Origin of the sequence: Aliiroseovarius sp., assembly GCF_965228805.1 — a bacterium.
Classification (GTDB): Bacteria; Pseudomonadota; Alphaproteobacteria; order Rhodobacterales; family Rhodobacteraceae; genus JASBTN01.
This window is the reverse complement of record NZ_CBDDIE010000003.1, coordinates 441,705-661,660: the sequence shown is the minus strand read 5'-3', so window position 1 is coordinate 661,660 and position 219,956 is coordinate 441,705. Positions and strand designations below refer to the sequence as shown.

The 219,956-nt window shown below is 64.8% G+C and carries 231 protein-coding genes, 1 tRNA gene and 2 riboswitches (2 of these 234 cut by a window edge); of the genes, 128 read left to right on the top strand and 104 right to left on the bottom strand.

Translation table 11 applies throughout. The features are described 5' to 3' along the window. The 8 genes from ACO07D_RS04415 to cbiE all read right to left on the bottom strand — a co-directional run. Window positions 1-418, bottom strand: the start of a protein-coding gene (locus tag ACO07D_RS04415; RefSeq protein WP_421701748.1) for a carbohydrate kinase family protein. The gene continues 518 nt to the left of window position 1, outside the view; only the first 418 of its 936 coding nucleotides appear in the window; it begins with the start codon at window positions 416-418; its stop codon lies beyond the left edge, outside the window. Window positions 419-422: 4 nt separating this feature from the next. Continuing rightward, entirely contained in the window at window positions 423-1,583 is a 1,161-nt protein-coding gene (locus tag ACO07D_RS04410; protein WP_421701747.1) for an ROK family transcriptional regulator, read from the bottom strand. Window positions 1,584-1,686: 103 nt separating this feature from the next. Further along, a complete protein-coding gene (gene cobF / locus ACO07D_RS04405; protein ID WP_421701746.1) occupies window positions 1,687-2,442 on the bottom strand; it encodes a precorrin-6A synthase (deacetylating) in 756 nt (251 codons plus the stop codon). Between the two features lie 13 nt (window positions 2,443-2,455). Further along, window positions 2,456-3,187: a uroporphyrinogen-III C-methyltransferase gene (gene cobA, locus ACO07D_RS04400; RefSeq protein ID WP_421701745.1), complete on the bottom strand. Its 732-nt coding sequence runs from the start codon at window positions 3,185-3,187 to the stop codon at window positions 2,456-2,458. Next, window positions 3,184-4,497, bottom strand: a complete 1,314-nt coding sequence (locus tag ACO07D_RS04395; protein ID WP_421704985.1) for a cobyrinate a,c-diamide synthase — start codon at window positions 4,495-4,497, stop codon at window positions 3,184-3,186. The genes cobA and ACO07D_RS04395 overlap by 4 nt, the downstream gene beginning before the upstream one ends. Continuing rightward, on the bottom strand, window positions 4,497-5,282 hold the full coding sequence (gene cobM, locus ACO07D_RS04390; RefSeq protein ID WP_421701744.1) for a precorrin-4 C(11)-methyltransferase: 786 nt from the start codon (window positions 5,280-5,282) through the stop codon (window positions 4,497-4,499). Before cobM ends, ACO07D_RS04395 begins: the two co-directional genes overlap by 1 nt. After that, complete coding sequence (locus tag ACO07D_RS04385; protein ID WP_421701743.1) at window positions 5,279-5,653, bottom strand: cobalamin biosynthesis protein; 375 nt, start codon at window positions 5,651-5,653, stop codon at window positions 5,279-5,281. Before ACO07D_RS04385 ends, cobM begins: the two co-directional genes overlap by 4 nt. Beyond that, window positions 5,635-6,834 carry a precorrin-6y C5,15-methyltransferase (decarboxylating) subunit CbiE gene (cbiE, locus tag ACO07D_RS04380; RefSeq protein WP_421701742.1) on the bottom strand — a complete coding sequence of 400 codons (1,200 nt, stop codon included), beginning with the start codon at window positions 6,832-6,834 and terminating at the stop codon, window positions 5,635-5,637. The genes ACO07D_RS04385 and cbiE overlap by 19 nt, the downstream gene beginning before the upstream one ends. On the opposite strand from cbiE, the gene ACO07D_RS04375 reads away from it, so the two are divergent. Then, on the top strand, window positions 6,833-7,588 hold the full coding sequence (locus ACO07D_RS04375) for a cobalt-precorrin-6A reductase (RefSeq protein WP_421701741.1): 756 nt from the start codon (window positions 6,833-6,835) through the stop codon (window positions 7,586-7,588). The two genes, cbiE and ACO07D_RS04375, sit on opposite strands and share 2 nt — an antisense overlap. Here the strand turns inward: ACO07D_RS04375 and cobJ are convergent. From cobJ to ACO07D_RS04340, 7 genes are read right to left on the bottom strand one after another with little or no spacing between them, the layout of a single operon-like run. Beyond that, window positions 7,558-8,313, bottom strand: a complete 756-nt coding sequence (gene cobJ / locus ACO07D_RS04370) for a precorrin-3B C(17)-methyltransferase (RefSeq protein ID WP_421701740.1) — start codon at window positions 8,311-8,313, stop codon at window positions 7,558-7,560. The genes ACO07D_RS04375 and cobJ overlap by 31 nt on opposite strands. Next, a complete protein-coding gene (locus tag ACO07D_RS04365; RefSeq protein ID WP_421701739.1) occupies window positions 8,310-9,038 on the bottom strand; it encodes a precorrin-2 C(20)-methyltransferase in 729 nt (242 codons plus the stop codon). Before ACO07D_RS04365 ends, cobJ begins: the two co-directional genes overlap by 4 nt. 2 nt (window positions 9,039-9,040) lie before the next feature. Continuing rightward, the gene (locus ACO07D_RS04360; RefSeq protein ID WP_421701738.1) at window positions 9,041-9,670 is read right to left on the bottom strand and encodes a precorrin-8X methylmutase; all 630 of its coding nucleotides are present in this window, start codon (window positions 9,668-9,670) and stop codon (window positions 9,041-9,043) included. Then, on the bottom strand, window positions 9,671-10,813 hold the full coding sequence (gene cobG, locus ACO07D_RS04355; RefSeq protein WP_421701737.1) for a precorrin-3B synthase: 1,143 nt from the start codon (window positions 10,811-10,813) through the stop codon (window positions 9,671-9,673). Then, window positions 10,810-14,064: a cobaltochelatase subunit CobN gene (gene cobN, locus ACO07D_RS04350; RefSeq protein WP_421701736.1), complete on the bottom strand. Its 3,255-nt coding sequence runs from the start codon at window positions 14,062-14,064 to the stop codon at window positions 10,810-10,812. Before cobN ends, cobG begins: the two co-directional genes overlap by 4 nt. Window positions 14,065-14,070: 6 nt before the next feature. Further along, on the bottom strand, window positions 14,071-15,105 hold the full coding sequence (gene cobW / locus ACO07D_RS04345) for a cobalamin biosynthesis protein CobW (protein ID WP_421701735.1): 1,035 nt from the start codon (window positions 15,103-15,105) through the stop codon (window positions 14,071-14,073). Next, on the bottom strand, window positions 15,102-15,512 hold the full coding sequence (locus ACO07D_RS04340; RefSeq protein WP_421701734.1) for a DUF1636 family protein: 411 nt from the start codon (window positions 15,510-15,512) through the stop codon (window positions 15,102-15,104). The genes cobW and ACO07D_RS04340 overlap by 4 nt, the downstream gene beginning before the upstream one ends. Before the next feature lie 102 nt (window positions 15,513-15,614). Next, window positions 15,615-15,840: riboswitch (cobalamin riboswitch) on the bottom strand. A 55-nt stretch (window positions 15,841-15,895) separates the two neighbouring features. Here ACO07D_RS04340 and ACO07D_RS04335 point away from each other — a divergent pair. The 4 genes from ACO07D_RS04335 (at window position 15,896) to ACO07D_RS04320 (ending at window position 19,579) form a co-directional block, all read left to right on the top strand. After that, the gene (locus ACO07D_RS04335; RefSeq protein WP_421701733.1) at window positions 15,896-17,050 is read left to right on the top strand and encodes an NnrS family protein; all 1,155 of its coding nucleotides are present in this window, start codon (window positions 15,896-15,898) and stop codon (window positions 17,048-17,050) included. 90 nt (window positions 17,051-17,140) lie between these two features. Further along, window positions 17,141-17,749: a cob(I)yrinic acid a,c-diamide adenosyltransferase gene (gene cobO, locus ACO07D_RS04330; protein WP_421701732.1), complete on the top strand. Its 609-nt coding sequence runs from the start codon at window positions 17,141-17,143 to the stop codon at window positions 17,747-17,749. A 427-nt stretch (window positions 17,750-18,176) separates the two neighbouring features. Continuing rightward, window positions 18,177-19,001, top strand: a complete 825-nt coding sequence (locus tag ACO07D_RS04325; protein ID WP_421701731.1) for a bifunctional allantoicase/(S)-ureidoglycine aminohydrolase — start codon at window positions 18,177-18,179, stop codon at window positions 18,999-19,001. A gap of 350 nt (window positions 19,002-19,351) precedes the next feature. Then, window positions 19,352-19,579, top strand: coding sequence for a DUF5333 family protein (locus ACO07D_RS04320; RefSeq protein WP_421701730.1), 228 nt, complete (start codon window positions 19,352-19,354; stop codon window positions 19,577-19,579). 87 nt (window positions 19,580-19,666) lie between these two features. Here the strand turns inward: ACO07D_RS04320 and ACO07D_RS04315 are convergent, their stop codons facing one another. From ACO07D_RS04315 to puuE, 3 genes are all read right to left on the bottom strand, one after another. After that, window positions 19,667-21,082, bottom strand: coding sequence for a uracil-xanthine permease family protein (locus ACO07D_RS04315; RefSeq protein WP_421701729.1), 1,416 nt, complete (start codon window positions 21,080-21,082; stop codon window positions 19,667-19,669). 63 nt (window positions 21,083-21,145) lie between these two features. Further along, window positions 21,146-21,634 (bottom strand): ureidoglycolate lyase, encoded by a 489-nt coding sequence (locus ACO07D_RS04310; protein ID WP_421701728.1) that lies wholly within the window; start codon window positions 21,632-21,634, stop codon window positions 21,146-21,148. Beyond that, on the bottom strand, window positions 21,631-23,046 hold the full coding sequence (puuE, locus tag ACO07D_RS04305; protein ID WP_421701727.1) for an allantoinase PuuE: 1,416 nt from the start codon (window positions 23,044-23,046) through the stop codon (window positions 21,631-21,633). Before puuE ends, ACO07D_RS04310 begins: the two co-directional genes overlap by 4 nt. 138 nt (window positions 23,047-23,184) lie before the next feature. On the opposite strand from puuE, the gene uraH reads away from it, so the two are divergent. Next, window positions 23,185-23,538: a hydroxyisourate hydrolase gene (gene uraH / locus ACO07D_RS04300; protein WP_421701726.1), complete on the top strand. Its 354-nt coding sequence runs from the start codon at window positions 23,185-23,187 to the stop codon at window positions 23,536-23,538. Here uraH and ACO07D_RS04295 read toward each other — a convergent pair. Beyond that, window positions 23,523-24,443: a LysR family transcriptional regulator gene (locus tag ACO07D_RS04295; RefSeq protein WP_421701725.1), complete on the bottom strand. Its 921-nt coding sequence runs from the start codon at window positions 24,441-24,443 to the stop codon at window positions 23,523-23,525. The two genes, uraH and ACO07D_RS04295, sit on opposite strands and share 16 nt — an antisense overlap. 101 nt (window positions 24,444-24,544) lie before the next feature. Between ACO07D_RS04295 and ACO07D_RS04290 the strand changes: the two genes are divergently transcribed. Together ACO07D_RS04290 and ACO07D_RS04285 are read left to right on the top strand one after the other, a co-directional pair. Continuing rightward, the gene (locus ACO07D_RS04290) at window positions 24,545-25,780 is read left to right on the top strand and encodes a urate hydroxylase PuuD (protein WP_421701724.1); all 1,236 of its coding nucleotides are present in this window, start codon (window positions 24,545-24,547) and stop codon (window positions 25,778-25,780) included. 86 nt (window positions 25,781-25,866) lie between these two features. After that, window positions 25,867-26,646: a type 1 glutamine amidotransferase gene (locus ACO07D_RS04285; RefSeq protein ID WP_421701723.1), complete on the top strand. Its 780-nt coding sequence runs from the start codon at window positions 25,867-25,869 to the stop codon at window positions 26,644-26,646. A gap of 30 nt (window positions 26,647-26,676) precedes the next feature. Here the strand turns inward: ACO07D_RS04285 and ACO07D_RS04280 are convergent, their stop codons facing one another. From ACO07D_RS04280 to ACO07D_RS04265, 4 genes are all read right to left on the bottom strand, one after another. Continuing rightward, window positions 26,677-29,745: an efflux RND transporter permease subunit gene (locus ACO07D_RS04280; RefSeq protein ID WP_421701722.1), complete on the bottom strand. Its 3,069-nt coding sequence runs from the start codon at window positions 29,743-29,745 to the stop codon at window positions 26,677-26,679. Window positions 29,746-29,757: 12 nt separating this feature from the next. Next, window positions 29,758-30,825, bottom strand: a complete 1,068-nt coding sequence (locus ACO07D_RS04275; RefSeq protein ID WP_421701721.1) for an efflux RND transporter periplasmic adaptor subunit — start codon at window positions 30,823-30,825, stop codon at window positions 29,758-29,760. After that, a complete protein-coding gene (locus ACO07D_RS04270; RefSeq protein ID WP_421701720.1) occupies window positions 30,822-31,319 on the bottom strand; it encodes a MarR family winged helix-turn-helix transcriptional regulator in 498 nt (165 codons plus the stop codon). Before ACO07D_RS04270 ends, ACO07D_RS04275 begins: the two co-directional genes overlap by 4 nt. A gap of 131 nt (window positions 31,320-31,450) precedes the next feature. Next, window positions 31,451-33,415 carry an elongation factor G gene (locus tag ACO07D_RS04265; RefSeq protein ID WP_421701718.1) on the bottom strand — a complete coding sequence of 655 codons (1,965 nt, stop codon included), beginning with the start codon at window positions 33,413-33,415 and terminating at the stop codon, window positions 31,451-31,453. A gap of 463 nt (window positions 33,416-33,878) precedes the next feature. On the opposite strand from ACO07D_RS04265, the gene ACO07D_RS04260 reads away from it, so the two are divergent. The 10 genes from ACO07D_RS04260 (at window position 33,879) to ACO07D_RS04215 (ending at window position 42,008) form a co-directional block, all read left to right on the top strand. Beyond that, entirely contained in the window at window positions 33,879-34,805 is a 927-nt protein-coding gene (locus tag ACO07D_RS04260) for an ABC transporter ATP-binding protein (protein WP_421701717.1), read from the top strand. Continuing rightward, on the top strand, window positions 34,802-35,563 hold the full coding sequence (locus ACO07D_RS04255) for an ABC transporter permease (protein WP_421701716.1): 762 nt from the start codon (window positions 34,802-34,804) through the stop codon (window positions 35,561-35,563). The genes ACO07D_RS04260 and ACO07D_RS04255 overlap by 4 nt, the downstream gene beginning before the upstream one ends. Window positions 35,564-35,637: 74 nt before the next feature. Then, window positions 35,638-36,435 carry a S49 family peptidase gene (locus tag ACO07D_RS04250; protein WP_421701715.1) on the top strand — a complete coding sequence of 266 codons (798 nt, stop codon included), beginning with the start codon at window positions 35,638-35,640 and terminating at the stop codon, window positions 36,433-36,435. Between the two features lies 1 nt (window position 36,436). Continuing rightward, on the top strand, window positions 36,437-36,601 hold the full coding sequence (locus ACO07D_RS04245; protein WP_421701714.1) for a hypothetical protein: 165 nt from the start codon (window positions 36,437-36,439) through the stop codon (window positions 36,599-36,601). Window positions 36,602-36,605: 4 nt separating this feature from the next. Further along, on the top strand, window positions 36,606-37,571 hold the full coding sequence (locus tag ACO07D_RS04240) for a calcium/sodium antiporter (RefSeq protein WP_421701713.1): 966 nt from the start codon (window positions 36,606-36,608) through the stop codon (window positions 37,569-37,571). Between the two features lie 3 nt (window positions 37,572-37,574). Further along, the gene (locus tag ACO07D_RS04235) at window positions 37,575-38,351 is read left to right on the top strand and encodes an SDR family oxidoreductase (protein WP_421701712.1); all 777 of its coding nucleotides are present in this window, start codon (window positions 37,575-37,577) and stop codon (window positions 38,349-38,351) included. 311 nt (window positions 38,352-38,662) lie between these two features. After that, window positions 38,663-40,537 (top strand): excinuclease ABC subunit UvrC, encoded by a 1,875-nt coding sequence (gene uvrC, locus ACO07D_RS04230; RefSeq protein WP_421701711.1) that lies wholly within the window; start codon window positions 38,663-38,665, stop codon window positions 40,535-40,537. Between the two features lie 110 nt (window positions 40,538-40,647). Further along, window positions 40,648-41,322, top strand: coding sequence for a CDP-diacylglycerol--glycerol-3-phosphate 3-phosphatidyltransferase (pgsA, locus tag ACO07D_RS04225; protein ID WP_421701710.1), 675 nt, complete (start codon window positions 40,648-40,650; stop codon window positions 41,320-41,322). After that, complete coding sequence (gene moaD / locus ACO07D_RS04220; protein ID WP_421704984.1) at window positions 41,315-41,563, top strand: molybdopterin converting factor subunit 1; 249 nt, start codon at window positions 41,315-41,317, stop codon at window positions 41,561-41,563. The genes pgsA and moaD overlap by 8 nt, the downstream gene beginning before the upstream one ends. A 1-nt stretch (window position 41,564) precedes the next feature. Continuing rightward, window positions 41,565-42,008, top strand: coding sequence for a molybdenum cofactor biosynthesis protein MoaE (locus tag ACO07D_RS04215; protein ID WP_421701709.1), 444 nt, complete (start codon window positions 41,565-41,567; stop codon window positions 42,006-42,008). A gap of 350 nt (window positions 42,009-42,358) precedes the next feature. Here ACO07D_RS04215 and ACO07D_RS04210 read toward each other — a convergent pair whose 3' ends face one another. The 3 genes from ACO07D_RS04210 to ubiA all read right to left on the bottom strand — a co-directional run bounded on the left by ACO07D_RS04210 (window position 42,359) and on the right by ubiA (window position 45,865). Next, window positions 42,359-42,685 carry a hypothetical protein gene (locus tag ACO07D_RS04210; RefSeq protein WP_421701708.1) on the bottom strand — a complete coding sequence of 109 codons (327 nt, stop codon included), beginning with the start codon at window positions 42,683-42,685 and terminating at the stop codon, window positions 42,359-42,361. Beyond that, window positions 42,682-44,751 (bottom strand): OmpA family protein, encoded by a 2,070-nt coding sequence (locus tag ACO07D_RS04205; RefSeq protein ID WP_421701707.1) that lies wholly within the window; start codon window positions 44,749-44,751, stop codon window positions 42,682-42,684. Before ACO07D_RS04205 ends, ACO07D_RS04210 begins: the two co-directional genes overlap by 4 nt. 145 nt (window positions 44,752-44,896) lie before the next feature. Next, window positions 44,897-45,865 (bottom strand): 4-hydroxybenzoate octaprenyltransferase, encoded by a 969-nt coding sequence (gene ubiA, locus ACO07D_RS04200; protein ID WP_421701706.1) that lies wholly within the window; start codon window positions 45,863-45,865, stop codon window positions 44,897-44,899. A gap of 11 nt (window positions 45,866-45,876) precedes the next feature. Between ubiA and ACO07D_RS04195 the strand changes: the two genes are divergently transcribed. The 6 genes from ACO07D_RS04195 to ACO07D_RS04170 all read left to right on the top strand — a co-directional run bounded on the left by ACO07D_RS04195 (window position 45,877) and on the right by ACO07D_RS04170 (window position 51,480). Further along, window positions 45,877-46,602, top strand: coding sequence for a 16S rRNA (uracil(1498)-N(3))-methyltransferase (locus tag ACO07D_RS04195; protein WP_421701704.1), 726 nt, complete (start codon window positions 45,877-45,879; stop codon window positions 46,600-46,602). Beyond that, window positions 46,599-47,492, top strand: coding sequence for a hypothetical protein (locus ACO07D_RS04190; protein WP_421701703.1), 894 nt, complete (start codon window positions 46,599-46,601; stop codon window positions 47,490-47,492). Before ACO07D_RS04195 ends, ACO07D_RS04190 begins: the two co-directional genes overlap by 4 nt. After that, on the top strand, window positions 47,489-48,343 hold the full coding sequence (locus ACO07D_RS04185) for a GNAT family N-acetyltransferase (protein WP_421701702.1): 855 nt from the start codon (window positions 47,489-47,491) through the stop codon (window positions 48,341-48,343). Before ACO07D_RS04190 ends, ACO07D_RS04185 begins: the two co-directional genes overlap by 4 nt. Beyond that, window positions 48,340-49,302, top strand: coding sequence for a hypothetical protein (locus ACO07D_RS04180; RefSeq protein ID WP_421701701.1), 963 nt, complete (start codon window positions 48,340-48,342; stop codon window positions 49,300-49,302). Before ACO07D_RS04185 ends, ACO07D_RS04180 begins: the two co-directional genes overlap by 4 nt. Further along, complete coding sequence (locus ACO07D_RS04175) at window positions 49,299-49,811, top strand: hypothetical protein (protein WP_421701700.1); 513 nt, start codon at window positions 49,299-49,301, stop codon at window positions 49,809-49,811. The genes ACO07D_RS04180 and ACO07D_RS04175 overlap by 4 nt, the downstream gene beginning before the upstream one ends. Window positions 49,812-50,109: 298 nt before the next feature. Continuing rightward, the gene (locus ACO07D_RS04170) at window positions 50,110-51,480 is read left to right on the top strand and encodes a glutamate--cysteine ligase (RefSeq protein WP_421701699.1); all 1,371 of its coding nucleotides are present in this window, start codon (window positions 50,110-50,112) and stop codon (window positions 51,478-51,480) included. 60 nt (window positions 51,481-51,540) lie between these two features. On the opposite strand, the gene ACO07D_RS04165 is transcribed toward ACO07D_RS04170, so the two are convergent. The 10 genes from ACO07D_RS04165 to guaD all read right to left on the bottom strand — a co-directional run bounded on the left by ACO07D_RS04165 (window position 51,541) and on the right by guaD (window position 58,956). Further along, window positions 51,541-52,014 (bottom strand): DUF805 domain-containing protein, encoded by a 474-nt coding sequence (locus ACO07D_RS04165; RefSeq protein ID WP_421701698.1) that lies wholly within the window; start codon window positions 52,012-52,014, stop codon window positions 51,541-51,543. 131 nt (window positions 52,015-52,145) lie between these two features. Next, a complete protein-coding gene (gene plsY, locus ACO07D_RS04160) occupies window positions 52,146-52,751 on the bottom strand; it encodes a glycerol-3-phosphate 1-O-acyltransferase PlsY (RefSeq protein ID WP_421701697.1) in 606 nt (201 codons plus the stop codon). A 190-nt stretch (window positions 52,752-52,941) separates the two neighbouring features. After that, the gene (gene pyrC / locus ACO07D_RS04155; RefSeq protein ID WP_421704983.1) at window positions 52,942-54,201 is read right to left on the bottom strand and encodes a dihydroorotase; all 1,260 of its coding nucleotides are present in this window, start codon (window positions 54,199-54,201) and stop codon (window positions 52,942-52,944) included. Between the two features lie 93 nt (window positions 54,202-54,294). Continuing rightward, the gene (locus ACO07D_RS04150) at window positions 54,295-54,921 is read right to left on the bottom strand and encodes a hypothetical protein (protein ID WP_421701696.1); all 627 of its coding nucleotides are present in this window, start codon (window positions 54,919-54,921) and stop codon (window positions 54,295-54,297) included. After that, on the bottom strand, window positions 54,911-55,474 hold the full coding sequence (locus tag ACO07D_RS04145) for an aspartate carbamoyltransferase catalytic subunit (protein ID WP_421701695.1): 564 nt from the start codon (window positions 55,472-55,474) through the stop codon (window positions 54,911-54,913). The genes ACO07D_RS04150 and ACO07D_RS04145 overlap by 11 nt, the downstream gene beginning before the upstream one ends. A 13-nt stretch (window positions 55,475-55,487) precedes the next feature. Beyond that, window positions 55,488-56,087, bottom strand: coding sequence for a hypothetical protein (locus ACO07D_RS04140; protein ID WP_421701694.1), 600 nt, complete (start codon window positions 56,085-56,087; stop codon window positions 55,488-55,490). Further along, window positions 56,084-56,326, bottom strand: coding sequence for a hypothetical protein (locus ACO07D_RS04135; protein ID WP_421701693.1), 243 nt, complete (start codon window positions 56,324-56,326; stop codon window positions 56,084-56,086). The genes ACO07D_RS04140 and ACO07D_RS04135 overlap by 4 nt, the downstream gene beginning before the upstream one ends. 50 nt (window positions 56,327-56,376) lie before the next feature. After that, window positions 56,377-56,799, bottom strand: coding sequence for a hypothetical protein (locus ACO07D_RS04130; RefSeq protein WP_421701692.1), 423 nt, complete (start codon window positions 56,797-56,799; stop codon window positions 56,377-56,379). 91 nt (window positions 56,800-56,890) lie between these two features. Further along, entirely contained in the window at window positions 56,891-57,391 is a 501-nt protein-coding gene (locus tag ACO07D_RS04125) for a hypothetical protein (protein WP_421701691.1), read from the bottom strand. A gap of 278 nt (window positions 57,392-57,669) precedes the next feature. After that, window positions 57,670-58,956: a guanine deaminase gene (gene guaD, locus ACO07D_RS04120; protein WP_421701689.1), complete on the bottom strand. Its 1,287-nt coding sequence runs from the start codon at window positions 58,954-58,956 to the stop codon at window positions 57,670-57,672. 124 nt (window positions 58,957-59,080) lie between these two features. Between guaD and mgtE the strand changes: the two genes are divergently transcribed. From mgtE to ACO07D_RS04090, 6 genes are all read left to right on the top strand, one after another. Further along, window positions 59,081-60,466 (top strand): magnesium transporter, encoded by a 1,386-nt coding sequence (gene mgtE, locus ACO07D_RS04115; RefSeq protein ID WP_421701688.1) that lies wholly within the window; start codon window positions 59,081-59,083, stop codon window positions 60,464-60,466. Window positions 60,467-60,473: 7 nt separating this feature from the next. Beyond that, window positions 60,474-61,034, top strand: coding sequence for a 5-formyltetrahydrofolate cyclo-ligase (locus ACO07D_RS04110; RefSeq protein WP_421701687.1), 561 nt, complete (start codon window positions 60,474-60,476; stop codon window positions 61,032-61,034). 135 nt (window positions 61,035-61,169) lie between these two features. After that, a complete protein-coding gene (locus tag ACO07D_RS04105) occupies window positions 61,170-61,982 on the top strand; it encodes a TIGR00282 family metallophosphoesterase (RefSeq protein WP_421701686.1) in 813 nt (270 codons plus the stop codon). Next, window positions 61,979-62,884 carry a DMT family transporter gene (locus tag ACO07D_RS04100; protein WP_421701685.1) on the top strand — a complete coding sequence of 302 codons (906 nt, stop codon included), beginning with the start codon at window positions 61,979-61,981 and terminating at the stop codon, window positions 62,882-62,884. Before ACO07D_RS04105 ends, ACO07D_RS04100 begins: the two co-directional genes overlap by 4 nt. 31 nt (window positions 62,885-62,915) lie before the next feature. Further along, window positions 62,916-64,694: an SLC13 family permease gene (locus tag ACO07D_RS04095; protein WP_421701684.1), complete on the top strand. Its 1,779-nt coding sequence runs from the start codon at window positions 62,916-62,918 to the stop codon at window positions 64,692-64,694. A gap of 4 nt (window positions 64,695-64,698) precedes the next feature. Further along, window positions 64,699-65,430, top strand: a complete 732-nt coding sequence (locus ACO07D_RS04090; protein ID WP_421701683.1) for a M50 family metallopeptidase — start codon at window positions 64,699-64,701, stop codon at window positions 65,428-65,430. On the opposite strand, the gene ACO07D_RS04085 is transcribed toward ACO07D_RS04090, so the two are convergent. Further along, on the bottom strand, window positions 65,427-67,208 hold the full coding sequence (locus tag ACO07D_RS04085) for an SLC13 family permease (protein ID WP_421701682.1): 1,782 nt from the start codon (window positions 67,206-67,208) through the stop codon (window positions 65,427-65,429). The two genes, ACO07D_RS04090 and ACO07D_RS04085, sit on opposite strands and share 4 nt — an antisense overlap. A gap of 236 nt (window positions 67,209-67,444) precedes the next feature. Continuing rightward, window positions 67,445-68,038: a LysE family translocator gene (locus ACO07D_RS04080; RefSeq protein ID WP_421701681.1), complete on the bottom strand. Its 594-nt coding sequence runs from the start codon at window positions 68,036-68,038 to the stop codon at window positions 67,445-67,447. An 82-nt stretch (window positions 68,039-68,120) separates the two neighbouring features. Here ACO07D_RS04080 and ACO07D_RS04075 point away from each other — a divergent pair, with 82 nt between their 5' ends. After that, window positions 68,121-68,564 (top strand): Lrp/AsnC family transcriptional regulator, encoded by a 444-nt coding sequence (locus tag ACO07D_RS04075; protein ID WP_421701680.1) that lies wholly within the window; start codon window positions 68,121-68,123, stop codon window positions 68,562-68,564. Between the two features lie 29 nt (window positions 68,565-68,593). Here the strand turns inward: ACO07D_RS04075 and ACO07D_RS04070 are convergent, their stop codons facing one another. Further along, window positions 68,594-69,550, bottom strand: a complete 957-nt coding sequence (locus ACO07D_RS04070; protein WP_421701679.1) for an aspartate carbamoyltransferase catalytic subunit — start codon at window positions 69,548-69,550, stop codon at window positions 68,594-68,596. Between the two features lie 111 nt (window positions 69,551-69,661). Between ACO07D_RS04070 and ACO07D_RS04065 the strand changes: the two genes are divergently transcribed. The 5 genes from ACO07D_RS04065 (at window position 69,662) to ACO07D_RS04045 (ending at window position 76,328) form a co-directional block, all read left to right on the top strand. Further along, the gene (locus tag ACO07D_RS04065) at window positions 69,662-70,468 is read left to right on the top strand and encodes a uracil-DNA glycosylase (RefSeq protein ID WP_421701678.1); all 807 of its coding nucleotides are present in this window, start codon (window positions 69,662-69,664) and stop codon (window positions 70,466-70,468) included. A 5-nt stretch (window positions 70,469-70,473) separates the two neighbouring features. Beyond that, complete coding sequence (locus ACO07D_RS04060; protein WP_421701677.1) at window positions 70,474-70,863, top strand: hypothetical protein; 390 nt, start codon at window positions 70,474-70,476, stop codon at window positions 70,861-70,863. 14 nt (window positions 70,864-70,877) lie between these two features. Continuing rightward, a complete protein-coding gene (gene moaB, locus ACO07D_RS04055; RefSeq protein WP_421701676.1) occupies window positions 70,878-71,420 on the top strand; it encodes a molybdenum cofactor biosynthesis protein B in 543 nt (180 codons plus the stop codon). 96 nt (window positions 71,421-71,516) lie between these two features. Continuing rightward, window positions 71,517-72,971: an efflux RND transporter periplasmic adaptor subunit gene (locus ACO07D_RS04050; RefSeq protein WP_421701675.1), complete on the top strand. Its 1,455-nt coding sequence runs from the start codon at window positions 71,517-71,519 to the stop codon at window positions 72,969-72,971. Window positions 72,972-72,974: 3 nt separating this feature from the next. Then, window positions 72,975-76,328, top strand: coding sequence for an efflux RND transporter permease subunit (locus ACO07D_RS04045; protein WP_421701674.1), 3,354 nt, complete (start codon window positions 72,975-72,977; stop codon window positions 76,326-76,328). Between the two features lie 63 nt (window positions 76,329-76,391). On the opposite strand, the gene ACO07D_RS04040 is transcribed toward ACO07D_RS04045, so the two are convergent. The 3 genes from ACO07D_RS04040 to ACO07D_RS04030 all read right to left on the bottom strand — a co-directional run bounded on the left by ACO07D_RS04040 (window position 76,392) and on the right by ACO07D_RS04030 (window position 79,784). Continuing rightward, entirely contained in the window at window positions 76,392-78,161 is a 1,770-nt protein-coding gene (locus ACO07D_RS04040; protein ID WP_421701673.1) for a bifunctional molybdopterin-guanine dinucleotide biosynthesis adaptor protein MobB/molybdopterin molybdotransferase MoeA, read from the bottom strand. Then, window positions 78,158-78,790, bottom strand: coding sequence for a molybdenum cofactor guanylyltransferase MobA (mobA, locus tag ACO07D_RS04035; RefSeq protein WP_421701672.1), 633 nt, complete (start codon window positions 78,788-78,790; stop codon window positions 78,158-78,160). The genes ACO07D_RS04040 and mobA overlap by 4 nt, the downstream gene beginning before the upstream one ends. Window positions 78,791-78,872: 82 nt before the next feature. Then, entirely contained in the window at window positions 78,873-79,784 is a 912-nt protein-coding gene (locus ACO07D_RS04030) for a formate dehydrogenase accessory sulfurtransferase FdhD (protein ID WP_421701671.1), read from the bottom strand. Window positions 79,785-79,832: 48 nt separating this feature from the next. On the opposite strand from ACO07D_RS04030, the gene ACO07D_RS04025 reads away from it, so the two are divergent. Together ACO07D_RS04025 and ACO07D_RS04020 are read left to right on the top strand one after the other, a co-directional pair. After that, complete coding sequence (locus tag ACO07D_RS04025) at window positions 79,833-80,540, top strand: AzlC family ABC transporter permease (protein ID WP_421701670.1); 708 nt, start codon at window positions 79,833-79,835, stop codon at window positions 80,538-80,540. Beyond that, window positions 80,537-80,866: an AzlD domain-containing protein gene (locus ACO07D_RS04020; RefSeq protein WP_421701669.1), complete on the top strand. Its 330-nt coding sequence runs from the start codon at window positions 80,537-80,539 to the stop codon at window positions 80,864-80,866. Before ACO07D_RS04025 ends, ACO07D_RS04020 begins: the two co-directional genes overlap by 4 nt. Before the next feature lie 45 nt (window positions 80,867-80,911). Here ACO07D_RS04020 and ACO07D_RS04015 read toward each other — a convergent pair whose 3' ends face one another. The 5 genes from ACO07D_RS04015 to ACO07D_RS03995 form a co-directional block, all read right to left on the bottom strand. Beyond that, window positions 80,912-81,568: a hypothetical protein gene (locus ACO07D_RS04015; protein WP_421701668.1), complete on the bottom strand. Its 657-nt coding sequence runs from the start codon at window positions 81,566-81,568 to the stop codon at window positions 80,912-80,914. A 40-nt stretch (window positions 81,569-81,608) separates the two neighbouring features. After that, the gene (locus ACO07D_RS04010; RefSeq protein ID WP_421701666.1) at window positions 81,609-81,743 is read right to left on the bottom strand and encodes an aa3-type cytochrome c oxidase subunit IV; all 135 of its coding nucleotides are present in this window, start codon (window positions 81,741-81,743) and stop codon (window positions 81,609-81,611) included. A 117-nt stretch (window positions 81,744-81,860) separates the two neighbouring features. Then, window positions 81,861-82,259: a DUF6173 family protein gene (locus ACO07D_RS04005; protein ID WP_421704982.1), complete on the bottom strand. Its 399-nt coding sequence runs from the start codon at window positions 82,257-82,259 to the stop codon at window positions 81,861-81,863. Between the two features lie 43 nt (window positions 82,260-82,302). Further along, entirely contained in the window at window positions 82,303-83,349 is a 1,047-nt protein-coding gene (locus ACO07D_RS04000) for an MBL fold metallo-hydrolase (RefSeq protein ID WP_421701665.1), read from the bottom strand. Continuing rightward, on the bottom strand, window positions 83,346-85,064 hold the full coding sequence (locus tag ACO07D_RS03995; RefSeq protein ID WP_421701664.1) for an acyl-CoA dehydrogenase: 1,719 nt from the start codon (window positions 85,062-85,064) through the stop codon (window positions 83,346-83,348). The genes ACO07D_RS04000 and ACO07D_RS03995 overlap by 4 nt, the downstream gene beginning before the upstream one ends. A gap of 87 nt (window positions 85,065-85,151) precedes the next feature. Here ACO07D_RS03995 and ACO07D_RS03990 point away from each other — a divergent pair, with 87 nt between their 5' ends. Then, window positions 85,152-86,102, top strand: coding sequence for an L-threonylcarbamoyladenylate synthase (locus ACO07D_RS03990; RefSeq protein WP_421701663.1), 951 nt, complete (start codon window positions 85,152-85,154; stop codon window positions 86,100-86,102). 39 nt (window positions 86,103-86,141) lie between these two features. Here the strand turns inward: ACO07D_RS03990 and ACO07D_RS03985 are convergent, their stop codons facing one another. Further along, entirely contained in the window at window positions 86,142-86,984 is an 843-nt protein-coding gene (locus ACO07D_RS03985) for a protein-disulfide reductase DsbD domain-containing protein (protein WP_421701662.1), read from the bottom strand. Between the two features lie 123 nt (window positions 86,985-87,107). Here ACO07D_RS03985 and ACO07D_RS03980 point away from each other — a divergent pair, with 123 nt between their 5' ends. Next, window positions 87,108-87,686, top strand: coding sequence for a YqgE/AlgH family protein (locus tag ACO07D_RS03980; protein WP_421701661.1), 579 nt, complete (start codon window positions 87,108-87,110; stop codon window positions 87,684-87,686). An 88-nt stretch (window positions 87,687-87,774) separates the two neighbouring features. Here ACO07D_RS03980 and ctlX read toward each other — a convergent pair whose 3' ends face one another. After that, a complete protein-coding gene (gene ctlX, locus ACO07D_RS03975) occupies window positions 87,775-88,701 on the bottom strand; it encodes a citrulline utilization hydrolase CtlX (protein WP_421701660.1) in 927 nt (308 codons plus the stop codon). Further along, window positions 88,698-89,753 carry an ornithine cyclodeaminase gene (locus ACO07D_RS03970; protein WP_421701659.1) on the bottom strand — a complete coding sequence of 352 codons (1,056 nt, stop codon included), beginning with the start codon at window positions 89,751-89,753 and terminating at the stop codon, window positions 88,698-88,700. Before ACO07D_RS03970 ends, ctlX begins: the two co-directional genes overlap by 4 nt. Before the next feature lie 116 nt (window positions 89,754-89,869). Here ACO07D_RS03970 and ACO07D_RS03965 point away from each other — a divergent pair, with 116 nt between their 5' ends. Next, window positions 89,870-90,307, top strand: a complete 438-nt coding sequence (locus ACO07D_RS03965; RefSeq protein ID WP_421701658.1) for an Lrp/AsnC family transcriptional regulator — start codon at window positions 89,870-89,872, stop codon at window positions 90,305-90,307. Between the two features lie 2 nt (window positions 90,308-90,309). On the opposite strand, the gene ACO07D_RS03960 is transcribed toward ACO07D_RS03965, so the two are convergent. The 3 genes from ACO07D_RS03960 to greA all read right to left on the bottom strand — a co-directional run bounded on the left by ACO07D_RS03960 (window position 90,310) and on the right by greA (window position 92,801). After that, window positions 90,310-91,044 (bottom strand): Stf0 family sulfotransferase, encoded by a 735-nt coding sequence (locus ACO07D_RS03960; protein WP_421701657.1) that lies wholly within the window; start codon window positions 91,042-91,044, stop codon window positions 90,310-90,312. 191 nt (window positions 91,045-91,235) lie between these two features. Continuing rightward, window positions 91,236-92,276 (bottom strand): hypothetical protein, encoded by a 1,041-nt coding sequence (locus ACO07D_RS03955; RefSeq protein WP_421701656.1) that lies wholly within the window; start codon window positions 92,274-92,276, stop codon window positions 91,236-91,238. A gap of 54 nt (window positions 92,277-92,330) precedes the next feature. Continuing rightward, window positions 92,331-92,801 carry a transcription elongation factor GreA gene (greA, locus tag ACO07D_RS03950; protein WP_421701655.1) on the bottom strand — a complete coding sequence of 157 codons (471 nt, stop codon included), beginning with the start codon at window positions 92,799-92,801 and terminating at the stop codon, window positions 92,331-92,333. Between the two features lie 217 nt (window positions 92,802-93,018). On the opposite strand from greA, the gene ACO07D_RS03945 reads away from it, so the two are divergent. From ACO07D_RS03945 to ACO07D_RS03925, 5 genes are all read left to right on the top strand, one after another. Further along, entirely contained in the window at window positions 93,019-93,981 is a 963-nt protein-coding gene (locus tag ACO07D_RS03945; protein ID WP_421701654.1) for a phosphatase PAP2 family protein, read from the top strand. 180 nt (window positions 93,982-94,161) lie between these two features. Beyond that, window positions 94,162-95,814: a 4Fe-4S dicluster domain-containing protein gene (locus ACO07D_RS03940; RefSeq protein ID WP_421701653.1), complete on the top strand. Its 1,653-nt coding sequence runs from the start codon at window positions 94,162-94,164 to the stop codon at window positions 95,812-95,814. Window positions 95,815-95,818: 4 nt separating this feature from the next. Further along, window positions 95,819-96,241 carry a DUF1493 family protein gene (locus ACO07D_RS03935; protein WP_421701652.1) on the top strand — a complete coding sequence of 141 codons (423 nt, stop codon included), beginning with the start codon at window positions 95,819-95,821 and terminating at the stop codon, window positions 96,239-96,241. A gap of 125 nt (window positions 96,242-96,366) precedes the next feature. Beyond that, window positions 96,367-98,085, top strand: a complete 1,719-nt coding sequence (locus ACO07D_RS03930; protein ID WP_421701651.1) for a tetratricopeptide repeat protein — start codon at window positions 96,367-96,369, stop codon at window positions 98,083-98,085. 12 nt (window positions 98,086-98,097) lie between these two features. After that, window positions 98,098-98,919, top strand: a complete 822-nt coding sequence (locus ACO07D_RS03925; protein WP_421704981.1) for a 4-(cytidine 5'-diphospho)-2-C-methyl-D-erythritol kinase — start codon at window positions 98,098-98,100, stop codon at window positions 98,917-98,919. Window positions 98,920-98,925: 6 nt separating this feature from the next. Here the strand turns inward: ACO07D_RS03925 and ACO07D_RS03920 are convergent, their stop codons facing one another. After that, a complete protein-coding gene (locus ACO07D_RS03920; RefSeq protein ID WP_421701650.1) occupies window positions 98,926-99,921 on the bottom strand; it encodes a polyprenyl synthetase family protein in 996 nt (331 codons plus the stop codon). Window positions 99,922-100,001: 80 nt separating this feature from the next. Between ACO07D_RS03920 and ACO07D_RS03915 the strand changes: the two genes are divergently transcribed. From ACO07D_RS03915 to ACO07D_RS03905, 3 genes are all read left to right on the top strand, one after another. Further along, window positions 100,002-100,217: a DUF2007 domain-containing protein gene (locus ACO07D_RS03915; RefSeq protein ID WP_421701649.1), complete on the top strand. Its 216-nt coding sequence runs from the start codon at window positions 100,002-100,004 to the stop codon at window positions 100,215-100,217. 1 nt (window position 100,218) lies between these two features. Further along, the gene (locus ACO07D_RS03910; protein WP_421701648.1) at window positions 100,219-100,980 is read left to right on the top strand and encodes a tRNA1(Val) (adenine(37)-N6)-methyltransferase; all 762 of its coding nucleotides are present in this window, start codon (window positions 100,219-100,221) and stop codon (window positions 100,978-100,980) included. Window positions 100,981-101,202: 222 nt separating this feature from the next. Beyond that, a complete protein-coding gene (locus ACO07D_RS03905) occupies window positions 101,203-101,376 on the top strand; it encodes a DUF465 domain-containing protein (protein ID WP_421701647.1) in 174 nt (57 codons plus the stop codon). Between the two features lie 31 nt (window positions 101,377-101,407). On the opposite strand, the gene ACO07D_RS03900 is transcribed toward ACO07D_RS03905, so the two are convergent. The 5 genes from ACO07D_RS03900 to ACO07D_RS03880 all read right to left on the bottom strand — a co-directional run bounded on the left by ACO07D_RS03900 (window position 101,408) and on the right by ACO07D_RS03880 (window position 106,658). Then, window positions 101,408-102,283: a DMT family transporter gene (locus ACO07D_RS03900; protein WP_421701646.1), complete on the bottom strand. Its 876-nt coding sequence runs from the start codon at window positions 102,281-102,283 to the stop codon at window positions 101,408-101,410. Beyond that, a complete protein-coding gene (locus ACO07D_RS03895; protein WP_421701644.1) occupies window positions 102,280-103,227 on the bottom strand; it encodes a transcriptional regulator GcvA in 948 nt (315 codons plus the stop codon). Before ACO07D_RS03895 ends, ACO07D_RS03900 begins: the two co-directional genes overlap by 4 nt. Window positions 103,228-103,517: 290 nt before the next feature. Continuing rightward, the gene (gene phbB / locus ACO07D_RS03890) at window positions 103,518-104,240 is read right to left on the bottom strand and encodes an acetoacetyl-CoA reductase (RefSeq protein ID WP_421701643.1); all 723 of its coding nucleotides are present in this window, start codon (window positions 104,238-104,240) and stop codon (window positions 103,518-103,520) included. Between the two features lie 165 nt (window positions 104,241-104,405). Next, a complete protein-coding gene (locus tag ACO07D_RS03885) occupies window positions 104,406-105,584 on the bottom strand; it encodes an acetyl-CoA C-acetyltransferase (RefSeq protein WP_421701642.1) in 1,179 nt (392 codons plus the stop codon). Window positions 105,585-105,818: 234 nt separating this feature from the next. After that, on the bottom strand, window positions 105,819-106,658 hold the full coding sequence (locus ACO07D_RS03880) for an EAL domain-containing protein (protein WP_421701641.1): 840 nt from the start codon (window positions 106,656-106,658) through the stop codon (window positions 105,819-105,821). A gap of 131 nt (window positions 106,659-106,789) precedes the next feature. On the opposite strand from ACO07D_RS03880, the gene ACO07D_RS03875 reads away from it, so the two are divergent. Continuing rightward, entirely contained in the window at window positions 106,790-107,353 is a 564-nt protein-coding gene (locus ACO07D_RS03875) for a DNA-3-methyladenine glycosylase I (RefSeq protein ID WP_421701640.1), read from the top strand. Between the two features lie 161 nt (window positions 107,354-107,514). Continuing rightward, complete coding sequence (locus ACO07D_RS03870) at window positions 107,515-108,681, top strand: alpha-hydroxy acid oxidase (RefSeq protein WP_421701639.1); 1,167 nt, start codon at window positions 107,515-107,517, stop codon at window positions 108,679-108,681. Between the two features lie 215 nt (window positions 108,682-108,896). Here the strand turns inward: ACO07D_RS03870 and ACO07D_RS03865 are convergent, their stop codons facing one another. Beyond that, the gene (locus tag ACO07D_RS03865) at window positions 108,897-110,039 is read right to left on the bottom strand and encodes an MFS transporter (protein ID WP_421701638.1); all 1,143 of its coding nucleotides are present in this window, start codon (window positions 110,037-110,039) and stop codon (window positions 108,897-108,899) included. Window positions 110,040-110,133: 94 nt separating this feature from the next. Here ACO07D_RS03865 and ACO07D_RS03860 point away from each other — a divergent pair, with 94 nt between their 5' ends. Next, a complete protein-coding gene (locus ACO07D_RS03860; RefSeq protein WP_421701637.1) occupies window positions 110,134-111,435 on the top strand; it encodes a PD-(D/E)XK nuclease family protein in 1,302 nt (433 codons plus the stop codon). A 63-nt stretch (window positions 111,436-111,498) separates the two neighbouring features. Then, entirely contained in the window at window positions 111,499-112,140 is a 642-nt protein-coding gene (locus ACO07D_RS03855) for a 50S ribosomal protein L25/general stress protein Ctc (RefSeq protein ID WP_421701636.1), read from the top strand. Between the two features lie 248 nt (window positions 112,141-112,388). Here the strand turns inward: ACO07D_RS03855 and ACO07D_RS03850 are convergent, their stop codons facing one another. Next, entirely contained in the window at window positions 112,389-113,072 is a 684-nt protein-coding gene (locus ACO07D_RS03850) for an FkbM family methyltransferase (RefSeq protein WP_421701635.1), read from the bottom strand. 77 nt (window positions 113,073-113,149) lie between these two features. Between ACO07D_RS03850 and pth the strand changes: the two genes are divergently transcribed. The 5 genes from pth to ACO07D_RS03825 all read left to right on the top strand — a co-directional run bounded on the left by pth (window position 113,150) and on the right by ACO07D_RS03825 (window position 116,847). Further along, window positions 113,150-113,824 (top strand): aminoacyl-tRNA hydrolase, encoded by a 675-nt coding sequence (pth, locus tag ACO07D_RS03845; protein WP_421701634.1) that lies wholly within the window; start codon window positions 113,150-113,152, stop codon window positions 113,822-113,824. Continuing rightward, complete coding sequence (locus tag ACO07D_RS03840) at window positions 113,821-114,840, top strand: DUF2332 domain-containing protein (protein WP_421701633.1); 1,020 nt, start codon at window positions 113,821-113,823, stop codon at window positions 114,838-114,840. The genes pth and ACO07D_RS03840 overlap by 4 nt, the downstream gene beginning before the upstream one ends. Window positions 114,841-114,861: 21 nt before the next feature. After that, window positions 114,862-116,040, top strand: a complete 1,179-nt coding sequence (locus ACO07D_RS03835; RefSeq protein ID WP_421701632.1) for a serine hydrolase domain-containing protein — start codon at window positions 114,862-114,864, stop codon at window positions 116,038-116,040. Further along, the gene (locus tag ACO07D_RS03830; protein ID WP_421701631.1) at window positions 116,037-116,411 is read left to right on the top strand and encodes a DUF2237 family protein; all 375 of its coding nucleotides are present in this window, start codon (window positions 116,037-116,039) and stop codon (window positions 116,409-116,411) included. The genes ACO07D_RS03835 and ACO07D_RS03830 overlap by 4 nt, the downstream gene beginning before the upstream one ends. 109 nt (window positions 116,412-116,520) lie before the next feature. Beyond that, window positions 116,521-116,847, top strand: a complete 327-nt coding sequence (locus ACO07D_RS03825) for an antibiotic biosynthesis monooxygenase family protein (RefSeq protein ID WP_421701630.1) — start codon at window positions 116,521-116,523, stop codon at window positions 116,845-116,847. A 123-nt stretch (window positions 116,848-116,970) separates the two neighbouring features. Here ACO07D_RS03825 and ACO07D_RS03820 read toward each other — a convergent pair whose 3' ends face one another. The 5 genes from ACO07D_RS03820 to ACO07D_RS03800 form a co-directional block, all read right to left on the bottom strand. Further along, on the bottom strand, window positions 116,971-117,363 hold the full coding sequence (locus tag ACO07D_RS03820; RefSeq protein WP_421701629.1) for a hypothetical protein: 393 nt from the start codon (window positions 117,361-117,363) through the stop codon (window positions 116,971-116,973). 284 nt (window positions 117,364-117,647) lie between these two features. Further along, on the bottom strand, window positions 117,648-118,784 hold the full coding sequence (locus ACO07D_RS03815; protein ID WP_421701628.1) for a slipin family protein: 1,137 nt from the start codon (window positions 118,782-118,784) through the stop codon (window positions 117,648-117,650). Window positions 118,785-119,664: 880 nt separating this feature from the next. Then, window positions 119,665-120,093: an FKBP-type peptidyl-prolyl cis-trans isomerase gene (locus ACO07D_RS03810; protein ID WP_421701627.1), complete on the bottom strand. Its 429-nt coding sequence runs from the start codon at window positions 120,091-120,093 to the stop codon at window positions 119,665-119,667. A gap of 136 nt (window positions 120,094-120,229) precedes the next feature. Further along, window positions 120,230-121,093: a hypothetical protein gene (locus tag ACO07D_RS03805; RefSeq protein ID WP_421701626.1), complete on the bottom strand. Its 864-nt coding sequence runs from the start codon at window positions 121,091-121,093 to the stop codon at window positions 120,230-120,232. A gap of 65 nt (window positions 121,094-121,158) precedes the next feature. After that, entirely contained in the window at window positions 121,159-122,097 is a 939-nt protein-coding gene (locus tag ACO07D_RS03800) for a GlxA family transcriptional regulator (RefSeq protein WP_421701625.1), read from the bottom strand. A gap of 90 nt (window positions 122,098-122,187) precedes the next feature. Between ACO07D_RS03800 and ACO07D_RS03795 the strand changes: the two genes are divergently transcribed. From ACO07D_RS03795 to metK, 10 genes are all read left to right on the top strand, one after another. After that, window positions 122,188-122,976 (top strand): class II aldolase/adducin family protein, encoded by a 789-nt coding sequence (locus ACO07D_RS03795; RefSeq protein WP_421701624.1) that lies wholly within the window; start codon window positions 122,188-122,190, stop codon window positions 122,974-122,976. 77 nt (window positions 122,977-123,053) lie between these two features. Further along, window positions 123,054-124,589, top strand: a complete 1,536-nt coding sequence (locus tag ACO07D_RS03790) for a methyl-accepting chemotaxis protein (RefSeq protein WP_421701623.1) — start codon at window positions 123,054-123,056, stop codon at window positions 124,587-124,589. Between the two features lie 87 nt (window positions 124,590-124,676). Then, window positions 124,677-125,999, top strand: a complete 1,323-nt coding sequence (gene miaB / locus ACO07D_RS03785; protein ID WP_421701622.1) for a tRNA (N6-isopentenyl adenosine(37)-C2)-methylthiotransferase MiaB — start codon at window positions 124,677-124,679, stop codon at window positions 125,997-125,999. A gap of 287 nt (window positions 126,000-126,286) precedes the next feature. Continuing rightward, window positions 126,287-126,841: an OmpA family protein gene (locus tag ACO07D_RS03780; protein ID WP_421701621.1), complete on the top strand. Its 555-nt coding sequence runs from the start codon at window positions 126,287-126,289 to the stop codon at window positions 126,839-126,841. Further along, window positions 126,841-127,197, top strand: a complete 357-nt coding sequence (locus tag ACO07D_RS03775) for a hypothetical protein (protein ID WP_421701620.1) — start codon at window positions 126,841-126,843, stop codon at window positions 127,195-127,197. The genes ACO07D_RS03780 and ACO07D_RS03775 overlap by 1 nt, the downstream gene beginning before the upstream one ends. A 157-nt stretch (window positions 127,198-127,354) precedes the next feature. Next, window positions 127,355-128,386, top strand: a complete 1,032-nt coding sequence (locus ACO07D_RS03770) for a PhoH family protein (protein ID WP_421701619.1) — start codon at window positions 127,355-127,357, stop codon at window positions 128,384-128,386. 88 nt (window positions 128,387-128,474) lie between these two features. Next, window positions 128,475-128,969, top strand: a complete 495-nt coding sequence (ybeY, locus tag ACO07D_RS03765) for an rRNA maturation RNase YbeY (protein WP_421701618.1) — start codon at window positions 128,475-128,477, stop codon at window positions 128,967-128,969. 32 nt (window positions 128,970-129,001) lie between these two features. Continuing rightward, the gene (locus tag ACO07D_RS03760; RefSeq protein WP_421701617.1) at window positions 129,002-129,886 is read left to right on the top strand and encodes a transporter associated domain-containing protein; all 885 of its coding nucleotides are present in this window, start codon (window positions 129,002-129,004) and stop codon (window positions 129,884-129,886) included. Between the two features lie 19 nt (window positions 129,887-129,905). Continuing rightward, a complete protein-coding gene (gene lnt / locus ACO07D_RS03755; protein ID WP_421701616.1) occupies window positions 129,906-131,354 on the top strand; it encodes an apolipoprotein N-acyltransferase in 1,449 nt (482 codons plus the stop codon). 13 nt (window positions 131,355-131,367) lie between these two features. Then, window positions 131,368-131,416, top strand: a riboswitch (SAM-SAH riboswitch). Window positions 131,417-131,422: 6 nt separating this feature from the next. Beyond that, window positions 131,423-132,589 (top strand): methionine adenosyltransferase, encoded by a 1,167-nt coding sequence (metK, locus tag ACO07D_RS03750; protein ID WP_421701615.1) that lies wholly within the window; start codon window positions 131,423-131,425, stop codon window positions 132,587-132,589. A gap of 88 nt (window positions 132,590-132,677) precedes the next feature. On the opposite strand, the gene ACO07D_RS03745 is transcribed toward metK, so the two are convergent. After that, the gene (locus ACO07D_RS03745) at window positions 132,678-133,109 is read right to left on the bottom strand and encodes a DoxX family protein (RefSeq protein ID WP_421701614.1); all 432 of its coding nucleotides are present in this window, start codon (window positions 133,107-133,109) and stop codon (window positions 132,678-132,680) included. A 196-nt stretch (window positions 133,110-133,305) separates the two neighbouring features. Here ACO07D_RS03745 and trmB point away from each other — a divergent pair, with 196 nt between their 5' ends. The 5 genes from trmB to ACO07D_RS03720 all read left to right on the top strand — a co-directional run bounded on the left by trmB (window position 133,306) and on the right by ACO07D_RS03720 (window position 137,396). Then, window positions 133,306-134,028 carry a tRNA (guanine(46)-N(7))-methyltransferase TrmB gene (gene trmB / locus ACO07D_RS03740; protein ID WP_421701613.1) on the top strand — a complete coding sequence of 241 codons (723 nt, stop codon included), beginning with the start codon at window positions 133,306-133,308 and terminating at the stop codon, window positions 134,026-134,028. Window positions 134,029-134,213: 185 nt separating this feature from the next. Continuing rightward, the gene (aroA, locus tag ACO07D_RS03735) at window positions 134,214-135,566 is read left to right on the top strand and encodes a 3-phosphoshikimate 1-carboxyvinyltransferase (RefSeq protein ID WP_421701612.1); all 1,353 of its coding nucleotides are present in this window, start codon (window positions 134,214-134,216) and stop codon (window positions 135,564-135,566) included. After that, the gene (locus ACO07D_RS03730; RefSeq protein ID WP_421701611.1) at window positions 135,563-136,069 is read left to right on the top strand and encodes a hypothetical protein; all 507 of its coding nucleotides are present in this window, start codon (window positions 135,563-135,565) and stop codon (window positions 136,067-136,069) included. The genes aroA and ACO07D_RS03730 overlap by 4 nt, the downstream gene beginning before the upstream one ends. Further along, the gene (gene cmk / locus ACO07D_RS03725) at window positions 136,066-136,668 is read left to right on the top strand and encodes a (d)CMP kinase (protein WP_421701610.1); all 603 of its coding nucleotides are present in this window, start codon (window positions 136,066-136,068) and stop codon (window positions 136,666-136,668) included. Before ACO07D_RS03730 ends, cmk begins: the two co-directional genes overlap by 4 nt. Then, window positions 136,665-137,396 carry a hypothetical protein gene (locus tag ACO07D_RS03720; RefSeq protein ID WP_421701609.1) on the top strand — a complete coding sequence of 244 codons (732 nt, stop codon included), beginning with the start codon at window positions 136,665-136,667 and terminating at the stop codon, window positions 137,394-137,396. The genes cmk and ACO07D_RS03720 overlap by 4 nt, the downstream gene beginning before the upstream one ends. Here the strand turns inward: ACO07D_RS03720 and ACO07D_RS03715 are convergent. After that, window positions 137,393-138,064: a Crp/Fnr family transcriptional regulator gene (locus ACO07D_RS03715; RefSeq protein ID WP_421701608.1), complete on the bottom strand. Its 672-nt coding sequence runs from the start codon at window positions 138,062-138,064 to the stop codon at window positions 137,393-137,395. The genes ACO07D_RS03720 and ACO07D_RS03715 overlap by 4 nt on opposite strands. Window positions 138,065-138,356: 292 nt before the next feature. On the opposite strand from ACO07D_RS03715, the gene rpsA reads away from it, so the two are divergent. From rpsA to ACO07D_RS03675, 8 genes are all read left to right on the top strand, one after another. After that, a complete protein-coding gene (gene rpsA, locus ACO07D_RS03710; protein ID WP_421701607.1) occupies window positions 138,357-140,036 on the top strand; it encodes a 30S ribosomal protein S1 in 1,680 nt (559 codons plus the stop codon). A gap of 366 nt (window positions 140,037-140,402) precedes the next feature. Further along, window positions 140,403-140,687: an integration host factor subunit beta gene (gene ihfB / locus ACO07D_RS03705; RefSeq protein ID WP_421701606.1), complete on the top strand. Its 285-nt coding sequence runs from the start codon at window positions 140,403-140,405 to the stop codon at window positions 140,685-140,687. A 9-nt stretch (window positions 140,688-140,696) separates the two neighbouring features. After that, window positions 140,697-141,047 carry a LapA family protein gene (locus ACO07D_RS03700; protein WP_421701605.1) on the top strand — a complete coding sequence of 117 codons (351 nt, stop codon included), beginning with the start codon at window positions 140,697-140,699 and terminating at the stop codon, window positions 141,045-141,047. A 9-nt stretch (window positions 141,048-141,056) separates the two neighbouring features. Continuing rightward, window positions 141,057-141,704 (top strand): phosphoribosylanthranilate isomerase, encoded by a 648-nt coding sequence (locus ACO07D_RS03695; protein ID WP_421701604.1) that lies wholly within the window; start codon window positions 141,057-141,059, stop codon window positions 141,702-141,704. Then, window positions 141,701-142,702 (top strand): hypothetical protein, encoded by a 1,002-nt coding sequence (locus ACO07D_RS03690; protein WP_421701603.1) that lies wholly within the window; start codon window positions 141,701-141,703, stop codon window positions 142,700-142,702. The genes ACO07D_RS03695 and ACO07D_RS03690 overlap by 4 nt, the downstream gene beginning before the upstream one ends. A gap of 40 nt (window positions 142,703-142,742) precedes the next feature. After that, complete coding sequence (locus tag ACO07D_RS03685; RefSeq protein ID WP_421701602.1) at window positions 142,743-143,084, top strand: hypothetical protein; 342 nt, start codon at window positions 142,743-142,745, stop codon at window positions 143,082-143,084. A gap of 54 nt (window positions 143,085-143,138) precedes the next feature. Continuing rightward, a complete protein-coding gene (gene trpB, locus ACO07D_RS03680; protein WP_421701601.1) occupies window positions 143,139-144,371 on the top strand; it encodes a tryptophan synthase subunit beta in 1,233 nt (410 codons plus the stop codon). Window positions 144,372-144,424: 53 nt separating this feature from the next. Continuing rightward, a complete protein-coding gene (locus tag ACO07D_RS03675; protein WP_421701600.1) occupies window positions 144,425-145,615 on the top strand; it encodes an MFS transporter in 1,191 nt (396 codons plus the stop codon). Here ACO07D_RS03675 and ACO07D_RS03670 read toward each other — a convergent pair. After that, window positions 145,612-146,808 carry a lytic murein transglycosylase gene (locus tag ACO07D_RS03670; RefSeq protein ID WP_421701599.1) on the bottom strand — a complete coding sequence of 399 codons (1,197 nt, stop codon included), beginning with the start codon at window positions 146,806-146,808 and terminating at the stop codon, window positions 145,612-145,614. The genes ACO07D_RS03675 and ACO07D_RS03670 overlap by 4 nt on opposite strands. A gap of 474 nt (window positions 146,809-147,282) precedes the next feature. Here ACO07D_RS03670 and ACO07D_RS03665 point away from each other — a divergent pair, with 474 nt between their 5' ends. Beyond that, complete coding sequence (locus tag ACO07D_RS03665; RefSeq protein WP_421701598.1) at window positions 147,283-147,510, top strand: hypothetical protein; 228 nt, start codon at window positions 147,283-147,285, stop codon at window positions 147,508-147,510. Window positions 147,511-147,611: 101 nt separating this feature from the next. On the opposite strand, the gene ACO07D_RS03660 is transcribed toward ACO07D_RS03665, so the two are convergent. The 3 genes from ACO07D_RS03660 to ACO07D_RS03650 all read right to left on the bottom strand — a co-directional run bounded on the left by ACO07D_RS03660 (window position 147,612) and on the right by ACO07D_RS03650 (window position 150,182). Then, window positions 147,612-148,541, bottom strand: a complete 930-nt coding sequence (locus ACO07D_RS03660) for a sterol desaturase family protein (RefSeq protein WP_421701597.1) — start codon at window positions 148,539-148,541, stop codon at window positions 147,612-147,614. After that, window positions 148,538-148,930 carry a hypothetical protein gene (locus tag ACO07D_RS03655; RefSeq protein WP_421701596.1) on the bottom strand — a complete coding sequence of 131 codons (393 nt, stop codon included), beginning with the start codon at window positions 148,928-148,930 and terminating at the stop codon, window positions 148,538-148,540. Before ACO07D_RS03655 ends, ACO07D_RS03660 begins: the two co-directional genes overlap by 4 nt. A gap of 682 nt (window positions 148,931-149,612) precedes the next feature. Beyond that, a complete protein-coding gene (locus ACO07D_RS03650; protein WP_421701595.1) occupies window positions 149,613-150,182 on the bottom strand; it encodes a TlpA disulfide reductase family protein in 570 nt (189 codons plus the stop codon). Window positions 150,183-150,202: 20 nt separating this feature from the next. Here ACO07D_RS03650 and argH point away from each other — a divergent pair, with 20 nt between their 5' ends. From argH to ACO07D_RS03630, 4 genes are all read left to right on the top strand, one after another. Further along, window positions 150,203-151,600, top strand: a complete 1,398-nt coding sequence (gene argH / locus ACO07D_RS03645) for an argininosuccinate lyase (RefSeq protein WP_421701594.1) — start codon at window positions 150,203-150,205, stop codon at window positions 151,598-151,600. A gap of 93 nt (window positions 151,601-151,693) precedes the next feature. Beyond that, window positions 151,694-152,008, top strand: coding sequence for a DUF2834 domain-containing protein (locus ACO07D_RS03640; RefSeq protein WP_421701593.1), 315 nt, complete (start codon window positions 151,694-151,696; stop codon window positions 152,006-152,008). Window positions 152,009-152,257: 249 nt separating this feature from the next. Continuing rightward, the gene (gene lysA, locus ACO07D_RS03635; protein ID WP_421701592.1) at window positions 152,258-153,523 is read left to right on the top strand and encodes a diaminopimelate decarboxylase; all 1,266 of its coding nucleotides are present in this window, start codon (window positions 152,258-152,260) and stop codon (window positions 153,521-153,523) included. A 17-nt stretch (window positions 153,524-153,540) separates the two neighbouring features. Beyond that, window positions 153,541-156,060, top strand: a complete 2,520-nt coding sequence (locus tag ACO07D_RS03630) for a TIGR02302 family protein (RefSeq protein WP_421701591.1) — start codon at window positions 153,541-153,543, stop codon at window positions 156,058-156,060. Between the two features lie 82 nt (window positions 156,061-156,142). Here ACO07D_RS03630 and ACO07D_RS03625 read toward each other — a convergent pair whose 3' ends face one another. Further along, window positions 156,143-156,511, bottom strand: a complete 369-nt coding sequence (locus ACO07D_RS03625) for a hypothetical protein (RefSeq protein WP_421701590.1) — start codon at window positions 156,509-156,511, stop codon at window positions 156,143-156,145. Between the two features lie 153 nt (window positions 156,512-156,664). Next, complete coding sequence (locus tag ACO07D_RS03620) at window positions 156,665-157,534, bottom strand: zinc-ribbon domain-containing protein (RefSeq protein ID WP_421701589.1); 870 nt, start codon at window positions 157,532-157,534, stop codon at window positions 156,665-156,667. 171 nt (window positions 157,535-157,705) lie between these two features. Here ACO07D_RS03620 and ACO07D_RS03615 point away from each other — a divergent pair, with 171 nt between their 5' ends. From ACO07D_RS03615 to ACO07D_RS03590, 6 genes are read left to right on the top strand one after another with little or no spacing between them, the layout of a single operon-like run. Beyond that, window positions 157,706-158,377 carry a cell division ATP-binding protein FtsE gene (locus ACO07D_RS03615; RefSeq protein ID WP_421701588.1) on the top strand — a complete coding sequence of 224 codons (672 nt, stop codon included), beginning with the start codon at window positions 157,706-157,708 and terminating at the stop codon, window positions 158,375-158,377. After that, a complete protein-coding gene (locus ACO07D_RS03610) occupies window positions 158,374-159,279 on the top strand; it encodes a cell division protein FtsX (RefSeq protein ID WP_421701587.1) in 906 nt (301 codons plus the stop codon). Before ACO07D_RS03615 ends, ACO07D_RS03610 begins: the two co-directional genes overlap by 4 nt. Next, complete coding sequence (locus tag ACO07D_RS03605) at window positions 159,279-160,019, top strand: lysophospholipid acyltransferase family protein (RefSeq protein ID WP_421701585.1); 741 nt, start codon at window positions 159,279-159,281, stop codon at window positions 160,017-160,019. Before ACO07D_RS03610 ends, ACO07D_RS03605 begins: the two co-directional genes overlap by 1 nt. Further along, the gene (locus ACO07D_RS03600; protein WP_421701584.1) at window positions 159,997-160,599 is read left to right on the top strand and encodes a pyridoxamine 5'-phosphate oxidase family protein; all 603 of its coding nucleotides are present in this window, start codon (window positions 159,997-159,999) and stop codon (window positions 160,597-160,599) included. Before ACO07D_RS03605 ends, ACO07D_RS03600 begins: the two co-directional genes overlap by 23 nt. Before the next feature lie 2 nt (window positions 160,600-160,601). Then, window positions 160,602-161,099 (top strand): HAD family hydrolase, encoded by a 498-nt coding sequence (locus ACO07D_RS03595; RefSeq protein ID WP_421701583.1) that lies wholly within the window; start codon window positions 160,602-160,604, stop codon window positions 161,097-161,099. After that, a complete protein-coding gene (locus tag ACO07D_RS03590) occupies window positions 161,060-161,209 on the top strand; it encodes a hypothetical protein (RefSeq protein WP_421701582.1) in 150 nt (49 codons plus the stop codon). The genes ACO07D_RS03595 and ACO07D_RS03590 overlap by 40 nt, the downstream gene beginning before the upstream one ends. Before the next feature lie 70 nt (window positions 161,210-161,279). Here ACO07D_RS03590 and ACO07D_RS03585 read toward each other — a convergent pair whose 3' ends face one another. Both ACO07D_RS03585 and ACO07D_RS03580 read right to left on the bottom strand, forming a co-directional pair. Continuing rightward, window positions 161,280-162,245 (bottom strand): acetyl-CoA carboxylase carboxyltransferase subunit alpha, encoded by a 966-nt coding sequence (locus ACO07D_RS03585; protein ID WP_421701581.1) that lies wholly within the window; start codon window positions 162,243-162,245, stop codon window positions 161,280-161,282. Window positions 162,246-162,326: 81 nt separating this feature from the next. Beyond that, window positions 162,327-162,938: a class I SAM-dependent methyltransferase gene (locus ACO07D_RS03580; RefSeq protein ID WP_421701580.1), complete on the bottom strand. Its 612-nt coding sequence runs from the start codon at window positions 162,936-162,938 to the stop codon at window positions 162,327-162,329. 369 nt (window positions 162,939-163,307) lie between these two features. On the opposite strand from ACO07D_RS03580, the gene ACO07D_RS03575 reads away from it, so the two are divergent. Then, window positions 163,308-164,147 (top strand): AraC family transcriptional regulator, encoded by an 840-nt coding sequence (locus ACO07D_RS03575; protein ID WP_421701579.1) that lies wholly within the window; start codon window positions 163,308-163,310, stop codon window positions 164,145-164,147. Window positions 164,148-164,215: 68 nt separating this feature from the next. On the opposite strand, the gene ACO07D_RS03570 is transcribed toward ACO07D_RS03575, so the two are convergent. Further along, on the bottom strand, window positions 164,216-164,668 hold the full coding sequence (locus tag ACO07D_RS03570; protein WP_421701578.1) for a hypothetical protein: 453 nt from the start codon (window positions 164,666-164,668) through the stop codon (window positions 164,216-164,218). A gap of 197 nt (window positions 164,669-164,865) precedes the next feature. Here ACO07D_RS03570 and ACO07D_RS03565 point away from each other — a divergent pair, with 197 nt between their 5' ends. Then, window positions 164,866-165,735 (top strand): DMT family transporter, encoded by an 870-nt coding sequence (locus ACO07D_RS03565; protein ID WP_421701577.1) that lies wholly within the window; start codon window positions 164,866-164,868, stop codon window positions 165,733-165,735. Between the two features lie 84 nt (window positions 165,736-165,819). On the opposite strand, the gene ACO07D_RS03560 is transcribed toward ACO07D_RS03565, so the two are convergent. Further along, entirely contained in the window at window positions 165,820-166,779 is a 960-nt protein-coding gene (locus ACO07D_RS03560) for an L-malyl-CoA/beta-methylmalyl-CoA lyase (protein WP_421701576.1), read from the bottom strand. A 189-nt stretch (window positions 166,780-166,968) separates the two neighbouring features. Here ACO07D_RS03560 and ACO07D_RS03555 point away from each other — a divergent pair, with 189 nt between their 5' ends. The 3 genes from ACO07D_RS03555 (at window position 166,969) to dgcA (ending at window position 170,420) form a co-directional block, all read left to right on the top strand. After that, window positions 166,969-168,210 (top strand): MFS transporter, encoded by a 1,242-nt coding sequence (locus ACO07D_RS03555; RefSeq protein ID WP_421701575.1) that lies wholly within the window; start codon window positions 166,969-166,971, stop codon window positions 168,208-168,210. A gap of 164 nt (window positions 168,211-168,374) precedes the next feature. Further along, complete coding sequence (gene dgcN, locus ACO07D_RS03550) at window positions 168,375-169,376, top strand: N-acetyltransferase DgcN (protein WP_421701574.1); 1,002 nt, start codon at window positions 168,375-168,377, stop codon at window positions 169,374-169,376. A gap of 78 nt (window positions 169,377-169,454) precedes the next feature. Then, window positions 169,455-170,420 carry an N-acetyl-D-Glu racemase DgcA gene (gene dgcA, locus ACO07D_RS03545; protein ID WP_421701573.1) on the top strand — a complete coding sequence of 322 codons (966 nt, stop codon included), beginning with the start codon at window positions 169,455-169,457 and terminating at the stop codon, window positions 170,418-170,420. Between the two features lie 53 nt (window positions 170,421-170,473). Here the strand turns inward: dgcA and ACO07D_RS03540 are convergent, their stop codons facing one another. Further along, the gene (locus tag ACO07D_RS03540) at window positions 170,474-170,920 is read right to left on the bottom strand and encodes a DMT family transporter (RefSeq protein ID WP_421701572.1); all 447 of its coding nucleotides are present in this window, start codon (window positions 170,918-170,920) and stop codon (window positions 170,474-170,476) included. A 110-nt stretch (window positions 170,921-171,030) separates the two neighbouring features. Here ACO07D_RS03540 and ACO07D_RS03535 point away from each other — a divergent pair, with 110 nt between their 5' ends. Together ACO07D_RS03535 and ACO07D_RS03530 are read left to right on the top strand one after the other, a co-directional pair. Further along, complete coding sequence (locus ACO07D_RS03535; RefSeq protein ID WP_421701571.1) at window positions 171,031-171,726, top strand: hypothetical protein; 696 nt, start codon at window positions 171,031-171,033, stop codon at window positions 171,724-171,726. Window positions 171,727-171,784: 58 nt separating this feature from the next. After that, a complete protein-coding gene (locus ACO07D_RS03530) occupies window positions 171,785-172,639 on the top strand; it encodes a D-amino-acid transaminase (protein ID WP_421701570.1) in 855 nt (284 codons plus the stop codon). 58 nt (window positions 172,640-172,697) lie between these two features. On the opposite strand, the gene ACO07D_RS03525 is transcribed toward ACO07D_RS03530, so the two are convergent. From ACO07D_RS03525 to ACO07D_RS03500, 6 genes are all read right to left on the bottom strand, one after another. Further along, the gene (locus ACO07D_RS03525) at window positions 172,698-173,108 is read right to left on the bottom strand and encodes a hypothetical protein (protein ID WP_421701569.1); all 411 of its coding nucleotides are present in this window, start codon (window positions 173,106-173,108) and stop codon (window positions 172,698-172,700) included. Continuing rightward, entirely contained in the window at window positions 173,092-173,727 is a 636-nt protein-coding gene (locus tag ACO07D_RS03520) for a DUF5671 domain-containing protein (protein ID WP_421701568.1), read from the bottom strand. The genes ACO07D_RS03525 and ACO07D_RS03520 overlap by 17 nt, the downstream gene beginning before the upstream one ends. Window positions 173,728-173,801: 74 nt before the next feature. Beyond that, a complete protein-coding gene (locus ACO07D_RS03515) occupies window positions 173,802-174,185 on the bottom strand; it encodes a hypothetical protein (protein ID WP_421701567.1) in 384 nt (127 codons plus the stop codon). A 1-nt stretch (window position 174,186) separates the two neighbouring features. Further along, the gene (locus ACO07D_RS03510; RefSeq protein WP_421701566.1) at window positions 174,187-174,504 is read right to left on the bottom strand and encodes a DUF1244 domain-containing protein; all 318 of its coding nucleotides are present in this window, start codon (window positions 174,502-174,504) and stop codon (window positions 174,187-174,189) included. 115 nt (window positions 174,505-174,619) lie between these two features. Next, a complete protein-coding gene (locus tag ACO07D_RS03505) occupies window positions 174,620-174,958 on the bottom strand; it encodes a 5-carboxymethyl-2-hydroxymuconate Delta-isomerase (protein WP_421701565.1) in 339 nt (112 codons plus the stop codon). Between the two features lie 275 nt (window positions 174,959-175,233). Further along, window positions 175,234-175,974: an N-formylglutamate amidohydrolase gene (locus tag ACO07D_RS03500; RefSeq protein WP_421701564.1), complete on the bottom strand. Its 741-nt coding sequence runs from the start codon at window positions 175,972-175,974 to the stop codon at window positions 175,234-175,236. A gap of 134 nt (window positions 175,975-176,108) precedes the next feature. Here ACO07D_RS03500 and pyk point away from each other — a divergent pair, with 134 nt between their 5' ends. The 15 genes from pyk (at window position 176,109) to ACO07D_RS03425 (ending at window position 189,108) form a co-directional block, all read left to right on the top strand. Then, window positions 176,109-177,557 carry a pyruvate kinase gene (gene pyk / locus ACO07D_RS03495; protein ID WP_421701563.1) on the top strand — a complete coding sequence of 483 codons (1,449 nt, stop codon included), beginning with the start codon at window positions 176,109-176,111 and terminating at the stop codon, window positions 177,555-177,557. Between the two features lie 53 nt (window positions 177,558-177,610). Further along, window positions 177,611-177,835 carry a hypothetical protein gene (locus ACO07D_RS03490; protein ID WP_421701562.1) on the top strand — a complete coding sequence of 75 codons (225 nt, stop codon included), beginning with the start codon at window positions 177,611-177,613 and terminating at the stop codon, window positions 177,833-177,835. A gap of 249 nt (window positions 177,836-178,084) precedes the next feature. Beyond that, entirely contained in the window at window positions 178,085-178,285 is a 201-nt protein-coding gene (rpmI, locus tag ACO07D_RS03485; protein ID WP_421701561.1) for a 50S ribosomal protein L35, read from the top strand. A 15-nt stretch (window positions 178,286-178,300) separates the two neighbouring features. Beyond that, window positions 178,301-178,663 carry a 50S ribosomal protein L20 gene (gene rplT / locus ACO07D_RS03480; protein ID WP_300519579.1) on the top strand — a complete coding sequence of 121 codons (363 nt, stop codon included), beginning with the start codon at window positions 178,301-178,303 and terminating at the stop codon, window positions 178,661-178,663. 175 nt (window positions 178,664-178,838) lie between these two features. Beyond that, window positions 178,839-179,912: a phenylalanine--tRNA ligase subunit alpha gene (pheS, locus tag ACO07D_RS03475; RefSeq protein WP_421701560.1), complete on the top strand. Its 1,074-nt coding sequence runs from the start codon at window positions 178,839-178,841 to the stop codon at window positions 179,910-179,912. Beyond that, window positions 179,912-180,481, top strand: coding sequence for a hypothetical protein (locus tag ACO07D_RS03470; protein ID WP_421701559.1), 570 nt, complete (start codon window positions 179,912-179,914; stop codon window positions 180,479-180,481). Before pheS ends, ACO07D_RS03470 begins: the two co-directional genes overlap by 1 nt. 10 nt (window positions 180,482-180,491) lie before the next feature. Beyond that, on the top strand, window positions 180,492-182,885 hold the full coding sequence (gene pheT, locus ACO07D_RS03465; RefSeq protein WP_421701558.1) for a phenylalanine--tRNA ligase subunit beta: 2,394 nt from the start codon (window positions 180,492-180,494) through the stop codon (window positions 182,883-182,885). Window positions 182,886-182,889: 4 nt separating this feature from the next. Further along, entirely contained in the window at window positions 182,890-183,435 is a 546-nt protein-coding gene (locus ACO07D_RS03460) for a hypothetical protein (protein ID WP_421701557.1), read from the top strand. 11 nt (window positions 183,436-183,446) lie between these two features. Next, complete coding sequence (locus tag ACO07D_RS03455) at window positions 183,447-183,896, top strand: YtoQ family protein (protein ID WP_421701556.1); 450 nt, start codon at window positions 183,447-183,449, stop codon at window positions 183,894-183,896. Window positions 183,897-184,016: 120 nt separating this feature from the next. Then, window positions 184,017-185,603, top strand: a complete 1,587-nt coding sequence (locus ACO07D_RS03450; protein WP_421701555.1) for a GMC family oxidoreductase — start codon at window positions 184,017-184,019, stop codon at window positions 185,601-185,603. Between the two features lie 99 nt (window positions 185,604-185,702). After that, the gene (gene mscL / locus ACO07D_RS03445) at window positions 185,703-186,143 is read left to right on the top strand and encodes a large conductance mechanosensitive channel protein MscL (RefSeq protein ID WP_421701554.1); all 441 of its coding nucleotides are present in this window, start codon (window positions 185,703-185,705) and stop codon (window positions 186,141-186,143) included. A 274-nt stretch (window positions 186,144-186,417) separates the two neighbouring features. After that, window positions 186,418-187,224 (top strand): mechanosensitive ion channel family protein, encoded by an 807-nt coding sequence (locus ACO07D_RS03440; protein ID WP_421701553.1) that lies wholly within the window; start codon window positions 186,418-186,420, stop codon window positions 187,222-187,224. Between the two features lie 103 nt (window positions 187,225-187,327). Then, window positions 187,328-187,404 (top strand) — tRNA-Met (locus tag ACO07D_RS03435). 211 nt (window positions 187,405-187,615) lie between these two features. Further along, window positions 187,616-188,245: an outer membrane protein gene (locus tag ACO07D_RS03430; protein ID WP_421701552.1), complete on the top strand. Its 630-nt coding sequence runs from the start codon at window positions 187,616-187,618 to the stop codon at window positions 188,243-188,245. A 173-nt stretch (window positions 188,246-188,418) separates the two neighbouring features. Beyond that, window positions 188,419-189,108 carry a Crp/Fnr family transcriptional regulator gene (locus ACO07D_RS03425; protein WP_421701551.1) on the top strand — a complete coding sequence of 230 codons (690 nt, stop codon included), beginning with the start codon at window positions 188,419-188,421 and terminating at the stop codon, window positions 189,106-189,108. Window positions 189,109-189,114: 6 nt separating this feature from the next. Here the strand turns inward: ACO07D_RS03425 and ACO07D_RS03420 are convergent, their stop codons facing one another. Continuing rightward, window positions 189,115-190,164 carry a glycosyltransferase family 32 protein gene (locus ACO07D_RS03420; protein ID WP_421701550.1) on the bottom strand — a complete coding sequence of 350 codons (1,050 nt, stop codon included), beginning with the start codon at window positions 190,162-190,164 and terminating at the stop codon, window positions 189,115-189,117. A 131-nt stretch (window positions 190,165-190,295) separates the two neighbouring features. Next, a complete protein-coding gene (ald, locus tag ACO07D_RS03415; RefSeq protein ID WP_421701549.1) occupies window positions 190,296-191,414 on the bottom strand; it encodes an alanine dehydrogenase in 1,119 nt (372 codons plus the stop codon). 148 nt (window positions 191,415-191,562) lie between these two features. Between ald and ACO07D_RS03410 the strand changes: the two genes are divergently transcribed. The 3 genes from ACO07D_RS03410 to ACO07D_RS03400 all read left to right on the top strand — a co-directional run bounded on the left by ACO07D_RS03410 (window position 191,563) and on the right by ACO07D_RS03400 (window position 193,455). Next, a complete protein-coding gene (locus ACO07D_RS03410; RefSeq protein ID WP_421701548.1) occupies window positions 191,563-192,021 on the top strand; it encodes an Lrp/AsnC family transcriptional regulator in 459 nt (152 codons plus the stop codon). Window positions 192,022-192,394: 373 nt separating this feature from the next. Beyond that, window positions 192,395-192,838 carry a MarR family winged helix-turn-helix transcriptional regulator gene (locus ACO07D_RS03405; protein WP_421701547.1) on the top strand — a complete coding sequence of 148 codons (444 nt, stop codon included), beginning with the start codon at window positions 192,395-192,397 and terminating at the stop codon, window positions 192,836-192,838. After that, the gene (locus tag ACO07D_RS03400) at window positions 192,835-193,455 is read left to right on the top strand and encodes a cysteine hydrolase family protein (RefSeq protein WP_421701546.1); all 621 of its coding nucleotides are present in this window, start codon (window positions 192,835-192,837) and stop codon (window positions 193,453-193,455) included. Before ACO07D_RS03405 ends, ACO07D_RS03400 begins: the two co-directional genes overlap by 4 nt. Here the strand turns inward: ACO07D_RS03400 and ACO07D_RS03395 are convergent. After that, a complete protein-coding gene (locus ACO07D_RS03395) occupies window positions 193,452-194,693 on the bottom strand; it encodes an MFS transporter (protein WP_421701545.1) in 1,242 nt (413 codons plus the stop codon). The two genes, ACO07D_RS03400 and ACO07D_RS03395, sit on opposite strands and share 4 nt — an antisense overlap. Window positions 194,694-195,066: 373 nt before the next feature. Here ACO07D_RS03395 and zapE point away from each other — a divergent pair, with 373 nt between their 5' ends. Beyond that, complete coding sequence (gene zapE, locus ACO07D_RS03390) at window positions 195,067-196,152, top strand: cell division protein ZapE (protein ID WP_421701544.1); 1,086 nt, start codon at window positions 195,067-195,069, stop codon at window positions 196,150-196,152. Continuing rightward, window positions 196,149-197,030 (top strand): bestrophin family protein, encoded by an 882-nt coding sequence (locus ACO07D_RS03385; RefSeq protein WP_421701543.1) that lies wholly within the window; start codon window positions 196,149-196,151, stop codon window positions 197,028-197,030. The genes zapE and ACO07D_RS03385 overlap by 4 nt, the downstream gene beginning before the upstream one ends. 183 nt (window positions 197,031-197,213) lie before the next feature. Here the strand turns inward: ACO07D_RS03385 and ACO07D_RS03380 are convergent, their stop codons facing one another. The 5 genes from ACO07D_RS03380 to ACO07D_RS03360 form a co-directional block, all read right to left on the bottom strand. Then, window positions 197,214-198,047: a LysM peptidoglycan-binding domain-containing protein gene (locus tag ACO07D_RS03380; RefSeq protein ID WP_421701542.1), complete on the bottom strand. Its 834-nt coding sequence runs from the start codon at window positions 198,045-198,047 to the stop codon at window positions 197,214-197,216. 12 nt (window positions 198,048-198,059) lie between these two features. Beyond that, window positions 198,060-198,689: a rhodanese-like domain-containing protein gene (locus ACO07D_RS03375; protein WP_421701541.1), complete on the bottom strand. Its 630-nt coding sequence runs from the start codon at window positions 198,687-198,689 to the stop codon at window positions 198,060-198,062. A gap of 318 nt (window positions 198,690-199,007) precedes the next feature. Beyond that, window positions 199,008-200,246, bottom strand: a complete 1,239-nt coding sequence (locus ACO07D_RS03370) for a bifunctional folylpolyglutamate synthase/dihydrofolate synthase (RefSeq protein WP_421704980.1) — start codon at window positions 200,244-200,246, stop codon at window positions 199,008-199,010. Between the two features lie 32 nt (window positions 200,247-200,278). Continuing rightward, window positions 200,279-201,220 carry an acetyl-CoA carboxylase, carboxyltransferase subunit beta gene (accD, locus tag ACO07D_RS03365; protein WP_421701540.1) on the bottom strand — a complete coding sequence of 314 codons (942 nt, stop codon included), beginning with the start codon at window positions 201,218-201,220 and terminating at the stop codon, window positions 200,279-200,281. Between the two features lie 33 nt (window positions 201,221-201,253). Beyond that, on the bottom strand, window positions 201,254-202,165 hold the full coding sequence (locus ACO07D_RS03360) for a CPBP family intramembrane glutamic endopeptidase (RefSeq protein ID WP_421701539.1): 912 nt from the start codon (window positions 202,163-202,165) through the stop codon (window positions 201,254-201,256). 117 nt (window positions 202,166-202,282) lie between these two features. On the opposite strand from ACO07D_RS03360, the gene ACO07D_RS03355 reads away from it, so the two are divergent. From ACO07D_RS03355 to ACO07D_RS03330, 6 genes are all read left to right on the top strand, one after another. Next, complete coding sequence (locus ACO07D_RS03355) at window positions 202,283-203,053, top strand: hypothetical protein (protein ID WP_421701538.1); 771 nt, start codon at window positions 202,283-202,285, stop codon at window positions 203,051-203,053. Window positions 203,054-203,174: 121 nt separating this feature from the next. Next, entirely contained in the window at window positions 203,175-203,948 is a 774-nt protein-coding gene (locus ACO07D_RS03350; protein WP_421701537.1) for a DUF6478 family protein, read from the top strand. A gap of 10 nt (window positions 203,949-203,958) precedes the next feature. Then, entirely contained in the window at window positions 203,959-204,339 is a 381-nt protein-coding gene (locus ACO07D_RS03345; protein ID WP_421701536.1) for a hypothetical protein, read from the top strand. Between the two features lie 217 nt (window positions 204,340-204,556). Next, complete coding sequence (locus ACO07D_RS03340) at window positions 204,557-206,584, top strand: FAD-dependent oxidoreductase (RefSeq protein ID WP_421701534.1); 2,028 nt, start codon at window positions 204,557-204,559, stop codon at window positions 206,582-206,584. 37 nt (window positions 206,585-206,621) lie between these two features. Beyond that, window positions 206,622-207,533 (top strand): AEC family transporter, encoded by a 912-nt coding sequence (locus ACO07D_RS03335; RefSeq protein WP_421701533.1) that lies wholly within the window; start codon window positions 206,622-206,624, stop codon window positions 207,531-207,533. A 147-nt stretch (window positions 207,534-207,680) separates the two neighbouring features. Next, a complete protein-coding gene (locus tag ACO07D_RS03330) occupies window positions 207,681-208,586 on the top strand; it encodes a LysR family transcriptional regulator (RefSeq protein ID WP_421701532.1) in 906 nt (301 codons plus the stop codon). Between the two features lie 145 nt (window positions 208,587-208,731). Here the strand turns inward: ACO07D_RS03330 and ACO07D_RS03325 are convergent, their stop codons facing one another. The 4 genes from ACO07D_RS03325 to ACO07D_RS03310 are packed head-to-tail and all read right to left on the bottom strand — an operon-like array spanning window position 208,732 to window position 211,716. Next, window positions 208,732-209,667: an OmpA family protein gene (locus tag ACO07D_RS03325; protein WP_421701531.1), complete on the bottom strand. Its 936-nt coding sequence runs from the start codon at window positions 209,665-209,667 to the stop codon at window positions 208,732-208,734. 14 nt (window positions 209,668-209,681) lie between these two features. Further along, on the bottom strand, window positions 209,682-210,248 hold the full coding sequence (locus ACO07D_RS03320) for a peroxidase-related enzyme (RefSeq protein ID WP_421701529.1): 567 nt from the start codon (window positions 210,246-210,248) through the stop codon (window positions 209,682-209,684). Beyond that, window positions 210,245-210,982 carry a GNAT family N-acetyltransferase gene (locus ACO07D_RS03315; RefSeq protein ID WP_421701528.1) on the bottom strand — a complete coding sequence of 246 codons (738 nt, stop codon included), beginning with the start codon at window positions 210,980-210,982 and terminating at the stop codon, window positions 210,245-210,247. Before ACO07D_RS03315 ends, ACO07D_RS03320 begins: the two co-directional genes overlap by 4 nt. Further along, window positions 210,979-211,716: a competence/damage-inducible protein A gene (locus ACO07D_RS03310; protein WP_421701527.1), complete on the bottom strand. Its 738-nt coding sequence runs from the start codon at window positions 211,714-211,716 to the stop codon at window positions 210,979-210,981. Before ACO07D_RS03310 ends, ACO07D_RS03315 begins: the two co-directional genes overlap by 4 nt. A 128-nt stretch (window positions 211,717-211,844) precedes the next feature. Here ACO07D_RS03310 and sfsA point away from each other — a divergent pair, with 128 nt between their 5' ends. Continuing rightward, the gene (gene sfsA / locus ACO07D_RS03305) at window positions 211,845-212,540 is read left to right on the top strand and encodes a DNA/RNA nuclease SfsA (RefSeq protein ID WP_421701526.1); all 696 of its coding nucleotides are present in this window, start codon (window positions 211,845-211,847) and stop codon (window positions 212,538-212,540) included. A 3-nt stretch (window positions 212,541-212,543) separates the two neighbouring features. Here sfsA and ACO07D_RS03300 read toward each other — a convergent pair whose 3' ends face one another. Beyond that, a complete protein-coding gene (locus ACO07D_RS03300) occupies window positions 212,544-213,296 on the bottom strand; it encodes a hypothetical protein (protein WP_421701525.1) in 753 nt (250 codons plus the stop codon). A 92-nt stretch (window positions 213,297-213,388) separates the two neighbouring features. Here ACO07D_RS03300 and map point away from each other — a divergent pair, with 92 nt between their 5' ends. Continuing rightward, window positions 213,389-214,237, top strand: a complete 849-nt coding sequence (gene map / locus ACO07D_RS03295; protein ID WP_421704979.1) for a type I methionyl aminopeptidase — start codon at window positions 213,389-213,391, stop codon at window positions 214,235-214,237. Window positions 214,238-214,253: 16 nt separating this feature from the next. Here map and rsmD read toward each other — a convergent pair whose 3' ends face one another. Both rsmD and ACO07D_RS03285 read right to left on the bottom strand, forming a co-directional pair. Next, window positions 214,254-214,811, bottom strand: a complete 558-nt coding sequence (gene rsmD, locus ACO07D_RS03290; RefSeq protein WP_421701524.1) for a 16S rRNA (guanine(966)-N(2))-methyltransferase RsmD — start codon at window positions 214,809-214,811, stop codon at window positions 214,254-214,256. Beyond that, a complete protein-coding gene (locus ACO07D_RS03285; RefSeq protein ID WP_421701523.1) occupies window positions 214,812-216,017 on the bottom strand; it encodes an NAD(P)/FAD-dependent oxidoreductase in 1,206 nt (401 codons plus the stop codon). A gap of 182 nt (window positions 216,018-216,199) precedes the next feature. Between ACO07D_RS03285 and ACO07D_RS03280 the strand changes: the two genes are divergently transcribed. Further along, complete coding sequence (locus tag ACO07D_RS03280) at window positions 216,200-216,682, top strand: peroxiredoxin (RefSeq protein WP_421701522.1); 483 nt, start codon at window positions 216,200-216,202, stop codon at window positions 216,680-216,682. On the opposite strand, the gene ACO07D_RS03275 is transcribed toward ACO07D_RS03280, so the two are convergent. The 4 genes from ACO07D_RS03275 to ACO07D_RS03260 form a co-directional block, all read right to left on the bottom strand. Continuing rightward, window positions 216,673-217,854, bottom strand: a complete 1,182-nt coding sequence (locus tag ACO07D_RS03275; RefSeq protein WP_421701521.1) for a GNAT family N-acetyltransferase — start codon at window positions 217,852-217,854, stop codon at window positions 216,673-216,675. The genes ACO07D_RS03280 and ACO07D_RS03275 overlap by 10 nt on opposite strands. A 30-nt stretch (window positions 217,855-217,884) precedes the next feature. Further along, entirely contained in the window at window positions 217,885-218,637 is a 753-nt protein-coding gene (locus ACO07D_RS03270) for a glycerophosphodiester phosphodiesterase family protein (RefSeq protein WP_421701520.1), read from the bottom strand. Continuing rightward, complete coding sequence (locus ACO07D_RS03265) at window positions 218,634-219,095, bottom strand: RidA family protein (RefSeq protein ID WP_421701519.1); 462 nt, start codon at window positions 219,093-219,095, stop codon at window positions 218,634-218,636. The genes ACO07D_RS03270 and ACO07D_RS03265 overlap by 4 nt, the downstream gene beginning before the upstream one ends. A 62-nt stretch (window positions 219,096-219,157) precedes the next feature. Next, window positions 219,158-219,956: the 3' portion of an HlyD family type I secretion periplasmic adaptor subunit gene (locus tag ACO07D_RS03260; RefSeq protein ID WP_421701518.1), read on the bottom strand. It continues 503 nt past the right edge of the window; 799 of the gene's 1,302 nt are visible here — the last part of the coding sequence; the start codon falls outside the window, past its right edge; it ends in the stop codon at window positions 219,158-219,160.

Sequence of the window (219,956 nt, the reverse complement as noted above, 5' to 3'; positions counted from 1 at the left end):
CATAGGCGTCCGCCCCCGGCTCGCAGGCGAGGCTGATGCCGCCGAAGTAGAGCGCCGAAATGCTGTCTGGAAGGGCGGGCAGGTCCGCAGGCGTCAGCATACGCCCTGCGGAGTTCTCGTCGAAGAAAGCATAGCGCGCTTGGCCGTTGGTCAGCTGGACGAAGGCCAGGGTGGTGGGGCGGTCGGAGCGGATCACATGGGTCGCATCCACATGGCTGTCGGCCAGCGCCCTTGTCAGCTGTGCGCCGAACATGTCGGTCGAGAGACCGGTGAGCAGCCCTGCCTCCACCCCCAGCCGCCCCAACGCGACGGCAGTGTTGAACACCGCGCCGCCTGGGTGCGGCACGAAGCCGTCCGGGCCGGATGTGGTCGGGGTCGGGATCATGTCGATCAGCGCTTCGCCGCAGCACAGGATCATGGGGTCATCCTCCGGGATAAACGGTGCGGTCCACGAGGAACCGATGGGACAGGGGCAGGCTGGCCGCGCCCAGGGCGCGGGCGTCGGGACCGATCGCGCCCGCCCGCAGGCGCGGGGTTTCGATGCCGGGCAGCGGGTGGGCGTCCAGCTGGGCCTGGGTCCGCATGACAAGATCGGCGCGCAGGTCCTCGGGCAGCCAGCCGTCCAGGACCACGCAGTCCACGTCGACCACACAGGTGGCGGCGGCCAGGGCCTGGGCCAGGCCGGTTGCGGCGCCGTCCAGCCACAGCTCCACCACGCGCGGAGGCAGGGTCCAGCGCGTTGGCGTTGCCGGAATTGCGGTGCCATGCGGTGTCAGAAGCTGCTCCAAGGTGACCAGCGAGGCCATGTCGATCAGCTGGGTAAACGGCCCGCCCGGGCTGCCCACCGGCATGGAGCCGAGCGCGGCCGCATTGCCGCGGCGTCCGGTTTGCAGGCATCCGTCCAGCACCAGTCCGCCGCCGATGAAATGCCCGATGAAGACATACAGAAAGTCGCGTGGCAGGTCGGCCGTGCCAAAGATCAGCTCGGCGCCACAGGCGGCGCTGGCGTCGTTCAGGATGTGCACCGGGTAGGGCAGGTCGCTCAGCTCGGTCGCAAGGTCGCGGTGACGCCAGTCCGACATCGCCGTGGTCTCAGGCCAGTCCCAAAGGTGGCCCGGCAGGGCGATGCCCAGTCCGGCGATGCGCGCCTGTGGCAGGGGCGCGGTCAGGTCGCTCGTCGCGCTGCGGGCAAATGCCAGCACCTCGTCGGGCGCTGGCGTCGTGACCGGTTCTTGCCGCCGGTCGACGATTTCTCCGAGGAAGTCCACCAAAACCAGCTCCAACCGGCGGCGCCCCACGCTCAGACCCAGGAAATAGGCTCCGTCGGCCGCCAGCTCCATCGGGATCGATGGTTGACCGATGCGACCTCGCTGCGGTTTTCCCCGGGACAGCAGGCCGTCACCCTCCAGCGCCTTGATGATCACAGAGACACTTTGCGCCGAAAGGCCGGTCTGACGCGCAATTTCGGCCTTGGGCAGCGGGCCGAGGCGGCGGATCAGGCCAAGGATCAGCCGCTCGTTATGGGCGCGGGTGCCCGGATGGGTCGCGCCCTTGGGTGGCGTGGGTGTCTGAACAGGTGGCATAGGCGCAGGTTTGACCGGTGCGAGCGCTGGGGTCAAGATTAAATCACAAAGGTTGATTTAGTGACTGGAACGCCTGAATCCATCCCTTTGGGCGCGGGGCGGCTCAAGTGTTCAGGCGGCGCAGCAGATAGACATCCATGATCCAACCATGATCCTCGCGCGCCTCGGCGCGGGTGGACAGAATCCGGTCGCGGACTTCGGACAGGGGGCCAGCGATGCGGATCTCGTTTGCCATGCCCGCATAGGCGCTCCACCAGATTTGAAACCCATCGCCGTCCAGTACCTCGAAGGCGCCGCCCTGGTCGAGCATGACGACCAGCGTTTCGGCCCCCTCGGGCCAGCCATGATCGCGCAGTTGGCGCCCAGTGGTCACTGTGACCGGCCCGCCGACGGTGTTCAGCGGGATGGCGTGACCGGCGGTCAGGGCCTGGATCGACGTGATGCCGGGAATGACCTCCAGCGCGATCTCCATTCGTCCGGTTAGGCGGTCGGCGATGCGCAGGGTGCTGTCATACAGCGACGGATCGCCCCAGACCAGAAACCCCACACGCCCGCCTTCGGGCAGGCCCGCCAGAATTTCCGCCTGCCAGCAATCGGCAATGGCGTCATGCCAGTCATTCACGCGGGTGTGGTAGTCCGCGGTGGCCGGATCGCGCACGGGCAAGGTGAACTCGCGGCCGGGCACCGGGCGGGTCAGCACAGCGGCGCAGATTTCGCGCCGTAGCTGGGCCAGATCGTCCTTCTTCGCTCCTTTCAGCGGGATCAGGATCAGATCGCAGGCGTTCAGTGCCTCGATCGCCTCCAGCGTCAGGTGCTTGGGGTTGCCCGCGCCGATGCCGATCAGAGAGAGGGTGTGCATGGTGGCCTCCGTGTCATTCGTCACACCCCTGCGCGGCCAGGGGGCCGTAGAGGATCAGCGCCGGGGCGGTGGAGGCGATGTCCGGTTCCGTTTCCGACAGGCTGGAGACCGTGTGGCGACTGAGGCGCTGGTCGGGGGTCGAAACTGCTTCGGCCAGCAGCACCGGTGTGTCGCCAGGCAACCCCGCCGCCATCAGCCGCGCGGCCAGTTTTGGAAAGGTGCGCCGCCCCATGTAGACCACGGTGGTGGCAGTGGGATCGGCAAGGGCCGCCATATTCAGATCCTCGGGCAGGGCGCCTGCCACGTCATGTCCGGTGACATATTGCACCCGACGCGCGGTCAGGCGGCGGGTCAGCGGGATTTCGGCGGCTGCGGCGGCGGCGCTGGCGGCGGTGACGCCAGGTATGACCTCACAAGGGATACCAGCGGCACGCACGGCAACCAGTTCCTCTTCGAGGCGCCCAAAAATGCCGCTGTCACCGGATTTCAGTCGCACCACGCGCGCGCCGGTCCTGGCATGGTCAACCAGAAGGCGGCTGACGTGATCCTGTCGGGGTGAGGGGCGGCCTGCGCGTTTGCCGACGCCGATCAGATCGGCCTCGGGCGGGACCAGATCCAGGATTGGCCCGGCCGAGAGGTCGTCGAACAGCACCACCTCGGCCGTCTCCAGCCTTTTCACGGCCTTGACGGTCAGAAGCTCCGGGTCACCCGGGCCGGAGGAGACGAAGGAAATGAAGCCGGTCACGCGCTTGCGCCTCCGATCAGGTGAAAGAACGTTCCGGTGGCGTGGCCGCGCCGCGATCCGGTCTCGGGCACCTCGTCGCCATTGGCATCCAGCACGCGGGCAAGCGGTGCGTCAGGCTGGGACAGAATGGTCGAATAGTGGAACTCATGCCCACGCAGACGTGCGCCTTCGGTCAGGCCGGGCAGGGGCGATTGCAGCTGTGCCAGGCGATAGCCCAGGTGCATCTTGCGTTTCTCATAGCTGGTTTCCAGGCCCAGAATGCCTGCCATCTGATGGCGCGTGCCTTCCTTGTCGACCAGCCCTTCGCCCATCGCCATATAGCCCCCGCATTCGCCATGCACGGGCCGGGTTTCGGCGAATTTCTGCAGCCCCGTGCGGAAGGTCTCGGCAGCGGCCAGCTTGCCTGCGTGCAGCTCCGGATAGCCGCCGGGCAGCCAGCAGATATCGGCGCCGTCGTCCGGGGCCTCATCCGCCAGAGGCGAGAAGAAAGAGACCTCGGCACCTTGGTTGCGCCAGCCTTCCAGCAGGTGCGGGTAAACGAAGCTGAACGCCGCGTCGCGGGCAAGCGCAATGCGCTGGCCGGGCGGCGGGGGCAGGATGCCGTGGCCCTCGGGACGCTGTGTGTCGCCAGCGGCTGCGATCAGCACGTCCAGATCCATGTGTTCGGCGATGAAGTCGCCTGCCGCATCCAGCAACGCCATAAGCTTGGGCTGTTCCTCCGCCTGGACCAGGCCCAGGTGGCGTTCCGGCAGCTCGACCGCGCCGCGCCGGGGCAGGGCGCCCAACACGGGCACGCCAACCTGATCCATGCCCAGTCGCAACAGCATCTCGTGACGCGGGCTGGCGACCTTGTTCAGCACCACGCCGGCCAGCGGCACATCGGGGCGCATCATCTTGAACCCCAGCGCCGAGGCGGCAGCAGATTGTGCCTGGCCCGACACGTCCAGCATCAGGACCACCGGCCAGCCCATGCGCGCGGCAATGTCGGCGCTGGCGCCATTGGCGGTCTCACCGGGGTGAGCGACACCGTCGAACAGACCCATCGAGCCTTCGGCCAGGGCCAGGTCGGCGCCTGCCGCCTGATCCACCATCTGCCCCAACATGCCCGGCCCCATCGCCCAGCTGTCCAGGTTGAACGACGCGCGCCCTGCGGCTGCCTTGTGAAAGCCCGGGTCGATATAGTCCGGGCCGCTCTTGAACGGCTGTACGGTCACGCCACGCTTGGTCAGCGCGTTCAGCAGCCCCAGCATCAACGTGGTCTTGCCGGTGCCCGAGGCGGGCGCCGAAATCATCAGGCCGGAAGGCAGCATCATTCCGCCCCTTCCGGGAAGCGCGGCGCGGTGCCAACGGGGCGGAAACGGCGGTCATAATCGCCTGCGTAGAGGCAGCTTTCGTCAAACCCTTCGGCGGCCAGGGCCGGACCCACCAGGATCAGCGCGGTGCGGCCACGTTCGCCGCCCGTTGCCTCGATCACGCTGCCCAGGGTGGCACGAATGATTTTTTGATCGGGCCAGGAGGCGCGCCAGACCACGGCGACCGGGCAATCGGCGCCATAGGCGGGCGTCAGGCGGGCGACCACATCATCCAGAATGTGCACGGACAGGTGGATTGCCAGCGTTGCACCGGTGACGGCGAAGTTCTCCAGCGTTTCGCCATCGGGCATCGACGAGGCGCGGCCCGAGGTGCGGGTCAGCACCAGAGATTGAGCAACGCCGGGCAGGGTCAGCTCGGTCCCCAATGCAGCGGCGGAGGCGGCGAAGGCGGGCACGCCGGGCGTGACGTCATAGGGAATGTCGGCGGCGCGCAGGCGGCGCAGCTGTTCACCCATGGCGGACCAGCAGGACAGGTCGCCGGAATGCAGGCGGGCGACATCGTGTCCGGCGGCGTGGGCGGTTTCGATCTCGGCAATGATCTCGTCCAGCGACAGGGGCGCGGTGTTGACGATCTTGGCGCCCGGCGGGCAGTGGGACAGCAGCGCTTCGGGCACCAGCGAACCCGCGTAGAGGCAGACCGGGCAGGCGGCGATCAGGTCGCGCCCGCGCAGGGTGATCAGGTCGGCGGCGCCGGGGCCTGCTCCGATGAAATGGACGGTCATGGGGTGGATCCTTCTGCGATGGCGACGGTGACACGGCCACAGGGGCCGATCACGCGCGGATGGGTCAGGCGGGCGTTGGGGCCGGCGGCGACCAGGGCACAGGCCTCGGCCAGGCTGCCGGTCGCGAAACGCGCCTTGATACGGGGGGAACAGGTGAGCGTTCGCGTGCCCGCGATCTGGTCCTCGGTGAGGGGGGTCAGGGGCAGGTTAAGGGTGTTGGCCAGAGCGGTGAGCGGGCCGCCCGATTTGCCGTCGAGGCTGGCCAGGGCGTCAGGAGTTACGCCGGTCAGGGCCAGAGCGGCCTCCAGATCGGCAGGGGTGGCCCCGCTGCGATATCCGATGCCCGCGACGATCATCGGGTCACGCTCCATTGTACTTGCGGGCGGCTTGGTGACCAGCCCTGCATGCGGCCCAGGGGCGTGGCCTCGGCCAGGTCGATGCGCAAGAGCTGGCCGCCGTGCTGGGCGTGCCACCCGGTCAGCAGGCTCTGGCTTTCGATTGTCACCGCATTTGCGACCAGCCGGGTGCCGGGAAGGATGCCTTGCCAAATCGCCTTCAGCATTGCCTCGTCCACCCCGCCGCCGATGAAGACGGCATCGGGGCGCGGTAAGTCCGTCAGCGCCTCGGGGGCTTTGCCGTGGACAACCTCCAACCGCCGCACCAGGCCAAAGCGCTGGGCGTTCTCGAGGATGTTTTGGCAACGATCCGCGCGCGGTTCGATGGCGGAGGAGGTGCAGCCCGGCGCGGCCATCGCCCATTCGACCGAGACCGAGCCGGAGCCCGCCCCCACGTCCCACAAGTGCTCGCCCGCGCGCGGGGCAAGGGCGGCGAGGGTCAGGGCGCGCATGGGCGATTTGGTGATCTGTCCATCATGGGCGAAGATTTCGATATCGCGTCCGGGCGTGGCAGAAAGACCCTTTTCGCCCTCCACGCTGATGGCGGTGACGACCGGCGCTTGAATGTCGGTCAGGTCGAACCCGTTTGCTTGGCTGTGACGGATCTGTTCGCGTGGACCACCCAGCGCCTCCATCACGGTTACGGCGCTGGGGCCGAACCCCTGATCGGTCAGCCACGCCGCCAGTTCCGGAACTGCGGCCCCATCGCGTAGGGTGCACAGCACGTGGGCTCCGGGGCTGAGCTGCGGGCGCAGCTCTTCGAACGGGGCGGCGTGCAGGGCGATCTGGGTGACTTCCTCCAGCCGCCAGCCCATGCGCGCGGCGGCCAGGGATAGGCACGATGGAGCAGGCAGGCAGTGCCAGTCGTCGGGGGTGAGGTGCCGGGCCAAAGTGCCGCCAACTCCATGCCAGAACGGGTCGCCCGAGGCCAGCACCACGACCTGCTGCCCGCGACACTCCAGCACCGGGGCGACCGAAAAGGGCAGAGGCCAGGGCTGTCCGCGGGTGTCGACGCCCACCAGCTCCAGATGGCGCGGGCCGCCGAAGATCACCTCGGCCGCGTCCAACGCTTTGCGACTTGCATTCGACAGCCCGTCAAGGCCATCTTCGCCGACACCGATGATGGTCAACCAGGGTGCTTTGCGGGAGTCAGCCATGGGAAAGATCCTTGTTCTGGGCGGCACCAGCGAAGCCTCGGCCCTGGCGCGCGCTCTGGCGGACCGGGGGGACGAGGCGCTGTTTTCCTACGCCGGGCGCACGCTGTCCCCCGTCGCGCAGCCCCTGCCCACGCGGGTCGGTGGCTTTGGCGGCGTTGACGGTCTGTCGGCATTCCTGAAGGCCGAAGGGATCACGGGGGTCGTGGATGCAACCCACCCGTTCGCCGCGCAGATGAGCCGCAATGCGGTTGCGGCCTGCGCCCAAGCGGGCGTGCCGCTGGCCGGGTTCGAACGCGCGCCCTGGCAGGCGGCAGAGGGTGACAACTGGCGTGCCGTGCCCGATCTTGAGGGCGCGGTGGCCGCGCTGCCGGACGTCCCCGCGCGTGTGTTCCTGGCAATTGGAAAACAGAACCTCGGTGTCTTTGCCGTCAAGCCCCAGCACCACTACCTCTTGCGCCTCGTGGACCCGCCCGAAGGCGCGCTGGCCCTGCCCAATGCGCGGGCGGTGATTGCCCGCGGACCCTTTGATGTCGCCGGGGACACGGCGCTGTTGAAAGACCATCGCGTCGACCTCATCGTCGCGAAGAACGCGGGCGGTACGGGCGCGCGGGCCAAGCTGGACGCGGCCCGCGTGCTGGGCTTGCCGGTCGTCCTGATCGACCGGCCCCGGGTGCCCGCTCGCACCGTACTGTCGCGTATGGATGAGGTCCTGCATTGGCTCGATCACTCCATCGGCACCGAACGCGGCGTGTAGACATGGCGCCCCACGCGCCGAGTATCGCGATTGCCGACGATGACGACGGTGCGCATGTCGGCCATCTCCTCGGTGGCGTCTGACAGTGGCACGGTGCGCAGTTCCTGGCCCGGTTTGGTCACGTCGCGGGCGAAGGAAATCAGGCAGTCCCCGCCGCATTCTTCCCGCAGGATCTCCAACGCCTGGCCAAACTGATGCGGACGGGATTTCGAGCGCGGGTTGTAAAAGGCCATGGCAAACCCGGCCTGGGCGGCGAGGCGCAGGCGTTTCTCAATCAGCGTCCAGGGTTTCAGGTTGTCGCTGAGGTTGATCGCACAGAAATCATGGCCCAGCGGCGCCCCCAGCTGCGCGGCGGCGGCCAGCATGGCGGTGATGCCGGGCAGAATGCGGATGTCGAGGTCCAACCAGTCGGCAGGCCCGGCCTCCAGCGCTTCGAACAGGGCCGAGGCCATGGCAAAGACGCCCGGATCGCCGGAGGAGACGACGACAACCCGCTTGCCCTCGGCGGCCATCTGCAGCGCATGTGTGGCGCGGTCCAGTTCGACCCGGTTGTCGCTTTCATGTAGGGTCAGGCCCGGTCGGGGCGCAACTCGGCGCACATAGGGGATATAGCCGACCACGTCCGTGGCCTCGGCCAGGACCGTGCGCACCTCGTCGGTGACGAGGGTGTCATTGCCGGGGCCCAGCCCCGCAACCTGAACCCATCCTGAGTTCGGGCCGCTCATGGCCGCCGCCCCTGGCCATGCACCATGACGATCGAGAAATAGGGCACCTGTTCCGGCGCCTCGGTCAGTTTCTGAACGGTCTGGTTTGCCATTGTTCCGCGTTCAACCAGCCAGGCGTCTTCCATCCGGCCCGCGGCGACCAGGGCGCGTTTCAGTTTGGGCAGGTTGCGCCCGACTTTCATCACCACCAGGGCGTCGGTGTTGGCAACACGGGCGGTCAGCTCGTCCTCGGGCAGGGTGGCCATGGCGATGGTCAGCACGTCATCGCCCCAGGTGATCGGTAGGCCCGTGGCGGTCCAGCAACCGGACATGCCGGTAATGCCGGGCACCACCTCGACCTCGGCCCGGCCCTGCAGACGGATGTGCAGGTGCATGAAGGAGCCGTAGAAGAATGGGTCGCCTTCGCACAGCACGATCACATCGCCGTTGCGGGTCTGCTCCGCCAGCCGCTCGGCCCAGTCTTCGTAGAATTCGGACAGGAGGCGGTTGTATTCGGGATCGGTGAAGGGGATTTCGGTGGTGACGGGATATTCCATCGGCAGTTCCACCGCGTCGGGGTTCAAGAGCCCCTCGACGATCTTGCGTGCCCGGCCGGTGGCACCTTTCTTGCGAAAGAAGGCCACGTGGCTGGCGGCGGCCAGCAGTCGGTGCGATTTGACGCTCATCAGTTCCGGATCGCCGGGGCCGAGGCCCACGCAGATTACCTTGCCTTTGTTCGGGCCCATGGTCATTCCTTCCAGCTGGCAAGCGCGTTGACGGCTGCCACAGTGATGGCGGAGCCACCCAGGCGGCCCTTGACGATCATCGAGGGCACCGGGAGATCCTCCATCAACGCGTCCTTCGATTCCGCCGCGCCGACAAAGCCCACCGGGCAGCCGATGATGGCGGCGGGGCGCGGACACGCCGGGTCCTCGAGCATGTTCAGCAGGTGGAAAAGCGCGGTGGGCGCGTTGCCGATGGCGACAACTGCGCCGTCCAGTTTCGGACGCCACAACTCCAGCGCGGCGGCTGAACGCGTGTTGGACATCTCCTTCGCCAGCTCCGGTACTTTTGGATCGCGCAGGGTGCAGATCACCTCGTTATCCGCGGGCAGGCGCGGGCGGGTGATGCCTTCGCTGACCATATAGGCGTCGCAGAGGATCGGGGCGCCTGCGGCCAGAGCGGCGCGCGCGGTCTTGGCCATGCCGGGGGAAAACCGCACGTGTTCTTCCAGCCCGACCATGCCGGCGGCGTGGATCATGCGCACGGTCACGCTCTCCTCGTCGCGGTCAAAGCGGGCCAGGTCGGCCTCGGCACGGATTGTGGCGAAGCTTTCGGCATAGATTGCCGCGCCGTTGGTTTCATAGGTATGAGGCATTCAGAGGTCTTTCGTCAGGAGCTCGGTCAGGGACAGGTCGCGGATCTCGGGGCTATCCGAAGCGCGACCGTCGCGGATCAGGTCGAACCGCCCCTCGGAGGTGGCGGTCAGGGTGATGGCACAGGGGGCGGGATGGGCACAACCCTTGGCGCAACCCGAAATGTGAAGCGGGCGCGTCGTGTTCGGTGCCAGGGTCCGGGCGATGTGGCGGGTGGCGGACAGGGCCTGGTGACAGCCGGGCGCGCCGGTGCAGGTGCTGATGTTGAGGCGCGGATCGCCGGGATCGGTGATCAGGTATGGCAGGGTTGGCAGGCGGTCCGCCCCTTCGATCAGCAGCGCGCGCCAGGGGGTCAGACGGATCGCCCCCACTGTGGCCAACTCCGCCAGCGTTTCAGCGCGCATCTGACCGAACTCCAGCGCCACCAGCGCGCCGGTTGCGGTCTGACCGGGTGTGGGGCGCGGGGCAGTCGGCAGAGGCGGTATCTCTGCACTGTCAGGCGCGCCGATCCGGGCGATATGGGCCTTCATGCGGCCCCGCCCGTCGCGCACGCCACCGGTGCCCAGGAACCAGCGGGCCAGCATCAGGGCGGCCTCGGCGGCGGTGTCGCGGGTGACAATAAGCCCCGTCATGGCCCCATCGGCACGCAAGATCAAACCGGCGTCTGCCCGTTCGATACGGATGTCGCAGGACGTGTGGGTCAAAAGAGGCGCGGGCCCGCAATCCACCGCAAAGCCGAACTTGCCGGGCAGGTCGGGCGCGTCTTCACGGGCCAGGGCTTCTGTCAGGGTGTGGGCGATGTGATGCGTGTCGTCGCCTTCGGTCCAGAAGGGCTGCACGATCACATTGCGGCGGGTCTCGGTCGCGATGTTGCGGTCGATCAGGCCCAGATCGCGCAAGCCCTCGATCAGCGGCGCGTGGGTCGCCTCGCTGACCCCGCGCAGTTGCAGGTTGGCGCGGGCGGACAGGTCGATGATGCCACTGCCGTATTGCTCCGACAGGGCGGCGATGCCGCGCGACTGCGCGGCGGACAGCCGCCCCAACGGTGTGCGCACCCTTACCACCAGCCCGTCGCCCGACTCCATCGGACGCAACGCGCCGGGGCACCACCCGAAGACTTGCGGCTTGGAACGCGCTGCATTCATGACAGCCCCTCCAACTCGAACAGGATCGAGTTTCGACGGCTCTGCCAGAGCCCGGCGGCATTCAGCGCAGCGAAACGGTCGCGCATCGCGGCCAACGCTTCGGGGTTGGCGTCTTCCAGGAAGGCGACCAGATCGTCGCGCCCCAGGGTGGCATCGAAATAGAGGTCAAACAGATGGGCGGGCACGACGCCTGCGAGTTGGGCAAAAGCGGCCATGTGATCGAGCGTCGCGGCAATTTCTGCCCCGCCTCGGAACCCATGTTCCATCATGCTGGTCGCCCAGTCGGGGTTGGCCGCACGGGCCCGGGTGACACGGGCGATTTCCTCGGTCAGGGTGCGGGCGCGGGGTTGGTCAGGCCGGGTGGCGTCGAGGTGATAAAGCGCCGGTTGCGCGTGGCCCAGACGCGCCATGGCGGCGGCAAAGCCAGCCTCATGAGCGGCATAGTCCGAGGCAACCAGCACGTCGGTTTCCGGCAGGTCCTGCAGGTGCACGAAACTGTCCGCACTCGACAGCCGCGCTTCAAGAGCTTCACGTGCCGGGGTCACCGCGCCGCTGGCGTCGATCGCGTGCGAAGACGCGGCCAGCCAGGCTTCGCCCGCCGCCGTGCGGGCCTCGTCGGTGTAGTCGTCCAAGAGAGTGGTCATGCCCACCCCATAGCTGCCCGGTCGCGGGCCGAAGACGCGGGGCGTGGCGGTCTTGTAGGGGTTGTCGGCAGGCGCCTCGTCGCGATCCGCCAGTTTCGCGGCGGCCAGTTCGAACATCTGCGCGAGACCCGGGAAGACGTCGCGGAAGAGGCCGGAAACGCGCAGAGTCACGTCGATGCGTGGACGGTTCAGAAGCGCGAGCGGAATGACCTCGAACCCGCTGACGCGTTCGCTGCCATCGTCCCATTGCGGGGCAAGGCCGGCCAGATGCAGCGCCATGGCGAACTCCTCGCCGGCGGTGCGCATGGTGGCCGAGCCCCATAGGTCGACCACAAGGCCACGTGGCCAATCGCCGTGATCCTGCAGGTGTTTGCGCAGCAGTTCCTCGGCCAGTTTCACGCCCTGTGCGTGGGCGGCGCGCGAGGGCACCGCGCGGGGGTCGGTGGTGAACAGATTGCGTCCGGTCGGCAGCACATCCGCGCGGCCCCGCCAGGGCGAGCCGGAGGGGCCGGGGGCGACGAAAGCTCCGTTCAGAGCGGTCAGCACACCGGCGATTTCTGCAGCACCATGGTCGCCCGCGCCGAAGATGTGCAGCCCCTCGCCATATTGGCTTTCCTTCAGGTCGCAGACAAAACGGTCGATCCGGGTGATCGCCTCGGCGGCGGAGGCTTCGTCGGGAATGCCCAGGTCGGCCTCGACCCCGCGACCTTGCGCCTCGGCGCGGATGTCGGCGATCAGCCGGTCACGGCGGGCCGGGTCCAGCCCGTCTGCGGTGGAGTATTCATCCAGCAGGTGTTCAAGGCGTCCCAGCCCCTCGGGCAGCTGCGTCTGTGCCAGCGGTGGCGGCAGGTGGCCAAGTGTCAGCGCGCCGATGCGGCGTTTGGCCTGGGCGGCCTCGCCGGGGTCGTTGACGATGAACGGATAGATCACCGGGGTCGCGCCTATCAGCGCCTCGGGCCAGCAGGCGCCCGAGAGGGCCACGGATTTGCCCGGCAGCCATTCCAATGTGCCATGGGCGCCCATGTGGATGAGTGCATCCATACGGTTGCGTATCCAGAGATAGAAGGCGACGTACCCGTGGCGCGGGGTGCGCGACAGGTCGTGGTAATCGTCGTCTCGGGCGGCCACTTCGCCGCGTTCCGGTTGCAGGGCGATCACGGCCTTGCCCGCCTGGATGGCGGCGAAATGAAAGGCACCGTCCTGATAGGCGGGGTCATTCTCCGGCGCGCCCCAGGCGGTGAAGAGGTCTTCGCGCAGGTTCTCCGGCAAGGTCTCCAGAGCGGCCTTGTAGGCCTCCAGCGGCCAGCTCTGCCTTTCCACGCCCAGCCGTGCGCCCAAGTCGGATTCCGGGGTGATGTCATAGCCCGCGTCGGCAAGCGACTTGCAGAGCCCCTCGACCGATGCCAGCGCGTCAAGTCCCACCGCGTGGGCCAGATTGTAGCCTTTGCCGGGGTAGGTGGAGAGCACAACGGCGAGTTGCTTGTCAGCATTCGCCAGCGTGGACAGGTGGTGATGCGCCACGACCTTGTCGGCAATCGCGGCCACCCGCTCGGCATCGGCGCGGTGGGCGAAGCGGCTGTATTCCAACGCCTCGTCGCGTTTGGTGGGCTGTTTGAAACTGGTGACCCCGGCAAACAACCGCCCGTCGACTTCCGGCAGCACCACATGCATGGCCAGATCGGCGGGCGAGAGGCCGCGTTCTGCCTCGTCCCAATCCTTGCGTCGCGACGTCGATAGTGCGACCTGGAAGACCGGGCAGCCGGTGGAGCTCAAGGGCGAGGTGGCGCCATCTGCGCCCTGCGCCGAAAAGGCAGTGGCGTTGACTATGGCCGCGGGGGTGAGCCGTGCGACCTGATCCGCGATCCAGGGCGCATGGGTGCCCTTGAGTGTGGGCGCGAAGAGGCCGATGGCGTCGAAACCACGTGCCTCCAGCGCGCTAATCAGCGCGTCCACCGGATCGGTGTCCGCCGAGGTCAGGTAGGAGCGATAGAAGGTGACGAGGGCAAGCGGTTTGTCGCCCGGCTCCGGCGCGGGCACGACGCCCTGGCCCGGGTGATAGAACCCAGCCTCGGGCACGGTCTTGGCGCCGCGCACGGGGCCCGCGTAGAGCCCGGCGGCGAGCGACAATTGCGCCAGCGCGGCCTGGGCGGCCACGGCGCCGCCTGCCTCGCAGAGCTGCTGCAAACGGCGCAGGGTCGAGGTGGGCAGGGTCGAAAGCTCGTCCAGACGCGGGTCGGGGCGGCCATCGGCAGGCAGGATGGCCAGAGCGATCCCCCGCCGCCGTGCCATGTCTTGAAGCGTCGCCAGCCCATAGGCCCAGTAGCTTTCCCCGCCGATCAGCCGAACCAGGATGGCCTTGGCGCCCACCAGGGTCTGTTCAGCGTAAGTGTCGACCGACAGGGGATGTTTCAGCGCCACCAGGTTGGCGAGACGCAGTGAAGGCAAGTTGCCATCCGCCCCCCCATTCGCCCTGTGCCATCCTGCCGCGAAAGCCCCCAGGTCACTGTCCGAGAAGGACAGCACGACCAGCTCCGCAGGGCTCTGACCGAGGTCCTGCGGGGTGTCGCTCTGATCGAGCCCGTGGCTTTCGCGGAAGACGACGTGCATCGGTGCTTAGGCCTCCAGCACAGAACGAATGGCGGCTTCGTTGATGTCGTGATGTTCGGCAATGACCACCAGCTGGGTGCGACGTTCCTGCGCCCCCCAAGGCTGGTCGAATTGCGCGCGGACCCGCGCGCCGACCGCCTGCACCAACATGCGCATCGGCTTGCCTTCGACGGCGACATAGCCCTTCACGCGCAGGATCTTCTGCTCGCGGGCCAGACGTTCGATATTGCCTTGCAGCGTTTCGGGATTGGCGACCTCGCCCAGGTCGATGACGATCGAGTCGAAATCGTCATGTTCGTGGTCGTGATGGCCGTCATGGTGGCTGGGACGCGCGTCGAGGTCATCTTCGGCGGCGGCTTCCAGCCCCAGCACGACACGCGGGTCGACCACGCCTTCGCTCATCGGGATGATCGGCAGCTCGCGCGGGGCTTCGGCCTCAATCACGGCACGGGCCTTGGCGAGGCCCTCTTCGCCCGCCAGGTCGGCTTTGGACAGAAGCACGATATCGGCGCAGGAGACCTGATCCTCGAACACCTCGGACAGGGGCGTTTCGTGGTCCAGGCTATCATCGGCCTCGCGCTGGGCCTGAACGGCATCAAGGTCGGGGGCGAATTGGCCCGAGGCGACGGCCTCGGCATCGGCCAGCGCGATCACGCCGTCCACGGTGATGCGCGACTTGATTGCGGGCCAGTCGAAGGCTTTCAGGAGCGGTTTCGGCAGCGCCAGGCCCGAGGTCTCGATCAGGATGTGATCGGGTTTTTCCGGCAGGGCCATCAGGGCTTCGATCGTGGGGATGAAATCATCGGCCACGGTGCAGCAGATGCAGCCGTTGGCCAGCTCCATGATGTTGTTTTCCGGGCAGTTCTCATCCGCGCAGCTCTTCAGGATGTCGCCATCCACGCCGGCGGTGCCGAATTCATTGACCAGAACCGCCAGGCGCTTGCCTTGGTTGTGGGTCATCAGGTGACGGATCAGCGTGGTCTTGCCGGAGCCGAGGAAGCCGGTGATCACGGTGACGGGGGTTTTCGACAGGTTGCTCATTCGGCGGCCTCCTTGGTGGATTTCTGCGGGGCTTGTGGGGGAATGCGGGCAATGGATTGCTTGCGGAAGATCTCGGGCCGTTCACGCCAGGGCACGACACCGTCGGTGGTGGCGGCATAGGCGGTCACGCCTTCAACGATGGCGGGTACATGGGTGTCCGGGTCCATGTCGCCGTAGATGTAGGTCCAGCGTTCAGCCCCGCCTTCGATCACCATGGAACAGCCGCGCGAGCAGGCGGACAGGCATTCGACAGGGCGGATGCGGACATGGTCGGGCAGGGCGCCGGATAGAGCATCATGCAGACGGGCCCCGGGGCGAGGGCCTTCGGCGTCAGTGGGGGCACCGGCGCGGCAGGTGGTGCAGACGGTGACGGTGACCTTGGCGTCAATTTCGGCCATGTCGTCCATTGTGCCTTCCCTTTCCAATCTGTGGCGAAAGGGGGCAGGCCAGCCAGGGAACCGGTCCGAGACCGCTGTTCCGACAAGCCGGTCGCGATACACCCCGTTCGCCCGTTACGTACAGTGCTGGCAGGTCTCCCGGCTTGCAGAGTTCGAAACGTGTGGACCCCGGGGGGTGTTGTTCCGATGGCCACCCACCTTCCCGACCCTGTGGGGCCAGTGGTCGGGTGACCTCTCTGTTCACGGTCGCGGGGGCGGCTGCGCCTCGGCCTGTGGTGGCCTGTCGCATTCCCTCTTCGCCTGCCTTACGACAGGAACCAGCTAGGCCAGATGTGGCCAAGTGCTTATTGTTGTCAAGCATCAAGGGGGTCGGATTGCTGCAGGAAAACGACATGTCGGGGCGTTACTGGCCGGGCCGGGGGGCTTTGGCCGCGAGTTACCGGATCATGTTCCCGTTGACGGCGATCTGGGCGGCGTTGTCGGTGGCAATCTGGCATGTCCTGCCGACGAGCCTGGACCAGGTTGCCGATCCCTATCTGTGGCATGTGCATGAGATGACATTCGGATTTGGCGCGGCGGCCCTGTTGGGGTACCTGCCATCGGCCTGCAGCAGCTGGACCGGGCGGGCGCCTGTGTCGGGTGCTGCGGTGGCTCTTCTGGCTGGGCTGTGGGGTGTGGCGCGCCTGTCTATGCTGATCTCGGACATGCTGCCTCTTGCCTGGCTCGCCAGTGCGAATGCCGCAGTGTTCTGGGCGCTGGCCCTGGTGCTGGCGCGTGAGGGGATTCGCGGCGCAACCGCCAAGATCTGGGCTTATGTCGGTTTTCTTTGTCTGGCCGGAGGCGCCTCTGGCACGGTGCTGGTCGGGTCAGTGCTGGGGGGCGGTTTCGACGCGGCGCCTCTGCTGGCGCCTCTGCTGTTTGCCGCCCTGCTGGTGGTGGTCGGCGGGCGTATGGTCTTCGGCTTTCTGAAGTCCGATGCCAGCCGACGCGGTCGGGCGGCCGGGAGGGACCTGCCGTTGCTTGGGTGGATCGGTGCCGCGGCGCTGGGGCTGGCAGCGGCTTTGCTGATCTGGGGCCGAGACGAACTGGCAGGGTTTGCGTTGTTGACCGCTGCCCTGTCCCAGGCCGTGCGCCTGCCCACATGGTCGCTTGGCCGGGCCCATAGGGAGCCCCTGTTGCTCATGTTGGCGCTTGGGTTCCTCTGGCTGCCACTGGGGTTGGGGCTGTGGGGCACGGCCCTGATCGGGGTGGACCTGGTCGCGTCCCCCAACGCGATCCATGCTATGATCATGGGGGCCATGTCATCGTTGATCATGGCTGTCGCCGCCCGCCCGGTGGCCCGGCGTGGCGCGCTGGGGCTGGAGGCCCGCCCCTGGATGCTGCCCGCCTTCGGGTGCCTTCAGGCGGCCATTGTGATGCGGGTGGCAGGTTGGCAGGACGCGGCCGTCCTGGCCTGGAGCTTGGCTTGGCTGCTGTTCTTGGCAGGTCTGCTTACCCGCTGTCACGATCCGGTGCCGCGCCCGATTTTCAGCGGATCGCGTCGGTGAAAGCCGCGCGATTGGTCGGTGGCAGCATTGACAGTGTGCGCGCGCTGCGCTTCTACTCCGTTTCCGACCAGACAGGACACGAGGCCGCCCATGACCGACGATAACGCCCGCCACGCTGCAAAGATGGCCAAGAAAAAGGCCGCACGCGACCGCATGATGGAAACCAAGACCGGCGAGAAGGGGTTGGTGATCGTGCACACTGGTCCCGGCAAGGGCAAGTCGAGCTCGGGCTTCGGCATGATCCTGCGCTGTATCGCCCACGGCATGCCCTCGGCGGTGGTGCAGTTCATCAAGGGCGGCTGGCAGACCGGTGAACGGACCCTGATCGAAGAAAATTTCTCGGACCTTTGCCAGTTCCATGCGATGGGCGAGGGTTTTACCTGGGAGACCCAGGACAAGTCGCGTGACATTGCCGCCGCCAAGGCCGGGTGGGAAAAGGCCAAGGAGATGATCCTGACGCCTGAGATCCAGATGGTTCTGCTGGACGAGATCAACATCGCGCTGCGGTACGATTATCTGGACATTGCCGAGGTCGTCGCCTTCCTGCGCGACGAGAAACCCGAGATGACCCATGTGATCCTGACCGGGCGCAACGCCAAGGAAGAGCTGATCGAGATCGCCGACCTGGTGACCGAGATGACCATGGTCAAACACCCGTTCCGCGATGGCATCAAGGCGCAGAAGGGCGTGGAGTTCTGATCCACGTCGCCCCGTTTCGTCGCGGGGTCCAGGTCGGCTGCCAGCCCTGGTCTGGAAAGGTGGTTGCGATGGGCAGAGGTCCTTGGCCACCTGCCGGGCCGGCCGGACACGCTGTGCCGAAAGGCTTGCTGGCCCGTGGCTAAGGCACGAGGGGGCGGGCCAAGGCAATTGAGTATGTCGTCGGCCCGCCCGTCCCACAAGTCGGCCCCACAAACGGTGGGCTCCCGCCGCCCGGCTACGCCCCTTCGGGGTCTTGCCGCCCGTTGGGCGTGGCCCGTCTTGCTGACGCAAGCCGGGCAGGGGTGCCTGGACAGGGCCCGTTTTCAGCTTTTGCCGATAGGTGCCTCTGCCCCTGCCTGTGTGCTTTGGCCTTGGCAAGCCCCGGCCAAGCGGGTCTTTTAAAACCAGCCAAGTTCGAGGAGCCGTGATGACACGCCGATATTTCGCCCCCGAAGGCGGGTTGCCGCCGCAGGACCAGATCCTGACCGACCGCGCCATGTTCACCGAGGCCTATGCGGTGATCCCGAAGGGCACGTTCTCGGACATCGTGACCTCGGCCCTGCCGTTCTGGGAAGGCGCGCGGTTCTGGGTTATCGCCCGGCCGCTCTCGGGCTTTGCCGAGACGTTCTCCCATGCCATCGCCGAGCTGGTGCCGGGGGGCGGCAGCGACCGGCCGGAACTGGATCCGGGCGCCGAGGCGGTGATCTTCGTCGTCGATGGCACGGCAGAGCTGCGCATCGGCGATGAAACCCATCAGCTGGCTCCGGGCGGATACGCTTTCCTGCCGCCGAGTGCCGATTGGTCGGTCTGGAACCGAGGCGATGCGCCTGCGCGGTTCCACTGGATCCGCAAGGCCTATGAGGCGGTCGAAGGGCTGGAGGTGCCAGAGGCATTCGTGACCTCGGATGCGGATGTCGACCCCACGCCCATGCCCGACACCGACGGCGCCTGGGCCACAACGCGCTTTGTCGACCCCGAGGACCTGCGCCACGACATGCATGTCAACATAGTCACCTTTCAGCCCGGCGGGGTCATTCCCTTTGCCGAGACCCATGTGATGGAACACGGGCTTTATGTGCTGGAGGGCAAGGCGGTCTATCGCCTGAACCAGGATTGGGTCGAGGTCGAGGCCGGCGACTACATGTGGCTGCGCGCCTTCTGCCCGCAGGCGTGTTATGCCGGTGGGCCGGGGGAGTTTCGGTATCTGCTCTACAAGGATGTGAACAGGCAGATGGTGTTGCCTCGGCGGTGAAGGATACGCCCACGCGACCGTGCTAGTCGCGTGATACCGAGCGAAGCGAGGCCACCGCCGCGCCACCGAAAATTATTCAATAATTTTCACCTGCGGGGCGATGGCCGATTTTCTTGGAAAATCGGAGTGTCGCGCAGTGCGGGGTTGCCGAACGACCGATGGTTTGCTTCTGTTCGGCAGATATAGGCGCGCGGTATTTCACAGTGAACTCCGAAAGATTGAACCATGCGAATTCGAACCCACTTCCTGGCCCTTTTCATTCTCGGTGCCTCGGCCTCAATGGCCAGCGCGCAAAACAGGTATGATGTCTTTGTCGGACAATACATGGCCGCTTCCCTTCTTGCGTCGGAGTGTCAGGGCATTGGTGTGCTCGCACCGGAAGCGGCAGGGAACATCGCCAAATCCGACAACGGATTGCGCAAGCAGAAGGTGTTGCGGATATTGTATTACGGCAAGCCGGTCGGCAGAGCTTGTTGGCAAGGCAGATTGATCCGGACAACAGCGCGCAGCTGTGCCGTTTCGGGCGGAGCGAGCTTGGTGCCGAGGATGCCATTGGGCAGTTCCTGACGGCAAACTGAGCGGATCAGGCGATTGTTCTGGGAACTCACCGCGACGAGCGCCCGACTGGCATATTGGGGGGGCGAGTTTCCCCGCCCCCCCGTTCTTCACCCGTCCTGTTTCCCCGCAAAGGTGCCGGACAGCTCCTCGGTCGCGCGTTCCGGCAGTTCCTGCGGCAGCACCAGGTTCAGCACGATCGCCAACGCCGCGGCGGGCAGAAGGCCCGTGGTCATCAGGATGCGCGCCGTGTCGGGCAGGTGTTGCACCGCGCCGGGCTCCAGTTGCAGGCCCAGGCCGATCGACAGCGAGATCGCGAAGATCACCATGTTGCGCCGGTTCCAGGCCACGTCCGACAGCATCGAGATGCCCGCCGCCACGACCATGCCGAACATGACGATCACGCCGCCGCCCAGCACCTCGATGGGGATGGTGCGGATCAGCGCGCCGACCTTGGGCACCAGCCCGCAGAGGATCAGGAACAGGGCGCCCAGGGTGACGACGTGGCGGCTCATCACGCCGGTCAGCGCAATCAGGCCCACGTTCTGGCTGAAGGACGTGTTCGGAAAGCCCCCGAACAGCCCGGCAATCGCTGTGCCGAACCCGTCGGCATAGGTGGCGCCTGCGATCTCATCCTCCGTGGCTTCGCGGCCTGCGCCGCCCTTGGTGATGCCGGACACGTCGCCCACGGTCTCCACGGCCGAGACGAAGGCCATCAGGGAAAACCCGATGACGGCGGCCAGGCTGAACTCGAACCCGTATTTGAAGGGCTCGGGCAGGGCGAAGGCGGCGGCGCGCGACCAGCTGGTGGCGATGCTCTGGGCTGTGACCGCGTCGGTAAAGACGAGGGCATAGAGATAACCCACGATCAGCCCGATCAGCACCGCCGAGATCGACAGCATGCCCTTGGTGAAGAATTTCAGGCCAAGCGTGACCAGGATCACCACCAGCGCCATCATCCAGTTGCCAAGCGAGCCATATTCCGGCGTGCCGATGGCGGGCACGCCGCCTGCGGCGTACTGGATGCCGACCTTGACCAGCGCCAAGCCGATCATGGTGACCACCAGCCCGGTTACCAGCGGCGGCAGGGCAAAGCGGATGCGACCGATGACCAGGCCCAGGGCCGCGTGGAAAATGCCGCCGATGATCACGCCACCAAAGAGTGCGGCCAGCGCGTCCACGCCCTTGCCCGCCACCAGCGGGATCATGATCGGGATGAAGGCAAAGCTCGTCCCCTGCACGATGGGCAGCTTGGCGCCAATCGGCCCCGGCCCCATGGTTTGCAAGAGCGTCGCGATGCCCGCGAACAGCATCGACATCTGGATCAGGTACAGAAGTTCGGGGAAATCCGGGCTGTTCGAGCCGAAACCGAAGCCCGCCGCCCCCGCGACGATGATCGCTGGTGTGACGTTCGAGACGAACATCGCCAGCACATGCTGGATGCCCAGCGGAATGGCGCGTCCAAGCGCCGGGGTGTAATTCGGATCCGCCAGTTGGGCTGGCGTGCCGATCAGGTTGTCAGACATGTGTGAACCTCCCTTTTCTCACTGTCCTATGGTCCCCGTCCGGCTCTTGTCGGCGGATCGGGCTCAGGTCTGGGTTACGGTGAAACCCTCCTCATATCGGTATTCTTCCAGGTTCGCGCCGGGGCCGATGCGGTCCACGACCGCGAAGAGGCCCGGGGCGGAAAGCGGCGTCAGAACCCCGTGCCAGGTGCCGCGGTGAAAGTTCACCGCCTGGCCGGGGGCGGTCAGAAAGGCGCGGGGTGTGCCGGGTGTGCCGCCTTCGTCCGGGGCGACGATGACCAGGAACGGCGCCTGGGTCATCGGCACGAAACATTGCGAGCCCTCGGGGTGACGCTCGACCAGGTCGAAGTCATAGGGCAGGGCGCGGGGCTGGGCGTTGAAGATCGACACGCCCGCGCGCCCGTCGGTGAAATCGAGCCTGGCGCGGTCGTGGTGACGGCCACACATGCCTTCGTTGATCATCTTGTCGGGGGCGCCGACGGCATCCAGTACGTCGCCGTATGGAGCGAAATCGGCGGCCGTCAGGGGCTGGGCTGTAATCTGGCGGCTCACGGCAGCAGGTCTTTCAACCGATACCAGGCGATACGTTCGACCTGGGCGCAGGCCTCGGAAAACTCGGTGGCGGTGTCATTGCCCAGCCGCCGCCCCATTGCCGCGTGGATAGACGCCTTGTCGTTGTCACGCACCGCGATGATGAAGGGAAAGCCGTGTTTCTCGACATAGGCCGCGTTCATCTCGGTAAACGCCGTGCGTTCCGTGTCCGTCAGCATGTCCAGCCCGGCGCTGGCCTGTTCCGAGGTGCTTTCGGCAGTCAAACGCCCCGCCTGCGCGAGTTTCCCCGCCAGATCCGGGTGGGCGCGCAACACGCCCAGGCGGGCCTCTTCTGAGGCCCGACGGAAGGCACGGCACATGGCATTGTGCAACCCGCCCGCGCTGTCATGGGCCGGGCCGAGTTCGGCGCCAAAGACCCCTTCGGCCACCCAGGGGGAATGCTCGAAGATGCCGCCATAGGCCTCCATGAAGGCCGCGCGCCCCATGTTGGAGGGGCGTGAGCGGTCGACCGGCGGATGGTTTGCGTGCCAATGGCGCGCGATCTCCTCGCGGGTGGCGAACCAGACGCCGTCATGCCCGCGCGCATAGTCCATGAAGCGACGCAGCGCCATGACCCGCCCCGGCCGCCCGACCAGGCGGCAATGCAGCCCCACCGACATCATCTTGGCCGCGCCCGCCTGCCCCTCGGCATAAAGCGCGTCGAACGTGTCCTTCAGATAGGCAAAGAACTGATCGCCCGCGTTGAACCCCTGTGGCGTGGCAAAGCGCATGTCGTTGCAGTCGAGCGTATAGGGCACCACCAGCTGATGCCCGCCGTCATGCGCGTGCCAATAGGGCAGGTCGTCGGCATAGCTGTCGGCCACGTAAAGAAACCCGCCCTCTTCACTGACCAGGTCCACGGTGTTCACGGAGCAGCGTCCGGTGTACCAGCCCAGCGGGCGGCTGCCCGTCACTTCGGTATGCAGCGCGATGGCCTCTTGCAGGTGGGCGCGCTCGTCCTCCGGCGAAAAATCCTTGTATTCTATCCACTTGAGCCCGTGAGAGGCAATCTCCCACCCGGCCTCCTGCATGGCCGCGACCTGCTCCGGACTGCGCGCCAAGGCGGTGGCGACGCCGTAGACCGTGGCGGGGATCTCCATTTCGCCAAACAGCCGATGCAGCCGCCAGAACCCGGCCCGCGCGCCGTATTCATAGATCGATTCCATGTTCCAATGCCGCTGGCCCTGCCAGGGGGCGGCGCCGACGATCTCGGACAGGAAGGCCTCGGACGCCGCATCCCCATGCAGCACGCAGTTTTCGCCGCCCTCTTCGTAATTCACCACGAATTGCACCGCGATCTTCGCCCCGCCGGGCCACTTCGGGTCCGGGGGCGTCGCACCGTAGCCACGCATGTCTCGGGGGTATCGGGTCACGCTTTGCTCCTTGTTCCGGGAAGGCTATCGCATCATCATCTTGCGGACCTTCAAGAAAATCCTGAAGGATTATTCGCAAATGCCCGGGGCGCGTGCAGCCCCTTTCTGCGGCAGAACCGATGAAAAGAGGAGGCGCCCATGCCCGGATTTCTGACCACCCATGTGCTGGACACCGCGCGGGGCTGCCCCGCCGAGGGGATCAAGATCCTGCTTTATCGTGTCAGCGGCAACTCGCATCGCAAGATCGCCGAGGCGGTGACCAATGCGGACGGGCGCACCGATGTGCCGATCCTGCCGGAGGGCGACTTCAAGCCCGGAACCTACGAGCTGATCTTCTTTGCGGGGGATTATCTGCGCGCCACCGGCCAGGCGGGGGCGGAGCCACTGTTTCTGGACCAGGTGCCGATCCGCTTCGGCATGTCCGAAGACGACCACTACCACGTGCCGTTGCTGCTGTCGCCCTACGGCTATTCCACCTATCGCGGCTCGTAACTGGCCGAGACCAGCGGGCGTAGACGCTCGGCCATGAACTCGATGAACAACCGGGTCTTCGGGTCCTGTCGCTTGAGGTGCGTGTAGAGGCAGGCCAGTTGCACGGGCACGGGCGGCTCCGCCTCCAGCACCGGGACCAGGCGGCCATCTTCGAGGTGTTCGGCGACCTCGAAGACCGGCTTCAATACGATGCCTTGCCCTTCCAGTGCCCAGCCGGTCAGCACGTCGCCATCGTCGCTTTCCAGGGGGCCGGTGACGGGTACGCGGCGTGGGCCGTCGGGGCCGGTCAGCAGCCACTGGAATTCGGGCGCGCCGGGGTAGCGCAGGTTCAGACAGTCCTGGGTGCCATCGGTCAGTTCGGCGGCCGCGCGCGGCAGGCCTCGTTTCGCGATGTATTCCGGCGCGGCGCAGAGGATGCGCGGGCAATCGGCGATCTTCTTCATGCGCAGGGCGCTATCCTCGGGCAGGCCCAGGAAGAACTCGACATCGATGCCTTCTGCGGACAGGTCCAGCTTGCGGTCCGACAGGCGCAGGCGAATGTTGATCAGCGGATATTTCCGTTTGAATTCAGGGATCAAGGGGGCGAGTAGCCTCCGTCCCAACCCCAGGGGTGCGGCGACCAGAAGCGTGCCGCGCGGCTGGTTCGTCACCTGGGTGATCTCGGCCTCGGCCTCGTCGATCGCCTGTACGATCCGGCAGGCGCCGCGATAGAAGATCTCGCCCTGTTCGGTTGGGGTCAGCGACCGCGTGGTGCGTTGGAACAGGCGCACGTTCAGGTGTTCCTCAAGCTGCGCAATCCGGGCCGAGGCCACAGCCGCCGAAATTCGCTGATCACGCGCGGCGGCGGACATGGAGCCCAGTTCATGGACTCTTATGAAAGTCCGGATATTGTCGAGGTAGGCCATGATTAATTGTTTGGCTTTGTTTGAAAGAGTTGCGATCTTTTCAGGAATACATGTGAAATGCGCCGTTTGCTAGCTTGGTCCGGTTCGAAGGAGACACGCGAATGATCGAATTTGCCTTTTTCTGGGATTGGGCGTCCTTTGCGGTGCGCTGGCTGCATGTGATCACGGCGATTGCCTGGATTGGCTCGTCCTTCTATTTCATCGCGTTGGACCTGGGGCTGCGCCCCTCGACCGACCGCCGTTCGGGCATTACCGGCGAGGAATGGCAGGTTCACGGCGGCGGGTTCTATTTCATCCAGAAATACGGGGTTGCTCCCAACCGCATGCCGCACGACCTGACCTGGTTCAAATGGGAAAGCTATTCGACCTGGCTGTCGGGCGCGGCCCTGCTGGCGCTGGTCTACTGGGGCGGGGCGGAGCTGTACCTGATCGACGCATCCAAGGTGGAATTTGCCCCGTGGCAGGCGATTGCGATCTCGGCGGGCTCGCTGACCATCGGCTGGATCGTGTACAACACCCTGTGCAAATCGGGCTTGGCGGAGAACCCGACGCTGTTGATGGTGTTGCTGTTTGCGCTGCTGGTGGCGATGGGCTGGGGCTACAATCAGATCTTCACGGGCCGTGCGGTGATGCTGCACCTGGGCGCCTTCACTGCGACGATCATGACCGCGAATGTCTTTTTCATCATCATGCCGAACCAGCGCATCGTGGTGAAGGACTTGCAATCAGGGCGCACGCCGGACGGGAAGTACGGCAAGATTGCCAAGCTCAGATCGACCCACAACAACTACCTGACCCTGCCGGTGGTGTTCCTGATGCTGTCGAACCACGCGCCGCAGGCCTTTGCGACGCAGTACAACTGGCTGATCGCGGCGCTGGTCTTCCTGATGGGGGTCACGATCCGCCATTTCTTCAACACACATCATGCGCGCAAGGGGAACCTGTGGTGGACCTGGGCGGTGACGGCGGCGCTGTTTGCGGCCATCGTGTATCTCTCGTCGGTGGGCACGCCGGAATATGAAGACCTGGAGGCGGCTGAAGCGCGGCCCTTTACCCCGGCGGAACAGGTCTTTGCGGGCCTGCCGGAGTTCGAAGAGGTGACATACCTCGTGCAGGGCCGTTGTTCGATGTGCCATGCGCGCGAGCCGGGATATGACGGCATTCATACCGCGCCCAAGGGCATCCTACTGGAAACCCCGCAGGAAATCGCGGGCGCGGCGCATCAGATCTGGATGCAATCGGCACGCACCAGCGCCATGCCGCCTGCGAATGTCAGCTGGATGGAGCCCGGGGAACGGGCGCTGATCGATGCCTGGTATCGGGCGGGCAAGGGCTGATCTTTGTCGTGAACTGACAGGTTCCTGCCGCGTGCAAGCGTGTTTGCATGGGGCGCGGGGGGCAGGCTGGCCCGAGGAGGCCCGCCATGACCGCACCCCACCCCCCGTGCACGATCCTGATCGTCGAAAGCAACTCGCCCGAGATCACCGCCGGACGGCTGGCGGCCACGCCCTTTGTCGAGACTCTGGCGGCGCTGGACCCGCGTATCGGCACCCGGATCGTCGCCCCCTATGAGGCGCCGTTGGAGGAAGTCGAGGGTGTCGATGGCATTATCTTTACCGGCTCAGGCGTAAATTGGTCTGTGGATGCGCCCGAGGCCGCGCCCTTACGCGATGCGATGGAGCTGGCCCTGGGTGCGGGCGCTCCGATCTGGGGATCCTGCAACGGGCTACAGCTGGCCGCCCTGGTGCTGGGCGGTGCCGTTGGGGCCTCGCCCAAGGGCCAGGAGCTGGGCTTGGCGCGGGATATGACCCTGACCGACGCGGGCGCGGGTCATGCGATGATGGCGGGCCGCGCGGCGGGGTTCGCGGCGCCCTGCCTGCATCGCGACGAAGTGCAGCGTCTGCCGGAGGGTGCGCAGCTTTTGGCCGGCAACGATCATTCCCCGGTCCAGGCGATGGTCTATGAGCAGGGCGGTGTGCGGTTCTGGGGCACGCAGTATCACCCTGAGATGTCGCCGCGGTCGGTGGCGGATGGGCTGCGTGGCTATGGGCTGTTTCAGGATCGGCTGGCGGACCTCGAGGCCTTGGAACAGGCAGAGGAGGACGCGGATGCGGCCCGGCGGCTGGGCAGCTCGCCCGCGGAATTGGCGCCCCCCAACCGGGCGCGTGAACTGGCCAACTGGCTGGACTTCGTACGCAACTGAAAAGGGGCCCCGCGGGGCCCCTTTGTCGCCTTAGGCCGGAGTTGGTTCGGTCTTGGCTTTCTTTGCCAGGGCGCGCCGTTCGGACCTGGCAAAGAACAGATGATACAGCACCGGCGCCGCCACCAGGGTCAAGATCGAGGCGAAGGCCAGACCGCCCATGATCGTCACTGCCATCGAGCGGAAGAAGGCGTCGCCCAGCAGGGGTGCCATGCCGAGGATCGTGGTCACGGCGGCCAGGAACACCGGACGCAAACGCGACACCGACGCTTTCACCACGGCCTCGGTCAGCGGCAGGCCCTCTTCGCATACCAGGTCGATCTCCTCGACCAGGACAATGCCGTTCTTGATCAGCATGCCCGACAGCGACAGCATCCCCAGGAGCGCGGTGAAGGTAAAGGGCAGGTCGGTGCCAAGCAGGCCCAGGACCACACCGTTCACGCTCATCGGCACCAGGAGCCAGATGATGATCGGCTGTTTCAGTGCGTTGAACAGCAGGATCGAGATCAGCACCATGATCAACAGTGACACCGGCAACTGCTTGCCCAGGCTTTCGTTCGCGTCCGACGAGCTCTCATGCTCACCACCCCATTCCATGCGGTAGCCGACGGGCAGGTCCATCGCCTCGACCGCCGCCTGTACCTCGGAGAAGACCGAAGCGGCGGTCATATCGGCGGGCACGTCCGCCCCGACCGAGATGGTCGACAGGCGGTTGCGACGATGCACCAAGGTGTCCTGCACCTCGTAGGTGAACCCTTCGATCAGCTGCTCCATCGGGATCTGTTCGCCGGTCAGGGCCGAATAGCCCTGCTGATCCATCAGGTTGCCGCCGTTCTGCGGGCGCCGGATGATGATCGGGATAAGGCGCTCGTTTTCGCGGAATGTGCCGCCCCGGAACCCGTCGGTCGAAAACTCGAGGATCTGGGCCACGTCATCCCGGGTCACGCCCGCGCGCTGGGCGCGTTGGGTGGAATAGATCGGTTTGACCACCAGTTCGCGTTCCCGCCAGTTGGTGCGCAGGTCCAGCACGTTGGGCGAAGCCGCGGCCATTACCTGCTGCGCCTTGGCGGCCAGCTCGCGCAGCACGTCCGGATCCGACCCGGAGAACCGCACCTGGATCGGATCGCCGCCACCGGGGCCGAAGACCAGCCGCTTGGTGCGGAACTCGCCTTCGGGGAAGGCGGCGCGGCCGAATTCCTCCAGGTCTGCCTGCAGCGCAGGGATGTCGTCACGATGCTCGGTACGGATGATCAGGTGTCCGTAGGAGGGGTTCGGCCGTTCACTTTCATAGGTCAGCATGAAGCGCGTTGCGCCCTGGCCCACGAAACTGGCGACCGACACCACGTCCTCGCGTTCTGCCAGCCAGGTCTCGAACAGTTTCAGGTGGTCCGACGTGGTGTGGATCGAGGTGCCCTGTGGCAGCTTGTAATGCACGAAGAAGAGCGGTGTGTTCGAGTTCGGGAAGAACTGCTGCTTCATCAGCCCGAAGCCCGCGTAACAGGCTACGGTGATGCCGATGAGCATCAGTACGACCAGCAAGCGCGCCCGCAGTGCCAGGCGCAGGCTGCCCTTGTAGATGCGGAAGAAGAACCCGCCATAGGCGTCCTCGCCATCCTTCAGGTTGCCCTGCTTGAACAGGTAATGGCCCAGCAGAGGGGTAACGGTGATGGCCAGCACCCAGGATAGCAGAAGCGAAATGCCGATCACGGCGAAGAGCGAGAACAGGAACTCGCCGGTCGCATCCGGGGACAGACCGATGCCCGCAAAGGCCATGATGCCGATCACCGTGGCGCCCAGCAGGGGGATCTGCGTCTTGGCGGCGGCGTCATCGGCGGCGTCCTTGGACTTTCGCCCATGGATCATGGCGATCTGCATCCCCTCGGCAACCACGATGGCATTGTCCACCAGCATGCCCATTGCGATGATCAATGCGCCCAGCGAGATACGTTCCATCTCGATCGAAAACAGCCACATGAACAGGAGCGTGCCCACGACGGTGAGCAACAGCGTCGCCCCGATCACCACACCCGCGCGCCAGCCCATGAACAGAGCCAGCACGATCACCACGATGGCGACCGAGGTGGCGAGGTTCACCAGGAAGTCATTCGAGGCTTGCTCGACCACCAGGTGCTGCTGATAGATCGGCAGAAGTTCAACCCCCACGGGGATATCTGCGGACAGTTCGGCCAGGCGAGCGTCGACCCGATGGCCGACCTCGACGATGTTTTCGGTCGACAGGCCCGCGATGCCCAGGGTAAAGGCTTCGACTCCGTTGAAACGGATCAGGGTGCTGGGATCTTCGATCCGGCCACGTGACACTGCGGCCAGGTCGACCAGGTTCAGGATGTTGCCGTTCACGCCAACCGAAAGCCCGGCGATGGCGTCCACCGTGTCCGACCCGTCCGGGGTCAGGATCGCGATCTCGCGCCCGTCGCGGTCGACGCTGCCTGCCGGTGCCACGCTGTCGGCGGTGGCAATCGCATCGGCGACCGCCTGAACCGACACGCCCAGGTTGGCGACCAGAGTCGGGTTCGGTTCGACAAAGATCGCCTCATCCGGCAGGCCGGAGATTTCTACGTCGGCCACCCCGTCCACCGCCAGAAGTTCGCGGCGCAGGAAGGTGGCGAGATCGTGTTTCTCGGCGTCGGTAAAGCCTTCGGCGGTGACCGCATAGAACAGGCCGAACACGTCGCCGAACCCGTCGTTGACCACCGGTGCCTGCACGCCTGAGGGCAGGTGGGCGGCGGCATCGTTCACCTTGTTGCGCAGGTCGGTCCAGATGGCGGGCAACTCATCGCCGTCAAAGGTGCTCTGCACCTCGACGGTGATCTGCGAGAAGCCGGGACGGTTGATCGAGGTGATCCGGTCCAGCTCGCCCATCTTCTGGATGGCGCTTTCCAGCGGTTCGGAGACCTCGGTCGCGACTTCCTGGGCGGTGGCGCCCGGGTAGATTGTCGTCACGACAGCGGATTTGATGGTGAAGGCGGGATCTTCGAGCCTGCCCAGGTTGAAGAAGCCATAGATGCCGCCCAAAAGGCAGGTCAGCATGATCAGCCACGTGTAAAGCGGCTTTTCGATCGAGGCGCGTGCGATATTGACCATCTGTCGGGCCCCTTACTTGGCAAAGCCGTTAAAGCGGCGCACCGCCTGGCCGTCTTGCAGGGCGGCGACGCCGGTGGCGACGATCTCTTCTCCGCCCGACAGGCCCTCGACCACGGTAAAGCCGCCCAGGTTGTTCACCTCGACCTTAACCGGGTGCTGCACGACGGTGCCTTCCTCGGGCGTCGCGCCGGGTTCGTAAAGCATGACCGCCAGATCGCCGTCACTGCCCACCGGCAGCAAGGCCGTGGCGGGCAGGGTGATCGCCTGCCCATGTGAGAACAGCGAGACCGAGATTTCGACAGAACTGCCCGGCAGGACCTCCAGCCCTTCGGCGGGCTCCATACCCAGGGTGAAGCGGAAGCTCTGCCCGGCCTCCGAGGCTTCGGCATCAAATTCACGCACCGTCATCGGGTACTGCTGTTCAGGTTGGGCCGGGAAACGGGCCAGAATGGCAAAGGCGTCATCCTCGCCCGATTGCTGGAACAGAACCTCGGGCACGTCGATCTCGACCCGGATCTCGGACATGTCATGCAGACGCACGACCGGAGCCCCGGCGGCAACGGTATTGTATTCTTCGGTGTGGCGCAGGGCGACCATGCCGTCGAAGGGTGCCAGAAGCATGGCGTGTTCGATGTTGTATTCGGCCTGGCGCAGGGCGACTTCCGCCAGCAGCTTGGTGGTCTCAGCATCGTCGATGGTGACCTGGCTGACGGTGTTGCCCGCCAGCTTGCTGAGGCGTTCCAGCGTCCGGTCAGCCTGCTCAAGTTGCAGCCGCGCCTGTTCGAACTGCAGCTGGAACAGCTCCATGTCGAGCGAGGCGATCAGCTCGTCACGGTCGACGAACTGGCCCTCGATCACGCCGAAATCGGTAATCTCGCCGCCGACCTGAAAGGCGAGGTCGACGCTTTGGCGTGCAACCACCCGGCCAAAGAAATGACGGGTCGGTAGAGCGGTGCCGGCTTCAACCTCCATCAGCTTTGCGGGTTTGGGGGCGGCGGGGGCTGGCGCGGCGTCTTCCTGGGCGAAGGCGGGCAGGGTGGCGGCGATCAGCAGGGCAAATGCGCGAGGCAGGATTTTCATTCGGGCGCTCCTTTTTGAAGCATGTTTTTCATGATGTTCTGGCGCATCTTGTCTCCGATGTCGGCCAGCGTATGGATGTCGTCGTCATTCAGGCCGGTCACGTCGCGAAACAAGCTGCCAGCCTGCGCCAGCATGTCGGTGCGAAAGGCGGTGCCTTCGTCCGTCAGGCGCAACAGCCAGGCACGGCGGTCGCTGGGGTCACGTTCACGCATCACCAACCCGCGGGTTTCCAGAGCGTCGGCAATGGCCGTCAAGGAACTGGGCAGCTGGTTCATGACCTGCGCCAGATCCCCCATGCGGCGGGGTTGATCAAGCTTGACCAGAAGGTGGCGCTGGTTGTCCGGCATGTCGTCACCGCAGGGGCCGTCCATCTCGTCGAAACAGGACTGCATGCGGGTAAAGGTGGCAAAGACGCCCATCATGGCCCGAACTTCGGCGGTCACATCGGGGTCATTGCCGGGATCCAGCAGAATGGTCGAATCGCAGGTGGCCATGGCATGTCCTCTTTGGGTTGCTCCGATATAGTTCGTAAAATGAAGCATTCAAGAAAAGAATGGTCAAGAAATGCAAATTGCCCCGCGACCGGACAGGTCACGGGGCAATTCGGTTTCCTTTGGGAGCCGGGCTACATATCTTGCAGGTGGTCGAATTCCGACTTGAAGCTGCCCACCCCCATGGTGGCCGAGCGCAGCTCCATGATCAGATCGCCCATCTCGGCGGCGGGCATGTGGCATTGCACCTCCTGCCAGCCGGGCCAACCGTCGCGAGTGTCGAAACCCAGGATATGGCCGCGCCGCCCGGACACGATCTTCTGCACGCCCGCGATGAATTGGTCGGGCACTTGGAAGGTTACCGCGTTGATCGGCTCCAACTGCACCGGTTTGGCATCGGCCAGTGCCTCGCGCATCGCCTGGGCACCGGCCTTGCGGAAGGCCATTTCCGAGCTATCGACGCTGTGCGACTTGCCGTCGGTCAGGGTGACCGAGACATCGACCACCGGGTAGCCCTTCGGCCCCTTGGCCAGCGCGTCGTTCACGCCGTTTTCCACCGCCGGGAAGTACTGGCGCGGAACGGACCCGCCGTGGATCGTCTCGGCAAAGCTGTTGCCCTCGCCGCGCCCGACTGGAGTGATCTTGATCGCGACCTCGCCGAACTCGCCATGGCCGCCGGACTGTTTCTTGTGGCGCACACGCTTCTCGGCAGGCTTGCGGATCGTCTCGCGATAGCTGACCTCGGGCGCCTCGCTGTCGACCTTCAGCCCCGCGCGGTTTTCCAACCGCTCCATGCACAGGCGCAGGTGCATGTCGCCCTGGCCTTCCAGCACCTGCACCCCGTTCACCGCGTCAAAGCGCAGGGACAGCGAGCGGTCCTCGTCCATGAGTTTCTTGAGGTTGTCCGAGATTTTCACGTCATCCGACCGGCTGGCGGCCTTGATCGCCTTGGCATAAGCGGCAGGCAGGGGCGGGCGCTCGCAAGGGGTGCGTCCGTCATTGGTCAGCGTATCGCCGGTCACCGCGCTGTCCAGCTTGGTCAGCCCCACTACGGCGCCTGCCGGGACCTCATTCACCGCGCTCAACTTCTGACCGAAGACGTTGTTGATGCCCGCAGGCCGCGCGCCATCCAGCGTGTCACCGGCCTTGAGCGTGCCGGTCATCACCCGTGCAAGCGACAGCTTGCCCGCATGTCCCGCCTGCAGCGTCTTGAAGACCTTCACGCGCGTCTCGTCACCCTCCAGCCCCTGGCGGGCCACCGTGGCGGACACATCCGGCGCGTCATGGCGCAAGGATTTCATCAGCCGGTGCACCCCGTGGTTCTGCGTGGCCGAGCCGAAGAAGACGGGAACCACCAGGTCTTCCGCCAGCTCCTTGGCCATGTCGTCATAGACTTCACCCGTGGTGGGCGTGACGTCTTCCAGCAGCTTCTCAAGCAGCCCGTCGTCGAAGTCGGCAAGGCTTTCCAGCATTTCGGTGCGCGCCTCTTCCTCTCGATCCTTCACCGCCTCGGGCAGCTTGATCAGGGTCGAGGGCTTGCCTTCCTCCCACTTGAAGGCGCGTTCGGACACCAGGTCGACATAGCCGGTCACCTTGCCATCCTCGTGGATCGGTACCTCCCGCAGCACCAGCGGTTTCGAGGACACCGCCTGGAACGCTTCCATCAATTCGCGCGCCGAGGCATCGTGCCGGTCGAACTTGTTGATGAAGATCACATGGGGGATCTCGGCTTCCTCAAGCGCCTTCAGATGGGCGGCGAAGGTCACGGCCTTATCGGGTTCGGGTTCCACCACGACCACGGCCACGTCGGCCACATCCATCGCATCGCGCATCTCCTGCCCCAGCTCGACCGAGCCGGGCACGTCGATGAAGCTCCAGTCTTCGCCCAGGTACTGCGCCTGCGCCACGTTCATTTCGGTCGACATGCCATGGGCCAGCGCCTCGGGCGAATGGTCAGCCATGGTAAAGGCGCTCTGCCCACCGGCGTGAGGTTGCAGGGCCCCCGCCTCGACCAGCAGGGCCTCGAAAAGCGAGGTCTTGCCGGAAAGGTAGGGGCCGCAGATGAGTGCAGTACGGGGGCTGTGTGAAGACGATGCCATGGGGTTCCCTTTCCTGTCTGGCTGATTCGCCACGGGGGAAGGGCCCCGGCGAACCGGTAATGAGGCAAGGCTAAGGCCTTGAAAGGACGGGCGCGTTGATTTGTATCAGGTGCCAAGGGGCATATTAGCACAAAAGCGCAGGCGGCTTGACGGGTGGACATCGCCCCCGGCCCGGCTCCCACCCTTTGCGGCGTTACGCCCAGCCCGGCCCGGATGCCACCCCACCCCGCCGCGCCGGGGGCGATACCCGTGCGGCCAGACGCCAGCCGGGCCCGGCCCGCAGGCGCCAGCCGAGGACCGGGGCCTGGTTATGCGCCGCGCCTTGGCGCGGCTCCGCTGTTTCACGTCGCACAGCCCCTGTGCGCCCCTGCTGACACCCCCTGTCACCAGCCCCCCTTGCCCTCGGCCCCGTTTGCGCTACCCTGCGCAGCTTGTGAAAACGGTGCATTCGCGAGGCGACTTCATGGCAGCCATCCTGTCCATTTCCGATCTGACCAAGACCTATGAGGGCGGCTTTGAAGCGCTGAAGGGCGTGTCGCTGGACATCGAGGAAGGTGAGATCCTGGCGCTGCTGGGCCCAAATGGCGCGGGCAAGACGACGATGATCTCGATCATCTGCGGCATCACCATGCCGAGCTCGGGCAAGATCACCGTGGGCGGGCATGACATCCAGGACGAGTTTCGCGCAGCGCGCCGCATGATCGGCCTGGTGCCGCAGGAGATCGCGCTGGAACCGTTCGAGACGGTGCTGAACACCGTAACCTTCTCGCGCGGGCTCTTCGGCAAACCGCGCGACCCGGCCGCGATCGAACGCATCCTGCGCCAGCTCAGCCTCTGGGACAAACGCAACGAGCGCATCCGCGCGCTGTCGGGCGGCATGAAACGCCGCGTGTTGATCGCCAAGGCGCTGTCACATGACCCGCGCATCCTGTTCCTGGACGAACCCACCGCCGGCGTGGATGTCGAGCTGCGCAAGGACATGTGGGAGATCGTCGAGACCCTGCGCCAGGATGGCGTCACCATCATCCTGACCACCCATTACATCGAAGAGGCCGAGGCCATCGCCGACCGGATCGGCGTGATCAACAATGGCGAACTGCTGTTGGTCGAGGAAAAGGATGCCCTGATGCGCCGCATGGGCCAGAAACAGCTGCGCCTGGACCTGTCCGAGCCGCTGACAGGCATTCCCGACTGCCTGTCCCACCACCCGCTGGAGCTGACCGAAGCCGGTGGGTTGATCTACCATTTCGACAGCGGGGCCGACCGCACCGGCATTACTCGCCTGTTGTCGGACGTCGCCGCGGCGGGTCTGAAGATGATCGACCTCGACACCTCGCAAAGCTCTTTGGAGGAGATCTTCGTGACCCTCGTGACGGAGGACGCCCAATGAACTGGAACGCCATCGCCGCCATCTATCGCTTTGAATTGTCGCGCACCTTCCGCACGATTGCGCAGAGCATCATCTCGCCGGTGCTGTCCACCTCGCTCTACTTCATCGTCTTCGGTGCGGCCATCGGCTCGCGCATCGACCAGGTTGAAGGCGTCAGCTACGGCGCCTTCATCGTGCCCGGGCTGATCATGCTGACCGTGCTGACGCAGAGCGTGACCAATGCGGCCTTCGGCATCTACATGCCGAAGTTCCTGGGCTCGATCTATGAACTCCTGTCCGCGCCGGTGAACTTCATCGAGGTGGTGATCGGTTATGTCGGCGCGGCGGCGACGAAGGCGCTGATGATCGGTCTGATCATCCTGGTGACCTCGACGATCTTTGTCGACCTGACGATCCAGCACCCGGTCTGGATGCTGGGCTTCCTCGTGCTCACCTGTATCAACTTTGCGCTCTTGGGCTTCATCATCGGCATCTGGGCCAACACGTTCGAACAGCTGCAACTGGTGCCGATGCTGATCATCACGCCCCTGGCCTTCCTGGGTGGCACGTTCTATTCGATCTCGATGCTGCCGGAGCTCTGGCAGAAGGTGACCCTGTTCAACCCGGTGGTCTACCTGGTGTCCGGCTTCCGCTGGGCGTTTTTCGGCCAGGCGGATGTGGCGGTGGGCTGGTCCTTGCTGGCGGTTCTGGCCTTTACCTGCGCCTGTCTGGGCGCGATCTGGTGGATTTTCCGCACCGGCTGGAAGATCCGAACCTGACGTAACGGTCACAACCCCGCACTCATTCGCGCCCCGCTCTTGTTCCCGGCGGGGCGGGCCTCTATGTCGGGGCCATGAAACGCTGGATCCCTTTCATGAAATCCGCCCCGACGGTCGCGGTCATTCGCCTGCAGGGCGTGATCGCGTCTGGTGCGCGTGGGCAACTCAATGACGCAGCGCTTGCCCCGGCCATTGAACGCGCCTTTCGCAGGGGTAAGCCGGACGCCGTGGCGCTGGTGATCAACTCCCCCGGCGGAAGCCCGGCACAGTCGAGCCTGATCGCCGCCCGTATCCGGCGCCTGTCCGAGGAAAAATCCATTCCCGTCATCGGCTTCGTCGAGGACGTGGCGGCTTCGGGCGGCTATTGGCTGGCCTGTGCGGCGGATGAGATTTTCGTGGACGAAAGCTCGATCCTAGGCTCGATCGGCGTGATCTCGGCAGGCTTCGGCTTTCCGCAGGCGCTGGAGAAGCTGGGTGTCGAACGCCGTGTGCATACGGCCGGCAAATCGAAAAGCATGATGGACCCGTTCCGCCCGGAAAACCCCGAGGACGTCGAGCGGCTGAAAGCGCTGCAGGAGCAGATCCATCAAAGCTTCATCCGCCATGTGAAGACCCGTCGCGGCGGCAAACTGCCGGATGGCGAGGACCTGTTCACCGGAGACGTCTGGATCGGTCAGGGGGCTGTGGACAACGGGCTGGCCGACGGGGTCGGTCACCTGGTGCCGGTGATGAAGACCCGTTTCGGCAAGGATGTGCGTTTCCGCATGTATGGCCAGCGTCGTGGTCTGGCCAGCCGACTGGGCCTGTCGATTGCCGAAGAGGCCCTGACCACCATCGAGGACCGCGCCGGTTTCGCGCGGTTTGGCCTCTGACATGCTGTTCAAGGCGGTTTCGATCTTCCTGGCCTTCATGGCGGTGCTTGCGATGTTCGGCAAGTTGCGTTTTCCGGGCCAGAAACGTATCGAGGCGATGAAATGCCCCCGTTGCGGACGCTACCGCATCGGGAAATCCAGCTGCGACTGCCAGGGAAAGGGCTGACGACTTGGATCTGATCTATGCGGGCCTTGGCCTGGTGATTCTGCTCTTGGCCGGCGACAGCCTGGTGCGCGGTGCGGTGAACATGTCGCTGCGCCTGGGCGTGCCCGCGCTGATCGTGTCCCTGACCATCGTCGCCTTCGGCACCTCGGCGCCGGAGTTGCTGATTTCCATTCAGGCGATCCACGAAGGGGTGGCGGGGCTGGCCATGGGCAACGTGGTCGGCTCGAACACCGCGAATATCCTTCTGGTGCTGGGTGTTCCTGCGCTGATTTCCGGTCTGTCGACCGGCGATTGCGACACGCGCAAGAGCTACATCCAAATGATGGGGGCGTCGTTCCTGTTTCTATTCCTCGCCTTCAATGGTGTGATCACCTGGGTGCAGGGGCTGGTGCTGCTGGCGGCGCTCGGTTTGATGCTCAGCTCGGCCTTCCGGGTGGCGCTGGCCCACCGGCGCGCCGTGGTCGCAGGGATCGAGGAAGAGACCGAGGAAGACACCGAGGTCGAAGGCGCCGATCCCGATATGCCCTGGTGGAAGGTTGGCCTGTTCCTGCTTCTGGGCCTCATCGGCCTGCCCCTGGGCGCCGATCTGCTCGTCGATGCCTCGACCAATATTGCGCGTCATTTCGGCGTGTCCGAGACGGTGATCGGACTTACGCTGGTGGCGCTGGGCACTTCGCTGCCGGAACTGGCCACCACTGTAATGGCCGCGCTGCGCAACCAGGCCGAGGTGGCGATGGGCAATGTGATTGGGTCGAACATGTTCAACCTGCTGGCCATTATCGGTGTCGCCAGCCTGGTGGGCCCGATCCCGGTCGAACCCGGTATCCTGCAATTCGATATCTGGGTCATGCTGGGGGCCTCGCTGCTGCTGTTCCCCTTCGTCTTCATGAAATGGCACATGGGCCGAGGTTGGGGCATCGCCCTGTCGGTGCTATATGTCGTCTATGTTCTGATGGTTCTGAAAGGCTGACCCATGCGAGCCTTGGTGACAGGAGCGGGCGCGCGGCTGGGCCGGGCTATGGCGCTGGAGCTGGCGCGCCACGGCTACGATGTGGCGGTGCATTACGCAACATCGGCGGACGGCGCCGAGGAGACCGCCCGACAGGTGCGTGACCTTGGGTGCGCCGCTTGTACCCTTCAAGGCGATTTGCTGAACGCTGCGGATGTCGACCGCCTGGTGCCCGAGGCCATGCGCGCCCTGGGCGGGCCGCTGACGGTGCTGGTGAACAACGCCTCGGTTTTCGAGTATGACCGGCTGGACACCGCGACGGCCGAAAGCTGGGACCGCCACATCAATTCGAACCTGCGCGCACCCTTCTTCCTGACCCAGGCCTTCGCCGACCAGGCACCCGAGGCTGGGGTGGACGCGCGCGGCGAACCGATTGCCACCGGGCTGGTGGTCAACATGCTCGACCAGCGGGTCAAGAAGCTCACGCCCGAGTTTGCCACCTATACAATCGCCAAGATGGGCCTTTGGGCGCTGACCCAGACGGCGGCTCAGGCGCTGGCCCCGCGCATCCGCGTCAATGCCATCGCGCCGGGTCCGACCATGATCGGATCGCGCCAGTCAGAGAGCCATTTTGCACGTCAGCGGGCGAACACCGTACTGGGCCGCGGCTCAAACCCCGAGGACATTACCGCAGCTCTGTCCTACCTGTTGCACGCTCCGGGTGTAACGGGGCAGTTGCTGGCCACCGATGGCGGGCAACATCTGGGGTGGAAAACTCCCGATATCCTCGGATTCGACTGACCGATCACCCCACCAATTCGGGGGACCCTGCGGCAACTTGTACACCTGTTCAGTTCGGAATAATTTGGCTGCCGAATTTTCGCAATGTTTTCATGAGTTTACAAATAATTAGTAAAACTTCCGTTTAAAATCAACAGCTTGATTTGGTGCCTAAAAATTAGGCAATTCGATGAACGAGGCCGAAAACAAGGAAGAATCCGCGCTGGGCAAATGCTATCCTCAGAGTTATCCACAGAAGCTGTGGGCATGTTTTTACTTGAAACGAAGCAGGGGCCGTTGCAGCCCGAAGAGAGAATCGCACGGGAGCCAAAATGAGCCACGACAACGATAGCGCGAACACGTCACCGACCCCGAAGGGGCACGCGGTGATTGCCGACTATCTGAAGCGGCTTGATGGCTCGCCCGGGGTCTACCGCATGCTGGATGAGCAAGGGCGGGTGCTCTATGTCGGCAAGGCGCGCAGCCTGAAGAAACGTGTGGCGAATTATGCCAAGCCCACCGGGCATACGGCGCGGATCGCGCGGATGATCAGCCAGACCGCCTCCATGATGTTCCTCACTACGCGGACAGAGACAGAGGCGCTGCTGCTTGAACAGAACCTGATCAAGCAGCTCAAGCCGCATTTCAACGTGCTCCTGCGCGACGATAAGAGCTTTCCGAATATCCTGGTCACGGGGCACGCGTTTCCACAGATCAAGAAGCACCGCGGCGCGAAGAAGGAGAAGGGGGCCTATTACGGGCCCTTCGCCAGCGCCGATGCGGTGAATCGCACGCTCAATCAGTTGCAGAAGGTGTTCCTGCTGCGCAACTGCACGGACGCGATGTTCGAAAGCCGCACGCGCCCCTGTCTGCTCTATCAGATCAAGCGCTGTGCGGGGCCTTGTGTGGATCGGGTCAGCGCGGAGGACTACGGCGCGCTGGTCACCGATGCGACAAACTTCCTGACCGGCCGTTCGACCAAGGTGCAGGAGCATCTGGCGGCCGAAATGCAGGCGGCCTCCGAGGCGATGGAGTTCGAACGTGCCGCCGTCTTGCGCGACCGGATCAAGGCGCTGACCCAGGTGCAGCAGGCCCAGGGGATCAACCCGCGCGGGGTCTCCGAGGCGGATGTGATTGCCCTGCACATGGAGGGCGGCCAGGCCTGCGTGCAGATCTTCTTCATCCGGGCCAATCAGAACTGGGGCAACCGCGATTTCTATCCACGTACGGGGGCGGGTGCCGGGCCGGGTGAGGTGCTGCAGGCTTTCGTCGGGCAGTTTTACGACCAGAAGGATCCACCGAAGCTGATCCTGCTCTCGGACCCTCTGGATGACCATGACCTGATGGCGGAGGCCCTGTCCGAGAAGGCCGGGCGCAAGGTCGAGCTGGCGGTGCCTCTGCGCGGAGAGAAAAGCGAACTGGTCGCGGGCGCCCAACGCAATGCGCGCGAAAGCCTGGGGCGCAAAATGGCTGAAACCGCGACCCAGACCCGCCTGCTGGCCGGGCTGGCCGAGGCCTTTGATCTGGACGAGCCGCCCAAGCGGATCGAGGTCTATGACAACTCGCATATCCAGGGCACCAACGCCGTCGGCGGCATGATCGTCGCCGGGCCCGAGGGGTTCGAGAAAAGCCAGTACCGCAAGTTCAACATCAAGGGCGAGGACCTGGTGCCGGGCGACGACTTCGGCATGATGAAAGAGGTGCTGACCCGCCGCTTCAAGCGACTGTTGAAGGAAGACCCCGACCGCGAACAGGGGCATTGGCCGGACCTTCTGTTGATCGATGGCGGTGCGGGGCAGGTCAGTGCCGTGGCCGAGATCATGGAGGACCTGGGGGTCGAGGACATCGCCATGGTCGGTGTGGCCAAGGGCGTGGATCGCGACCACGGGAAAGAGGAGTTCCACCGTCGCGGGGAACGGCCCTTCGCGCTGAAACGCAATGACCCGGTGCTCTACTTCGTCCAGCGCATGCGCGACGAGGCGCATCGCTTTGCCATCGGCACCCACCGCGCCAAGCGCGCCAAGTCCAACATGGCCAACCCGCTGGACGAGGTGCCCGGCGTGGGGGCGGCCCGCAAACGGGCGCTCTTGTCCCATTTCGGATCGGCCAAGGCGGTGACCCGGGCGGGGCTTGAGGATCTGAAGGCGGTGGACGGGGTCTCGGCGGCGCTGGCGCAGAAGATCTATGACCATTTTCGGGAGGGGTGAGGGAAGGCCGGGAGGGCCGTGACCGCATCTTCGCCTGTGCGCAATGGACGTTGCGTGTGAGGCCCGACAACACCTTCCCCTCCCCGCACCAACAGGCTATGGATCAACACATGAGATGGACCCTGCCCAATATCCTGACCGTCGCCCGGCTGGTCGCCGCGCCTCTGGTCCCCATCATGTTTCTCTATTTCGCCCGCCCCTGGGCCGATTGGTACGCGATGATCCTGTTCATCGTGGCCTCGATCACCGACTATCTGGATGGCTATCTGGCCCGCGCCTGGAAACTTGAAAGCCTGTTCGGTGCGGCGATGGACCCGATTGCCGACAAGGCAATGGTTCTGATAGCCCTGCTGGTGATCAACGGCTATGCCGGGGTCACGCCCTGGATTCTGTTGCCCTCGGCCCTGATCATCTACCGCGAGGTCTTCGTATCGGGCCTGCGCGAGACGCTGGGCGATAAGGCGCGTGCGCTGAAGGTCACGAACCTGGCCAAGTGGAAGACCACGGTGCAGATGGTGGCGATTGCAGTGCTGTTTTCGACCGGGATCTTCGAACATTCCTTCTATGACCGGATCCACGGCATGGATGACACCATGATCCTGGATGTGCTGGAAGGTCGCGTTGCCGACGAGTCCGGGCTGCGGTACTTCCAGACCGCTTGGACATGGTCGACCTGGATTGGCGTGACCCTCCTGTGGATCGCCGGCGTGCTGACCGTGATTACCGGCTGGGACTATTTCCGCAAGGCCATGCCCTTCCTGCGAGAGGAGAATGCAGATGCTTGATGTCATGTATTTCGCCTGGGTGCGCGAACGTATCGGCGAGCCGCGCGAACGGGTCGAAACCCAGGCTGCCACGGTGAGCGAGCTTGTCGAAGAGCTGCGCGCGCGTGAAGACCGCTATGCCGTTGCCTTTCAGGATCTGTCCGCCCTGCGCGTGGCGCTGGACCAGGAGCTCTCCGATTTCGACGCGCCGCTCGACGGGGTGCGCGAGGTCGCCTTCTTCCCGCCGATGACCGGGGGATAAGATGACGGTTCGGGTGCAAAGCGAGGATTTCGATCTTTCCGCCGAACTGGCAGGCTTCGCCAAGGGCCGCACCGACGTGGGCGCCCAGGTCAGCTTTACCGGCATCGTGCGCGATGTCGAAGGCGGGCTCGACCGGATGGAGATCGAGCACTACCCGGGCATGACCCAGAAGGCGATCGCCGCCATGGTTGACAAGGCCACGGCGCGCTGGGATCTGGCCGACTGTATCGTGATCCACCGTCATGGGCCGCTGAAGCCCGGCGAGCAGATCATGATGGTCGCCACGGCCGCGCCCCACCGTGTGGCGGCGTTCGAGGCGGCCGAATACCTGATGGACTACCTCAAGTCCCGTGCGCCCTTCTGGAAGAAGGAATTCGGCGCGGACGGGTCGTCCTGGGTCGAGGCCAAGGACGAAGACGAAGACGCGCTTTCCCGCTGGGAGTGAAGGGAAAGCCCCGCCATGCCCCGCGCAGGTGCGGCTCCATCCCGCCCACCCCCGCCACGCCTCCACGGGCCATGGCGGGTCTGTTCTTTACCTTGCTGCAAATATCTCGGGGGAGAGTGACAAGGCCTGAAAGGTCTTGTCACGTGGGGGCAGAGCCCCCGCGCGCCTTTACGACGCAAAGAGGCTACACCGCTGTCGTCCTCCGCAAGCTACGCGGCTCTCGCGGGCAAAGCCCACTGCCGCCGCTCCGCCCTTCTTGCGTCAGCAAGAAGGGCTCGGCCCAACTTCTGACAAGCCGTAGGCGCGGGCAGAAGGCGGGAGCACCCCGCCCGCCGCAGGCGCTGACCCCGTCAGCCCTGGTTCATCCGTTCGATATAGGCGCGCAGTTCTTCGGCCTCGTGGCGGGCGTCGCGCAGACCGTCCATGGCGGCGCGCAGTTCGGCTTCGGTCTGGTGCATCTGGTTGGACAGCTCGCTTTCGCGTTGCTGCATGTAGGTGATCGCTTGATCGCGGGTCTCTTCCGCCTCGTGCAGTGCCTGGGCCATGCGGTCGATCTCGCCCATCTCGCTGCCCGACACCTTGGTGAAGCGGTGGATCAGCCAATGGGCGAACCACCCCATGGTGAAGGCCACGAAGAGGATGATGGCTGTGACGATGATGAATTCGGTCTTGCTCATTGGGTCTCATCCTCTTGCGTGTCGGTCGGTGCGTCACTTGGCGCGTCGGCCGTGTCCTCGACGGCTGCCGGATCCGCAGCCTCTTCGGTCGGTTCTTCAGGTGCGTCCTCTGCGGGATCATCGCCAGAAGCATCCTCTGCTGCATCCCCCGCATCTTCCCCTGTCGCGGCCTGTGTCTCTCCGCCAAGCGCCGTCTCATCCTCAGCCGGCGCCTCCCCGCCTTCTGCCTCATCCTCCGGTTCCTCAGGGACGATCAGGTGGAACTCGATCCGGCGGTTGGCTTCGCGCCCCTCTTCGGTGCCGTTGTCGGCGATCGGGTCAGCTTCGCCATAGCCATGGGCGACCAGATTTTCGGTCAAGACGCGGCGCGCCAGCAGGGCGTTCAGCACCGCCTGGGCGCGGCTCTGCGACAGGGCCTGGTTCATGCTTTCACGCCCCTGGCTGTCGGTGTATCCCGCGATTTCCATCGGCACGTCGGTGCAGTCTTCCATCACGTCGACGATGGCGTCGATCACCTCGCGCGCAGCGGCATCAATGTCCGAGCTGCTGGGGGCGAAGGTAATCTTCGTCTCGGCCAGGATCGCATTGATGCTGCCCACGCATTCTTCGGGCGAGGGGCCTGCCGCTTCCGGGTCCAGCGTTTCGACATATTCCACGTTCACCCGGAAATCCTGCGCCTCGCCCAGCCGTTCCGACAGGATGCGGGACGCAGCGGCGCTGGCCTCGGGATCGCCGGTCTTGCCGCGCAGGTCCACGACCTCCGGCTGAACCACCACGGCGCCATTGTCGAGATACCCCAGCACCTCCAGCGCGACCAGAACACGGCGTGACCAACCGCGCGGCAGCTCCTCGTCGAGCCGGGTTGCCGCATAGACATTGTCCACCCCGAAACGGGCGCGCGCATAGCTTTCGGCGGCGGCGCGCTGGGCCTCGTCCGACAGGCGGCCGCGCAGTTGCACCAGGCCTTCCGGGCTGCGGGTGGCGACGAATTCAGGCGGGCCGTCCTCGCCCTCGCCAGTGCCGTCGATCTTGACCGGTTCGGGCAGAACCGCGTGCAGAGAGAAGAGCTCGGGCAGGTCGGCTTCCAGTTCGGCGGCGATCTTGTCGAAGACCTCCTGCGGTGTGGTATCGGGGGCGATCAGGGTAATGTCAGCGTCCGAAAAAGTCAGCGAGCCGCCGCCAAGCGTGTCGACGGCTTCGATCCCGCGCGCCACGGCCTGCGGCCATTCGGGCGAGGGCACGCCCAGGCCCAGGGTGCAGCTGGCCTGACCCTCCATTCCCGCCACGGCGGCCGCAGCCAGGATCATCTCGCGCCCCTGTTCAGTGTGGGCCGAACAGGCGTCGAACCTTGCAGCGCCTTCTTCGATCAGGAACCGCAAAGTAAAGGGGGTAATCACCGGGCGCGGCGCCGAAATATCCAGGGCCAGGGCCAGCCCGCCGGGCTTATCGCCGGCCAGGTCCGTCTCCCAGCGGCGTTTCTGCACCGCGCTGTCGGAAATTGCGGTGATCGCCACGCGCTGCGCATCGACCGAGATTTTCGAACGTGGCAAGATCGCCAGCGCGTCGATGGCAAACTCGAGCGCCTCGTTCCAGCGCGACGGCACCGGGTAATCGGCTGTCTCCAGAAGGTCGGTCACATTGGTGTCCCCGGCGATCCCGCGAATGCGCCGCATCAGCGCCGGGCGGTCGGTTTCTGCCGGTATGAGGCCAATCAGGGAAATGCCCGCATCATTGCGCAGGATTTCGACCGAAAAGCGCGGGGGGGTAATGGCCGCGGCGGCGACCACGTCCATCTGGTCGATCAGCCGTCCCGCATCCACACGAGTGCCTGCGATCGACAGGGCGCGGAACCGGTCCCCTTCCGAGGGTGCGATGCCGGACAGGAACACCTGTAGCCCGTCTGTTTCGACCTCCACCCATTCATGGCCCTGCAGGACCAACGCATCTTCAACCACCTCCTGTGAGACGCGTTCGATCACGCCGATGGAAATCCAGGCTGCCAGCACGGAAATCAGTGCGGCCAGAAGGAACAGTCCGGGGGCAAGAATGAAGCGGGAAAGGCGCATGGGTGTCGAGTTTCTTCCTGTCGTTGACCCGGTTCTAGAGCGTTTCTGCGCTGGACTGAATCGCTAATTGCCCCAATGGGCGGAAACTTGTCACCTGTTCACATGTCGCAGGGGCGATTTCGGCGGAATATGCCCTGTCGAAGGCTCAGGCCAGCACCGCGGCGGCCAGGGCAATCACTGGAATCAGGCCCGCGTTGCGGTTCGAGCGGAACAGGTGCATGCAAACCTTCCAGTCGTCGATGTCCAGCATGCGCATCTGCCAGGCTAGGTGCCAGCCGATGAACCAGGCGCCACCCAGGGCCAGCACCAGGATCAGCATGTCGTTCAGCGGCAGCAGGGCGAGGATGAAGGCCAGCGCCATCAGCACCACGGTCAGGATCAGAAAGGCGCGCAGCCAAGGCAGGGGCCGGTCGCCAAACAGGCGTGCCGTGGATTTCACCCCGATCAACGCGTCATCCTCGGTGTCCTGATAGGCGTAGATCGTGTCGTAGAACAGCGTCCAGGCCATGCCCGCCAGGTACAGCGCCACGGCAGGGGCGCCAAGGCTTCCGGTATGCGCGGTCCAGGCCAGTAGCGCGCCCCAGTTGAAGGCGATGCCCAGGAACACCTGTGGCCACCAGGTAAAGCGCTTGGCGAAGGGGTAGATCAGAACGGGGATCGCCGAGGCAAAGCCCAACAGGATGGCGGCCGCGTTGAAGGTCATGAGGATGCCCAGTGAAATCAGCGCCTGAAGCCCCATCCAGACCATCGCACCGCGCACCGTGACCTGCCCCGACGGGATCGGGCGCGACCGCGTGCGTTCGACCGCCGCGTCAAAGTCCCGGTCGGTAATGTCGTTCCAGGTACAGCCCGCGCCGCGCATCAGCCAGGCGCCCATGGCGCAGCCCAGCATGATCCAGGCGTCAAACCAACCAAACCGCCCGGTCGAGGCCGAGGCCAGCAGCAGCCCCCACCAGCAGGGCAGCAGCAGAAGCCAGGTGCCGATTGGCCGGTCCGCGCGCGAAAGGCGCAGATAGGGGCGCGACCATTCGGGCGCCAGGTGGTCCACCCAATTGCCCGTCACGGCATCGGAAACCTGGCCCTTTGGCTCTGGTGTCTGCGGCGATTGGGTCATAGGTTTCCCTCATGAAACAGGCAAAGATCAGGCTCTATGTAGAGCACCCCTTGGGTCCGGGGCAATCGGTTCCTCTGAACAAGGATCAGGCGCATTACCTGTTCGGCGTGATGCGGCTGACGGTGGGGGACGCGGTGGCGCTGTTCAACGGGCGCGATGGCGAATTCGTGGCCGAGGTGGCGGAGGCGGGCAAGCGCAGGGGCACACTGCTCTGTGTCGCGCAAACGAAGCCCCTGCAGATGCCCCCGGACCTCTGGCTCTGCTTTGCGCCGATCAAGAAGGCGCGCACCGATTTCATCGTCGAAAAGGCGGCTGAGATGGGGGCCGCGCGCATTCAACCCATGCAGACAGAGTTCACCAACTCCGAGCGTATCCGTCGCGATCGCCTGCAGGCCCATGCGGTGGAGGCCGCCGAGCAATGTGGCGGCACCTTTGTGCCTGAGGTGGCTGACCTCACCCGCCTGGACCGTCTGCTGGCCGACTGGCCCGAGGATCGCCAGATCATGTTCTGTGACGAGGCCCTGGTCGGTGCCGCCGAAGCCCTGGGCGCCGTGGAGGGCGACAAATGGGCCATCCTGATCGGGCCCGAAGGCGGGTTTTCCCCACGCGAGCGGGAACGTCTGCATGCCATGGAGAATGCCCACGCAGTCAGCCTCGGTCCGCGCATCCTGCGCGCCGATACCGCTGCCGTGGCCGCGATGACCGTCTGGCAGCAGCACCTGGGGGATTGGGGGTGACGGCATCCCCCCCTCCGGCGCGTATTCACGCGATCCTGGCCCGTGAGGCGCCCGTCGCCGTGGTGTTTCGCCGGGGGCCGTCGAAGCAGGTGCAGATGCTGACTTGGGACCTGACAACCGACAAGATCACGCCGGGCCAATGGCTCAAACACCGCGTCTATGCCGAGGGTGCCGACCTGTCCCCGGATGGGCGGCACCTGGTCTATACAGCGGCCAGCCACAACCCGCGCCATGGTGTCGGAAATGGCTATGTCGCGATCTCCAAGCCACCGTTCTTTACCGCTCTTGCGCTCTATCCGCTGACTTGGCTGGATGGCGAAGGCGGTGTGTTCCTGGACAATCGTCGCGTCTGGATTGCAGCGTCACGCAAGGCGCGTGGAGGGGAGGGTTTGTTGCGGTCCAATGGGTTGGATCGTGTCTCGCGGCTCTCAGGCGCGCTTGCGCCTAACGGTGGTCATGACATGCCTGGCCTGCGCCGTGATGGTTGGGACTTGGCCGACTTTCTTAATGACCGGCAGTATGGCCCGCTGGCTGCGCGCGTCTGGACCTGGGAAAGGCCGGTCGCTCGGGGATGGGCTCTGCGCCGCACGATCACCCACGCATTTTGCGAACGCCGAGCGGGGCTGAACGGCAATTGGCACTGGCAGGCGCATGAATTGTATGGGCCGGACGGAAGCACGGACCTAAACACGGAATGGGCCGATACCTGGCAGGGTGAGGTGCTCTTTGCCCGCGACGGTTGCCTCTACCGCATGACACCCGGAGATGCGCCGCACCTGGTCGCCGACCTCACCCCCAATACCTTCCGTCCGATCCGTGCACCCTACGAGGGTGTGTCCCTGCCGCGCCCCTCCCGCAAACGCTGGCATCCGCTGGAGGTCACCCGATGATCCGTCCCGCCCGCGCAGGCGATGAGCCTGCCATCGAGGCCTTCCTGGCCCGCCATGCCGAAACCAGCATGTTCCTGCGTTCAAACCTCGCGCAGTTTGGCCTGTTCGATGAGGACGCCTCCAATGCGACCCGCTTCTGGCTGGCGGGTGATGGGCAGATCGAGGCCGTCTTCGGCCTGTCGAATGCGGGTTTCGTGATGACCCAGGCGCCACAGGCCTCCGCCGCGTTGTGGCAGGCCTTCGCAGATCAGGTCACCGGCCGAACGCTGGCCGGGATCACAGGTGAGACCGCTCAGGTCGCCGCCGCAAAACGCGCGCTGGGGGTGATGGATGCGGCCTATGGCATGGACGAACCGCAGCCGCTCTACCGCCTCGCATTGGAGGACTTGCCGCCGCGGAATGGCCCCGGCGTGATCCGCGCTCCGGTCGAGGCGGACCGCGACCTGCTTATGCGTTGGATGCGGGGCTATGCGGCGGAACTTCACATGACCTCGCCCGCACGGCTGGATCTCGAAGCGCAGGAGCGAACGGATCGCGCGCTTGCTGGCGGCGATGTGCGCCTGCTGGACCTGGATGGTGCCCCCGTCGCCATGACTGCCATCAACGCGCGGCTGCCGGACATGGTGCAGATCGGCGGCGTCTACACGCCGCCCGAGCTGCGTGGGCGGGGGCTTGCGCGCGCGGTGGTGGCGCGACACATGGCCGAGGAACATGCGCGCGGTGTGGCCATGGCGATCCTGTTCGCCAGCGGCCCTGCCGCCTGCCGCGCCTATGAGGCGATCGGGTTTCGGCGCATCGGCACCTATGCGCTGTCGCTCCTCAAGGAACCGGTTGTGATGGGGGACGAATGAGCCAATACGGCAAGAACCTGGCCGACGCCCTTGACGAGGCCCGCGAGATCCGCCGCATCTGTGACAAGCGCTTCGGCAAAGGGCGCGCGGAGCTTGACGAGCTGGTGCGTTCGAATGCGCGTGGCATCGTCTTCTATGGCCGGTTTCGTGGACAGGAGGCGGTGTTCAAGCTGATGCGTGATCCGACCGCCGAAAGTGTCGCGCCGTTGCACGGGGTGCGCGAGATCCTGGAGCGATATGAGGCCGCCTTCGCGGGGCTGCCCTTTCATGTGAACCCTTTCCTGGGTGCGGTGCCTTGGAAGGGGCTGATCATCCTGGGGCGGGTACCGGGGCACGCGGTGGCCGAAATTTTCGAGGAGGGCGATGCAGAGCGTGGGAGGCAGGCGACCCGAGCGCTTTGCGGCTGGCTGGACGCCGCCCGCGTGCTGGGTGATGAGGTTGTCGAGTTCAACCCGGGGTTCCTGCTGGGCGAGGCCGCGCGGTTCGATCTGGACCCGCTGCCCGAGGCTGATGCCCGCCTCCTGCGCGCCAACCTGGCTGCTCTAGAGGGTTACGGACGCGCCATCCAGGGGCAGCCCATGCGCCGGTCGGTCGGACATTCCGATTGCCATTCGGGCAATTTCCACCTGACCGATGAAGGCGCGCTCTGGGCGTTCGATCTGCAGGATACCGCGCGGATGCCCCTTGCCCGCATGGCCGCCAAGTTCATTGGTCTGAAACTGTGGAAACTGGACTCCGAAGGGCCATATGACGGGGGGGCGCTGGCCTCTGACATGCAGATCCTGCGCGAGCACCTGCCCCTGGCGTCGGGTGAGGGTGAGGGGCCGCTCAGGTTCTTTCTGGGGTATGAAATCTTGAACGGTTTTGTCCGCAACGCCCGCCGAAAATGGAGCCCGACGAACCGGCAGGCGTGTCTGGAAGCGATGTTGTCGGGGTTGACCCGCAAGGAGGGGATATGAGCTTTGTCCGACCTGAGGCCCGTGCGGCCGTGACCCGTTGGCGCGAGGCCATCGCGGGCGGTGCGGTGCTGGCGTTGGGCCTGTGGTGGGCGCTGACCTCATTGGGGTTGATCCGCTGGGCCGGTGTGGCGCTGGTGCTGGTCGGTGCCGCTCTGGCCTGGGCAGGCGCGCAACGGGCGCGGTTTCGCGGTGGGCATGGTGGCTTGGGCGTGGTGCATGTGGATGAACGCCAGGTAACATACCTTGCGCCGGTGGGCGGCGGCTTTGCTTCGCTTGATGCCATTGTGCAGGTTGAGGTCGCCCCGGACCTCGCCGGGTTGCCGGTCTGGCGGTTTACGTCGCCGGGAGAGGTGCTGACGATCCCGCTGAACGCCGAGGGCACCGACGCGCTGTTCGAAGCGCTCGCCGCCCTGCCGGGTGTCGACATGCAGGCGGCGATCCGCGCCACCTCCGGTCGGCCGGATGCGCCGGTGGTGATCTGGCAGGCGCCACGGGTCAAGCTGCAGTAAGACGTAGCGGCGCGCGCCCGGATTTGCGCGCTGCAAATCCGAAAACCGAGCGAAGCGAGGCCCCCCTCCAGCAAAATTATTCAAATAATTTTCGGTGGCGCGGCACCTCTCGCAGGCAGAGCCCGCTGTCGGTTGCCGGATGGCCGCGGCTGCGCCCCGGCGCGCTCTGCCGGATCAGGCGGCTTTCCGGATAAACCTGTCGTGAACGGACAAGACCCGTGGTGCAAGTCGCATTGACACTGCTCCGCACTTGCCCCACGACTGTGGGCTGAATTGAGGGACAGCAGCGGAGGCCACCATGTCCATCCCCCAGAGCGGCGGCGGGCCGATCACCCATCACGACCAGCTGGCCCAGTTCCTGGCCGATGGCTGCAAGCCGCGTGAAGCATGGAAGATCGGCACCGAGCATGAGAAGTTCGGCTATTGCAAGGATACGCTGAAACCTCTGCCCTATGACGGGCCACGCTCGATCCTGAAAATGCTGGAAGGGCTGCGCGACCGGTATAACTGGGAGCCGCTGGAAGAGGGCGGCAAGCTCATTGGCCTCAAACGTGACGGGGCAAATATCAGCCTGGAACCTGGCGGGCAGTTCGAGCTGTCGGGCGCGCCTTTGGACAACATCCACCAGACCTGCGACGAGGTGAACGAGCATCTGCGCGAGGTGCATGAGATCGCGGATGAGATCGGCGCGCGGTTCATCGGCCTTGGCGCGGCGCCGGAATGGACCCATGAACAGATGCCGGTCATGCCCAAGGGGCGTTATGCGCTGATGACCGATTACATGGATCGCGTCGGCACCCATGGCAAACAGATGATGTATCGCACCTGCACCGTGCAGGTGAACCTGGACTTCGCCTCAGAGGCGGACATGGTGCAGAAGTTCCGGGTCGGCTTGGCGCTTCAGCCGGTTGCAACGGCGCTGTTTGCGAACTCGCCCTTCTTCGAGGGCAAGCCCAATGGCCACAAGTCCTGGCGCTCGCGCATCTGGCGCGACCTGGACGGCGCGCGGACCGGCATGCTGCCCTTCGTCTTCGAAGACGGCATGGGGTTTGAACGCTATGTGCAATATGCGCTCGATGTGCCGATGTATTTCGTCTACCGCGACGGCAAGTATATCAACGCGCTGGGCATGTCCTTCCGCGACTTCATGGACGGCAAGCTGCCCGCGCTGCCCGGCGAGACTCCGACGCTGAGCGATTGGGCCGATCACCTGACCACCGCTTTCCCCGAAGCCCGCATCAAACAGTATATGGAAATGCGCGGCGCCGATGGCGGCCCCTGGCGCAGGCTCTGCGCGCTGCCGGCCTTCTGGGTCGGGCTGATGTATGATCAAGGCGCATTGGATGCGGCCTGGGAACTGGTCAAGGGGCTGGATGCCGAGACTCGTGAAGAGCTGCGCGTGGCGGCCTCAGTCGACGGTCTGCAGGGCGAGGCGAATGGCGTCAGGCTGCAGGACCTGGCCAAGGGCGCGCTGGAAATCTCGCAGGCCGGCCTGAAGGCCCGCGCCCGCCCGGGTATCGGCGGCATGGTTCCGGACGAGCGCCATTTCCTCAACGCGCTGGAGGACAGTATCGAAGCAGGCAAGGTACCTGCCGACGAGTTGCTGGAACATTATCACGGCGACTGGAATGGCGATCTGAGCCGCATCTACGCCGATTTCAGCTACTGACGGTCAGAATCTTCACCGAAAAGGCCCGGTGCGTATTGCCCGGGCCTTTCTGCTTTCAGGTCAATCGTTTGACACGTTCGGGATTGATGACGGCGTGTAAGCCTCGTCGAAATTCGCGCCGCCTCCACCGTGGCCTGCGCCCCCCAGCGGGTCTTCCCCGAACCGGTTCGAACCGCTCGTGCCCCGTGTCGCATACCAGACGATCAGAACGATAATGCCAATGATCGGCACCAGGATCAGCCACCACCACCAGCCGGAGCGGTCGGTGTCATGCAACCGGCGTACCGCCACCGAGATCGACGGCAGGAAGACAGCCAGGCTGAACAGGCTGGACAGGATCGCCACGTCCGATTGAGCCTCGAAGCTGCCGGGCCCGGTTGTCACCGTGCCGAACAGCACGGAATCGACGATGGTCAGGATGATGCTGCAAACGGTCGTAAACAGTGCAAACCACCAGAACTCCGAACGCTGGGCGCGGCCAGAGAAGGTAACGTATTTCGAGAAACAGGTCTTGACGGCTGTCATGAAGTCCATGGGTCACTCCCCTTTTTGAAACAGGTTCTTGGCTGCCCTCGTTTCGGTGGGGCGGCTGGGGGCAGGGTGACGTTAAGAACGGCGGAAATCAACTCCGGGTTTCCGGACCGGTGACGTCCTGGGATGTGGGGCTACTTGCGGCCGATGCGCGGCTCTTCTCCGGCCAGGATGCGGATGATGTTGGCTTTATGGCGAATGAGGATCAGCGCGGCGAGGGCGATGCAGAGCAGGGCGGCCCGCTCTGCGCCCAGAACCACGGCCCAGAGCGGGGTCAGAACTGCGGCGGTCAGGGCGGCCAGCGAGGAAATGCGGAACAGGGCTGCGGTGGCCAGCCAGGTCGCGCAGGCGGCCAGGCCCACGGGCCAGGCCAACGCCAGCAGCGTGCCCAGCCAGGTCGCCACGCCCTTGCCGCCCTTGAAACCAAGAAATACGGGAAAACAATGACCCAGGAAGGCCGCGAAACCCGCGATCTGGGCTGCGTCCTCTCCCACCAGGGCGCGGGCGATCAGCACCGCAGCGCCCCCTTTGCCCGCGTCACAGACCAAGGTCAGGAAGGCGGCGAGCTTGTTGCCCGTGCGCAGCACATTGGTGGCGCCGATATTTCCCGACCCGATCTGGCGCAGGTCGCCAAGCCCGAAGATACGTGCCCAAACGATGCCGAAGGGGATCGAGCCCAGCAGATAGCCGACCAGGGCAATTGCGGCCAGCAGGGGCAGGGCGGAGGTGATTTCGGGCATTGTCGGGCTCCTGTGGGTTGGCGACAGGAATGGGCCCGAAGGGCGCGCAGGTCAAGGGGCGTGATCTGGCGGAGTGCCTTCGGCACGCTTGATATCTCGGCTGCGCCTCGGGGTTTGGGGCTCTGCCCCCTGCCACGCCTGACGGCGCGGCATTCCCCCGAGATATTTTTGGCAAGATAAAGAGGGGAGGTCAGCCGAAAACGCGGGAGCCCGTGACCCAGGTGCCCAGGACGCGGCCTTCCATGCGAGCGCCGTCGAAGGGCGTGTTCTTGGACTTCGAGTTGAGCGCGAACCGGTCCAGAACGAAGGGCGCGTCCGGGTCGAACAGCACCAGGTCGGCAGGCGCCCCTTCGGCCAGGCGGCCACCGGGCAGGCCCAGACGGCTCGCTGGGTTCAGCGACATGGCGCGCCAGAGCGTGGGCAGGTCGATCAGGTCGGCGTGCACCAGGCGCATGGCGGCGGGCAGAAGGGTTTCCAGGGCCACGGCGCCGGAAGCGGCCTCTTCGAAGGGCAGGCGTTTGCTTTCCTCGTCCTGCGGCGTGTGCATGGAGCAGACCACGTCGATCAGGCCGGAGGCCACGGCCTCGACCATGGCCAGGCGGTCATCTTCGCTGCGCAGCGGCGGTTTGAGTTTAAAGAAGGTGCGATAATCGCCCACGTCCAGCTCGTTCAGGGTCAGGTGGTGGATGTTGACCCCGGCGGTGACATCCAACCCGGCGGCTTTGGCGCGTTCCAGCACTGGCAGGGCCGTGGCTGAGGACAGGCTGTCGGCGTGATAGGACGCACCCGTCATTTCGACCAGCGCCAGATCGCGTTCCAGCCCCATGCGTTCCGCCATCGGCGACACGGCAGGCAGGCCGCGCAGAGAGGCAAACTTGCCGGAGGTCACGGCGGCCCCGTCCGACAAGGTCGGGTCCTGCGGGTGGGCCACGACCAGTGCGCCCAGAGACTTGGCATAGGTCATGGCGCGGGCAAAGGTCTTGGGGTTCTGGATCACATGGTCGCAGTCGGTAAAGGCTACCGCGCCTGCGTCCTGCAAGAAACCGACCTCGACCATCTCACGCCCTTCGCGGCCTTTGGTCAGGGCGGCCATGGAGTGTACGTTCACCGGCGCAGTCTGGCCTGCGCGGCGGGTGACGAACTCCAGCGTTTCGGGCGTGTCCACGGCTGGGGTGGTGTCGGGGCGAATGACCATGGTGGTGACGCCGCCGGCCGCCGCCGCCGCGCCTGCTGTGCGGAAGCTTTCCTTGTGGCGCTCGCCCGGTTCGCCGATCTTCACGCCCATGTCGACGATCCCGGGGGCAAGGCATTTGCCGTTGCAGTCGATCACGTCGCCTTGTTCGGCCCCGTTCAACGCGGTGATCACGCCGCCCTCGATGGTCAGGCTGCCGATCTCATCCGTGCCGGTTTCCGGGTTGATCAGGCGGGCGTTGGTGAAGGTGGTGATCATGGTCGTGGTCATGGGCGCGTCCTTCGCAGCAGCATCTTGCGTTGCGCGCCTGTTTGCCATGGTTTGCGTCGGGCGGGAAGGGTCTATGGTGCCTCAGATTTTCCGGCTGATGGCCTGTTGCAACCGATCATGGTCCTCCGGGGAGAGGGACAGCTCCACCGTGAAGGTCTTCTTTGCGCTCGGGTAGCCGGTCAAGGAGAGCCGACCCAGGATATAACGGGTGGTAATCTCTTGCCACGGTGCGAAGCGTGAGCGTTTGCCGGGCATGAGCCAATGTGCATCCCGATCGGTCAGGTGCAGGGCTCCGGCCGCCTTGGTGTTCCCTCCCCGCGCCGGAGCGGAAAGAACACCACCTAGGATTAGGGAGATCCCGCTGAACGCAGCCAGGCTGGGCTGGAAGGGGGGTACAAATGCGCCGAACAGAAAAAGCACATGGATCAGTGATGCGATCAGAGCGGATCTAACCAGCCATCGGTCCCGGATCCAGGGGATCAGATGAACGCTGAGAGCCACCGTCGGCAGGATGAGCAGCAGGAAGGTTTCCCGTGGTGCCCCTTCTAAGGCCGAGGAAAGCCGACCGGTTTCGAGCAGTTGCATCGACGCGAGCAAGGCGAATAGCGCGACATTCAACAGGTGCCAACCGCGTTCATTGGTGGGTGACACAGGCAACTCCCGCCGCCACAGAACCGCCTCGCCCGGCTGCATCAGCTCACTTTGCATCACTGCGTGCCTCCTGAATCTTGCGCAGGTGGCGGTAGACCGCGTCGCCGTCCGCAATACGTTCAAACCCCACAGGTACGCTATAGCGGCGGCCCTTGTTGCCGCGCCGGACCTCGCTGGCGAAGGTGATCGTGGCCAGCGGGCCGGGGCTGAACTCAAGCGGGGTTGCGCCGTCGATCGGATAGCTTTGCAGCTTGCGCCCCCTCAATGGCATGTCGGTGGCGATGAAGGCGCGGCGGTCGGTCAGCGTGTACCAGGTGTGGCGGCGGCGGTAGGCGTCCCAGAAGATCGCGCCGAAGCTGATCGCGATGCCCGCGCTGAAGTGGATCAGCCCGAACATCCAGAAAACCCCACCCGCCTGGCTGGCCATCACCATCCAGAACAGCGCAAAACCTGCAAAGAACAGGCCGAAGATGAATTGGAACGCCTTTTCGATGCGAAACACGACGCGGGGATCGGGGCGGCCTTGCCAAAGCACTGTCTCGCCCTCGTCCAGGATGCCTTCCCAGCCGGTCGGTGTCGGGCTGTTCGAGGTTGAATGTCCTGCGGTCATAAATCGGACCCTTTCAAATATGTTGGCATTCCACCGCGTCCCTGCGCACCCTGTCAAGCGATTGGGCCTGGCGCAGGGCGGCCAGAACGGTGGTGGGATCCGCCAGGCGCAGGAAGCCTACGGGTTCGCTGCGCATGTGGCCGCCATCCCAGACCTCGCGGGAGGCGAAATGGATTGCCGCGACGTCCGGTCCCTCGATCAGATGCAGAGGCATGTCAGAGGTGATGTCCCAGCTGTCGCTGTTGACCCAGCCGGTGCCACCCAGCGGTGCGCGCGAAATGATCGCGCGGTGGGTGGTGACGGTGTAAAGCATGGTGCGGTTCATGCGGATGGCCCGGATCACCCACCAGCCTGCCAGGCCAAGGGCCACGCCCGAACCCGCGCCCAGAACCCCGCGCGTGGTTGCGTCCGGAACAAGGGCAAAGATGGCAATGATCAGCGCCAGGGGCAGGGACAGAACACCGACCACGGTCCAGATGCTCCGGTTCAGCCCGGGCAGGCGGGGCAGGGCCGGGCGGCCTTGCCATAGGATATCCTCGCCCGGATCCAGAAGCGCGGCCCAGGCGTCCGGGTCCTCCAGCGTCAGCCGGGTGATATGGCCGGATTGGGTCATCGCTTGGGCCCTTGAAAGCGCTTGTGCAGATACCGCACGATAGGAATGCCAGTCCAGACCGACCAGAATGTGAGTACGCTCAACAGGGCGACGGCCCATTCTGTCGCTCGTTCGGGGTGGGACTGAGTTGCAATGATCACCGCAAGAAAGGCACAGACATATCCTGCCACCGCCAGCAATATCGCGGTGACGGGAAGGTCGTTCAAGAAGTTCTCAAAGTCAAAAAGAAAACGGTGCATTCGGGAACTACCAAGCGAAATCTGCAGCGGGGCCCGCCAAGCCACTCCTTTTAAGCGGCGGCCGCGGCGCGCTCGATCTCGGCCTTGGTGCGGGCGGTGTCTTCCTGGTATTTCAGGAGGTACTTGTCGCCGGTGCGGGTGACCACCTGGGCGGCCGAGAAGATCGTGTTCACCTTGTCCACATTCGTCAGGCTGATCGAGCGCTCGCCGGGGCCGATCAGGCGGCGGTCGGTCAGGTGCCAGGTGAACCCGAGCTGTTCCTTCGCGACGTAGAAGCCGCGCACAGCAATGGCGCCCACCGCGCCCACGACGCCGGTCCAGGCGTGCGGATTGCCCATGTAGACCAGCACTCCCGACATCAGCACCGAGCCGAGCGCGGCCAGCATCACGTGTTCCTTGATATAGGTCGTGCGATTGCCGCTGAAGGAGGCAAGGAGCGTCTCTCCCGGCTCCAGGTTGGGGGTGTCGGTCATGGTGAGGCCTCGTTTGTATACCGGTTCCAGATAGGCGAAAGCGGCGGGCGGATCAAATCCCGCGGCGCGCTTGTGGCCTCGGGTCGCAGGGTCAGGCCGGGCGGGCTTGGTCGATTTCTGCGGCCAGGGCCTGCGGATCGGACAAATCGGTCAGGTGGATGGGCAGGTGGCCCGGCCCGGAGGTCGGGTGCAGGGTCAGGCCGTGCGGGGTGATCTCGACCCGGTCGAGGGCGTCGAGCGGCAGGGTCAGGCTGCCCGCAGCCACATCCTCCATCCCCGCGATCCGGGCGGCGGGGCCGGTGGGCGGTGCCCAGATGCCGACGCGTTGGTCGGTGAGGAAATAGAAATCCCGCTCGCGGGCACGGCGGGCAATGCCCTGGGCGACCAGCTGGCTGGGTACGATCAGGATGGGCACCAGGATCAGGCCTGGCTGGCGGGTGAAAAGCAGGATCACCACGGCCAGGACGGCGGACAGGGCTGCTCCCCAGGCCACGCGCCTGAGCTGGCGACGGATCAGAAGCGACATCTCGACCCGCCCGGTCCAGAGCAGGGTTTCGTCGGTGTCGAGGAAGTGGTCGGGCAGTTGGGGCATGGGCGTGTCCAGTGTCGGGGAACGCGCATGATAGGTCCATCGGGGATGGAGGCAACCGGCTCATTGAGATTGCCCGGACCTGCGCGCAGCGCTGGCTACGGCCCAACCGGGGGCAAAGCCCCCTTGTCCAGCGCACGGGTGAAAATTATTTAACAATTCTGGATAGTTGCTGGTGATGCGGCCGTCCCGGCGGCGGCTCCCGCCCTTGATGGGGCAGCTCCTGTTGCGGGCCAGGTGCCACCCCCCCGCCCCCCGCCCCCGCCGGGACGGGTCGGGCGTCACCCGATCAGCCTCTCGCCATTGGCCCAGACCGCCTGCACCGCGCGGTCGTCACCCATCATGATGGTGGGGAAGATGGCCTCCCACAGGCTTTCGGCCCGTGCCGCGCGCTGGGCGATGGCCGGGGTGGATTTGAGGTCGATCACCACCAGGTCCGCCTCCATGCCCGGGGCGATTGTGCCGATGCGATCCTCCATCCGGATTGCCCGGGCCGAGCCTGCGGTTGCCAGCCACCACAGCTGCGCCGGATGCAGCGAGGCACCGCGCAGGTGGGCGACCTCATAGGCGGCGGCCATGGTGCGCAGCATGGAAAAGCTCGATCCGCCGCCGGTGTCCGTGGCCAGGCCGATGCGCTGGCCCTGGGCCATCAGCCCTTCCATGTCGAAAAGCCCCGAGCCGATGAAGGTGTTCGAAGTCGGGCAGTGGATCAGGCTCGCGTCCAGCTCCTTCAGCCGGTCGCGTTCACGGTCGGTCAGGTGGATCGCGTGGCCCATCAGCGCGCCGGGGCCCGCGAGGCCGAACTGCTCGTAGACATCCAGATAATCGCGCGCCTGCGGGAACAGGTCGGCCACCCAAGCGATTTCCTCGTGTTGTTCGCTGATATGGGTCTGCATCAGGCAGTCCGGGTGTTCCTGCCAGAGTGCGCCGAGGGCGGAGAGCTGTTCGGGCGTCGAAGTCGGCGCAAAACGTGGCGTGATCACGTATCCCGCCCGGCCCCGCCCATGCCAATGCTCCAACAACCGCTTGCTGTCGTCATGGGCCGATTGCGCGGTGTCGCGCAGCCCGTCGGGGGCGTTGCGATCCATGCAGGTCTTGCCGCCCAGCACACGCAGGCCCCGTCGGGCGGCTTCGGAGAAATAGGCGTCTACGCTTTCAGGATGGATGGTGCAGTAGCTGACCGTGGTGGTGGTGCCGTTCGCCGTCACCAGATCGAAATAGGTCTTGGCGATCTCGGCCGCATGAGCGGGGTCGGCAAAGCTGATCTCCTCGGGGAACGTATAGGTGTTCAGCCAGTCGATCAGCCGTTTGCCCCAGCTCGCGATGATGGCGGTTTGCGGGTAATGCACATGGGTGTCGATAAAGCCCGCGCTGATCAGGGCGTCACCGTAATCCGTGACCTCGGCGCCCGGATGGGCTGCGCGCAGGTCGTCCGCCGGGCCAATGGCCACGATCTTTCCCGCCTCCACGGCCACCGCGCCGTGCCGCTCGTGGCGCACCACCTCGTCGATCGGCGCATGGAACGGATCGCCCGTGAATGTCAGCACCTGGCCCAGGATCAGCTTCATGTCGCGCCTTTCAGTCAAACCGGCACCCAGCCTAGGCGGGCAAAATCCGCCGCGCAATATCTTTGACCGGTTCCAATCCGCGCGCGCCTGCCCTATGGTCCGGCCCAACACCAAGGAGGGCGCCATGCTTGATGAAAACATGACCGATGACCTCCTGGAAGAAGGTGACTACGAACTCGACAACGACGTGTTTCAGCCGGTTTTGGCCGCGCTGAAGGCAGGCGACGCCATTGGCCTGGCTGACGTTCTGGACCCGCTCCACCCCGCTGACATCGCCGACCTCATGGAGCAGCTCGACCCGCGCCAGCGGACCGAGATGGTGCAGCTCTATGGCATCGAGATGGACGGCGAGATCCTGTCGGAACTCGACGAAAGCATCCGCGAGGAAATCGTCGCCGAAATGTCGCCCGAGGTCCTGGCCGAGGCGGTGCGTGACCTGGAAACCGACGATGTCGTCGACTTGATCGAGGACCTGGACGAGCCGCAGACCGAGGCGGTGCTTGACGCGCTGGACGACGATGACCGGGTGGTGGTCGAACAGTCGCTGTCCTATCCCGAGGACTCCGCGGGTCGTCTGATGCAGCGCGAGCTGGTGGTGGCGCCTGAACACTGGGATGTGGGCCAGGCGATCGACTACATGCGGTCCGAGGACGACCTGCCGGAGCAGTTCTACCACGTGATCCTGATCGACCCGCGCATGCGGCCGACGGGCTATGTCACGCTGGGCCGGATCATGGGCAGCCCGCGCGAGGTGCCGCTGAAGGATCTGACCGAGGACAGTTTCCGCACCATTCCCGTGCTGCAGGACGAGGGTGAGGTCGCCTATGCGTTCAACCAGTATCACCTGATCTCGGCCCCCGTTGTCGATTCAAACGACCGGCTGGTCGGTGTGATCACCATTGACGACGCCATGGCGATCCTTGACGAGGAACACGAGGAAGATATCCTGCGTCTGGCCGGTGTGGGCGAGGAAAGCTCGCTTGCGGACCGGGTGATCAGCACAACGAAACGGCGTTTCCCCTGGCTGGCGGTAAACCTGGTGACCTCGATCCTGGCCTCGCTGGTGATTGCCCAGTTTGATGAGGTGATCGCGCAGTTCGTGGCGCTGGCGGTCTTGATGCCGATCGTCGCCTCAATGGGCGGCAATGCGGGCACGCAGTCGCTGACCGTCGCGGTGCGCGCGCTGGCGACGAAAGACCTGACCTCCGCCAACCTCTGGCGGGTGATACGACGCGAAGTGCTGGTGGGCGTGGTCAACGGGGTGATCTTCGCCGTGGTGATGGGTGTGGTCGGCGTGATCTGGTTCGGCACGCCTTTGCTAGGCGTGGTGATCGGTGTCGCGATGGTGATCAACCTGGTCGTGGCCGGGCTGGCAGGCGTGGTCATTCCCGTCGTATTGGAACGCCTGGATATCGACCCGGCGCTGGCCTCGGGGGCGTTCGTGACCACGGTGACCGATGTGGTCGGGTTCTTTGCCTTCCTGGGCCTGGCCGCCATCATGCTGTTGTGAGGCGTAGATGACTGACTTGACCGACGTGAAGGCCGCGGCCCGCAAGGCCGCCTTTGCCCGCCGCAAACAGGCGCATTCCCCCGCCGCCGCCCAGGCCGGTGTGGCCCATCTGATCGAGGCGCTGATGCCCTTCAAGGGCAAGGTGATTGCGGGCTACATGCCGATCCGCACGGAAATCACACCTCTGCCCGCGATGGCGGCGCTGTCGGCCTGGTCCACCATCGTCATCCCGGTGATCGAGGGCGCGGGCATGCCCCTGAAATTCGCCAAGTGGACCCCGGATTGCGAGATGGTCGAAGGGGCCTTCGGCGCCCATGTGCCCGCGGTCAAGGAATACCTGGAGCCCGAAGTGGTCGTGGTGCCGCTTGTGGCCTTCGATGCGCGGGGCAACCGCCTGGGCTATGGCGGAGGGTTCTACGACCGTACCCTGGAAGGTCTGCGCGCCAAGCATGCGACCCCGGCTTTCGGCTACGCCTATGCGGCGCAGCAGGCCGAGGGGCTGCCGATCGAACCCACCGATCAGCCGCTGGACGGGATCGTGACCGAACAGGGTGTGACCTTCTTCTGAAGGCCCAGCGGGTGCGGATCCCCGGATTTTTCGAAAAATCCGGTCCGGAAAATTCGAATTTTCCGGGAACAGTTGCCTGCGTCCCCGCACGGCGCCCCTTGCCCTCGCCTGCAACTGCGCCTAGGGCTTAGGGCCATGAAAATACTCTTTCTTGGTGATGTCATGGGCCGCGCCGGACGGCGGGCCGTTTCCGAACGACTGAAAAAGCTGCGCGAGGAATGGCGGCTGGATTTTGTCGTGGTGAATGCGGAGAACGCGACCTCGGGGGCGGGGCTGACCGCCGCCCATGCGAAGGCCATTCTTGAGGCCGGAGCCGATGTGATCACCCTGGGCGACCATGCGTTCGATCAACGCGAGATGCTGACCTTCTGCGAACAGGAAAAACGCATCATCCGCCCGTTGAACTTCGCCAAGGGCGCGCCGGGCTCGGGCGCGCGCATCTTCAAGGATGCGCGTGGACGGCAGATCCTGGTGACCCAGGTGTTGGGCAATGTCTTCATGAAACGTGCCTTTGACGATCCGTTTTCCGCCGTGGATCAGGTGCTGCGCGCCAACCCCCTGGGTGGCAATGCCCAGGCGATCCTTGTCGATGTGCATTGCGAGGCGACGTCTGAGAAGATGGCGCTGGGCCGCTGGTGCGACGGGCGCGCTTCGGTCGTGGTCGGCACCCACACGCACGTGCCCACGGGCGATGCGATGATCCTGGGCAAGGGCACGGCCTATCTGACCGATGCGGGCATGTGCGGCGATTACAACTCGGTGATCGGCATGGAGGCCGAGGAACCGATGCGCCGCTTTGTCACCGGCATGGTCAAGGGGCGCTTTACGCCAGCGAATGGCGAGGCGACCCTGTCCGGCCTCTACGTGGAGACCGACGACCGCACCGGCCTGGCCACCCGGGTCGAGATGGTGCGCATCGGCGGCCGCTTGCAGGACGCCCGGCCGTGAAACACCGCGCCGGTCTGATCGGGTTCCTGCTTTTGCTGGGCACCGGATGGGGCCTGACCGGTGTGACCGCCAAGATCGCGATCGAGGGCGGGCATCGTCATTTCGGCATCATCTTCTGGCAGATGGTGATCGTGGCCGTGGTGCTGGGCACGCTGACCCTGCTGCGCGGCAAACGCCCGGGTTTTGCCCCGCGCCACCTGGCGGTCTACCTGTTCATCGCGCTCACCGGCACCGTCCTGCCCAACACCGCAGGCTACATCGCGCTGGAGCGTCTGCCCGCAGGGGTTCAGGCGATCACCATCGCCGCCGTGCCGCTGTTTGCCTTTCCCATGGCGCTGATCCTGCGCAACGAGCGGTTCAGTGCCCTGCGTCTGGCCGGTCTGGGTGTTGGCCTGGCCGGGGTTGCCCTGCTGGTGGCGCCAGAAACTTCCCTGCCGCCCGGGGTGGCTATCTGGGTGCCGCTCGCCATGGTTGCGCCGCTGATGTATGCGATCGAGGGTAATGTGGTCGCGAAATGGGGCACGGCGGGGTTGGATCCGATCCAGGCGTTGTTCGGTGCGTCGGTGCTTGGCGCCTGCATGGCGCTGCCTCTGGCCCTGTCCACCGGCGCATATGTTTCGTTGAGCCTACCCTGGGATAAACCCGACGTTGCGCTGATCGCCGGATCGTTTGCCCACGCGCTGGTCTATTCCGGCTATGTCTGGCTGGTGCAGCGCGCCGGGCCGAGCTTCGCCGCGCAGGTCAGCTACCTCGTGACCGGTTGCGGTGTGCTCTGGGCCATGGCGCTGCTGGGCGAGAGCTATTCCGGCTGGGTCTGGGCCGCTTTGGGCCTGATGATGCTGGGGCTTTTCCTTGTCCAGCCGCGCGAAAGCCGCTTGCCCGAGGCCCCTAAGCCCGCGTAAGTTCCCTGAAAACAAGGGCAGGGGGCCATCCATGGGCATAATCGAGCTGAGCCAGACCGGACAGGCCATCCTGGCCTTGACGGTCGTCGCGGTCATGTTCGTCCTATTCCTGCGCGAGACCTTCCCGACCGAGGTGGTGGCGATTGCCGGCGTGGCGCTGATGCTGATCTTCGGTGTGCTGCCCTATGACGACGCGCTGATGGTGCTGTCCAACCCGGCGCCCTGGACCATTGCGGCGATGTTCATCGTCATGGGGGCGCTGGTGCGCACCGGCGCGCTGGACTGGTTCACCAAATCGGCGGAAAGCCAGGCGGCGGTGCGTCCGATGGTGGCGGTGGGCACGCTGATGGGTTTCGTGATCATCAGCTCGGCGGTGGTGTCGAACACGCCCGTGGTTGTGGTGATGATCCCGGTCTTCGTCCAACTGGCGCGCAAACTGGGCACTTCGGCTTCGAAACTGCTGATCCCGCTGAGTTACGCCGCCATCCTGGGGGGCACGCTTACGCTGATCGGCACCTCGACCAACCTGCTGGTCGACGGTGTCGCCCGCGCCCATGACATGAAACCCTTCTCGATCTTCGAGGTCACGCCGCTGGGCCTGATCCTGGTCGCATGGGGCATGCTGTACCTCTATTTCATCGGCCCGCGCCTGCTGCCCGACCGCGACAGCATGGCGACGCTCCTGTCGGATCGCAGCCGCAAGAAATTCTTCACCGAGGCGGTGATCCCGCCGGAATCGAACCTGATCGGCCGCGAGGTTACCGGTGTGCAGCTGTTCAAACGCGAGGGCGTGCGGCTGATCGACGTCATCCGCGGCGATACCTCGCTGCGCCGTAACCTCAAGGGGGTCGAGCTGCAGGTCGGTGACCGTGTGGTACTGCGCACCGCTATGACCGAACTCTTGAGCCTGCAACGCAACAAGAGCCTCAAGCGCGTCGACCAGGTCTCGGCGGTCGAGACAACGACAGTCGAAACCCTGATCTCTCCCGGCTGCAAGATGGTTGGCAAGTCGCTGGGCCAGCTGCGCCTGCGCCGCCGCTACGGTGTCTATCCGTTGGCCGTGCATCGCAAGAACCAGAATATCGGGCGGCAGCTGGATGACCTGGTGGTGCGGGTCGGCGATACGCTGCTTCTGGAAGGCGCGCCGGAGGATATCCAGCGCCTGGCCAGCGACATGGACCTGGTGGACGTGACCAAACCCTCGGCCCGAGAGTTCCGACGCAGCCATGCACCGATTGCCATTGCGGCCCTGATCGGCATCGTGGCCCTGGCCGGTCTGGGTGTCGCGCCGATCTTCTACCTCGCCGTGCTGGCGGTGGCCGCCGTTCTGGTCACTCGTTGCATCGACGCGGACGAGGCATTTGGTTTTGTCGATGGGCGTTTGTTGGCGCTGATCTTCGCCATGCTCGCCATTGGTGCCGCCCTTGAGGCCTCAGGCGCGGTCAAGCTGATTGCCGAGGGGCTGGCCCCGGTCCTGGGCAGGCTGCCGCCCTTCCTGATCGTCTGGGCGATCTACCTGCTGACCTCGGTGCTGACCGAGCTGGTCTCAAACAACGCCGTGGCCGTGGTGGTGACCCCGATTGCCATCGGGCTTGCACAGGCGTTGGGCATTGATGCGCGCCCCTTGGTGGTCGCGGTGATGGTTGCCGCCTCAGCCAGTTTTGCGACGCCCATCGGATACCAGACCAATATGCTTGTCTACGGGCCGGGCGGATACCGCTTTACTGATTTCATGAAGATCGGCATTCCCTTGAACCTGTCGGTGGGTCTCTTGGCCTCGGCGCTGATCCCGCTGATCTGGCCGCTGTGATCCCATGCGGGTGCTGCGCGGACATTGGCAGCTGATGGTGCTGGGCGTGGTGGTGGCCGCGCTCTGGACCACGCCGGTGCTGGTGCCGTTGAAAATCCTCGTGGTGTTTCTGCACGAACTCAGCCACGCGCTGGCCGCCTGGCTGACCGGCGGCTCGGTCGAGGGCATGACCCTTTCCCCCATGCAGGGCGGCACCACAACGACGCGGGGCGGCAACCTGTTTGCGATCATCTCGGCGGGTTATCTGGGCTCGTTGCTGTTGGGCGTGGTCTTGTTCCTGCTGGCCCTGCGCAGCGACTTGGATCGCTGGGTCATGGGGGTACTGGGCGGCGTTCTGGTCGCCGTCGCGGTGGCCTATATGCGCGAACCCTTCGCATTGATCTTCTGCCTGGGGGCCGGTGTGGTCATGCTGGGCATTGCGCATTTCCTGCCGCATGAGGTCAGCGATCTGGCGCTCAGGTTGATCGGGTTGACCTCGATGCTCTACGCGCCGCTGGATATCCTCGACGACACGTTGCGCCGGACCCATGTGGAAAGCGACGCGGTGATGCTGGCGCGCGAGTTCGGCGGCACGTCGCAGTTCTGGGGCGGGCTGTGGCTGGTGATCAGCCTGATCGTCGTGGCGCTCTGCCTGCGTTTCGGCGCCGGGCGCGACAGCAATCTGCACCTGCCGATGTTTCGCCGCAAGCCGCGCCCCTCGGGACGGCCCCACGCGCGTGACCGTCGGCCGCGTTAGAGCGGCCAGAACACCAGGATTGCCGGGATCGACACGGCGACCACGAGGATCTCCAGCGGCAGGCCCATACGCCAGTAGTCGCCAAAGCGATAGCCGCCCGGTCCCAGGATCAGCGTATTGTTCTTGTGTCCGATCGGGGTGAGGAAGGCGCAGGAGGCCGCGACGGCCACGGCCATCAGGAACGGGTCCGGGTTCTTGCCCAGAGCCTGCGCCATCTGAATGCCGACCGGGGCCGCGACAATGGTCGTGGCGGTGTTGTTCAAGACATCCGACAGGGTCATGGTCACGATCATCAGGACGGTCAGTACCGCCCAGGCGGGCAGGCCCTCGGTTATCCCGACAAGGGTGCCCGCGATCAGCTCGGTGCCCCCCGACGTTTCCAAGGCCGCGCCCAGCGGGATCATACTGCCCAATAGGACCACCACGGGCCATTCGATATGGGTGTAGAGCTCCGACAGGGGCACGATCTTCGTCAGCACATAGCCCACCACAACCAACCCTAGCGCCACCGGCAGATAGACCAGCCCGATGCTGGCTGCCGCGACCGCTGCCGCGAACATGGCAATGGCCCACCAGACCTTCTGGTCCTGCGTTACCGCCAATCCCCGTTCGGCCAACGGCAGGCAGCCCAGCCACTCGGTCACATCCGCCTCGGCTCCGGCTGGCACCAGAAGCAGCAGGATGTCCCCCGGTCGCACCACCGTCTTGCGCACCTGTTTCGAGATCCGTTTGCCCCCGCGAGAAATCCCCATCAGCACAGATCGCTGCCGCCAGTTGAGCCCGATGGCCTGTGCGGTCTTGCCGTTAATGCGGGCGGTCTCGGGCACCACGACCTCGATCTTCGACAGGCCCGCGCCCTCTGCGGTCAGCTTGTCCTGCCGACCGGCCTCGGCGAAATCCAGGCTCAGCGCCGCGCGGAATTCGTCCAACGCCTCGGGGCGTGCCTCCAGCACCAGCGCATCCTGTGCAAGCAACTCGGTGTTTCGCTGCGTGCCATAACGACGCTTGCCGTCCCGCACGACGCCCAGGATGGCGACATCGTTCTTGGCGGCCTCGTCATCCAGCTCCTTGACCCGTTTGCCGATCAGCTTGGAGCCTTCGGGGATGGTCAGCTCGGCGATGTACTGGCCATGATCGCCCATCGGATCGCCACCGTTTTGCGCGGCCTCGGGCTGCGGGATCAGGCGCCAGCCGATCAGGGCCACGAAAATCAGCCCGGCAATCGCCGTGACCCCACCGACGGGGGCGAAATCGAACATGCGAAAGGGCTCGCCCAGGGCGTCACCGCGGATCGAGGCGATGATGATATTGGGCGGCGTGCCGATCAGCGTGACCATGCCGCCCAGGATGGTGGCGAAGGAAAGCGGCATCAGGCTCAGCCCCGGCGCCCGCCCCGCCTTGCGTGCGGTCTGCATGTCGACGGGCATCAGCAGCGCCAGGGCCGCCACATTGTTCATGAAGGCCGACAGCACGCCGCCAATTGCGCCCATCAGGGCGATATGTGCGCCCAGGCTGCGGGAGGCATCCACCAGGGTGCGGGTGATCAGGAACACCGCGCCGGAGCGTACCAGCCCCGCCGAGACCACCAGCACCAGCGCAACCACCAAGGTTGCCGGATGACCGAACCCGTCGAATGCGTGTTTGGAGTCCACCACGCCCAGCACCACCGCCAGCATGAGGGCTGCAAAGGCGACAAGGTCGTAGCGGTATTTTCCCCACAGAAGCAGGCCGAACACGGCCCCGAACAGGCTGAAAAGAATGATCTGGTCACTGGTCATGGCTTATGGATAGCGCGCGGTGCTGCCCGGGTCATCCCCAATCCGCCCCCGGACCGGCTCCCACCCTGTCCGCTGTTGCGCCAACCGCGATGTTACGCTTTCCCACCCCGCCGGTCCGGGGGCTGCGCTCTTTCATTTTTCTCGAAGTATCCCGGGGGGTCTGGGGGGCTGGCCCCCCAGCCACGCCCAACCCCTGACAAGCCGAAGGCGCGGGCAGGGGGCGGGAGCACCACCGATCAGGCGAACAGAACCGGCAACAGGGAGGCCACCAACAGCCCGGCCATGGTCCAGTTGAACAGGGTCAGCCGCCGCTGGTTTGTCAACACGCGCTTGATCTCCTGCCCCAGCACGGTCCAGCTCGACACGCAGGGCAGGTTGATCAGCCCGAAGACCAGCGCCACCATGCCCACCGCCCAGAGGCTGCGATCCGGCGCATAGGCGGTGATCGAGGTCAGCGCCATGATCCAGGCCTTGGGATTGACCCATTGAAACGCCGCCGCTTGCAGGAAGGTGATCGGTCGCGCACCGCTGTCCCCGCGCCCGGGTTCGCCCGCATGGGCGATCTTCCAGGCCAGCCAGCACAGATAGGCGAGCGAGGCCCATTTCAGCACCTCATGCGCCACCGGCCAGCGATCGAACACCTGCATCAGCCCGGCGCCCACCAGCAGCACCATGACCGTGAACCCGATCCCGACCCCCAACATATGCGGTACCGTGCGGCGAAAGCCGAAGTTGGCGCCCGACGCCATCAGCATCAAGTTATTCGGCCCCGGCGTGATCGACGAGACGAAGGCGAAGGAGCACAGGGCAAGGATGAGTTCGATTGACATGGACACAATCTTTGCGCAACTTCTGCGCAATAGGGCTGCAAAATGGGGTGCGTGGCGGATTTCTGCGCAATGATCGATGAATATGGATGATCTGAATCGCCGAATATTGCGTGAGCTCACGCATAATGCGCGCCTGCCCAACACCGAATTGGCCGAGCGCGTCGGCCTCTCCCCCTCCGCCTGCCTGCGCCGGGTGCAGGAGCTGGAACGCCAGGGCGTGATCACCGGCTACCGCGCCACACTGAGCCCCGAGGCGATGGGCATCGGCTTTACCGCCTATGTCACCGTGGGCCTCAACGACCACACCAAACAGGGTCAGGAGGCGTTTGAGCGCGCCGTCGCGCTCTATGACGAGGTGCGCGAGTGCCACAACATCACCGGCACCGTCGAATATCTGCTGCGGGTCGAGGCCGAGGACCTGATCGCCTACAAACGCTTTCACACCGACAAGCTGGGCACCCTGCCGCAGGTGCGCCAGTTGGTCACCCATGTGGTCATGGGATCGCCGAAGGACGATCGGGCGTAAAGCGGATGCGGTAGGCTCCAGCGCCGCTCTCAGACCATCACGCTTTCCGGCCCTGTCGCCTCGCGCAGGTTGCGCGCCAGCAGGTCCATTGCCGCCATGCGCACAGCGACGCCCATTTCGACCTGCTCCTGGATGACGGATCGGTTGATGTCATCGGCGATGGTGCCGTCGATCTCGACCCCGCGGTTCATCGGGCCCGGGTGCATGACGATGGCGTCGTTTTTCGCATGGGCCAGCTTGGCCGCATCCAGACCATAGCGGTGGTAATATTCACGTTCCGAGGGGATGAAGCCGCCATCCATGCGTTCGCGTTGAAGGCGCAGCATCATGACCACGTCGGCGCCCTTCAGGCCCTCTTCCATGTCGTGATAGACCTCGACGCCGAACTGGTCGATCTGGCTGGGCATCAGGGTCGGCGGGCCGACCAGGCGCACGCGGTTTTCCATCTTGCCCAAGAGGATCAGGTTCGACCGGGCAACGCGGCTGTGCGCAATATCGCCGCAGATGGCGATGGTCAGCCGGTGCAGACGCCCCTTCTCGCGACGGATCGTCAGCGCGTCCAGCAGCGCCTGGGTCGGGTGTTCATGCTTGCCGTCGCCCGCGTTCAGCACCGCGCAGTTGACCTTTTCCGCCAGCAGGTTCACCGCGCCGGAATGCGGGTGACGCACCACCAGAAGGTCCGGATGCATTGCGTTCAACGTCAGCGCGGTATCAATCAGCGTCTCGCCCTTTTTGATGGATGACGCCTGCATCGCCATATTCATCACATCGGCCCCGAGGCGCTTGCCGGCGATCTCGAACGAGGCCTGGGTGCGGGTCGAGTTCTCGAAGAACATGTTGATCTGCGTGAGCCCCTTCAGCGCCTTCGACCGTTTCACCGTCTGCCGGTTCAGGTCAACATAGCGGTCGGCCAGGTCCAGGACGGTGGTGATCTCGGTCGGGTGCAGGGGTTCGATGCCCAGAAGATGGCGCTGGCGGAATGTCATGGGGGCCTCCGGATGGGTCTTGGGTAGCGGGTATAGGCCGGGCGGGGGGCTTCGTCCATAGGGGGCAGCGCAGCGTTTGCGCCTGTGCGCCCGCACCCGTAAGTTGGGCGCATGGAATCGGCACAGGATACGGCCATCGACTGGCACGTGGCGCGCGCAGCGCTGGAGTGGCAGCTCGAGATGGGGGTGAGCGAGTTTATCGGTGAGGAGCCGGTGGATCGCTATGCCGTCGAGCCGCCCGCGCCGAAACCGGCCGCCGTGGCGCAGAAACCGGCCAAGCCGGTCATGCCCAAGAAGATCGAGGAACCCCGCGTCGACCACGTCGCGCTGGCCAAGCAGATGGCGGCCGGGGCCTCGGATCTGGACGGGCTGCGCGCTCAGCTGGGGGCTTTCGAGGGCTGCGACCTGAAGAAGGGTGCGCGCAACCTGGTCTTTGCCGATGGCAACCCGGCGGCGCGGATCATGGTGATCGGCGAGGCGCCGGGGCGCGATGAGGACCGCGAGGGCAAGCCCTTCGTCGGCCGGGCCGGTCAGCTGCTGGACAGGATGTTCGACGCGATCGGCATGGGGCGCGGGGCGACCCTGTCGAAAGATGCGCTCTATATCACCGATGTCCTGCCTTGGCGCCCGCCGCAGAACCGTGATCCGAACCCGGATGAGGTGGCGATGCTCATGCCCTTCGTGCAGCGCCATGTTGAACTGGTTGCGCCGGACGTCCTGGTCCTGATGGGCAACCATGCCTGCCAGGCGGTTCTGGGCAAGCGCGGCATCACCCGTCTGCGTGGCCAGTGGGAAGAGGCTTTGGGCCGCCCGGTCATGCCAATGTTCCACCCGGCCTATCTGTTGCGTAATCCGCATGCAAAACGCGAAGCCTGGGCGGACCTGTTGGAACTGCAAGCCAAGCTACGCGAGTTGTGAAGCCGATGAACGATGAGAATGCTGCTCCGGCTGAACGGTCCGAGCCGACGCTGACCCTTGCGGTCTTGGGGATCCTGGTCGCGGCGGTGGTGAGCATTTTTCAATCTGACGGAATGCCGTCACTGACGGACAGCCTGCTGGGGATCACCCTGGCGGCTGTCGCCCGGGCCTACAATCGCGCCATCCCGCGCGCACCGGCGGAAAGCTTGGCCTATGCCATGGTCGTTGGGGCGGCGGTCTACCTGATGGTCGCGGGAGTGTTCCACGTCTTCACGACCGATACATTCCGGGGCTCAATCGATGCGTTTTTTCCTGATGATTACTGGGCTGCGACGGTTTGGATACTGGTTGCAGCGATTTGCTTCATAGATAGGGTGGAGTTCGACCGTAGCTGATAGGAGCGCAGCCCATGTCCCGCATCGACACCACCAAGGAATTTATCCCGGTCCGTATTGCGGTCCTGACCGTGTCGGACACGCGCGGGCTGGACCAGGATCGGTCGGGCGACACGCTGGTCGGGCGGATCGAAGGGGCGGGGCATGTGTTGGCCGACCGCAAGATCATCCGCGACGAGCGGGCCCAGATTGCCGATCAGCTGCGCGCCTGGTCGCTGGACCCGGAAATTGATGTGATTATCTCGACCGGCGGCACCGGGCTGACGGGGCGAGATGTGAGTGTCGAAGCCCATCGCGACGTCTATGAGAAAGAGATCGAGGCCTTCGGCACTGTCTTTACCATCGTCTCGATGAACAAGATCGGCACCTCTGCGGTTCAAAGTCGCGCGACCGGGGGCGTGGCCAATGGCACCTATCTTTTCGCGCTGCCTGGCTCGACCGGTGCCTGCAAGGATGCCTGGGATGAAATCCTGCAATATCAACTGGATTACCGCCATCTGCCCTGCAATTTCGTCGAGATTTTTCCACGACTGGACGAACACAAGCGACGGAAATGACGCGCCCGCCCGTAAAGAGCTTGTGACGCCCGCCCGCTTGCGTCCCACGCTTGCGCGGGGCAAGTTGGATTCAGGTAGGAAAAAACGAGGCATTTCATGCGCTTTCTCACCCGCAGCCTGACCGGGCTGTTGCTTGTTGCGCTGACGATCGGGCTTTTGGCCTGGGCCGGGCGCGTGGGTTATGATGCGGTTCAGACCCGCCTGGCGCAGGACAGCACGCCGCGCCCGGCGCGCGAACGGGTGTTCGGCGTCAATGTCATTACCGTCGAACCTGGGCGGATCACGCCCACCCTATCAGCCTTTGGTGAACTGCGTTCCCGCCGGGTGCTGGAGTTGCGTGCGGCCTCAGGCGGCACCTTGGTCGACCTGGCCGAAGGGTTTGAAGAGGGCGGGACCGTGACCGCCGGTGAGTTGTTGGCCCGCATCGATCCGACCGACTTCGAAAGCGCCCTGGTGATTGCCCGGGCCGACGCCTCCCAGGCCGAGGCTGACCTGGCCGATGCCGAACAGGCGCTGATCCTGGCGGGCGATGATCTGGCCAATGCCTCCCGTCAGGCGGGGCTGCGTGCAGCTGCCGTGACCCGCCAGAAGGACTTGGTGGCGCGCGGTGTGGGCACCGAAGCTGCCGTCGAAACCGCCGAACTGGCAGCCGCCGCCGCCGATCAGGCGGTTCTGTCACGACGTCAGGCCCAGGCCACGGCGGAGCTGAAACGTGTCTCGGCCCAAACGGCTTTGGAACGGGCGCGGGTCAATCTCTCCGATGCAGAACGCAATCTGGCTGACACGGAAATCCGCGCCGAGTTCTCGGGCACCCTGTCCGACGTGACCGTGGTGCGCGGGCGCCTGGTACAATCGAACGAGCAATTGGCGCAGTTGATCGACCCGGACGCGCTGGAGGTCAGCTTCCGCCTGTCCACCGCGCAATATGCTCGGCTGCTGGATGAAAACGGCCATCTCAGCCGCACGCCGGTCCGTGTGACGATGGATGTGGCCGGGGTGGATCTGGTTGCCACCGGCGTGATCGACCGCGAAAGCGCGGTGGTGGGCGAAGGCCTGACCGGGCGGCTTCTGTTCGCGCGTTTGGACGCTGCCGCCGGGTTCCGGCCGGGTGATTTCGTCACGGTTTCGGTTGAGGAACCGCCGCTGGAACGTGTCGCGCTGCTGCCCGCCTCCGCCGTGGACGCGGCGGGCACCGTGTTGGTGCTGGGCGATGGCGAGCGGCTGGAACTGGCCGAGGTTGAGTTGCTGCGACGTCAGGGAGATGACGTGCTGGTACGTGCGCGGGGGCTTGCTGGACGCGAAGTGGTGGCGGATCGCAACCCGCTGTTGGGCGAAGGTATTCGCGTGCGCCCGATCCGCGCCGATGCGATGGTGCCTGATGCGCCGGAGACCGTGCGCCTGGACGACGCCCGCCGCGCGGCGCTGGTGGCTTTTGTCGAGGCCAACCAGCGCATGCCCGAGGATGTGAAGGCGCGGCTGCTCAAGACGCTCGAACAGGACGAGGTTCCGCTGCAGACCGTCGAGCGGCTGGAAACCCGCATGGGGGGCTGATCCATGTTCTCCGCCACCGGGATCCTCAGCTATTTCACCCGTCATGCCACCGTGGCCAACCTGCTCTTGATCGTGATGATCGCGGCGGGGCTGGTCACTTACCCGAACATGCGCGCGCAGTTCTTCCCGGATTCGGTAGTTGAAAGCGTGACCGTGAACGTGATCTGGGACGGCGCCGGGGCCGAGGATGTGGACGCGGCCATCGTTCAGGTGATGGAACCGTCCCTGCTGGCGGTCGAAGGGGTGGAAAGCAGCTCGTCGCGTTCGCGTGAAGGCTCGGCCAATATCTACCTGGAGTTTGAAGAAGGCTGGGACATGGCCCGTGCCGCCGACGATGTTCAGGCGGCGGTCGATACGATCTCGGACCTGCCCGAGGATGCCGAGGACGCCACCGTGCGTCGCGGCGCCTGGCGCGATACGGTCACCGATGTGGCCATTACCGGCCCGGTCGGTGTCGACCAGCTGGGCCGTTTCGCCGACGAGTTTACCGTGCGCCTGTTCAACGAGGGCGTGACGCGCACCTCCATCGCCGGGGTCGTGGCGCCCGAGACCATTGTCGAGGTCCCCTCGCTGTCCCTGGTGCGCCATGACGTGACCATGGCCCAGATCGCCGCCGCCATCGCTGAAGAGGCGGACGCGGACCCGGCGGGAAATGTCGCGTCGGGTGCGGCCCGCGTGCGCACCGGCGTGGCCAAACGCTCGCCCGATGAAATCGCCGCCATTGTCCTGCGCTCGAACGCGGATGGCTCGAACCTGACCGTTGGTGATGTGGCGCAGGTGCGGGTCGAGGGTATCGACCGCGCGCGCGCCTATTTCGTCGGTGATGACCCAGCGATGATCATCAACGTGGCGCGCTCGGCCCAGGGTGATGCGGTCGAGATGCAGGAGGTGGTCGAAGAGGTCGCCGCCGAGATGCAGCTGTCCCTCCCCCAAGGCGTTGCGATCCAGATGTTCCGCACCCGGTCCGAGGTCATTACCTCTCGCCTCGAGATGCTCACCCGCAACGGCTTGCAGGGGTTGGGGTTGGTGGTGCTTCTGCTGTTCCTGTTCCTCAACGCCCGCATCGCCTTCTGGGTGGCGGCGGGCATTCCGGTGGCGATGCTGACCGCGATTGCGTTGATGTACATGGCCGGGCTGACCATCAACATGATCAGCCTGTTCGCGTTGATCATTACCCTTGGCATCGTGGTGGATGATGCCATCGTGGTGGGCGAACATGCCGATTTTCGATCTCGCCACCTGGGCGAAGGGCCCGTCGAGGCCGCCGAGAATGCCGCGAAACGCATGTTCCCGCCGGTCTTTTCCTCGACCCTGACCACGGTGATCGCCTTCTTCGGGTTGATGGCCATCGGCGGGCGGTTCGGCAATACCATTGGCGCCATTCCCTTTACGGTGATCGTGGTGCTGATTGCCTCGCTTGTGGAATGCTTCCTGATCCTGCCCAACCACATGGCTCATGCGCTGACCCATACGGCCAAGCAGCATTGGTACGACTGGCCTTCGCGGCAGGTGAACAAGGGGTTCCGCCTGGTGCGTGAACACTTGTTCCGCCGGTTGATGCGGCTGGTGGTCTGGGCGCGATACCCGGTGCTGGCCGCGGCTGTTCTGGTGCTGGTGTCCTCCGCCGCTTATTACATCCGCGGCGACATTCCCTTCCGCTTCTTCAATGCGCCTGAGCAGGGCGTTGTGTCCGCCAATTTCGCAATGGTCGAAGGCGCCACGCGCGAGGATACGATCGCGCAAATGAAGCTGGTGCAGCAGGCGGTCGAAACCATCGGTGGCGAGTTCGAGGCCGAATATGGCGTGCACCCGGCGGATTTCGTGATCTCCGGCGTGGGCGGCGGGCAGGGGCGTGGCCTGTCGGGCGTCGACACGAAGGACACGGACCTTCTGGGCTCGATCTCCATCGAGATGGTGGATGCCGACCTGCGCCCCTACACCAGCTTCGACTTCGTCGGTCGCTTGCAGGACGCAGTGCCGCGCCATCCTATGCTGGAGATTCTGGCCTTTCGTGGCGCCCGTTTCGGGCCGGGAGGGGATGCCCTGGATGTCGAGCTTTACGGGGCTGAGGCCGAAGTTCTGAAAGCCGCCGCCGAGGGGTTGAAGGAAGCCCTGACCCAATTCCCCGAAGTGAGCGCGGTCGAAGATACGCTTGCCTATGACAAGGAAGAGCTGGTGCTGGAGCTGACGCCGCAGGGCCAAGCGCTGGGCTTTACCATCGACGCGCTGGGCCGGGTCATCCGCAACCGACTGGGCGGGATCGAGGCAGCGACCTACCCGGAAGGCACGCGATCCGCCGCCATTCGCGTCGAGCTGCCCGAGGGCGAGCTGTCTGCGGATTTCCTGGAGGCCGCGCAGATGCGCACCACGGCGGGCGAATACGTGGCGCTGGGTGACATTGTCACGGTGATTTCGCGCACAGGCTTTTCCACCGTGCAGCGCGAGAATGGCATTCGCCTTGTTGGTGTGAACGGCGATATCGACGAGGGCGATGCGGCCCGGGCCGAAGAGATCACCTTGGCCTTGTCGAACGACATCCTGCCCGAGATCGCCGGTCGCTTCGGCGTGGAATACCGTCTGGGCGGGTTGGCCGAACAAGAAAGTGAGTTCCTGAACGAGGCGCGCACAGGCCTGATCATGAGCCTGTTGGGCATCTACCTGGTGCTGGCTTGGATATTCTCCAGCTGGACGCGGCCCTTGGTGGTCATGTCGATCATTCCCTTCGGCCTCATTGGCGCGATCTGGGGACATCTGCATTGGGATGTGCCCTTGAGCCTATTCTCGGTGATCGGCCTGATCGGCATGACCGGGATCATCATCAACGACTCCATCGTGTTGGTGGGCACGATTGACGAATATGCCAAGGAACGCGGCCTGTTCCCCGCCATCATCGACGGCACCGTGGACCGGCTGCGCCCGGTGCTTCTGACCACGCTGACCACGGTGCTGGGGCTGATGCCGCTGCTCTACGAAGGCTCGCGCCAGGCGGAGTTCCTGAAACCGACCGTCATTACCCTGACCTACGGTCTGGCCTTCGGCATGATTCTGGTCCTGCTGGTCGTGCCTGCGCTGATCGCGGTGCAGAGCGACCTTGGCCGCATGACCCGCGCCCTGCGCCGCGCACCGCGCGCGCGCCGCGCGCGTGGGCTGCAAGCAGGGCTGGCGCTGGTGGCGTTGGGACTGGCCGGTGTCTTTTCTGCCACCTTGGGCCCCGCGGTGGTCAGCGGTGCAGACATGGCTGCAGCCTTCGGAATGTTCGCGCTTGGCGCGCTGGCGGTCGTGACCGGCGGCGGCGTGATCCTGGGGCTGACCCTGTGGCTCACCACCCGCCCCCGCCGCGGCTCCCACCCTGGATAGGGCAGGTCTTGAGGGACGTGTCGTGGCATCCCACCCCGCCGCGTCGGGGGCGGGTGTCTTAGGCTACAACCCGAAACTCCCATAAGGATAGAAGGTGACCAGGTCGCCCTCGGCAATCTCGCGACCCTCATCGCCGAACTCCACCAACCCATCCGCCCAGGCCAAGCCGGAGATCAGGCCGGAGCCTTCGGAGCGAAACGCCTCGACCCTGCCATCTGCCCCCATGCGCGCACGGATGAACTCTCGGCGGCCGGGTTTCTTGCGTTTGTTAAAAGCGGCGGGCATCTGGTAGCCCTGCGGCTTCAGCCAGCCGCCGCCTGCCAGCACCGACAGCGACGGGCGCGCAAAGATCAGTGAGGTGACGAGGGCCGCCACCGGATTGCCGGGCAGGCCGAAGACCGGCACGCCTTTCCATAGCGCGAGTGCCAAGGGGCGGCCCGGTTTGATCGCGATGCGCCAGGTGGTCAGCTGCCCTTCGCCGGACAAGAGCGCTGAGACATGGTCTTCTTCGCCCGCGGACGCTCCGCCGGAGGTCAGCACCACATCGACACTCTGGGCGGCCATGTCCAAGGCGTCGCGGACCGCGCCCCGATCGTCCGGCGCATGGCCCAGGTCGACCGCCTCGTGGCCCCAGCGAGCGGCCAGGGCCAGCAACATGGGCCGGTTGGCATCGAAGGTGTGGGCGGGGTTGTCTGAGCTGCCGGGCGCGACGATTTCGTCTCCGGTCGACAGGACACCGACCCGCAAGCGGCGGTGCACCTGCACCCGCGCCACGCCCACGGCTGAGAGCAATGCAATCTCGGGCGCGCCGATGCGCGCGCCCTTCGCCAAGGCCACTGTGCCCGCCTCCACATCCTCGCCCGCGCGGCGGGTGTTGGCGCCTTTCCTGGCCCCGGCGGCGAAACCCACGTGGCCGTCCGACAGGGTCACGTCCTCCTGCAACACCACCGTGTCCACGCCCGGCGGCACCAGCGCGCCGGTCAGGATGCGCACCGCGTGGCCCGGGGGCACGGTGCCGGGGAAGGGCGATCCGGCGGCCGAGCGGCCTTCCACCAGCGGCAGCACAGGGTCGCCTGCGGGCAGGCCGTCATGGGCAAAGCCATATCCGTCCACCGCCGAGTTCGCGCCGGGCGGGTTCGACCGTTGAGCCCGTGCATCGGCGGCCAGCACCCTGCCGGAGGCATCGCCTACGGCGACCTCTTCCACGCCGACCACCGGGGAAAGCCCGTCGCGCAGCATGGCGAGCGCCTCATCAACCGGGGTCCAGTCGACGCCCGGGGGCAGGGCGAAACAGTCGTTCTTGAGCTTTGGTGGCGTGACCTCGGGGGCGCTGCGGGCGGTCAGCCCGGTTTCTTGCAGGATGAATTCGGCAATGGCTGCGGTGTCGTCCAGGTCGATGATCGGCTGGGTCAGGCCGGTCACGGGCTCGTCGCTGGCCACGGCCTTCACCGTGTCATTGATCCGCGCAATCAGGTCGGTGCCCGTGGCGGCGCGGTGGGCTTCGATCTTGGGATGCGCCTCGCGTTTGAACCCTTCGACCAGGGCAATATCGCAGGGCCCCAATCGTGTCAGCAACTCGGGCAGTGAGGGCTTGGCCTCGCCGCGCAACTCATGCATCTGCGCGACCCGCGCGTCGCTGGCCAGCACCACCTCGCGCGCGCCGGCCTGGCGGTGGCGCCAGCTGTCGGTGCCCTTGTGATCCACATCCGCCGAATGGTGGCTGTTCTTGATCGTCGAGACGGTAAAGCCCCGCGCGGTCAGGTGTTCGACAAGCCGCACCACCAGCCCCGTCTTGCCGGAGTTCTTCCAGCCGATGACGCCGAACACCTTCATGAGGCGGCTCCTTTACGCAGGGTTTCGGCCCGGGCCAGATCCTCGGGCGTGTTGACGTTGAAGAACGGGTCGAAGGGCTGATCGGACCAGACAGCTTGGGCTGCGCCATGGGCCTGGGTAAAGGCGACGACCTTGCGGGTGCCCGCAGCGAGCGCTGCGCGCAAGTCGTCGCGCAGGGCGACAGACCAGAGGCCGAAGGTTGGCTGGCGCATGGGGCCGCGTTCGGCGTCGTGGGTGGCGGCCAGCGCAATGGGCGCGCTGGCGTCTTCAGCCGCCAACATCAGGCGCGGGACGAGGTCGCAGGGAAAGAAGGGCGTGTCACCGGCGGCGGTGACGATCCAGTCCGCACCTTGGGCTGCGGCCCAGTCCAGCCCGGCCAGCACACCCGCCAACGGGCCCGCGAAGCCTTCGATACTGTCGGCAATGACCGGCAGGGCGCCATCGAACCGCGTAGGGTCCCCGTTCGCGTTCAAGGCAATGCCCGCCACCTGTGGCTCCAGCCGGTCCACGACCGAGGACAAGAGCGTGCCCCCGCCCAACGGCAAAAGCGCCTTGTCCCCGCCGCCCATACGTGTGGCAAGGCCGCCTGCGAGGATGATGCCCAAGGGTTGGCGCGTCGGTCGGGTCATGCTTCTTCCTTTCGGCGGGTATCCGGAAAATTCGAATTTTCCGGTCCGTTTTCTTCGAAGAAAACGGCTGTCGTCACGCGACTCATCCCTCGCCCCCCTTGCGGCGGTGTTTCTTCTCCTCGCGCGGGGCGTGGGCCGGGTCCATGTCGCGGATCAGGCGGTCTTCGCCAGACAGGCAGGTAAAGCGTTGGCCCTTCATGCGGCCGATCAGGGTCAAGCCGACCTCCTGCGCGATCTCGACGCCCCAGGCGGTGAAACCGGAACGCGACGCCAGCGTCGGGATGCCCATCTGTGCGGTCTTGATCACCATCTCGGAGGTCAGCCGCCCGGTGGTGTAGAGGATCTTGTCCGCCGGATCGACGCCTTCGGCCAACATCCAGCCCGCCACCTTGTCGACCGCGTTGTGGCGGCCCACGTCCTCCATGTAGACCAGCGGGCACGCGCCTTGGCACAGCACGGTGCCGTGGATCGCGCCTGCCTCCAGGTACAGGGACGGGGTGCGGTTGATCTTGTGGGCAAGCGCATAGAGCCAGCTGGAGCGCACCGGGGTGGCGGGCAGGGTCAGGCCTTCGAGCCCCTCCATCATGTCGCCGAACACCGTGCCGACCGCGCAGCCGGAGGTGCGGGTCTTTTTCTCGAGCTTTTCCTCGTAGGTGGTCTGCGAGGCCGTGCGCACGACGACCGTGTCGATATCCTCGTCATATTCCACGCCCACCACGTCATCGGCACCCGACAACATGCCCTGGTTCTTCAGGAAGCCAAGCGCCAGGTAATCCGGGTAATCGCCGATCGTCATCGCCGTCACGATTTCACGCGAATTCAGGAAGATGGTCAGCGGGCGTTCCTCGACCACCGCGATTTCGACCGGTTGGCCGTGTTCATCATGGCCCGCCACACGCCGGGTCAGGCGGGCGGCGGTGGGATCGGGGGCGATCAGGTAGTCGCGAGCCGGATCGGAGCCTTGATTGGTGGCGCTATCAATGGTCAATTGCATCTCCGCGGATTTGCCCCTAGGGGTTGAGAGGCAATCTAGGGGGCTGGCATGGCAAGGTCCAACGGGAAATCCATCTACCTGCAGGGGGTGCGCGATGGCGCGCCCTTCATTCTGGTGGTGGTGCCCTTTGCGCTGCTCTTTGGCGTGGTGGCTACCGAGGCCGGGCTGAACCTGGCCGAGGTCATGGGCTTTTCCGTGCTGGTGATCGCGGGCGCGGCGCAGTTCACCGCACTGCAGCTGATGGTCGAGGAGGCGCCCACCGTGATCGTCATCGCCACGGCCTTGGCGGTGAACCTGCGCATGGCGATGTATTCGGCCTCGCTGACGCCCTATCTGGGCCGGGCGAAGGTCTGGCAGCGCGCCTGTGTCGCCTATCTTCTGGTCGATCAGTCCTATGCGCTGAGCCACCTGAAATACGAGAACGAACCCGCGCTGACCTTGTCCGAGCGGTTGCGCTATTTCTTTGGCGTCATCACGCCGGTGGCGCCGGGGTGGTATGCCGCCAGTTTCGTGGGAGCCGTGGCAGGTGGGGCGATCCCGCCGGAATTCGCGCTGGATTTCGCGGTGCCGATCACCTTCCTGGCGATGATCGCGCCCGCCCTGCGTACGCTCGCTCATGTGGCGGCGGCGGTGGTGTCGGTCCTGGGCACGCTGGCGCTGTTCTGGCTGCCCTACGGCACCGGGTTGCTGGTGTCCGCTGTCCTGGCCATGATGGTCGGCGCGCAGGTCGAACTGTGGATGGGGAGGCGCACATGACCTGGTCGCCCGCCTATGTCTGGTTCATCATTGCTGCCCTGGGTCTGGGCACCGTGCTTTTACGCTTCAGCTTCCTTGGTTTGATCGGAGACCGCCCCCTGCCCGAATGGGTGTTGCGTCACCTGCGCTATACTGCAGTGGCGGTTCTGCCGGGGATTGTCGCGCCTCTGGTCCTTTGGCCCGAGGCCACCGGTGGCGCGCCCGAGCCTGCGCGCCTGAGCGCCGCGGCGGTGACCTTGGCCGTTGGGTACATGACCAAGAACGTTCTGGCCGCCATCCTGGGCGGGGCGGTCACGCTTTACGGGATGCTCTGGCTGCTGGGATAAAAAAACGGGCCGTATGGCCCGTTTTGATCCGCGTTTCAGTGGCGGTTACTGCTCCGCCGCATCCGCCTGCCAAATCTCGGCCTCGACCCCATCCAGCCGCGCAATGCCGCGTGCCAGGATATAGCCGTTCTCATCCGGGTCGTCGTCATATGTCACGGTTTCGACCACACCGGGCAGTTGGCCGAAGGCCTTCATCGGACGTTTCGGGAAGGCGCTCTGCGGGATGGATTCAAAGCCGGGCAGCTGCCGCAGGATCGCAGTGACCGAGGTCGAACACATCGCCTTGGCGACAGGCCCGTTTTCCTGCACCAGGCGCAGGGCCATCTCGGCGACCTCGGGGCTGACCACGATGTCCTGGCGCACCACGTTATAGGTCACGCGGGCGTGGTAATCGACATAGAAGTCCACCGCCGCATCGGTGATGCCGAAATGCACGTCATGGCGTTCGGGCAGATAGGGGTGGTTCCAGGTGCCCGCCGGATCGAACAGAACACGCTGCGAGCCGGAAACCATCAGCCCGGAATGCGCCCCGGCCCCGGAGCGATTCGAGATTACCGTGAACAGCGTGAGCGTCGGCGGACCATCGTCCTGATAGCGCACAGCCTCGACCTGTTCGTCGGGTGCCCAGACATTGTCCGCCCCGCAGGCGCCCAGGCCCCCGATTGCGGCCACAAGGGCCAGAAAAGTCAGAATGCGTCGCATGGTATCGGCCTCGCCCGATCAGAAAGGAACTGATGCCCTTTTACGCGCCGACGATGGCAAGGAAAACCAGGAACACCAGAATCGCGATTACCGAACGCGTGGTGAACTTGACGAAGCCCTCATAGGTCTTTTCCTGCACCTTGGTGTCCATTGTGCCGATCTTGTGCTCTGCCATGTTGCGTGTCCCGTAGTTTGGTCGTTCAAATTGGTCCCGACCTGATTAGACGATTTGCCTGCCCCTGTCATCCCAAGATGCGCGCTATTGTCGCAGGGTGTGGAGGATGGGCAAGGGTCAGCTGTCGTTCTTTTCCAGGTCCTTGGCCAGGCGGAAGCCGATGCGGTTGGGTTCCGGTGCCTCGGGCTGTTTCGGCAGGGCGCGCAGCAGGACGGACAGCTGGCTGACATGCTGGATCAGCTGCGTTTTCGCGCCACCCATATCGGTGCCGTAGAAGGTCACGATATCGGGGTCGAAGAAGCCGATGCCTTCGATGCGCAGCACGCCCGCGTCGCCGCCGGTAAAGCCCATCGCGATTTCGTGCTCGTTGTCCAGCTGTTCTTCGAAGTTCTGGATATAGAGAATCAGCCGTTCATAGGCCCATTCGGCGGGGCTTTTTGCCTCGACCGGCGTGTCGGCCACCGCCTCGGGCAACGGTTTCTGCTCCGCTGTGGGCGGGGCCCATTCGTCGCACATTGCCGCGTCCGATTTCGGTCCGTTCTTCGGCAGCGGTTTGCCTTCAGTCGTCATTCGTCTCCACCTTTTGCCAGAGCCACGCGCCGTCCTCACGGCGCACCCGCGTCACGCGGCCGGTCTGGTAGAGGTGGTTCAGATGCCCCACGGCTTCAACCAGGGCCAACCCGTATTCGCCCTCGCCGATGGTGCGCTTGAACAGTGGCGGAAAGCAATCCCCGGCGGTGTGTGGCTGGGTCAAAAACGCTTCGAGCCGCTTCAAAGCTCCGTGATGGTTGTCGATCAGCTGGCGCATCCGCGTGGGCAGGCCGGTAAAGGGCAGCTTGTGGCCGGGCAGGACCAGATGGGTGTCGCAGGCATAGTGGCTGAGCCGATCACAGGCTTCCAGCCAGTCGCCGACCGGGTCGGCCTCGGGTTCGGTGGCATAGACGCCCAGGTTGGGGCTGATTGTGGCCAACAGCTGGTCGCCGCCGATCACCAACTGCCCGTCGCGTGACCAGAGCGTCGCGTGTTCCGGCGCATGCCCGTTGCCGATGCGCACGTCCCAGTCGCGGCCGCCGAAGGTAATGACCGAGCCTTCCTTGATGCGTTTGAACCCCAGGGGCATGTCGGCGACGATATCGGCGTAGTTGAAGGGACGCTCCTTGAGCCGCTTTTCATAAACCGACTTGTCCATGCCCGCCGCGCGCCAATAGGCCAGCGTCTCGTCGACCGGTTCCATCTGTTCGTCCAGCAGCAACATGCGCGCAAACAGCCAGGCGGTGCGGGTGGTGATCAGCTCGGCGCCGTGGTCCTTCTGGAACCAACCGGCCAGGCCCACGTGATCGGGGTGGTGGTGGGTGACGATGACCCGGGCAACGGGTTTCCCACCCAGGGGACCGTCCAGAAGTTTCTGCCAGATCGTGCGGCTTCGACGTGAATCGAACCCCGTGTCCACGATGGTCCAGCCGTCGTCATCGGCGAAGGCAAAGACATTCACATGATCCAGCGCCATGGGCAGCGGCAGGCGCATCCAGAGCACGCCCTCGGCCACTTCCACCGCTTCCCCTTCGCCCGGGATGTCCGGGAAGGGAAAGGTCAGCGGAGCGCTCAAGACGCCAGGTCCTCGACCGACAACGCATAGAGCCCGGCAGCCCCCGCCTGGGCCTGGGCCATGAGGCCAACATGTTCCGGCAGCAGGCGCTTGATGTGGAAGCGTGCCAGTTCCGTTCGGGGACCCTTGCCCCCTTCGGCAATCGCCGCCTTCAGGTGCAGATGCGCGCCCAGCACGCGGGCCCAGCCCATCAGGAAGGGCACGGCACCGGCGAACCGGTCCTGCATGTCCTCCTGCGCGACCATCCATTCGGTGGTCTCGCGCAGGGTTTCGGCGGCGGACCAGACGGCCTCGGTCATGTTGGGGAACTGCGCGCGGGCCTGTTCGGCCTGGGTCTCGATCTCCTCCAGCAGGCGGAAGGCGGCCTCGCCCCCGTCCATCAGCTTGCGGCCGACAAGGTCCATCGCCTGGATGCCGTTGGTGCCCTCGTAGATGGCGGTCACGCGCACGTCGCGCAGGTATTGGGCCGCACCGGTTTCCTCGATGAAACCCATGCCGCCGTGCACCTGGATGCCCATCTGGCTGACATTGATTCCGGTTTCGGTGCCATAGGCCTTGCAGATCGGCGTCAGGAAGGCGGCGCGGGATTTCCAGTCGGCATCACCCGTCGCGCGGCCCATGTCCAGCGCGACGGCGACAGACAGGGCAATGGAACGCGCGGCGAAAAGCTCGGCCTTCATCGTGGTCAGCATGCGGCGCACATCGGCAAAGTCGATGATCATGCCGGTGCCGTCCGTGATCGGGGTCCGGCCCTGCTTGCGCTCCTGCGCGTATTCCAGCGCCTTCTGATAGGCACCTTCCCCGGCGCCCAGACCCTGCACACCCACACCCAGGCGGGCGTTGTTCATCATGGTGAACATGGCGGCCATGCCCTTGTGCGGCTCACCGATCATCCAGCCGCGCGCGCCTTCGAAGCTCATCACCGCAGTGGGCGAGCCATGAAGGCCCATCTTGTGCTCCAGGCTGACCACACGCAGGGAGTTCGCCTCGCCCGGGTTGCCGTCGGCGTCGGGAATGTATTTCGGCACCAGGAAAAGCGAGATCCCCTTCGTGCCCGGCACCCCGTCAGGCAAGCGCGCCAGCACCAGGTGGCAGACGTTTTCGGTTATGTCGTTGTCACCCCAGGAGATGAAGATCTTCTGACCCGTCACCGCATAGGTGCCGTCGCCATTGTCCTCGGCCTTCGAAGACAGTGCGCCGACGTCCGAGCCCGCCTGCGGTTCGGTCAGGTTCATCGTACCGGCCCATTCGCCGGTGATCAGCTTGGGCAGGTAGAGTGCCTTCAGCTCGTCCGAAGCGTGATGCTCCAGCGCCTCGATCTGGCCCTGGGTCATCAGCGGGCAGAGTTGCAGCGACAGGGCGGCCGCCGACATCATGTCATTCACCGCCGTCTGCAGGGTCAGGGGCAGGCCCATGCCGCCGAACTCGGGGTCTGCCGCCATGCCGATCCAGCCCCCTTCCGCGATGGCCTGGTAGGCGCCCGCGAACCCGGGCGAGGTGCGCACGACACCGTTTTCCAACACCGCAGGCGTCAGGTCGCCGTCGCGGTTCACCGGGGCCATGACCTCTTCGCACATCTTGCCCGCCTCGGTCAGGATCGCCGACACCATGTCCGGGGTCGCTTCGGCAAAAAGCTCAGTGCCAGCGACCTGGTCGAACCCGACCACATTGTCGAAGATGAAGCGGAAATCATCGGTATTGGCGCGATAGGGCATGGGCGGGTCCTTCTTGGCAATCGTGGCGGGGGCCGTTAGGTGTCCCTTACCCAAGGTCTGCAACGCGACAAAGGAAAACGCGGCGTCATGGCGAGCGAGAATGTTGAAACCGAGCTGTTGAGGGCGGATGCGGACGGCATCGCCCGCGCCGGTGCGCTGCTGGCCGGTGGCGCGTTGGTCAGCTTCCCGACCGAGACGGTTTATGGCCTGGGTGCGAACGCAACGGATGACACGGCAGTCGCCCGCATTTTCGACGCCAAGGGACGCCCGCATTTCAACCCGCTGATCGTGCATGTGCCGAGCGTGGAAGCAGCGCGTGGGATTGCCGAGTTCGATGATGTGGCAGACCGTCTGGCCTCGGCCTTCTGGCCGGGCCCGCTGACTTTGGTGCTGCCCCTAAAAGTGGGATCGGTTTCGCCGCTGGTGTCGGCTGGGCTGGAGACGGTGGCGGTGCGTGTGCCGACTCATCCGCTGGCGGTTGCCGTGCTGGAAGCCGCCGGCGTGCCGGTGGCCGCGCCCTCAGCCAACCCGTCGGGCCGGATCAGCCCGACCGAAGCGGCCCATGTGATGGACGGTCTTGCGGGCCGGATCGAGGCGGTGATTGATGGCGGCGCCTGTGACGTGGGCCTGGAAAGTACCATTGTCGGGCTATCTCCAGCGCCCACGCTGCTGCGCCCTGGCGGATTGCCCACTGAGGCGCTGGAGGCCTGCCTGGGTGGGCCATTGCCGGTCCATGCCAGCGAGGACGTGGTCGCCCCCGGCCAGCTTGCATCGCACTACGCCCCCGACGCGCCGATGCGCCTGAACGTGGTCGAACCGCGCTCGGACGAACGCCTCTTGGGCTTCGGCCATGTGGAATGCGATCTGAACCTGTCGGAGGCGGGGGATCTGGTCGAGGCAGCCGCGAACCTCTTCCACCATCTGCATGCGTTGGACGCGGGCGGGGAGATGCCGATCGCCGTCTCGCCGATCCCACAGCACGGGCTGGGCCGCGCGATCAATGACCGGCTGAGACGGGCGGCGGCGCCGCGCGGCTGACGCACGTCATTTCCATGAGAGTTTGGGATTTCTGCGCCGTTACGACCCGCAGCCGAGCACATCCACGCCGCGCCCTTCAGCCAGCACCGTGAAGCGTAGGGCGGAGCGGTCGAGCACCATGGGAGTGCCCGGCGGCGGGACCAGGTCTGCGCGGGCGGTCAGGATGGCGCCGCTGCGGGTGACATCGGCTTCCGAGACCCAGATTTCCGGGTTCGGTGTTTCCATCACCACGACTTCCTCGCCGCCTTGGCGGGGCAGGGTGAGGTGGGCGGTGACCTCCAGCCCGTCCGCGCTGGGCGTGACCTCGCAGCGCACGGAGCCGAGGCCCGCTTCGGCCGCCGTGTCCGGGCGTTGCTCCATCGCGCGGGAGATCCGTGCGTCCGGGGCGCCGGGGGTGGGCAGTTCGACTTTCAGGCGGGTCTGCATCGGCATGCAGACGTCGCGACAGACGCCCAGGGTCAGGCGCGCCTTCAGGGTCACGGGCGCAGACGGATCGCGCGGGGTGATCTGGATCGGCAGCACCAGCTCATGCTGATAGCCGATGGTACGCATGCCGTTCTGTTCGAAAACCTCGGGCACCGGCCACTGATAGCTGACCGCACCCAGGTTCTTCGATCCCGACCAGTCGATGCTGGGCGGAATGCCCGCGTCCCCCGGTGCGCGCCAGTAGGTTTTCCAACCTACGCCCAGTTCGACATGCAGAGCGGCCATGTGGGTGCCATCTGCTTCGCGCCAGCCGGACAGGATCTCGACCCGCGCGGCCTCGTCCGGGTCGTAGTGATCCCCGGCCAGGGCGGTTGGGACAGCCAGGCCGAAGGCCGCGCCCAGAAGGGCCGCGGTCAGGGAAAGGGCGCGGGGTGTGATGCGGTTCGAACTGCTCATGCCCTGATACATAATGTTTCGGCCGGGGATGGGAAATCAAATCTGCTTCACGCGCGCGCGATCCGCCGCCTCCATCTGCCTGTTCCCCTTGTCTTTCCCGGGCCCGGCCCCCATGCTGATGATATGGAAAGCACGACCGAAACCCCCAATGACCTGTCCGGCCAGCTGCTGATCGCGATGCCGGGTATGGGTGATCCCCGATTCGAGAAATCGGTGGTGTTCCTCTGCGCCCATTCCGCTGAGGGGGCGATGGGGTTGATCGTGAACAAGCCGACGTCGGATCTGGCGCTGGACGATCTGCTGGACCAGCTCGATATTGACAAGGGCGAAGGCAGCAGGGGCATTGGTGTGTTCTTCGGCGGCCCGGTAGAGACCGGGCGCGGTTTCGTCTTGCACAGCCGGGACTATCACGGTTCGCCCTCGACCCTGCAGGTGGACGAGGCGTTCTCGATGACGGCCACCCGCGACATCCTGGAGGATATCGCCCGCGGCCTCGGCCCGGCGCAGAGCCTGGCCGCGTTGGGCTATGCCGGTTGGGCGCCAGGGCAGTTGGAGGGCGAGTTGCAGCAAAACGCTTGGCTGACCGTCGATGCGGATGAGGCGATCGTCTTTTCCGCCGATATCGGCGGGAAATGGTCGGCGGCGCTGGCAAAGCTGGGCATCGACCCGCTGCTTTTGTCCGCCGAGGGCGGACGCGCCTGATCCCGGCCCGGCACGGGCTCCCACCCAAACTGATGTTTCACCTGTGGTTGGCGCAGTGGCCTCCCACCCCGCCCGTGCCGGGCCGCGCTCAGACTTGTGGCCGGGGTGACAGGTGAATGCCCGCAATCGTACAGCGAACCGATCCGCCCGCCATTTCGATGGTGGGGATATCTAGCGGCACCAGGGTTGCGCTTGCTTCGATCCGGGCTTTCTGGTCGCCAGTCAGCGCGTTCAGGGCCGTGCTGGACAGGGCCAGGATGCGCCCCGCAGCCCCCTGCAATTCGATGGCATTGCCCGCAAAGGCGGCGATCTGCGCATCCGTCAAGTCGATCACGTCACGGCCCGACAGCTCCAGCCGCTGGCGCACTTCCGCCCGGCGGGCGGGGTCGGTGATCATGCCCAGCCCGATCAGCGCGAACTCGGTGCCGATGCACATCAGCACATTGGTGTGGTAGACCGGCACACCGCCCGCATCCGCCGCGGCAAAGGCCATGGGTTCATAGTTGAAATGGGTGCAGAACCGCTCCAACGCGATAGGGCTGGTGCGGTGGCTTTCGACCGCGTAAGCGACCCGATCTATGTGATCCAGCACCATCGCGCCGGTGCCCTCCAGGAACAGCCCATCCGCTTCCAGCCCGGAATAGTCGATGATGTCCTGCACCCGGTAGGCGCGTTTCAACATCTCGATCACATCCGTGCGGCGTTCGGCGCGGCGGTTTTCCGGCTTCATCGGATAGATCGCCACATGCCCGCCCGCGTGGGTCGAGAACCAGTTGTTCGGGAACACGCTGTCAGGCGTGTCGCGGGTTTGATCCTCGAACAGGTGCACACGCACGCCGTGGGCGCGCAGCACCTCGGCGGCGCGGGTGATCTCCGCATGGGCCGCGGCCGCATCTGCCGGATGGTCGGCCTGGAAAGCATTGTCCGCCGCTGTCTGGGTGTTCACGGTGAAATGGTGCGGGCGGATCATCACCGCCGCCCCGGGCGCCTGCACCGAGAGGGCGCGAAGCATCATGCGTCCGCCCCCGCGCGACTCACCATGCCGAACAGATCACGCGGATCATCGGGGTCGGCCAGCATGTCGAGCTGTTGGTAAAGCCCGGTGCCTTCCAGCTGATCACGCACGTACCGCAGGGCCGAGAAGTCCTCGATGGCAAAGCCGACCCCGTCGAACAGGGTAATCTGGCGCGCGTCCGTGCGCCCCGGTTTGGCGCCGGTCAGCACCTCCCAGATTTCGGTGACTTCGAAGTCTTCTGCCACCTGCTGGATCTCGCCCTCGATCCGGGTCTGGGGCGTGTATTCCACGAAAACGTCCGAGCGGTGCAGGATGTCCTTGTGCAGTTCCGTCTTGCCCGGGCAGTCGCCGCCGATCGCGTTGATATGCACACCCGCGCCCACCATGTTGTCGGTCAGGATCGTGGCATATTGCTTGTCGGCGGTGCAGGTGGTGATGACCTGGGCGCCTTCCATGGCCTCTTCGGGTGTGGTGCAGGAGACGACGTTCATCTTGCCCGCAAGGTTCGCCGCCGCCTTGGCGGTCGCCGCCGGGTCGATGTCATACATGCGCACGGTGTCGATGCCGCAGATCGCCTTCAGCGCCAACGCCTGGAATTCCGACTGCGCGCCATTGCCGATCATCGCCATGGAGGTCGCACCCTTGGGGGCCAGGGTTTTCGTGGCCAGCGCCGAGGTCGCCGCCGTGCGCAGCGCGGTCAGCACGGTCATTTCCGACAGCAGCACCGGATAGCCCGTGTAGACATCCGCCAAGAGCCCGAAGGCGGTCACGGTCTGCAACCCCTCCTTGGTGTTCTTCGGGTGGCCGTTCACATATTTGAACCCGTAGACCTCCCCATCCGAGGTCGGCATCAGCTCGATCACCCCTTCGCGCGAATGACTGGCCACGCGCGGGGTTTTGTCGAAAGCCTCCCAGCGGCGGAAATCCTGTTCGAGGTAGTCGCAGATGCCCGCAATCACGGTCTCGACGCCCAGGCGGTTCACCAGATGCATCATGTTCTCGACCGAGACGAAGGGAACAAAGGCGAGTTCGGAAGGTAGCGGGGCGGGCATATGGGGTCTCCTGTTCAGCGTACCCCAGTGTTGCACTGCGCAATTTGCGCAGAAATACCCAAGTTGATTGAGAAATATTGTGAGATCGTGCAATTTGCGCAGGAAGGATGGGCAATATGACAGAAGCAAAACATGTCTTTGACGATCTCGACCGCCAGCTGATCGCGCTTCTGCGGGTGGATGGGCGGGCGGCGGTGTCGACCTTGGCCGGGGCGCTGGGCGTGTCACGCACCACGGTGCAGAACCGCATGGATCGGCTGCTGAACTCAGGAGCGCTGCTGGGCTTTACCGTGCGGGTGCGGGAGGATCACGCGGATGACACGATCCGCGCGGTGATGATGATCGAGGTGATCGGCAAGTCCACCAGCCAGGTGATCCGCCACCTGCGCGGCCTGCCAGAATTGCATCAGCTGCATACGACCAATGGCAAATGGGATCTGGTGGCCGAACTGCGCACCTCGTCGCTGGAGGCTTTCGACCGGGTGCTGCGCGAGGTGCGCATGGTGGACGGGATTTCGAACAGCGAAACCAGCCTGCTGCTTAGTTCCGTATAAGATCAGGCTCCGTCTTGCAGCTTCTCGATCCAGGGTCTGCGGTTGGCTTCGACCTGGGCAATGAAGTCGGCCTGATCTGCACGAAACCTTTCGGCGAATTCCTGGTTCTTCGAGGTGCCAAGCTTGGTGTGCCGACTTGTGCCTGTGAGGTTTGGCAGGTCCTCCACGCCAAGTTTCGACCCGATCAGCCGGGCGATCCGGTTCGGGCCCAGTGCCATCATCTGCTCATAACTCAGCCGCACCGGGTTCAAGCCAAACTTGGCGAACATCCCTTCGGTTTCCTGTTCCAGGGCCGCGATATGCTTGAGCCAATGACGGATCCGCTTGGCACTATAGTCGAAGCTTGCCTCTGCGTCTTGTCGCTGTTGCGCAGATGCTATGGTGGAATGGCTGACCTGGGTTGTGACCATTTTGGCCAGGGAAACGGCCTGGGCAACGATATCGCGCCGGATCAGCCAGAAATGCGGTCCGGCCCCGAATTGGCTCACGAACCCATCCTGACGGGCGAACATCCGGTTCAGTTGGTACAACGTCAACTCGAAGCCGTTGACCCCCTCGGTGACCCGAAACCGCTTCGCGGCCTCGGTATAGTCGGCCAGGTTGTCTGTCTGGGCGGACGAGGCCAGGTTAAACAGATGGTTCGGATTGAAGAGTTCGATTGGTTTGCCCAGTCGACCGGTCTGGAACAGCACATCCGTCAACCAGGACGAGCCGGATCTCGGGGTAAAGAAGATCACGTAATTGGTTTGCGCCGGAGCGTGGGAAAAGGGTGATCGGGGTCCGCGCCCGGTGATCTCGACTCGTGAAAAGATCTTGTCTGCCTTGCGGGTTGCTTTGGGCAGGGTCGTCCGGGTTCCCGAGCGGGCTTTACGTGGAAGTAGGGTGCTTTGCAGTCGGCGGAGAAGGGGCTGCACATGCATGGGAGCCGTCAGTCGAATGTGCCCGTCACCCGGCCCAGCAGCATGAAGGCGCGGGCGGTGCGGGTTTCGGCCATGGCGGCAATGTCCTGGTCGCTTGCGCCTTTCTCGAAGGCGGAAAAGACCTGGTCGAACTTGCGCAGGAAGTGGTGGGCGGCGTCGCGGAAGATCGGATCCTTGCGCATCCGGCCTGCGGTCAGCGCCAGCGACGAGCGGTCGCGCACTCCGCCCAACGAGGCGATGGCCCGGCCACGTTCGCCGTCCGCGAACTTGCGCCAGACCTCCGGGCGGGCCATGTCCGGGCGCAGGTCGTCCATGTAGATCCCGTCCTGGCTCATCAGGGTCAGCACGTCCTGCGCGGCCTGTACCAACCCGGCCACCTGGCGGTCTTGAAGTGCGCGGCGCAGAGCGCGGAACCCTTCCGCGTCCTCGGCGTTTTCGGGGAAATGCATGGCGCGGATGAAATCGCCCATCGGCAGCGGCTGCGACAGGGCTTCGGCGGGGGTGCCCAGAGGCAGGGCAACCTGGTCACCCGCATCCTCGGTCGACACATCGCTGGCAATTGCCGAGCCGGTCGAGACCTGCGGCGCTTCGCCGGGCCGGATCGAGGTAAAGGTCGCAATCGCGCTTTCTGTCTGTTTCTGCGCGTGGGCGATCTCGTCCAGCTTGCGTTCCACCTGGCTTGGCTTCACGCCGCCAGATTGCTGCTGTTGCAGATAGGTGTGGCGCATCGCGTCGATGGCCGCCTGCAGGCGTGCGCTTTCTTCGCGCATAATCCGGGCCGAGCGGGTGGCGGCTGCGGCGACCCAGATGATCGCCACCGGCATGAAGATCGCCAATGCCGTCATCACCAGGCGCAGCGGGTCGGCCTGCAGGCCCGAGGCGTCCGACCCGTCTCCACCGCCCATCACCAGAAAGAAGACGACGCAGCCGACCAGCCAGACCGCCGACAGGGCCAGGGCGATCATCTCGCTCGTGCCCGGCACGCGGCGCTGACCCTGCTGGCCGTAGACGCCCAGCTCGATCGGCGTGTCCTGTTTTCCGTCGCTCATTCCTGGCCTCTCATGGCACCGGTCTTGTTGGTCCGACCCGCCCGGAAGGCGGGATCAGACCCAGTTGATCTCGAGGATCTCGTAGGCCTTCTCGCCGCCCGGCGTGCGCACTTCGACACTGTCGCCTTCTTCCTTGCCGATCAGGGCACGGGCCAGCGGCGACTTGATGTTCAGCTTGCCGGCCTCGATGTCAGCCTCGGGTTCGCCGACGATCTGATAGGTCTTTTCCTCGTCCGTATCCTCATCCACCAGCTTGACGGTGGCGCCGAACTTGATCGTGCCCGACAGCGAGGTGGGATCGATCACTTCGGCCAGCGACAGGATGCCTTCGAGCTCCTTCACGCGACCCTCGATGAAGCTCTGCTTTTCGCGGGCGGCATGGTATTCGGCATTCTCCGAAAGATCGCCATGTTCGCGCGCCTCGGCGATCGCCTTGATCACCGCCGGTCGTTCGACCGATTTCAGCTGCTTCAACTCGTCATTCAGCGCGTTATTTCCCGCGCGGGTCATCGGTATCTTGTCCATGAAGGCCCTGGCTCTTTTCGGCTCGTTTCGGTGTCGCCCCCGAGTATCCATCGCCCGGAGGGAAAAATGCAACAGCTAGTGTTAAATGCCGGGCGCATGGGCAAAGTCAATAGGCCCCGCCGCCATTCGCGAATAGCCTTGCGCGCGAGCAGAGGACGGGCGCGAAAAACCGCCCGCGAAAACCGAAAAGAAACAGAAACGGGATACAGGCATCCGCATGTTGGGCTACCTGAAACTCGGCCTGGCCTATTTGGCCCTGGCCATCGTGATCGTCTTTCTGACACGGGCCGCGCCGGTTGATGCGCTTCTGGCGGTCTGGACCACGGCCGTGGCCCAGGCGCCGGGCATGACCCAGGTTGCGGCGGGGCTTCTGGGGCTGTCGATGGTGCATTCGGTGCTGCGTCGCCCGGAAGGCGCGCGTCAGATCGTCATTGCGGTGATTGCCGCGCTGATTGGCACGCTCGCCTTTCACAGCGCCTTCGGCCTGATCAAGACCTCGATGCCCTATATCATTCCCTTCTGGGCCGACCCGATGTTTGCCGAGCTGGACCGGCTTATGCATTTCGGGATCGACCCCTGGCGGCTGAGCCATGACCTGGGCGCGCTTCTGCCGATGGAGGCAATCCTGCCCGCCTACCTGTCAGTCTGGGCCTTTCCGGCGCTTTGCGTGCCGGTGTTCCTGGCCGCCTTCGACAAGGACGCGCGGCGGGTGCGCCGGTTCATGGTGCTCTATGTCCTGGCCTGGGCCTTGGTCGGCAATGTGCTGGCCTTGGTTTTCAACTCCGCCGGGCCGATTTTCTATGACCGCCTGCTGGAGGCCGACCGCTTTGCCGAAATGATCGCGGTCCTAAAGGCCAGCCCGCTGGCCGACACCAATATCCCGACCATCCAGCAGAACCTCTGGATCGTCTATGTCGAGAAGGGTCAGGCCTTCGGTTCGGGGATTTCTGCTTTTCCCAGCGTGCATGTGTCCGTGGCCATGGTCACCGGGCTCTATGCGATCGAACGCTCGCGATGGACCGCGCCCTTCGGTGTGCTCTTCGTGGTGGTGATCCAGTTTCTGTCGGTCTACACCGGCTATCACTATGCAGTGGATGGCTATGTATCGATCCTGGTGATGGCGGGGCTGTGGCACTGGCTGCGCCGCCGCGATGCCCGCACGGTCGTCGTTCCGGCCTGAGCGGGGCGATTCCGTTTTCAACGCCTGAACGCTCCCACCTGAAACGCCCTGTCAGCGCAAACATGTCGCAAAAAGCGACGCTGGACGTCGCGGAACACGTCCCAGAGGTCGTGCAGTGATTGACCCTTTCGGGGGCAGCGGATAACGAAGTTGCGAGAGCCAAGGATCAAAGGAAAGATCATGAGCGAGATCGAACGTGAAAGCATGGAATACGATGTGGTCATCGTGGGCGCTGGCCCCGCGGGCCTGTCGGCAGCCATCCGTCTGAAGCAGCTGGACGAAGACCTGCAGGTCGTTGTCCTTGAGAAGGGCTCGGAGGTGGGCGCGCATATCCTGTCGGGTGCCGTGCTGGACACCTGTGGCTTGGACGAGCTGATCCCGGATTGGAAGGAAAAGGGCGCGCCGATCAAGACCGAGGTGAAGAAGGACAACTTCTACATGCTCGGCGCCGCGGGCCACGTCCGTATCCCGAACTGGCCGATGCCGCCGCTGATGAACAACCACGGCAAGTACATCGTCTCGATGGCGAATGTCTGCCGCTGGATGGCCGAACAGGCCGAGGAACTGGGCGTCGAGATATTCCCCGGCATGGCCGCATCCGAACTGGTCTATGGCGACAATGGTGAAGTCAAAGGCGTGGTCGCCGGTGTGTTCGGGCTGGAGCCCGACGGGTCGATCGGCGAAGGCACCGAGCCGGGCATGGAACTGCACGGCAAATACGTCTTCATCTCGGAAGGCGTGCGCGGCTCGCTCGCGAAAGAGATCATCGCCAAATACGACCTTCAGGCTGGCCGTGACGTGCAGAAGTTCGGCATCGGCATGAAGGAAATCTGGGAGATCGACCCGGCCAAGCACGAAGAAGGCACCGTGACCCACACGATGGGCTGGCCTCTCGGTGGCAATGCCGGGGGCGGGTCGTTCCTCTATCACCTGGAGAACAACCAGATCTTCATCGGCTTCGTGGTGCACCTGAACTACAAGAACCCGCACCTGTACCCGTACATGGAATTCCAGCGCTTCAAGCACCACCCCGAGATCGCCAAGCTGTTGGAAGGCGGTAAGCGCGTGGCCTATGGCGCGCGGGCCATTTCCGAAGGTGGTTACCAGTCGATGCCCAAGGCCAGCTTCCCGGGCGGGGCGTTGCTGGGCTGTTCCGTGGGCCTGGTGAACGTGCCGCGTATCAAGGGCAACCACAACGCCATGCTGTCGGGCATTGCGGCCGCCGAGGCCGCCGCGAAGGCAATCAAGGCCGAGCGTTCCGGTGACGACCTGGTCGAATACGAACAGGAACTGCGCACCGGCAAGGTCGCCAAGGACCTGATCAAGGTGCGCAACGTCAAACCGATGTGGTCCAAGTGGGGTCTGCTGCCTTCGCTGGTGCTGGGCGGTTTCGACATGTGGTTCCAGACCCTGACCGGCGGCTTCTCGCTGTTCGGCACGCTGAAACACGGCAAGAACGATGCGCAGTCGACCGAACCGGCGGAGAAACACAAGGAAATTGATTATCCGAAGCCGGACGGCAAGATCAGCTTCGACCGGCTGACCAACGTCTCCTTCGCGGCGACCAACCACGAGGAAAGCCAGCCCTGCCATCTGAAGCTGGCGGATGAGAGCCTGCCGATCTCGGTCAACCTGCCCAAGTTCGCGGAACCCGCGCAGCGCTACTGCCCGGCCGGGGTCTATGAAGTGGTCGAGGATGAAGACGGCGCGCGTTTCGTGGTGAACTTCCAGAACTGCGTGCACTGCAAGACCTGCGACATCAAGGATCCCAGCCAGAACATCACCTGGACGGTCCCGCAGGGCGGCGACGGGCCGAACTATCCGAACATGTAAGAGGATGGGCTTGCGCGCGGATATTCTGGCGTTTGCCCACTCACATACAGGATCAAAAAAAGAATGCGCCGGGCAGGATGACCTGCTCGGCGTTTTCGGTTTGGACGGGGATGATGCGTCCGAGTTTCTTGAGGACTATGCCGCGCGCTTTGGCGTGGATCTTGCCCCCATGCGGTGGGAATTCCATTACAATGCCGATGAACCGCCCTATGGGCGCCGAGTGCTGCCGGTCGGGGGGGACGGGAACGTCATTCCCTGGCAGCCGATCACCCTTGATGATCTTGTGACGGCCGCCGAAGCTGGCCGCTGGGTGTGGGACTATCCCGAACACCAGTTGCGATACGCGTCCCAAGCGTGGATCCCGGTCAGGTTCCTTGTGGTCTTGGTTTCAGCATACCTTGCTTGGGATTGGTTTTGGTCAGGGTGATCGCCATGCCTTCCCAATTCGTGCCGGTGCCCCACGCAAATTCCCGCGAGCTTTCGGCCTCTCGCATTGCGCCCGGCCCCGAGGGCGCATAGGTTTTCCCGGAACCCAATTAAAACGAGGCTCCCTTGCCGCTTTCCCGCATCTCCTCCCGCCCGCTCACGGCCCTTGCGCTTGTCCTGTCGACCCTGGCCCCTGCGGCCCTGCAGGCGGATGGCTCTGCCGGGGCCTACCTGGCCACGCGGTCCGCGGACATGCATGGCGATTTCAGCGCCGTGGTCGAATTCGGCACCCGCGCCCTCGCGCGTGACCCGTCGAATGTCGAGATCATGCAGGGCCTTCTGGTGGCGCAGATCGGGCTGGGCGACATCGACACCGGCGTACCCGTTGCGCGGCGTCTGATCCAGCTGGATCCGGGTAACCAGATTGCCGGTCTGGTGCTGCTTTCCGGGGCCATGCAGGCGGAAAACTGGGCGCTGGTGATCGAGACGCTTGAGGGCGGGGTCAGCGTTGGCGGATTGATGGATCAGATGATCCTCGCCTGGGCACATATGGGGGCAGGGCGCATGAGCCAGTCCCTGACGCTGCTGGATGAGCTGGCCGAAGACCCCGGTTCTCGCGCCTTTGCCTTGTATCACAAGGCGATGGCGCTCGCCCTGGTTGGTGACTTCGAGACCGCTGCCGAGATCCTGGCCAATGAAGAAGGCGCATTGCAGCGCAATCAGCGCGGCGTCATGGGCTATGCGCAAATCCTCAGCCAGTTGGATCGCCAGGACGAGGCCATTGCGCTGATCGACCGCATGTTCCCGGGCTTCATCCATGAGGATCTGGTCGCTCTACGCGCCCAGCTGGAACAGGGCGGGGCGGTGCCCTTCACCTCCCTGACCCGTCCGGGTGACGGCATTGCCCGTGTGTTCTTCACTGTGGCCGATACGCTCGCAGCCGAGGCCGATCCGCAGATCGTCCTGCTCTATTCCCGTGTGGCCGAGTATCTGGACCCGGAGCTCTACGAGGCGACGATCCTGTCAGCGCAGCTGCTGGAGGTCATGGAGCGCTATGAACTGGCGGTGACCACCTATGGCCGCATCTCGCCCGATTTCTATGCCTATCCCGAAGCCGCGCTGGGCCGCGCCGACGCCCTGCGCCGGTTGGAGCGGGTCGAAGAGGCCATCGGCGAGCTGAACGCTCTTGCCAAGGCCTATCCTGACCTGGCTCCGGTGCAAGTGGCTCTGGGCGATACGCTCAGGTTCGAGGACCGGTTCGAGGAAGCCGTCGCGGCCTATGACGCAGCAATTGCCCTTTATGGCTCGGAGCCGCCCAACCACCGCTGGGGCGTCTTCTTTGCCCGTGCGATCAGCCACGAACGGCTGAAACAATGGCCGCAGGCCGAGGCCGATTTCCGCAAGGCGCTGGAGCTCAATCCGGGCCAGGCCTCGGTGCTGAACTACCTGGGCTATTCCTTTGTCGAAAAACGCATAAATCTCGATGAGGCGCTGGACATGATCGAACAGGCGGTCGCCGCCGAACCGCGTTCTGGCTATATCGTCGACAGTCTGGGTTGGGTCTATTTCCGCCTGGGCCGTTACGAGGAAGCGGTCGAGCAGATGGAACGCGCGGTGGAGCTGATGCCGGTCGATCCGGTGGTCAACGACCACCTGGGCGACACCTATTGGGCCGTTGGGCGCAAGCGCGAGGCCGAATTCCAATGGTCCCGCGCCCTGTCCTTCATCACCGAGGACAGCGACCTGGAAGAGATCAAGCCCGATCGTATCCGCCGCAAGCTCGAGGTTGGGCTTGATGTGGTGCTGGAAGAGGAGGGGGCCGATCCCCTGCATGCGTCCGAGTAAACGCGCATGAGCATTCTCAAGGCCTTTGCCCCCGCCAAGGTAAACCTGACCCTGCATGTGACCGGGCAGCGGGCGGATGGCTATCATCTGCTCGACAGCCTGGTGGCCTTCGCCGATGTGGGCGACCGGGTGACTGTCATGCCGGCCGACAGCCTGTCGTTGGAGGTCACCGGGCCGATGGCCGACGGGGTGCCGACGGATGGGTCGAACCTGGTCATGAAAGCGGCGGACCTGTTTGGCGTGCCGGTGCGTATGGTTCTGTCGAAACACCTGCCAGCGGCGGCGGGGATCGGTGGCGGCAGTTCGGATGCGGCGGCGACGGTCCTGGCAATTGCCGATCTGCTGGAAGAAAAGCGCCTGCCGGATGTCTCCGTGCTGGGCGCGGATGTGCGGGTCTGCCTGCTGCGTCAGGCCGCGCGCATGTCGGGGATCGGCGAGGTGGTCGAACCGGTGGCAGGTCTGCCGGTGCTGCACGCGGTGTTGGTGAACCCGGGCGTGGATGTGCCCACGCCGACCGTGTTCAAGGCGCTGGAGCAGAAGAAGAACGCGCCCATGCCCAAACGTCTACCGCGCTGGAAGGACGCCGCCTCGCTGACCGATTGGCTCGCGACCCAGCGCAATGATCTGGAGGCGCCTGCCATTGCCCAGGCGCCGGTGATTGCCGAAGTGCTGGAGGCTTTGGACGGCTGCGAGGGCGCCACGCTCTCCCGCATGTCCGGTTCGGGTGCGACCTGTTTCGGCTTGTTCCCCACAACCGAGAAGGCCGCTCAGGCGGCAGAGCAGCTTGCGCAAACCCATCCGGGTTGGTGGGTGCAGGCGACAAAACTCAGCTGAAGTGGGTCAGTTCACCCGCGCCACCACATAGTCGGCAATATCCGTCAGCATCTGGCGGATATCCCCCTCGGGCAGTTGCGCCATGGCGGCCTTGGCCTTCTCGGCCCAGGCCAGCGCCTCCTGGCGGGTCTCTTCCAGCGCATTGTGCTTGTTCAGAAGCGCCAGCGCGGTCTCAAGGTCGCCCTCTTCCTGACGGCCCTTCTCGATCGTGCGGGTCCAGAAGGCGCGCTCTTCAGCATCCGCCTTGGCCACGGCCTTGATCACCGGCAGGGTCAGCTTGCGCTCGCGGAAGTCGTCGCCGATGTTCTTGCCGGTCGCGTCGCCGCCCCAGTAGTCCAGCAGGTCATCGACGATCTGGAAGGAAATCCCCAGCGCGTCGCCGTAGTCGAACAGAGCCTTCACATGGGCCTCGCCCGCACCGGCAATGACCCCACCCACTTCGGTTGCCGCCGAGAACAGCGCGGCGGTCTTGCCGCGCACGACCTGCAGATAGATGGCTTCATCCGTGGCCAGGTCCTGTGCGGCGGTCAACTGCAGCACCTCGCCTTCCGCGATTGTCGCCGAGGCGTTGGACAGGATGCGCAGCACCTCCAGCGAGCCGGTTTCGGTCATCAGCTGGAACGAGCGCGAGAACAGGTAGTCGCCGACCAACACGCTGGACTTGTTGTCCCAGAGCAGGTTGGCGGTCGGCCGCCCACGTCGCTGCGCACTTTCATCGACCACGTCGTCATGCAACAGGGTGGCGGTGTGGATGAACTCGACGGTGGCGGCCAGGTGCACGTGATAGGGGCCCTCGTAGCCACACATGCGCGCAGCGGCCAGGGTCAGCATCGGGCGCAGGCGCTTTCCGCCAGCCTCGACCAGATGCGCGGTGACCTCGGGAATGCGGGGGGCATGTTTCGATGCCATACGGGCGCGAATCAGTTCATTGACCGAATTCATGTCCTCGGCCAAATGTTTGCCCAGACGCTCATGCGGCTTGGTTGCGGCTTCGTCCAGCATCTTCACGTTCCCGTCACCCCGACCCGCCCTGGGGTCCTGTGTCTCGACAAACCCGGGGGTTTGCCCTTAAGTATCTGATCATGAAAGAGCTTCTGCGCACAACCAACCCGACGTTGATCCCCTACGCAACCGCCCTTCTTGCGGGCGAAGGTATAGACTGCTTTGCCATGGACGTCCATATGAGCACGCTTGAGGGATCAATAGGAATTTTACCTCGTCGCCTTATGGTCCGGGATCAGGACCTGTTTCGAGCCCGCGCGATCCTGCGGGACAATGACGTTGAACTGGAGGGTTAGTATGGGTTTTGCACGTGACGCGGTGACCGCGGACAAGTTTCTGGGCGGGGACGTTATGCTGTTCCAACCCCGCAATGGGTACCGCGCGGGGGTGGATCCCGTGTTTCTGGCCGCCTCAATCGCTGCGCATGAGGGTGAAAGCATCCTGGAGCTCGGCTGCGGCGTTGGCGCTGCTGCCCTGTGCCTGGGGCGCCGCGTTCCGGGGCTGCGCATCGTCGGCGTCGAACGGATGGAGGAATATGCCGACCTCTGTGACAAGAACGCGTTTGAAAACTCGATTCCGATGGATGTGCATCACTGCGACTTGACGCAGTTGCCTGATGCGGTGAAGGAAGAGAGCTTTGATCACGTCATCATGAACCCGCCCTATCACCTGCGCGATCGTGGCACCGTGGCGCCCGATCCGATCCGTGAGGCTGCCTTGGTCGAGGATACGCCGCTGCGTGACTGGGTTGATGTCGCGACCAAGCGTCTGAAGCACAAGGGTTTCCTGACCATGATCCAGAAGGCCGAGCGGTTGCCGGAAATCCTGGGCGCGATGGATGATCGCCTGGGGTCGGTGCTGGTCAAACCGCTCTGCCCGCGCGAAGGGCGTGCGGCGGTTCTGGTTTTGGTTCAGGCCCGCAAGGGCGGGCGCGGGGCGTTCCGCCTGGCCACACCGCTGATCCTGCATGACGGGGCTGAGCATGTGGGCGACGCGGAAAGCTACCGCCCCGAAGTCAGCGCGATCCTGCGCGACGGGGCGGCATTCCCGCTCTGGTAAACCTCCAGCAGTCCAGCTCTGCTCACCGCCCGGTGTCTGCTCCCGGCACGCATGCCGCGTGCGCGGGATCGCAACCGTGGCAAGAGAGCATAGCAGAACCCACACGGGAGTGGGTGGCGGAAGGTGCGACGTAATCGCCTCAATCTCTTTGCAACAGGCGCGTGACAAAGCTTTGAAAGTATGCTGCACTCGGTGGGCAAAACAGTCAGAGGAGATACGCCCATGAGCATGAGTTCGCATCTGGAAGAACTTCGGAAGAAACACGAACTCCTCTCTGAAAAGGTCGAAGAGGTGCAACGCGCGCCGGGATCGAGCGACCAGGAAATCAGCGAGCTGAAGAAGCAGAAACTCAAGCTCAAGGAAGAGATCGAGCGCCTGTCGACCGCCACCGCGTGACATGCGCAAAGGGGTGCCCTCGGCGCCCCGCTCACACCTTGGCGCTGGCCCGTGCGCTTGCATTCGCGGCCAGCGCAGCGCCCCCGGTGATCAATACCGCCGCAACCAGAAGGGGCCAGGTGGCTTGGGCCACACCGGCCAGGATCAAGGCCAGGGTCGACAGCAGAGGCGCTGCATAGGACGCCACGCCCAACAGTTGGATGTCGCCCCGTTTCACCCCCACATCCCAGACATAGAAAGCCAGCCCGACCGGGCCGAGCCCCAGTCCGAACACGGACGCCCAGCCGAGCGCGCCGACAGGCGCGACCGTCTCCTCCAGCGCCAGATGCGCGGCCCCTGACAGCACCGCGGTGGCCAGACAGAATACCGCGACCGAGGCGGTGGGGGTGTCGCCCAACCGGCGTGACAACACCGAATAGCCCGACCAGGTCAGCGCGCAGAGCGCGGCCAGGGCAAAGCCAGGCAGGGCGGAGCCATCGAACCCGGTCGCGCCACCCAGCACGATCAGCGCCGCGCCCGCAAAGCTGATTAATGCGCCCAACACATGGCCGCCGCGCAGGTGTTCTCCTGGCAAAAGTCCGGAAAACAGCACGATCAGCAGCGGCCAGAGATAGGCGATCAGCCCGGCTTCGGCTGCGGGGGCCATGCGCAGGGCCGAGAAATATAAGAAGTGATAGCCGAACAGCCCGGCTGTGCCGAAGGCATAGACGCGCCAGGAAATGCTACGCAGCACCCCGAATCCGCCCGTCATGCCGGTCCAGACCAACCCGATTATGCCGCCGATGGCAAAGCACATAGCGTTCAGCTGAAAGGGCGGCACCGGCGCGGACCCCACGGTGAACAGCGCCAGAAGTGCCCAGAGCAGCACGGCGACAAAGCCGATTCCAGTGGCCTGCCTGCGCGTCATGTGGCTGCGACGTCCGCGACCGGAACAAAGCTCAATGCGTCCGAGACATGGGCGGTTTTTTCCAGCTCGCTCAGCACCCAATCGCGAAAGGCCTTGATCTGGGGCCGGTCCTCGGCGCCCTTCTGGCACAGGAACCGGAATCGGGCCTGGCTGAGCAGCGCGATCTTGTAGGGCGCGACCAGCGTGCCCTCATGCAGGGCGCGCACCACCATCGCACGGCGGCCCAGTACCACGCCCGCCCCCGCAATGGCCGCATCCACCGCGTGGTCGGCTTGCGAGAATCGCGGGCCGTGTTCAGGTGCGAAATCCATGCCGACAGCGCGAAACCAGGTCGGCCAGTCGCAGGCCGGTTTCAGGAAGTCGATCGACTCGTCGAACAGGATGGGGGCGTCGCGCAGGCTTTCGGGGGTCGGATATTGGCGTGCCATTTCCGGGGTCATCACCGGCGTCATCCATTCCCGGCGCAGAGGCAGGGAATACAGCCCGCTGTCATCACCGCGGCCGAACCGGATCGCCACGTCTACCTCATCCCGGGTGAAATCCATCATACGCAGGCTGGCCGAGAAGCGCAGGTCGATATCCGGGTGGGCGCGGGCGAAATCGTAAAGTCGCGGGGCCAGCCATTTCGCGGTAAAGGCGGGGCCCGCTGTCACCGTCAGGGTGCGGTTGTCCTGCAGGCGCAGTGCGGCGCGCCAGGCGGTGGTCAGGGTCTCGAACCCGTCCTTGACGCCGGGGGCCAGAACCCGCCCGGCTTCGGTCAGTTCCACCGCACGATTGAGCCGATGAAACACCGGCGTGCCCAGATGCTGTTCCAGCGACTTGATCTGAAAGGACAGGGCGGCGGGGGTCACGTTCAACTCGGCCGCGGCCTCCTGAAACGACATGTGGCGGGCGGCGGCGTCAAAGGCGCGCAGGGCTGTGAGAGGGGGCAGGCGGTCAGACATGTCAGACAAGTATCACTTAACTGATTGGCTGTGAAGTCTCGTTTGTTTCTTTAGTGAGAGAGGCCCATGTTTAGGACAGTTCAGGAATGCTTGATAAAAGGAGAGCGCTGATGTTGGAAGCTGCAACCACCCCCGCCATGACGGCGATCTACGCCCGGGCCCATTACGAACGCGCCATGGCCGTGCGGGCCGCCTGGAACTGGCTGTTCCACCGCAAGGGCTGACAGGTCGCCGACGAAAAAGGGCCGGTCTTCGTGACCGGCCCTTCGGTTTTTCCAGAGGTGACAGTCTTACACGAAGAACTGCGCACCGTTGGCCGAGATGGTCGAGCCGTTGATGAACTCGCTGTCGTCAGCGGCCAGGAAGGCCACGCAACGGGCGATTTCCTCGGGTTCGCCCAGACGACCGGCCGGGATCTGACCGATGATCGCTTCGCGCACCTTCTCCGGCACGGCCATGACCATTTCGGTGCCGATATAGCCCGGGCAGATGGCATTGGCGGTGATGCCGAAACGCGCGCCTTCCTGGGCCAGAGATTTCACGATGCCCAGGTCGCCTGCCTTGGTGGCGGCATAGTTGACCTGGCCGAACTGGCCCTTCTGACCGTTGATCGAGCTGATCACGATGACACGGCCGAACTTGCGTTCACGCATGCCGGGCCAGATCGGGTGCACGGTGTTGAACACGCCGGTCAGGTTGGTGTCGATCACCTGCTGCCACTGGTCCTTGGTCATCTTGTGGAAGGGCGCGTCGCGGGTGATGCCCGCGTTGGCGACGACCACGTCGATCGGGCCCAGGTCGGCCTCGACCTTGGCGATGCCTTCGGCCGAGCTGTCATAGTCGCCGACATTCCACTTGTAGGTCTTGATGCCGGTCTCTTCGGTGAACTTGGCGGCGGCCTCGTCGTTCCCGGCATAGGTGGCGGCGACCTCGTAGCCGTCAGCCTTCAGTTTCTTGGAAATCGCAGCACCGATGCCGCGCGAGCCCCCGGTGACGAGTGCAACTTTAGCCATATGTCCCTCCAATTTGGCGAATCTCTTCCTCGGTAACTTGATTACTCAGAGAATTGCATGCGCGCAACATTATTGCGCAAACATTTTGCCGCGACGCAGCGTTTTTTACTTAACTGATACAAAAAAGGGCGCCGCAGCGCCCTTTTTCATGGCGTTTCCCAACCCTTACGGGCGCTCCAGGCACATTGCGACGCCCATGCCGCCACCGATGCAGAGCGTGGCCAGGCCCTTCTTGGCGTCCGAGCGCTTCATCTCGAACAGCAGGGTGTTCAGGATGCGGCAGCCCGAGGCGCCGATCGGGTGACCGATGGCGATCGCGCCGCCGTTCACGTTTACCTTGGCCGGATCCCAGTCCATGTCCTTGTTCACCGCGCAGGCCTGGGCCGCGAAGGCTTCGTTGGCCTCGACCAGGTCCAGGTCAGCGGCGTTCCAGCCGGCCTTGTCCAGCGCCTTGCGGCTTGCATGGATCGGGCCGACGCCCATGATCGACGGGTCCAGCCCGGCGGTGGCGTAGGAGGCGATGCGGGCCAGAGGCTCCAGGCCACGTTTCTCGGCTTCCTCGGCCGACATCAGCAGCACGGCGGCGGCGCCGTCGTTGATGCCCGAGGCGTTCGCGGCGGTCACGGTGCCGCCGTCACGCACGAAGGCGGGGCGCAGTTTCTGCATCGCTTCCATGGTGGCGCCGTGGCGGATGTATTCGTCCTGATCGACGATGATGTCGCCCTTGCGGGTCTTCACGGTGAAGGGCACGATCTCGTCGGCGAACTTGCCAGCTTTCTGAGCGGCTTCGGCCTTGTTCTGCGAGGCAACGGCGAATTCATCCTGCATGTCGCGGGTGATCTGCCACTGTTCGGCAACGTTCTCGGCGGTCTGCCCCATGTGGTAGCCGTTGAAAGCGTCCCACAACCCGTCCTTGATCATCGTGTCGATGAATTTCATGTCGCCCATCTTGTAGCCTGCGCGCAGGTGCGCGACGTGGGGGCTCAGCGACATGTTTTCCTGGCCGCCGGCGGCAACGATGCCCGCATCACCCAGCTGGATGTGCTGCGCGGCCAGCGCGACGGTGCGCAGGCCCGAACCGCAGACCTGGTTGATCGCCCAGGCGGCGCTTTCCTGCGGCAGCCCGGCGTTGATGTGCGCCTGGCGGGCCGGGTTCTGGCCTTGGCCTGCTTGCAGCACCTGGCCGAGGATGGTTTCGGAAACCTCTGCCTTGTCGATGCCGGCGCGCTCTACGATCGCCTCCAGCACGGCGGCGCCCAGGTCATGGGCCGGGGTGTTGGCGAACGAGCCCGAGAAGCTGCCAACGGCAGTCCGGGCGGCGGAAACGATAACGACATTGGTCATGATGTGGTCCTCTACCTCGTGTCAGTGACGTTGCGGTCACAGTACGGGTGCCCCCTGAACAGGAACAGCCCGAATCCTCCTTCCGCGGCATTCCGTCAGGATGGGCATATGCTGCGTTGCAGAAAAAATCAACCCGCGCTTGCGCGGGCTGACGGATTTGAAGGGAAAGGCGACGGTATTCAACCCTGCGCCCCCGTTTGGACGGGGCGTTCGCGCGTCGCTTGATGCGCCGGATCAGGCGTGGGCGCGCTGGTCTTCCTGTTTCCACCAGGGGCGTATGGTCGGTGCGCCGAAGAAATAGCCCTGCATGCAATCCACCCCGATCGAGGCCAGGAATTCTGCATCCTCCAGCGTCTCGACGCTTTCGGCCACGGTGAACATGTCGAAATGGCGTGCCACCGACAGAAGCGCCTGGGTCAGCACCTGGTTGTCCGGGCTCGAGTGGATGTCCTTGATGAACTCGCCGTCGATCTTGAGGATGTCGAAATAGAAATCCTTGAGATAGCGGAAGGCGGTATAGCCCGAGCCGAAATCATCCAGGGCGAAGGAGATGCCGCGCGACTGCAGATCGGCCATGAAGACCTGGACCAGGTCCGGCATGACAATCGCGGTGCGTTCGGTGATCTCGAGGATCAACCGCTCGCCGATCAGCGGGTCATGCGCCAGCCAGTGTTTCATCGTCTCGTTCCAGCGCGGATAGCCGATGGAACGGGCCGACATGTTGATCGACAGGCGCAAGCTGGGCTCATCCGCCAGGGACATCAGCCCCTTTTCCAGCGCCAGCGTATCCAGAACTCGACCGATTTCCTGGTTTTCGACCACGTCGATGAAATCCTTCGCGGGGATCACCCGGCCGCTGTCGTCCAGCACGCGGATCAGCCCTTCGTAGAAAGCCACCTGTTCGGGGCGGGCCGCCTGGACCACGGGCTGGTAGGCCAGTTCGATCTGTTTGGCGCCGACGGCCTTGCGCACCATCTCCAGCGTGTCCTTGTCACGTTGGTTGATCGCGTGATCGAGCGGGCTGCTCCAGACCGCTTCGGGATCGCCTGCCCCCATCTTCATGTGCTCGCTCATCCGACATCTCTCCAATTCAGGTTGGGACATCATGGCGCCTCATCTGCTAAAAACCTGTAAAAGACGGGATTTGCCCTTATTTTTAACGGTTTTGGGCGCGTTCGGTTAAGGGCTTGAAAACAGGGAAAAAGATGGAACGGTGCGGTTGGTGCGGCGAAGATGCGCTGTATTGCGAATATCATGACACTGAATGGGGCGTGCCGGAACGGGACGGAAGGGCCCTGTGGGAGAAGCTGATTCTCGACGGGTTCCAGGCCGGGCTCAGCTGGATCACCATCCTGCGCAAGCGGGAGGCCTTTCGCGCCGCGTTCCAGGGGTTCGAGCCCGAAATCATCGCAACCTGGGGCGAGGCTGAGGTCGCCCGACTGCTGGCCGATCCCGGTATCGTGCGCCATCGCGGCAAGATCGAGGCGACCATCGGCAACGCGCAAGCCTACCTGGATCTGGGCGGGGCCGATGCCTTTCGCGACATGATCTGGGCCTATGTGGATGGGCAGCCGATCCAGAACGCTTTTGCCACCCTGGCAGAGGTGCCTGCCCAGACGGCTTTGTCGCAGCAGGTGTCCAGGGATTTGAAGAGGGCAGGGTTCCGTTTCTGCGGTCCAACCATCGTTTATGCCTGGATGCAGGCCTGCGGTCTGGTGAACGACCACTTGGTGAACTGTCCCCGGCATCAGGCCGTGAAGGGGCTCTAACCCCTTCCTGATCTTCGCATTTACCTTCCCGCCTGTCGCCGAAATCGTGTTGCCCGACCGGCGGCGATTGGGGCGCTTTGCCACGGGGCAAACCAATTCATTGCCTACGCCGAAAGTCTCTGGTAAGAAAACTTGACCAATTTTCCGAGAGGGAGTCGCCCATGCCCGTGATCACCGAGATCGAAGACCTCAAGCGCATCTACAAGCGCCGGGTGCCGAAGATGTTCTATGACTATGCCGAAAGCGGCAGCTGGACCGAGCAGACCTTTCGCGAGAACAGCTCGGATTTCGACCAGCTCTACTTCCGCCAGCGGGTGGCGGTGGACATGGACGGCCGTTCGACCGCGACGCAGATGATCGGGCAGGACGTGTCGATGCCGGTGGCGCTGGCCCCGGTCGGGCTCACCGGCATGCAGGATGCGGATGGCGAGATCAAGGCCGCCCGTGCGGCCGAGAAGTTCGGCGTGCCCTTTACCCTCTCGACCATGTCGATCTGTTCGATCGAGGATGTGGCCGAGCACACGACCAAGCCCTTCTGGTTCCAGGTCTATACGCTGAAGGATGACGATTTCATGCAGCGGCTGTTCGACCGGGCCAAGGCGGCGGGCTGCGATACGGTGGTGATCACGGTCGACCTGCAGATGCTGGGTCAGCGGCACAAGGACCTGAAGAACGGCCTGTCCGCCCCGCCGAAACTGACCATTCCCACCATGCTGAACCTGGCGACCAAGTGGCGCTGGGGCCTGGGCATGCTGGGCACCAAGCGGCGCTTCTTCGGCAATATCGTCGGCCATGCGGACGGGGTCGAGGATCCGTCGTCGCTCGCCACCTGGACCGCCGAGGCCTTCGATCCCTCGCTCGACTGGGACCGCATTCGCCAGTTCCGCAAGATGTGGGACGGTAAGCTGATCATCAAGGGCATCATGGAGGCGGTGGATGCGCGCGAGGCGCTGAACGTCGGCGCCGACGCGATCATCGTGTCGAACCATGGCGGGCGGCAGCTTGATGGCGCGCTGAGTTCCATCCGCGCCCTGCCTGAGATCATGGATGCCGTCGGCGACAAGATCGAAGTGCATCTGGACAGCGGCATTCGCTCGGGCCAGGACGTGCTGAAGGCCGTCGCGATGGGGGCCAAGGGCACCTATATCGGCCGTGCCTTCGTCTACGGTCTGGGTGCGATGGGTGAGGCCGGCGTGACCAAGACGTTGGAGGTGATCCAGAAGGAGCTGGAGATCTCCATGGCCTTCTGCGGTCACACGGATATCAACACCGTGGACCGCTCGATCCTGCGCATTCCGAAAGGGTTCGTGGGCGACTGGCAAGATTGAGGGGCGCGGCGCTTCGAGAGTGATTCACCTGGAGCCGCGCAGCGTCATGCTGAAAGCATGCCACAGGCATGACGCGCCCGACCCTCCCCACGGGAGGGCGCATTGCGACGTATCAAACCTAACCGAAGTTGACTTTGGTGCGGGCGGCTTGGATCAAACTCAGGCAGCGAAGGCGCCCACCCAGGGTCGGGCGCGTCGCCGCTGCTCACCGCGCTCTATACCCGCTCCGACCGCCTGAGCATCAGGCTCAGCAGGGGTACCGCGGTCAGCACGGCCGCGATGAACAGGAATGAAATGCGCAGGCTGGTCGCCTCGGCGATGAAGCCGACGATCGGCGGGCCCACGAAGAAGCCGAAATAGCCCACCACCGCGGCGCGGGAGATGGCGCGGGCGCGCATCTCGTCCGCCACGCGCGCACCGACCATGGCAAAGGCCATCGGTGCAATGACCGAGACACCCAACCCCAGCACGCCGAAGCCCAGGTAGGCCACCCAAGGTGCTGGCGCAAGCGCGGCCAGAACCGAGCCCGCCGCCGACAGCAGCGAGGCCAGCACCACCACCGTGGCCGGGCGCCAGCGTGCGGCCACCAGTTGCCCGCCAAATCGGCCAAAGCCCATGGTCAGGCCCAGCACAGCGGGGCCAAGCGCGCCCTCGGCCGCGCCACCATGCAGGGTGCGTTCGATATGCAGCGCCGACCAACCCTCGACCGCGTTTTCCGACATGAAACCGGCAAAGATGATTGCCCCGCCCCAGAACACGGCGGGGGGCAGGCGGCCGGGGGCAGGGGTGACCTCGTGGGCCGACTCTTCGATGCGTGACTGCAGGGCGCCCCAGGCCAGGGCCAGCACCACCAGGAATAGCCCGCCGAACACTTGCGCAGGTGTTGCGCCAGCCTCCCGCGCAAAGCCGGTCACCAGCGCCGAACCCGCATAGGCAAAGGAAAACATCGCGTGGTTGAGGTTCATCAGCGACTGGCCCGAGCGCGCCTCGATCAGGGACAGCCGTGCATTCATCACCACGTCCAACAGGCCCGAGGCCGCACCGGCAAAAATCATCAGACCGCCGAACCAGAGGATCGAGCTGACATGCATCGGTGCCTGGAAGCTCAGCCCCAACAGCACCGCTGCCACGGCCATGGCCACCCGTCCGAACCGCGCGTCAAAGACGGGTGCCAACCACATCGCCGTCACCGCCCCGGTGGCCGAGGCCAACAAGACCCAGCCGAACTGCGCATCCGAGGCGCCGATTCCTGCCTTCAGCACCGGGGCAAAGGCGGCGAAGGCACCCCAGAAAATGCCCTCGGCGGCAAAGGCGGGCAGGGTGCGACGGGACAAACGAAGGGCGGTTGCTATGCTCATATGCCAAGCGCTGGCACGGGGTTTTCTCCAAAGCAAGTTTCAAAGTTGACAGCACTGTTAAGCCCGCTAGTTTCGCGTATAGGTGGAGGTTCCCATGAAACAGGTGACAGACAGCGCCAAGATCGAACTGGTGTTGGCGGCTACGGATGCGCAGGGCTTTAAGGCAGTTGAGAAACGTGTCGGTGTGTTCTGCCCGTTCGAGGCCATCGGCATGGTACATCAGGAGATCCGGCACTCCACTTTCCTGGCCTATTGCCTGGATCCCAAGAATCCGCATGGGTTCGGTGACCGGTTGTTGCGGGAGTTTCTCCGATTGGTGGTCGCGGTCGCGCCTGATGAATCTCCCAATGCGTTGGATCTGTCACGTTTGCAGTTTGACCGCGCCGAGATCCTGCGTGAATGGCGGCGTATTGATCTGCTGATCCGCATCCCCACCCTGCACGGAAAAGCAAATGAGCTGATCATCGCGGTGGAGCAGAAAATTCATGCGGTCGAGGGAAAAGGGCAGTTGGAGCGCTATCGCACTCTGTTGAACGAAAGCTTCCCGGGCGCAGATATTCGCCTGATCTTCCTTCCCAAGGACGAGACGATGCCGCAGGGAGATGAGGTGGAATACTGGGGGCTCTTATCCCTGAAAACGGTGGTGGACAAGCTGGCGCCGGTCGTGCGCGGGGAACTTTGCGATGTTTCTGGAGCCGAGCTTTTTGCCCAATACGTGGCCATGTTGAGGAGGCATATCATGCCCGACACCGAGCTTGAACGCACCATTCGCCAGCTGTGGCGTGACCACGGTGCAGCCCTTGAGTTGTTGATGGAGTATCGGCCGGACCTGGAGCGTGAGGTCATTGAAGCGCTGGAGGCGGATTCTGACAAGCTCACGGTCTCTCTGCCCGACAGAAAAGGCACCTTGGCTTTCAGTAAAGACGATAGCGCGGGGCGTTTCCTGCGCTTTTGTGTCGATACATGGGATGACAAGCCGCACATGCGCGCAGGGGATGGAACTTGGGCAAAGTCAAAACGCCTGTTGATGATCGAGTTGCAGGTACAGAACCAGACGGCTCTTACCAAGTTGGTCCTTGGTCCCGGTGACACAGCGGCCCGGCAAGCCCTGTTCGATGTGCTGTCGGCCGCGGGATCGGGCATCAAGGTCGGGGGCAGAAAAAATTTCCTCTCGGCGAAGTGGAAGATATTCGCCTCGAAACAGCTTCTTTCCAAGACAAGCTTTTCAAACCACAATCAGGATGGGAAGGCCCCCTCGGAAATCGCCGAGAAGATTGCGATGGAATTCGCCAGATACTGGGAAAGGCACTTGCCAAAGGTGCAGAAAGCACTGGAAGACGCTTGGGGTGTTGTCGGCCAACAAACCTCTTCCCATCCACCCGATTCCCGGCTATAGGCAGCGCTTCACGCGGGGTTACAGCCTTGGAGGAGCCCCGCCCAAACTGAAGGATATATACCAATGGCTCGTGAGATTCCGAATCTTGAAGCTACGGTGCGTGCGGGGACGGGCAAGGGCGCCGCTCGCCAGGCGCGTCGTGACGGCCTCGTTCCCGGCATCGTTTATGGTGGCGAGGGCGAACCCCAGGCCATCAACCTGAAATACAACGACCTGTTCAAGAAGCTGAAAGCTGGTCGTTTCCTGTCGACCCTGTGGAACCTGAAGGTCGAAGGTCAGGAAGATGTGCGCGTGATCTGCCGCGGCGTGCAGCGTGACGTGGTCAAGGACCTGCCGACCCACGTGGACCTGATGCGCCTGAAGCGTACCAGCAAGGTGAACCTGTTCATCCACGTCGAGTTCATCAACGAAGAAGAAGCCCCCGGCATCAAGAAGGGCGGCGTTCTGACCGTGGTGCGTTCGGAAGTCGAACTGCGCGTGACCGCCGGCGACATCCCGGAAAAGATCGTCTGCGACCTGACCGGCCGCGAAGTGGGCGACGTGATCCACATCTCGGACATCCCGCTGCCGGAAGGCGCCAAGCCGACCATCGACCGCGACTTCGTCGTGGCCAACATCTCGGCGCCCAGCTCGCTGCGTTCGTCGGATGATGAAGAAGGCGAAAACGGCGAAGAGGCCGTCGAAGAGGCCGCCGCCGAAGAATAATCTTCACGGACAGTGGAGTGATGGAAAGCGGGGCCCTCGGGTCCCGTTTTTTGTTGCAACCCGCCACCCGGCCCGGGCTCCCACCCTGGCAGACCGGGCGCATGGGGAGGGACCTGTGGCCACCCACCCCGCCCGGACCGGGCAGCGCAGCCAGCCGGGTGCAACCGTGCAACCGGGCACCTGCCGCGCGCGTAGTGCGCGGCCCCCCTGCATCAATTCTTTTGCAAAAGAATTCCCTGGCGCGGGCGTCACTCCGGGGCCGGAAGAACACGTTGCAATGTCACCACCTCGCCGCGTGTGCCCCATGGCATGTAGGTGAAGCCCGCCCGGCTCAGTGCATCGAACATCGCCTTGACCTTGGTGGGGCCGTATTGGCGGGTGTGGATTTCCATGATCAACAGACGCACGCAGGCGGGCCAGTCGCGCTCGCAGAGTTCGAGTTCGGCGCCTTCCACGTCCATCACCACCACCGTCGGCTGCACCTCCTCCAGCAGGTCGGTCAGGCGCAGGGCTGGCACCTCGACCACATTGTCACCGGTCGCCTCGCCCGCCAGGGACGAGGCCCAGAACGCCTCGCTGACCCGGAACCGCACGGTTTCACCGGCGTAGCGATCGGCGACAACCGCGCCGTGGCGCAGGTCCACGTCGCGCGCACCATTGCTGTCGAGGTTCTTGCGCAGCACGTCCAGCATGGCGGGGCTCGCCTCGACGCTGACCACGTTCTCGCCGCCGATGCGCTGGGCGGACAGGATCGACAGATAACCCGCCCCCGCGCCCAGCTCCAGCACCCGGTCGCCGCGCTCCAGGTGGCGTTTCAGCGCGGATTTCTCGTTCCATTCGTAATGCCCGCTTTCCAGGCCGCGGATCAGGGGCGGGGTCAGGCAATGGCCGGGCACGCGCAGCTTGATCCCGTCGATATTGAAACTCGCCACGTTGCTTTCCTCTGCTCTTGCCTCTCCTGCCCCCGAACCATTACGCTGCGTGCGCGAAAAGTCCATGGAGCGCGCGTATGAAACTCTTTGTCGGCCTCGGCAATCCCGGTCCCAAATATGCGGGAAACCGTCACAATATCGGCTTCATGGCGCTGGATCGCATTGCCGAGGATCACGGCTTTGCCCCCTGGCGCGGCAAGTTCCAGGGATCGATGACCGAGGGACGGCTGGGGCGTGAGAAGGTGCTGCTGCTGAAGCCCGAGACCTTCATGAACCTCTCCGGCCAATCGGTGGGTGAGGCGATGCGCTTCTACAAGCTGACCCCGGACGACGTGACCGTGTTTCATGACGAGCTGGACCTCGCGCCGGGCAAGGTGCGGCTGAAACAGGGTGGGGGGCATGCCGGGCACAATGGGCTGCGTTCGATCCACCAGCATATCGGCGCGGACTATGCGCGGGTGCGGCTGGGCATTGGTCATCCGGGGCACAAGGACGCCGTGTCCGGTTACGTTCTGCGCGATTTCGCCAAGGCGGAGCAGGAGTGGCTCGACGACCTGATGCGCGGGATCTCGGACGGGGCGCCGCATCTGGCGGATGGGGATGGGGGCAAGTTCTCCAACGCCATCGGCCTGCGCATGACCCCGCCGCGCGAGAAGGCTGCCGAGAAGAAGGCGCAGCCGAAACCGGAACCTGAGAAAAGCGCCGAGGACACCCGGTCCCCGCTGCAAAAGCTGATGGACAAGTTCTCTTGAGCTTGCGGGCGGCGCTGGCCGAGCAGGCGATGAACAACGAGGCGCTGGGCTCGCCTTTCACCGCCCGTGTGCTGCGCCTGCTGGCGGACCGCATCCAGCCCGGCACGCCCCTGACCGATCGCATGTTCGCCTGGCAGGGCGACATCGGCCCCTATGGTGACAGCCTGCCTCTGCGCCTGTTGGGTGGGTTGCACGCGCTGGTCCTGACGGGGGAGACCCCCGGGCTGGTGGCCGCCTATCCGCCGCATGAGGTGGACGATGTTACGCTCGCGGCCGCGCTGGATCATGCGTTGGCCCATCATCAGGACACTCTGAACCACTGGCTCGACAACCCGCCGCAGACCAACGAAATCCGTCGCGCCGCCGCCCTGATCACCGGCGGGGCCTGGCTGGCAGAACGCTTCGACCTGCCTGTGGTGATGAGCGAGCTGGGCGCATCCGGCGGGTTGAACCTGGCCTGGGATCAATACGCGCTGGACACGCCCGCCGGGCGGATCGGGCCCGCAGACGCCCCGGTGCGCCTGACCCCGGAGTGGCGCGGAAACCCGCCCCCCACCGGGCGGCTGAACATTACCGACCGGCGGGGCGTGGACTTGAAACCGATGGATGTGCGCCGGAACGAAGACGCCCTGCGCCTCATGTCCTACCTCTGGGCCGACCAGGTCGACCGGCTGGAGCGCACCCGCGCCGCCCTGCCGCTGATTGGCGATTGGGTGGATCAGGGCGACGCGGCGGCCTGGCTGGAAGATCGCCTGACCGGGAATACCTCCGATCAGCTGCAGCTGATCTACCACACCGTTGCCTGGCAGTACTTCCCCGCCGAGACCCAGGCCCGTTGTCTTGCCGCGATGGAGGCCGCCGGAGACCGTGGCCCTGTCGCCCGCCTGTCCATGGAGGCCGACGACCAGCGCGGACAGGGGGCGGCGATCACCGTGACGCTCTGGCCCGGACGCAAGGTCATCCCCTTGGGTCGGGTGGATTTTCATGGACGCTGGGTGGATTGGCGGGCAAGCTGAGCCGTAAATTCGGGAGGTTTCATGCGTACATTCGGCAAGGCTCTGGGCCGACTTCTTCTGCTTTTCGTATTGGCCGCTGTCACGGTCGGGGTCTGGAAGCGTGAACAGCTGACACGGCTGATGGCGGTGAACTCGCTTTTTGCCGAGGAAAAGATCACCGGCAACTTCTCGAACATGAACACGATGTTCCTGACCCGCCCCATGACGCGCGGCGACGGCGAGGTCAGCCTGCTGCCGGTTGGCGCTGAAATGACCTTGCCCGATGGGGCAGAGACCTGGATCGACGACCGTTCAGTTAATGCGCTGGTGGTGCTGAAGGACGGCGAAATCCGCTTCGAGGACTACTATAACGGCACAACCCCCGAAGACCTGCGCATCAGCTGGTCGGTGGCGAAAAGCTGGCTCTCGGCGCTCTTCGGCATCGTCGTGGATGAGGGCGCGATCGACAGCCTCGATGACCCGGTCACCAAATACGTGCCGGAACTGGCGGGCACCGCCTATGACGGCGCCACGGTGCGCAACGTGTTGAACATGGCCTCCGGCGTGACATTTGACGAGGATTACCTGGATTTCTGGAGCGACATCAACAAGATGGGCCGCGTCCTGGCGCTGGGTGGGTCGATGGATGGCTTCGCGGCGGGGCTTGATGAAACCTTCGTGGCGCCCGGCAAACAGTGGCAATATGTCTCCATTGACACCCACGTGATCGGCATGGTGATCCGGGGCGCGACCGGCCGCTCCGTGCCCGAGCTGATGGAAGAAAAGATCATCCGACCGATGGGGTTGGAGGCCGCGCCCTACTATGTCACCGACGGCTACGGCGTGGCCTTCGTTCTGGGCGGGCTGAACCTGCGCACGCGCGACTATGCGCGGTTCGGGCAGATGTTCCTGGATGGCGGGCGCTGGAACGGCCAGCAGATCGTGCCCGAGGATTGGGTCACCGCCTCGACCACTCCCAGCGCGCCGACCGCGCCGGGCAAGCTGCAATATGGCTACCAATGGTGGGTGCCCAAGGATGCGCGCGAGGGCGAGTTCTTCGGCATCGGTGTCTACGGCCAATATGTCTATGTCGACCGGCCACGCGGGGTGGTGATTGCGATGAACTCTTCGGATAGGCTGTTCAAGGAAAGCGGTGTGACGGACGGCAATATCGCCATGTTCCGCCGCATCGCGGAGGCGCTGGAGGGGGCAGAGGGATGAGACCGGAACCGGACAAGCCGATCAACGTGCTGGGTGGTGAGCTGATCGAATGCGGCCGTGACCCGGTGACCGGCTATTTCCGCGACGGCTTCTGCAACACCTGTGACGCGGACATGGGCAATCACACGGTCTGCGCGATCATGACGGACGAGTTCCTGGCGTTTTCGAAATATGTCGGCAACGACCTGACCACCCCGCGCCCCGAGTTTGGCTTCGAGGGGCTGATGGCAGGCGATCACTGGTGCCTCTGCGCAGCGCGGTTCCTGCAGGCCCATGACGAGGGCTGCGCGCCACGCGTCGTGCTGCAAGCCACCCATGGCCGCGCTCTGGAAGTGGTCTCGCTGGAGGTGCTGAGGCTCTACGCCGCCTGAGCGGCCGATGGACCGGCGATTGACCCGGGCTGCCACGCTACGCTAGACCCGGGCCAAGCCACGCGGATGCACCGCCAGCCACCCCCCGATAATCCGACAGGAGATAATCATGAGCTTCATTGCCATGAACCGGTTCAAGGTGCGCCTGGACCTGCAGGACGAATTCGTCGCCATCTGGCAGAACCGCGAAAGCAAGCTCCGTGAGCTGAAGGGCTTTCGCGAGTTTCGCATGTTGAAAGGGCCAGAGGGCGACGGTTATCGGCTCTATTCCAGCCATGTGGTCTGGGACAGCCGTGAGGATTTCGAGGCCTGGACCACGTCGGAACAGTTCCGCGCCTCGCATTCCAGCGAAGGCAAGCGCAAGAGCAGCGGCGAAAGCCCGATCATGGGCCACCCGCAGTTCGAAGGCTTTGAAGTGATCCTGCACGAAAGCTGAGGGTGAAGCGGCTTTGCCGTTCCCCGCGAGATGGTCTGTCCGGCGTCCCGGGCGGGCCTTTCCTTTGTGGGGCGTGTGCGGAGTCAAGCGGCCCTCCGCAGGGAAGGGCGTGCCGGGGAACGATCAGAAGTCGTCATCGCTGTCGTCTTCGTCCTCGTCGTCGTCGTCCTCCTCCTCCTCATCTTCATCGTCGTCCTCTTCCTCGTCGACGGCCTCGACCTCTTCCTTGACCACGTTTCCGTCCTTGTCATAGGTGCGCTCGGTCTCGACGCCATCGACCACCTCCTCTTCCTTGCGCAGATTTCCGTCGGTGTCATAGACCTGCTCGATCTCGCCCGTGGTGCCGGTGGCTTCGACCTTGATGCGTCCGATCCCGCGCTTGACCTCGATATGGGTGTAGCCGCGCTCGACCAGACCGTCGACGATGTCCTGAACGACCGGGTCCTGTTGCGCAAGCGCGGTGGACGAGAGCAGGGCGGCGGTGGCGGTCATCACCAGGAAGGGTTTCAATCTCATGGAACTGTCCTTTCAATACAGGGCCGGGAGCGGCCGGTGGGGGGACAGCATCACGATTTCCAGATATTGGCCATCTGGCGCGGGTTTATGACGGCAACACGGCACGGGCGTTTATCCGGATAAACGGAAGTTTAGGGCGGAAATTTGTTTGTATTCAATTCTTTACCTCAATTGAGGTGCAAATTCTTCCTGTGCCGAAAAACGCCGAAACAGCTTCGAGAATTTGACCGAGCCCACGTAGGTGAACGCAAATGGCCCGCCCGGTTTCCCGGACGGGCCGTGCCTTAGTCGCTCAGCCGGACCAGGTCCGACATGAGCCCCTGGGCGCCGTTGTGGATCGTCAGGCGATCCACGTTGCCCGCGATGCCTTCCAGCGCCTCAAGCTCTTTCAGCCGCAGCATGACGGGGTTGTCCGCCATCAGTTTCGCGGTGTTCAAAAGCGCCCGCGTGGCGTTGGTTTCCTCGCGGCGGCGGATGACGCTGGCCTCGGCCTGTTTCTCGGCCTCGACCACCGCGTTCAGGATGTCGCGCATCTCGCCGGGCAGGATCACGTCCTTCAACGCGACCTCTCCCAGCTCGATCCCGATTGCGGCCATCTCGGCGCGCAGACGGGTCAGCTGGTCGGGCTCGACCACCGCTTTCTCGGCCAACAGCCGGTCCAGCGTCAGCGCCCCCACGGTCTTGCGCAGGGCAAGCTGCAGGGCGCGGTGCAGGGCTTCCTCGAAGTCCTTTACCGCCGTGGTCGCGACCTCGGCATCCGTCACGCGGAAGCCCGCGGTCAGGTTCAGGCGCAGGGTCACGCGGTCGCGGGTCAGGACCTCCTGGCCGACAACCTCGTGGCTGCGGTGGCGCAGGTCGACCTGACGAACCTCGACCCGGCGGCCAACCCGCCAGAAGGCGTGACGCCCGGCGGCAAGCTGCCCCTTGGCGATCCCATCGACGCTGAGCATGCCGACATGGCCCTCGGCCACATCCGCAAGGCTGAACTCGCCGGTCAGACCCGCGCGCACGAGGCGACGCATCAGGGTCGTGCCGACCGACAGGGTGTCACCGACCGGGTGGCGTTCGACCTCCCAGGGGCCCGCATCGGTCCAGAACACCTCGCGGGTGTCGGGCAGCAAAACGCGGATCGGGCGGCCGTCACGCAGGATCACCGCGACCTCTTCCGGGGTGGTCTCCACCTCGGTCAGATGGGCGCGGGCCAGGTCCGCACGGGTGCGGAACAGAGCGTGCTCCAGATTGGAGGTGAAACGCAGCGCGTTCAGATCATGCCGTTCGGTGCTCAGGCCACGCTTCCGCATCCGGTGCTCGCCCGGACCCAGGATGGCCTCGAACTGGCCGTGGCGCAGGGCCAGGACACGTTCGGTTTCGGTGACAGTGAGCCGGGTAAGGCCCAGGATTTCTTCGAACATACGCATCATCTTCACTCCATCTCGTATTGCTCTATCGTCGTCGCAATCTGCGAACTCCTTTTGATTTCAGAGGGTTGCGCCCGGGATGGGCGGCAGGTGTTGGCCCCGTTTGGAGCAGGAAGGGAACCGGGGCCCGTCCGCGCCATGGTCGTGAGCGGGAGGCGCGGCGAGAGGGGCGCGACCGGGTGGCGGGGTTCGAGGCGTGCGCCCCTGACCTGGCCGCCCGGTGGCGGGACCGTCATCCGCCCCTCCGGCTCAGGGCCAGAGCAGCGCGGGGCCGGTGTCGCGCACCCCGAGGGGTGTTTGACGCGGGCCCGCCCTGCTGGACGAACCCCGGAACCCGAAAAAGGAACCGCTTGGAAGGCGGTCCGGCACCTAAAGCCGGTGGCGTTACGCCATGGGGAGTCGAACCCCGGTGGTTTCCCACTTTCCATGTGATGGCGGGAGTCGAACCCGCGACAGTCAGATTAACAGTCTGATGCTCTACCCGTTGAGCTACATCGTGGTCCCGGCCTGCTTTCCGGCCCTGGCATACGGGGAGGCAGCGCCGCCCGCACCGGGTGAGGGGCGACCTCATCCCGCTAGGGTCCGTTCCGCTTGGATCGGGAGGTCAGTGATAGCGATACCAATATGGGTCGCTCAATCACCGGGTGAGTCCGATCAAAACCCTTGTGATCTTGGCGCAACAATATTGCGCCACTTTGAAAGAAAATTTCGCGAAGATGGGGTGGGGTTTGGCAGATGGCGTACCGTAGCCGGTGTGATCTTTGCAGAAATTCACCGATTTTTCGGGTGGGAGCGGCCCGTCCGGCGCGCCGCTCCCACCCTAATTCGCGTAGCATTCGGGGCGAACGGCGTGGTCTCCCACCCCGCGGCACCCCGGACGGGATCAGCCGACCGAGACGACCTCGAAGTCGAAGATCAGGGTCTTGCCGGCCAGGAAATGGTTGGCGTCCATGGTCACGGTCTCGTCGGTGACCTTGGCGACGGTCACCGGCATGGCACGGCCATCGGGGCTGCGCATCTGCAGCTGGGTGCCGATTTCCAGCGGGATCTCGGCGGGGATTTCACCGCGCGGGATTTCCAGCAGGCCTTCGGGGTCATGTTCGCCATAGGCGTCAGCAGCAGGGATCGAGACCTTCTTCTTCTCGCCCACGGCCATGCCGGGCAGCTCGCGGTCCAGGCCCACGATGACCATGCCCGAGCCCACGGTGAATTCCAGCGGATCGCGGCCTTCGGAACTGTCGAAGACCGATCCGTCTTCCAGGCTGCCGGTATAATGGATGCGCACCTTGTCGCCCGATTTTACTTCGGTCATGGGATACCTCGTCTGTCTTGGAATGAATGAACGAGGCCGGTCCTGCCGGGTGCTCGTATGGACTCAAGCAGGATAGGGGCCAGGGCGGGGATGTAAACCGGTTAGTTGGGGCGGCGCTTGCCGAGTGACTAACCGGTCAGAACCACTGCCCCGGTTCCATCAGTCCCAGGTCCAGGAGCTGCTGCGAGGACCAGTCGAACTCGGTCGAGTTGTGCCATTTGAACGTGTGGATGTCGAAGGTCGACCCAGCGTTCGATTTCAGCGCCTTGGCGGTACGGAAGCTGACGATGGCAGTGGTGACATTGTGGTGCCAGGGGCAGGAATAGGTGTTGTATTCTTCGTCATTGAACGTGTGGTCCGGGCGAAGGCGCAGCCCTTTGCGGGCGCGAAACAGCGAGATGCGGTCGATCTTGCGGCGGTGTTTGGGGATGTGTTCCTCGAACCGCCAGCGCAGCCCGCCGAAGAAATCGAGCTGGCGTTCCTTCGGGTGGCCTTTCTCATCCGGCCGCCCCAGCGCGTAATAGCCGGACTTGTCCAGCCAGGCGTTCTCCAGCGACACCGCGTCCGGGTAGCGGTCCAGGTCGTCGGCATAGAGGTCCACCACGTAAGTCAGCACCGCGTCGCGCCGTTCTTCGGTGTGGAAGGTCAGCATCTCGCTGACATTCCGCGTCTCGCAGAACGGGTGGAACAGGTATTCGGCGTTGTAGCAGTAATAGAGCCACAGCCCCTCGGCCGCCTCGATCATCGCGTTGACCGCGTCGGGCAGAGCATTTTCGCGCGACATGTCGTAACGGATGCGGTGGATCGTGTCGGTCAGATCCACGGGCAGGCTCAATTCATCGGGGGCAAACAGCAGCACCTGAGCAAAGCCCGCCAACTGGTGGTGGCGAATGGTCGTGTCGACTTCGACCAGGTCCTCGGCAAAGATCATCGCAACCGGACCCTTGGCCAGGGCGGATTTGCCGTCGCGCAGGAACTCTTTCAGACCGGTATGATACATGCGTGCACTCCCACCTCTGCCAACGTGCTTTTTGTGGCAGACCCGTGGTTAAAATTCCATGAAACTCAAGGGGTTTGCAAGTGGCTTGCGGAAGGGGAAGGCAGGCGCGCGGCCGAGGGGCTGTGGCCCCGACGGGCCAGGTAGGCGCGGGCGAAGCTGGCCGGGGTGGCAAAGCCGCAGGCGAGCGCGATCTGGCCCACAGGCAGGGTGGTGTTGGTCAGCAGCTCGTCCGCATGACGCAGGCGCAGGGCCATGTAATGGTCGCGCGGTAGGCAGCCCAGGTGGCGCAGGCAGCGGGCGCGCAGGACTTTCGGGCTGACCCCGCAGCGCGTGGCGATTTCGGTCAGCGACAGCGGTTCGGCCAGGCTCTGCCCCATCACCGCATGCATGCGCGCCAGTACAGGATCGGCGGGCGTCCGGGCGCGCTGTGGCTCGCCCCCGGGACGGATGCGCCCATGGCCCATCGCCTCGGCGGTGGCCCGGGCCAGGGCGGGGGAGGTCACGGCCTCGATCCAGGCCAGCATGGCATCCGCCGTCGCCGTGCCGCCCGCAGCGGTCAGGCGTTTTGCATCCAGGCAGTAGAGCTCCGGGCTGACCTCGATCTCCGGATAGGCCTCGCGAAAAGCCCCCTCGGCCTCCGCATGCAGTACCGCGCGGTGCCCGGCCAGCAAGCCAAGCCGCGCCAGTACCATCGTGCCGGTGTCCAGCCCGCCCAACATGCCGCTGCGGGCCCGCCGGGTCAGCCAGGCCGACAGGGACGGGGTGAGTGCGGCCAGCGGTTCATAGCCCGCACAGATCAGCGTCAGGTCGGCGGGCGCGTCCCAATCCCCGTCTGGCGTGACCAAGGCCCCGTTCGAGGCTGCAACCGGCCCACGTGTGGCGCTGAGCGTCTGCCAGGAAAACAGCTCCCGCCCCGCGCATTTGTTGGCGATGCGCAGGGTCTCGGTCGCCAGCACCCAGGCCAGCATCTGAAACCGGGGCATGAGCAGGAAAGTCACGTGCATGGGAAGTTACGGGATGGATTCGGGCAGTTCGAGGATAGAGCAGCCCAAGTGCCCCCGCTAGCCTGAACCGGTCAACACGGAGGACGCGCGATGACTGTCATGACCCCGACGCCCCAGGGCGGGCGGCCTGAGAACTGCTCGGACGCCGAATGGGAGGCCCGCTGCGAGCTGGCGGCGATCTACAATGCGCTGGTGAAATACCGGCTGACCGACCTGACCAACCAGTGGCATGCGATCCGCGTGCCGGGCGAGGAGGCGCTGATCACCCACCACTATGGCTGGATGCATGAGGAGGTCACGGCCTCCAACCTGATCAAGGTCGGCTTCGACCGCGTGAACCACAACCCGGAGAACGGCGAACCGAACCCCTCGGCGACCGAAATCGGCAAGCTCTTCTTCGAGGCCGAGCCAGACAAACACGTGATCATGCACATCCACACCAAGGCGATCATGGGCGTCAGCGCCCAGGCCGAGGGGGTTGGGCCGTACAGCCAGGCCTATCTGATGATCGGCGGCGGCGATGTGCTGGGCTACACCGATTACGAGTTCGAATGCACCGACGACTTTCTGGCGGGGCTGCTGGCGGCGGGCCGGGGCAAGAAGGCGGTGGTCGAAGCCTGGCACGGTGCTTTCGTCTTCGGCTCCACCGCGGGAGAGTGTTTCTTCCGCTCCTTCTACCTCGACCAGGCCTGTGCGGTGCAGCTGGAGGTGCAGAAATCGGCGGCGGGCGGGGCGACCATTCGTACCATTCCCGAGGCAGAGCAAGCCCGCCACCTGGCCGACATGGAGGCAAGCGACTGGTACGGCTACGAGGGCGCGTTGGAATGGCACGCGATCCGGCGGCGGCTGGATGTCGAGGCCCCGCATTACACAAGCTGACGGGGAACCGTTTACTTCCGCTTAGGGAGGCTCTGGCATGGTGAGGCCAACGGAGCTGACCTGCGAGGTATGGACCAATGGAACTGCAACACTTCCTGGCGGCCTGGGATGAGCCCATGCGCGACGCGGGGCAAGACGTGTACACCATCGTTGCGGGTGATCTGAAACAGATTGCCCGTGACCACCTGGCCCGGGTGGAGAGCGAAGAACCCCATCACATCCGCAATGCTGCGCTTGAGCGGGAATTGACCGCGATGCAGAAGGTGCTGACCGGCGAGATGGACGCGGCCTATGTCGCTCATCGTCAGGCCCAGGTATCGGGGTTGGCGGCCAAGGGGGTGACACAGGTCGAGGCGACGCTGCTCTACCGCGACTATCACGGGGCGATCATGGAAAGCCTTGTGCGACGCAGCTCTTGGTATCTGGGGCTACAGCCGGAGCAATCCCAGGCCTTTCTGTTGGCACTCAATTGCGAGAATGCAGTGATGGTCGAAGCTTACCTTGCGCTTGAAAACGCCCGTCAGGAGGAGGCGCGCGAGGCTCTGATCGACGGGCTTGCGCAGTCGATCGGCCAAGTGGTCAGCGCGGCGGGGGATGGCGATCTGTCCGCGAGGGTCGAAACCCGGTTCGAGGATCCACGGCTGGACGCCGTGGCGCAGCATCTGGATGCCTTCATCACCGTGGTCGAACAGGTGGTGGATGAAAGCTCGCAGGCGGTGCGGGCCCTGGCCGCGGGCGATCTGTCCGCGCGGGTGGATGGTGAGGGCGGCGGCGCATTCGCCGAAATGCGCGAGAGCCTGAACCTGTCCATGGGGCGCTTTGCCCATATGGTATCCGACATCGCGGCGGCGGCGGGGGAGTTCCAGACCTCTGCTGTCGAACTGGGACAGCGCGCGCGCGACATGCAGGCGGGCGCGGGACCCCAGGCGGCGCGGCTGGGCAAGGTCGACGGCGACATGCGCGCCCTGTCCGAGACATTGGAGGCGACGATGACCCGTGCCTCCGGCCTGTCCGCGCGGATCGAGGAGGCGGGGCAGGTCGAAGCGGCCGCCCGGCGCGACATGTCGGCCATGCAGGACAGCATCGCCGGTGTCGCCGATGGGTTCGACGAGATATCCAAGCTTATGCAGGTGATCGACGACATCGCGATGCAGACCTCGCTTCTATCGCTCAACGCCTCGGTCGAGGCCGCGCGCGCGGGCGAGGCCGGATCGGGTTTCGCCGTGGTCGCCAGCGAAGTGCGCAAGCTTGCCGAACATGTGACCGAGGCCGCCAGCCAGGTGCGCCAGCTGACCGGCGCCAATGCCGCGCGGGTGACGGAGAGCGCCGAACAGGCGCGCTCGGCGCACGGTTCGGTCGAAGCGCTGGTGGAGATCGTCAGCGAGCTGTCCCGGGCGTTGGGCACGATTGCCGAGGAGGCGGGCGGTCAGCACCGGTCGGTCGGCGCGTTGGAGCAGCTGCTGTCCGGCGTGGCCGCCACCGCGCGTGAGGTCAGCGGCATTTCCGCCCGCGTCGAGGAAACCGCCGGGCGTCTCGAACAGGTGGCGGGTGAGCTGCGTCAGGGCGTGGCGATCTTCGACACCACCCCCGCCAGCGTACTGGCCGCCGAATAGGCGGCTGTAACACCGGTTCGGCAGACATTGCAGACAGGCGGGGCTTGCTGTAGAACCGCCGCCTGATCCAAGCCGGGAATCCGTCACATGTCCGATCCGAAGAAACTCTTCATCCGTACCTATGGCTGCCAGATGAACGTCTATGACAGCGAACGCATGGCCGAAGCGCTGGGCGCGGACGGGTATGAGCAGACGGACAGCCCCGATGACGCGGACATGATCCTCTTGAACACCTGCCACATTCGCGAAAAGGCGGCCGAAAAGGTCTATTCGGAACTGGGCCGCTACAAGGGGCTGAAAGCCGAGAAACCGGACCTGAAGATCGGCGTTGCCGGTTGCGTGGCCCAGGCCGAGGGCGAAGAGATCATGCGCCGTCAGCCCATGGTCGACCTGGTGGTCGGCCCGCAGACCTATCACCGCCTGCCCTCGATGATGGAGCAGGTGAAGAAGGGCGAAAAGGCGCTGGATACGGATTTTCCCGAAGAGGACAAGTTCGAGCACCTGCCCAAACGCCCGCTGCCGCAGCGCAACCCGACCGCGTTTTTGACCGTGCAGGAGGGCTGCGACAAGTTCTGCGCCTTCTGTGTCGTGCCCTATACCCGCGGTGCCGAGGTCAGCCGCCCGGTCGAACGCATCCTGCGCGAAGCGAACGAGCTGGTCGAACGTGGCGTGCGCGAGATTACTCTCTTGGGCCAGAACGTGAATGGCTACCACGGCCAGGGCCCGGATGGGGATTGGTCTCTGGCGAAACTGATTTGGGCGCTGAATGATGTCGACGGGCTGGAGCGTATCCGCTTCACCACCTCGCACCCCAACGACATGGACGACGCGCTGATCGAGGCGCATGGCGACTGCAAGAAACTGATGCCCTACCTGCATCTGCCGGTGCAGTCGGGCTCGGATTTCATCCTGAAACGCATGAACCGCTCACATACGGCTGACAGCTATCTGCGCCTGATCGAACGCATTCGGGCCGCCCGGCCCGACATCCTGATCTCGGGTGATTTCATCGTTGGCTTCCCGGAAGAAAGCGATGCGGATTTCCAGGCCACGATGGACCTGATCCGTGAGGTGCAATACGGTCAGGCGTTTTCCTTCAAATACTCGACCCGCCCCGGCACGCCTGCCGCCGAACGCGCGCAGGTGGATGACGCGGTGGCCAGTCAACGGCTTTACGAGTTGCAGGCGCTGATCACCGAGCAGCAGCGTGCAGTGCAGGATGCGATGGTCGGCCAGGAGGTCGGTGTGCTGTTTGAAAAGCCGGGCCGACTGGACGGTCAGATGGTCGGCAAGTCCGATCATCTGCATGCGGTCTACGTGCAGGCCCCGAACGTGCAGAAGGGCGACCTGCGCCGGGTGCGCATCACCGAAAGCGGGCCGAATTCGCTGGGCGGCGAGCTGGTCGACTGACTGTCCGGTCGGGCCGATTCCGCCCCGGTAGGCTCTTGCGGAGAGCGAAATCGCCCTGCCGCCTCAACCTCATGAGATTTCGGGGAAACTGTTCCGGCTTGGGGAAACAATACCAGCTTCGCCTTGGTATCGTTAACCAATTAGCCACAATATCTGGTAAAACTTTCTTCCAATACGCACGAAACTTGCTAAAGTTGTCCACACATCGTGACAAAGCTGACCCGAGGCATATGGCCCCCGGGAATTAGATCAGATGGGGGATAGTGGTGAAGAGAATTGGCAAAGTAATGTCCGGCGCGATGGCTGTTGCAGCCCTGTCGCTGGGATTGGCGGCTCCGGCCCAGGCGCAGAGTTCGCCTCCGCCGACCGCGGGCACTGTGAACTGGGGCCTCTGGGTGGACTATGATGGCTGCATGCATTGGTGGGCTGACGGCGGGCTGGAAGGCTACATGCTGGACCGCGTTGACCCGGAAACCGGCCGCCCGGTCTGCCTGGAAAAGAATGTCTGTCTGACCGAAAACACCGATACGTTGTTCGCGACCGACAGCCACCGGCTGACCGCTTCGGGCAAAGCGCGGTTGGAGAATTTCTTCCGCAATGCCGGCGCCTTCGGCTACGCCATCTACGGCCATACCGACAGCCGTGCCTCGGATGAATACAACATGCGCCTGTCGCAGCGCCGTGCGCGGTCGGTCGCCAAGGTGGCCCGTTCCGTCGGCGCCGTGGTCGAGCGCGAGATCGGCTATGGCGAACGCCGCCCGGTCGCGCCCAATGACAGCGCCGCCAACATGCAGAAGAACCGCCGCGTCGAGGTGGTGTGCTACACGTGGGATGACAAATGATGAAGCGTATTCTTCCCTTTGCCCTGATCGGTGCCTCCCTGACCCTGTCGGCCTGTGTCGAAGGTCAGGGCCTGCAGGCCTATAATGGCAACCCGAACTCGGTCATTGCCACCAATCAGGACCGTGGCCGGGACGCGGCCAATATCGCCGACGGCCAGGCCGCGATCGTCTATGATCCCGATGGCTGCCAGGGCTGGATGATCGACGATGGTGTCGAAGGCTATGCTGGGCGTCGGTTCGATCCGAAATCGGGCCTGCCGGTTTGCGATGACAATCACGCACCGGGCACGGTGGTGGGCGATTACCAGTCGGACAACCCCGGCATTCGCGATTACGTCCCGGACAATGGCAGCTGAGTGGCCACCCGCTCACATATCGCCAGGAACAGCGGCCGCCGGGGTTTCCGGCGGCCGTTCTTGTATCAATCCCGTGAAGTTTTGTTTTGCGGGCTTGCGCACCCCGTGTGGGCTTGGCACCATCAGGATGAAACCACCCTCTGGAACGGAGAAAGATTTGGGCATTGACGCTCTGACCCCGCCGACATCGGATACGCCACCTGAACATGTGCATGAAACCCTGATGGAGTTTCCCGACAACCGGCTTCTGATCGACCTTTGCGGTGAGTTCGACCGCAACCTTGCCCAGATCGAACATCAGCTCTCGGTCCAGATCATCCGCCGCGGCAACCAGCTGGCCGTGATCGGCGAAGGCGAGGCGCGCGGCCAGGCGGCGGCAGTGCTGCAGGCACTTTACCAGCGGCTGGAAACCGGCAAGGTGATCGAGGCAGGCGACATTGATGGCGAAATCCGCATGGGCGGATCCGAGGCGAACACCGGCGCGCGGGATGGCGACCAGATGGAGCTGTTCAAGGGCGGTCGGGTCGAGATCAAGACGCGCAAGAAACTGATCGAACCGCGCACCGAGGCGCAAAAGGCCTATGTGCAGAGCCTTTTCAAGAACGAGCTGGCCTTTGGCATCGGCCCGGCGGGCACCGGCAAGACCTACCTGGCGGTGGCCGTGGGGGTGAACATGTTCATCGGCGGCCACGTGGACCGGATCATCCTCAGCCGCCCCGCCGTGGAGGCCGGTGAGAAGCTGGGCTATCTGCCCGGTGACATGAAGGACAAGGTCGATCCTTATATGCAGCCGCTGTATGATGCGCTGAATGATTTCCTGCCGGGCAAGCAGGTGGCGAAGCTCATTGAAGAAAAACGCATCGAGATCGCGCCGCTCGCCTTCATGCGCGGGCGCACCCTGTCCAACGCCTTTGTGGTGCTCGATGAGGCGCAGAACGCGACCACGATGCAGATGAAGATGTTCTTGACCCGTCTGGGCGAGGGGAGCCGCATGGTCATTACTGGCGACCGCAGCCAGGTCGACCTGCCGCGCGGCGTGCAATCCGGTCTGCGCGATGCCGAGGGGCTCTTGAAGGGTATCGACCAGATTGCCTTCAACTACTTTACCGCCAAGGACGTGGTGCGTCATCCGCTTGTAGCCAGGATCATCGAGGCCTATGACGCGGCGGATATCGCCAAACAGGCGTGACCCGACGGTGTGGCTGCGCCACGCTTGATTGGTGGAATGGGGGGCTAGCCCCCCAAACCCCCCAGGATATTTCCGGAAAGATGAAAGCATGACTGTCGATCTGGTTCTGGAAGATGCGCGCTGGGACGGGCTGGAGGCTCTGGCCGCGCGGGCCTGTGGTGCCGTGATGGCGCACCTGGGCTATGGCGAGGAGTGGGACGTGTCCTTGCTGGCCTGTGACGATGCGCGCATTGCCGAGTTGAATGGGGAATTTCGTGACAAGGGCAAGGCGACCAACGTGCTCTCCTGGCCGTCGGAGGAACGCGGGGCAGAGGCGCCGGGGGAGGCGCCAGAACGGGCCGAACCCGACTTTCCGGGGGAACCGCTGGAGCTGGGGGACATCGCAATTGCCTACGAGACCTGTGCGCGGGAGGCCGCCGAACAGGGTAAGGCATTCGACATCCATGTGACCCATTTGCTGGTCCATGGCACCCTGCATCTGTTGGGTTATGACCACATTAACGACAAAGATGCAGGGTTGATGGAAGGTTTGGAGGTGGAAATCCTTGGCAATCTGGGGATTTCGAACCCATATGAAGGTTAGTGGGCGCAATTCCGCGCCGGTGGAAAGGAAAGATGGGCGACAGTATCGAGGGATCGTCTGCGGCGGCGCGGGGCGCGCCGGTTCAGGATGACGACAGTCAGCACGGCTTTTTCAGCCGGATCATCGGGGCGCTCAGCCCCTCGGACGCGGGCGAGGAGGTGCCGGAGGCGCCGGAGCCCGCCCATGTGACGCCCGCACCGGGCATGATGAACCTGCGACGCATGCGGGTCGAGGATGTCGCGGTGCCCAAGGCCGAGATTGTTTCGGCCCCCGTGGAGATCGAAAAGGACGAGTTGGTGGAGCTGTTTCGCGACAGCGGCCTGACCCGTCTGCCGGTGTTCGAGGGCACTTTGGACAGTCCCTGCGGCTTCGTCCACCTGAAGGATTTCGCGCTGGGCCACGGGTTCAACGGTTCCGGCGCCGAATATGACCTGCGCGGGTTGCTGCGTCCGTTGCAATACGTGCCGCCCTCCATGCCGATCGGGGTTCTGCTGCAGAAGATGCAGGCAGAACGTATCCACATGGCCTTGGTGATCGACGAATATGGCGGCGTGGACGGGCTGGTGACCATCGAGGACCTGATCGAACAGGTCATTGGTGAGATCGAGGATGAGCACGACCTTGAGGAAGGTGCGCTCTGGGTGGCCGAGAAACCCGGCTGCTACCTGGCCGAGGCCAAGGCGCCGCTGGAGGAGTTCGAGGCCGAAATCGGTATGCGCCTGCATGGGATGGATGAGGATGACGAGGAGGTCGACACCCTGGGCGGGTTGGTCTTCCTGCTGTCCGGGCACGTGCCCGCGCGGGGCGAGATGATCCCCCATCCCGAAGGTGTGGAGTTCGAGGTGGTCGATGCCGATCCGCGTCGGATCAAGCGATTGCGCGTAAGGTTGCACGGTGGCGTGGCGACCGAAGGGTAACCTGAGGCCTGAGCGCGGCGTGCTCTGGGCGGGGCTGGCCGGGGCCGCGGCGGCGCTGGGCCAGGCACCGTTCGGGCTGTGGCCCGCGACGGTTCTGGGGCTGGCAGTCGGCGTTTGGCTGATCAGCCGCGCCGAAGGCTGGCGCATGGCTGCCGGTCGTGGCTGGGCGCTGGGGGCGGGCTATTTCGCGCTTACGCTGATCTGGATCGTGCAGCCCTTTTTTGTAGACCCCTGGCGCCACGGCTGGATGGCGCCCTTTGCCATTGTGTTGATGGCGGGGGGGCTTGCGCTGTTCTGGGGCGTGGCTTCGGGTCTGTCCGCGCGGTTCGGCCGCTGGTCCTGGCCTTTCCTCATGAGCGCCGCGGAACTGCTGCGCGGCTGGCTGTTCACCGGCTTTCCCTGGGGCGAGCCGGGCCTGGTGTGGATCGACACGCCGGTTGCGCAGAGCGCGGCCTTTATCGGAGCGGCGGGGCTGACCTTCCTGACTTTCGGCCTTGCGATGGCGCTGGCAACCCGACGACTGGCGGCTGGTTTGGCCATCGCCGCGCTGGGTTTGGCCTGGCTGGGTGGCAGCCTGCGTGAGGTGCCGGTGAGCAATACCGACATCGTCCTGCGCCTGGTGCAGCCCAATGCTGCCCAGCACCTCAAGTGGGATCCCGATCACGCGTTGGAATTTGTCGAACGGCAGATCGCGTATTCCGCCGCCCCGGCGGAGCGGCGCCCCGATCTGGTGATCTGGCCCGAAACCGCGCTGCCCTATCTGCTGCGCCATGCTGATCCGGTGTTGCGCCGCGCTGCAGAGGCGGCGCAGGCCCCGGTGGTGCTGGGCATCCAGCGCGCCGAGGCGGGTCGCTATTACAACTCCATGGCTGTCATCGGTGCGGATGGTGCGCTGCAGGATGTTTATGACAAGGCGCATCTGGTGCCCTTTGGCGAGTACATCCCCGGCGGCAATGTCTTGGCGACGGTGGGCATCACCGCCTTTGCCTCGCAGCGCGGCTATGGCTATTCGCCCGGCCCGGGTGCGCGGCTTCTTGACCTTGGCGACGCAGGCACGGCCCTGCCGCTGATCTGTTATGAGGCGATCTTTGCCCGCGACCTGCGCGCGGTCTCCGAACGGGCGGGCTGGATCCTGCAGATCACCAATGACGCCTGGTTCGGCACGTTTTCGGGGCCGCAGCAGCACCTGGCCCAGGCGCGTATGCGCGCGGTGGAGATGGGGCTGCCCTTCGTGCGCGCCGCCAATACCGGGATCAGCGCGGTGATCGCGCCGGATGGGCGCGTGTTGGCCTCTTTGGGGTTGGGACGGGCTGGTCATATTGACGCAGCCCTGCCTGCGGCCCTGCCTGAAACGATCTATTCGCGCTGGGGTAACCTGCCGTTAATCCTGCTGCTGCTATGCGGCGGTCTGGGGTTCATCCTCCGGCGGCAACGAAATGTGATTGACGCTGGCGCAGGGCGGATGTAACGCGAACGGATCACACCCGTCACAACGGCTTCCTGGCGTGGCGGGGCATGGTTAATGGAGCACTTCACATGACACGACAGAACTATGTATTCACTTCGGAGAGCGTATCCGAGGGACACCCGGACAAGGTTTGCGACCGCATTTCCGATGCGGTGCTGGACGCCTTCCTGGCTGAGGATCCCCAGGCGCGCGTGGCCTGTGAAACCTTTGCCACGACCGATCGGGTCGTGATCGGCGGCGAGGTCCGCGGACCCGCCAGCGTCATTCAGCGCGTCGAGGAAATCGCGCGCGCCTGCGTCAAGGACATCGGGTACGAGCAGAAGGGCTTTCACTGGGCCAACATGACCGTGGACAACTTCCTGCACGCGCAATCGGCCGATATCGCCCAGGGCGTGGACGGGGGCGAGAACAAGGACGAAGGCGCTGGCGACCAGGGTATCATGTTCGGCTACGCCACCACCGAGACCGAGGCGCTGATGCCCGCGCCCATTCTGTACAGCCACGCGATCCTGCAACGTCTGGCCGAGGTCCGCAAGAACGGTATCGAATCCGCCCTGGGCCCGGATGCCAAGAGCCAGCTGAGCCTGCGTTACGAGAACGGCAAACCGGTTGAAGCGACCTCGATCGTGCTGTCGACCCAACACCTGGACGAGAGCCTGTCCAGCGATGACGTGCGCGCCATCGTCGAGCCTTACATTCGCGAGATTCTGCCCGACAGCTGGATCAACGGCGGCACTGAATGGCACGTGAACCCGACCGGCAAGTTCGTGATCGGCGGGCCGGACGGCGACGCGGGCCTGACCGGGCGCAAGATCATCGTCGACACCTATGGCGGCGCGGCACCGCATGGCGGCGGGGCGTTTTCGGGCAAGGATCCGACCAAGGTGGACCGTTCCGCAGCCTATGCCGCGCGCTACCTGGCCAAGAACGTCGTGGCCGCCGGCATGGCCGAGCGTTGCACGCTGCAGCTCAGCTACGCCATTGGCGTTTCGCGCCCGCTGTCGATCTATGTCGACACCCACGGCACCGGCCAGGTGCATGAGGCCGAGATCGAGAAAGCCGTCGACAGCGTCATGGACCTGACCCCGCGCGGCATTCGTGAGCATCTGGGCATGAACAAGCCGATCTTCCAGCGCACCGCGGCCTACGGCCACTTCGGTCGCGCGCCGGAGGCCGATGGCGGCTTCTCCTGGGAGCGCACCGACCTGGTCGAGGCGCTGAAGAAAGCAGTCTGACCGGTTTCGGGCACTGTCAAATTGAGAGGGGCGGCCATTTGGCCGCCCCTCGCTTTATCTCTCGCCCCCGCCTGCGCGGGGCCTCGGCTCAGGCTGCCGCCGTGACGCCCCGCCGCCGGGCCTTGAGGTTGTCCAGCGCGTAGGCACCGCCCCCCAGCGAGACCAGCATCAACATGCCGCCGGCGATGCTGACGTTCTTCATGAAATTGATCATCTCGCCCTGTGCCTGCATGCCGTCCAGGCCGAAGGAGGGGATGACATGGAACAGCACGCCCGAGATCAGGCTGAACCCCGCCAGCGCAAAGGCGGTCAGGCAGTTCTGCCATCCCAGCGCCAGGGCGATGCCACCGCCCAGCTCGGTAAGGATGACAAGCGGCAGAAGCGCGCCGGGCACGCCCATCATTTCCATGTAGCCCTGGGTGCCGACATATCCGGTGATCTTCTGTGCGCCAGCCATGATGAAGATGAAGGCCAGCAGAAGGCGCCCGGTCGGGGCGGCGAGGTTTTGCAGGTTGGTCATGTGTCTTTGTCCTGAGATCTGTTTGTTCGGGCGCCCTCGTTCGACGGCGTTGAGGGCAAGATATTTTTGTGTGTAAAAATGGGAACTCATCAGGATTTGACAGACATTCCGCAGAAATGCACAGAACGCCTGATCAACCCGCGCCGCCTGCCGCCGCCTATTGACCCGCGCGTCCCAGCATTGCATAGGCCCTGCCATGACTGACGAACGCCCGAAAAACCATCCCTCCGGCGCGCCCTGGCGCAATTTCTATGGTCGCTTCAAGGCCAAGGGGCTGCGTGACAGCCAGCAGGCCTATCTGGACGAGGACCTGGCGGCGCTGTCGCCCGGCGCGGTGGGCTGGGAGGAAAACCCCGACCGCATCCCGATCGACCTGCCCGGTCTGTTCGGCGACAAGCCGGTGTGGCTGGAGGTCGGCTTTGGCGGCGGCGAGCACATGGTGCACCAGGCCGCCCAGAACCGGGATGTCGGCATCATCGGCTGCGAGCCCTTCATCAACGGCGTCGCCATGCTCCTGGGCAAGCTGCGCAAGGCCGAGGTCGACAATGTGGCCGTGCACCCGGGCGATGCGCGCGACATGTTCGACGTGCTGCCGGATGAAAGCATCTCGAAAGCCTTCCTGCTCTACCCCGATCCCTGGCCCAAGAAGCGCCACCACCGCCGTCGCTTCGTCACGCCCGAACACCTGGAGCCGCTGCACCGCGTGCTGAAGCCGGGTGCCGAGTTCCGCGTCGCCACCGACATTCCCGACTATGTGCGCCAGACCTTGGAAGAGGTGCCCAGGGCCGGGTTCGAATGGCTGGCCGAGGGGCCGGAGGATTGGCGCAAGCCCTGGGGTGACTGGATCTCCACGCGTTATGAGCAGAAGGCGCTGCGCGAAGGGCGCACACCCCATTACCTCACCTTCCGTCGCATCTGAGAAAATTGGCGTCGCGGGGCTGGTTTGGCGTCCATGTGTGCGCAAAGCGTTTCGGGATCAACTCCGGCACGGAGGTGATGTCGAAGCGCACGCAACCTTGATAGGGTGGAAACGTTTCACGAAAACCAGCACTTTCGATTCATCGTGAAACGTTTTATCAGCCCTGTAACTACAGGAGGAACCCCATGTCCGGACACGGCCCCGCCATTCCCATGACCTCGCGCCCCTGCGGCCCCCTGAAGGGCGAGGCCCATGTGCCCGGCGACAAGTCGATCTCGCACCGCAGCCTGATCCTGGGCGCGCTGTCCGTCGGCGAAACCCGGATCGAAGGCCTGCTGGAAGGTGAAGACGTTCTGGCCACCGCCGAAGCGATGCGTGCTTTCGGTGCCGAGGTCGAGCATCTGGGCCCGGGCGAATGGCGCGTTAATGGCGTAGGCGTCGGCGGCTTTGCCGAGCCCGAGGACGTGATCGACTGCGGCAATGCGGGCACCGGCGTGCGCCTGATCATGGGGACCATGGCCACCACCGGCATTACCGCGACCTTTACCGGCGACGCCTCGCTACGCTCGCGCCCGATGGGCCGGGTGACCGATCCGATGGAACTCTTCGGCGCGCAATCCGTGGGCCGCGAGGGTGGCCGCCTGCCGATGACCGTGGTGGGCGCCGCCGACCCGGTGCCGGTGCGCTACGTGGTGCCGATGCCATCGGCGCAGGTGAAATCCGCCGTGCTGCTCGCCGGTCTGAACGCCCCCGGCCAGACCGTGGTGATCGAGAAGGAAGCGACCCGCGACCATACCGAACGCATGCTGGCGGGTTTCGGCGCCGAGATCACGGTCGAAGACACCGATGAGGGCCGCGTCATTACGCTGACCGGCCAGCCCGAGCTGAAACCGCAGGACATCGTCGTGCCGCGCGACCCGTCCTCCGCCGCCTTCCCGGTCTGCGCCGCGCTGATCGTGCCCGGCTCGGACGTGCTGGTGCCGAATATCGGCCTCAACCCGACCCGCGCGGGCCTGTTCGACACGCTGCGCGACATGGGCGCGGACCTGACCTATGAGAACATGCGCGAAGAGGGCGGCGAACCGGTCGCCGACCTGCGCGCGAAATACAGCCCGAACATGCAGGGCATCGAGGTGCCGCCGGAGCGTGCGGCCTCGATGATCGACGAATACCCGGTGCTGTCCGTGGTGGCGGCGAACGCCCAGGGCCAGACCGTCATGCGCGGCGTGAAGGAGCTGCGCGTCAAGGAAAGCGACCGGATCGAGGCGATGGCCTCCGGTCTGCGCGCCAACGGTGTCACCGTCGAGGATGGCGATGACTGGTGGATCGTCACCGGCCTGGGCGCGGGAAACGTGCCCGGCGGCGGCACGGCGGCCAGCCACCTGGACCACCGCATCGCGATGAGCTTCATGTGTCTGGGCATGGCGTCGCAGAAGCCGGTCAGCGTCGATGACGGCGGGCCGATCGCGACGTCCTTCCCGATCTTCGAGCCGCTGATGGCCGGGCTCGGCGCGCAGCTGGTGCGGTCCAACGCATGACCTTGCGCCGTGCCTTCTGGGTGGTCTTCGCCCTGATGGCGGCGACCTACCTTGCAATGGCTGTCGGGACTATTCCCAAGCTGATCGTCGATTGCACCCTTCCGTTCGACATCCGCTTCAAACCCTATGACGTGGTGGGGGCGGAGCCTTACCTGAAAGCGCTGGGGGCGGAGGGGCGCAGGTTCTACGCCGAAGTACAGCATGCGCTGGACCGGGTGTTCCTGGGGCTGTTGGCGGTGACACTCATCCTGGCCTATCACCTGCTGTTTCCGCGCGGATTGGCCTGGCTACTTACACCGCTTCCCCTGGTGACTGCGACATTCGATTGGCTTGAAAACGCAGCGGTTTCGGTGATGCTGCGGGGGGAGCCGCATCACGTCACCGAAGCCATGACGGCAGCGGCCTGGGGCTGGACCAGGTTAAAATTCGTCGCAATGGGGCTGACCTTGGCCATCCTGGCAGCCGGGCTGTGGCGCAGGCGATTGAAGCGGAGGGCAGCATGACATTCACAGTAGCCATCGACGGGCCGGCGGCGGCGGGCAAGGGTACGATCTCCAAGGCCGTGGCGGCGCATTTCGGCTTTGCCCATCTGGACACGGGGCTTCTGTATCGCGCGGTCGGGGCCAAGGTGCTGAGCGGGGCCGACCCGGTCGCGGCGGCGCGTGGTCTGACCCCCGCTGATCTGGGCGGCAAGCTGCGCACGCCCGAGGTCGCTCAGGCCGCCAGCCGCGTGGCCGTCATCCCCGACGTGCGCGCGGCCCTGGTGGAGTTTCAACGCAATTTCGCCGCCCGCGACGGCGGCGCGGTGCTGGACGGGCGCGACATTGGCACGGTGATCTGCCCGGATGCGCCGGTGAAACTCTTCGTCACCGCCTCGGCCGAGGTGCGCGCCGAACGGCGGTTCCTGGAGCTGACCGGCAAGGGCCACAACACCACGCTGGCCCAGGTGCTTCAAGACGTGGTCGCCCGCGACAAGCGCGACAGTGAACGCGAAGAGGCGCCGCTGAAACCTGCCGAGGATGCGGTGACGATCGACACTTCTGGTATGTCGATTGACGAGGCTGTCGCGGCGGCTGTGGCGGCCGTGGAGGCGCGACGGTGAACTTGTTGCGCAACATCCTTTGGGTGTTTGCGCTCTTTCTGCCGCAAGTTGCGACGGCGCACTCGCCCTATATTGACCAGCGATGGTCCTGCGGGTTGGACGGCGGGTTTCGCGTGACGTTTCTTTACGGAGACGGGATCATCGGCCCTGACCCACGCGCCTTGATCGTGCTCGATGCCCAGGGGCTTCTATGGGCCTATGAAAACGTCTCCTATCAAACGGTCCCGTTTGAGGCAGACGGTTGTTCGGTTCTGGACGTGGAGACGGGCGAGGTTGTCACCCCGCATCCGCCGTCATTTGCCAAGGGTGCGCGGATCGTTGGGGATGCTCCGGAGGTTCGCGAAGCGCGGTGGGCCTTTGAACCCCCATCGCACCACGCCTGGGGCATGATGCGCAGGGACGAAGGGCGAAGAAGTACTTTGTCGCTGATTTGGGTGCAGCTGCGCTACCAACCTGCCGTGGCTTTGATTCTTGCAGGCCTGGCTGCGTTTATCCTGTTTGTTGCAGGTTTCCTGAGCTTCGGTGTCGGCGCAACTTGGCCAGTTTGGATCCGCCTGTTGTTGGGTATTTGCGCGGTGGGTTCCGCAGGTGTGCTTTGCCTTTTTCTCTTTGCGATCCTTGCCTTTGCGGGGGCGCCTGTCGCGCTCACTCTCAGCAGCCTGGTGTTCGGTGGGGTGTTTGGGTTCGGAGCGGCAGGCGCACTTGGCCTTCGAAGACGGCGCGCTTAACCCGCCACTGCCCCCGCGTTCATCTCGCGCAGTTTGCGGCCCAGGTCGCGGCTCAGCGCCGCTTCGACGCTGGCCCAGATTTCGGGCTCGTCGCGTTTCAGGTCGCGCAGCTTGATGGCCGGGATCATCCAATACCGCGCGGGGGTGGTCAGGGTCACGGTGGCGCTGGCGGCGGTGCCTTCCAGCAGGGACATCTCGCCCACGAAGCTGCCCGCGTGCACGTGGCCCAGCTCCTGGGCGTCGCAGATCACGTCGGCTTCGCCCTCGGCCAGCCAGGTCAGGAACAGCACCGGTTTGCCCTGCTCGGTCAGTGCGGCGCCCGGTTTGCCGCTGGCCCAGATCCCCTCGGACAGCAGCCGCCGCGCATCCTGGGGTTTCAACCCGTGCAGGGCGGTGTCGAGCAGCGCCCGCTCCTCTTCGGTAAAGCCCACGTCCCGCCCGGCGCGCCAGCGCAGGGCGAGCATCACCAGCACGGTGATCAGCAGTACCCCCTGCCACAAAAGGTTCGCGGGATCGGCCAGCCAGAAGAAGTCATAGGTGATCGCCAGAATGGCCGAGGCGGCCACCATCACCCTGAGCTTCCACATCGAGCGCATGGTCATCGCCAGGACCAGCATCAGGAAGGACAGGTGCCCGACCAGGTCGGGGGCGGAGAACTGGTAGTCCATCGAACGCTCCGTGGTTGAACTGGGCTCACTATAGGCAGGCGGACGGGATTCGGGAAAGCGGTGCCTTGCCACCCTGTGCCCCACGACCCGAATCCCCTTGTCTTGTTGGGCAAAACCGTCTACACGCGCCCTGTCGACAAGGCGAAAACGCCGCGATACAGGGAAAATCGAGCAGGGTCGGGTTCACCGGCCCTCTTTGTTTTGCGTCTGGCTTGTCGGCCAAATGAAACCTGAAAGACCTGCGGAGACAACCGCATGGCCCGAATAGCGACTATGAAGGAAACTGAACTGTATGTGCGCTAAAGCAACCATGGAGGAATTCGAAGCCCTCCTTAACGAAAGCTTCGAAATGGACACCCCGACCGAAGGGTCGGTTGTCAAAGGCAAGATCATCGCCATCGAGGCCGGTCAAGCCATCATCGACGTCGGCTACAAGATGGAAGGCCGCGTGGATGTCAAGGAATTCGCAAATCCCGGTGAAGCGCCCGAGATCGCCGTTGGCGACGAGGTCGAAGTCTACCTGCGCGCCGCCGAGAACGCCCGTGGCGAAGCCGTCATCTCGCGTGAGATGGCCCGCCGCGAAGAAGCCTGGGACCGCCTGGAAAAAGCCTATGCCGACGAGCAGCGCGTCGAAGGCGCGATCTTCGGTCGCGTCAAGGGCGGCTTCACTGTCGACCTGGGCGGTGCCGTGGCCTTCCTGCCCGGCTCGCAGGTTGACGTGCGCCCCGTGCGTGACGCGGGCCCGCTGATGGGTCTGAAGCAGCCGTTCCAGATCCTGAAAATGGACCGTCGCCGTGGCAACATCGTTGTCTCGCGCCGCGCCATCCTGGAAGAAAGCCGCGCCGAACAGCGCGCCGAGGTCATCGGCAAGCTGGCCGAAGGCATGGCCGTGGACGGTGTCGTCAAGAACATCACCGAATATGGTGCCTTCGTGGACCTGGGCGGTGTCGACGGCCTGCTGCACGTCACCGACATGGCCTGGCGCCGTGTGAACCACCCGTCGGAAATCCTGTCGATCGGCGAGACCATCAAGGTTCAGGTCATCAAGATCAACAAGGAAACCCACCGCATCTCGCTGGGCATGAAGCAGCTGCAGGACGATCCGTGGGATCTGGTTGCCGCCAAGTACCCGCTGGAATCGGTGCACACCGGTCGCGTCACGAACATCACCGACTACGGTGCGTTCGTCGAGCTGGAAGCCGGCGTCGAAGGTCTGGTCCACGTGTCCGAAATGTCCTGGACCAAGAAGAACGTGCACCCCGGCAAGATCGTGTCGACCTCGCAGGAAGTCGAAGTCATGGTGCTGGAAATCGACAGCGCCAAGCGCCGCGTGTCGCTGGGTCTCAAGCAGACCATGCGCAACCCGTGGGAAGTCTTCGCCGAGACCCACCCGGAAGGCACCGAGGTCGAGGGCGAGGTCAAGAACATCACCGAATTCGGTCTGTTCATCGGCCTCGACGGCGAGATCGACGGCATGGTTCACCTGTCCGACATCTCCTGGGACCAGCGTGGCGAAGAAGCCATCCAGGAATACAAGAAGGGCGACGTGGTTCAGGCCGTGGTCTCCGAAGTGGACACCGACAAGGAGCGTATCTCGCTGTCGATCAAAGCCCTGGGCGGTGACAAGTTCGCCGAAGCCGTGGGCGGCGTGAAGCGTGGTTCGATCATCACCGTCGAAGTGACCGCGATCGAAGACGGTGGCGTTGAGGTGGAATACGAAGGCATGAAATCCTTCATCCGCCGTTCGGACCTGTCGCGCGACCGTGCCGAGCAGCGCCCGGAGCGCTTCGGCGTGGGCGACAAGGTCGACGTGCGCGTCACCAATGTCGACAACAAGACCCGTCGTCTGGGCCTGTCGATCAAGGCCCGCGAGATCGCCGAAGAGAAAGAGGCCGTTGAACAGTACGGTTCCTCGGACTCGGGCGCCTCGCTCGGCGATATCCTGGGCGCGGCTCTGAAGGGCGACAACTAAAACGGTTCGGGGAGCCTGCTTGCAGGTTTCCCGAAGCGCCACGACACGTGCTGACGGGCGTAGTGTTTTAAGTCTCCTTCACCGCTCAGGTGACAAGATCAACGGCCCCGTGCACTGCGCGCGGGGCCGTTTTTTTATGCCGAATCAAAGGCTGCGCCTAATCGGCGCGGCGCGGGCACGGGGACGGCATCACCGCCGTCTCCGGCGATAACTCGCCCATTTGCGCAGAAAAAACAGCATATTGGGCGCAAAAAATCCGAACTTTCCCATACGCCACAGTTTCACGGTGGAAAATATGTCCCTATAGTTGATGGGAACGGCGCACTGCCCAAAAGGCGCCGAAACAGGTCGAATGGGGGGAATGGGATGATCCGGTCGGAACTGATCCAGAAGATCGCGGACGAGAATCCGCATCTCTATCAGCGTGACGTCGAGCGCATCGTGAACACGATTTTCGAAGAAATCATCGAAGCGATGGCCCGCGGGGATCGGGTCGAGCTGCGCGGATTTGGCGCCTTTTCAGTCAAGAAGCGGGATGCTCGTATCGGGCGCAACCCGCGTACCGGCGAGTCGGTCCAGGTCGAGGAAAAGCACGTGCCTTTCTTCAAGACCGGCAAGCTTCTGCGGGATCGTCTGAACGGCAAGTCGTAAGAGGCTCTCATGCGTTACATTCGCTATGCGTTCCTGGCCGCCTTGGCGGTCTGTCTGGTCACGGTCGCCATGGCCAATCGCGGCGCGGTGACGCTGCACCTGCTGCCCGAGGGGCTGACCGGCTTCCTGGGTTTCTCATGGTCGGTGACGCTGCCGCTCTTCATCATCATTTTCGGTGCGATCATCTCGGGCGTGCTGATCGGTTTCGTCTGGGAGTGGCTGCGCGAACACAAGCACCGGGCCGAAGGGGCGCGGGCCAAGCGCTCGGTCGCCAAGCTGGAGCGTGAGGTCAAGACGATCAAGACGCCCGAAAGCAAGACCGGCGACGATGTTCTGGCCTTGCTTGAGGAAGCGCGGTAAACACCGCCCATGGCGGAGATTTCGGTCAAGATCTGCGGGCTCAAGCGGCCCGAGCAAGTGGCGGCGGCGGCCGAGGCTGGCGCGCGCTATATCGGCTTCAACTTCTTTCCGAAAAGCCCGCGTTACGTGACGCCCGCCGAGGCGGGCGCGCTGATGCTCGATGTACCCGTGGGCGTGGCCAAGGTCGCCCTGGTGGTGAACGCCCCGGATGATCAGATCGCACGCATTCTGGATGCCACCACCACCGACATGATCCAGCTGCATGGCGCCGAAAGCCCCGAACGGGTGGCCGAGGTCAAGGACCGCTTCGGCCTGCCCGTGATCAAGGCGATCGGCATTGCGGAAGCCGCAGACGTGGTGCAGATCGACCTCTACGCCCCGGTGGCCGATCAGCTCTTGATCGACGCCAAGGCGCCCAAGGGCGCCGTGCTGCCGGGTGGCAACGGCCTGGCCTTTGACTGGACGCTCGTGGCGCGCAAATACTGGCCCTGCCCATGGCTGCTGGCCGGAGGGCTCAATCCTGACAACGTGGCCGAGGCGATCAAACGCACCGGCGCGCGCCAGGTTGACGTGAGTTCCGGCGTGGAAAGCGCCCCGGGCGAAAAGGATGCGGGCCTGGTCGCACGGTTCGTGACGGCGGCCACGGGCGCAAAATGACGCGCACGCTCTTTCTGCACCTGGGCATGAACAAGACCGGGTCAACCACGATCCAGAACGGCCTGTCCGGCGTACAGAACGACCGCGTGCGCTATTTTTCGCTTGGCATGCCGAACCACACGCCTGCGATGATCCAGCTGTTCGGCGAGGAACAGCAGCGGGAAAACTACTTTGCCGGGGGAAAGCCCGTGCGCCCGCAAATCACGCGCAAGGACCTGGACCACGAACTTGGTCGCGACCGGCGCGATGTGGTGATCTCGGGCGAAGGGTTCCCGCAGATGCTGCCCCCTGAGAAAGTGACCGACCTGCTCTGCGCGATGTCGCCGCATTTCGACCAGGTCCAGGCGCTCGCCTATATCCGGCCTCCCCGCAGCTATATGCGGTCGCAGGCGCAGCAACGGGTCAAGGTCGGCTTCACGCAATTTTCGGGCGCCGCCCTTTGGCCCGGCTACGGCAAGCGGTTTGAAAAATGGGAAAAGGCCCTCGGGGCAGACCATATGACCCTGATTCCCTTCGAACGGGACAGGTTGGAGGGGCAGGACGTGTTGACGGATTTCGCGCGTCGCGTCGGCTTCGACCCTGCCGACCTGCCCGCGGGAAAGGAGCTGAACCCCTCCATTTCTGCGGAAGCCTTCGCAACGCTCTTTGAATGGCGGTGTCGCCAGGAAGAACGCGGCGAACCGCGCGAGCATGGCCGAAGGCGCGCCTTTCCGCATGCGATTGCGAAGTTCGGGTCGACACGGTTTGATCTGGGCGAGGAGGTCGTCAGCCCGGCGCTCGTCGAGAATGCCTCCGACATTGCCTGGGTCGAAGCGCGCATGGGGCGGAAGTTCGCGCCGGAAATCCCGCCGCAAGGGGCCGTGGTCTTTGAAACCGTTCAGGACATCCTGGACTTCTCCACGAGCGTCCGGGCGGATTTCACGAACTGGGCCAGGCGGTTGCCCCGGTTTTCGCATGGCCGCAAGCAGATGAAGCGCCTTCTCGAAGGGCTTGCATGACTGCACCTATACTCATTCCTAACGTTGGAGCCGGAACATCATGCTGAGACTTGCTCTCATCTGCCTGGTTGCTCTTCTTGTCGCAGCCTTTGTCACCAAGCCTTCCGACGCAGATGTGGACCGGCTGCTGCGCGAGCGTCTTGCGGCCCAGATCGAGGACGGCGCCGGGATTGATCCGACAAACAGCGGCGGGCAGCTCCTTCTGGGCCTGTGCAAGTCGAACCGCGCGGCCTGCGTGGACCTGTTGCGCCAGTTCGTCAGCCTCGATGTCGAGGATGAGCTCTTCTACACCCGCATCGAAGCCCGGTGGCCCGGCCGCGACACCGTCACCTGCATCGGCGCCCTGACCCGCGTGGCCTGTCCCGCTTTTCTGCAAGACTGACTTGCCCCCCGGCCCCCGGCCCATTATCCCCGTTCTGACCAGCAGGAGGCCCCAATGGCGAACGATCTTTTCAATTCCTTCATGAACGGCCCGGATGAGAAAGGCCGTTTCGGCGATTTCGGTGGTCGGTTCGTGTCCGAAACCCTGATGCCGCTGATCCTGGATCTCGAGGCGGAATACGAGAAGGCCAAGACCGACGACACGTTCTGGGCCGAGATGGATGACCTCTGGACCCATTACGTGGGCCGCCCCTCGCCGCTTTATTATGCCGAGGGGCTGACCAAGCACCTGGGCGGGGCCAAGATCTACCTGAAACGCGACGAGCTGAACCACACCGGCGCGCACAAGATCAACAATGTGCTGGGGCAGATCCTTCTGGCCCGCCGCATGGGCAAGACCCGCATCATTGCCGAGACCGGCGCGGGTCAGCACGGTGTGGCCACCGCCACGGTCTGCGCCAAGTTCGGTCTGAAATGCATCGTCTACATGGGCGCCCATGATGTCGAGCGTCAGGCGCCCAACGTGTTCCGCATGAAGCTGCTGGGCGCCGAGGTCATTCCGGTGACCTCCGGGCGCGGCACGCTGAAGGACGCGATGAACGACGCGTTGCGCGACTGGGTGACGAACGTGCGCGACACGTTCTACTGCATCGGCACGGTGGCGGGGCCGCACCCGTACCCGGCCATGGTGCGCGATTTTCAGGCGATCATCGGCAAGGAAGCCAAGGCGCAGATGCTGGCGGCCGAGGATCGGCTGCCCGACACGGTGATCGCCGCGATCGGCGGCGGCTCCAACGCCATGGGCCTGTTCTTCCCGTTCCTCGACGACGAAAGCGTGCGCATCATCGGTGTCGAAGCGGGCGGCAAGGGCGTCGACATGAAGATGGAACACTGCGCCTCGCTCACCGGTGGCCGTCCCGGCGTGCTGCATGGCAACCGCACTTACCTGTTGCAGGACGAGGACGGGCAGATCCTGGAGGGCCACTCGATCTCGGCCGGTCTGGACTACCCGGGCATCGGGCCGGAACATTCCTGGCTGCACGAGATCGGCCGCGCCGAATATGTCGCCATCACCGACACCGAGGCGCTGGAGGCGTTCCAGCTTTGCTGCACGACCGAAGGGATTATCCCGGCGCTGGAGCCCTCCCACGCGCTGGCCCATGTGATGAAGATCGCACCAGAGCTGCCCGCCGATCACATCATCTGCATGAACATGTGTGGACGCGGCGACAAGGACATCTTTACCGTCGCCAAACACCTGGGCGTCGACATGGTGCGCGGCGACTAAGCGCAGACACGGACAGGGCCGGGCGACCGGCCCTTTTCTTTTCAGGTGGACCCATGAACATTACCGCGCTCAAGCACCGCGACTTCCGGCTCTATTTCCTGGGCAATGCCTTTGCCCTGAACGGGCTGTGGATGCAGCGCCTGACGGTAGGGTGGCTGGCCTGGGAAATGACCGGCGCGCCCAGTTTCGTGGGGCTGGTTGCCTTCCTCAGCTTTGCGCCCTCGATGATTACCGGGCCGTTCTTTGGCGTGTTGGTGGATCGGGTGCGGGTCAAGCTGGCGGCCATGGCGACACAGGGATCGATGCTGGTGCTGGCCAGCCTGCTGCTGCTGTACTGGGTCACCGGGGTGATCTCTCCGCTGATCCTGGCACTGATCTCCTTTGCCCATGGCATCGTGGCCTCGGCCCACAATCCGGTGCGCATGTCGCTGGCGCCGCGCCTGGTGCCGCCGCCCGCGGTGCCCTCGGTGGTGGCGCTGGTGGCGATCAACTTCAACATGGCGCGGCTGATCGGCCCGGCGCTGGCGGGCTGGATCATCGCCGGTTGGGGCATCGGTGCGGTGATGGTGTTGCAGGTGATCTGCTATCTGCCGTTCCTTCTGGCCTTGAGCGCGCTCAAGCCCCGCGAAAAGACCCGGCGCGGGGCGAAGCCACCGTTCCTTGAGGCGTTGGGGGATGGCATCCGTCACGCAGCCCGTGTGCCGCATATCCGCCACGCGATCCTCGCCACCGGCATCTTCGCCTTTGTCATTCGCGGCGCGCTCGAAATCCTGCCGGTCGTCGCCGACGGTATCTTTTCGAAAGGCCCCGCCGGTCTGGGTGTGCTGACCGCCTGCGCCGGTGCCGGTGCGCTGGTGGCCGGGTTCATCAAGGCGCTGACGCCTGCGCAGGCTGAAGGAAAACTGCCACGCTGGGCCCTGGCCCTGACGCTGATCGGCATGGGCGCGGTCATGGTGATGGGCCAGTCCGGCAGCTGGGCGCTGACGCTGGCCATTGTCACCGGGCTGGGCTTTGCCAGCTCTGTCTCCGGGATTTCCATGCAGACCACGGTGCAGATGGGGCTGGATGACGACCTGCGTGGCCGGGTGATGAGCCTCTGGGCCATGGTCGGCATCGGTGCCGCGGCGGCCGGGGCAGGGGCCCTGGGCGTGATGGTCGAGCTGATCGGCTTTCCCGCCACGCTTGGTCTGGCGGGTGGGGCCGGGGTTCTGGCGCTGGGCAGCCTGATGCTGCGCCTGCGTTAGTTCAGCGCCTCTAGCAGCGCCACAGACGGCACCCCGGTTTCGCGCAGCCCCCGGCTCGCCTCATAGGCCCGGATCGCCGCGCGGCCTTTCTCGCCAATCACCCCGTCCGGATTGCCCGCATTGAACCCCGCCGCGTTCAGCCGCCGTTGCAGCGCCATGCGCTGGTCCGTGGTCATGCCCCAGGGCCGGTCGGGAAAGCCCGACCGGATCGGCCCGCCGCCCGCAATGCGATCCGACAGGTGGCCGACCCCGATCACATAGCTGTCGGCATAATTGTAGCCCTTCAGCACCTGGAAGTTCTCCCAGATCATGAAGGCAGGACCACGCGGGCCCGCGGGCAGGATGATCCCGCCCTTGCCATGATCCGGCAACGTCCCGCCATCCGCCAGGCGCACGCCCAACCCGGTCCAGTCCTTGCGGCTGCGTTTCAGAACCCGCCCGGTCAGCCCCGGATCGAACCCAGCAGGCAGGGCGACCTCAACACCCCAGGGCTGGCCCTTGCGCCATCCCAAAGCCTTCAGATAGGCCGCCGTCGAGGCCAGCGCATCGCGCGGATCATTCCCCCAGATGTCGCGCGTTCCATCGCCCGTGCCATCCACCGCATGGGCCAGGTAGGTCGAGGGCATGAACTGCGTATGCCCCATCGCGCCTGCGTGGCTGCCGACCATCTGGCCGGGGCTCGCGTGGCCCTTCTGCAGGATCTTCAGCGCGGCAATCAGCTCGTCTTCGAACCGCCCGGCCCGGCGCCCCTCGAAGGCCAGCGTGGCGAGCACCGAGATCACCGGCTGCGATCCGCGAAACCCACCGAAACTGCTTTCCATGCCCCAGATCGCCACCACGACCTCGGCAGGCACGCCGGTACGTTTCTCGATCCGGCCGAGCGTGTCGCCCCATTTGTGCAACGCCCGCTGCCCGCCGGTGATCCGCGCCGACGAGGCCGCCGAGGCCAGGTAGTCCTGCATCGGCTTCGCCACCTCCGCCTGGCGCTGGTCCAGCTCGATTACCTTGGGCAGGTAACGTGCACCGGCCAGCCCCTTGTCCAGGGTCGCCCTCCGGATGCCCGCCGCCCGGGCGCGGGCACGAAACCCGCCCAGCCAGGCGTCGAACCCCGCCTGCGCCCAAAGGGGCGAGGCAACGCCGAAACCGGCGCCCGCCAAAGCCCCCAAAACGACCTGTCGCCTGTCAACTCGCATGCTGCACCCTCGTCACTGAACCATGGATTTGAGGCCAGCATAGGCGCGATGGGTCGACGGGAACAGGGGCCTGCCATGGTTTGAGCAAGCTTCTGCAGGCCGGTCCCCCCCCGTTGCGGTCACGCCCGCTCACGCAAGGCGGAGGGCGTCGCAACATTTCGTTTTTCTGCCGCCAAAAACTTTTTGTGATCGATTTTTTTGCACCTGATTTCCGCTCCTGCGTGTGAGCTTTCCTACACCCCGCAAAACCCCATGTTTTCAGCCCTGCTTGAGCCGCACATAGCCTGTGCAGAAAGGCACAATGCCCTGTCTGACAGGCCTTGTTTTCAAGGGCACAACCGCGTGAGCAATTGCGAGCGCTCCGTGAGTTTGAAACCGGATTTTCCAACCCCAGTTTGTCTGGTGTCGGGCAGACAGCCCAGCAAGAAACACACTCCCACGGGCCCTGTGCCCCCACTCGAAAGGAACACTGAAATGAAACGCATCATCGCCACCTCCGCCCTTGCCCTGGTTACTCTGGCTGGCGCCGCCCAGGCCGCTTCGGTCACCTCCGCCGACCTGCACGCGATCAGCAACTACGTGCCGAACAGCGTTGCCGTCGAGAGCCTCTCGGACACCCAGGTGCGCAAGGTTCTGAACGCCATCCACTCGGGCGACAGCGAAGGTGAGAAACGCCAGATCGTGCGCGCTCTGCTGAAGTGATCGCCGATCAGACCCCACCACGCGCCTCCCTCCCAGGCGCGTGGTGAAATCAAAGGGCCGCTCCGTCACCGGGGCGGCCTTTCGCATTGCGGGAGGTGTGCCTACATCCGTTCAGGCTCGAACCCCGGCGTGCCCGCCTTCTCCGGGTTCCGCTTCACATCCAGTCGTTTCAGCATTTCGGTCGAGCCGCCCCGCCCGTCATGGCGCCACCCCGGCGGGCGCACGGCGTAATTCCAGCGATCCTTCCAGGTGACCCCGGGCTGCCTCCAATCGCGCGCGATCGCGACCCACTCGTGAAAAGCCACGCGGATCGGGTTAAACGTGCCGATATTGTGCACCAGACCATAGTCCACCGGCTCGCTCTCCTGTTCGGGCACGAAAGTGCCGAACATCCTGTCCCAGATGATGAAGACGCCCGCGTAATTGGCGTCCAGGTAGCGTGCATTGCGCCCGTGGTGCACCCGGTGGTGGCTCGGCGTGTTCATCACGGCCTCGAACCAGCGCGGGCATTTGTCGATGGCTTCGGTGTGGATCCAGAACTGATAGATCAGGTTCAGCCCGCCGACAAAGAAGATCATCGCCGGGTGGAACCCCATCAGCACCAGCGGCGCGCGCACCACCATCATCAGGGTAAAGGTGCCGGTCCAGGTCTGCCTGAGCGCCGTGGTCAGGTTGTAATGCTGGCTTGAATGGTGGTTCACATGGCTGGCCCAGACCCAGCGGATACGGTGGCCGAAACGATGCACCCAGTAATAGCGCAGGTCGTCCAGCACGAAACAGAGCGCAATGACCCACCAGGCATGGCCCAGGTCCAGCGGCGTGAGGCGCCAAAGGAACATGAAGAACCCGTAGGTGATGAAGCCCAGGATGATCCCGGCCACCACATTGCCGACGCCCATTGCCAGCGAGGTCATCGCGTCCTTCGACTCGTACCGCCCGCCGCGTTTCTTGACGAAGATCCAGACCATCTCGATCACGATCAGCGCCACAAAACCGGGCACTGCGTAGTTCACCACGTCAGGGTAGCTCATGCGGCCTCCTCGATCATTTGATGCCAGGTCGGGATCTCGTCGGGGGTCAGTTCGACCAGGACCGAGGGCGCGGCGAAATCGTGTAGAACCACGCGCAGCCCCTTGGGATGCGGGCGCGGGACGGCGCCAGCCAGGTCATGGCTCGCGGTGTCCAGCCCCATGGTCCAGATCAGACCCAAGCCGCGCTTGTTGCGCACCAGCGCGGCCTTGCCGCTCTCGGCCACGATGATGTCCAGCGGCGGCGCGGTCGGGTTGTCAGCTGCCCATTCCGCGCGCGCCACGGCCTCGTCCGCAAAGCGCAGCTCCCGGTCGAACCCCATGAAACGCATCATGATCCAGATCGCGGCCAGACCGACCACGACAATGGATGCCAGAACCTCCAACGGCATCGCTCTCCTCCCCTTTGAGGGGAGATATGAGCGGCTTGGCGGCCGCCTCGTCAACGGTGCCGTGAGGTCAGGTGCCCCCGCCGCCCCCGCCGCGGCTCCCACCCTTTGCGCCGTCACGAAGGACGCGGCCGGGTGCCACCCCGCCCCGCCGCGCCGGGGGCGGGGCGCCACATAAATAGTGTGTCTCGCTCTTCATCTTTCCGAAAAAACTCGGGGGAGCCGAAGGCGGGGGCAGAGCCCCCCACGCTTTTCGCCCCGGTGAAAAGCGCTACGCCTTCTCGCGATGGTCAGCACCGCTATTAGGGGCCGCCAGTTTCGCAAAGCGAAACTGGTTACGCAGCTCTCGCGGTGCAAGCACCGCTGCCGCCCTCCGCAAGCTACGCGGCTATCGCGGGCAGAGCCCACTGTCGCCCTCCGCAAGCTACGCGGCTCTCGCGGGCAGAGCCCACTGTCGCCCTCCGCAAGCTACGCGGCTCTCGCGGGCAGAGCCCGCTGTCGCCCTCCGCAAGCTACGCGGCTCTCGCGGGCAGAGCCCGCTGTCGCCCTCCGCAAGCTACGCGGCTCTCGCGGGCAGAGCCCGCTGTCGCCCTCCGCGCGTTTTGCAATGCAAAACGCGCTACGCCCAACGCCTGACAAGCCGCAGGCGCTGGCAGGGGGCGGGAGCACCCCGCTTTCCGGTAGGTTAGCTTTCGGCGGGCGCCACTGCGATCAGTGCGCGCAGGATCGCCTTGGCGCTGTCCGAATCCCATTCGGCGTCGCCGATCATCCGAGCGATCTCTTGCCCGTCGCGATCCAGAACGACGGTGGCGGGCAGGCCGAGCACGCGCATCTCGCGCGCCAACGCCTGGCGTGGATCCAGAAGGATCGGCAGGGCGGTGACCCCGGCCTCGTCAAAGAAGTTTCGGATCGCCGGCAGCTTGTTGCGCCCGGTGGCGATGGTGACGACCTGGAAATCCTCTCCGCCAAGCTCCTGCTGCAACGCGTCCAGCGCGGGCATTTCCTTGCGGCAGGGCGCACACCAAGTCGCCCAGAAGTTCAGCACCACCACCTGGCCCTGGTATTCGGCCAGCGTATGCTCCCCCCCGTCCGCGTCCGTGAACACCACGTCGCTGGCCGGTTTCGGCTCCGACAGAAAGATCAGCTTCTTCATCGACCCTTCGCGCAGGGCTTCGATACTGGCCATATCCGCCATCGCAACATTTGCACCCAGCACCAGCGCCGTATAAAGCAGGGCAGACCGAATGATAGACATGAGACCTCCGAGACCTCGCCATGAATGACACCAAGCAAGCCGCAAACGCCATGTGGGGCGGCCGTTTCGCCGCCGGACCCGACGCGATCATGGAGGCGATCAACGCCTCGATCGGGTTCGACAAGCGCATGGCCAAACAGGACATCGAAGGCTCGCGCGCCCATGCGGCCATGTTGGCCGCCCAGGGCATCATCACTGATAGCGACGCCAAGGCGATCCGGGAAGGGCTGCTCACGGTCTTGTCAGAGATCGAAAGCGGCAATTTCGCCTTCTCCACCGCGCTGGAAGACATCCACATGAATGTCGAGGCGCGGCTGAAAGAGGTGATCGGAGAGCCCGCAGGCCGTTTGCACACAGGGCGTTCGCGCAATGACCAGGTGGCGACGGATTTCAAATTGTGGGTCCGTGACCAGCTCGATGCGGCCATTTCCGGGCTCAACGCGCTGATCCGCGCCCTGTTGTCGCAGGCCGAAGCCGGGGCCGATTGGGTCATGCCCGGCTTTACCCACCTGCAGACCGCCCAGCCCGTCACCTGGGGCCACCACATGATGGCCTATGTCGAAATGTTCGGCCGTGACATGTCGCGGTTCCAGGACGCCCGCAAGCGCATGAATGAATCGCCCCTGGGCGCCGCCGCGCTGGCGGGCACCGGATTCCCGATCGACCGTCACATGACGGCCCAGGCGCTGGGCTTCGACCGCCCCGCCGCCAACAGCCTCGACGCCGTGTCCGACCGCGACTTCGCGCTGGAGTTTCTGGGCGCCGCTTCGATCTGCGCCATGCACCTGTCGCGGTTTGCCGAGGAACTGGTGATCTGGTCCTCGGCCCAGTTCCGCTTCGTCGCCCTGTCGGATCGTTTCTCGACCGGTAGCTCGATCATGCCGCAGAAGAAGAACCCGGACGCCGCCGAGCTGATCCGCGCCAAGGTCGGCCGGATCATGGGCGCCAATGTCGGCCTGATGACCGTGATGAAGGGACTTCCCTTGGCCTATTCCAAGGACATGCAGGAGGACAAGGAACAGGTCTTCGACGCCGCCGATTCGCTGATGCTGGCGCTGGCGGCGATGACTGGCATGGTGTCGGACATGCAGGCCAACACCGAAAGCCTTGAGGCTGCGGCCTCCTCCGGTTTCTCCACCGCCACGGACCTGGCCGACTGGCTGGTGCGCGCGCTGAACATGCCGTTCCGCGACGCCCATCACGTGACCGGATCGCTGGTCGCCATGGCGGAAGGAAAGGGCTGCGACCTGCCCGACCTGAGCCTCGCCGAGATGCAATCGGTACACGGTGCCATCAACGACGAGGTCTTCGGCGTTCTGGGCGTGCACAACTCGGTCGCCTCGCGCACCAGCTACGGCGGCACCGCGCCGTCCGAAGTGCGCAAACAGGTGGCCCGCTGGCAGGAGGCGCTGAAATGATCCGAGCCGCCCTGATCCTCTCCTTCCTGGCACTCGCCGCCTGCGGCGCGGATGGTGAACCGATCCCGCCCACCGCAGAAGCGGGCCAATAACATGTCGCCGTTGAGGGTCGCCTATCTGCTTCTGGCCCTCGTCGGTGCCCTCTTGCCGGGGATGCACCTGCTGGACCATTTCGCAACGGCGGGCTGGTCCATCGCCGGGTTGATCGAGGCCTGGCAGGTGAATGCGGCAGGCAAGGCGGCGGCCTGGGATCTGTTGATTTCCGGCGTCGCGCTGACCCTGTGGATCGTCGTCGAAACCTGGGTACGCAAGAACTGGTCCGCGCTCTGGGCCATCCCCGCGACCCTGTTGGTCGGGGTGAGCTGCGGGCTGCCGCTCTATCTGTTTCTCAGGACGCGGCCGGTTTGACGCTTATCACGCGTTAGCGAAGATGACTGTTGGGCACGGCCGCAGGCCGGGCCACGCCCGACCCTCCCCACGGGAGGGCGTTTTTTCGACAATTCAACAAACACTGACGTTTGAGCTTCTTACGTCGGCTCGCACGACAAAACCGTTCCTAAACGCCCACCCAGGGTCGGGCGTGGCCCTTATCGTTTGTTGTGGGCCAATCGGCCTGCTATAGCGCCTTGAACCACAAGACGACAAAGGCCCGGCCCCATGGACCATTTCCTCTATCGCGACGGCATCCTGCATGCCGAGGATGTTGCGCTGACCGATATCGCTGCCCAGGTCGGCACGCCCTTCTATGTCTATTCCACCGCCACGTTGCAGCGCCATTTCGGCCTGTTTACCGAGGCGCTCAGCGGTATGGATCACCTGGTCTGTTTCGCGGTCAAATCGAACTCCAACCTCGCCGTCTTGAAACTGCTGGGCGAGATGGGCGCGGGCATGGACGTGGTGTCGGGCGGCGAATACCGCCGCGCCATTGCCGCCGGTGTGCCGGGCGACCGCATCGTCTTTTCCGGCGTCGGCAAGACCCGCGAGGAGATGCGCCTGGTGCTGACCCAGGGCATTCGCCAGTTCAACCTGGAAAGCGAGCCCGAGATGCGCGCCCTCTCCGAGGTCGCCACCGAGCTGGGCGTTACCGCCCCCGTCACCGTGCGCGTGAACCCGGATGTGGACGCCAAGACCCACGCCAAGATCGCCACCGGCAAGAGCGAGAACAAGTTCGGCATCCCGATCTCCCGCGCCCGCGAGGTCTATGCCGAGATCGCTCGCCTGCCGGGCCTCGATGCGGTCGGCATCGACGTGCATATCGGCAGCCAACTGACCGATCTGGAGCCCTTCCGCCAGGCCTATCTGAAGGTCGCGGACCTGACCCGGCAGCTTCGCGCCGACGGGCATGACATTCGCCGCTTGGACCTGGGTGGCGGGCTTGGCATCCCCTACGAGCGTTCGAATGACGCGCCGCCGCTGCCGATCGAATACGGTCAGGTGATCCGCGAGACCGTGGGCGATCTGGGCTGCGAGATCGAGATCGAACCGGGCCGTCTGATTTCCGGCAATGCCGGGATCATGGTCACCGGCGTGATCTATGTGAAGGAAGGCGAAGGGCGCGATTTCCTCATTGTTGACAGTGCGATGAACGATCTTGTGCGCCCGGCCATGTACGAGGCGCATCACGATATCGTACCGGTCACCGAACCCGAACCGGGTGTGGAACAGGCGCGCTATGACATCGTCGGCCCAATTTGTGAGACCGGCGATACCTTCGCCAAGGCGCGCGACATGGCGCCGCTGAAGGCGGGCGATCTGGTCGCTTTCCGTTCGGCTGGCGCTTACGGCGCGGTCATGGCGTCGGAATACAACTCCCGCCCGCTCATTCCCGAAGTGCTTGTGATGGGGGATCAATTCGCCGTCATTCGCGAACGTCCCACCTATGAAGAGATGTTGGAACGCGATACCATCCCCGCATGGTTGTAACCTTCTGACGGAGGCACATGTCGCGTCCCACCCTGCCAGCTGACGCCACCCGGCGTCTGCGATGGCCCCTGCGCCTGACGGCGGCGGGGATGGTGGTGGAACGTCTGTGGCGGGCCTTCTGGCCCTTGGTCACGGTGTTTCTGGGCGGGCTGGCCGTGCTGGGCTCCGGCCTGCTGAACAGCCTCATTCCCCCCTTCTGGACGGCGCTTGCAGTCGGTCTTGCCGCGCTTGTCGCCTTTGCCTGGGGTGTGCGCCGATTTGCCTGGCCCGCGTGGCCGCAGGTCATGGCGCGGCTCGATGCGACCCTGCCGGGGCAGCCGATTGCCGCCCTTCTGGATGACCAGGCCATTGGCCGCGCGGATGCGGGCTCGCAAGCCGTCTGGGCCGCGCATCAGGCCCGTATGGCGGCGCGACTGGACGGCGCGCGCGCGGTTGAACCGGACCTGCGTGTCGCCGCCGCCGACCCTTATGGTCTGCGTCTTGTCGCCCTTATCGCCGCGATCACGGTGGCCGGGTTCGGCTCCTTCAGCCGCGTCACCGACGTCACCCTGCCCACCGGCCCCGCCGCCCAGGCCGCGCTTCTGGCCAGTTGGGAAGGCTGGATCGAGCCGCCCGCCTATACCGGCAAGCCCAGCCTTTATCTGAACGACCAGCCCGCAGGCCCGCTTGCCGTGCCCACCGGCAGCCGCGTCACCCTGCGCCTTTATGGTCAACAGGGTGTGCTGGGCGTGACCCAGGACGTGGCCGAAGCGCCGATTGAAGAGGGCATTCCTTTCGAGGTCACCCAGAACGGCGCGCTGGAGGTCACCGGCCCCGGTGGCCGCGCCTGGCGCATCACCGCCATCGGCGACGTGCCCCCCGCCGTGCGCCCCGAGGGCTCGCTGGAACGCGCCCTGGACGGCACGATGAGCCAGGCGTTTGTCGCCACCGACGACTATGGCGTGGTGGCAGGCCGGGCCGAGTTCACGTTGAACATGGAGGCGCTTGACCGTCGACATGGGCTGGCCGTGGACCCGGAGCCGCGCGATCCCATCGTGGTCGACCTGCCCATGCCGTTCCGCGGCGACCGCGCCCTGATCGAAGAGGTGCTGCACGAGAACTTCATGCAGCATCCTTGGGCCGAGATGCCGGTCGCCATGCAGCTGATCGTCGAGGACGCGGCTGGGCAGATGGCGCAGTCTGAGACGCAGGAGATCATCCTGCCCGGCCGTCGTTTCCTGAACCCGCTGGCCCATGCGCTGATCGAACAGCGCCGCGACCTGCTCTGGACCCGCGTGAATGGCCCCCGGGTGGCCCAGGTATTGCGCGCGATTGGCTATAATGCGGATGAGGATATTTTCCCCAGTGTCGGTCACTACCTGAAACTGCGCCTGGCGATCCGGGAGTTGGAGGCCGCCATGGCCCCGGAGCTGACCGGTGAGGCGCGCGACCGTATGGCCCAGGTGCTCTGGGACATGGCCGTGGCGATCGAGGAGGGCAGCCTGGGCGACGCCCTGGCCCGGTTGCAACGGGCGCAGGAACGTCTGGCCGAAGCGATGGAACAGGGCGCTTCGCCCGAGGAACTGGCCGAGCTGATGGACGAGCTGCGCGAGGCGATGCGCGACTACATGAACCAGTTGGCCCAGCAGCAGCCACAGGGCGAACAGCCGCCACCCGGCGACAACATGATGACCATGACGCCGCAGGACTTGGCCGACATGATGGAGCGCATCGAGGAACTGATGCGCCAGGGCCGTATGGACGAGGCGATGGCCGCGCTCGAAATGCTGCGCCAGTTGATGGAGAACATGCAGGTCACCCAGGGCCAGCCCGGCCAGGGGCAAAGCCCCGGTGAACAGGCGATGCAGGGGTTGCAGGACACGCTGCGCAACCAGCAGGGCCTGTCGGACGAGGCCTTCCGCGATCTTCAGGAACAGGGCGGGGCCTCGTCCTCGGCTGGCGAAAGCGCCGAAAACGAAGGGCGCGACGGTGGCCAGGGCCGTGGCCAGGCCCATAGCGGCGAAGGTGGCGAGGGCGAAGGTTCGGACGGCGAGGATGGCCAGCAGGGCAATCTGGCCGAACGCCAGGGCCAGCTGCGTGACCAACTCGACGCACAGCGGCGCGGCTTGCCCGGCGCGGGCACCGAAGAAGGCCAGGCGGCGCGCGACTCGCTGGGTCGGGCCGGGGAGGCGATGGACGGCGCCGAACAGGCCCTGCGCGAGGGCGATATCGGCGAGGCGCTGGATCGCCAGGCCGAGGCGATGGAGGCCATGCGCGAGGGCATGCGCAACCTCGAAGACGCCATGCGCCAGGAACAGGCCGCGCGCCAGGGGCAGCAGGGCACGGCGGCTGGCGAGCCGGGCCAGGAACGCAATGATCCGCTGGGTCGCGAAGCCGGGGCCGGGGGCATGACCTCCGACCAGGGCCCGCTGGCCGAGGGCGAAGACGTCTACCGCCGCGCCCAGGAACTGATGGAAGACATCCGCCGCCGGTCGGGCGAAGGCGACCGCCCGCAGATCGAATTGGACTACCTGAAACGGCTTCTGGATCAGTTTTGATCGCGGCAGGCGGGCCCAAAACTTTTCTGAAAAGTTTTGCAAAATTCTTCAGAAGAATTTTGGTGTCGGCGCTGGCGGGATCTCAACGCAGACAGGACGGGCCAAGCACCGGATCTTCTGTCCAACGCGCGTTCAAGGCGCGCAGTGCCTTGTGGGGGAAATCAGGCCAGGGATGGTGGCGCCCCTGTAGGCGGGCGCGATCCTTTTGGTAGGACGGTTCCCGCAAAAGGACATGTGGTTTCCATAGGGCCATCATCAATTCGGTGATCAGCCGACGCCGTTTGATGTGGGCATCAAGCAGCAGGGGGGGGTCAGCGTGCACGTCGCGCACCACAAGACGCATGATGTGCTGCTGCGGGTCCGGGGAAACGGAAAGACTGTGACGCCCGGGTTCATCTTCCAGCGTGACTTCCTCCGCCCGATTGTCCAGCACCGCCGCCGCCAGATCCAACAGGCACGCAGGGGGCATCCGTGAACAGCGCGCTTATACGCAGGTCGTGAAGGGTCGCCCCGTCAAAGATGCACAGACTGGACCAGCCATGGCGATGCAGGTGGAACGACAGGTGAATGTCGTCGCGGGGTGGTTCGAGAATAGCCATCGGGCTCAGCCCTCGGCTGCCCCCTGCATTTTGCCGATGGCGCTCTGCAGCAGCCCGTCCAGCGCCATGCGTGCCTTGTCGATCAGGGCGACATAGGCCTCCAGATAGGGCTGAAGTGCCGGGACCGCCTCTCCGAGTTGCGGCGCGTAGGCGTAGAGCAGCGCGATCACTGCCGCCAGCACCAGCATCATCAGGAAGCCACGGCGGAACCCGCCGCGTTTGGAAGGCGCCACGGTGGCATCGGGGGGCAGGTTGCCCGGGTCCACGCCGTCGCCATCCAGGGTCGAGCTGATCTCTTCGATATCCGGCAGAAGGTCGCGACGCGCGCCGCTGTCTTCATCCACCTCGTCGGGCATTTCATCCAGGCCGCGCAGCCGGGCCATGCGTTCCTGCACGGTGCGGCGGCGGGCCTCTTCGGGGTCCACGTCTTCCAATCCCAGATCCGGCTGGCTTTCCAGCTGTTCGTGGTCATGGGCACGTTGCTCCATCTCGAACTCGGCTTCCTGGCGCAGGATGTCGCGCACGCCGTCGTCCAGCGCCTGGGGCGTGGGGGCAGGGGCAAGCTCGGGGTCGGGGGTATCCTCCGGTTCCGGACCGTCGTCCTCCGTGGGGGCATCTTCCGGCTCGTGCGCCGGGTCCGCTGCGGCTTCCATGTCCGAAGACGGCCCGGCCTCGGGCGCTGGCTCCGGCATGGGCTCGGCCTCGGCTACCGACGGCACCGTGCCCAGCTCTTCGGCCAGGTCTGCATCCTGATCCGGGGGACCCTGAAACCAGCCATGTCCGCAATTCGAGCATTGCACATCGCGCCCGGTGTCAGGAATGACCCGGTCGTCCACTTCGTACTGCGCCCCGCAATTCGGGCAAACAAGTCGCATCTCTGCCCCCGTTTCTATGCCTCTTTGGCGTGCCTCACCCGCCTTTTGCCCCGCAGTATGGGCGCAAACAGAAGGAAAATCAAACCTTTGCAACGGGCGCATTGAAACAGGCGGAAAGGTGAGGCAAAACAGTCCCAAGACAGCCCGCATGACCCGCAGCAGAGGCCCCCATTGATCGAGCTTGACGACGTTTCCTACGGCTATGGTGGTGGTACGCTGCTGACCGGGCTGAACCTGACCCTGGCGCCCGGGTCGTTCCATTTCCTGACCGGTCCCAGCGGCGCGGGCAAGACCACGCTGATGAAGCTGTGTTATGGCGAGCTGACCGCGACCAAGGGCGTGGTGAACCTGTTCGGCCAGGACGCCCGCGCGATGACCCGCGACGACGTGGCGACGATCCGCCGCCGGGTGGGGGTGGTGCACCAGGATTGCCAGTTCCTGGACCACATGACCCTGGCCGAAAACGTCGCCCTGCCGCTGACCGTCTCGGGCCGTGCGGTGGATGGCGGCGAGCTGACCGAGCTGTTGAAATGGGTGGGGCTTGAGGCCCAGGCGGGCGCCCATCCGCCGGAACTGTCCGGCGGCGAACGACAGCGCGCGGCGCTGGCCCGCGCCGTGATCATGTCGCCCGAGGTGATCCTGGCCGACGAGCCCACCGGCAATGTCGACTGGGAGATGTCGCTGCGCCTTCTGACCCTTCTGGTGGAGCTCAACCGCATGGGCAAGACCGTGCTGATTGCCACCCATGACATGCACCTGATCCGTTCGGCCAAGGCACAGGTGCAGGCGCGGGTGTTGCGTATTTCGGATCAACAATTGCAAGCGGCGGGGGCGGATCTGTGAACAAGCTCCTGTCGAAATCCCTGCATTTCCTGGGCGGTGACGCCCAATCCGACCGCGTCGTGCCGCCCACCGGCTTTACCGCGCGCCTGACCACCTTTGCCGCAGCCGCCATGGCGTTTTTGACCGTCTTTGCCCTGGCCCTGTCGCTGGCCACCGGGCGGCTGGCGGACCGCTGGGGCGCCGAGCTGGGCAAAAGCTCGACCATTCGCGTCTCGGCCCCCGAAGGGCAGATCGACGCGCAGGTTCTGGCGGTGATGGAGGTGCTGGTCACCACCCCCGGCGTCAAGGACGCGCGCCCCCTGTCGGACGAGGAACAGTTCGCCCTGCTGGAACCCTGGTTCGGCCCCGACCTGCCGCTGGATACCTTGCCGATCCCGCGTCTGATCGAGGTGATCGAGGAAGGCGAGGGCTATGACGCCGAGGGCCTGCGCGCCCGTCTCGCGGGCGAGGCCCCGGGCGCGGTACTGGACGACCATAGCCGTTGGCGCGAACCGCTTGTGAATGCGGCCAAACGCCTGCGCGCGCTGGGGCTTCTGTCGATCCTGCTGATCGCGGCCACCACCGGGGTGATGATCACGCTTGCCGCTTCTGCTGCGCTCAACGCCAACGCCCAGGTGATCCGCGTCTTGCGCCTCGTCGGCGCCCGCGACGCCTATATCGCCCGCGCCTTCGTGCGCCGCTATACCCTGCGCGCCCTGGCCGGGGCCGGTGTCGGCACGCTTTTGGGGATGGGCGCGGTCGCCGCGCTGCCCTCGGCGGATGCCGCCGGCGGTTTCCTGACCGGGTTGGGCTTCCAGGGGCTGCACTGGCTCTGGCCGCTCGCCATCCCGCCGCTGGCCGCGCTTGTCGCCTTTGCCGCCACCCGCAACGCCGCCACCACCACCTTGAAGGAGCGCAGCTGATGCGAACCGCCGTGCAATGGGTCTTGTCCCTGATCTTCAATATCCAGATGTACCTGGCCATGGTCGTGCTGGCGCTGGTGTTCACGCCCCTGACGATCTTCGGCCGCCACTGGGCGTTCCGCGCCGTGCACACCTATTGCCGCTACGTGCGTTGGAGCGCGGCCCGCATCGTCGGGCTGCGCAGCGAAATCCGGGGCGAGGTGCCCACCGGCGAGGCCATCATCGCCTCGAAACATCAAAGCTTCTTTGACATCATCATGATCGTCAGCGCGGTGCCCGAGCCGAAGTTCATCATGAAGAAGGAAATCCTCTGGACCCCGATCGTCGGCTATTACGGCAAGGCGCTGGGCTGTATCCCGGTGGATCGCGGCAAGCGCGGCCAGGCGATCAAGAAGATGGTCGCGGATGTGAAATCCGGCGCCTCGGCCTTCGGTCAGCTGATCATCTTTCCCCAGGGCACGCGCGTCGCCGCAGGCGCACAGAAGAAATACAAGATCGGCACCGGCGTGCTCTATTCCGAAACCGGCCGCCCCTGTGTGCCCGCAGCCACCAATGTCGGCGTGTTCTGGAAACGTCACGGCATCATGCGCCACCCGGGCCTGGCAGTGGTCGAGTTCCTGCCCACCATCGAACCGGGCCTGGAAATGGACGCCTTCATGGCCGAGATGGAACAGTCGGTGGAGGTGAACTCCAACCGGTTGATGGAGGAAGCGGGCCTTGACCTATCTGGAAACGCTTGAAGAGCTCGAAGCACTCTACGGAACCCCGGGGGAGGCGAGCCTGGTCAAGGTCGCCCACCAGCTGACGCCCTGCTACCGCCAATGGATCATGGCCAGCCGGTTTTGCGTGCTGACCACCGTGGGGCCGGAAGGCACCGATGGCAGTCCGCGCGGCGATGATGGTCCGGTGGTGTTGGAGCTGGATGACAAGCACCTCGCCCTGCCCGACTGGCGCGGCAACAACCGCATCGACAGCCTGCGCAACATCATTCGCGACCCGCGCGTCTCGCTCATGTTCATGGTGCCGGGATCGAATAACGTGGTGCGGCTGAATGGCGAGGCCCGCCTGAGTGCCGACGATGATCTGCGCAAGCGTTTCGAACGGAACGGCAAGCAGCCCCGCACGGTGATCGTCATCAAGATCGCGGAAATCTACAGCCAATGTGCCCGCGCCGTCATGCGCGCCGATCTCTGGGCGCGCAATGACGCAGACGGCCTGCCGACCGTGGGCGACATGCTGCGCGAAGCCACCTCCGGCAGTTTCGACGGCGAAACATACGACGCCGACTGGCCCGCTCGTGCGGCCAAGTCCATGTGGTGACCATGCAGCGGGTCCTGATGGTGGATGTCGATGGTGTGCTGATCACCGGTCGACCCGAAGACGGCAAATCCTGGGCCACCGACCTGGAAGCCGATCTGGGCGTGCCTCTCGGCCCCTTGCAGGACAGGTTCTTCGCCCCCCACTGGGATGAGATCGTGACGGGTGTGAAACCCTTGCGCCCGACCCTCGACGAAGCCTTGGCCGAGATCAACTCAGGCCTCTCCGTTACCACCTTCCTGGACTACTGGTTCACCCGCGATGCGCGCCGTGACGAGGGGTTGATCAGCGCGCTGCAACGGGCCCGTGCCGACGGGCTGCGGGTGCTGCTCGCCACCAACCAGGAGCCGACGCGCGCGCGGTATCTGTGGGATACCCTGGCCTGTCCGAGGTCGCCGAGGCGCTGCTCTGCTCCGCTGATCTGGGCGTGGCGAAACCGGCACCGGGGTTCTTTGCCGCCGCCATGGCCCACACCGGTGCCCCGGCAGAGGCACATTTTCTGATCGATGATTCAGCCGAGAATGTCACAGGCGCGCGCCGCATGGGCTGGCGAGGTCACGTCTGGTCCGCAGGGGACAGGCTGGAGGACCTGCTTGCGGCAGGGGCCATCTGAGGCGGCGGCGCAGGCCGCCGCCGAGGTATCAAGCGCGCCGAAGGCGCACCATTGGGTCACGCCGGGCGGATTACGCCGCCAGACCCTTCGAGCCCATCTTCAGGAACTTTTCGCGCCGCGCCTTCAACAGCGCATCGCCGTCAGCCTTTTTCATCAGTGCCTTCAGCTCGACTTCCAAGGCGCGGCCCACGGCGGCGATGGTCTCGTTCCGGCCACGCTGCGCGCCGCCCACGGGTTCGGCGATGATCCGGTCGATCACGCCCAGCTCCTTCAGATCCTGTGCGGTCAGGCGCAGCGCCTCGGCGGCCTCGCGCATCTTCTCGGCATCCTTCCACAGGATCGAGGCGCAGCCTTCCGGGCTGATCACCGAATAGATCGAATGTTCCAGCATCATGACGGTGTTGGCGGTGGCCAGCGCCACGGCGCCGCCCGAGCCGCCCTCGCCGATGATCACCGAAATGACCGGGCTCTTCACGTTCAGGCTACGCTCGGTCGCGCGCGCAATCGCCTCGGACTGGCCGCGTTCCTCGGCGCCCTTGCCGGGATAGGCGCCGGGGGTGTCGACCAGGGCCACGATCGGCAGGCCGAAGCGGTCGGCCAGATCCATCAGGCGAATGGCCTTGCGGTAGCCTTCCGGGCGCGCCATGCCGAAGTTGCGTTCGATGCGCGACTTGGTGTCATGGCCCTTTTCCTGGCCCATCACCACCACCGGCACGTCGCCGATCCGGGCCAGGCCGCCCATCACCGCGTGGTCATCGGCAAAGTTCCGGTCGCCGGCCAGCGGGGTATATTCGTCAAACAGCGCCTCGATGTAGTCGCGGCAATGCGGGCGATCCGGGTGACGCGCGACCTGGCATTTGCGCCAGGCGGTCATGTCCGTGTAAAGCTCGCTCAGCAGCGCCTCGGCCTTCTTGTCCAGCGCGGATGCCTCCGCCTCCACATCCATTTCCTCGTTCGCCCGGGCAAGGGCGCGCAGCTCTTCGGCCTTGCCTTCGATCTCGGCCAGGGGTTTTTCGAACTCGAGGTAGTTGGTCATGGGGCACTCCGGCATTTGTCCTGCGCCGATATATGGACCTGACGGCAGGTCAATGCAACTCACCCGTTGTGCTTTGTCGCCTCAAGGACGTAAGGCCCGGTAGCCGCAACTGGTGCGCGATGGCGGACCCTTCGGGTAGCGTTGCAGCTCGATCCCGGCTAGGCCCGCGCCCGTGAGCATCTGGGTGACCTGGGTCGGCCGATAGGCGCGGTGCCCCCAGACCCAGCGCAGAAGCGCGGTGCACCAATGCGGGCGCGAGACCGACAGATAGAGCCGCCCGCCCGGCCGCACCCGGCTGGCCAACCAGGTGACCGCACCCGCCGGGTCGTCCAGATGTTCCACCACATGGGCGCAGAGCACCGCGTCATAGCCCGCCTCGGGCACCGGGGCGCTGCCCAGCCCGCCCCGGATCGCCCGGGCCTCTGACGTCAATGGGGCCAACCGCGTCTGGGCGATCTCCAGCATTTCCGCCACCGGATCCACCAGGTCCAGCCGCTCGGGCGCGGGACGGCCTGCCAGGAAGGCCTCGGCAAAGGCGCCGCTGCCGGTGCCCACGTCCAGCACCCGGTCTGCAGCGGGCGCGCCGCGAAATAGCGCCGCATAGGCCTCCGGGTAGCCCAGTCGGGCCAGCCCCTCCTGCCAGCCCTGGGCGGCTTCGGCGTATTTTCCGATCAGGCTCTGGTTCTTTCCCATGCGCGCAGCCTAGCGGCCTGCGCGCGGTTCGGGCAAGGGCGGCTTGGGCGGGGCGACGGAACCCGCCGCGCCATGCGTACCAGTCCTGTCGCCGTCAAGGAGGTCGCCATGCCCGCTCGTCCCGATCCCGATCCGCACCGCGCCCTCGCTCTGGGAGCAATCATATTGCTGTCCCTGCTGTCCCTGGGGCTCATGGCCACGTCGCAGACCCTCTGGCTTGGCGCCTGACCTGCCCGCACACCCCTCGCCAATTCAGCAAGATTTGTGGCATGTCCAAGGGGCATGACATGAGGGCGATTTGCGACAGGGCGATTTGCGACAGGGCGAATTGGGCAGGCGAATTGGGCAGGGCGAGTTAGGGGAGGCACCATGTCCCACACATATGAAGACCGGCTGATCCGGGTGCTGCATTACATCCACGACCATCCGGATGGTGATCTGTCCCTGGACACTCTGGCCGATGTGGCCGCGATGAGCCGATTTCATTGGCATCGGGTCTACCACGCCATGACCGGCGAGACCTGCGCCCAAACCGTGCGGCGCATGCGCCTGCACCGGGCCGCCGGGCGACTGGTGCGCGAAGACACCCCGGTCGAGCGCATTGCCCACGGCTGCGGCTATGACAACGTCAAGAGCTTTGCCCATGCCTTCCGCTCGACCTATGGCCTGACCCCTGCCGCCTTTCGCAAATCCGGGCGCCTCGATGCGCCCGCCCTGACATTGCGAGAGAAAGGACACCTCATGCATCCCATCGACATCCGTGACATGCCCGCCCGCCAGGTGATCGGCATCCCCCACATCGGCCCCTACATGACCATCGGCAAGGCGTTCGAGGAACTGGGCGCGCGGCTCGCCTCGCGCGGGCTCTTTGCCCAATGCGGCCCGGTGCTGGCGATCTATCGCGACGACCCCTCGGCAGTGCCGGAAGATCAGCTGCGTTCGCTCGCCGGGGCCGAGTGGCGCGGCGCTGACCTGCCCGAGGGTTTCGATCCCGACACCATCCCGGCCAGCCGCGCCGCCGTCATGACCTTCAAGGGCCCCTATGCGCAGATCAAATCGGGCTATGACCAGCTCTATGGCAGCTGGTTGCCGGAGTCGGGCGAAGAGCCCGGCGATGGTCCCTGTTACGAGATCTATCTCAACGACCCGCGCACCACCCCGCCCGAGGAGCTGTTGACCGAAATCTGCCTGCCCCTCGCCCCGCGCTGAGGGTGGCAAGTGAAAACCGCTGGCGGGACGCCCCGCCAGCGGTCATATCTTTGTCGGCGCTGGCGCGGTTACTTGGCGCTTGCCAGCTCGATCAATGCCGCGAACTGCTCCGCTGACAGCACCTCGCGCCAATGGTCGGTGCAGTTCGACCGCATCATGACCATCCTGGTCTCGTTCGCGCCGATCTTCGCGGCCAGGGCCTCGCGGGTCTCGACCGGCGCGCCGTCGATGATCGCCTGGCGCATCTCGGCACGCAGGGCGACGGTTTCGGCCTCCAGCGCCTTGCGATGCGCGGGCATGGAAGCCACCCAGTTCTTCACATCTTCGCGCTGCGCCTCGTACAGGTTCAGCACGTCCATGTTCTTGGCCAGAAGGCCGGTCAGTTGGATGACCGGGCGCGACAGGCCCGAGTTCTGGCCCGTCTTGGCCGGGTTTGACGGGGTCATCTCGGCCAGGGCGGCCCCGCTCAGGCACAGGGCGACGGGCAGGGCGATGGGCAGGGCGAACAGAAAGGGTTTCATGACAGGTTCCTCATGGTTGTGATTTGCGTCCTGAGGTGGGCGTCGTCACGGCCCGCGCCCACTCTGGGGCCGGGACCGGGTGGGGCCATGCGGCCAAGTGACTTGCGACATTCAAGCCGCGCTGATCCGCGCCATCAATTCTTCTGTTTTGACAGGGGCTTGCTCGGGCCCCATGAGGGAGGGCAGAGGAGCCACCGATGGACATTGCCCAAAAGAACCTGTCCGACAACCTGAAGGGCGCGGCCTGGATGGTGGCCGCGATGACCGGGTTTGCGGTCGAGGACATGCTGATCAAGCTGGCCGCCCGGGACATGCCGGTGGGGCAGGTCGTGCTGATCTTCGGCCTGGGTGGCATGGCGGTCTTTGCGGCGCTGACCGCGCGGGCGGGGCAGGGGCTCTGGCACCCGGCGATGGCGTCCCGCGCCATGGCCGCGCGCAGCCTGTCCGAAGTCATTGGGCGGCTTTTCTTTGCGCTGGCCATCACGCTGACGCCGCTCAGCTCCGCTTCGGCAATCCTGCAGGCCACGCCGCTGGTTGTGGCGCTGGGGGCTGTGGTGTTCTTTGGCGAACGGGTCGGCTGGCGGCGCTGGTCGGCGATCTTCATCGGCTTCGGCGGAGTGCTGATGATCCTGCGCCCCGGTCTGGACGGGTTCGAGGCGCTGTCGATCCTGGCCGTGGTGGCCATGTTGGGATTTGCCGGCCGCGACCTGGGCTCGCGCGCGGCGCCCCCGGGCATGTCCAACCTGCAATTGGGCGTGCTGGGCTTTGCCATGCTGGCGATATCCGGCGCGGTGATCCTCGCGGTGTCGGGCGGCGCGGTGATGCCTTCGATCGGCGGCTGGGCGGTGCTGGCCGCGATCATCGCCATCGGTGTCTTTGCCTATAACGCTCTGACCAAGGCGATGCGCACGGGGGAGATCAGCGTGGTCGCGCCGTTCAGGTACTCGCGCCTGATCATCGCCATGGTGCTGGCGGTGGCCGTGTTCGGCGAACGTCCCGACCTCTGGACCCTCGCGGGCAGCGTGGTGATCGTTCTTTCCGGATTGGTCCTGATCAAGCGCAGCTGAGCGGTGTCGCTTGCGCGACGCTTGAAAAGCACCGCCCCGAGAGGGCGGTGCCGTTCGGTGCGTGGGGCGAGGGAAGGCCCCCGGTCAGCTGTTCGCGATCAGCTCGGCCTGGGCGACGATGACCTCGGCCTGTTTGATGCTTGCGATGTCGACCAGGCGGCCCTTGTAGACGGTGGCGCCTTCGCCGTTGGCCTTGGCCTGTTCCATCGCGGCGAGGATCTCGCGCGCCTCGGCCACGGCTTCGTCCGAGGGGGTGAAGACCTCGTTCGCCAGCGCGATCTGCTTCGGGTGGATCGCCCATTTGCCGACCATGCCCAGGGTGGCCGAGCGTTTCGCCTGAGCGATATAGCCCTCGTCATCCGAGAAATCGCCGAACGGCCCGTCGACCGGCAGCACGCCATGGGTGCGGCAGGCGGCGACGATGGCGGCCTGGGCCCAGTGCCAGGGGTCGGACCAGTGCTTTTCGCCCTCGCGCAGCATGTAGTAGTTTTCCTGCGTGCCGCCGATGCCGGTGGTCTGCATGCCCATTGAGGCCGCAAAATCGGCGGCACCCAGCGACATGGCGGCCATGCGCGGGGAGGCGGCGGCGATTTCCTCGACATGGGCGATGCCCGCGGCCGACTCGATGATCACCTCGAAAGTGATCGGCTTCACGCGGCCCTTGGCGCGTTCGATCGCGGTGACCAGGGCGTCGACCGCATAGATATCCTCGGCGCAGCCCACTTTCGGGATCATGATCTGGTCCAGCCGGTCGCCTGCCTGTTCCATCAAGTCGACCACGTCGCGATACCAATAGGGGGTGTCCAGCCCGTTGATGCGCACCGACAGGGTCTTCTTGCCCCAATCCACGGTGTTGATCGCCTCGATCGCATTGGCGCGCGCCATGTCCTTGTCCGACGGCGCGACCGAGTCTTCCAGGTCGATGTTGATCACGTCCGCAGCCGATGCGGCCATCTTGGCAAAGAGTTTCGTGTTCGAGGCCGGGCCAAACAGCTGGCAGCGGTTCGGGCGGGCCGGGGCGGCGGGTTGGATGCGGAAGGACATGGGCTCTCCTTGCAAGAAAATTCCGTTTACGTTGCGTCCTGCGATATTAAATTGCGCGCCCGCCCGCAAGGAAATTCTGCACCCGCAAAGAGAAACGCCGCGTCGCAGAAGATTTCCGCCGGGGTCCGGAAACGACATCGCGTCGGAAACAGAGGCGCAGCCGCGCGCGCCCCGCCGTAGCCGGGAAGGATGAGACGCGCATTTCTGGACAACTGGGCCCTGTTCCTGGGCATGACCTTCCTGATGGTGGCCAACGGTTTGCTGGTCACGCTCCTGACCGTGCGGGGGGCCGGGTTGGGGTTTTCGGACCTGACGATCTCGCTCATGCAGGCCTGTTATCCCGCCGGGGCGCTTCTGGGCACGGCGCTGGCGCCGCGGCTGGTCGATCAGGTCGGACACATCCGCGCCTTCTCCGCCCTGGCCTCGCTGGTGTCCATCGCGGCGATCCTGCATCTGCTGACCACGGATGCCTGGGTCTGGGGCGGTATGCGCTTTCTGTCCGGGGTCTGTTACCCGGGTATGTATGTGATCACCGAAAGCTGGTTGAACGCGAAATCCACCAACCGGATCCGCGCGCAGGTGCTGTCGATCTACTATATCATCTGGCAGGCGGGCCCGGCCTTGGGCACGGCCATGGTGGCGCTGCCGGATCCGTCGGGCAATGTGCTGTTCGGTGTGGTATCGATCCTGATCTCGCTGTCGATCGTGCCGTTGCTTCTGTCGAACAACAAGGCGCCCGACTACGAAGTGCCCGACCGTATGCCGGTGCGCAGGCTCTATCGCGTCTCGCCCATGGCGGTGATCGGTATCTTCATCAATGCCATCGGCGTGGTGGCCTGGTTCATCACCCTGCCGCTTTACGGCTTGTCGCTAGGGATGAGTGCCGCGCAGGCCTCGGGGCTGCTGGTGGTGGCGATGCTGTCCGGGGCGGCGGTGCAATACCCGGTCGGCTGGCTGTCGGACCGCACCGACCGGCGGTTGGTGATCCTGGGGCTGAGCGTGCTGTCCGCGCTCGCGAGTCTGTGGATGCTGGTCGATACCTCGCCCGCGCGGGTCACGCTGGGCTTTGCGCTGATCGCGGCGACCAGCCTGCCGATCTATTCGCTTTGCGCGGCGCATGCGAATGACCAGCTGAAACCGGGGCAGGTGGTGGCCGCGGCGGGCGCCATGCTGTTTCTGTTGAATGTGGGCCAGGTGATCGGCACGCTGATCGGCCCGAACCTCCTGTCGCTCTGGGACGGGCGCGGGCTGCCCGCGCTGCTCCTGGTCTGTTCGCTTGCCGTTGCCCTTGTCGCCGTGGCCCGCCGCGTGCGCGAAGAGGCCCCCGAGGACACCGGCACGCTGCAGGCCTGGGGCGGGGGTGTCGCGCCACAACCTGGCGTTTTTCAGGCCGAGGCGTGGGTATCTGACGAAGAATCGCGCGAGGAGTGAAGAATCTTGCGCGTGGCTGGCGATTTGACGAAGAAACTCCCAATCACCTGACAGATTGACGCAGCATTTCGTCGGATCGTGGATCGGCGGCGCCCTATCAATGGGTCAACAGGGCTTACGGACCTACTCACCCACACTACAAGACGACACACCTGGAGGCCGCCATGATCAAGACCCCCTACCTGCTGTTCCTGGGCGATGCGCCCGACCAACTTGCCGCGAAAGTGGCCCAGGGCATCAAGGATTGGCGCCCGGACAATGCCGTCGGCCAGTTCCGCATGGAGGGCTGCAAGGCCGATCTGGGCCTGACCGACATGACACTGGCCGAGGCCAAGGCGGCGGGTGCCAAGACGCTGGTCATTGGCGTGGCGAACCGCGGCGGCGTGATCTCGAAGGAATGGAAAAAGGTGCTGGTCATGGCGCTGGAGGAAGGCTTTGACCTCGCCTCGGGCCTGCACAACCTCTTGCGCGATGAACCCGACCTGGTCGCCGTGGCCGAAGCCACCGGCACCGCGCTGCATGACGTGCGCATCCCTGAGGTCGAATATCCGATTGCCAATGGCAAGAAGCGTACCGGCAAGCGCTGCCTGGCCGTGGGCACCGACTGTTCGGTCGGCAAGATGTACACGGCTCTGTGCATGGACGCCGAGATGCGCAAGCGCGGCATGAAATCGACCTTCCGCGCCACCGGCCAGACCGGCATCCTGATTACCGGCGATGGCGTGCCGCTGGACGCGGTGATTGCCGACTTCATGGCCGGTTCGGTCGAATACCTGACCCCGGACAACGATGATGACCACTGGGATCACATCGAAGGACAGGGCTCGCTGTTCCACGTGTCCTATTCCGGTGTGACCATGGCGCTGATCCACGGCGGCCAGCCCGACGCGCTGATCCTGGCCCATGAACCCACCCGCGAGCACATGCGGGGCCTGCCGGAATATCAGCAGCCCTCGCTGGAAGAGCTGCGCGACACCGCGCTGGCGCTGGCGAAGGTTGCGAACCCGGCCTGTCAGGTTGTGGGCATCTCGGTCAACACGCAGCACATGTCGGACGCGGACGCCAAGGCCTACCTGGCCCAGGTCGAGGCTGACATGGGCCTGCCCGCCACCGACCCGTTCCGCTATGGCGCGGGCAAGCTGGTGGACGCGCTGGCCGCCCTGTGATTTGAAAAGACCGGTGGCTGGGGGGCTAGCCCCCCAGACCCCCCAGGATATTTGTGGAAAGATGAAAGGAGGGGGGAGATGCGGATCACTGTAACCCCCGACACGTTCAAGCTGGCGCAGGTCTTTACCATCTCGCGCGGGTCGCGGACCGAGGCGAAGGTTCTGACCGTGCGGATTTCCGACGGAACGCATGAGGGCTGGGGCGAATGCGTGCCCTACGCGCGCTATGATGAAACGCTGGATTCGGTGACCGAGGAAATCCTCTCGCTGCCCGGTGACGTGACCCGGCAGGCGCTCTATGACCTGCTGCCCGCCGGGGCCGCACGGAACGCGGTGGACTGTGCGCTCTGGGATCTGGAGGCCAAGCGCGCGGGCAAGCGGGTGTGGGAGCTCGCGGGGCTCGAAGCACCGGGGCCGGAGATCACCGCCTATACGCTGTCCCTGGCGGAACCGGCCGAGATGCAGGCGCAGGCGGCGAAGAACGCCCATCGGCCGCTGCTCAAGATCAAGCTCGGCACGCCTGATGACATGCCGCGCCTGGAAGCGGTGCGCGCAGGGGCGCCGAAATCGCGCATTATCATCGACGCGAACGAAGGCTGGTCGGCCGAGGTCTATGCCGACCTCGCCCCGCATCTGGTGCGCCTTGGGGTCAGCCTGGTCGAACAGCCGCTGCCCGCGGGCGAGGATGAGGCCCTGATCGGCATGGACCGCCCGGTGCCCGTCTGCGCCGACGAAAGCGCCCATGATCGCGCCAGCCTGCCCGGGCTGCGCGGCAAGTATGACGTGGTGAACATCAAGCTCGACAAGACCGGCGGGTTGACCGAGGCGCTGGCCTTGAAGGCGGCGGCATTGGCCGAGGGCTATGACGTCATGGTCGGTTGCATGGTCGGCTCGTCGCTGGCAATGGCGCCTGCCACGCTGGTCGCACAAGGGGTGGTGGTGACCGATCTGGACGGGCCGCTGCTGCTCGCTGAAGATCGCGACCGACCGCTGGTCTTCGACGAGGCCGGGGTGCATCCGCCGACCGCGGCGCTCTGGGGTTAATGAGTGCAATCCGAAAAGTGGAAACCGGTTTTCGGATCAAATTGCGCGTTGAATCATGCTCTCCCGGCAATCTGGGTCAGGAATACGCCCGCCGCCATAACCCCGATGCCGCCCGCGCGCGCCCAGGTCAGCGGATGATGGGCCGCGCCGAATAGGCCGAAATGGTCGATGATCGCGGCAGATATCAGCTGGCCGATGAGGACGAAGAACACCGCGTTGCCGACGCCGAATGTGGGTGCGACCCAGGTGATCGTCAGCACGTAAAACGCCACCAGCGTGCCCGCCAAGAACAGGTGCGGGGGCGCCGACAAAGCGCCTTTCAGCGAGGCGCCGGAGACAAGGAACACGACCGAGGTCGTCGCCAGCGCGACCAGAAACAGGATCACCCCGGCGGCCACCGGCGAGCCCAACCGCTGCCCCAGGGCCGCGTTCAAGGCGGCCAGAACCGGAATGCCGATGCCCGCGGCCAGCATGATCAGGGCAGAGTTGGTCGAGGTCATGTCGGTTCCTATCGGCAATCGTTTGGAGTATTCGAGTTGGTCATGTTACCGGGCATTGTTAGCCGCGCAAGGGGGGCGATGAGTTGGGATTGGGAATAACTGTCGGGGTCTTGGCCGACCTGGCCCGGAATGATCCGGCGGCAATCGGCCAGCTGCGCAAAGAACTTGCGGTCACGAATGCCGTTCTGAGCGAAAACGGCCTCCCGGAGCACCAAGAGCCGTCGTCCTGCGACACCTGGAGCGCGGACGGTTATGGCTACTCGGGGCTGCATGGGTTGAGAGCGGTTGCGGGATTGGTCTGGCAGGGTAAGGACGTGCCTCGTGACCGGGTGCTGGACGGGCCAGGTGAAGGGCTGGATCAAGCCTTGTTCGCAGAAATCCTTGCGCACATCTACCCGGCCAGACCATCCCTTCTGCAACGGCTGTTGAGGCGGGGCGCAACACAAGAGCAGCCAACGCCGCCCTTTGCCCATCTCGTCGCGCATTCCGATGCGCAGGGCATCTATGTGCCGATAAGCTTCGAACTGCCCTTGGTGCCAGCACAAATGGACGATGCCTTTGGGTACCTTTGGCCACTTGGGTCCGTGCCTGCCCTGCAGGCCGAACTTACGCAGCTGGCCAAGCTGTTGGATGTGCCGGATGATTTGCTGAGCACGGATGACGCAATGGCTGAGCTGTTGGAACAGGGCGGTCGCCCGGATGGGGGGCTCTGGCAAGCCCAACCGATAGCGACCTACAGTCTTTTGATCCTGCGCGAAGCTTGCGCGCATTCCATGAAAACCGGGGCGGCCATCTGCTTTGGTTGATCGGCACCCGAAACCCGACTATGCCCATGCCCGGGCGTCAATGAGGAAAGGAACCACCATGAGCCGCATCGTTTACGTGAACGGAGAGTACCTGCCGGAAGGGGAGGCGAAGATCTCGATCTTCGACCGCGGCTTCCTGTTTGCCGATGGCGTCTACGAGGTGACCTCGGTGCTGGACGGAAAGCTGATCGATTTCGACGGCCATGCGGTGCGGCTGGAACGTTCGCTGAACGAGCTGGGCATGCCGAATCCGATCTCCAAGGAAGACCTGCTGGAGGTGCACCGCAAGCTGGTCGCCGACAACGGGATCGTTGAGGGTCTGGTCTATCTGCAGATCACCCGTGGCGCGCCTTCGGATCGCGATTTCGTCTTCCCGGATCCCGAGACCACCAAGCCCACCATCGTCCTGTTCACCCAGAACAAACCGGGCCTGGCCGCCAATGTGAACCCGGTCAAAGTGATCAGCGTCGATGACATCCGCTGGGGTCGCCGCGACATCAAGACGGTGCAGCTCTTGTACCCGTCGATGGGCAAGATGATGGCCAAGTCCGCCGGTGCCGATGACGCCTGGCTGGTCGAGGATGGCTATGTGACCGAGGGCACCTCGAACAACGCCTATATCGTCAAGGACGGCAAGATCATCACCCGCGCCCTGTCCAACGACATCCTGCACGGCATTACCCGCGCCGCCGTGCTGCGTTTCGCCAAGGAAGCGCAGATGGAGGTGGTCGAACGCTCCTTCACCATCGAGGAAGCTCAGCAGGCTGATGAGGCCTTCTTTACCTCGGCTTCGGCCTTCGTCATGCCGGTGGTCGAGATCGACGGCGCCCAGCTGGGTGATGGTCAGCCCGGCCCGGTCATGACCCGCCTGCGCGAGATCTATCTGGAAGAAAGCCTGAAAAAGGCGGTCTGACCCCGCCCGTCAGGTCGAAACGGAAACCCCGCGCTGTCCGGCGCGGGGTTTTGTGTTTTCAGGGGCGGTATCTGTAGCGCACGCAATCGCTTTGGGCGTGGTATTCCCCGGCGTAAGGCCAACGCCCGTCGCGGAAATCTTCGGGCAGTTCGAGATGCGGGCAGAGATGATACTCTCTTGAATTCAGCCGCTCGTACCGGATGGGTGTGCCGGAAAAGGGGTCGTGCAAGACATCCAGCGCGGCGCAGTCGTCATGTGCTTCAAGGCTACTGGGAAGGGACTGGTCGTTATCGTTGGCCAGGCATTTCACCAGGCTTCGAACCTCTTCCAGTGCGGTGATGCGGGTCTGGTCGCGCTGTTCGGCCTTGCCACGCGCCGGGCCGCCGGTCAGGGCCAGCCCCGCGACCACGGCGACGACGGCCAGACCGGCAATGGCGCCCGGAAGGATCATGTCACGCGGCATCGTCATCCCTCCCCACCTGGTCGCGGAAATAGACGAAGATCGCGCCTGCCACCGCCGCCAGCACGCCGGACTTCAGCGTGATCTGCAGCGTCAGGTCGCCGTCCAACAGGCGATAGATCAGGTGGACAAGGTCGCCGAGGATGGTCGTGGCCGCGAGGAACATGGCGATATAGCCCAGCCATTTGCGCACCGGCGAGCGGCGCTTGCCCGGCGCGCGGGCCACGTCGCGGCTGACCCGGGTGTGCAGCCACAGAAACAGCGGCGTGGTGACAATGAGGGACGCGATCGAGAACCGCATCATGTCCCGCTCCCAGCCCTGGAACTTGTCGCCCGCCTTGGGCACCAGCACATCGATGGCCTGGAACAAGAGGCTGCCCACATGCCAGGCGGTCCAGCCAAGCGCGCCGAAGAGCAGCAGGTAGAAGAACGCCTCGCGCGCCGAAAGCTGCGGGCGCGGGCGCGGGATCGGTGGAGTAAAGGGGCTGTCGACCCAGGCCGCCAGCGCCTCGTCCACTTCGTTCCCGGCCCAGCCTGCCTCGGTCAGGGCCTGTGAAATCTCGTCACGGGACCGGCCCGCTTTCAATGCTTCGCGGGTAAACTCCGCCAATTGATCCGATGGGCGCATGAAACCCTCCTTTGCATCTGCAATGGGGGCAATATGGGATTTGAACGTTGTTCATTCAAGTCCGTGCGGGCAAATCATTCCCCGCGTGACACCGTGGCGCAGCCGGTGGCCGGGTCGAAGCTACCGCGCCCGTACCATTGGTCGACAACCCGTTCGGGTTTCTCGAAATCAGCGCAAACCTCATAGGTCAGCGCGTCGATCTTGCGATAGCCATAGGGGGTGCCGGTGGCCGGATCGGCCAGGCGCGTGTTGCGGCCGCAGTGTTCGAACGGGGCCAGCGCATCAGGCAGGGCGCCGTCGTTCAGATCGGCGGTGCAATAGACAAAACCCGAGAGGTCGCGCAGGTCCGACATGCGGGTTTTGTCGCCGCCGGTGGCCCGACCCATGCCGTTTTGCGCCATCATGAACGCCACAACAACGACCACGCCCAGCACGATGAGGATATTGCGCGGGGTCATGTCAGCTTTGGTCCTTCAGGACGTTTTCGCGAAAGGCGGTCTCGAATTCGGCCTGCTTATCGGGGCTCGCTTCGGTCTGGTGCTGCGCCTTCCACTCGGAATAGGGCATGCGGTAGAAGGCCTCGCGTCCTTCTTCCTTGTCCATCTCGATGCCACGCTCGTTGGCGGCCTCCTGATACCAGCGCGACAGGCAGTTCCGGCAGAAGCCCGCCAGGTTCATCATGTCGATGTTCTGCACGTCGCGGCGGTCTTCCATCAGGTGCTGCTGCAGGCGGCGGAAGGCGGCGGCTTCGATCTCGATACGGGTCTGGTCGTCCATGTCTGGTCCTCGGGTGTCATCGCGGGGTTGGGCGTATTGGAACGGGTTGCGGCGGTGGGGTCAAGCGCCCGGTCGAGCGGCAGTGAAGACGGAACTTCGCACCGCTGCTCAGCTTTCAATCGTCCAGCACCCGTTTCACATAGGCCGCCGACAGCTCGGACACATCCGCCGACAGGCTGCCCACTTCGGGCAGGTGGCGGTCCAGCACCTCCAACACCAGCGCACTCAGCGCCGCCTTCGTGCCATCATCGCGCCCGGGCAGAAGGGCCAGCTGGGCATGGGCGAAACTCTGCGGCTCGGTGCCGATACGGTGATGTGGGCAGGGCAGGGTGCGGATCTTCAGGCTTTCGGGATGCGGGATCGCCGGATGGGCGGCCAACGCGTCGAACAGCGTGTTACAAAGCGCCTGATCGGCGGGCACGCCCCGGGAATGTACGATGGTCAGATGTGGCATGGTTCGCCCTTTGGTTCGGTTTGGATCATATGGACTTCTGCCTTTGCGGTGTTCCGCGCTTGGAGCGGCGCAGCCGCGACGCGCCTGCGTTGACCCGGCAGGCGAATTCGCCTGCGAATTCTGCCGAGAGGGGGCCCTCCCCACGGGAGGGCGCATTACCGACGTTTCAGCCCGAACAAACCTTCGGGGTGTGGTGAGCGTCTCGCACCGCTTCGCCGTTGCGAAAGCGCCCACCCAGGGTCGGGCGCGCCGCGGCTGCGCCTTGCCGATTGCCCTCACAGCCCCGTCGCGTCCAGCACTTCCTCAAGGATCGGCGCCAGCCGCTTGGCCCAGGCGTATTGCTGCTCGTCCGTTTCGATCAGGTCGTTGCGGATCTCGATCAGCACATTGGCACGCCCCGGCTTGATCGCGTGGCGGTCCACGCTGTCACCGTCCAGATGGCCGCCATAGGGCTCGTTTTCGCCGACGCACAGGTCCGGCTCCGCCTCCAGCCGCCGGATCAGTGGTTTCGCCAGCCGGTCGTCGCGCCCGTAAAGAATGCCGACATGCCAGGGCCGGGGCTGCCGTCCGCGCAGCTGGCGCGTGTAGCTGTGGATCGACAGAAGCACCGTGTCCTCCTGCCGCGCCGCCAGCCGGGCCTGGGCCTGGTGGTAGGGGCGGTAATAGGCGTTCAGGCGGCGTTCACGCTCCTCGGGACCGGCGTTGCGATTGGCCGGAATAATGGTCCCGTCATAAAGCTTCATCAGCACCGTCGGGTCATCCTCGCCCCGGTTCGGGTCGATCACCAGGCGCGAGAAATTGGACAGGATCGCGGGCGCATTCAGCATCTCGGCCAGGGCCAGGGTGACCCCCGCCGCGCCCGGATCAAAGGCGATGTGGCGCGCCATGTCCTCGGGCGGCAGACCCAGGCAGCCACCGTTCACTTCCGCGGGCACCGTATTGGCCGCATGATCGCAGGTCACCAGCCAGCGGGCCGGGCGGTCTTCGCCAAAGACGTGAAAGGGCAGATATGTCATGGTCGTGTTGCACTCCGGGTTCAGACCCATTTATGCGAGCAAAACGGAAAGCGCCAGTTGTCACGTCAGGCGAATTGAGGCATAGAGCAGGTGGCCCACCTAAAATGACGAAACGTAAAGGGGAGAAGTGCGCGATGAGACGCCTTCGCAACGTCAAGATCGTGGCCACGTTGGGCCCGGCATCGAGCGACTATGACAGCATCCGGGCCCTGTTCGAGGCCGGCGCCGACGTGTTCCGCCTGAACATGTCCCACGGCACCCAGGACGAACAGCGCGCCCGCCATGACATCGTGCGTCAGGTCGAAAAGGACATGGGCCGCCCGATTGCCATCCTCGCCGACCTGCAGGGGCCAAAACTGCGCTGCGGCACCTTTGCCGCGGGGGCCGCCGAACTGGACGAGGGCAACCATTTCCGCTTCGATCTGGACGAGACCCCGGGCGAAGGTCACCGGGTCTGCTTGCCCCACCCCGAGATCTTCGCGGCGCTGAAACCCGAGGCTACCCTGCTGGTCAATGACGGCAAGATCCGCCTGCGTGTGCAGGACTGTGGCCCGGATTTCGCCGATTGCATCGTCGAGGTGGGCGGCACGATTTCTGACCGCAAGGGCGTGAACGTGCCCGACGTGGTGCTGCCGCTGGCGGCCCTGTCGGACAAGGACCGCTCGGACCTGGAATTCGCCTGCCAGCTGGGCGTCGATTGGCTGGCGCTGTCCTTTGTGCAGCGCCGCCAGGACATGGACGAGGCGCGCGAACTGGCCCAGGGTCGTGCCGCCGTGCTGGCCAAGATCGAAAAACCCGCCGCCGTCGATGCCTTTGCCGAGATCCTGGCGGCCTCCGACGGGATCATGGTGGCGCGCGGCGACCTTGGCGTCGAGCTGCCGGTGCAGGCGGTGCCGCCGATCCAGAAACGCCTGATCCATGACTGCCGCCGCGCGGGCAAACCGGTGATCGTCGCGACCCAGATGCTGGAAAGCATGATCGAAAGCCCGGTGCCCACCCGCGCCGAGGTCTCGGACGTCGCCAACGCCATCTATGATGGGGCCGATGCGGTGATGCTGTCGGCGGAATCGGCGGCCGGGTCCTACCCGGTCGAGGCCGTGAGCACCATGGACAAGGTCGCGATCGAGGTCGAACACGACCCGACCTACCGCGAGCAGATCGAAGCCAGCCGGGTGGCGAAACGCTCGACCGTGGCGGACGGGATCGTGGCCGCGGCGCGCGAGATCGCGGAAACCACCGACATCAAGGCGATCTGCTGCTTTACCCAATCGGGCACCACCGCAGAACTGACCGCGCGCGAACGCCCCCGCGTGCCGATCATCGCGCTGACCCCGCTGGTTGGGACGGCGCGGCGCCTGTGTCTGTCCTGGGGCACCAACTGCTTTGTCACGGCGGGTGAGGTCGAACGGTTCAAGATGGCCGTGGTCTCGGCCGCGCGGGCCGCGCGGTCTGCCGGTTTCGCCGAAGAGAACGACCAGATCGTCGTCACCGCCGGGGTGCCGTTCAACGTGCCCGGGACGACCAATATCCTCAGGGTTGCACCCTGCGCGGAAAGGTTGATCTTCGCGACGGACCCGGAGTAGAATCATTCCATTCCTTAACCGGATTTTTCCGGATTTCGTGTAAAGGTTTGTGAATGACGAATGACCTGTATCTGGTGATCGGGATCGTGGTGCTTGCGCTGTCGATCCCGTCCGTTCTGGGCGCGCTGCTGGACCACCGCGCGCCCCGTGTGCCCGCGATCATGATCCTGATCGGCGGTGGCCTTGTGGCACTGGCGGTGACCCAGCAGCCGGGTGGCTATACGCTGGAGGATATTCCTAACGCCTTCGTGCGGGTGATCGGCCAGGTCCTGCGCTGATCCGAGCGCAGCGAGGCCACCAGCGTTGGCGAAAATTATTTAAAATAATTTTGACCTGCGGGGCGGTGGCCTCACTACGTTCGGCCTTCGCGACTCCAGCACGGAGCCGCGGGCGCAACCTGCAAGGTTTCTGCCCCGAATCCTCTTGTCACCTTGCCCGATCCCGACTATACGGCCCACTTCAACCGCGCGTCCGGCTCGAGAGGCATGCCGAGTCGCGTCTGTACCGAACCTCAAGAGGAGACGGAAATGCCCAAGATGAAGACCAAATCGAGCTGCAAGAAGCGGTTCAAGGTGACGGCATCGGGCCGCGTGAAGGCCGGTCAGGCCGGCAAGCGCCACGGCATGATCAAACGCACCAACAAATTCATCCGCACTGCCCGCGGCACCACCACGCTGAGCGCCCCCGACGAGAAAATCGTCAAGGGCATGATGCCCTATTCGCGCTAAGCAGGAGGATCAGACATGTCTCGAGTTAAAGGCGGAACCACCACCCACGCCCGTCACAAGAAGGTCGTCAAGGCCGCGAAAGGCTATTACGGCCGTCGCAAGAACACCTTCAAGGTTGCACGTCAGGCCGTCGACAAGGCCAACCAATACGCCACCCGTGACCGCAAGAACCGCAAGCGCAACTTCCGCGCCCTGTGGATCCAGCGCATCAACGCTGCCGTGCGCGCCCATGATGAAAGCCTGACCTACTCGCGCTTCATCAACGGCCTGAACACTGCCGGTATCGAAGTGGACCGCAAGGTCCTGGCCGACCTGGCCGTGCACGAGCCCGAAGCGTTTACCGCCATCGTCGAAAAGGCGAAGGCCGCGCTCGCGTAAGCCCCTCCGGGGAAACGATATAGCGGAGCAATCCCAGGAAAAGTGGATACCGGTTTTCCGGTTCGGGATTGCGACCACTAAAAATGAAGCCGCGGACCTTTACGGGTCTCGCGGCTTCTTGCTTATTTGCGCCCCATTTCGTAGCAGGGGCATGACGTAAACCAAGGGGGTCCAGATGGACGATCTGAGGCAGAAATATATCGACGCGGTGGCCGGTGCCGCAGACGAAAACGCGCTGGAAGATATCCGCGTGCAGGCCGTGGGCAAGAAGGGCGAAGTCGCCCTGAAAATGCGCGAGCTGGGCAAGATGACGCCCGAGGAACGCCAGGTCATGGGCCCCAAGCTCAACGCGCTGAAGGACGAGATCAACTCGGCCATCTCCGCCAAGCGTTCCGCCCTGGCCGATGCGGCGCTGGACGAACGCCTGCGCACCGAATGGCTGGACGTGACCCTGTCGGGTCGCCCCGAACGCCAGGGCTCGATCCACCCGATCAGCCAGGTGACGGAAGAGATCACCGCGATCTTCGCCGACATGGGCTTTTCGGTCGCCGAAGGCCCCCAGATCGAAAGCGACTGGTACAATTTCGACGCGCTGAACATCCCGCCGCACCACCCGGCCCGGCAGGAGTTCGACACGTTCTACATGCACCGTGACGAAGGCGACGACCGCCCGCCCCACGTGCTGCGCACCCACACCTCACCGGTGCAGATCCGCGCGCTGGAGGCCCACGGCGCCCCGATCAGGGTCATCGCCCCGGGCCGCGTCTACCGGTCCGACTACGACCAGACCCACACGCCGATGTTCCACCAGGTCGAGGGGCTGGCGATCGACAAGGACATCTCGATGGCGAACCTGAAATGGTGCCTCGAGGAGTTTTGCCGCGCCTTCTTCGAAGTGGACAATGTCGAGCTGCGCTTCCGCGCCTCGCACTTCCCCTTCACCGAACCCTCCGCCGAGGTCGACCTGCGCTGCTCCTGGGAGGGCGGCCAGTTGAAGGTGGGCGAAGGCGACGACTGGATGGAGATCCTGGGCTCCGGCATGGTCCACCCCAAGGTGCTGCAATCCGCGGGCGTCGATCCCGACAAATGGCAGGGCTTCGCCTTCGGCCTCGGCATCGACCGTCTGGCCATGCTGAAATACGGCATCCCCGACCTGCGCGCCTTCTTCGATTCAGATTTGCGCTGGCTGCGCCACTACGGGTTTGCCTCGCTGGATGTGCCGACGATGCGCGGGGGGCTGTCGCGGTAATGCCCGAGAAAGATTGGCAATACTGGGAAATTAATCGCGGGCGGTTTCTGTGCCCCGAACATGGTGGATTCTGCGATAGCTGCGACGGATACGCAAAGGAATGTCCAATCTGCGCATCGGGGAGTGGGTCTGTCGGGCGAGGCTACTTAGTTAATCCGGTGGATAGGGCTCTTCAGGTTATCAACGGCTTGCAGAAGCGCTCAAAGCGAAACGTCTCGCTTGTTTCTGGGATCACTGGGGGTCTTGCGGGCTTAAGCATCCTCGCCAAGCTAGGCAAAGTTGCTGATAGCGAAAACGCTTTCGGTTTTCTTGGCATTCAGCCCATACCTTGGCTCTACGTTTCCGGATTGGTTCTTCTGATACTCTCCGTCGCGTGCTTCGCGGGCTCAATGAAGCAGATTGATGTCACAAAGGACGACGAGTTCCTCAGTTGTTCTATACAAGAGTTTCAAAGCTACTTGGCGAAAGAAACAGCCAAATTGGAGCATTTGCACCGAATGGCTGGTTTTTCGTTCTCCCTTGCCGCCACAGCACTGGTGCTGTCGCTCTTCGCACCATTGCTACCTTGAGGAAGAAAAGATGAAATTCACACTCTCCTGGCTGAAAGACCACCTCGACACCACCGCATCGGTGGACGAGATCGCCGAGGCGCTGACCGATCTGGGCCTTGAGGTCGAGGACATCATCAACCCCGCCGAGCGGTTGAAGACCTTTACCCTCGCCAAGGTCACCCACGCCGAACAGCACCCCGATGCCGACCGCCTGCGCGTCTGCACCGTGGCCACCAACGAGGGCGACAAGCAGATCGTCTGCGGTGCCCCGAATGCGCGCGAGGGCATTACCGTGGTGCTCGCCAAGCCCGGCGACTATGTGCCCGGCATCGACGTGACCCTGTCGGTGGGCAAGATCCGCGGCGTGGAAAGCCATGGCATGATGGCCTCCGAGCGCGAGCTGGAACTCTCGGACGAGCACAACGGCATCATCGAGCTCCCCTCCGGTGAGATCGGCCAGACCTTCGTCGACTGGCTGGCGGAAAACGATCCGGCCAAGGTCGACCCGGTGATCGACATTGCCATCACCCCCAACCGCCAGGACGCCCTCGGTGTGCGTGGCATCGCGCGCGACCTCGCGGCCCGTGGTCTGGGCACGCTGAAACCCGCGCCTTCCGCTGAGGTCAAAGGCAGCTTCGACAGCCCGATCTCTGTGACCATCGACGAGGACACCCGCGACGACGCCCATGTCTTCATGGGTCGCCTGATCCGTGGCGTGAAGAACGGCCCCAGCCCGCAGTGGCTGCAAGACCGCCTGCGCGCCATCGGGCTGCGTCCGATCTCGGCGCTGGTGGATATCACCAACTTCTTCACCTACGACCAGAACCGCCCGCTGCACGTGTTTGATGCGGACAAGGTCAATGGCAACCTGCGTGTGCACCGCGCCAAGGGTGGCGAGACGCTCGTGGGTCTGGACGAGAAGGAATACACCTTCCCGGCCGGCGCCGTGGTGATCTCGGACGACCATGAAATCGAGTCCATCGCTGGCATCATGGGCGGTCTGCGCACCGGCTGCACGGAAGAGACCACCAACGTCTTCCTCGAAGCCGCCGTCTGGGACGCGATCCAGATCGCCAAGACCGGCCGCGCGCTCAAGATCAACTCGGACGCGCGCTATCGCAACGAACGCGGCATCGACCCGCTGTTCAACGCGCCCGCGATCGAGCTGGCAACCCAGATGATCCTGGACCTCTGCGGTGGTGAAGCCTCGCATGTGGTGACCGCTGGCGAAGTGCCCGATACCTCGCGCGCCTACAAGCTGGACACCGACCGCGTGGTCAGCCTGGTCGGCATGGAAATCCCCGCCGACACCCAACGCAAGACCCTGGAAGCACTGGGTTTTGTCATGGATGGCGACATGGCCCAGGTGCCCAGCTGGCGCCCGGACGTGCAGGGCTCGGCCGACCTGGTCGAGGAGGTCGCGCGCGTGGCGTCCCTGACCAAGCTGGTCGGCAAACCGCTCGCGCGCGTGACCACCGGCGTGCCGAAACCCGTGCTGACCCCGATGCAGAAACGCGAAGGTATCGCGCGCCGCACCGTGGCAGCCCTCGGCTACAACGAATGCGTGACCTACAGCTTCATCGACGCGGACAATGCGGCGGCGTATGGGGGTGTCGAGGCGAACCGTCTGGAGAACCCGATCTCCAGCGAGATGAGCCACATGCGCCCCTCGCTCCTGCCCGGCCTTCTGGCCGCCGCCGCCCGCAACCAGGCGCGCGGCTTCCAGGACCTGGCCCTGTTCGAAGTCGGCCCCGTCTTCCACGGCGCCGAACCCGATGAGCAGGAAACCCTGGTCACCGGCATCCTGGTCGGCCACACCGGGCCCAAGGACCGTTTCGGAACTCGCCGCCCGGTCGACACCTTCGACGCCAAGGCCGATATCGAAGCGGTGCTGTCGGCGCTCGGCGCGCCCGCGAAACTGATGCACCTGCGCGACATGAACGCCTGGTGGCACCCGGGACGCTCGGCCAAGCTCTCGCTCGGCCCGAAGAACGTGCTGGGCGCCTTTGGTGAGCTGCACCCGAAAGCCATCGACGCGGCCGGTGTGAAAGGCCCCGTGGTGGCCTTCGCCGTGCATATCGGCAAGATCCCCTTCCCGAAGAACAAGGGCGCGACCCGCGCCGCCCTGGGCGCCTCGGACCTGCAATCGGTCGAACGCGATTTCGCCTTCGTGGTGGACGCGAATGTCGAGGCGGTGAACCTGGTGAACGCCGCGGCGGGGGCCGACAAGGCGCTGATCGACGAGGTGCGCATCTTCGACGAGTTTATCGGCGGCTCGCTGGGGGAGGGCAAGAAATCCCTCGCCATCACCGTGCGGCTGCAACCGCGCGACAAGACCCTGACCGAGAAGGACATCGAGGCCGTCAGCGCCAAGATCGTGCAGAAGGTCGAGAAAGCCACCGGCGGCAGCCTGCGGGGTTAAGCACATGGCCGGGTGGAAGAAAATTCTGCTCGGCCTGTCCATCCCATGCCTGTTTGGCGTGGGGGTCTGGGGCAATCTTCCAGATGATTTCTGGGAGGACCATTGCCCAGTCCCTGGCGCGCTGGATGTGCCGGTGATCACCGTCGAACAGGCGCGCGCGGTTTGGGGGGAGGCGGCGATCGACTCGCCCGAAACCGTGACGGTGCGCGGCGGGGCCGTCGCGTTCTACACCCCGGCAATTGGCCCGCCATACACCTCTACCTCGTCGCAGGACGTGGCCAGGAAACACTGCGAGAAGTTGGACAAGCTTTCATATGCTGATTGCCGGTACGACGCCGAGGCGACCGGGCGTTTTGGATACCGCGTGGTGTTCGGCGACGTCCCTGGCATGACAGATGAGACGCGGTTCTTTCTCGGAATGATCCTCTTGTCCCAAGCCGACGGTTCGCATCTGTCCCTTTCCACGGACAGCACAGATACATTGAAACGCGCGGAATGCGGGTTGGCGAGATTTGTTCAACGCCAGGCCGACCTCTTCCCCGAAAAATAAGGAAGCACCTCATGACCCTGAGTGTCTATCTTTCCGGCGAGATCCACACCGATTGGCGTGAGCAGATCATCGAAGGCGCCACAGGGCTGGATGTCAGCTTTGCCGCCCCGGTGACGGATCACGATGCCTCGGACGACTGCGGCGTGGCCATCATGGGTGCCGAGGACAACAAGTTCTGGCACGACCACAAGGGGGCGAAGCTCAATGCGATCCGTACCCGGCGGCTGATCGAACAGGCCGATGTGGTCGTGGTGCGCTTTGGCGACAAATACAAGCAGTGGAATGCGGCCTTTGATGCCGGGCAGGCGGCCGCTCTGGGCAAGTCGCTCGTCGTCATGCACGGGGCCGATCACCAGCATGCGCTGAAGGAGGTCGACGCGGCGGCGCTGGCCGTGACCGAAACGCCGGAGCAGGTGGTGCAGATCCTTCGTTACGTGCTGACCGGAGAACTGCCCGGCTGAGCGGGGCCAAATCTTTTTAGAAAAGATTTGCAAAGAATTTTCTGAAAATTCTTTGTCTCGGCAGCCGTTAACGCTGGGTCATCATTCCCAGCGCGACCTTGCCCCGGCTAGGCTCCGCCCATGGAATTCGATTACGTGATCGTGGGCGGCGGCTCCGGCGGCGCGACCCTCGCAGGCCGCCTGTCCGAGGACCCCAAGACCACCGTCTGCCTGCTCGAGGCGGGCGGCAAGGGCGACGGCCTCCTGATCCGCGCGCCCGCCATGGTGGCGGCCATGGTCTCGGGTCGGCCAAAGATCAACAACTGGGCGCTGAAGACCACGCCGCAGCCCGAGCTGAACGGGCGGCGTGGGTTCCAACCGCGCGGCCGCGCCCTGGGCGGGTCTAGCGCCATCAACGCGATGCTCTACGTGCGCGGCCACCGCAAGGATTACGACGAATGGGCCGCGCTGGGGGCGGAGGGCTGGGGCTGGGACGATGTGCTGCCCTATTTCCTGAAGGCCGAGGGCAACGCGCGCGGGGCGGACGGGTTGCACGGCACAGACGGCCCGCTGCAAGTCGGCGATATCTCGGAACCCCATGCGATTTCCCCGGCCTTTGTCGAGGCGGGTAAACAATGCCAGCACCCGGAGAACCATGACTTCAACGGACCCACGCAGGAGGGCGTCGGCCTCTACCAGGTCACCCAGTTCCGTGACGGGCCCAAACGCGGCGAGCGTTGTTCTGCCGCCGCCGCCTATCTGCTGCCGCATCTGAACCGTCCGAACCTGCAGGTGATCACCGGCACCCAGGCCCACCGCGTGCTGTTCGACGGGCCGCGCGCAATTGGCGTCACACATGACAAGGGCGAGGTCCGTGCCCGGCGCGAAGTGATCCTGTCGGCAGGCGCTTTCCAGAGCCCACAACTGCTTATGCTCTCGGGCATCGGCCCCGGGGACCACCTGCGCTCCCACGGGATCGAGGTTCGCCATGACAGCCCCCAGGTCGGCCAGAACCTGCAGGACCACCTGGACCACGTGATCAGCTACCATTCGCTGCGCCCTGATACCGTCGGCCTGACCCCACGCGGCTTCTTCAACATGGCGAAGGCGGGCGTGAGATGGGCGCGCACCGGGCAGGGGCTCTTTGCCACGCCCTTTGCCGAGGGCGCGGGTTTCCTGCGCTCGGACCCGGGCCTCGAGCGGCCGGACCTGCAACTGCATTTCGTCGCCGGTATCGTCGACCAGCACATGCGCAAGCTGCATTTCCGCTTCGGTTATTCCTGCCATGTCTGCGTGCTGCGCCCGCACTCACGCGGCCAGGTCACGCTGAAATCCACCGACCCCAGGGCCACGCCGCGCATCGACCCCGGCTTCCTGTCGGATGGGCGCGACCTCGACCTCCTGGTCAAGGGCGCGCGCATGACCGAGGCAATCATGGAGGCGCCCGCGCTCGCCCCCTGGCGGGGCAAGCGCCTCTATCCCCATGACGGCACGGATGACGCCATCCGCGAGGACATCAGAAACCGCGCCGATACGATCTATCACCCGGTCGGCACCGTGCGCATGGGCGGGTCGGACGCGCCTTGCGACCCACAGGGCCAGGTGCGTGGAGTGGACGGGCTGCGCGTGGTCGACGCCTCCCTGATGCCGCGACTCATCGGCGGAAACACCAACGCACCCACCATCATGATGGCCGAGAAAATCTCTGCTATGATGCGCGCGAACTGAGAACCCGGGCGGGATTTTCCCCTCACCGACCCAAGGCAAAGATGACATCAGGGGGAAGGTGCCAGCGACACGCAGGCAGGACAGTAGGAGTGAGGACACATGCTGCAGGAATTCAAGGACTTCATCGCCAAGGGCAATGTCATGGACATGGCCGTCGGCATCATCATCGGCGCGGCCTTTACTGCGATCGTCAAATCCATGGTCGGCGACCTGATCAACCCCTTCGTGGGGCTGTTCATGGGTGGGGTGGACTTTACCAACCTCTACGTCGTGCTGTCGGGTGACGTGGCCCAGGGCACCAGCCTGGAAGCCGCGCGTGAGGCCGGGGCTGCGATCTTTGCCTATGGCGCCTTCATCATGGCCGTGATCAACTTCCTGATCATCGCCTTCGTCGTGTTCATGCTGGTGCGCTACGTGAACAAGGTGAAAGAAGCCGCGGCCAAGGCCGAGGAAGAGGCGCCCGCCGAGGAGGAACCCGCAGGCCCGACCGAGCTGGAGCTTTTGACCGAGATCCGCGACGCGCTGAAGGCGGCCAAGTAACGAGGCTGGATGAATGGAACGGGCCTGCCTGATGGGGCGGGTCCGTTTTTCTGTGTGGAAGCAGCGGGGCGGCGCCCGACCCTGGGTGGGCGCAGTTTTTCCCTTTATGGGGGCAACCGGCTTGCCACCGACGAACCCTCGGTATTGATTGAAACGTCAGAAAAGCGCCCTCCCGTGGGGAGGGTCGGGCGCCGCCCCGCTGCGCGGTGCGAGGGGACTTCTTCGCGAACGCTCGAAGAGGTTCCACCCGGAACGGATAGTAAGGAAAACAAACATGCAAACCCTCATCGAAACCCTGAACGGCTACGGGCCCTTGGTGCTGGACGCTGTCAAGGCGCTGGCTGTACTTGTCATCGGCTGGATGGTGGCGGGGCTCGTGGCCTCTGCCGTGCGCCGCCGGGTCAATGCCAACGAGCATATCGACAACACCCTGGGCAATTTCGCAGCCTCGATCATCCGCTGGGTGATCCTGTTGATGGTGCTGGTGGCGGTGCTGGGCCTCTTCGGCATCCAGGCGACCAGCCTCGTCGCCGTCATGGGCGCGGCGACGCTGGCGATCGGTATGGCGCTGCAGGGCACGCTGTCGGACCTGGCGGCCGGCTTCATGCTGATCCTGTTTCGCCCCTACAAGCTGGGCCAGTATGTCGACATTGGCGGCACCACCGGCACGGTGGTGGACCTGAACCTGTTCTTCACCGAACTGGCGACGCCTGACAACGTGCAGGTCATCGTGCCCAACGGCCAGGCCTGGGGCGCGATCATCTCGAACTACTCGCATCACGACACCCGCCGCGTCGACCTGACCTTCTGCATCGACTATGGCGATGACGCGGACAAGGCGATGCAGGTGATCCTGGACACGGCCAGTGCCGACGCCCGCGTGCTGACCGACCCGGAACCCTGGGTGCGCGTGACCAACCTGGGCGACAGCTCGGTCGACCTGACCGCGCGGATCTGGTGCGTGGCGGACGATTATTGGGACCTGAAATTCACCCTGACCAAGGCTGTGAAGGAAGCCTTCGATGCCCAGGGCATCTCGATTCCCTACCCGCATCAGGTGGAAATCCGCAAACAGGGCTGACACCCCGGGCGTCACCTTTGGGGGAAGGCGAAAATCTTCCCCCAAAGGCCACTTTTTCGTTTGACACTCTGCGCGCGCGGCAATAAATCAGCCTCCTGTGAATGGCGTGGTAGCTCAGCTGGTTAGAGCACAGCACTCATAATGCTGGGGTCGGCGGTTCAAGTCCGCCCCACGCTACCATTCACCAGATTCGGGCCGGATGGCCTCAGATGACCCCGCCTCTGGCGGGGTTTTCTTTTTTCCACACCCCGCAAAGAAACCGACCCTGACCGAACATCCCCCCCATTTGGGAGGGGGCGATCCGCCGCGCCTTTTCTATCAGATGGGCCGAGGGCGCGCTGGGTTTCCGATTGCCTGACGTGCCTCAAAGCATTTCCATGAGGGGATTGAAATGAAATACCTGACCGGCGCCCTTGCGGCGCTTTTTCTGAGTTCCACCGCCGCCCTGGCCGGGTCGCCCGCACCGGCCCCCGCACCAGAGGTGATTGCCCCCGCGGCCCTGAACAACTGGGCCGGGGTCTATGGCGGGCTCAGCTATACCAGCTCGGACAGCGACCACGTGAACTCCGGTGGCACAACGCCATTCGGCGACGCATCCGGCCCGGGCGCCTTTGTCGGCTACAACTGGCAGCGCGGTAATCTGGTCTTCGGCGGGGAGCTTGCCTACCAGCAGGATCTGGGCGTGCGCGACACCCCCATTCTGGCCGAATATCCCGCCGCCGTCTTGAAAGGCGAGGAGTTCCTGTCCGACGCGATCGACCTGCGCGCGCGGCTTGGCTATGACCTGGGGCGCGTGATGGTCTATGGCCTTCTGGGCTACTCCCAGGTGACCTTCAACATCTCGGACCAAACTCCGTCGCTGGACGGCCCGGTTCTGGGTGCGGGGGCCGCGCTACGGGTCAGCGACCGGGTCTTCGCCGGTGTCGAAGCAACCCGCCATGACCTCAGCGGTGAGGTTTTCGGGCTGCGTTCCACCTACGAGGCGACCACGGTCTCCTTGCGCGTCGGTCTGCAATTCTGATCCATACGGTCAAAAAACGAACAGCGCCCTCTGTCCGCAGGGCGCTGTTTTAACGAGACAAATAATCTCAGGTTGAATTGTTGCTTTGTGAAGTTTCTGTAAATTGATTTGAGTCAAAAACAGCGCAGCGCCGAGTCGGTTAATCACGGGGCCCTAGCCAAGGAGGGTTCCACATGTTGGATTGCACGTCCTGCGCCATTACCGAGTTTCCCCTGTTTGACCGCCTGTCGCCCCCTGTGGCCCGCTGCCTTCTGGCACGCGGGGTCGAACGCCACTATGCCCGGGGTGAGGTGATCTGCCTGCAAAGCGAGCCCGCCCGCACGCTCAAGCTGGTCAGCGACGGCTGGGTCAAGCTCTACCGTGTCACGCCCTCCGGGGACGAGGCGGTGCTGGCGACCCTTGGGCGCGGCAGCAGCTTCGACGAGGTCGCCGCCCTGCGCGGGGGCGGTAGCAAGATGTCGGTCGAGGCGATGAGCGATTGCACGCTTTTGCATTTCGACCTCAATGCGATCTGTTCCTGTGATGGGGCGGATGCCGAGATCTCGGCGGCCGTCCTGGGGGCCGCGTCCGACAAGATGGACGAGCTGATCGACCAGCTCGAAGCCATGAAGGTCAAGACCGGCGTGCAGCGCCTATGTGAATTCCTGCTGGACCACGCGCGACCGGGCGCGCGCACGGCCGCTATGGAGTTGCCTTTCGACAAGGTGGTTCTGGCGGGCAAGCTGGGCATGCAGCCCGAGAGCCTGTCGCGCGCCTTCAAGAAGCTCAAGCACCTGGGGGTGGTGAGCAACCGGCGCCAGGTTCGCATCGAGGATGTGCCGACACTGCGCCGTTTCGTCGATGCCGAGCTGGAAGGGGTCTAACCGGCCCTATCGGGCGAGCGCCTCAAGCGTGACCCGCAACCCCGGTTCCCGGGTCAATCCGCGCCGGTGTTCATAGACGCGCCAGTTCTGCTCCGTGTGTTTGTAGGCGGCCTTGATCTGGCGAAACAGCTGCGCCTTCATCAGCCCGCTTGGCAGCAGGCCCAGATCGTAGTCTCCCAGGTGTTGGTGCAGGAAACCAGTCATCGCGGCGGGTCCCGCCAGCCAGCTGATGCCACGCCCCTGCGGGTTGCGCAGGTTGGCCAGCACATGGTCGAGGAAATCCAGGATGAAGGGATGGCCCGCCGGTGCGCTCAGAAACCCGTTCTGCGCCACGCAATTGGGCAAGCCGGTGGTTGATCCGGCCCAAACGCCGCTGCCTGCCGTCGCCAGGAACCCGTCGATCCCGGCGCCCGGACGGCTGTCCGCATCCGCATAGGTGCCACCCTGCGCGGCCAGGAAATACAGCCGGAACAGGTCCGATTTTATCGCCGGATGCCAGAGGTCCGCATAGGTCTTGGCAGCCTCCGCGCCGAACGCCTCCCGTATGAACGCCTCCGCCCCCGCGTCATCGAACCACAGCTGTGCCGGGTTCACCGCCTGCCAGCTGGCGCGGGCCGAGGTGATCTCGGCGGGCGGGGTGGAGCTGTCCCAGAACTGGACCACCTGCGCCACCGGATTACCCGCCTTCGGAAGCGCCGCCCGGTGGGTCAGAAACACCCGCCAGCCCATTGCCTCGAACCGCTGCAAAGGTGCGGCGTCTTCGTCTCGCGCCAGGTCCGCCAGGGCCTCCGTATTGCCCACAGCGAGCCCCGCCATCACCGCCGCAAACAGAGGCACCCGCTCCGGTCCCACGTGGGCGGCGATCTGCGCCATGGCGGCAAAATCGACCTCAGCGCCCTCGCTCAGCGCCCCGTCCAGCAGCCGCCAGGGCAGGGGGGCAACCTCCACCCCGCGTTCGCCCATGCGGGTCAGGAACCGGTCCATGCGGGGAAACTTCCCCTCGGCCATGAACCCGTCCAGCCGTAATCTCTGATTGAAATTCAACGTCTTGCCCATGGGGATTGCTAACCTGCATTCCTTTCCGGGTCCACCGAAACGAAAAAAACCCGAGGCCGGGGCCTCGGGCAGTCATGTCTCCGGGAGGAGAGGAGTGCGGCGCGCCGAAGGGACAGGCGCGCCGGGAGGAGTTACTTTTTCAAGGCCAGCGCGGGCGAGATCACGTCGATCCCCAGCGCCTTGCCGACTGCATAATAGGTCAGCTCACCGGCATGCACGTTCAGACCGTTCAGCAGATGGGCGTCATCCTCGCAGGCCTGGCGCCAGCCCTTGTCGGCCAGTGACAGCATGAAGGGCAGGGTGGCGTTGCCGAGCGCGAGCGTCGAGGTGCGGGCAACCGCGCCGGGCATGTTGGCGACGCAGTAATGCATGATGCCGTCCACCTCGTAGACCGGGTCGGCATGGGTGGTCGCGCGGGAGGTCTCGAAACAGCCACCCTGGTCGATCGCCACGTCGACCAGCGCCGCACCAGGCTTCATCGTGGACAGCTGTTCGCGGCTGATCAGCTTCGGTGCTTCCGCACCCGGGATCAGCACCGCGCCCACGACCAGGTCGGCGGTCTGGATCAGCTCGGCGGTGGCACCGGCGGTCGAATACTGGTTCTTGAACGTGCCGCCGAAGACGTCATCGAGGTAGCGCAGGCGCGGCAGCGAACGGTCCAGCACGGTGACATCCGCGCCCATGCCCGCGGCGATCTTGGCCGCGTGGGTGCCGACGACACCGCCGCCGATCACCACGACCTTGGCCGGGCCCACACCGGGCACGCCGCCCATCAGCACGCCGCGACCGCCATTGGCCTTCTGCAGCGTCCAGGCGCCCACCTGCGGGGCCAGGCGACCGGCCACTTCGGACATCGGCGCCAGCAGGGGCAACCCGCCGCGATCGTCGGTCACGGTCTCGTACGCAATCGCGGTGCAGCCCGACGCCAGCAGGTCCTTGGTCTGCTCCGGGTCCGGGGCCAGGTGCAGGTAGGTGAACAAGAGCTGCCCTTCGCGCAGCATCTTGCGTTCCACGGCCTGGGGCTCCTTCACCTTCACGATCATCTCGGCCTTGGCGAAGATCTCTTCGGCCGTGCCCAGCACCTCGGCGCCGATGGCGCGGTAGTCGTCATCGGTGAACCCGGCGCCGGCGCCGGCATTGGTCTCGACGATCACCTTGTGGCCGCGGGCGATGGCCTCGCCGGCCGCGTTCGGGGTCAGGCCGACCCGAAATTCCTGGGGTTTGATTTCCTTGGGGCATCCGATCAACATCTGCGCGCTCCGTTCCCTGTTGTTCATAAACTGCCTCAATTTTGAGCAGGGCCGGGCGCAATTGCTTTGAAAACTTCGCATGGCCTGTTAGGTCTTATCGAAGGATTTCCCGCATCCGGGAAGAATTGCGCAAGGAACGTGTGCGGACATGGAGCTCGACAGTATAGATCGTCGCATCTTGGGGGTGTTGCAGAAGGCGGGGCGTATCTCGAATGCCGAACTGTCGGATCGGGTAAACCTGTCACCCTCGGCCTGTCACCGTCGGGTGCAGCGGCTGGAGGCGGAAGGGTTCATCAAGGATTATGTCGCCCTGCTGGACGCGCGCAAGATGGGATGTCCGACGACCGTGTTTGTCGAGATCACCCTGTCGGGCCAGGCCGACGAGGTGTTGGAGGCGTTTGAACGCGAAGTGGCGCGGGTGCCCGATGTGCTGGAATGCCACCTGATGGCGGGCAAGTCGGATTACCTGTTGAAGGTCGTGGCCGAAAACACCGAGGATTTCGCCCGCATCCACCGCCAATACCTGGCCCGCCTGCCCGGCGTGCAGGGCATGCAATCCAGCTTCGCCCTGCGCACCGTGTTCAAGACCACCGCGCTGCCGGTGTGAGGCCGGGGTTGTGATCCGCGACCGGGGGGCTCCCGCCCTCTGCCCGCGCCTTCGGCTTGTCAGAGGTTGGGCGTAGCGCGTTTTGCTGTGCAAAACGCGCGGAGGGCGTCAGCGGTGCAGCGCACCGCGAGAGCCGCGTAGCCTGCGGACACCGACAGCGGGCTTTGCCCGCGAGAGGCCAAGCTCACTTCGTGAGCCTGTGAGGGGCTCTGCCGCATCACGCGGTTTCTCAGAAACCGCTGCCAGCCGACGCGGGCACCTAATGGTGCCCGCTTGCCTCGGCCTTGCGGCCTCACCCCGAGATATTTCTGGCAAGAAAAGAGGGGAAGGCATTTATTGACAAGTATAGTGTCAAGATGACAATCTGCATGTCATGACAAAAGTAGATGATCTTTACGCGGTAACCTGGATGTCCCGCCCGCTGATGCAGGCGGCTGAGGTCCTGGTGGAGCGGGAGTTGCAGGGCTCTGGGCTGACCGTGCGCATGCGGGCGGTGTTGGAGATCCTGGCGCGGGAGGACGGTCTGCCGGTGCCCGAGCTGGCCCGCCAGCTGCATATCCAGCGCCAGTATGTGCAGGTCATGGTGAACGAGGCCCTGGCGGCGGGGCTGGTCGAGAAACGCGACAACCCGCGCCACAAGCGGTCGGTCCTGATTGCCCTGACCCCGGCGGGCGAGACGCAGATCCGCGCTGTCATGACCCGCGAGCAGACGATCATGGCGCGGCTGGCCGAAGGGTTCGAGGCGGATGAACTGGCCGTGGTGCGTCGGGTGATGGGCCGGGTGCTCACAAAGCTGTTGGAGGAGGGCAAGTCATGATCTGGCTGTTGCTCGCTCTGGCCGTTCTGCCGCTTCTGTGGTTGGCGCATGGGGTGTGGCGGATCTCCCGCGTCAGCCGTGGGGCGATGATCCCCCCGCGACCCGGCACCGCCCTGCTGCTGGTCGACCTGCAGGAGGTGTTCTGGGATCACGGCCCCTATGCGGTCGATCAGAAGGCCCTGGCGGAACAGGCCATCTTGGCCGAGGCCGCGCGCGCCCGTGCCGAGAGCTGGCCCATCATCGCCCTGCGCCAGGAATGGTCCGAGCCCGCGACCAAGCTCATCGCACGGCTCTTCATGAAGGGGCAGGCGGTGGCGGGCACACCCGGCCTGGCCCTGGCCGCGCCGTTCCGCGACGCCTCCGATCACGAGTTGGTCAAGCGGGTACAGGACGGGTTCGAGACCGGCGCGCTGGATGCCCTCCCGGCAGAGCTGGACGTCGGGCACATCCGTCTGGTCGGGCTGGACGGGAATTACTGCGTTGCGCGCACGGCCCAGGCGGCGCGGGCGCGCGGCTACACGGTTACCCTGGTCACGGACGGCGTGTTGGCCGAGAACGGCGCCACGTTCGAGCGCACCTCCAAGCAGCTCGCCGATCTGGGGGTGACCGCCGCCTAGGCCGCCCGCGCCGCCAGCGGCTGCTCCTTCACCGGCAGGTGCACGATGGCGGAAAACGCCCCGACCCCCACGCCGATCCACCAGACCATCGTATAGTCTCCGAACGCGTCATACATGCGCCCGCCCAGCCAGACGCCCAGGAAGCTGCCCAGTTGGTGGCTGAAGAAGACAATGCCATAAAGCGTGCCCATGTAACGAAGCCCGTAGATATGCGCGACCAGCCCGCTGGTCAGCGGCACGGTGGCGAGCCATAGGCTGCCCATGGCGATCGAGAAGAGGATCACCGAGGTCGGCGTGATCGGCATCAGGATGAACAGCGCGGCCACCAGCGTGCGCCCGGTATAGATCGCCGCCAGCAGGTATTTCTTGGAAAACCGCTTGCCCAGGTAACCCGCGTAGAGCGTGCCCGCGATATTCGCGAGCCCAATGAGCGAGATCGACACCGCCCCCAACGCCGAGGTGGTCGACACCCCGATCGAGGCCAGCGTGCCTGAGGGGTCGATCGCCCCGCACATCTCGGTCACGAAGGCGGGAAAATGCGCGGTGATGAAGGCCAGTTGATAGCCGCAGGAAAAGAAGCCCAGGAAGATGAGCGTGTAAGAGGGATCGCGGAAGGCCTTCTTCAGAATCGCGCCCAGGCTTTCCTCCAGCTCGGCCTTGGTTGCCACCGTTTCCGTGCGCATCATCGGCAGCAGGAACAGCACCGCCAGGATTGCCACGGCAAACAGGCCGAAGACGTTCTGCCAGGGCATCAGGGTCAGCATCCACTCGGCCAGCGGTGCGCCGAAGACCTGCCCGGCGCTGCCCGCCGCGGTGGCAATCGCCAGCGCCATCGACCGGTTCTCGTCGCTCGCTGCCCGGCCCACCACCGCCAGGATCACGCCAAAGCCGGTGCCCGCAATGCCGAAGCCCACCAGGATCTCCAACGCCTGATGCGCGCCCGGCGTGACGGCATAGCTCGACGCCACCAGCCCGGCGGCATAGATCAGCGCACCCATGATGATCGCCTTGCGGTCGCCGATCTTTTCCGCAATGGCGCCGAAGATCGGCTGGCCGATGCCCCAGGCCAGATTCTGGATCGCGATGGCTAGGCTGAATTCGGCCCGCGCCCAGCCGAATTCTTCCGCGATGGGGATCTGGAACACGCCGAAACTGGCCCGGATCGCGAAGGAGACGAGGATGATGATGCAGCCGGCCATCAGGACCGGCGTGATGAGGGGCGCGCGCGTTTCAGTCATGGGCGCGAGGGTGGCGCAGAATTGGCCGGGCGGTCAAATCATTGTTTCTGATGTGTGGGGTCATGATTTCTTGACGGTGGGGGGAGGCCCATTGCGTACCCGTCAAGATGTGCCGCCCGGAGCGGCGCAGCCGCGACGCGCCTGCATTGACCCGGCAGGCGAGCTCGCTTGCGAACTCTGCCGAGAGGGGGCCCTCCCCACGGGAGGGCGCATTTCTGACGTTTCGATCCGCACCAGCGTTTCGATTGTTGCAATCTGCCTGCCCGGCATGACCGTTCCAAATGCGCCCACCCAGGGTCGGGCGCATCGCGGCTGCTCAGGTCGCGCGAGCCACCCCCTTTTCAACCCCGCCCCACCGGTCTATCCCATCCCCATGAGCACGTTGAACAAGATCTATCACGACCGCGTCCGCGCTGGCGATATTCACGCCGATCCCGCGCAGGAGGCCGTGCTTCCCATGCTGGAAGACATCCGCCACCACCTGGAAACCACCCGCCAGAAGAAACGCGGCATCCTCGGCGGCCTCTTCCACAAGGCGGAAGAAACGCCAATGGGCCTCTACCTCTGGGGCGGGGTCGGGCGCGGCAAGTCCTTCCTGATGGACCTCTTCGTCGACAACATCGCCATCGACGGCAAACGCCGTGTGCATTTCCACGCCTTCATGCAGGAGGTCCACGCAGGCATGCACAAGGCGCGCGAACAGGGGGTGGATGATGCGCTCGCCCCGGTCGCCGCCGAGATCGCAAAGGACGTGCGCCTCTTCGCCTTTGACGAGATGCAGATCACCGACATCACCGACGCGATGATCGTCGGGCGGCTGTTCGAAATGCTGATGGAGGCGGGCGTGGTCATCGTCACCACCTCCAACCGCATCCCCGACGACCTCTACAAGGACGGGCTCAACCGCCAGCTCTTCCTGCCCTTCATCGCCCTGTTGAAGGACCGCATGGTGGTGCATGAGCTGATCAGCCCGAATGACTACCGCCAGAACCGGCTGGAAGGCGAGCAGGTCTACTTCACCCCGCCGAACGCCGAGGCGCGTGCGGCGGTGAACGCGATCTGGGCGGACCTGACCGGCGGTCAGGCGAAACCCCACACCATTACCGTCAAGGGCCGCGACGTCATCCTGCCTGCCTTCCACAATGGCGTGGCGCGGGCGGGGTTTCACGACCTCTGCGGCGCGATGCTGGGCCCGGGCGACTATCTGGCCATTGCCGAAACGGTCAAGGTGCTGATCCTCGATAATATCCCGGCGCTGTCGCGGTCCAACTTCAACGAAGCAAAGCGTTTCGTCACCCTGATCGACGCCCTTTACGAAGCCCGTGTGCGCCTGATCGCCACCGCCGCCTCGCAGCCGGAGATGCTCTATATCGAAGGGGCGGGCAGTTTCGAGTTTGAACGCACCGCCAGCCGCCTGCGCGAGATGCAGGACAAAGACTGGGGGCAAGAGCCCGCATGATCCTGCGCGACCGCCCCCGGTTTCTGGAGCTCTTCCTGATCACTCGCGGCTCGGTCGTGCCGCGCATCGCGCCCAATATCCTCGCCACCGCCGCCTGGGCCGTCGTGATCCTGCTGGCCGACCGCTTCCTCGCTCCGATGCCCCGCCTGTCGCTGACGGCCATGGGCATCTTCGGCCTCGCGCTGTCCCTGTTTCTGGGCTTTCGCAACAACGCCGCCTATGACCGCTGGTGGGAGGCGCGGCGCATTTGGGGCCGCATGGTCTCGGACCTGCGCAGCTTCGGGCAGGAGCTGACGGCGTTTGGCGCCTCTGACGAAGATCGCGCCTATATCCTGTCCCATATCGTCAGTTTCCATCACCTGCACCGCGCCGCCCTGCGCGGCGACAACGTGGCCGAAGACGTGGCCCGCTGGACCCCCGACGCTCCAGCAGACCCTGACGCCGCCCTGCGCCACATCGCCACCCGGCTGGCGGATATGGCCCGCGCGGGCCAGATCGACGGTTTCGGCCAAAAGGCCCTGACCGAACGGCTCGCCGCCTTCGCCACCGCCCAGGCCGCCAATGAGCGCCTGGCAAACACGCCGCTCCCCTTCGTCTATTCCCTGCTGGTCCAGCGCACGACCTGGCTCTACTGCCTGCTCATCCCCTTCGGCCTCCTCGACAGCGCGGGCTGGTTCGAACCGCTGGTCGCCGCCATCGTCGCCTATGTCTTCTTCGGCCTGTCCGAGGTCACCCACGAGCTTGAACAGCCCTTTTCGACCCAGCCAAACGCGATCCCGCTCGCAGCCCTCTGCCGCGTGATGGAGATCTCGGCCAGCCACGCCCTGGGCCGCAAGGCCCCACCGCCGCTCGCCCCCACAGATCATGTGCTCAGCTGACCCCCTTTCATCTTTCCGAAAATATCCTGGGGGTGTCCCGGCCCCGCCGGGACGGGGGCAACGCCCCCAATCCCGAGGCGCAGCCGAGGCATCCAGCGCGGCGAAGCCGCACAATTTGACAACAGCGCAAAAGAAAGGGCCGCCCCGTCGGGCGACCCCCTCCCGCCTCAACTGGCGTGGACGTCAGGCGTCCAGGTTCGGAATGCTCAGCCGCTGGCCCTTGCGGATCAGCTCCGGGCTGGGCAGCAGGCGGCGATTGGCCTCGTAGATCTCGGTGAACAGCGATGCGTCGCCATAGAAACGATGGGCAATCGCGCCCAGGCTGTCGCCATCCTGCACGGTGTAGAAATTCACCTGCACGGTGCGACCGGCTTCCATGATCATGCGCACTTCCACGCCCTGGCCGCCCACGGTGGGGCGCTCTTGCGGCGCCTCTTCACTGGTGGCCGCGACGATGGTGTTGATCAGCGTGGTGGTGTCCACGCCGCCTTCGACGGTGCGCAGCGCATCGGGCACTTCGATCAGCCCCTGGTCCGAGGCCTCGTTCAGCAGCATGTCCAGGTAATCGTCGCCATCCCCGGCCGCCACGGCGCGGGCGATGATCTCTTCCAGGCTCAACTCCTCCTGCGCAGGTGCCCCACCGGTGGCCACGCCCAACCCGGCCAGAACGGACGAGGTCATGGCCCGCATGTCCCCCTCTGCCGACGGGGCCGCGTCCACGGGGGCGGCGGTCTTGACCCCCAGCCCGGCCAGCACGCTGGCGGTCATCGCCGCCATTTCGCCGCCCTCGGCGGGCAGGACCGGGGCTTCGGCCACAGGGGCAGGCACCGACGCAGAGGCAGGCGCGGGGGAAACCGGCGTCGCGCCGGGCATCGGCGCCGACAGGTCGGTCACATCGGTCAGGTCCGCGGGCTCCACCGCAGCCACGCGCGGCGCGTCGTCCCGCCCGCCCTGCAGAAAGATCAACCCGACGATGGCCACCAGGAAAGAGGCAACAAGAATGGCAATACGGTGCATGATCGGGCCTCCTCAGCTGGCCGGGGATTTGGTCGACAGGCCCAGAAGCAGCCACAGCTGCATCCCGCCACGGTAATAACTGATCTTCTCGGCCGGATATCCCGCGTCGAGCAGGCTGCGGATCGCCCGCGGGCTCTGGTCACACCAGGGCCCGTTGCAGAACAGCGTCAGTGCCATTGCGCCCGAGAAATCCCAGACGCCGCCGGTCTCGACCGCGCCCAGCGCTTTCAGGATCTCGTTGCGATAGGGGTTGTTGGGTTCCAGCGTGGCAAAGGGCACGTTCACCGCGCCCGGAATGGTGCCCTTGGCGAACCAGTCCGGCACCCGGCTGTCGATCAGCAATCCCTTGCCGCCTGCCACTTCGTTTTCCAGAAACGAGATCACCTCGACCTCGCCCACGGTCTCGACGCCCGGGGCGGCGGCCATGGGGCTGATGCAGAAGGGCGGGCAGGGGCGCGAGGTCTTGGTGAACTCGCTGTCCAGCCGATGGCCCGTGTCCTGAATGCGTTCGATGCGGATCACCTCTCCGTTGATCTCGATCGTGGCAGCGGCGACATCGGGGGTGATCCCGACCTCCTGCGCCATCGCTTGCGTATGTAACATCGCCAGCGCCAAAATGGCGCCGCTGGCCAGCCGAACCATGGTCTTCCCCCCCGTACTATCCCTGTACCGTCCAGTGCCTGTTCTGCTCGACAGGTCTTGAAAAACACGTGTCACGCGAACGGCAGCTGTTCGCGGATACGCCTACATATTGAAGTAACCTCTTGATTTCGTCAACATTCTGCGCCTCCCCATAGTCCGAATCGGGCCAGGGGGAAAAAAGCGAATCGTTTCCGTGGGTTGATTCGTTTTGCGGTGAATCTCGGCTGCCGGGCAGATAAAAAAAATTGCCGAACCCGGCCCTCAGGCAGGGTTCCAGCTTTGGGAGGTGCAAATCACTTCGCTCGGCGTGCGCGGTGTTCAGCCGTTCCGTTTCAGCACATCGCCCGCCAGGTAGAGCGAGCCGCAGATCAGGATGCGCGCACCTGGGTTGTCGGCGACAAGCTTGCGAATGGCGGCCTCGACCGTCTCGGCGGTGGTGGCGTCCAGACGCACCTGTTGGGCGAAATCCGCCGTCTCTTCCGCCGGGATCGTATTGGGTTCCCCCGGGATCGACACGGCGGTCAGGCTGTCGGCCACACCGGCCAGCGGGCGCATGTAGCCGGTCACGTCCTTGGTGTTCAGCATGCCGCAGATCAGGTGGGTCGGTTTCGGCGGCAGCGCGGCCAGCACCTCGGCCAGCATCTCACCGGCGGCCGGGTTGTGCCCGCCATCGAGCCACAGCTCGGCCTCGCCTGCCGCCTCGACCAGCGGGCCGGTCTTCAGCCGCTGCATGCGGGCGGGCCAGGTGACGTTTTCCATCGCCGCGACACAGGCGTCCTCGCCATACCCCAGTGCGCGCAGGGCGACCACGGCGGCGGCGGCGTTTTCCATCTGGTGCCGGCCGATCAGCGCCGGTTTCGGCAGGTCCAGAAGCCCGGTTTCATCCTGCACCACCAGGCGTCCACGTTCCTCATAGAAATGCCAGTGCTGCCCATGGGCCAGCAGCGGCGCGCCCAGGGCCGCCGCGCGCGCTTCGATCACCTCAAGCGCCTCGTCCGGCTGCGGCCCGACAACGCAAGGCACACCGCGTTTGAGTATTCCCGCCTTCTCGCCCGCGATCTTCGCCAGCGTGTCGCCCAGGAACTGCACATGGTCGATCGAGATCGGCGTAATCACCGTCAGCGCTGGCTCATCCACCACATTGGTGGCATCCAGGCGGCCCCCCAATCCGGTCTCGAGCAGGGTATAGTCCGCAGGCGTTTCGGCAAATGCCAGCAGGGCCGCGACCGTCGTGATCTCGAAATAGGTAATGTTCTCGCCGCCATTGGCTTGATAGCAGCGATCCAGCACCTCGGTCAGCGCGGGCTCAGAGATCAGATCGCCCGCCAGGCGGATGCGTTCGTGAAACCGTGCCAGGTGCGGGCTGGTATAGGCATGCACGGATTTCCCGGCCCCCTCCAGCCCCGCGCGGATCATCGCCTGGGTCGAGCCCTTGCCGTTCGTGCCCGCCAGGTGAATGACCCCGGGCAGGCGGCGTTCGGGATGGTCCAGCGCGGCCAGCAGCCGCCAGACCCGGTCCAGCGTCAGATCAATGATCTTCGGATGCAGCGCCATCATCCGGTCCAGGATGACGTCAGAGGTCGGCGCGCTCACGCCTTTTCGGCCTTCTCGGCCGGGGCCTCAGCCGCTGCGGGGGCCTCTTCGGCAGCCTCCGGCGCGGGCAGGTCGCCCTTTACCGCGGGCGGCTGGCCGGTCAGCATGCGCAGGATCGTCACCAGCTCGTCCTTCATGTCGCGGCGATGGGTGACGCGGTCCAGCATGCCGTGATCCAGCAGGTATTCGGCGCGTTGGAAGCCCTCGGGCAGTTTCTCGCGAATGGTCTGTTCGATCACGCGCGGGCCCGCGAAACAGATCAGCGCATTGGGTTCGGCGATATGCACGTCGCCCAGCATCGCGTAGGAGGCCGTGACGCCGCCGGTGGTCGGGTGGGTCAGAACGACGATGTAAGGAAGGCCCGCTTCCTTCAGCATCTGCACGGCGACCGTGGTGCGCGGCATCTGCATCAGCGACAGGATGCCCTCCTGCATGCGCGCGCCACCAGCGGCGGAAAACAGCACCAGCGGGCGTTTCGTCTGAACGGCACGTTCGGCGGCGGCGATGATCGCGTTGCCCACATACATGCCCATCGACCCGCCCATGAAGCTGAAATCCTGCGCGGCGGCCACGATGGGCGTGCGCCCGATCTCACCTTCCGCCACCAGCATCGCCTCGCGCTCGCCCGTGCCCTTGCGGGCGGTCTTCATGCGGTCGGGGTATTTCTTCTGGTCCTTGAAGCTCAGCGGGTCATCGACCGGCGCGGGCACCTCGACCTCGGTAAAGATGCCGCCATCAAACAGCGCGCCGAACCGCTCACGCGGGGTGATCGCCATGTGATGGTCGCAACTGGTGCAGACGTTCAGGTTCTCGGCCAGTTCCCGGTGAAACAGCATGGTGCCGCATTCGGTGCACTTGGTCCAAAGGTTCTCGGGCACTTCGCGGCGCGAGAAAAGCGAGTTGATCCGGGGGCGGACGTAGTTGGAAATCCAGTTCATCGCCGAGGTCCTTGGTTGATGTTGGGCAACTACCTAAGCCCCGGCGGGGGGATTTGCAATCACGTGCTGCCGGTTCATCCAACGCCACCAGAGCGCAAACAGCAGGACGCTCAGCCCCGTTGCCACCGCAAAGGACCAGGTGATGTAACCGCTCTGCGGCGTCGCATCGACCGCAAACAGCGTGGCGCCGGCCAGATTTCCCTTCACCCCCAACAGCAGCGCCATCATGTTATTGGCGAAATGCAGCCCGGCGGCGGCGCCCAGATTTCCGGTGCGCAGGGTGACCATGCAGGCAATCACACCCACCACCGTCGTGTTGAGCACGTACATATAGGCGTTCACGTCCCAGACATTCGCATCGAAATGCAGCATCCCGAACAGGGCCGAGGGCAGCACCGCGCAGATCCAGAGCGACCGGAACCGCGCCCTGAGCTGCCCCAGAAGGTAGCCGCGAAAGACCAGTTCTTCGGCGAGGCTCTGCATCAGGACCAGCGCCGCAAAGACCGGCAGCCAGGCCAGCCAGCCCGCCAGCGGGCGGACCTGTGTGATTTCCGGAGCGCCCGGATACAGCAGCTGTTCCAGCCCGGTAACGATCAGGCTGGCCCCGCCCAACACGCCGATCATGGCGACCCCATAGGCAAAATGGCGCAGGTTCAGCCGCAGGCTGGGGCCGAACAGGCTGCGGTATCTGCGCTTGTGCAAAAGCGGCAGCACCAGGGCCAGGCCGATGTGAAAGCCCAGGAACGGCAGGAACATCATCATCGCCGCGCCCGGCGTGTCCGCCTCGGCCATCTGCAGCCGGGTCAGGCCGAAAAACTTGACCGCCGCAACGATCAGCCCGATGGCGACCAGGGCAAAGACCACCCCCGTCAGCACCAGCCCCAGCAGGGTGCGCCAAAGCTGCGGTCGGCCCAGGGCCGGTTGCCAGAACGGCGGCTGTGTCATTCGAAACTCCTGTGTCTTTTCTGCACCTTGGCGGCAATCTGCGGCGCTGTCCAGCGGCGCCAAGACTTGTTTGGTGCCCCGGGCGCGGCTATGCCCACGGGCAGGGAGACGGGTAGAGTGATTTCCGGATGTAAACTGCGGGCGGCGATTTCAGCCGCCATGATCGGCCTGGGCCTCACGGGCTGCGTGGATGGCGGGTTCCTGTCCTCCATGGGCGGCTCTCACGGGGCGCGCGCGCCGAAATCCATGGCGGTGGCAGGCGGTGCGTTGCGGGTAAAGGGCCCCGAGGGCTATTGCGTCGACGCGGGTGCCAGCCGGGCAGGGGAGGCGGACGGTTTCGTGCTTCTGGGCTCCTGTCGCGCCATCTCGCATCACCCGCGTGACGCCCATCCGGACCGGCCCATGGTCATGACCGTCGCCGTTTCGGCCAAACCGGGTGAAGCCCCCACCGACCTTGCCGCGCTCGAAGCCCATCTGCGGTCCGAGGCCGGGCGCCAGGCGCTCAGCCGCATGGGCGAGGCGAGCACCGTCACCATTACCCGGGCCGAACAGGGCGACGGCGTGCTCTACCTGCGCATCACCGATGACAGCCCCAACCCGATGGGGGCCATGGCCGATGATCACTGGCGCGCTTTCCTGGATCTGCGTGGCACAATGGTCTCGGTCACCGTGACCGCCCTGGCCAGTCAGCCGGTTGATCAGGACAAGGCCCTGATCCAGGCCCAACAGGCCGTTGCCGCCCTGCAAACGGCCAATCCCGAGGCCGGAAAAGGCGCCAGCATCGCCCTGGCCGGGCTGGCAGATCGTTTCCGTGGTGGCAACAATTCCGTCGCGCGGGATGTCGAAATACCTGCCCCCGCTGCCGCCACCCGCCCCGCAGCGCGTTGATTTCGGCAGGGATTTTCCCGCGTATCGCGTGAATTCTTAATTCAATCGCAGGGAAAAACGCTCTAAGACTGGAAACAATCGAATCCTCAATCGGATTTCTGGGCACAGGTACGGGCAAGCCATGGCGAACGGCGTAAACGGCATTCTGGATCGCATCCTGCACAAGCGGGGCATGCGCCGTTGGGGTGCCGTGGCGGATCGCGCGGCCTCGCTGGACCTGGCCTCGCTGCGCCTGCTGCGTGCCCGCGCCCGGGGGCTGCGCCGCCAGCTCGATCGGCTGCTTTACATTGCTGATGGGCGCCTGACCCTGCCGCTGATCGGCTCCAACGCCTTCCAGAAACCGCTGCATTCCGACTGGGGCTGGCGCCCGCAGCTCTGGCGCGGCCCGATCTCGCCCCCTGGCGCTTCGGCGGTCGAGACCAAGGCGATGTTCGGCGACGAAGTCACGCTGTTTCACGACTGCCACATCTCGGAGCTGACCGTGCGCCAGCTGCGCAATACCCGCGAACAGGACCTCGCCCCCTTCGGGCTGCGCATGGATGTGTTCCGCTTCGACGGCTCCTTCCTGTCCCTGGTGATCGACCTGCCGCCGGAGGCCGTGGCGGGGCTGAAACGCAAGCACCTGGTGCGCCTTTCCACCGTGGTCGAGCTGGAAAAACCGCTGGAGATCTTCGCGCGGCTCAACATCAAACACGGGCCCAACACCGAACAGCTGGTGCGCGAACTGCCGCTGCATGAGGATGAGGTCATGGTCGAGTTCGACCTGGCCTATACCAAGATGAACGAAAAACGCGTCGAACGCGCTTGGGTCGATCTGATCTTCGAAAATCCGGAGATGAGCCAGGTCGTGCTGCGCGACGTGACATTCAGCCGCCGCCCCCGTGCGGACGTGTGAGGAGGGGACCATGGCCACCGAACTGACCCTGACCAAGACCCGCATCCAGGCCGGCATCTGGGAAGGTGTGTTGACCGTCGACGGCGATCGCATCCAGCCGCAGGTCGAGGTCAGCCACCAGGCCCAGACCCTCGACGGGGTCGAGGTCTCGGAAGACCCGGAATGGCCCGGCCGCTTCGTGCTGCGCGTCCCGATCCCGCCCGAGGTGCTCTATGACGGGGTGCAGAGCTTTGTCATTTCCGAGACTGTGACCGGCGAGAAACTGGACAGTTTCACCATTGTCACCGGCCAGCCGCTGGAAGATGACGTTCGCGCTGAAATGGCGCTCTTGCGCGAAGAGCTCGACATGCTCAAACGCGCCTTCCGTCGCCATTGTCTGGAGACGACCTGAGCGGCGGATCGGGCAGAGGTCCTGACCTTTAAAGATGTTAAAGTCATGCCCTTTCGAGGGGGTGAAACTTTAAAGTTTGGGGCGGCGGCCCCTTTAAACTTCTTAAACATTCCGCGACGCGACGTTCTTTACGTCAACGTCACCTTCTTGACGCGGCGTTCCGCGTGACAAGCCCCCCGGCCCCGCGCAACATCGCCCGAAGATCAAGGAGGCCGCCATGACCAGCTACCCGAAAATGCTCGCCCCGCTCGACCTGGGCTTTACCACGTTGAAAAACAGGGTCCTGATGGGGTCAATGCACACAGGGCTGGAGGAGCGCGGCGACTGGAATCGCGTGGCCGAATTCTACGCCGCCCGCGCCCGCGGCGGGGCCGGGTTGATCGTCACCGGCGGCATGGCCCCGAACCGCGAAGGCGGCGTTTTCCCCGGCGCTGCGGGCCTGTTTTCCGACGAAGACATCGCCAATCACAAGTCGGTCACGGACCGGGTTCACGACGCCGGTGGCAAGATCGCGATGCAGATCCTGCACGCTGGTCGCTATGCCTATGGGCCGGAGTGTGTGTCGGCGAGCCCGGTGAAATCGCCCATTTCCCCCTTTCCACCGAAAGAGCTGGACGAGGAGGGAATTGATAAACAAATCAAGGACTTCGCCACCTCTGCCGCACGCGCCAAACGGGCTGGATATGATGGCGTCGAGGTGATGGGGTCGGAAGGATATTTCCTCAACCAGTTTCTGGTGACCCATACCAACAAGCGTGAGGACGGCTGGGGCGGCAGCTATGAAAACCGCATGCGCCTGCCCATCGCCGTGGTCCGCGCGGTGCGCGAGGCGGTTGGTCCCGACTTCATCATCATCTACCGCCTGTCGATGATTGACCTAGTGCCCAATGGCTCGAGTTTCGACGAGGTGATTCAGCTGGCAAAAGAGATTGAGGCGGCAGGCGCCACCATCCTCAACACCGGCATCGGCTGGCACGAGGCGCGCATTCCGACCATCGCCACCTCTGTGCCCCGCGCGGCGTTCACCTGGGTGACCAAGAAACTGATGGGGCATGTGTCAATCCCCGTCATTACGTCGAACCGGATCAACCATCCGGAAGTGGCTGAAAACGTTCTGGAATCCGGTTGCGCCGACATGGTGTCCATGGCGCGCCCCTTCCTGGCGGATGCGGATTTCGTCGCCAAGGCCGAACAGGGCCGGGCGGATGAAATCGCGCCCTGCATTGCCTGCAATCAGGCCTGTCTGGACCACACATTCGGCGGTAAGATTTCGACCTGCCTGGTCAATCCGCGTGCCTGTTACGAGACAGATCTTGCCTGGCAACCCGCTGAAAAACCGAAGAAAGTTGCCATCGTTGGCGCCGGGCCCGCTGGCATGTCCACTGCCTTGGTGGCGGATGAGCGCGGCCATGAGGTGACCCTCTTTGACCGGGCCGATGAGATCGGCGGGCAGCTCAACATGGCCAAACAGGTGCCGGGCAAGGAGGAGTTCTGGGGCCTCGTCGATTGGTATCGCACCATGTTGGCCAAATCCGGCGTGACCCAGCGTCTGAACACCGAGGTCACGGCCGACGATCTGGACGGGTTCGACGAGGTGGTCATCGCCACCGGTGTCACCCCGCGTGATCCGGAGATCGCCGGGCAGGACCGCGATAACGTGTTGACCTACATAGATGTTTTGCGCGGGAAAGCCCCGGTGGGAGACCGCGTTGCAATCATCGGTGCGGGCGGGATCGGCTTCGATGTGGCGGAGTATCTGACTCAGAAGGGCGACAGCCCGACCGAAAATCTGGACGAATGGCTGGCCGAATGGGGCGTGGCTGACCCCGCCGAACAACGCGGCGGACTGGCCCCCGAAGGCCCGCAGCCCGAGGCCCCTGCGCGCCATGCGGTGCTGATGCAGCGCAAGGCCAAGGCGCTGGGCAAGGGGCTGGGCAAGACCACCGGCTGGATCCACCGCGCCACCCTGAAGATGAAGCAGGTCGAGATGGTCGGCGGCGTCAACTACGAACGCATTGATGACCAGGGCCTGCATGTGTCCTCTGGTGAAGCGCGCGAGAACCCGCGCGTTGTGGAATGTGATACGGTGGTGCTCTGCGCGGGACAGGTCAGCGACCGCAGCCTGGCCGACGCGTTGGTGGCCAAGGGGATCAACCCCCACGTGATCGGCGGCGCCGACGTGGCCGCCGAGCTGGACGCCAAACGCGCGATCAATCAGGGCACCCGGCTGGCCGCCGAGCTGTAACGCTTGCGCCGAAACGGCGCGCGCGCTACGCGGGCTTATGGTGTTTGTGACAATCCTTCTGGGGCTTCTGCCCTCGTTCCTGATGGTTGGCCTTGGCGGGCTGGTGCGCAAGCGTCTGTCGGCCAACGCCTGGCAAGGGCTGGACAAGCTCAACTTCGAGATCCTGTTTCCGGCGCTGATTTTCGTGGCGGCCTCATCACGACCCATCGCGCTTTCGGATATGGCGCGGATCGGGCCGATGGTCTGGGCGGTGCTGGGGCTGGGATTTACGCTGGGCTGGCTCACACGGCGGGTGGGGCCCGTGCGTTTCCTGGACTTCGCCGGGGCCTGGCAGACCGCCTGGCGTTTCAATACAGCGCTGGCCTTTGTCGCCATTGTAACCCTGCCGGGGGCGGATGTGGGGCAGCTGGCTGTGGCGGTGGGCATGGCCATTCCGGTCGCCAATATTCTGGCGGTGTCCGCCCTGTCGCGTGGCCAGGCCATGGGGCTGGGCGCGACGCTGAAGAAGGTCGCGCTGAACCCGTTCCTGCTGGCCTCGGTCGGGGGGGTGATCGTCGGCCTGTCCGGTTTCACGATCCCCGGACCGGTCATGGCGCCGCTGGAGATGCTGTCCAAGGCGGCCATCCCGATTGCCCTCTTGTCGATCGGAGCCACCATGAACTGGAGGGCGCTTGCGCGGCTTGACCGCTTCATGGGCGCCCTTAATGCCATTCGCCTGCTGATCCTGCCCGCTTTGACGTTTGCCGCCTGCCTGATGCTGGGCCTTTCCGGCTCGCTTGCGCAGGTCATGGTGCTGTTTGCAGCCCTTCCCACGGCGTCGGCCGCCCATGTTCTTGCCGCCGGTTTCGGAGCGGATCGTGAGCTGGTGGCGACGCTGATTGCACAGATGACGCTGCTGGCTGCCGTCACGCTGCCCCTGTGGATTACTGCTGCTACCCTGGCGTTTTGACCCCGGAAACAGAGCGTTCCCCTGTTTCCCGGCACAGAACGATCCGAGGATTACCCCGGTATTGTCGGCATCCTTCCACAGTCCTGCCCCAATTGCCCGCGATACACACTCTACCGAGGGGCCAAGACTGTAGTAGAAAGACAAGACATGGATCGTTTGACTGAAATGGAAGCCTTTGCGACGGTCGTGGACCAGGGCGGCTTCACCGATGCTGCCAAGAAGATGGGTATTTCCAAATCCGCCGTTTCCAAACACGTTTCCTCGCTGGAGGCCCGCCTTGGTGCGCGGCTTTTGAACCGCACCACCCGCCGCGTGAGCCCGACCGAGATCGGCCTGGCCTATTATGACCGTGCCCGCCGGGTGCTGAACGATGCGGGCGAGGCGGACAGCCTTGTGACCTCGATGCAGTCGGCCCCCTCCGGCCTGTTGCGCATCAGTGTCGCCACCGATTTCGGCGTGAACCACCTGAGCCCGATCCTGGGCGAATTCCTGCAGGAATTCCCGGACATTACGGTGAACATGGTGCTGAACAACCGCTATGTGGAGTTGATTTCCGAAGGCTTCGACATGGCCATTCGCGTGGGTGAGTTGGAAGACAGCTCCCTGCGTGCCCGCAAGCTGACTGAGACCACCCGCCGCATGGTCGGGTCGCCCAACTATTTCCAGAAATACGGCCGTCCGATGCGCATCGACGACCTGAATGAACACAAGCTGCTGCACTATTCGAGCCAGAGCTCGGGCAATGTGTGGAAAGTGCCTGCGCCCTCGGGCGAGGTGCGCCAGGTGCGGACTGCCGGTTGGCTGTCGGTCAATGACGGGCAAAGCCTGCTGAACGCCGCGATTGCCGGGCTCGGCATCGCCTACCTGCCCAGTTTCCTTTACGCCGATGCGATGGAGCAGGGGCTGATCGAGGACGCGATCCCGGACCTGCCGGAAGATCGCCAGGGCATCTACGCGGTCTACCCGCCGGGCCGCTTCACCCAGCCCAAGGTGCGCGCTTTCATCGACTTCCTGGTGCATGCCTTCGCCGACAAGGGCCCGAACACCTGGTAATTACCTGATCCTACAGTCTTGGGAACGACTGGGTGCCCTCCTGCGCGGAGTGGCACCCTTTTTTGTTGTCTGCCTGCTCGGCGTGATCACACGTAGAGGAAAGCGATTTCCTTGAAGCTTCGTCCGGAGTTTTCGAAAATTCCGGCTACTCCGTCGTGGTCAGCACGACCTCGACCCGGCGGTTGGCTTCGCGGCCTTCCTCGGTTTGGTTCGAGGCGACCGGGGACAGGAAGCCGACCCCGTCAGCAGCCACCTGCTCCGGCGCGACGCCATAGCGGTCGATCAGGGCCTGGCGCACCGATCCTGCGCGTTTTCGGGACAGGGCGATGTTGTTTTCCAGGCTGCCCACCGCGTCCGTGTGACCCACTAGGGTCACGCGTTTTGTGGGGTTGGCGGCGAGGTAGCCCGCCAAGTTGGTGAGTGATGGGAAATCAGCGTCCCCCAGCGCGGAAGACCCGGTCTGGAACACGAGGTCCGACAGCACCGCGTAGCCCGCCTGTTCCATCTGGATGCCGATCGCTGTGGTTGGGCCCTCATCCCCAGGGGAGGGGAAACTTACAAGCGGGGTGCTTGCGTTCATGTCCGAGGCCGTGGTCACCGGCGGGATATCTTCGGCAGGACCCACGCGCAGGATCTGGACATAGCCTGCGCCGGGGCTGCGGCTGACCAGAAGGGCGATGTGGCTGGCCCCGTTGCTGGCGGCCAGGTAGCGGTAGTCGCCCAGGTCCACGTGCATGGTCGGTTCGCCAAAGACCAGCGTGGCAAAGCGGAAGTCGAAACCGCCGCAGGTGACCTCCTGACAATCGAAACGGATACGCCAACCTTCGTCGCTGAGCTGGGTGCGTAACAGCTCCATCAGTTGCGCCGTGGTCAGCCCCGTGCCGGGCAGGCGCCAGGCCTGGCGGATCACCGCTCCGTTGACGGATCGGGTTGGCACGGTGCCATCGACGAAGGGGCCAGTGGCAATGGCAAGGCTGCCGCGTCGGGCGTTGTCCTCGCCGGTCATGACCGCCCCCGCCGGCAGGTCCAGCGCAAGGGCCGGGCCGGTCAGAAGCAGCGATATGACGGCGGGACGGAGCATCAGCGGGCCTCCTATTACCGAGCCTGTGCGTGGTAATCGGGGTTGGGCTCCATCCCTACGGCTGACGCCATGCGGTTGGACATCGAAAAGAAGCCGACCGTGGCGGCGATGTCCCAGATGTCTCGGTCGCTGAACCCTTCGTCGCGCAGGGCCTGGCGGTCGGCTGCGCTGGTCTCGCTTGAGGCTTTCGCGACCTTCTCGGAGAAGGCCAGCATGGCGGTCTGGCGGGCGTCCAGGGGGGCTGCGCGCCAGTTCATCACCATCGCCTCGCCCAGGGCCGGGTTTCCCGACAACTCGCGCACGGCGGCGCCATGGGCGACCTGGCAGTACCAGCAATTGTTGATCGAACTGACCACAACCGCGATCATCTCGCGTTCCAGTTTGCTCAGGCCGCTGTCGCCCAGCATCAGCTCGTTATACATCGCCATGAAGGGGCGCAGCTTTTCCATGTCGAAGGCATAGGCCTTCAGTACATTGGGCACGAGCCCCAGCTTTTCCTCGCAGATGGCAAAATACTTGGCGATGTCCTCGGGCAGAGGGTCGACCATCTCCAGGTCCAGTTTCGTGACGCGCTCGCTCATTCCAGTCCTCCCTTGATGCGATAGTGGTAGTGACCCACCAATTGCATGCCAAGGGAAGCGTAGAGGGGGTTTGCGGCCAAATTCCCCTGCGTCACGATCAGGCTGAGCACCTTGGCGCCCTGGGCCTGGGCCCAATGGGCGGCGGTCAGGATCATGTGGCGCCCGGTGCCCATGCGGCGCAGTTTCGGGTCCACGTGCAGGGCGTGGATCATCGCGATATCGTCGTGGATGGCGACGAACCCGGCGCCTGCGGGGGTGTCATCGGTGCGGCCCAGCAGGCCGGTTTTCGGTTCACAGGCCCGATCCATCACCGCGCGGCGCTGGACGTGGATACCGCCCTGTTCCCACAGCTCGGTCATGATGTTCAGGGGCGGCCAGACCGCAAAGCCTGACACGGGCGGGGCGGTTTCGCGGGTGATCTGGTCCACCGCCACGGCCCAGATGTTGACTGGGTCGATAATGTCATAGCCATGGGCCTCCAGCATCTTGTCCAGCGGCTCGTCGCCCGGGCGGATCTGGAACAACAGGGGCTGACCCAGGTCGGCCATCGCCTCTTCGGCCTGTTTCACGTCCGCTTCGGTGGTCGGGAAGTTCTCGGTCGTGGCCGAGGCGCGCTTGCCGCCCCCCGCGCCGTCACGCACGGTCCAGGCGCCTTTCAGCTCGCGTTTGGCCGGCGGCCAGGTGGCCTCGCAGACCTCCATCAGGGTTTCGACCGAGGGCAGGGGGGTGATCATGTGTCCTCCGGGAAGAGCTGAGAGAGCGCGGTCATGGCGGCATCCACACGGGCGGCGTTCACGCCACGAATGATGATGTCCGCGCCGTAAGCGCCGTTGAGTTGGAACGGGTAGGAGCCGATCGACAGGTCGTCGAACTCCTGGGCCAGTTCGCGCAGGGGGCCGGCAATGTCGCCCTCGCCGCGCTGCACGCGCAGGCTTTGCGACAGAAGAGGTGCGCCACCGGTCAGCCCCGGCAGAACGCTGGCCACCATCGCCTGGAACACGGAAGGAACACCCGCCATGACATGCACGTTGCGGATGGTAAAACCTGGCGCGATGGAGACCGGGTTGTCGATCAGCGTGGCCGTGTCCGGGATGCGCGCCATGCGCTGGCGGGCTTCGTTGAACTCGCGGCCCGAGGCGGCATAGTGGTCGCCCAGCAGCTTCGCCGCATCCGCGCGCACGTCGATGTGGTCACCAAAGGCCTCGGCCACGCAATCGGCGGTGATGTCGTCATGGGTCGGGCCGATGCCACCGGAGGTAAAGACATGGGTATAGGCGGTCGACAGGGCGCGCACGGCTGCCACGATGGCGGGCGCGTCGTCCGAGACCACGCGCACCTCTTTCAGGTCGATGCCTGCGGCGGTCAATTCGCCCGCCAGGTAATGCATGTTGGCGTCCCGGGTCCGGCCCGACAGGATCTCGTCCCCGATGACCAGCATGGCGGCGGTAGGGTTCTGCGTGTCACCCATGTCTCGACCCTCTGTGTGCCCCGCGTGGATGTCCGTTTTCTGCGAAGAAAACGGTCCGGAATTTTCGAAAATTCCGGCCAGGCCCGCGAGGGCTGTTTCTTTCCTTAATCCCGGTATATGCCTCAGACATGCGATTTCCCACCCCCCTTGTCCCCGCCGTGCTGATCCGTCGCTACAAGCGTTTCCTGGCCGATTGTCGGTTGGAGGACGGGCGTGAGGTGACCGCCCATTGCGCCAATCCGGGCTCCATGATGGGGCTGAAGGACGAGGGAATACGCATCTGGCTGGAGCCCAATGACGACCCCAAGAAGAAGCTGAAATACGGCTGGCGGCTGGTCGAACACGCGGACGGTCATTTCACCGGCGTGGACACGTCTGTGCCCAACCGCGCGCTGCGCATGGCGCTGGAGGCAGGCGAGGTGCCGGAGCTGGTGGCGCCTTCCGTTCGGGCCGAAATCAAATACGGTGAGAACTCGCGTATCGACTTTCTGCTGACCGGCGACGGGCCGGAGTGTTATGTCGAGGTCAAGTCGGTCACGCTCTGCCGCACACCGGGTCTGGCAGAGTTCCCGGACAGCGTGACCGCGCGGGGTGCCAAGCACATGGGCGAGCTGGCCGAGATGGCCCGCCAGGGCCACCGTGCCGTGGTCTTCTTCCTGGTGCAACGTACCGATTGCACCCACGTGGATATCGCCCGCGACATTGACCCGACCTATGCGCAGGCCTTTGATGCGGCGCGCGCCGCCGGGGTCGAGGTGATCGCCTATGACACGCGGATCACCCCGGAAGGTGTCTGGCTGGGGCAGCGGCTGCCGGTGGCATAAGGCTCAAGCCGCCTGGGTCGTTGCAAACAGCTGATCCGGATCCAGTTTCGAGGCCGGGATTGCGCATTCCATCACGATCTTTGCCATCAGCCCGGCGTCCAGGTGGCCCTTGGCCTGACACATGATGTCACAGGCCGCCATGGCCAGGGCCAGAGTGTGTTGCTGTGGCGGCAGATCATAACGGCTCAGGATCGGAAAGACCTGCGGATAAAGGACCCTGGCGAAATCCACTGGCGAATTGCCCGGCATGTGTTCGGGCGGCAGGCGCGGCACGGCGAAGGCGTCGGTGCCGCCGACGCTGGCGGTGTGCTGGAAGATCTCAGCCAGGTCCGGCAACTCGCCGCCCATGTCCTGCGCCCGGCCGACAACCAGCGACCAGAGGGAATAGGCGTCCTCGGCCACATAGTGGTTGATCCGGTTGCCGAACCACAGTTTCTCGCCCCGCCCGGTGGTCAGGATCATCACGTCGGGTATCTCAGCTTTCTGCTTGCCGGATTTGACCGCGGTCGCGACCTCGACCACGGCGGCAAAACCCGCCAGCGACCCGAGCGCACCCAGCATGGTTTCAATGAGCAGACCGCGTTCGTCCTTCAGCCATTCGGACAGGGTCGCCACGATATCCATCTGCGTGATATGAGCGCGCAAGAGCGGGTTTTCGCGTTCTTGTTCGGCAATCGTGCGTTTCATCGCCTCGACGCCGGGGCTGCCCCCCGGCGTGGGCTGCGGTTCCGGTTTCTTTTTCTTGCGGAAAAACATGGCCTGTCCTCATTCGTTACACCTCAACCATGGCGAGAGATTGTGACACGGTTAAGGCCGCGTTCGGGCAGGCTCTGGTTTCTTCGCGCCGCATGGCCTATCTAGGGCCAAAGGCAAGAAGGATTGGACCCTTGGACGACACCCGCGGGCGCACCACGCGCGATGGCATTCGCATCTATGAGCCCGGCGATTACGCCGGCATGCACAAGGCCGGTGCCCTGGCCGCCGACATCCTGGACCGCGTCGCGCCCATGGTTGTTCCCGGCGTGACCACCGGCGAGCTGGACGCAGCGATCGAAGCGATGGTGGACGAGGCGGGCGCCGTGTCGGCGACCATCGGCTACAAGGGCTACAAACACGCCAGCTGCATTTCGCTGAACCACGTGGTCTGCCACGGCATCCCGGGCGAAAAGAAGGTCAAGGATGGCGATATCCTGAACATCGACGTGACCGTAATCGTGGATGGCTGGTATGGCGACACCTCGCGCATGTTCGTGGCGGGCAAGCTCAGCCGCAAGGCCGAGCGACTGATCCAGGTCACCCATGACGCGCTGATCAAGGGGATCGAGGCGGTCAAACCCGGCAACACCTTTGGTGACATCGGTCATGCGATCCAGAAATATGTCGAAGGACATCGCATGTCCGTGGTGCGCGATTTCTGCGGGCACGGGCTGGGCCGCGTGTTCCATGCGCCGCCCAACGTGCTGCATTATGGCCGCCCCGGCTCCGGTCCGGTGCTGGAGGAAGGCATGTTCTTCACCATCGAGCCGATGGTGAACCTAGGCCGTCCCGAGACCAAGGTCCTGTCCGACGACTGGACCGCCGTGACCCGCGACAAGTCGCTGTCGGCGCAGTTCGAGCATTCGGTCGGCGTGACGGCAGATGGGGTCGAGATCTTTACCCTGTCACCGGCTGGCAAATATCACCCGACTTGGGGGTGAGTACCGCTGGGGTGCGTTAGGCCCCTGCTTCCAGGAAGGAAATTTTCGTATCTCCGAATTTGCGGGCGTCCAGCAAGGTCACGCCCTCGGGCGGCGTGATTGCTGCGCTGTCTTCCCAGACGATGAAGGCCCTGGGCGCAACCCAGCCGCCCGCGATGGCGGCGGCCAGCGCTTTTTCCCCCAGCCCCTTGCCATAGGGCGGGTCGAGGAAAATGAGGTCATGCGGTTCGCCCACCCCCAGCCGCGTGGCATCACGACGCACGATCTGGGTGGCATCCTGCGCGCGGCACTTGGCGATGTTCTCGCGAATGAGGCTGAGTGCCTTGCGCCCGTCATCGACGAAGGTGACGGAGGCCGCGCCGCGTGACAGCGCCTCCAGCCCCAGCGCGCCGGTCCCGGCAAACAGGTCCAGTACGCGCGCGTCGGTGACAGGGTTACCGAACCGCCCGCCGGACAGGATCGAAAACAGGCTTTCGCGCGCGCGATCCGTGGTTGGGCGCAGATGCGCGCCCGCGTCGCCCTTGCCGACGGATGCCAGCGCAAGCCCGCGATACTGACCGGCAATGATGCGCATTTACATGAGCGATTTCAGTTCGATGGAGGTGTCCGCGATGGAAGCTTTGTCAGGGCTCTTGCCGCCCTCGATCAGGCGTTTGCCGATCATGTAGGCGCGCGGGTCGTTGGCCGCGTCAACCGCCAGCAGTTCATCGCCCTTGTAATACCAGAAGCTGACCGCGCCCTCCTTGTCGCCCGGCCGCGTGACCACGGTGTCATAGCCCGCGTTCAGCCCGGCGATCTGAAGTTTCACGTCATATTGGTCGGACCAGAACCAGGGTTTGGCGACGTAATCCACGCCCTCGCCCATCATGTTGCGCGCAACGATTTCGGCCTGGTCGATGGCGTTGGGCACGCTTTCCAGGCGGATGCGGCTGCCGCGATAGGGGAAGGAGGCGCAGTCGCCCGCCGCATAGATTGACGCATCCGAGCTGCGGCCCTGCGCGTCCGTCTTGATGCCGTTGTCCAGCTCAAGCCCGGCCGCTTCGGCCAGCGCCGTGCCGGGGGCGATGCCCACGCCGACGACGACGAAATCGACCTCCAGCTCGGTGCCATCAGTCAGCTTGGCGCCGGTTACGCGGGTGTCGCCGGTCAGGCGATCCAGGCCGACACCTTCCAGGATCTTGACCCCGTGTGATCCGTGCAAGTCACGGAAATAGTTCGAGGTTTCGGGCGCGGCCACCCGTTGCAGGATGCGGTCGGCCATCTCGACCAGGGTCACGTCCAGCCCCTTCTTGGCGGCCACCGCGGCGGCCTCCAGCCCGATATAGCCGCCGCCGACGATCAGGACGCGGCGGCCCTCGGCAAACTCCGGCTCCATCGCGTCCACGTCATCCAGGCCGCGCACCACATGCACGCCTTCCAGCGCGCCGCCGATGGCGGCGGGCAGGCGGCGTGGGGTCGAACCGGTGGTGAGTGCCAGCATGTCGTAGCCCACGACCTCATCCCCGATCGTGACGGTCTTGGCCGCCGGATCGATCGCATCCACGCGCGTGTTCAGGCGCAGGGTGATGTCGTTCTCGTCATAAAAGCTCTCGGGTCGCAGGAACAGGCGCTCTAGCTCCATCTCACCCAGCAGGTAGGCCTTGGACAGCGGCGGGCGCTGATAGGGCGGGGCCTTTTCCTCGCCGATCAGGGTCACCTGACCGTCAAAACCAGAGTTGCGCAGCTTGGCCACCAAGGAGGCCCCGGCCTGGCCGGCGCCGATGACGACGATATGGGTCATGAAGAGCGTTCCTTCCTGTTTCCGCGCGAGCCTAGACTGTTTCGCGGGCGAAACGAAACAGGAAAAATCCCGGGTGCGCTTAGGCAAAAACGAAGATGTGATCGGGGTGGGAAGAAAGCGGTTTGCAGGCACGGTGCGCTCGGGCAATCTTGATGCGAGGAATGCGAGCAGGAGAGACACTCATGACCATCGAAACCGGGCAGCGCCTGCCCGAGGCGACATTTACCGAAAAGGACGCGGACGGCATTCACGAGGTCGGCCTGACGGCAAAGCTGGCCGGGCGCAAGGTGGCGATCTTCGCCGTGCCGGGTGCCTTTACCCCGACCTGTGACAGCGCCCATCTGCCCAGCTTCATCCGCAACCTCGACGCTTTGAAGGCCAAGGGGGTGGATGAGGTGATCTGTGTCTCGGTCAACGACCCGCATGTGATGCGCGCCTGGGCTGAGGCTTCGGGGGCGGATGGGATCACCATGCTGGCCGACGCGGAATGCGCCTTTACCGAGGCGATCGGGATGCGGTTCGATGCGCCGCCGGTGGGGCTGATTGCCCGGTCCGTGCGCTATTCGATGCTGGTCGAAGATGGGGTGGTCACGCAGTTGAACCTTGAGGCGGAGCGCGGCGTGTGCAACCTGACGGCTGCCGAGGCGCTGCTGGATCAGCTCTGATCTGAGCGTTTGAACGGACCCATTTCGGTGAGGATCTCGATATCCTCGCCGATGGCCTGCGCCTCGCGGGTGACGAAATCGGACACCGCGTCGCGAAAGCCGGGGTCGGCGATCCAGTGCAGCGAATGGGTGGGCACGGGCATGTAGCCGCGCGCGAGCTTGTGGTCGCCTTGGGCGCCCGCTTCGACCCGGGTCAGTCCCATCGCCAAGGCGTGGTCGATGGCCTGGTAATAACACAGTTCAAAATGCAGGCAGGGGTGGTGTTCGCGCGCACCCCAGTAGCGTCCGTAAAGCGTGTCGCGGCCGATGAAATTCAGGGCGCCTGCGATGGGCACGCCGTCGCGCTCGGCCATGACCAGCAGGATGTCGTCGGCCATAGTGCGGTGGACCTGGTCAAAGAATTCGCGGGTCAGGTATGGGCTGCCCCATTTGCGCGCGCCGGTGTCCTGGTAGAAGTGCCAGAAGGCGTCCCAATGGGCGTCGTCCAGGGCGTCACCGGTCAGCGCGATGATCTGCCCGCCGAACCCCTGCGCGGTGGCGCGTTCCTTGCGGATGTTCTTGCGTTTGCGGGAACTGAGGGTCGCCAGGAACCCGTCGAAATCCGCGTAGCCGTTGTCTTCCCAGTGATATTGCTGCCCCAACCGGTGGATGAGGCCGATCTTGTCCCCGGCAATCGCCTCGTCCTCGGTGCAGAAGGTGACGTGCAGTGACGACAGCCCATTGTCCGCGCCGACCTGCACCGCACCCTGAATGAGCGCGGCCAGCCCTTTTGCCTCGAACCCCGGGCGGGTCAGGAAACGGCGCCCGGTGGCGGGGGTAAAGGGCACGGCGATTTGCAGTTTCGGATAGTACCGCCCGCCCGCGTCCTCCAGCGCATGGGCCCAGGAGTGGTCGAAGACATATTCGCCCTGGCTGTGCCCTTTGGCATAGAGCGGCGCGCAGGCGATCATCTGCCCGTCCTGGTGCACGGTCAGGTAATGCGGCTCCCACCCGGTGCCCTTGCCGACACTGCCCGAGACTTCGAGCGCGTGCAGGAACCGGTGGGTGGTAAAGGGATCGACGGGCCGGATGCTGCCCCCGGGGTGCACCTCGGGGCAGGCGCAGGCGTCCCAGTCCTCGGGCGCAATCGCCTCAAGACTGTCGTGCAGCCGTATCTCGATCCTGTCGCTCATGTTTTGAAGCTAGGGGCCAGGGCCACGCGGTCAAGCCGCGTAGCCTTCGAAGGTCACGTTGTCGGCCACTTTGCGGGCCTGGGCCTCTTCCTCGGGGGTGCGGATGGTCCAGCAGAGCACAGGCAGGCCTTGCGCTTTCAGCTCCGCCACGCGGGGATTGCCCAGGTCGCGGTGGTCGTGGCTGATGAAACAGGCACCGGTGCGCGCCACATCGGGAATGGTGCGCAGGGTGCGGCAGGTTTCCGCGGGCAGGAGTTTCCAGTCGGTTTCATCATAGCCGCTGGTCGTCAGCCCGACCGGTAGGCCGGTGCCCTGCGCGGCAAAGGCGGCGACCGAATGCGGGTTGAAGGACATGACGGCGGCGGGGCCGGTGTAGTCCGCCAGCAGCGCAGCGGCGGCCTGTTCCAGCGGGCCTACGTCCGGGCCCATCGCGCCGTCCTGATCCTTGATCTCGATCAGCAGGGGCACGCGGCCTGCGACCAGATCGAGAATTTCGGCGAAGCCGGGGATCGTCTCATTCCCGCCAGTGAGTGGGATCGTGGCGAGGTCGGCGGCCGTGCGCTGGCGCACGGGCCCCTCGGCAGAGGTCAGGCGGTGCAGCCCATAGTCATGAAACACCATTGCCTGCCCGTCGGCGGATAGCTGCAGGTCGATCTCGATCCCGTAGCCACCCGCGATGGCCGCTTTGATCGCGGCGCGGGAGTTTTCAGGCCGCCCCGCCGCGACATCATGCAGGGCACGGTGTGCGATGGGGCGGTCCAGGAAAATCGCGGGAAGCGTCATTTGATCTGGAAAATCCCTTCGATCTCAACCGCCACACCGAAGGGCAGGGAGGCGGCCGACACGGCCGAGCGCGCGTGGCGCCCGGCGTCGCCCAGGGCTTCGACCATGAAATCCGAGGCGCCGTTGATCACCTTGGGCTGGTCGCCGAAATCGGCGGTGGAGTTCACGAAACCCACCAGTTTCACGACGCGCACCAGGCGGTCCAGGTCGCCGCCGCAGGCCGCCTTGACCTGGGCCAGAAGGCTGATCGCGCAGGCGCGGGCCGCTTCGGCGCCCGCTTCGGCATCCATGTTCTCGCCCAGCTTGCCGGTGATGAATTCGCCATCTGCCATGCTGATCTGGCCCGAGACATGTACCAGGTCGCCGACCTGCACATAGGGCACGTAATTGGCGGCGGGGGCCGGGGCGTCGGGCAGGGTGACGCCCAGCTCGGCCAGGCGCGATTCGTAAGCGCTCATATCAGGGTCCTTTCCTGTTCACTCGCGCGGACGCTAGCGGGGGAAACGCCGGTTGGGAAGCCTCAGTTTTCGCGGAAGGCCTTGTTGAAATAATCCATCAGGGGCTTGACCAGATAGGCCAGGGGCGAGCGGTCGTTCGTGCGCAGGAACGTATCGACCGGCATGCCGGGGATCAGCACCGTGCCCTCGGGCAGGCGGGCGGCTTCGCCCTCGGCCAAGTGCACCTCGGCGCGGTAGAAGCTGGCGCCGCTACCCTCGTCGGTAAAGGCATCCGCCGACAGGGTCATGACCCGCCCAAAGAGTTGCGGGGTGGTGCGGCTGTCGAAGGCGGGGAAGGTCAGGATGACTTCCTGACCGACGAAGACCTGGTCGACATGGATCGGTTCCACCCGTGCGGTGATCACCAACGGGCGGTCCTGTGGCACGATGAACAACACCTGTTCGGCGGGCTGCAACACGGCGCGTTCAGCAAAGACGGCGAGGCCCAGCACGACACCGCCCACAGGCGCGCGGATGTCCAGGCGGGCCAGCTGTTCGTCCAGCGCGCGCAGCTGTTCGGCCAATTCCAGCGCATTGGTCTGGATGTCGCGCAGGGCGGTGATCGCCTCTTCCCGGCGGGTGGTGGCGAGTTTCAGCGCCTCGATCTCGATCTCGGTGATCCGGCCCTCGTTTTCGGCGCGCTGGGCGATCAACTCGCCGCGGCGGCCCTGCAACCCCGCTTCGGTGCGTTGCAGCTCCAACACGCGGGCGGCCTGGGTCAGCCCCTTGTCCAGCAGGGTTTGCTGGTTTTTCAGTTCTTCCAGCAAGAGTTCAAGTTGACGCTCCAGCGCGGCGTGCTGGGCGTCGATCCCGTCAATCTGG

Coding starts and splice junctions, on each gene's coding strand:
- trpB (WP_421701601.1), top strand. CDS start 143,139: ATGGCGAACGATCTTTTCAATTCCTTCATGAACGGCCCGGATGAGAAA.
- ald (WP_421701549.1), bottom strand. CDS start 191,414: ATGTTGATCGGATGCCCCAAGGAAATCAAACCCCAGGAATTTCGGGTC.
- ACO07D_RS04095 (WP_421701684.1), top strand. CDS start 62,916: ATGGGCATAATCGAGCTGAGCCAGACCGGACAGGCCATCCTGGCCTTG.
- ACO07D_RS03880 (WP_421701641.1), bottom strand. CDS start 106,658: ATGAGCGAGCACATGAAGATGGGGGCAGGCGATCCCGAAGCGGTCTGG.
- ACO07D_RS03330 (WP_421701532.1), top strand. CDS start 207,681: ATGGATCGTTTGACTGAAATGGAAGCCTTTGCGACGGTCGTGGACCAG.
- ACO07D_RS03510 (WP_421701566.1), bottom strand. CDS start 174,504: ATGGACGACCAGACCCGTATCGAGATCGAAGCCGCCGCCTTCCGCCGC.
- ACO07D_RS04265 (WP_421701718.1), bottom strand. CDS start 33,415: ATGGCATCGTCTTCACACAGCCCCCGTACTGCACTCATCTGCGGCCCC.
- ACO07D_RS03860 (WP_421701637.1), top strand. CDS start 110,134: ATGAAACAGGTGACAGACAGCGCCAAGATCGAACTGGTGTTGGCGGCT.
- guaD (WP_421701689.1), bottom strand. CDS start 58,956: ATGAAGCTGATCCTGGGCCAGGTGCTGACATTCACGGGCGATCCGTTC.
- ACO07D_RS03500 (WP_421701564.1), bottom strand. CDS start 175,974: ATGACATATCTGCCCTTTCACGTCTTTGGCGAAGACCGCCCGGCCCGC.
- ACO07D_RS04110 (WP_421701687.1), top strand. CDS start 60,474: ATGACTGACTTGACCGACGTGAAGGCCGCGGCCCGCAAGGCCGCCTTT.
- ACO07D_RS03775 (WP_421701620.1), top strand. CDS start 126,841: ATGAAGCGTATTCTTCCCTTTGCCCTGATCGGTGCCTCCCTGACCCTG.
- ACO07D_RS04010 (WP_421701666.1), bottom strand. CDS start 81,743: ATGGCAGAGCACAAGATCGGCACAATGGACACCAAGGTGCAGGAAAAG.
- rsmD (WP_421701524.1), bottom strand. CDS start 214,811: ATGCGCATCATTGCCGGTCAGTATCGCGGGCTTGCGCTGGCATCCGTC.
- cobO (WP_421701732.1), top strand. CDS start 17,141: ATGACCGACGATAACGCCCGCCACGCTGCAAAGATGGCCAAGAAAAAG.
- uvrC (WP_421701711.1), top strand. CDS start 38,663: ATGAGCCACGACAACGATAGCGCGAACACGTCACCGACCCCGAAGGGG.
- ACO07D_RS04145 (WP_421701695.1), bottom strand. CDS start 55,474: ATGACCGCAGGACATTCAACCTCGAACAGCCCGACACCGACCGGCTGG.
- ACO07D_RS03410 (WP_421701548.1), top strand. CDS start 191,563: ATGGAGCTCGACAGTATAGATCGTCGCATCTTGGGGGTGTTGCAGAAG.
- ACO07D_RS03450 (WP_421701555.1), top strand. CDS start 184,017: ATGGAATTCGATTACGTGATCGTGGGCGGCGGCTCCGGCGGCGCGACC.
- ACO07D_RS03715 (WP_421701608.1), bottom strand. CDS start 138,064: ATGGACTACCAGTTCTCCGCCCCCGACCTGGTCGGGCACCTGTCCTTC.
- ACO07D_RS03830 (WP_421701631.1), top strand. CDS start 116,037: ATGAGACCGGAACCGGACAAGCCGATCAACGTGCTGGGTGGTGAGCTG.
- ACO07D_RS03345 (WP_421701536.1), top strand. CDS start 203,959: ATGGCCACCGAACTGACCCTGACCAAGACCCGCATCCAGGCCGGCATC.
- ACO07D_RS04085 (WP_421701682.1), bottom strand. CDS start 67,208: ATGACCAGTGACCAGATCATTCTTTTCAGCCTGTTCGGGGCCGTGTTC.
- phbB (WP_421701643.1), bottom strand. CDS start 104,240: ATGGCTAAAGTTGCACTCGTCACCGGGGGCTCGCGCGGCATCGGTGCT.
- ACO07D_RS04340 (WP_421701734.1), bottom strand. CDS start 15,512: ATGGACGACATGGCCGAAATTGACGCCAAGGTCACCGTCACCGTCTGC.
- ACO07D_RS03990 (WP_421701663.1), top strand. CDS start 85,152: ATGGCGAGCGAGAATGTTGAAACCGAGCTGTTGAGGGCGGATGCGGAC.
- ACO07D_RS04050 (WP_421701675.1), top strand. CDS start 71,517: ATGCGCTTTCTCACCCGCAGCCTGACCGGGCTGTTGCTTGTTGCGCTG.
- ACO07D_RS04040 (WP_421701673.1), bottom strand. CDS start 78,161: ATGAAGGTGTTCGGCGTCATCGGCTGGAAGAACTCCGGCAAGACGGGG.
- ACO07D_RS04335 (WP_421701733.1), top strand. CDS start 15,896: ATGTCGGGGCGTTACTGGCCGGGCCGGGGGGCTTTGGCCGCGAGTTAC.
- cobW (WP_421701735.1), bottom strand. CDS start 15,105: ATGAGCAACCTGTCGAAAACCCCCGTCACCGTGATCACCGGCTTCCTC.
- ACO07D_RS03895 (WP_421701644.1), bottom strand. CDS start 103,227: ATGTCTGACCGCCTGCCCCCTCTCACAGCCCTGCGCGCCTTTGACGCC.
- ACO07D_RS04065 (WP_421701678.1), top strand. CDS start 69,662: ATGGAATCGGCACAGGATACGGCCATCGACTGGCACGTGGCGCGCGCA.
- argH (WP_421701594.1), top strand. CDS start 150,203: ATGAATGACACCAAGCAAGCCGCAAACGCCATGTGGGGCGGCCGTTTC.
- ACO07D_RS03285 (WP_421701523.1), bottom strand. CDS start 216,017: ATGACCCATATCGTCGTCATCGGCGCCGGCCAGGCCGGGGCCTCCTTG.
- ACO07D_RS03745 (WP_421701614.1), bottom strand. CDS start 133,109: ATGACCAACCTGCAAAACCTCGCCGCCCCGACCGGGCGCCTTCTGCTG.
- ACO07D_RS03630 (WP_421701591.1), top strand. CDS start 153,541: ATGTCGCGTCCCACCCTGCCAGCTGACGCCACCCGGCGTCTGCGATGG.
- ACO07D_RS03650 (WP_421701595.1), bottom strand. CDS start 150,182: ATGTCTATCATTCGGTCTGCCCTGCTTTATACGGCGCTGGTGCTGGGT.
- ACO07D_RS03995 (WP_421701664.1), bottom strand. CDS start 85,064: ATGCCCTATCGCGCCAATACCGATGATTTCCGCTTCATCTTCGACAAT.
- dgcA (WP_421701573.1), top strand. CDS start 169,455: ATGCGGATCACTGTAACCCCCGACACGTTCAAGCTGGCGCAGGTCTTT.
- ACO07D_RS04360 (WP_421701738.1), bottom strand. CDS start 9,670: ATGCCTCATACCTATGAAACCAACGGCGCGGCAATCTATGCCGAAAGC.
- ACO07D_RS03540 (WP_421701572.1), bottom strand. CDS start 170,920: ATGACCTCGACCAACTCTGCCCTGATCATGCTGGCCGCGGGCATCGGC.
- ACO07D_RS03385 (WP_421701543.1), top strand. CDS start 196,149: ATGATCCTGCGCGACCGCCCCCGGTTTCTGGAGCTCTTCCTGATCACT.
- ACO07D_RS04135 (WP_421701693.1), bottom strand. CDS start 56,326: ATGCACCGTTTTCTTTTTGACTTTGAGAACTTCTTGAACGACCTTCCC.
- ACO07D_RS04130 (WP_421701692.1), bottom strand. CDS start 56,799: ATGACCGACACCCCCAACCTGGAGCCGGGAGAGACGCTCCTTGCCTCC.
- ACO07D_RS03335 (WP_421701533.1), top strand. CDS start 206,622: ATGGTGTTTGTGACAATCCTTCTGGGGCTTCTGCCCTCGTTCCTGATG.
- ACO07D_RS03945 (WP_421701654.1), top strand. CDS start 93,019: ATGTTGGGCTACCTGAAACTCGGCCTGGCCTATTTGGCCCTGGCCATC.
- ACO07D_RS03670 (WP_421701599.1), bottom strand. CDS start 146,808: ATGCGAGTTGACAGGCGACAGGTCGTTTTGGGGGCTTTGGCGGGCGCC.
- ACO07D_RS04290 (WP_421701724.1), top strand. CDS start 24,545: ATGATCGAATTTGCCTTTTTCTGGGATTGGGCGTCCTTTGCGGTGCGC.
- ACO07D_RS03620 (WP_421701589.1), bottom strand. CDS start 157,534: ATGCGACTTGTTTGCCCGAATTGCGGGGCGCAGTACGAAGTGGACGAC.
- ACO07D_RS04295 (WP_421701725.1), bottom strand. CDS start 24,443: ATGGCCTACCTCGACAATATCCGGACTTTCATAAGAGTCCATGAACTG.
- mscL (WP_421701554.1), top strand. CDS start 185,703: ATGCTGCAGGAATTCAAGGACTTCATCGCCAAGGGCAATGTCATGGAC.
- miaB (WP_421701622.1), top strand. CDS start 124,677: ATGTCCGATCCGAAGAAACTCTTCATCCGTACCTATGGCTGCCAGATG.
- ACO07D_RS04205 (WP_421701707.1), bottom strand. CDS start 44,751: ATGCGCCTTTCCCGCTTCATTCTTGCCCCCGGACTGTTCCTTCTGGCC.
- ACO07D_RS03470 (WP_421701559.1), top strand. CDS start 179,912: ATGCCCGAGAAAGATTGGCAATACTGGGAAATTAATCGCGGGCGGTTT.
- ACO07D_RS04215 (WP_421701709.1), top strand. CDS start 41,565: ATGACGGTTCGGGTGCAAAGCGAGGATTTCGATCTTTCCGCCGAACTG.
- ACO07D_RS03525 (WP_421701569.1), bottom strand. CDS start 173,108: ATGACGATGCCGCGTGACATGATCCTTCCGGGCGCCATTGCCGGTCTG.
- ACO07D_RS04325 (WP_421701731.1), top strand. CDS start 18,177: ATGACACGCCGATATTTCGCCCCCGAAGGCGGGTTGCCGCCGCAGGAC.
- ACO07D_RS03920 (WP_421701650.1), bottom strand. CDS start 99,921: ATGCTGGACGAAGCCGCAACCAAGCCGCATGAGCGTCTGGGCAAACAT.
- ACO07D_RS03425 (WP_421701551.1), top strand. CDS start 188,419: ATGTTGGATTGCACGTCCTGCGCCATTACCGAGTTTCCCCTGTTTGAC.
- ACO07D_RS04080 (WP_421701681.1), bottom strand. CDS start 68,038: ATGTCAATCGAACTCATCCTTGCCCTGTGCTCCTTCGCCTTCGTCTCG.
- aroA (WP_421701612.1), top strand. CDS start 134,214: ATGTCCGGACACGGCCCCGCCATTCCCATGACCTCGCGCCCCTGCGGC.
- pheT (WP_421701558.1), top strand. CDS start 180,492: ATGAAATTCACACTCTCCTGGCTGAAAGACCACCTCGACACCACCGCA.
- ACO07D_RS03870 (WP_421701639.1), top strand. CDS start 107,515: ATGCCCGTGATCACCGAGATCGAAGACCTCAAGCGCATCTACAAGCGC.
- ACO07D_RS04365 (WP_421701739.1), bottom strand. CDS start 9,038: ATGGGCCCGAACAAAGGCAAGGTAATCTGCGTGGGCCTCGGCCCCGGC.
- ACO07D_RS03655 (WP_421701596.1), bottom strand. CDS start 148,930: ATGCCGTTGGAGGTTCTGGCATCCATTGTCGTGGTCGGTCTGGCCGCG.
- ACO07D_RS03460 (WP_421701557.1), top strand. CDS start 182,890: ATGGCCGGGTGGAAGAAAATTCTGCTCGGCCTGTCCATCCCATGCCTG.
- ACO07D_RS03590 (WP_421701582.1), top strand. CDS start 161,060: ATGGCCCACACCGGTGCCCCGGCAGAGGCACATTTTCTGATCGATGAT.
- ACO07D_RS04315 (WP_421701729.1), bottom strand. CDS start 21,082: ATGTCTGACAACCTGATCGGCACGCCAGCCCAACTGGCGGATCCGAAT.
- ACO07D_RS03515 (WP_421701567.1), bottom strand. CDS start 174,185: ATGACCCCGCGCAATATCCTCATCGTGCTGGGCGTGGTCGTTGTTGTG.
- ACO07D_RS03970 (WP_421701659.1), bottom strand. CDS start 89,753: ATGCCCGCCCCGCTACCTTCCGAACTCGCCTTTGTTCCCTTCGTCTCG.
- ihfB (WP_421701606.1), top strand. CDS start 140,403: ATGATCCGGTCGGAACTGATCCAGAAGATCGCGGACGAGAATCCGCAT.
- ACO07D_RS03505 (WP_421701565.1), bottom strand. CDS start 174,958: ATGCCACATCTGACCATCGTACATTCCCGGGGCGTGCCCGCCGATCAG.
- ACO07D_RS03575 (WP_421701579.1), top strand. CDS start 163,308: ATGTCCCACACATATGAAGACCGGCTGATCCGGGTGCTGCATTACATC.
- cobG (WP_421701737.1), bottom strand. CDS start 10,813: ATGAATGCAGCGCGTTCCAAGCCGCAAGTCTTCGGGTGGTGCCCCGGC.
- ACO07D_RS04285 (WP_421701723.1), top strand. CDS start 25,867: ATGACCGCACCCCACCCCCCGTGCACGATCCTGATCGTCGAAAGCAAC.
- ubiA (WP_421701706.1), bottom strand. CDS start 45,865: ATGACCCAATCGCCGCAGACACCAGAGCCAAAGGGCCAGGTTTCCGAT.
- ACO07D_RS03835 (WP_421701632.1), top strand. CDS start 114,862: ATGCGTACATTCGGCAAGGCTCTGGGCCGACTTCTTCTGCTTTTCGTA.
- ACO07D_RS03370 (WP_421704980.1), bottom strand. CDS start 200,246: ATGATGGCGCTGCATCCGAAGATCATTGATCTGACGCTGGACCGGGTC.
- ACO07D_RS04375 (WP_421701741.1), top strand. CDS start 6,833: ATGGGAAAGATCCTTGTTCTGGGCGGCACCAGCGAAGCCTCGGCCCTG.
- ACO07D_RS04180 (WP_421701701.1), top strand. CDS start 48,340: ATGAGCCAATACGGCAAGAACCTGGCCGACGCCCTTGACGAGGCCCGC.
- ACO07D_RS03265 (WP_421701519.1), bottom strand. CDS start 219,095: ATGAGCGCTTACGAATCGCGCCTGGCCGAGCTGGGCGTCACCCTGCCC.
- ACO07D_RS04025 (WP_421701670.1), top strand. CDS start 79,833: ATGGCAAGGTCCAACGGGAAATCCATCTACCTGCAGGGGGTGCGCGAT.
- ACO07D_RS03405 (WP_421701547.1), top strand. CDS start 192,395: ATGACAAAAGTAGATGATCTTTACGCGGTAACCTGGATGTCCCGCCCG.
- ACO07D_RS03320 (WP_421701529.1), bottom strand. CDS start 210,248: ATGAGCGAGCGCGTCACGAAACTGGACCTGGAGATGGTCGACCCTCTG.
- ACO07D_RS04245 (WP_421701714.1), top strand. CDS start 36,437: ATGCTGTTCAAGGCGGTTTCGATCTTCCTGGCCTTCATGGCGGTGCTT.
- ACO07D_RS03810 (WP_421701627.1), bottom strand. CDS start 120,093: ATGACCGAAGTAAAATCGGGCGACAAGGTGCGCATCCATTATACCGGC.
- ACO07D_RS03665 (WP_421701598.1), top strand. CDS start 147,283: ATGAAACGCATCATCGCCACCTCCGCCCTTGCCCTGGTTACTCTGGCT.
- sfsA (WP_421701526.1), top strand. CDS start 211,845: ATGCGATTTCCCACCCCCCTTGTCCCCGCCGTGCTGATCCGTCGCTAC.
- ACO07D_RS03420 (WP_421701550.1), bottom strand. CDS start 190,164: ATGGGCAAGACGTTGAATTTCAATCAGAGATTACGGCTGGACGGGTTC.
- ACO07D_RS04270 (WP_421701720.1), bottom strand. CDS start 31,319: ATGGCCACCTGCGATTCGACCATTCTGCTGGATCCCGGCAATGACCCC.
- ACO07D_RS04150 (WP_421701696.1), bottom strand. CDS start 54,921: ATGCAAAGTGAGCTGATGCAGCCGGGCGAGGCGGTTCTGTGGCGGCGG.
- ACO07D_RS03400 (WP_421701546.1), top strand. CDS start 192,835: ATGATCTGGCTGTTGCTCGCTCTGGCCGTTCTGCCGCTTCTGTGGTTG.
- pheS (WP_421701560.1), top strand. CDS start 178,839: ATGGACGATCTGAGGCAGAAATATATCGACGCGGTGGCCGGTGCCGCA.
- cobF (WP_421701746.1), bottom strand. CDS start 2,442: ATGCACACCCTCTCTCTGATCGGCATCGGCGCGGGCAACCCCAAGCAC.
- moaD (WP_421704984.1), top strand. CDS start 41,315: ATGCTTGATGTCATGTATTTCGCCTGGGTGCGCGAACGTATCGGCGAG.
- map (WP_421704979.1), top strand. CDS start 213,389: ATGGCCTATCTAGGGCCAAAGGCAAGAAGGATTGGACCCTTGGACGAC.
- ACO07D_RS03675 (WP_421701600.1), top strand. CDS start 144,425: ATGAACATTACCGCGCTCAAGCACCGCGACTTCCGGCTCTATTTCCTG.
- ACO07D_RS03490 (WP_421701562.1), top strand. CDS start 177,611: ATGACGAATGACCTGTATCTGGTGATCGGGATCGTGGTGCTTGCGCTG.
- ACO07D_RS04235 (WP_421701712.1), top strand. CDS start 37,575: ATGCGAGCCTTGGTGACAGGAGCGGGCGCGCGGCTGGGCCGGGCTATG.
- dgcN (WP_421701574.1), top strand. CDS start 168,375: ATGATCAAGACCCCCTACCTGCTGTTCCTGGGCGATGCGCCCGACCAA.
- ACO07D_RS04005 (WP_421704982.1), bottom strand. CDS start 82,259: ATGTGCGACGAATGGGCCCCGCCCACAGCGGAGCAGAAACCGTTGCCC.
- ACO07D_RS03325 (WP_421701531.1), bottom strand. CDS start 209,667: ATGCTCCGTCCCGCCGTCATATCGCTGCTTCTGACCGGCCCGGCCCTT.
- ACO07D_RS03340 (WP_421701534.1), top strand. CDS start 204,557: ATGACCAGCTACCCGAAAATGCTCGCCCCGCTCGACCTGGGCTTTACC.
- pth (WP_421701634.1), top strand. CDS start 113,150: ATGAAACTCTTTGTCGGCCTCGGCAATCCCGGTCCCAAATATGCGGGA.
- mgtE (WP_421701688.1), top strand. CDS start 59,081: ATGCTTGATGAAAACATGACCGATGACCTCCTGGAAGAAGGTGACTAC.
- ACO07D_RS03910 (WP_421701648.1), top strand. CDS start 100,219: ATGGGTTTTGCACGTGACGCGGTGACCGCGGACAAGTTTCTGGGCGGG.
- ACO07D_RS04395 (WP_421704985.1), bottom strand. CDS start 4,497: ATGCTGCCTTCCGGCCTGATGATTTCGGCGCCCGCCTCGGGCACCGGC.
- ACO07D_RS03955 (WP_421701656.1), bottom strand. CDS start 92,276: ATGAGCGACGGAAAACAGGACACGCCGATCGAGCTGGGCGTCTACGGC.
- ACO07D_RS04090 (WP_421701683.1), top strand. CDS start 64,699: ATGCGGGTGCTGCGCGGACATTGGCAGCTGATGGTGCTGGGCGTGGTG.
- ACO07D_RS04255 (WP_421701716.1), top strand. CDS start 34,802: ATGAACTGGAACGCCATCGCCGCCATCTATCGCTTTGAATTGTCGCGC.
- plsY (WP_421701697.1), bottom strand. CDS start 52,751: ATGCCCGAAATCACCTCCGCCCTGCCCCTGCTGGCCGCAATTGCCCTG.
- ACO07D_RS03350 (WP_421701537.1), top strand. CDS start 203,175: ATGGCGAACGGCGTAAACGGCATTCTGGATCGCATCCTGCACAAGCGG.
- zapE (WP_421701544.1), top strand. CDS start 195,067: ATGAGCACGTTGAACAAGATCTATCACGACCGCGTCCGCGCTGGCGAT.
- metK (WP_421701615.1), top strand. CDS start 131,423: ATGACACGACAGAACTATGTATTCACTTCGGAGAGCGTATCCGAGGGA.
- ACO07D_RS03815 (WP_421701628.1), bottom strand. CDS start 118,784: ATGATGCGTATGTTCGAAGAAATCCTGGGCCTTACCCGGCTCACTGTC.
- ACO07D_RS04210 (WP_421701708.1), bottom strand. CDS start 42,685: ATGAGCAAGACCGAATTCATCATCGTCACAGCCATCATCCTCTTCGTG.
- ACO07D_RS04105 (WP_421701686.1), top strand. CDS start 61,170: ATGAAAATACTCTTTCTTGGTGATGTCATGGGCCGCGCCGGACGGCGG.
- ACO07D_RS03690 (WP_421701603.1), top strand. CDS start 141,701: ATGACGCGCACGCTCTTTCTGCACCTGGGCATGAACAAGACCGGGTCA.
- ACO07D_RS03455 (WP_421701556.1), top strand. CDS start 183,447: ATGACCCTGAGTGTCTATCTTTCCGGCGAGATCCACACCGATTGGCGT.
- ACO07D_RS03940 (WP_421701653.1), top strand. CDS start 94,162: ATGAGCGAGATCGAACGTGAAAGCATGGAATACGATGTGGTCATCGTG.
- ACO07D_RS03855 (WP_421701636.1), top strand. CDS start 111,499: ATGGCTCGTGAGATTCCGAATCTTGAAGCTACGGTGCGTGCGGGGACG.
- ACO07D_RS03270 (WP_421701520.1), bottom strand. CDS start 218,637: ATGACGCTTCCCGCGATTTTCCTGGACCGCCCCATCGCACACCGTGCC.
- ACO07D_RS03965 (WP_421701658.1), top strand. CDS start 89,870: ATGACAGAAGCAAAACATGTCTTTGACGATCTCGACCGCCAGCTGATC.
- ACO07D_RS03905 (WP_421701647.1), top strand. CDS start 101,203: ATGAGCATGAGTTCGCATCTGGAAGAACTTCGGAAGAAACACGAACTC.
- pyk (WP_421701563.1), top strand. CDS start 176,109: ATGAGACGCCTTCGCAACGTCAAGATCGTGGCCACGTTGGGCCCGGCA.
- ACO07D_RS03640 (WP_421701593.1), top strand. CDS start 151,694: ATGTCGCCGTTGAGGGTCGCCTATCTGCTTCTGGCCCTCGTCGGTGCC.
- ybeY (WP_421701618.1), top strand. CDS start 128,475: ATGACTGTCGATCTGGTTCTGGAAGATGCGCGCTGGGACGGGCTGGAG.
- ACO07D_RS03915 (WP_421701649.1), top strand. CDS start 100,002: ATGAAAGAGCTTCTGCGCACAACCAACCCGACGTTGATCCCCTACGCA.
- ACO07D_RS03730 (WP_421701611.1), top strand. CDS start 135,563: ATGACCTTGCGCCGTGCCTTCTGGGTGGTCTTCGCCCTGATGGCGGCG.
- ACO07D_RS03865 (WP_421701638.1), bottom strand. CDS start 110,039: ATGAGCATAGCAACCGCCCTTCGTTTGTCCCGTCGCACCCTGCCCGCC.
- ACO07D_RS03375 (WP_421701541.1), bottom strand. CDS start 198,689: ATGGTTCGGCTGGCCAGCGGCGCCATTTTGGCGCTGGCGATGTTACAT.
- ACO07D_RS04060 (WP_421701677.1), top strand. CDS start 70,474: ATGAACGATGAGAATGCTGCTCCGGCTGAACGGTCCGAGCCGACGCTG.
- ACO07D_RS04045 (WP_421701674.1), top strand. CDS start 72,975: ATGTTCTCCGCCACCGGGATCCTCAGCTATTTCACCCGTCATGCCACC.
- ACO07D_RS03520 (WP_421701568.1), bottom strand. CDS start 173,727: ATGCGCCCATCGGATCAATTGGCGGAGTTTACCCGCGAAGCATTGAAA.
- ACO07D_RS03605 (WP_421701585.1), top strand. CDS start 159,279: ATGCGAACCGCCGTGCAATGGGTCTTGTCCCTGATCTTCAATATCCAG.
- ACO07D_RS04250 (WP_421701715.1), top strand. CDS start 35,638: ATGAAACGCTGGATCCCTTTCATGAAATCCGCCCCGACGGTCGCGGTC.
- ACO07D_RS03560 (WP_421701576.1), bottom strand. CDS start 166,779: ATGTCCTTCCGCATCCAACCCGCCGCCCCGGCCCGCCCGAACCGCTGC.
- ACO07D_RS03380 (WP_421701542.1), bottom strand. CDS start 198,047: ATGCACCGTATTGCCATTCTTGTTGCCTCTTTCCTGGTGGCCATCGTC.
- lysA (WP_421701592.1), top strand. CDS start 152,258: ATGGACCATTTCCTCTATCGCGACGGCATCCTGCATGCCGAGGATGTT.
- ACO07D_RS04125 (WP_421701691.1), bottom strand. CDS start 57,391: ATGCCCCAACTGCCCGACCACTTCCTCGACACCGACGAAACCCTGCTC.
- ACO07D_RS03395 (WP_421701545.1), bottom strand. CDS start 194,693: ATGACTGAAACGCGCGCGCCCCTCATCACGCCGGTCCTGATGGCCGGC.
- ACO07D_RS03280 (WP_421701522.1), top strand. CDS start 216,200: ATGACCATCGAAACCGGGCAGCGCCTGCCCGAGGCGACATTTACCGAA.
- ACO07D_RS03760 (WP_421701617.1), top strand. CDS start 129,002: ATGGGCGACAGTATCGAGGGATCGTCTGCGGCGGCGCGGGGCGCGCCG.
- ACO07D_RS04275 (WP_421701721.1), bottom strand. CDS start 30,825: ATGAAAATCCTGCCTCGCGCATTTGCCCTGCTGATCGCCGCCACCCTG.
- rpsA (WP_421701607.1), top strand. CDS start 138,357: ATGTGCGCTAAAGCAACCATGGAGGAATTCGAAGCCCTCCTTAACGAA.
- ACO07D_RS03580 (WP_421701580.1), bottom strand. CDS start 162,938: ATGGGAAAGAACCAGAGCCTGATCGGAAAATACGCCGAAGCCGCCCAG.
- greA (WP_421701655.1), bottom strand. CDS start 92,801: ATGGACAAGATACCGATGACCCGCGCGGGAAATAACGCGCTGAATGAC.
- uraH (WP_421701726.1), top strand. CDS start 23,185: ATGCCCGGATTTCTGACCACCCATGTGCTGGACACCGCGCGGGGCTGC.
- ACO07D_RS03695 (WP_421701604.1), top strand. CDS start 141,057: ATGGCGGAGATTTCGGTCAAGATCTGCGGGCTCAAGCGGCCCGAGCAA.
- ACO07D_RS04280 (WP_421701722.1), bottom strand. CDS start 29,745: ATGGTCAATATCGCACGCGCCTCGATCGAAAAGCCGCTTTACACGTGG.
- ACO07D_RS04195 (WP_421701704.1), top strand. CDS start 45,877: ATGAAACAGGCAAAGATCAGGCTCTATGTAGAGCACCCCTTGGGTCCG.
- ACO07D_RS03805 (WP_421701626.1), bottom strand. CDS start 121,093: ATGTATCATACCGGTCTGAAAGAGTTCCTGCGCGACGGCAAATCCGCC.
- ACO07D_RS04260 (WP_421701717.1), top strand. CDS start 33,879: ATGGCAGCCATCCTGTCCATTTCCGATCTGACCAAGACCTATGAGGGC.
- ACO07D_RS04175 (WP_421701700.1), top strand. CDS start 49,299: ATGAGCTTTGTCCGACCTGAGGCCCGTGCGGCCGTGACCCGTTGGCGC.
- ACO07D_RS04165 (WP_421701698.1), bottom strand. CDS start 52,014: ATGGACTTCATGACAGCCGTCAAGACCTGTTTCTCGAAATACGTTACC.
- cobN (WP_421701736.1), bottom strand. CDS start 14,064: ATGCACGTCGTCTTCCGCGAAAGCCACGGGCTCGATCAGAGCGACACC.
- accD (WP_421701540.1), bottom strand. CDS start 201,220: ATGAACTGGATTTCCAACTACGTCCGCCCCCGGATCAACTCGCTTTTC.
- ACO07D_RS04185 (WP_421701702.1), top strand. CDS start 47,489: ATGATCCGTCCCGCCCGCGCAGGCGATGAGCCTGCCATCGAGGCCTTC.
- rpmI (WP_421701561.1), top strand. CDS start 178,085: ATGCCCAAGATGAAGACCAAATCGAGCTGCAAGAAGCGGTTCAAGGTG.
- mobA (WP_421701672.1), bottom strand. CDS start 78,790: ATGACCCGACCGACGCGCCAACCCTTGGGCATCATCCTCGCAGGCGGC.
- ACO07D_RS03530 (WP_421701570.1), top strand. CDS start 171,785: ATGAGCCGCATCGTTTACGTGAACGGAGAGTACCTGCCGGAAGGGGAG.
- pgsA (WP_421701710.1), top strand. CDS start 40,648: ATGAGATGGACCCTGCCCAATATCCTGACCGTCGCCCGGCTGGTCGCC.
- ACO07D_RS03875 (WP_421701640.1), top strand. CDS start 106,790: ATGGAACGGTGCGGTTGGTGCGGCGAAGATGCGCTGTATTGCGAATAT.
- ACO07D_RS03935 (WP_421701652.1), top strand. CDS start 95,819: ATGGGCTTGCGCGCGGATATTCTGGCGTTTGCCCACTCACATACAGGA.
- cmk (WP_421701610.1), top strand. CDS start 136,066: ATGACATTCACAGTAGCCATCGACGGGCCGGCGGCGGCGGGCAAGGGT.
- ctlX (WP_421701660.1), bottom strand. CDS start 88,701: ATGATGCTTCGCGCCCTCTCGGTGCAGGCGCCCGGGGCGGCGGTGATG.
- ACO07D_RS03985 (WP_421701662.1), bottom strand. CDS start 86,984: ATGAGCAGTTCGAACCGCATCACACCCCGCGCCCTTTCCCTGACCGCG.
- cobM (WP_421701744.1), bottom strand. CDS start 5,282: ATGACCGTCCATTTCATCGGAGCAGGCCCCGGCGCCGCCGACCTGATC.
- ACO07D_RS03660 (WP_421701597.1), bottom strand. CDS start 148,541: ATGAGCTACCCTGACGTGGTGAACTACGCAGTGCCCGGTTTTGTGGCG.
- ACO07D_RS04385 (WP_421701743.1), bottom strand. CDS start 5,653: ATGGAGCGTGACCCGATGATCGTCGCGGGCATCGGATATCGCAGCGGG.
- ACO07D_RS04030 (WP_421701671.1), bottom strand. CDS start 79,784: ATGCAATTGACCATTGATAGCGCCACCAATCAAGGCTCCGATCCGGCT.
- ACO07D_RS04070 (WP_421701679.1), bottom strand. CDS start 69,550: ATGACATTCCGCCAGCGCCATCTTCTGGGCATCGAACCCCTGCACCCG.
- ACO07D_RS03585 (WP_421701581.1), bottom strand. CDS start 162,245: ATGACCAACTACCTCGAGTTCGAAAAACCCCTGGCCGAGATCGAAGGC.
- ACO07D_RS03790 (WP_421701623.1), top strand. CDS start 123,054: ATGGAACTGCAACACTTCCTGGCGGCCTGGGATGAGCCCATGCGCGAC.
- ACO07D_RS03315 (WP_421701528.1), bottom strand. CDS start 210,982: ATGATCACCCCCCTGCCCTCGGTCGAAACCCTGATGGAGGTCTGCGAG.
- ACO07D_RS03570 (WP_421701578.1), bottom strand. CDS start 164,668: ATGAAACCCTTTCTGTTCGCCCTGCCCATCGCCCTGCCCGTCGCCCTG.
- ACO07D_RS03980 (WP_421701661.1), top strand. CDS start 87,108: ATGGAAAGCACGACCGAAACCCCCAATGACCTGTCCGGCCAGCTGCTG.
- ACO07D_RS03555 (WP_421701575.1), top strand. CDS start 166,969: ATGAGACGCGCATTTCTGGACAACTGGGCCCTGTTCCTGGGCATGACC.
- ACO07D_RS03795 (WP_421701624.1), top strand. CDS start 122,188: ATGACTGTCATGACCCCGACGCCCCAGGGCGGGCGGCCTGAGAACTGC.
- ACO07D_RS04015 (WP_421701668.1), bottom strand. CDS start 81,568: ATGCGACGCATTCTGACTTTTCTGGCCCTTGTGGCCGCAATCGGGGGC.
- ACO07D_RS03565 (WP_421701577.1), top strand. CDS start 164,866: ATGGACATTGCCCAAAAGAACCTGTCCGACAACCTGAAGGGCGCGGCC.
- ACO07D_RS03310 (WP_421701527.1), bottom strand. CDS start 211,716: ATGGGTGACACGCAGAACCCTACCGCCGCCATGCTGGTCATCGGGGAC.
- ACO07D_RS03440 (WP_421701553.1), top strand. CDS start 186,418: ATGCAAACCCTCATCGAAACCCTGAACGGCTACGGGCCCTTGGTGCTG.
- rplT (WP_300519579.1), top strand. CDS start 178,301: ATGTCTCGAGTTAAAGGCGGAACCACCACCCACGCCCGTCACAAGAAG.
- ACO07D_RS04410 (WP_421701747.1), bottom strand. CDS start 1,583: ATGCCACCTGTTCAGACACCCACGCCACCCAAGGGCGCGACCCATCCG.
- ACO07D_RS03275 (WP_421701521.1), bottom strand. CDS start 217,854: ATGAGCGACAGGATCGAGATACGGCTGCACGACAGTCTTGAGGCGATT.
- ACO07D_RS04170 (WP_421701699.1), top strand. CDS start 50,110: ATGTCCATCCCCCAGAGCGGCGGCGGGCCGATCACCCATCACGACCAG.
- ACO07D_RS03595 (WP_421701583.1), top strand. CDS start 160,602: ATGCAGCGGGTCCTGATGGTGGATGTCGATGGTGTGCTGATCACCGGT.
- trmB (WP_421701613.1), top strand. CDS start 133,306: ATGACTGACGAACGCCCGAAAAACCATCCCTCCGGCGCGCCCTGGCGC.
- ACO07D_RS03430 (WP_421701552.1), top strand. CDS start 187,616: ATGAAATACCTGACCGGCGCCCTTGCGGCGCTTTTTCTGAGTTCCACC.
- ACO07D_RS04020 (WP_421701669.1), top strand. CDS start 80,537: ATGACCTGGTCGCCCGCCTATGTCTGGTTCATCATTGCTGCCCTGGGT.
- cbiE (WP_421701742.1), bottom strand. CDS start 6,834: ATGGCTGACTCCCGCAAAGCACCCTGGTTGACCATCATCGGTGTCGGC.
- ACO07D_RS03820 (WP_421701629.1), bottom strand. CDS start 117,363: ATGAGATTGAAACCCTTCCTGGTGATGACCGCCACCGCCGCCCTGCTC.
- ACO07D_RS03685 (WP_421701602.1), top strand. CDS start 142,743: ATGCTGAGACTTGCTCTCATCTGCCTGGTTGCTCTTCTTGTCGCAGCC.
- ACO07D_RS03700 (WP_421701605.1), top strand. CDS start 140,697: ATGCGTTACATTCGCTATGCGTTCCTGGCCGCCTTGGCGGTCTGTCTG.
- ACO07D_RS03900 (WP_421701646.1), bottom strand. CDS start 102,283: ATGACGCGCAGGCAGGCCACTGGAATCGGCTTTGTCGCCGTGCTGCTC.
- ACO07D_RS03800 (WP_421701625.1), bottom strand. CDS start 122,097: ATGCACGTGACTTTCCTGCTCATGCCCCGGTTTCAGATGCTGGCCTGG.
- pyrC (WP_421704983.1), bottom strand. CDS start 54,201: ATGATCACCACCTTCACCAACGCCCGCCTGATCAACCCGGAAACCGGC.
- ACO07D_RS03780 (WP_421701621.1), top strand. CDS start 126,287: ATGTCCGGCGCGATGGCTGTTGCAGCCCTGTCGCTGGGATTGGCGGCT.
- cobJ (WP_421701740.1), bottom strand. CDS start 8,313: ATGAGCGGCCCGAACTCAGGATGGGTTCAGGTTGCGGGGCTGGGCCCC.
- ACO07D_RS03300 (WP_421701525.1), bottom strand. CDS start 213,296: ATGTTTTTCCGCAAGAAAAAGAAACCGGAACCGCAGCCCACGCCGGGG.
- moaB (WP_421701676.1), top strand. CDS start 70,878: ATGTCCCGCATCGACACCACCAAGGAATTTATCCCGGTCCGTATTGCG.
- ACO07D_RS03825 (WP_421701630.1), top strand. CDS start 116,521: ATGAGCTTCATTGCCATGAACCGGTTCAAGGTGCGCCTGGACCTGCAG.
- ACO07D_RS03885 (WP_421701642.1), bottom strand. CDS start 105,584: ATGACCAATGTCGTTATCGTTTCCGCCGCCCGGACTGCCGTTGGCAGC.
- ACO07D_RS04140 (WP_421701694.1), bottom strand. CDS start 56,087: ATGACCCAATCCGGCCATATCACCCGGCTGACGCTGGAGGACCCGGAC.
- ACO07D_RS04075 (WP_421701680.1), top strand. CDS start 68,121: ATGGATGATCTGAATCGCCGAATATTGCGTGAGCTCACGCATAATGCG.
- ACO07D_RS03360 (WP_421701539.1), bottom strand. CDS start 202,165: ATGACACAGCCGCCGTTCTGGCAACCGGCCCTGGGCCGACCGCAGCTT.